This is a genomic window from Paenibacillus ferrarius (genome assembly GCF_002027705.1).
GTDB lineage: Bacteria > Bacillota > Bacilli > Paenibacillales > NBRC-103111 > Paenibacillus_E > Paenibacillus_E ferrarius.
This window is the reverse complement of sequence record NZ_MBTG01000002.1, coordinates 1-230,686: the sequence shown is the minus strand read 5'-3', so window position 1 is coordinate 230,686 and position 230,686 is coordinate 1. Positions and strand designations below refer to the sequence as shown.

The window sequence follows — 230,686 nt, the reverse complement described above, 5'->3', positions numbered from 1 at the left end:
CTTTCTTTGGCCGAGATGGGTCAAATTATCGAGCGCCTGCATTTCACTTATGAGCAGGCGGGCGAAGGCGTGCTGCTCGTGCATGTGCCGAGCCGCCGCGGAGACATCACACGGGATGTCGATTTGATCGAAGAAGTGGCACGTCTCTTCGGCTACGACAACATCCCGACGACCTTGATGAGCGGTGTGACCACACCGGGCTCCTTGTCCAAAGAACAGTCGATCCGTCGCATCACACGGAATCTACTGACACAAAGCGGATTGCATGAAGTCATCACCTATTCCTTCACGCATTCGAATCAAACGACTTCGCTGCCTGGTTTATACCCAACTGCGAAGCCAATCTCCCTCGCAATGCCAATGAGCGAGGATCGAAGTCAATTGCGCACCAGCCTGCTTCCGCATTTGCTGGACGTTGTTAGCTATAACCGCAACCGTACGATGGATGATGTGGCCATTTTTGAAATCGGCAAAGTCTTCCTCACGGACGAAGAGACATTAACAACCTTGCCGCAAGAGAAGCTTCTTCTGTCTATCGTATTGACGGGCAAACGCCGCCAAGCACATTGGGCACAAAAATCAGAATCTGTTGATTTCTACGATATTAAAGGGATCTTTGACAGGCTTGTGAGCTACCTAGGTGTAAAAGGGTTAACTTATCAATCCGCATCACCGGATGGCTTCCACCCAGGGCGTACAGCAGAGCTTGTGCTTGATCAAAAGGTAATCGGCCGAATGGGTCAACTGCATCCTACGGTTCAACAACAGCGTGACCTCGATGACACTTACGTTCTCGAAATAGAGCTCTCTCCGATCTTGGAAGCTGCTGGCGATGCCATCGTGTACAAATTGCTGCCGCGTTATCCATCCATTGGGCGTGACATTGCAGTAGTGGTTAAAGCTAACGTTCCCGTTGGCCTTATGGAGCAATCCATCAAAGAAGTAGCTGGTGAGTTGTTAGAATCCATTCAAGTTTTCGACATCTATACAGGAGAGCGATTAGGTGCCGATCGCAAGAGCGTAGCCATTGCTTTGGTCTATCGCCACGCCGAAAGAACACTCCTTGATGAAGAAGTCACAGAGCTGCATGCCAAAGTTGTTCAAACCCTAGAACAGCAATATGAGGCTGAGTTAAGAAAATAGTGCAACTTTCCATTTAAGTTGCAGGAAAACAGGCTGGTCTTATCGAAATTACACTCGATAGGGCCAGCCTTTCATCTAAGGGAGGATTTAAAAGTGACAATTGAAGATAAATCGAGAATTACCGTTGATATATATGGACACCAATATAAGCTGAAAGCAAGCAACAGCACCAATTACATGAAGAGTGTTGCCGAATACGTGAACGACCAAATGACGCGCATTGCCAAGGGGTATCCACGACTGGATTCCCAGCGGATCGCTGTCCTTGCCGCTGTGAATATGGCCGATGAATGCTTCCGCATGAACGAAGTCATGGAAGAGCTGAGCAAAACTCAAAAAGAGCATGAAGCAACCAAAGCGGCTCAAGAGAAATTATTGATAGCTTACAACGAGATAAAACAAGAGAAAGAAAGTCAGCAAGCCTTAATCAATGAGCATCAAGCAACACTTGCCCAAACCAGTCAAGAGCTCGAGCAAGCCAAAGAAGAGGCGCTGAAAAATAAAAAAGAGCAGGATCAAGTGAAGCAGCAGCTGCAGCAAGCTAAGCAGCAACAAGAGAGTGCGAAACAGCAGCATGATCAAGCCAAACAGCAAGCTGAACAAATCAAGCAGCAACTAGATCAAGAAAAACGTCAACAAACCCAAGTGAGACAATTGTTGGAGCAAGAACAAAAGCAGCATCAACAAATCAAGCAGCAGCTGGAACAAATCAAACAACAACAGCTGCAAACAAAACAGCAGTTGGACCAAGCCAATCAGAAGTTGGACCAAGAGAAACAGCAGCTAATTGAAGCCAAACAGCAGCAAGAGAAAGCTAATCAATCGCTGGATCAAGAACAAAAGCAGCATCAACAAATGAAGCAGCAGCTGGAACAAATCAAACAGCAGCAGCTGCAAACGAAACAGCAGTTGGACCAAGCCAATCAGAAGTTGGACCAAGAGAAACAGCAGCTTATCGAAGCCAAACAGCAGCAAGAGAAGGCTAATCAATCGCTGGATCAAGAACAAAAGCAGCATCAACAAATGAAGCAGCAGCTGGAACAGATCAAGCAACAACAGCTGCAAACGAAACAGCAGTTGGACCAAGCCAATCAGAAGTTGGACCAAGAGAAACAGCAGCAAATCGAAGCCAAACAGCAGCAAGACAAAGTGAATCAATTGCTGAATCAAGAAAAGCAGCAGCATCAGCAAACAAAGCAGCTTCTGGAGCAGGCTAAGCAGCAGAACCACAACGTTGCAAAGCAGTTGGAAGAAGACAAACAGCAGCGTGACGAGGTACTTCAGCAGCAAGAGCAGCTGCAGCAAGCACTTGAACAAGAAAAGCAGAAGCAGCAGCAATTGAAATTGCAGCTTGAGCAGGAGAAACAGCAAAGAGCCGCTCAATTACAGAAGCTGAATGAACAGCATCGGGCTGAGAAGATCACGTTGTCACAGATCCATCAGAAGGATACAGATGAGCTGAAACAGTATTATCACGGGGAAAACGATCAAATCAAACAACAGCTGAGTCACCAATTTGAGCTAGATAAAGAGACCATCAAAGCCAAGCATGATGAGGAGCTCAAGCAAATCAGCGCTATGCATCAAGACGACATAAACGAGAGATTAAAGCTCTCCGAGCAAGAGAAAGGCGAGCTTGTAGGGAGCTATCAAGAACAACAAACGAACATTATTCAACAGTTTGAAAGTCAAAAGGAAACGATAATCAAGCTTTATAAAAGTCAGATAGAAACTTTGCTTGCACAGGAACAAGCTGAGCGAAGCGCGCTCGCCAATCGTTTTGAGCAAGAAAAAGCAAGTTTGCTCGCCCAGATACAGAAAGAAAAAGATGCGCTGATGCAGCAAAGCATGAATGATGAAGATCAGCTCAAGGAATTTGAACGAATCAAGGAAGAGTACAGAGAACTGCGCGAGGAATATGCGAAACTGCAAAATGAATATCATGAATGGATCGAGCTTGTAGAAACAGATAGCCCCAGCAGGTAGCCTACGTGACAATGAACACATTAGATTATGTCTTGTTGGCAATAGTCGCATTGGGTTTATTGCTTGGTTATTTTAGAGGTTTTATAGCCCAAATTGTTTCGATTTCAGGCTTCATCTTAGCGTATCTCGTTGCCTTTTATTTTTACAAAGATTTTGCACCCTATCTTCGCAATGCCATCTCATTGCCAACGTATCAAAATTATCAGAAATACGAATTTATCGTCAAAGGGCTCAATCTGGATACGTATATCCTGAATGCAATTGCCTTCGCTCTCTTATTTTTTGGCGTCAAATTTGCGCTTGTTTTCATCGGCAGGGCACTGAATATTTTGGCCAAGACCCCAGGACTGAATTTTATTAATCGCTGGAGCGGGGCAATTCTGGGACTAGCTGAAGCCTTGTTGATAATTATTATAGCCGTCAATGTTATTACCATCATCCCTTCAGATGGGCTCCAAAAGCTGCTCTCAAGCTCTGCCCTAGCTCCGTATCTAATCAATGAACTTCCTAATATAGCAGGCAAGCTCCAAGACCTGTGGAAACAAGGAATCCCCATATAGAAGCTGCTCTTTCTACTTTTAGAAAGGGCAGCTTTTATTTGCTTGCAGCATCATGCACGAGAAAATGTTCAGAGATTGTCCAGAATCATGATTTATAGTCCTAGTAAGCATTAAATTTGTAGTTGTTAGGATGGAGGTACTAGGGTTGGCAAACATACTGGTTGTGGATGATGCGGCATTTATGAGGACGATGCTCAAATTAATACTTATGGATGCTGGACATGTGGTAGTTGCAGAAGCAGGCAATGGACTAGAGGCTGTGGAAGTTTACAAAAGAATTAAGCCCGATCTGGTGACTATGGATATTACGATGCCCGAGATGGATGGGATTGCCGCTGTTAAAGGCATTCTTTCCTTTGATCCGAGTGCAAAGATCGTGATGTGCTCAGCGATGGGCCAGAGGCAAATGATTATGGAATCTTTTACGGCAGGAGCCAAAGATTTCTTGGTGAAGCCCTTTCATAAGGACAAAGTCGCAGAGACAATTGAAAAAGTTATGAGTATTTAAAAAGGAAAAAAGCTTACCGCGAACACTTTATCGCAGTAAGCTTTTTGTTATTTATTATTCAACAATCAAAGTTGTTTTCATATTCGCGTGTCCTGAACCGCACATGATCGAGCAGTTGATAGGGAACGAGCCGGCTTTATCTGGTGTAAAAGTAACTGTTTTTTTGCTGTTATCTAGATTGATTTTGAATTCTTTGATCGATGCCCCGTGCATGCCTTCCGCATTTTCAAGAGAAATCGTCACAGGCTCGCCTTTTTTGACGCGATATTCCGTTTGATCGAACTTATAGTTCGTTGCTTTCAAAACAACCTGTTGACCTCCGGCTGCTGCGCTGGCGGCAGGCGTTGTTGTGGACCCGGCTGATTTCGTATCCTTGCTTCCACAAGCCGTTATTGCAATAACTAAAGCTATTCCCATTAAAAGAACGAGTAATTTCTTCACGTGTACCCCTCCGAAAATAAGTTTGATTGCTACTTTCTTCCTCATTGTACACGACCTAATCTTAAAAAACAGTGACAAACTCGTGAAAGCATATCCGATGAAAGATTATAATAGATTGTCAAGTTGGTTCCAAAGAAAAGATCGGCCCGGCGAATGGATCCGCTGCAGACCGATCTTTTTTTGGCTTAGCCTGGATACCAGCTATTGAAGCTGGCGGGTTTTATCGACGATCATCTCTTCCTGAGATCCCTTGTTCAAAGGGAGTCTTCACAGGGATGAACAAGTCGATGATTCCGATGACTAAAGCGGCTAAAATCGCACCTATTACACTCGTCGACACATTGCTCACGACAAATTGAGCGGCCCAAATGACAAGCGCACTCACAAGAAAACCTACGATTCCTCTGCCAAAAGGTGTGATTTGTTTGCCGAAAACCCCTTCAATGACCCAAGCGGCTACGGCGATGACTAATGCTAGGAAAAAAGCGCTCCAGAATCCGCCGACCTTAAAGCCCGGCACTAGCCAACTGACAAACATTAAGACCAAAGCAGACACAATAAACCTGACCAGATGTCCAAGAAGATGCATGTCGTGATCCTCCTTCGTTCTGCAATGAGCGCAAAGTCTCAAAGTCAGAAAAAATGATTTTGTTGGAATTTGCTTGGCGTATTTGGAGATGTTGTTCCTTTGGCAGAAGGAATAGGTGCACACCTTAGTGTATCCCAATCGGAAGAAGATTATGGCAGGCAGCATCTTCCATATAATCATTGTCTCCATAGCTAATCAGGGGCGGTTTGGTTTATAATATACGGTAGAGAAAAGAGGTTGGGACTGTTGAATAAGAAAATTATCAAAACATTAGATTATGCGAAGATTTTACATAAACTGGCTCATCATGCGGCTACCTCCTTGGGCAAAGAAGCTGTAGAGCAGCTTGAACCCAAGGGTGACTTTGAACTGGTTAAGCTTAGGCTGCAAGCAACGGATGAGGCTGTGAACATTGAACGCTTAAAAGGAAATGCTCCTTTTGGCGGAATTCGAGATATTCGTTCCTCGCTGCACCGTTCAAGAATAGGCGGTATGTTAAATCCGACCGAGCTGCTTGATATTTCAACGACGCTGTTTGGAACCCGCAGACTGAAGCGCTTTGTTGTGGCAGTTCATGAAGATGAATATGCGGTACCTATGCTCAAAGATAAAGTTGATCTGCTTACAGAGAATAAGCCATTGGAAGATAAAATAAATAGCTGTATTGATGAGAATGCGGTCGTTGTAGACAGCGCAAGTCCAGAGCTTGGACGTGTGCGCAGTGAGCTTCGCACAGGGGAGAGCAGGGTCCGTGAGCGGCTGGAGCAGATGCTTCGCAATTCCTCCGTCCAGAAGATGCTGCAGGATGTATTGATTACAATTCGGAATGATCGTTTTGTCATCCCGGTCAAATCGGAATATCGCTCAAGCTTCGGAGGGATGATTCATGATCAATCCGCTTCAGGTGCGACTCTGTATATAGAACCGGATGCGATTGTCCAATTAAACAACAAAATTCGTGAACTGAAGTTCAAAGAAGAAGTCGAAATCGAGAAGATTCTGCGCGCATTAACCGAGCTGGTTGCTGAACAGGCTGAAGTGTTGGTCATGGACGTTGATCTGCTGGCTGAGCTTGATTTTACGTTTGCGAAAGCTGGTCTAGCTAGGGAATTGAAAGCAACGATGCCTTATTTGAATGACCGAGGCTTTATCAAAATCAAACGAGGCCGTCATCCATTGATTGCCGCGGACAGCGTAGTGCCGCTTGATCTGGAGCTTGGCAATGATTACTCGCAAATCATTGTTACAGGTCCGAATACAGGCGGGAAAACCGTATCTCTCAAAACAGTAGGCCTGCTGAGCCTGATGGCGATGTCAGGGCTGTTCGTCCCTGCTGAGGAAGGCAGTCAATTATGCGTATTTGATGCCATCTATGCGGATATCGGTGATGAGCAAAGCATCGAGCAAAATTTAAGTACATTTTCAAGTCATATGACGAACATCATAAGCATTTTGAGAGACATGACTCCCAAAAGCTTAGTCCTCCTAGATGAGTTAGGCGCAGGCACAGACCCTGCGGAAGGGTCGGCTTTGGCCATTTCTATTCTGGATTATATCCACCAAATTGGCTGCCGCATTATCGCAACGACGCATTATTCCGAGCTCAAAGCGTACGCGTATCAAAAGCAAGGCACCATTAATGCCAGTATGGAATTTGATATACAAACACTAAGTCCAACATACCGTTTGTTAGTTGGTGTTCCTGGTCGAAGCAACGCTTTTGCGATTGCGGAGCGTCTTGGCTTGTCGCGCCGCATTATTGAGCATGCGCGCACACAGGTAGGCGAGGAAGATAAGCGCATCGAATCGATGATCGCTTCCCTCGAAGAGAACCGCCTGATTGCGGAAGCCGAGCGCCAAAGCGCGGAAGAGTTGCGGCGCGAAGCAGAGGAGATGCGCCGAACGTTAGAGGCGCAGCAGGCGAAGTTCGACGAGCAGCGGGATAAGCTGCTTGAGAAGGCCGAGCGCGACGCGCGCGAGGCTGTCGCCAAGGCGCGCCGCGAGGCGGACGAAGTCATCGCCGATCTGCGGCGCATGGCGCAGGAAGAAGCCGGCGGGGTCAAGGACCACCGGCTGGTGGAAGCCAAACGCCGCCTCGATCAGGCGGCGCCGGAGCTGCGCGACAAGCAGGTTCGCGCCGTGAAGAAGCGGCCTGAGCGTATTGAGGCCGGCGATGAAGTGCGTGTCGTGACCCTGAGCCAGAAGGGTCACGTTGTTGAAATTGTCAGCGCCACAGAAGCTAACGTGCAGCTGGGCATCATGAAAATGAAAGTAGCCCTCTCGAACCTCGAGAAAATAGGCAGCCCAGCACAGAAAAAGCCGGCACACCAGCCGGCGACAATCGTCAAAAGAACGCGTGACGACAGCGTGAAGATGGAGCTTGATATGCGTGGACTGAATATGGAGGAAGCCATGATTGAGGCTGATCGCTTCCTAGATGAGTCATTTCTAAACAATTTCGGGCAAGTATATCTGATTCATGGCAAAGGTACCGGGGTGCTGCGCACAGGCATGCAGGAGTATCTGCGTCGCCACAAGCATGTGAAAAGCTACCGAATGGGCAATTACAATGAAGGCGGAGCCGGCGTAACGGTGGTCGAACTAAAATAATTTTTAAATTTTTTTTCAACTTTTTGAAACCCCTAGTTTGGGACTGCGTATGTAATGTGTGTAAGCACCGGTGATTAGAAAACAAAATGCAACATCCAATTATACAATCAAATTTTTATAAACCTTAGGAGGAATTTACAATGGGAATTTTCAAAAGACTGCGCGATATGACAATGGCTTCAATCAATGACTTACTGGATAAAGCAGAAGATCCAGTCAAGATGCTGAATCAGTTCTTGCGTGACATGGAAGAGGACATTTTGGAAGCTGAGGCAGCTGTTGCCAAGTCCATTGCAATTGAGAAGAAATTCAAGCTTCAATACGAAGAGTCCGAAGAAATGGTGACGAAGCGTACGGAACAAGCCATGAAAGCTCTTGAATCAGGCAATGAAGACTTGGCTCGCCGCGCTTTGGAAGACAAGAAAGAGCATCAAGCTCGTTTCGATGAACTGAAACAACAGTACGATCTTGCCAAAACGAACGCGGATCAGCTTCGCCGCCAATTGACAGAAATGAAAGACGAGTTCAACAAAATGAAGAACAAGAAGGACTTGTTGATTGCTCGTGCTGAAACAGCCAAAGCTCAAAAGCAAATCAATCAAGCTATGTCTGGATTTGGTACCGACAATGCGGCTAAAGGCTTTGACCGTATGAGCGAGAAGGTGCTTCAAATGGAAGCTGAAGCGCAAGCAAGCGGCGAGATTCGCGCGAAAAACCGCAGCTTGGATGATGAGCTTGCTGGCCTTGGCGCTGGCAGCAGCGGTATTGACGACGAACTGGCAGCGATGAAAGCAAAGCTTGCTGAAAAAAAACAATCCTAATGCTATACTAAGTAGGTACCTGCGAGAGACTGAGCTAAACTCAGTCTCTTCTACCATATATAGGGATCTTTGCATCGAAGCTTCTCTACAATGAAGGAAGGCAGGAGACGATATGAACGAAGAGGTGGATGTGTTGTTTAGTAACCCGTATTTATCGACACTTGCATTTTTTGCAGTGGCTGTCATCGCACTAGTCGTATTTCTCAAGATTTTTGATTTGCTCACGAAGTACGATGACTGGGCTGAAATCAAAAAAGGCAATTTATCTGTGGCGATGGCAACAGGTGGGAAAATTTTTGGGATATGTAATTTGTTCCGATTCTCTATTCTCAACAATGATACGATGATGCACTCCCTCATCTGGGCAGGGTACGGATTCTTGCTGTTGTTAGTTGCTTACTTCATTTTTGAAATATTGACGCCTCATTTTAAAATTGATGAAGAAATCAAAAAGGATAATCGCGCGGTCGGATTCCTGTCCTTAACGATATCAGTCTCCCTATCCTATGTAGTTGGAGCTTGTGTAACGTAGTATCCTACATATTCTTGGAGGGCTTGAACGATGAAATACCTGTGGGGCACTCTGTTTGCCATCGCATTTGTATTTGTGGCGGCAGGGGTTTATTATTTATTGAAATATGCATGAATGCATTAAGTGGAGGATTACGCAATGAGTGCCAACGAAGAAGTTGTTTGTCCATGGTGCCAAACGGAAATCGTTTGGGATCCAGAAATTGGACCCGAGGACGAATGTCCACATTGTTTTAACGAATTGAACGATTACCGGAGTATTGATCTCAAGGTGAAGCTGACAGGCCAGCCGCTCCGTTTTGAAGAGCAGGAATATCCGGATTCCGATGAAGATTTGTCGCTGGCTTGGGATGATTCCGATGAACCTCTCGACAAATACGGGGAAAAGGTTCAACATATCACGGATGAGCAAGAAGAAGCGCCGGAATGCTCGAACTGTCATGAATTGCTCTTGCTGGCCGGAGATGAAGTCGTCAGTGAAACGGCATTTACACCCGTTATTCCCAAAACTTTGGGAAGTGCTTTTCTAACGGGTCCGTTTACTTTGAATGTTTATGTATGTCCATCCTGCTTCAAGGTTGAGAAGATCCTATCGGATACGGATCGCCTGCTCATGGTATCCAGAATTAAATCGGAATAGTCGATCGAGCCGAATCCTGCGGGATTCGGTTTTTTATTTGCGCCGCCTCATATTTTCACTCCGTTGGGGAAGCTTAACAAGAGCGATTTCGATGTATGGGAAAGGGTGGGAGGCGCGCATGCCAAAAGGGCAGAGCCGACAGAGATTTGGACAAGGCAAAGCGAAAGACAATCCAGCAGGCACGTATTTTGAGAATCGAGAAAGCGGCGCTGCTAACGGTCAAGCTGCCGTACATAAAGGACGTTTAGACGCTCAGGCTATTTTATTACTCATCGTTCATACGCTTTTTGGCGGGGCGAATGCCCTGTCAGGAACTTTCGTGGGTGTCTATTTGTGGAAGGCGAAAAATGACTACGCTTTAATCGGTTGGTTTACCTTAACCACACATTTAACGATGGCGATTACCTTCTGGCTTGCTGGCAAGTGGGTCAAGGAACATAACAAAATGAACTGTTTGCGGGCTGGTGTCTTTGTTTCAGCCATTTTTTATATGTTGGTTTTATGGATGGGGACAAGCAGTATACACTATTTTGTGTGGCTGGGTATGGTACAGGGCATATCAGCGGCTTTCTTCTGGGTTGCTTTTAATGTCGTTTATTTTGAAGTGACAGATCCGGATAATCGTGACCGATTCAATGGATGGGTTGGGCTGTTGGGCTCGGGAGCTGGCATCCTTGCACCATGGATTTCGGGGCTGCTGATCGTTAACCTGGGTGACGGCACCGGATACCGCTTGATTTTCTCCATCTCACTAGGCATTTTTCTGCTTGGGGTGATCATAAGCTTCTTTTTGAAAAAACGCAAAGTCGAGGGCATATATGAGTGGTTATTCCCTTTGCGCATTTTGCGGCAATCGGAGACCCCTTGGAAGCGGGTCAGCTTAGCCCTCGTATTTCAAGGTGTTAGAGAAGGGGTATTTGGCTTCATGATTGCTTTGCTCGTCTACATTTCTACCTCAAGCGAAGCGAGCTTAGGCAACTTTGTACTCATGACTTCCGCTGTGTCCTTAGTCAGCTTCTGGGCGGCAGGACGATTCATTAAGCCTCGTTTTCGGAAAATCAGCATGTTTATCGGTGCTTTAATGGCGGTTGTCGTTATCCTTCCTTTTTTCTGGAAAATGGGCTATGCAACGTTGCTCATATTCGGTTTGGGAGCTTCGCTGTTTTTTCCGATGTACTCGGTACCGATGGTTTCGGCTGTATTCGATCTTATTGGATCCAATGAAGAGAGCGCGAAGCAAAGGGAGGAGTATATTGTACTTCGCGAGCTGTCCCTGAATGTGGGGAGGATGCTGGGCGTTGTGCTTTTCATCTGTGTCATTTCATGGAGCAAAGCCCCTCTGGTCATCAATGTGCTGTTGTTGGTCATTGGCAGCTCTACGCTGTTCAGCTGGTATTTCATGAAAAAGCAGCTATCTGTAATTAAACCTTGACATCTATGGGGCTTCCCGATAAAAATGTGGGTATAGTCGGTTATTGTTGGGAAGAGGAGTGAGTAATACGTGGCACAGCACAAAATGGTTAACAGCATTACAGAGCTGATCGGTGATACACCTGCGGTGAGAATCAACCGATTGGTCAAACCGGGAGATGCTGAGCTTTATGTGAAGCTTGAATATTTCAATCCAAGCGGCAGTGTGAAGGACCGCGCTGCTTTTAATTTAATCGAGCAGGCAGAGAAGCAGGGGCTGCTTCGTCCAGGCGCTACGATTATTGAGCCAACGAGCGGCAACACCGGTATCGGACTTGCGATGAACGCCGCCGCTAAGGGCTATAAAGCGATTCTGATTATGCCTGACAATATGACCAAAGAGCGCATTAACCTGCTCAAGGCTTACGGCGCAGAGGTTGTGCTTACGCCTGCCGCGCAGCGAATGCCGGGAGCCATTGCCAAAGCTGTGGAGCTGCGGGATCAAATCCCGAACAGCTATATTCCGCAGCAGTTCGAGAACCCGGCGAATCCGAATATTCATCGGACAACCACAGCTCTGGAAATTCTGGAGCAGACGGAAGGCCGGCTGGATGCCTTCGTCGCAACTTCCGGTACGGGAGGAACGATTACAGGCACGGGCGAGGTGCTTCGCGAGAAGCTGCCGGACATTGAGATCTATGTTGTAGAGCCGAAAGGCTCTCCGGTATTGTCTGGAGGAAGCCCAGGGCCGCATAAACTCGTAGGGACAAGTCCTGGCTTCGTGCCGGCGATTTTGAATACGAGCATCTATGATCATATCGTGCAGGTGTCAGATGAGGACGCGATCCGAACGATGAAAGAGCTGGCAAGCCTAGAGGGGATCCTCGTAGGGCCTTCTGCTGGCGCTTCGGTCTGGACTGGCTTACAGGTGGCGCATAAGCTGGGCGCGGGCAAAAGGGTGCTGTGCATAGCGCCGGATACGGGTGAGAGATACCTGTCTATGGACATTTTTGACTAAAAGAGTGTCACCATGCAGCTTAAAGGAATATATAATTCCGATGAGCTGTATTTTTTTGTTTAGATGTTGAATAAAAATTCATTTATGAGTATAATTATAAGAGTAAAAGCTGTTTGAAGGAAAGGTGGATTTATTGTGAAATTAGCCTATGTCAATGCATTTCCTGAGAAAGACCAACTTCATAATTTTATACAAACATATACAGAAGAGTGCATAAAGTCAGGATCTCAGGTACAGGTGAACTGGAACGAGCTAGAAACGCCGTGTGTTATATCGGTTTATGATGACAACACGCTTGTCGGGATTGGGTGCAGCGCCGATGTACCGATTATTCATGTGCGTCCGACGTATGAGTACCGTGAAATTGAAACGATGGTAAACAAATTGCTGCAAGCCGAATCCAAGTTTGGGGTTGTGCATGGTTGATCGTTACAAGCGTTTGAAGACAGGCCGCTGGGGTATCCAGAGGTCTTTTTGCGTTGTTCAAGCATGGATATTTTGGTTATACAAAAATAATCTGCCTTTTAGACAGGCACAGTAATTGAATTAAGCTACCGATTCATTGTAAGATTAAAGGATGAACGAAAACCCATATTTCAGAAAGGTAGGTTTAACCATGGATACTTTGAAGCTTAAAATTCTCGAACTGATGAAAGAAGACGCGCGCAGGAGTGCGGATCTCATCGCCACAATGCTAGGAACGGCGGAGGACGAAGTGGCGCGAGCGATAAGCGAGATGGAAGCGGATAAGGTCATCGTCAAATATGCGACAGTGGTGAACTGGAGTAAAGTAGATGACGAAAAGGTTACCGCCCTAATTGAAGTGCAAATTACGCCGGAACGCGGACATGGCTTTGACGCCATCGCAGAACGGATCTATTTATATCCAGAAGTCAAATCCGTCTATCTCATGTCTGGCGCCTATGACTTGCTTGTCGAAATTGAGGGGAGTTCCCTGAAACAAGTAGCGTCATTTGTATCGAATAAGCTATCCCCGATTGATCGTGTTCTTTCGACCAAAACGAATTTCATATTAAAAAAATACAAACAAGACGGCATCATATTCGAAGATCAGGCTGACGATCACCGAATGCTTGTTTCGCCGTAAAGAAGAGGGACGCCGCCATGATCAAAGATGAGACAACGATTGAGCAGAATAAGGTTAAATCCATGCAAGATTATCTCGCTCCTGCCGTACGTGGAATAAAGCCTTCCGGGATTCGAAAGTTTTTTGATTTGGTAAGCAACAGCAAGGATGACATTATCTCGCTTGGTGTGGGAGAACCGGATTTCTCGACGCCTTGGCACGTGCGTGAAGCGGCTGTTTACTCGCTTGAGCGCGGCAGAACGAAATATACGCCGAACTCCGGCATTCCAGAGCTTCGTGAAGCCATCGCCGAATATTTGTACACCTCGTTCAAAGTGAAATACGAGCCAACCGATGAGGTGCTGGTTACCGTTGGGGGCAGCGAAGCGATTGACTTGGCTCTGCGCGCACTGATTACACCTGGAGACGAGATTCTTATTCCGGAGCCTTGCTATATTTCATATTCCCCAATCACGAGCATTAGCGGCGGCGTGGCAGTAGGTATCGAAACGTTCGCAAAGGATCAATTCAAACTGACAGAGAAAGCGCTGCGTGATGCGATTACGCCTCGCTCCAAAATATTAATTCTTTGTTACCCTAGCAATCCAACCGGCGGTATTATGACTTATGAGGACTGGCTGCCGATTGCTAAAGTGGTCGAAGAGCACGATTTGATCGTCATTTCCGATGAAATCTATGCAGAATTAACCTACGGACAGAAGCACGTGAGTTTCGCAGCTGTTCCAGGGATGAAGGATCGGACAATTCTGGTCAGCGGGTTCTCCAAGGCATTTGCCATGACAGGCTGGCGGATGGGTTATGCTTGCGGTCATCGAGAGCTGATCTCCGCTATGACGAAGATTCATCAATACACGGTTATGTGCGCACCGGTCATGGGGCAGGTGGCTGCACACGAAGCATTGACTAATGGCTTGGAAGAGAAAGACCGCATGATCGAGTCGTACAATCAACGCAGACGGCTTATCGTCAAAGGCTTCCGAGAGATTGGCCTGGAGTGCCATGAGCCGCAAGGCGCATTCTATGCTTTCCCGAGTATCGTAGCAACGGGGCTAACTTCAGATGAGTTTGCACAGCGGCTACTGTTCGAGTCCAAGGTCGCTGCAGTTCCCGGTGATGTGTTTGGTTTAGGGGGAGAAGGCTTCCTGCGCTGTTCCTATGCGTATAGTGTTTCTCAATTGAATGAAGCTTTAGAGCGTATTGGGAAATTTTTGAGAAAATTGTAAAATGTAAAGTAAATAGATATGTTCATTATGTCTAAAAACTGGTATTCTTGTAGTAAGGAGGGATGAGCATGGCTTTTTTGGAATACCAACTATCAACCTATCATAAACAGCTTCAAATTTGCGATCAGAATATTGGACAACGTTGGTTGACTAAGCGTGCAAAGAAAAAAAATTCCCTCAACTTACTCGAAGAAGAGATTCATTCTTTACGGCGGAAGCTTGAACAGATGGTTCTGGACGGTCAAGAAATGACCTCCGAAGCTGTTGTCGAATTGAGCACAATCCTAGACCAAAAGATAAATGAATATATGAACAACGGAAAGAAAAGTCGGTGAAAACCGACTTTTCTCGCGACTATCGAAGGATTCAGATAACATACGGAGGTACGTTCCCAACATGAAAGTGAAATGGCTGTTGATGATGATGGTTGGACTTACGTTACTGCTGGCTGGCTGCGGCGGACCGAAGCCGGATGTTTCGATTTTTGTCATGGGACAAAACGGGTTCCCGAGTGAAGCGGCAGAGAAGCTGGAAGGTTCCTTGAAATCCAAGGTTGGTGAGACGCCAACCGTTAAATTAGTGAGCTCCCCCATTTTCTCACTGGAGAAAATGATTGTTGAACTAGCGGCCGGCGGAAACGGTATTTTCATCCTTGCCGAAGATCAGTTTAAATCGCTTAGCAACCAAGGCGGGTTTGTTTCACTGGATGAGATAATTAACCCAGAGGACTATCCAGATGGTGTCGTTGAGATGAAGGAAGAGGGCAAGCCTGCCGAAAAGCATTTATACGGTATTCCACTAGCTGGAAACAAGTGGATGAAGGAGCAGGGCTTTGAAGGAAAAGGGCTGGTCGCATTCATTCCTCAAAACGCGCCAAAGCCAAAGCTAGAGGCAGCCAAGCAAGTGCTTAAAGTAATTGCACAAAAGTAATAAGACGTCTATAATCGACAAATAGATTGATAGTTAAATATGCGCCATAGGTGTTGGCATGCTTCATGATAAGCATGGCAGCTTAAAAGGGAAGCCGGTTCAAGTCCGGCGCGGTCCCGCCACTGTAATCCACTTAGCAAAGGTGGAAAGTCAGAATACCTGCCCATGGAGCCCTATACGACATCCTTCGAGGAAAAGGATCGCGTTAAATCAGGAAGCAAGCCTCAAGTTGCTAATCACCGCGATTTATCGTCCCTTTGTTCCTTTCAGGAACAGAGGGACTTTTTGGTTGTAATGGCACTAAGAAGGTTAATCGTAATTATTTGGTAGAAAGAGGGTTAATGAGCATGCAGAAGAAGTTGGTTAGAAAAGCGCTGATCCTTACAGTAGCGCTGGCAACGGCAGTCAGCTTAGCGGCTTGCGGGAAAAAGGATGCAGAAATAACCAATCCATCCAAGCTGGGCGGCGAGGGAACGAAGGCCCCTACGGTTACAGCATCACCGGCAATTGCCAAAAAGACGACATATCCTTTGAAGATTAAAGATGCTACAGGCAAAGAGTTCACGTTCGACAAAGCCCCGGAACGTATCGCATCCGTATCTCCGGCAGAAACGGAAGCTCTTTATGCCCTTGGTTTAGAAGCGAACATTGTTGGTGTATCCGATTATGATGATTATCCGGAAAGTGCGAAAACGAAGCCGAAATTAGGCAGTATTACCAAGCCGAACCAAGAAGCGCTCATCGCTTCCAATGCGAACATTGTCTTTACGGGTGTTTCGATGAAAGTCGATACGGTGGAGCAGCTGCGTGGACTGAACGTAAACATATTTAAGGTTGAGCCCAAAACGCTGGATGATGTCATTGCGAACATTCAAACGTATGGTTTGATTACAGATCATCAAGACCAAGCAGATAAAATTGTGGCTAAAATGAAAGCAGATCGCCAGAAGGTTGTCGACGCTGTGAAGGATGTTAAGCAAGAAAACAAGAAGAAGGTTTATATTGAATTCAGCCCGGGCTGGACTGTAGGCAGCGGTGAATTCATGGATGAATTGATTAAGCTTTCCGGTGGTGTCAATGTGGCTGGGGACGGTAAAGGCTGGTATCAAATCAGCGAAGAGAAGATCATTGCGCAAAATCCAGCCGTTATTTTATTCGCTAACGGTGTTATTGATACCAAAAGCAAGAAATCATTGGACGAAATTATTCGGACTCGCAGCGGCTGGGACGCGATTGAAGCTGTGAAAAACAAGCAAGTGATCGGCCTTGATCAGAACATGCTGAGCCGTCCGGGACCTCGATTGACAGATGGGCTGCTTGAAATGGCCAAAGGCATCTATCCCGAACTGGTGAAATAAATGAAAAGAAAATTAATGCTATGGGGAGGAGTAGGAGTTATACTCCTTCTTCTTTCTATTCTGGTGAGTTTAACGCTGGGTACAGCAAAGCTTCCCATCTTCCAAATAGCGGGCATTCTCGGCAAGCATATTCCTTGGCTTGGTGATGCTATTCATGTTAGCTGGCCGCAATCGGCGGAGCAAATTATTAATAAAGTGAGATTTCCCCGCGTGTTGCTTGGCATTTTGGTAGGTGCATCGCTTTCCATTGCGGGAGCAGCTTTCCAAGGGGTGCTCCGCAATCCTCTTGCAGATCCTTATGCGCTGGGTGTTTCTTCAGGAGCATCGGTAGGAGCTGCTTTTCTCATTTATTTTGGTCTGCAGCTGGCTTGGTTCGGACAATGGTCGATTCCGATCGTTGCCTTCGTGACGGGACTCCTTTCTTTATTCCTTGTGCTTAAGCTTGCGCAGATTGACGGCAAGCTGAAGATGGAGACGCTTATCTTATCAGGTGTTGTCATGCAGGCTTTTCTAGGGGCGATTGTTTCGTTCATGGTATCGATTTCCAAGCAGGTTATTAATGAAATTGTGTTCTGGTTAATGGGCAGCTTGGCTATGCGCGGCTGGTCTTATATTTATATCATTTCACCTTATTTACTAATTGGCGTTCTGGTGCTTCTGAGTTACGCCAGATCCATGAATTTACTCTCGTTAGGCGAGCGTCAGGCTTCGCATCTTGGTGTCAATGTGGAACGGACGAAGCTGGTTGTTTTGATCACAGCTACGTTCTTAACGGCTGCAGCCGTTTCCGTTGCAGGGGTGATCGGCTTTGTAGGTCTCATTGTGCCCCATTTGGTGCGCTTGATTGTAGGACCTGATTACCGATTGATTATTCCTCTTTCGGCCATTGGCGGAGGTATCTATGTATTATGGGCTGATACGCTTGCCCGCACCTTGTTAAGTCCAACGGAAATTCCGCTAGGTGTTATAACGGCATTTCTGGGTGCGCCTTTTTTCGCCTATTTGCTTCACAAGGATAAGAAAACGTTAAGAGGTTGATCACGATGATTAAAGTGGAGCAGCTTTGTCAGAGCTTTTTGGAACAGCAGGTTCTGGAACAGATTAGCTTTGAGGTCAAGCAAGGTGAGTTTTTTGGCATAATTGGACCCAATGGCAGTGGGAAATCGACGCTGCTTCGGCTTTTGTCGGGGATTGATCCGATCAAAAAGGGGAAAGTGCTGCTGGATGAGCGCGCAGCCGCCTCCTTCTCGCGGAAGGAGCTTGCCAGATGGCTGGCCGTGCTGCAGCAGGATGCCCTTCCCCCGGTCGGCTTTACGGTTCGTGAAGTGGTGGAAATGGGGCGATATCCTTTCCAAAATTGGTTGGGAGAGGACTCCGCTGATGCAGAAGGGTTGATTGAAACCATTATACAAAGGCTGCACTTGGAGCCCCTCATTGACCGTACCATTGAACGTCTAAGCGGAGGAGAACGGCAGCGAGTCGCGCTGGCCAAGGTGATGGCGCAGCAGCCGCGGCTGCTCATGCTGGATGAACCAACGACATTTCTCGATATTGGGTATCAAGTGCAGATGATGGACTATATCAAAGAATGGCAGCACGAAGCTGAGTTAACCGTCGTTGCTGTTCTGCATGATCTAAACCTGGCAGCCCAGTACTGTACGCGACTAATGGTGGTTCACAACGGCCGCATGGCGGCAATCGGAACACCGGATGAAATTATTACTAGCGGATTAATCAAAGAGGTATATGGAACGGAACCAATCGTTTTGCCGCATCCTGTCAATGCCGCTCCGCAAATTCTGCTGCAGCCCGGCAAATAATGAACTTCATGGAGGTTGATGATATGAATACACTGGAATCGATTATTTCAAGCATTTTGCCCATACAAGAAGACGTGGTGACGCAAGCCAATGATCATTTGAACCAATTGACCAAACCGCAGGGCAGCCTAGGCAAGCTCGAGGATATTGCTCGTCAAGTTGCCGGAATTACAGGCGAAGTGATGCCGGTTTTCGATAAAAAAGCCGTGATCGTCATGGCCGGAGATCATGGGGTGTGCGAAGAAGGAATCAGCGCTTTTCCAGCGGAAGTGACACCTCAAATGGTGTTGAACTTTCTTTATGGCGGAGCCGCTGTCAACGTACTGGCTAGACATGCAGGTGCCGAAGTCATCTGTGTGGATATGGGTGTAAATGCCGATTTGGAGCATCCGAATCTAGTTGCCCGCAAAGTACGCAAAGGCACGCGGAATATGGCGCTAGAGTCAGCGATGACGCCAGACGAAGCCATTCAGGCCATTCAGGCCGGTGTCGAGCTTGTCGACGAGCTGGCAGAGAAAGGCTTTCGCCTGTTTGCGACAGGGGAGATGGGGATCGGCAACACCACGGCAAGCGCCGCTATTTTGTGCGCGCTGACGGGCTTGGACGCCAGCATAGCGGTTGGCCGCGGAACAGGCATTGATGATGCCAAATGGCTGCATAAGCAATCCGTTGTGAACAAGGCTCTGGATGTGAATGGGCTTCGGCCTGCGGAAGGGCAAGAGATCCAGTCAAGCGGGGACTATGCGCTAGAGGTATTGACCAAAGTCGGGGGGCTCGAAATCGCCGGACTGGTTGGGGTCATACTGGGCGCAGCGAAAAACCGCTGCCCGGTCGTTGTCGACGGCTTCATCTCGTCGGCGGCAGCGCTTGTGGCGAGCCGATTAGCACCGCTAAGCGCGTCCTATATGCTCGCATCGCACTTATCGCAGGAGCAGGGGCATACGAAGATGCTCGAAGCCGTAGGCCTCGCAGCGATGCTGCAGATGGATATGAGGCTGGGGGAAGGAACAGGCGCTGTGCTTGTCTTCAACGTGATCGACGCCGCAGGCAAGATCATGAAGGAAATGGCGACATTCGAAAGCGCAGGCGTGTCGCGGGGGTAATCAGCTGGCGGCAAGGACGTAAGAGAGCTTACGAAGAGAAGGAGGCGAGGGCGCCATGGCGGTGTTGGTAACGGGCGGCGCGCGAAGCGGCAAGAGCGCTTTCGCAGAACAGCTTGCGATGCACGGCGAGCAGCAGGGAATATACATCGCGACCTCTCACATCTACGATGAGGAAATGAGGGAGCGGGTAGGTTTGCACAAGCAGCAGCGGCTCAGCTCGGGCTATCCGTGGGATACGCGGGAAGAGCCGTATGAGCTGTGCGAACTTCTTAAGCAGCTTCAGGAGAACGGTACGAATGCTGGTATACCCGCACCTGCTGTTCTGGTAGACTGCTTAACGCTTTGGCTGACGAATTGGCTGCTTCGCTATGAATCAGAGACTAATGCTTCAGCTTTGGTTACGAAACGGTTGGATGAGCTTGTTGAGTCGGTTTCCTCCTATGCAGGGACCCTCATACTGGTAACCAATGAGGTGGGAGACGGGATTGTCCCGGAATACCCGCTGGGACGCACCTTCCGGGATCTGGCAGGACGGATGAATCAGCGCCTAGCGGGCGTTTGCGAAGAGGTATTTTTGGTTACGGCAGGAATTCCTATCGAGTTAAAAAGTAGAGCTTATCGACTGGATACACGTCCTTCGTCGTCAAGGACGGAACGGTGATTACCATGTGGATGTACTCCTGGCAGGAGATCGTCAGCATGACGATTGCTGCCATCGTGATAGACTGGATTCTTGGTGATCCAAAGTGGCCGACCCATCCTGTTATTCACATCGGACGCTGGATACGCGGAATTGAAAAAATGCTGCGCAAAGACACCGATTCACCGGGATGGCTGCGAGCCAAAGGCATTTTGCTAACCGTTTCGACCATAGGCATCAGCTTCTTTAGTGTAATGGTGCTGATTATGGCAGCACGTTCCGTTCATGAATGGCTGGGATATGCGGTGAGCACATGGTTGATTTCAACCACTATCGCCATCAAAGGGCTGAAGGATGCTGCTTATCTCGTCTACAATCCGCTGCGCAAAGGCGAACTCGCCGATGCTCGCAAGTACACCGGCTACATCGTAGGCCGGGATACGGACGAGCTCGGAGAGGAAGAACTGACGCGCGCGGTTGTGGAAACGGTAGCGGAGAATATTGTCGACGCGGTGATCTCGCCGTTGTTCTACGCGCTGCTCGGCGGAGCGCCGCTCGCGATGTTATACCGGGCATCGAATACACTGGATTCGATGGTCGGCTACCGAAATGACAGATACCGTCATTTCGGCTGGGCGTCGGCCCGCTGGGACGACGTCATGAACTGGATTCCGGCGCGGCTGACCGGCCTCCTGCTGATTCTCGTCGCTCTGCTGCAGCCGCGGCTTTCGGCGAAGCGTTCGGCCGCAGCCGTCCGCCGCTTCGCGCACTTGCACCCCAGCCCGAACAGCGGAATTCCGGAGTCGGCGGTAGCCGGAGCTCTCGGCATTGAGCTGGGCGGGCTGAATGTCTACGGCGGCGCGGCAAGCGAGCGCGCCCGCCTGGGGTGGCCGCTGCGCCCGCGGACGCAGCAGGATATCGTCTATGCCGTGCGTATGCTCTACGGCGTAAGTTTTGTAGTGATGGGAGGATTGCTATGCATACTGCTCGTGCTTTTGTTCTAGATTGGCTGCGCGCTTGCATAGCAGCCTTTCAATTTCTGACGCGTTTGCCCATTCCGGTGCAAATTGATTATACAGAGCGAGTGTTTAGGCGGAGCGTAGTTTTTTATCCGCTCGCTGGGTTTGTCATGGGGCTGCTATTGCTGCTTGCTGGCAAGGGACTTGGCATCATCCTGCCGCCAATGCCGGCTGCTGCCTTGCTGCTAAGCCTGTGGGTTGTTTTGAGCGGGGGGCTGCATCTGGATGGCTTGATGGATACGGCTGATGGCATTCTCAGCCATCGTCCCCGCGAGCAGATGCTCGAAATTATGAAAGACAGCCGCGTAGGCGCGATGGGGGTCATCGTCTGCGTCCTGCATTTGCTACTGAAATTTTCCCTGCTGTACACATGGCTGGATCATCTGGTGGACAGCGGCAGTTGGGGAAATAGTTGTCTAATCGTTGTTGTTCCCATATGGAGCCGTTGGTTTATGGTATTGGCGATTTATGGATGGCCCTACGCGCGAAAGGACAGCGGATTAGGCAGCTTATTTCGCAGCGTACGCAAAGGGCATGTCTTTGCTTCGTTAGGCGTAGCCCTTCTTGCAACTACGGTTTTCGTAGGCGGAACACTCCGTGATGGGAACGTCTCTGTTATGTTTGATTCCACACTCTGGATCATCGTGTGCGGTGTTGTTTTGGGCACGCTTGCGGCTGGCTGGGCTTTCGCAGCGTATATGAGCAGTAAACTAGGCGGGTTAACAGGAGATACCTACGGGGCGCTGAACGAGCTTCTGGAAAGCGTCCTGTTGTTAGGCGTTATATTAGTACCGATCGTATATGTATAACTAAAATCATGCTCTTTATCATAGATTTTATGATGGAAAGGGGACACGGAATGCTGGAACGCTACGGGCACGGAGGCGATCTCCGAACGGCCGAAGAAGCTTATGGGAAGCCGGAGACGGGGTTCCTCGATTTTAGCTCTAATATGAACCCGCTGGGACCTCCCCCGGTTGTCAGGCAGATACTCAGTGAGGGATGGCGGGATATTGTTCAATACCCGGACCCTGCCGTTCGCGAGCTGCGCAGCAAGCTTTCGGCCAAGTACAACATTCCGATGGAAAGCATTCTAGTCGGGAATGGAGCAGCAGAGCTGATTGATTTGACAGCCAGAGTGTTGAAGCCGCAGGTGACAGGTCTGGCAAGACCTTCTTTTAGCGAATATGAGGAAGCGGTCCATAAATCTGGAGGCGGGATCTACAATATCCCTCTGCACGCTCAGCATCAATTTGTTTTGCAGCAGCAAGATGTAGAAGCAGCGCAGGCTGCTGTGGATTTATTGTTCCTCGGACACCCCAATAATCCATCTGGCAAGCTGATACCACGCGATGTGTTGGCTATGCTTTTGCAAGGTGATCACCCTTGTGTCTTGGATGAAGCTTTCATGGACTTTGTGCCAAATGAACAGGAGCATTCCCTGCTTCAGCATGCTGCGGAGAGTCAGCGTCTGGTAGTCCTTCGTTCGATGACCAAATTTTATTCGATTCCTGGCATTCGTTTGGGCTTCATGGTGGCTCATCCAGACCGGATTAAACTCGCACAGCAGCTTCAAGTACAGTGGAGCGTTAACTATTTGGCTCAACGTATTGGCACAGCCGTACTTGAAGATGAGGCGTTCGAGATCAGCAGCAGGCAGTGGCTTCAGGAAGAGAAATTGTGGCTCATCCAACAGCTTGAGCAGTTAGGTCTTGACGTTGTTCATGGTGAAGTGAACTTTTTACTTTTTTCGTTTCCTGTTTCGATGGGGGTTACGGTTAAGCAGGCTCAGCAGCATATGGGGCAGCAAGGCATTTTGATTCGAGACGCTTCCTTGTTTGCAGGGCTGAATGAACGTTATTGCCGTGTGGCTGTTCGTCTTCGTGAGGATAATTGCCGGCTAATTGCCGGATTACATACGATGTTGTCAGATTTAACGCAGAATCGAGGATAAGGTCATGACGAAAGCGTCGTTGCAAGCAGCAACACTGATGGTTCAAGGAACGGCTTCGGATGTGGGCAAAAGTATTCTGACGGCTGCAATATGCCGTATTCTTGTGCAGGATGGCTGGCAGACCGCACCATTCAAATCTCAAAATATGTCACTGAACTCGTATGTGACTTTCGACGGCAAAGAGATTGGCCGAGCCCAAGGTGTCCAAGCCGATGCCTGCGGAATTTTGGCGACGACGGATATGAATCCGATTCTTCTTAAGCCCAAACAAGATATGGTGGCACAGGTCGTTGTTCATGGTGTGCCATATTCTGATTTGGACGCCAGAACGTATCGCGAATCTTATTTGCCGCAAGCCGAGGTCATTGTGAAGGATGCTTTGGGAAGATTGCGCAGCGAATATGACATTGTTGTGCTTGAAGGGGCGGGAAGCCCGGCAGAGGTGAATTTAAAGGATCGCGATATCGTCAATATGCGCCTCGCCGGATGGGCGGATGCCCCCGTTCTGCTTGTTGCCGATATTGATCGTGGCGGCGTATTTGCTGCTATTGTCGGAACGCTGGAAATTCTGTCACAAGAGGAACGCGACCGCGTGAAGGGGTTTATCATCAATAAATTCCGTGGAGATGTGAGCCTCCTGAAGCCCGGCTTGGATTGGCTGGAGGAGCGGACAGGCAAGCCCGTTCTAGGGGTGATTCCTTATTTGCCGCAGTTGGGAATTGAAGATGAAGATTCGGCTTCTCTGGACTCCAAAAGAGTGCAAAACAAACGCCATGAAGCCACGAATAGCAAATCGGCGGATCAGCTGGATGTTGCGGTTATTCGCTTGCCTCGCCTTTCGAACTTCACGGATTTCGATCCGCTTCAAGAGGAGAAAGATGTCCATTTCCGCTACATTACACACCTCGCCGATTGGGGAGAACCGGATGTTGTGCTGCTCCCGGGCAGCAAGAATACGATGGACGATCTGAGGCACTTGAATGAAAGCGGACTAACAGAGCGAATTCAAGCTTTTGTCAAGCTAGAAAAAGGCTGGGTCGCCGGGATCTGCGCAGGCTATCAGATGCTCGGCAGCAAGCTGCTGGATCCGAACGGATACGAATCGGACCATCCCGAACTGGAAGGCTTAGGACTTCTGCCGACGGAGACGATGTTTACACCGGAGAAACGGACGGTTCAAGTGCAAGGCAAATCTGCGCTATTCGCCCCAAATGGGACTGAGCTTGCGATTGACGGCTATGAAATCCACATGGGTCGGACGCGTTATTTGCAGGACATTGCAGCGCCCTTCCAGATTCGGACAGCTGCCGAGAATGGTGACAGCTCAGGTTGGCATGCGGATGGAGCAGCTGTGGAAAAGGGTCGAGTCTGGGGGACCTATCTGCACGGAATCCTGCATAATGATGACTTTCGCAGGGCATGGCTGAACGGCATTCGCGAGCAGAAGGGACTGTCCCCGATCGTAGGCGGACTTCGTTTCAAAGAGCGCAGAGAGGCCGCTTTCGACAGGCTCGCCGATCATGTCAGAAGCCACTTGGATATGCAGCGTGTTTATGAGATGATGGATACAGCAAAGCCTAGGAAAACGGAGGTTGGTAAAGGATGAAAATTTATACGCGTACAGGAGATGCCGGGCAAACAGGTGTAATTGGCGGTCGTGTCGATAAAGACGATGCCCGGGTGGAAGCCTACGGGACAACGGATGAACTGAATTGTCATGTTGGGCAGGCCATGAGCTTCATGGATCCGGAGAAATATCCGGATTTACTCCCGAATTTGCTGCAAATTCAGCATGAAATTTTTGATTGCGGATCGGACTTGGCCCTATTGAAACAAGATCTTCGCCCTTATAAAGTAACATCCGACATGGTTGATGTACTTGAAGCTTGGATTGATCAATATGATAAAGAGACCCCGGATATTACGCGCTTTATTTTGCCGGGAGGCGGGACCGTTTCTTCCACGCTGCACATTTGCCGGACTGTGTGCCGCCGAGCAGAGCGCCGAGTGGTGACGCTGGCTCGCACACAGGAAATTAATCCTGAAGTGCGCCGATACTTGAATAGGCTCTCCGATCTCTTCTTCACAATTGCCCGCACAGCGAATTTCCGTGAAGGTATTGCAGATGTGGAGTACATTCGTAGTGCTGAGGTGTTTAGACGCAAATCATGAGTTATTACGAACCGTTAGTTTACATCGTGCCGCCCGAGGAAGAGGGTTTTATTCTCAAGACTATTTTACAAAAAAGACTGATGGTTTCACGCAAGCTGCTCTCCCGAATTAAGCTGACTGAGCAGGGAATCACTGTGAATGGTGTCAGACAATATATTAACATTAAGGTTCAAGCAGGCGATCGTGTAGAAATTCGGATGGAGGAGGAAGAGTCTGAGGATATTTTGCCGCAGGAGCTTCCTCTGCATATCCTGCATGAAGATGACCATCTGCTGATTCTGGCCAAAGAGGCTGGCATCATTGTACATCCTACTCATGGGCATTATGTGAATACCATTGCGAACGGTGTTGTTCATCATTGGCAGCAAGCCGGGAGTACTTGCCGATTCCGTCCTGTCCACCGGCTGGATCAAGAAACATCCGGTGTTCTTGCGATTGCCAAGACGCCGTATGTTCATCAACAAATCTCGGAACAAATGATTCAGCATCAGGTGAAAAAGGAATATCTCGCTTTGGTTTGGGGGACGTTCGCTGATTCGAAAGGGACTGTCAATGAACCGATTGACCGCGATCCCGAGCAGCCGCATGTTCGCATTGTAACCCCGACTGGCTACAACGCTGTCACCCACTACGAGGTCGTGGAACAATTCAAGCATGCGGCGTTGGTGCGGATTTGGCTGGAAACAGGCAGAACACACCAAATACGCGTCCATATGCGGCATTTGGGGCATCCGCTGCTGGGAGACAAGATGTATACATTGCCCGAATTCGAGCAGCATGAATGGTCAGCTGAAGTAAATGGACGGCTGCATCGTCAGGCGCTACATGCTTTTCGGTTAGGTTTCGTTCATCCGGGGACCAGAGAATGGACAGACTATGAAGCTCCCCTGCCATCGGATTTATCCGATTTGCGTATTTGGCTCCAAGAAACGGACTAAAATGACAGAAACCATCCCCTTTTGGATGGTTTTTCTGTAGGTATAACTTGACTTTCGTTTACATTTAGCCCAGAATTTTAAATAGTTCTCATCCTCTTTCAATCATAAAGGAGCTTTCACATCATGCAAGTAAAAGTGTTTTGCTACGATAAATGCGGGACATGCCGTAACGCCATCAAATGGTTAAAGGCCCATGAGGTCGAGATCACCGATAATGTGCCCTTATTCGATACGCCGCCTTCTGCCAAGGAGCTTGCCAAGCTGCTCAGTGACAGCGGTCTGGCGATCAAAAAGTTTTTTAATACGTCCGGAGACGTGTACAAAGAAATGAACTTGAAAGACAAGCTGCCAGGCATGTCCGAAGAGCAAATGCTTGATTTATTAGCTTCAAACGGCCGCTTGATCAAACGCCCCATCGTAACAGACGGCCATAGAGTTACGGTAGGCTTCAAAGAACCGGAGTTTGAGGCAGCTTGGGCGAAGGGGTGATGTGAGGTTGGAGGAGAAACAGAAACCACCACGCAAAAAATCGCCTCTGGCTTTAGGCGGTTTTATCGCCGTCTTACTTTCGCAAGGCAAGCTGCTTTTGGCGGCTCTAAAGTTAGGGAAAGTCGGCGGAGCTATCATCTCCATGTTTGTTACGATATGGGCCTATGCCTTCCTGGCTCCATTGCCTTTTGCCATTGGTATTGTTGTCATGATTCTGATTCATGAGCTGGGTCACGTTCTTGCTGCCAAAATCAAAGGGCTGCCGGTCTCAGCACCAGTGTTCATCCCTTTCCTTGGTGCTTTAATTACAATGAAAAAAAATCCGACAGATGCAGCAACAGAAGCTTTTATCGGGATAGGCGGACCTATTCTTGGCACCATTGGCGGTGTAGCAGCATTCGGCCTAGGGGTCTATATCGATTCCCCTGTTATCGTTTCCGTAGCGTATGCCGCATTTTATCTCAACTTGATTAATTTATTGCCGATTCATCCCTTGGATGGCGGGAGAATTTCAACAGCTGTTACACGTTGGTTATGGATATTAGGGCTAATTGGTGGCCTAGTTTTCATTTTCTATTTAAAAAACTATGTGAATCAACTTATTTTCTTTGTCATCTGGGCGATGTTTGCTTGGGATTTGTACAAGAAATATGTGAAGTATAGGAAGCATGAGCAAGTCGTATCGGTATCAACGCGCTTCGAATTTGCGGCGGATCACTTGCTGCAACAAGGTTATATGATTCCTGGGGAGAATCACACCCGTGATCTGGAATATACGACTTATTCGGATTTGCAAGGCGCTGGGGAAGGCAGACAAGTTATCGTGATGTCCTGGCTGGGGATCGGCTTTGAAGGGCATGCCTATTTGCCTCAGCAATCGACAGTGAAAAGGGTCCAACTCGTTAAAGTAGAGCGCGTCCAGAAAGAGAATGGATTTTTCCTAGGGCTCCAAGTCCAAGTGGATTTCTCACCGCTGGGGATTCAAGAACGCTACTACGAGGTACCTGCAAGCACACGCTGGAAATTTGGAATCGCCTACCTTGGCCTAGTCTTGTTTTTGCTCTATATGATCAGGCTTGTTCATCAAGTAGGTATTATTAATTAATGCCATTAATTGAAATCAACATAACGAGGATTTGAACCATGACAATGATAGGCTCGAAGCGACTTAGTCAGCTGGGATCTGCTATTTTTTCGGAAGTAGCTGATTGGAAGAGAGAGGTTATGAACCAAGGGGTAGACGTCATAGATTTAGGTATAGGAAGTCCTGACCTTCCACCGTCTGCTCGGATTATTGAAGCATTTGTTCAGGCTGTACAGGATCCTTCTCACTATGGTTACCCCACTTCAGAAGGAAGCTTAGCCTTTCGTGAAGCTGTGGCTGGATGGTATCAGCATCGGTTCGGGGTTGCACTTAACCCGGAAAGTGAAATACTAACCTTGATGGGTTCCCAAGATGGTTTAGCTCACCTAGCGCTTTCTCTCTGCGATCCAGGGGATATAGCTATTGTTCCCGATCCAGGATACCCCATATATTCGGCAAGTCTGGTGCTTGCGGGCGTCGAGTCTTATTTGCTTCCGCTTCGCGCCGAACACCATTTTTTACCCCAATTAGAAGACATTCCAGTAGACGTGGCTGCTAAGGCGAAATTCATCCTGCTTAACTATCCAAGCAATCCGCTGTCTGCTGTTGCAGATCGTGCTTTCTTTGAGCAATTGATTGTCTATGCCAAGAAGCATGATTTGCTTGTCGTACATGATTTAGCCTACTCTGAAATGGCTTTCGACGGCTATAAGCCGATGAGCATTTTGGAGATAGAAGGCGCTAAGGAGGTTGCGGTCGAGTTTCATTCTCTATCCAAAAGCTTTAACATGGCAGGTTGTCGAATCGCCTTCCTTACCGGATGTGCAGACGCGGTGAATGCTCTAAAAACACTGAAATCAAATATTGATTATGGTGTATGGGGAGCGATTCAAGCGGCTGGTATTGCCGCACTTGAGGAAGATATGGAGCACGATCATTCGGTTTCCAGCGTTTATGAGAGAAGACGTGATGTGTTTATTTCCGCCATGCAAGAAGCTGGCTGGAGAATTACCCCGCCGAAGGCCACAATGTTTATCTGGGCCGCTATTCCAAAAGGGTGGACATCTCGACAAATTTCCCGGGAAATGCTTTATCGTGCTGGTGTTGTCGTTATTCCTGGAGATGCTTTCGGGGCAGAAGGTGAGGGTTTTGTGCGAATCGCCTTGGTACAGAATGAAACAAGATTACTGGAAGCGGCAAGGCGAATAGGAGATTGGCTTCAAACACTAGAATGAAATTTAGAGATATTGGTAAAAATAGGAGAATGAGAGACATATCGAATCACTTGAACAAATTACTTTTATAACTTGAAAGGGGTACCTGTATGGATGTTATTTCATCTTTATCTGAGCTTTTAGCTGAACAGAAGCCTTCATCTTACGTTGAAATTCCTGGCGTATTGGGTCAGACGTTTGGGCAAGCAACAATTGCAGCTACATTACCTATGAGCAAACTATTCTCGATTTATGAAGTTGATTTAGAGGTGCAGCGTGCGATTATTCCACGTAATCTCTCTAAATTGATCGACTATGTGAATTTGTATTTGGAAGATCGTCAACCGATCTATTTCCCAGGCATTATTTTTTCTGCCCGAGGAGCAGGTCATTATGATGATGAGCAGCAAGCTTTGCGATTGCAGCCGATTGAGAAGTTATATGTCGTGGATGGTCAGCATCGTTTGGCAGCTTTCCAACGTATCATGGAGACACTGCAAAGCCAAATGGCACGTGCCAAGGATCGTCGTGAATATGACAAAATGGAAGAAATCACAGAGAAATTGCGTCGGTTGTACGCTTTCCCTATCTCAACAATGACGTACCTGGATATTAATGCGCGTCAAGAGCGTCAGCTGTTCTCCGATATTAACAAGCTGCCGCGGAAGCTTGGCGGAAATCTCGCTGTATTGCGCGATCAACGCCGATTCTACCATGTTGCTGCCACAGAGCTTGCGGCCAAAGCGCCGGCGATGCAGAAACTGACCGTGGATATGTTCTCCGAACGCGGGAAATCACCCGAGTATTTGTTCTCTTATCATTTGCTGATCGAGATCTTGATCGCCTTATTCGAAGGAAGAATGAAATCAGCAGCTCGTAATAACGGCTACCAATATGAGGATAAAGATCTGCAAGAGCTTGTTTCACTAGGTGGAACTTATTTTAACGGCTTACTGAATTATTTGCCTGAGCCAACCAAAGGCGAAGCGGTATGGTCGGAAAATATTCAAATTGCATTGGCGCTGTTTATCCATGAAGAAGCAACCAAACCAGGCAAATTCAATCGCTATGCGTTAGAACATGCTTTGAAAATTCTTCCTCATGTGAACTGGAATGGGATTTATGCCGGTGATGAGAAAGATCGCTTGCCAAGACGCACGCGTATTATGAAAGCATATAATTTTATTAAAAGTTTTTATCAAGAGCAGAATGCATTTCTGATCAGTGACAAGGAGGACGTGAGCTAATGGAAGGATTGCGCCTGAAGATGACCATTCATCCTTTTTGCGATAAGTTCGGACTTTCAACCGTAGCTTTACGCGTCCAGGATTTGTTGAACTATACGATGATTGACCCGATGGTACAGCGGAAGCTGAGCAATATGCAAAGACGTAAGATCTCCACCTACCTGCAAGAGCGTGAATTGGATCATGTGTTTTTTGGACCCGTGACCCTGTCGCTTCGTGAAGTGAACCAATTGTCCAAAGGGGAGAAGGAATTCCTTCTTAAGCATGGTTCCAAATTGTCTATTCTGGATGGACAGCACCGTATCTTAGCGCTTGGTTATGTGAATGAACAAATGCAGAAGGAAGTTCGACGTTTCGAGAAGAAGCTTGTACTACTGAAAATTAAACAGCGTAAGTTTCCACAGGATGCTGATGTTAAGCAAGAAGTCGAAGAGACGGAAGGCACGATTAATCAGCTTGAGGGCAGACGACTGGATTTGATGGAAACACAGCTTGCTGTGCAAATTTATATTGGCCTAACCGAGGAAGAGGAGCAGCAGCTCTTCGGTGACATCAACTCCAAAGTCCAGCTAGTGAGCAAAGAGCTTGGTCACTCCTTTGATTCCATCGATCCGCTTAATCTGGTGATTCAACAAGTTGTTGATCACAATGTGTATTTGAAGGCTGTTGGCGTTGAACGCCGTAGTAATTTAACATCGTTTAACCGTAATTTTACGTGCTTCAGCTGGTTGTATGCGACTGCAACGATGCTGTTCTCCGGCAGAATGCAGCCGTCCTATGAGCTTCAGCGTAAAATTCGTCAAGATCCATCCACTTACGTGGAAATTTTACATCAATTTTTCAACACGATTTTACCGATGATGCCGGAACAGCCGGGCTTGGCTCAATATACTTCCGCGAATCGTGTGATTCAGGAAAGTATCGCGCTTTATGCCAATCGGTTCCTGTTCCCGAATGGGCAATATAACGATGAATGGACTTCATGCCTGCAAATTCTTGAGGGCTTCGATTGGTCGCATGATAACGAAGAATTAATCTATGTATTCGGGGCTTTGGATAACGGTAAAATTAACCTTATTCATGAGAAATCACTCAAAAAGCATGCGAAGCTGGTGCAATTCTTCTTGGAAGGCACGGATTCCGACAGTGCTTCGGAAGACGAAGTAACAACGGCATAAAGGCAGTCAGCGAACCTTTCTTTCTCAACTCCGGTTGAGTCAGAAAGGTTTTTTAGCATATGAGCTTTCTCATTCAAAGTCGATCTGAGCCAGAGGCAGAAAAAGGATCAAATCCCATCCAGCTGTTTCGTCTTTCCTTTCTTTGTCCATACTGCATAATAGTAGCTACTAACTAGCAGGAGGGCACCCAAACGATGTTGGCTGTTCATCAACGTATGGCGGAGTTATGGACATTGCGGAGAGCGCGCGAATTGACACGGGCAGAGCAGGATGAGCTGATGCTGTGTATGGAAGCTAACGCGAGCTATGTATGGAACCGATTAAAGCTGGAAAATTTATCACTTTGTGCATCCCTCACAAGTGACCATGATTGGCTGCATGAAATATGCGAGCGCATCGAAAAGCTTGAACCTAAGCACTGACCCCAAGGTCGGTGCTTTTTTCCTTTTCTGCAAGAGTGTGGACAGGTATAATGGTAATAGTCTAATCGTTAAGGAGATGCCGCATGGTAAGCTGGTTCAAGCAAGTGGGGGAAGCCCCCTATAAGTACTTACTTCTAGGATTACTGCTATTGACCGCATTTTTGTTAAGATTATATGTTGCACCCGTTTGGGTTGGTTATGACACGGATGTTCGAACCTTTTTCGCATGGGCTGACCGTGCGTATACGGTTGGGTTATCAGGCTTGTATACGAACGCCAAGGACTACTTTCTAGACTATCCGCCTGGTTATATGTACGTGTTGTATGTAGTGGGGCTCCTGCACCATAAGCTGTCGATTCCGTGGGAGAGCGGACAGTCCTTATTAATTCTTAAGCTTCCTGCTATTATCGCTGATGTTGTATCCGTTTACCTCCTGTTTCACCTTGCCAAGAGCTTTCGAGGCGGTGCGCGCAGCTGGCTGCAAGCTATAGGGATAGCGGCATTGTTTGCCTTTAATCCTGCCATATGGGCGAACTCTGCGGTCTGGGGGCAGGTAGACTCGTTTTTTATGCTGTTTATTCTTGCAACACTGCTGCAGCAGCAGAGAGGGAAACTCCCGCAGGCCTCGATCTTCATCGCGCTAGCCCTGTTATTGAAGCCGCAGGCACTTCTCTTTGGCATTTTTCTTCTGATTGATATTGTTCGAAAGCGTAACCTAATGATAGGCTTATTAAGTGTTCTGAGCGGGTTAACGACGATGACGATCGTTGCACTTCCTTTTGCGATTGGCAGAGGATATGGCTGGTTGATTGAGCTCTATTCGGGCACCTTGTCGTCTTATCCCTACGCTTCATTGAATGCGTTTAACCTCATGGCGCTGCTGGGTGGAAATTTCATCGATATGAACAGCACGTTTATGCACATTCCTTATCAATGGTTAGGCTGGGTGCTGATGCCGCTTGCGCTTGTGTACACATGCTTTTTGTATGTACGCAGCAATGGCAGGCCCGGAGCCTTGCTATACGTGGCTTTTTTATTTATAACGGCTGTCTTTATGTGCATGACCAAAATGCATGAGCGCTACTTGCACTATGGCTTGCTGCTGGCCCTGACCAGCTTCATTTATCTCAAGGATCGCCGCATACTTTGGGTGTTCATCGGCTTAAGCATTACCCATTTTATCAATCTTGCCGATGTGCTTCTGCGCAGCTTTCATCAGGACTATCATATCCCGCGCTATGATCCCTTGATGTTAGTGGTATCGGCAATCAATGTTCTTTTACTTATTTATGCAAGCAGATTAGGATGGAGGCTTTTCGTGGAATCACAACAAGAAAGCGAGGTGGAGAGACTGAATCAGAATCAAGATCAGGCTCCGCTTCGAACAGAACAGAGCAAGCTTACCCCTGCCGAACGATGGAGGAATATTTTCCAACCTAAGAAAGACGGAATTGAAAGAAGCGTCAAAGGTCGCTTTTTCACGAAAAAGGATGTGCTGTATCTCGGCGCCCTCGTCGTGATTTATACGATAATCGCCTTGTTCCATTTAGGGGGACATAAGGCTCCTACAACGTTCTGGAAGCCAACCCAAGCGGGGGAAGCAGTTATCGTTGACCTTGGCAGTGCACATAACATTACGCGAATCAACAGCTTTGCAGGCGTCGGTGAAGGCGCTTATTCCTTCTGGTTTTCCATGGATGGCACACAGTGGCAAGATCAAATAGCGGTGAAATCCGATCACACCAAAGTGTTGACATGGAATACGGTTGAGCCTAAGAAAGATGCGCGTTACGTGAAAATGGTTATAGATGCGCAGGAAAACGCGGCGCTTCACCTGCATGAAATTGGTATTTTCGGAGATGGCAGCTCCACGATTCTCCCGATTGCTAAGGTGACCGAGCAGGATGTAACCCCTGCTGACGAAGGGAAGACGGCTAATCTTTTCGATGAAGCCAGCGTAGTTCCATATACGCCTACGTATATGAATGGAACGTACTTCGATGAGATTTACCATGCAAGAACTGCGTATGAGCATTTGCACCAAATAGAGCCCTATGAAAGCACACATCCGCCTCTTGGCAAAGTGCTGATGGCTATCGGAATTTATGTATTTGGGCTAAATCCCTTTGGCTGGCGCATTATTGGTACCTTGTTTGGTGTCGGCATGATTCCGGTTATGTATGTATTTGCGAAGCGTATGTTTGGACGATCGGAGTATGCGTTCATCGCTGCTTTCCTGTTGAGCTTTGATTTCATGCATTTCGCACAAACGCGAATTGCGACGATTGATGTTTATGGCGTATTCTTCATCATGCTGATGTTCTATTTCATGTATCGCTATACGACCTTAAGCTTTTACAAGGAGAAGCTGTGGACTACGTTGGTGCCTCTAGGGCTTTCCGGTCTATTCTTCGGCATTGGAGCGGCTTCCAAGTGGATTGTCATATATGGCGGTGCAGGGCTTGCCTTATTGCTTCTCTTGTCCCTGCTCGAGCGATACAGCGAGTATAGGTTGGCGCGGCGCATTCTGCGCGATTCGGACGACCCCGAGAGCGAGAGCGACGGTTGGACAGAAGCAGAACGAACCCGACTTTCGCTTGTCAGCAAGCTTTTCCTGAGAAATACGCTGCTCACTTTACTTTGGTGCGTGTTGATGTTTGTTATTGTGCCGCTCGGTGTCTATACGCTATCTTACATTCCATTCATGATGGTGCCGGGGCCAGGGCATGGTCTGAAGGATGTCGTGACCTATCAAGTACATATGTACAAATATCACAAAGATCTCGTAGCTACGCATCCGTTCTCCTCGCCATGGTGGGAGTGGCCGCTCATGCTTCGCCCGATCTGGTATTATCAAGCCAAGCTGATGCCGCAGGGCATGCTTTCGAGCATCGTTTCGTTCGGCAATCCACTGGTCTGGTGGCCAGGATTTATTGCTGTGATCTACTCGTTCTACCTTGCCTTTAAACGCAAAGATAAGATTTTGAGCGTGCTGCTGATTGCTTATTGCTCGCAGTACTTACCTTGGATTCTGGTGCCAAGGCTCACTTTTATTTATCATTATTTCGCGATGGTGCCCTTCCTAGTGCTGATCTTGACCTATTATATTAAAGAGTACCTGGAACAAGGACCGCTGCATAAAAGACGATGGGTATATGGCTATTTGGCTGGTGTACTTGTCTTGTTCGGTCTGTTTTACCCTATTTTATCAGGGATGATAATTCCCTCTGCGTACTCCTTCTTCCTCCGGTGGCTGCCGGGCTGGAATTTCTTTTAAACAAAAAGTGTTGACGTTCGCAATAGGCAGTGGTAAAATAATTCCAAGTAAAATACTATGAATTAACTTAGTCGACCTGACAACTGGAGACTCCCACTTTGTATGAAGCAAAGAAAGCGGAGTCTTTTTTTCATCCTAAACCTAATAAAATGGAGAGTGAAACGCATGCCCAAAGTAGTCATTATCTCAGGAAGCCCAACGCCCACGTCCCGTATACATGGTGTTATTGAAGTAGCAAAGTCCGCGCTCATTGAAGCGGGTATTGAAGTTGATTGGATCAAAGTTCGCGATATCCCGGCTGAAGATTTGCTGTATGCGAAGTTCGATAGTGAAGCGATAGTGAACGCTAACGCGCTTGTTGCCGGAGCTGATGCTGTATTCGTGGCAACGCCGGTATACAAAGCCTCTTATACAGGCGTCTTGAAAGCTTTCCTTGATCTGCTGCCGCAAAAAGGACTTGAGCGCAAGGTCGTGCTTCCGCTTGCTGTAGGAGGAACTATTTCTCACTTGCTTGCGATTGATTACGCGCTGAAACCCGTGTTATCTGCACTGGGTGCACAAAATATTTTGCAAGGCGTTTTCGTATTGGATAAGCAAGTTACATGGGGGGAACAAGGACAAGCGATTCTGGATGATGAAATTTCCACTCGCTTGCAGCAGTCGGTAGCTGACTTCGTTCAAGAAATAAAGTGGCATACAAGCCGTTAAGATTCGAATTTGGAAAACCGTCGCCAGCACCTTTGCTGGCGACGGTTTTTTTGCAACTTCCATTAACCATTTTTTACTCAAACAAGCTCTCAACTTGCTATAATAGGGACTACATATAATCTTGTGAGTTTTTTGTGAGTTTGAAATGATAGAATCAAACGTAGCGAAATTTGAAGAAAGGAGGAGCTGCCGTGAAGAGTTTTCCTAGACGAATAGGAATTATTCTGTTTTCTCTTTTCTTAATCTCATTATTTTTTAGTCTCTATTGGCAGATGCTGCCTAATCATGCTACCCACCCTGCCAAGCGAGGCGTCCTGGATTTAACGCAATGGGACTTTCATAAACAAGGCTTGGTCACTCTGGATGGCGAATGGGAATTCTATGAAGGAAAGCTGCTGGAGCCTAGTGATTTTCAAGTAGGAGAGCGAAATGATGTCTCTTATTTACCTGTTCCTGGTACATGGAGGGGCAAAAATAAAGATGGGGGCATGTCGGGAAAAGGCTATGGAACCTATCGTCTCAAGCTGCTTGTGAATGCTTCTGACGATATCTATGGTGTGAAATTGCGAAGCATCCGGATGTCTCATCGATTATACATAGATGGCAAGCTGGAAGGAGAGAGCGGGCACCCTGCCGCAACGGAGGCAGCCCATCGACCGGGCAACACACCTTACAGTGCTTTTATTCATCCGCAAACCAAAGAGATTGAAATTCTGATTCAAGTATCGAACTATGTATTTTTTACCGGCGGTATCGTGAATTCCATTCAATTCGGATGGTATGGCGACATCATGAATCTGAATACGCTGCTGATGGGCAGTGATCTAGCCAGCATTTTGCTGCTCAGCATATTCGGAGCGTATCATCTGAACCTCTATTTTCTTCGGAAACGTGAGAAGATCTACTTGACCAGCGGTTTGTATTTATTCTCGCTTTCCTTCGTCCAACTGCTGTTTGGCGAGAAAATTTTTCAGAGAATGCTCCCAGGCATCCCTTTCGAGATTGTCTACAAGGCGCTGGATGTAGGTGAGTTTGTCAGCTCGGTGCTGAGCATCCTTTTTTTCAGTTCGATTGACAGCAGGCTTCTTTCGAAGCGAATGATCCTGTGGCTGATCTCACCGCTTGTGTGTTACATAGCAGCCATTTTTGTTTTGCCTTATGCCATTTACAACGAAGTGAGATATATCTTTTTTCTGTATATTGCAATCGCTCCTCTTTTCATATTTGGCAGAATGATCTACTTATACAGTAGAAGCCAGAGAGGAACCGCGGAACGCGGAGAGCTCATTTTGTTTATCTTTGTGATCATATCGCTAATGATTTATTTGGTGGATAGCTCTTTGTATGCAGAAAATGTGGTTACTTCGGATGCCTTGAGTAAAATTGGCGTTATTTCTTTCATTACGCTGATGAACATCCTGCTTGCCTTGCGGTTCACGAACGCTTATGAGAAAGCGGAGATGCTAACGCATCAACTAACGATTTCCAATCAGCTCAAAGATGAGTTTCTTATGCATACGTCGCATGAGATCAAGACTCCTTTGCACGGAATCATGAACATAACGTCTTATTTACTGGATGACGACGAGCATAATTTGTCTTCCAAGCAGAAACAGAATCTTTGGCTGATCAAGGATACGTCGGTCAAACTGTCTATGCTCATGCATGATTTGATAGATGTAACGCGTTTAAAACATGGTGAGCTGCGTCTGAATATGACAGTGGTCAACGTAAGAGCGGTGACACAGATCGTATTCGATGTGCTGCAATTCGAGCTTGCAGGCAAGGCGGTGCGGCTGGATAATCAGGTTCGGCCGAATGTCTGGGTGCAGGCAGATGAGAGCCGATTGCGACAAATTCTCTACAATCTGGTGCATAATGCGATTAAGCACACGGAAATAGGGGAGATCAGTGTGAGGTCAAAAGTTTCGAATGGAATCGTAAATATTTCAGTAACAGATACAGGAATTGGGATTCCGGAAGACAAGCATACGAAGGTTTTCGAATACTTTGAGCAGGTTGAACAGGTGCTGCCGGACGATGGATATTTGGGCATGGGGGTTGGCTTGTATATTAGCCGCCAGCTTGTCGAACGTATGGGGGGAGACATCCAGGTTGAATGGTCGGATGTCGGAGCAGGGACACGCATGGCTTTTACGCTGCCTTATGAAGAGAACTTTCCTGTTCAACATGCTCTTACTAATGTGAATGCGCATCGCGATTATACTTTTGAGGAAATGGATTCGCTTGATATTTTGGAAGAGCATGCCTATACGGTCTTAATTGTGGATGATGAAGCCTCCAATATTCACACCTTGCTGAATATTTTGAAAAGACACCGCTATAATGTGATAGCTGCTTTCTCTGCCAAAGAGGCATGGGTCAAAATCAAGGAACATCCTCAGGTTGACCTCATTATTTTGGATGTGATGATGCCAGGCACTTCGGGCATTGAGCTTTGTCGCCAGCTGCGCTCTCAATATTCGATCCTGGACTTGCCTATCTTATTCGCAACAGCGAAGGATACTTCGCAGGACATCGCTATGGGCTTCAGAGCGGGAGCGAACGATTATTTAACGAAGCCGTTTGAAGCCGAAACGCTTATCGCCAGAATTCAAACATTGATTGCTATGAAAACGTCGATACAAGAGGCGATCCGTCATGAGCTTGCCTTTCACCAAGCGCAAATTAAACCGCACTTTCTGTATAATGCACTTAGCAGTGTCATCTCCTTTTGTTATACGGACGGCGAGAAGGCGGCGTATTTATTATCGCGGCTCAGTCAATATTTGCGCTATATTTTGGACATGGACCGCAACGATGAATTCGTTCCTCTCCAGCAAGAACTGGAATTGATTGAAGCCTACGTTGAGATTGAAAAGGCTCGCTTCGGGGAGCGTTTTGAATTTGTCTGTATCATAGATGAAGGCTTAAAAAATATAGCTATCCCTTCTTTATGCATTCAGCCGTTTGTTGAGAATGCCATTCGTCATGGATTATTTGAGAAGGATGGATATGGCAGAGTGACTTTAACGATTCAAGAGGGAGATCGGTATTTGCAAATAACCGTGCATGATGATGGTGTGGGCATCCCTGATGATCTGCTCTACCGGATAGTCAGCACCGAGAAGCTAAACGGCAGCATAGGGATATCCAATATCCGCACTCGCCTGAATGCGATTGCTGGCGCTACGCTGGATGTTCAATCGGAACTTGGCTATGGAACAAAGGTGAAGATGTGTTTTCCTTTAGCGAAAACGGATCAAGTCCGTATAATAGAAAGGAGGTAAAGCGATGTTCAATGTTGTTATCGTGGAAGACGAGAAGCCGATCCTTGAATTAATGAAAGTCATTATCGGAAGAAATTCACATTATGTCATTATCGGTGCTTTCAGCAATCCGCTTGAAGCGCTCGCCAGCTTTCCGGAGCTGCGTCCGGATATTGTTTTTCTTGATATAGAGATGCCCAAGATTAACGGTCTTGAGCTTGCGGCAAGAATGAATGAAATCTCCGATCAGACCAAAATTATTTTTACGACAGCTTATAAGGAATATGCGTTGGATGCTTTCAAGGTGTATGCTTTTGACTATATCCTAAAGCCGATTACACCTGCAGCACTTGAGAAAATTACGAATCGCCTTCTTAAGCTAGAGCTTATCCCAGCACAATCGAAACCGCAAGCTCAGTATGCATCGATTCGGTGTTTCGGCGGCTTCGAGGTCAGAAATCCTCAAGGTAAACTTGTTCGCTGGCCTACACGCAAAACGGAGGAATTGTTCGCGTTTTTTCTTTGCTACCCTAATCAGGATATTAGCAAGTGGCAATTGAGTGATATCTTGTGGCCTGACATGAATGAGGAAAGGGTCACGCATAATTTGCACAATACGATTTATCGTTTGAAGAAGATGATGAAAGAACAAGAGACGGGCATGGATATTGTCAAAATCAATGATGGGTACATGCTGGATACCTTAAGCTCCACCTACGATCTGCTGGAGTTCCCCAAGAATGAAACGGCGTTATTGGAATGCTTGGAGGATGCAGCTGTGTCGGAACGATTGTGTTCCCTGTATCAAGGGATCCTTCTGGATCGGAAGGATTATCTATGGAAGGCACAACTTGAGGTTGGATATAGCAAGCAGTACACAGCGCTTGTCCGCAGTTTGGTCGACAGAGATAGGGCCAAGCAAGAATACAGCAAGGCTGAACAGAAACTGGAAACATACCTGTCCCAGTATCCATTGAATGAGGATATGCAGCAGTTGCTAATGGATGTTTATGTGCAAAGCGGGAAGAAGGAACAAGCAGCGAAGCAGTATGACAGATTTGAAACGCTGTACCAAAAGGAGCTTGGGATGGAGCCTCCGATGGAAATGAAAATGAAAGTTGCGGCTTATCTAAATTAATTCGGCTAGATTAAATTGTCGAATCCACGTGCGTCTTGCCGCAGAAGATGGAGAATTTTGGGTTGGAGACTCTTGCGGCAACGTGATACTATGTAGGTAGTGGAAGATATCAGTTTCGGAGTGGAGAGATTAGGTTGAGCAACGAGAGCAAAAAAGTTTTATTAGTCGATGGGATGGCACTTCTTTTCAGAGCGTTTTACGCGACTTCCTATTCGGGGTATATTCGCAAAACGAGTAAGGGCGTGCCTACCAATGCAGTATATGGATTTATTCAATATTTCTTTGATGCAATAAGCACTTTTAATCCTACGCACGTCATCTGTTGTTGGGATATGGGGAGTAGTACGTTTCGCAACGAGACCTATAGTTTGTACAAGCAAAATCGGATCGAAGCTCCGCTTGAGCTTTTGCCCCAGTTTAATTTGGTCAAAGAGGTAGTAGCCGAGATGGGTGTGCCCAATATTGGTTTAGTCGGCTATGAAGCGGATGACTGTATTGGCACGCTGGCCAATAAACTTCAAAGTGACTCCGAAGTCTACATTTTAACCGGGGATCATGACATGCTGCAGTTAATTACCGAACAAGTCAAGATTGTCATTATGAATAAAGGACGTTCCAATTACACGGTGTATGATCTAGAAACCCTTTATACCACGAAGCAGCTAACTCCTCTTCAGGTCATCGATATGAAGGCGTTCATGGGAGATACCGCAGATAATTATCCAGGCGTTAAGGGGATAGGCGAGAAAACGGCGCTTAAGCTGTTGACGGAGTATAAATCGGTCGAGGGATGCCTCGAAAGTCTAGAGCTGCTCCCTGCGAGTGTTAAGAAAAAGATTCAAGACAACTTGGATATGCTGCATCTCTCGAGAGACCTTGCGCGTATTCGATTGGATGTCCCTGTCGAGTGTGCTTTAAATGATTGTCTGTGGGCTCTTCGTCATGAGGCTGCCGCAAGAAAGTTCGAAGAATTGGAATTCGGCGGCTTGGTGAAGGTACTGGCTGAGGTCGTAAATGGTTAAAGGTAAGTAGACAATTTCAGATAACGTGCAGAAACGCCTCCAAACCCACTACGCAGTGGGGATGGAGGCGTTTTTTGATAGGCAAATTTACATCAGTGTGTGGATGCGAGAAACGGAAACGAGTTTTGGAATAGCACCTTCTTTAGCGAAATCGCGTGCGAAGTGAAAATTCCTGCGATTGTGCAGGCTTTATAGGCATCTTGAGCGTGAAATGGATAATAAGTCAGAAAAAGATGCATTATCGCAGGAATATGCCTCCAACAGGTGAAATCAAGCATAAAAAGATGCACAATCGCAGGCTTTCCTTCACAACCGCAGCAGCTTATCGTACAGTCGCATCCAGCGGCAATGCAGCTTGCTCCAGCTCATAAACCCAATTTTTCATCACCGGGATTGCCGATAGCGAAGCGGCGTCGTTTTGGTGATCTGCCGAAACATCCGTCCGAATTGGACCAAGGAGCCAAAGCCTACTTGTTCAGCAATAAGAATCACTTTCATATTGGTTTGGGTTAACAGTTTTTGGGCTTCTTGTACACGAACAAGACTGACATACTCAACCATCGAAAATCCGGTGATTTCCTTGAACATTCGACTCAAATAGGCCGGGCTGATTTCAAATCGCTCAGCAAGCTCCTCCAGTCGGATTTGTTCGTCGAAATGGGTATTGATGTAGCGGACAATGGTCGAAATTTTGCGATGCAGAGGGGAAACATGTTCAGGTGAAGTGATCGGATGTATACGCGTATACCTCGCTGTGAACAACAGTAGTTCTGCTAAGTACTGCCGCAGGGAGAAGATTTGCCCAAGCTGAGGCACTTCTGCCTCATGGAGCATTTTGCCCAGCATATCCTCAACTAAGCGGCGAGTCGGCAGATCCAGTCGGAGCACGGGAGTTTTGTGCGTAAGCGCATCTAGCAGATAAGGCGCTTCCTTGATGGCATTTTCCAAGAAACTATCGCTGAAATTGATCACGACGCGGGCATGTCCTAATTTATCCGAGTCTGAGGTTGCATGGACATCACGGCGATTAATGAGCACGAGATCTCCTGGAAGAATCAGGTAGGAACGATCGCGGATGAAATACATGCGTTCGCCTTCATACAAATAATAAATCTCGTACATCTCATGCAGATGCTGAGTCCGTTCAAAAGAGCCGGAACGATGAATATGTTGGATATAAAAGGGACCTTCTTCTTCATTGCCAAAGGTGACGGTGCGAGACATAGCTTGAACTCCTTTTGAGTGCAATCAGTTACGAAAACAGTATAGCATGATTCTTGTGCAAAATATGAATAGTTTTTGCGGAAAATAGGAATAGATGAAGAGAAAACGCTCCTTACTTGCGATATGATTAGGTTATAGATAATCAGCAAACGCTTGCAAAATAAGGGAGGATTTACTTCATGGAACAGCTTATCAAAGCAATCAAATCAGGCGATATCACGTCGTTCTCTTCACCTAGTGTTCACGTATATGAAGCTTCATTGACACAAGTAGGCAAATCTTCACTCCTTTTGGTACGGACAGAAGCAGGAAAGAAGTTAATCGTTGTTGGTGAAGGCGAACTGTTTGATCAATTGCAAGGGGAACTCGTTGACGGGGGGAAGGTAGCGCCGTTATCCCACGAAAACCGTCTGACACTTAATCAATTTTTGCCGTATACAGCCCCACAAGCCTTTGGAACGCAAGTAGCCACCATGGGACTAGGGGATCGTCTTGGAATTGCCAGCCCTGGCCATATTCAAACTATTCGCGGCAAAGATATTCGCCCTGTACTGGCCCAGCAAAGTATCCGTGAGCTTGCACTAACAGGCCGCACGTATGAGGATGTGCTGGATGCTGCTGCTTATGCCGTACTTCAAGAAGGCTACAAAGATGGTTATGGCGCGGACGGCGACCATTTGAAGAAAGAAGAAGACATCGAGTATGCGCTGCGTCTGGGGTTTACGATGCTGACGCTGGATTGCTCGGAAAATATTGACAATACGATCGAATCCTTGACAGAAGCGGAAATCGCAGCCAAATACGAGCAGCTGCCAGCAAGTTTGCGCAGCCATTATGAGCAGCGTTACTTACAGACGGCACCTAATGTACCAGGCGCTGCGTTGGCGTACACGGCGGAAGCATTGAAGAAAGATGTGCTGATCTATGACGCTGCGATCAATTTCATGGAAGCGATCTTCCGTAAATACATCGTCACGTTAGATCGTGCAGTCGATTTCGAGATCTCTATTGATGAAACAGCGACGCCTACCTCGCCGGAAGCGCACTATTTGGTAGCGAATGAGCTTCGCGATCGCGGGGTTGTGATTTTCAGCATGGCGCCGCGCTTCTGCGGCGAATTCCAGAAGGGAATCGACTACATTGGCGATATCGCGCAATTTGAGCGTGAATTAGCCAGCCATGCGGCGATTGCCGTGCATTTTGAATACAAGCTGAGCATTCATTCCGGCAGTGATAAATTCAGTGTATTCCCGCTGATCGGGCAATATACGAACGGTTTGTTCCATATCAAAACAGCTGGTACGAACTGGCTCGAAGCGGTGCGTGTCGTAGCGAAGGTCAATCCTTCCTTATACCGCCGTATGCATCAATATGCGTTAGAGCATTTCAGTGAGGCGACAGCTTATTATCATGTAACGACAGATATTGACGCTATCGTCCCTCTAGCTGAAGTGAGCGATGCGGATCTGCCGAATTACATGGAAGAAAACAATGCCCGCCAGCTATTGCACATCACGTACGGCTTGCTTCTGCAAGCTAAAAATGCCGATGGCAGCAAGCAATTCGCAGATGAGTTCTTCCAAACGCTGGCCGAACAAGAAGATGTCTTCGCTGCAGGACTTCGTCATCATATTGGCAGACATTTGGATCTGCTGGGCAAATAAAATCGAAAGCCGGCCTCTTGATGGAGGGCGGCTTTTGGCTACGTCCCCTATTTTTAATCGCCACGGTCGTGAAGATTGAAGATCTCGCTCAAACTGCGGATGAGCAAGCAGTGAAATGTGTGCAGACCATTGGCGGCTAATGTGACGGACGAGGGGTTACGGCTGCAAGGATGCTCTCGATGAGAATAGCCGTTATGGATTGTATATTCAAGTTTTGAAAAAGCGCTTGGGTGCGGTGCTTGTGCCTGATGTATGCCTGTTCCCGCATGGCGGCTGGAGGGACTTGGCGGACGGTGCTGATTTCAACTGATTTCACCACGTACCCGGCTTTCTTTTTGTTAAACCTGCAATTGTGCATCTTTTGCTTTCTGGGATGGACTGATATTCTCAAATGCCTGCGATTATGCATCTTTTTAGGCTGTTTATTCGACTTTCGGAAGTAAAAGCTGAAGATGCCTGCACAATCGCAGGTATTTTCATTTTTCTCAAGTTTTTGCTTTGAAAAACTGCATTTTCGCAGGTTTTGAGAAGAGTAGTAGACGATATAGCATGCGCGATGCGAGCTTGATGATCCCGATGATCGATTGTGCAGGCAGGTGAGGGGATTCTTTCAGCAGCATGGTACGCAGGTTGATAAATGCCTGAGCGGTCTCTTGGTCACTGTGGGAGTGCTGAAAAATAACGCAAAAGAGCCAAACGCTTGATAAACAAACGTTTGGCCCTTTTTATTTAGATGCATTTTCGCTATTCGCGGGTTCATTCCGGTTGTCGTCTTCGCCTGGATAATCCCGTTTAATACCTTCGTGAAGCTCGCGATTCTCGTAAGAGAAACGGTTGGGCGGGCGTTGATCTTCTCGCCATGGCGAGCTTTTTCCAAGGCTTTCGGTAGTCAAATTAGTACCATAAGGACCTTCCGGGAATTCTTCCGGAATAAGATCATTGCGCTGGGATTCAACGGTTTCCAAATCGGTGTAGATATCACGATCCTCAGATATAAAGCCGACTGCTCGTGGTTTCTCGTCTTTTATGGATTCGTTTTTCATGGAAAAAGCCTCCTCTTCAGGGTTGCTCAAGCTTTTTCCAGTGTCCCCCAAGCGGCGCTTAAATATCCGTGAAATGAATGGAACCGATAATTTGCGACAAGAACTCATTCAGTTCCAGTGCTTGTTCTTCATTTAGCTTAAACACGTACTCCAGATATCCTTCTTCAGCCAGATCGTCGGGACCAATAACAGCGCTGCGTCCGGATTGTAAATCAATAACAAGTTTTTTCCCGAAATAACGAGTTGTTGTCATAATGGCAAGATCGAACCGGTGCAAAGCATTGCCTACGAAACAGACGAACCTTGTTGTCGTTTCTTCCTGATGATCGTATAAAAAGTCGTAATCAGACATGAGGGTCCTCCATTCACTTTCTAGTATGTTATTCATTATAACCGAAGTCAGCCTGTCAACAAAACATATCTTGCGCCAAGCTGCCATACATGGTATGATTTGGATATTAGGAAGAGGGAAGCACCTTTTCAGCCTAGCGCTGATTGGGTGCTTTTTCGTTTTCTGAAACTAATCTCGGGATGTTTGGAGGAGAATGGATGAACATTGTATTTGTGAACACGTTAGAGAAGGAAGCGGGGGGTAATCGCGTAATTTCGGCGCAAGTGTCGATTGGGGAAGAGCAAGGGATCTGGAGCGTCTTATGGAGTGAGCCGGATCAGGGGGGCAGGCTGCAGCAGGATCAGTGGTATCAGGGCATGAGCTGGGACGAGATGCTGAGCGCGTTCCGCAATGGACTGAGGGAGAAGGTGCGGGTTGGCTTCCGCCCGTTAGTCAGCACGGATTTGGAATCATCACAAACATTGTCCGGCAAGGCTCGAATGACTCAGATGCTGACCTACTATTGCGAAGAAAATCCAAGCGAAGAGGTATATGAAGAACTGCGAGCGTGGAGAAGGGAGCAAGCTTCCCGCGAAGGGAAAGCTCCATATATACTGGCAACGAACCGTGTGCTGCGCATGATTTCCGTCTTTTTGCCGCAGAGCAAGGAAGAGCTGCAGCAAATTCCGGGGTTTGGCGAACAGAAGACGACGATGTACGCGGCGGATGTGCTTCGTTTCACAGCGGAGTATACACGAGCGAGCGGCTTTCCTCTGGATTGGGTAGCGAAGAACGTAGATACAGCCAAGTTTGAGTCATGGCTTCTTGCCCAGAAGGAGCAGAAGCTGCGCATGGAGCTTGACCGCGAGGTCAGCAAGCGCAAGCTGTTGGAGATCGTTGCAGGCGGGGGCAGCTTGGCTGATCTCCAAGCGGTTCTGACGCTGCCGCGCAGGGAGCTTCTGCTCTGGGTGGAGGAGCTTGATCGGGAAGGCTACGATATGGATCCGCTGGTGGAAGCGGAACTGACATCTGTCCCGGAGGAAGAGCACATCAAGGCATGGAGCGCCTTCGAATCGGAAGGTGACCGTTATTTGAAGCCGGTTCTTCAGCGTATTATGGGGACGGAGGAGCTCAAAGGGAAGGAGCTGGACCGCGCCTACGAATGGCTGCGATTACTGCGTCTGCGTTTTCGCCGGGAGAAGGAGAATCTCGCCTCCCAAGCCGCAAGCTAAGGTTGACAGAGACGGAGTGATTGTGTTTAAATAATCAATAATCTGAATATTAGTCAAAGCGATGACGAACATGGGCAAGGCCCTGAGTAGGAGAAATGCCGCTGCAGCAGAGAGTCGGTGGATGGTGCGAACCGATGCAAGCATAGCTTCGAATTACAGTTCTGAGTTGGTTGAGGGAACATGCTCATTGCGGGCATCAGTAGCTTAAACCCGGCATTCATATGTCGTTATTCAACTAAGTGAAAGAACATACGATGTGGAGATCTCCATGCGTATTTCTTTAATTAGGGTGGTACCGCGAGACAATGTTCTCGTCCCTTTGTGGACGAGGAGATTGTCTCTTTTTGTTTTCTTAGAAGGAGGAATGAAGGTATGATGACATGGCAGCAATTAACGGATGAACAGCAGCAAGAGGTGCAGCGGCAGCTGCATATTATTAAGCGTGGAGCTGCAGATATCGTGCCGGAAGAGGCGCTTAAGCAGAAAGTTATGAAAGCCGTCGTTAGCGGAATTCCGCTAAAGGTAAAGCTGGGACTTGATCCCTCCGCCCCGGATATCCATATCGGTCATACGGTGGTTCTGCAGAAGCTGCGTCAATTTCAGGATTTGGGTCATGAGGTGCAGCTCATTATTGGAGATTTCACAGGGAGGATTGGGGACCCGACGGGTAAATCCGAAACGCGCAAGCAGCTTTCTGAAGAGGATGTGCAGCGCAACGCACAGACGTATCAGACTCAATTGACGAAAATATTGGATCTAAGCAAAACGACTTTTTACTATAACTCCGCATGGCTGGGTGAGCTGAAGTTTGATGATGTACTTAAGCTAGCGGGGAAAGTCACCGTGGCACGTATGCTGGAACGTGATGATTTTGCCAAAAGGTACGCTGCCAATCAGCCGATCCATGTGCATGAGTTTTTCTATCCCTTGATGCAGGGCTATGACTCGGTATCCCTCGAAACGGATATTGAGCTGGGGGGAACGGATCAAACCTTCAATATTTTGATGGGCCGGACGCTGCAGGGAGCCTATGAAATGAAAGAGGGACAGGTCGCTATCATGATGCCGCTGCTTGAAGGACTTGATGGTGTTCAGAAAATGAGTAAAAGCCTGCGTAATTACATTGGCATCGATGAGCATTCGAATGATATTTTCGGCAAAACGATGTCCATTCCGGATACGCTCATGCTCAAGTACTACGAGCTTACAACAACTTTGTCCCATACAGATTTGCAAGAGCTGCGTCAAGGTTTAGAGGAGGGTACGATTCATCCGAGAGATGCCAAGATGAAATTAGCCAAATCGTATGTGAGCATGTATCATGGCGCTCAAGCAGCAGATGAAGCGGAACAGCATTTTATTACGGTGTTTCAAAAGAAGGCTTTGCCAGGTGAGATTGAGGAGCAACTGCTGAGAGTCAATCTGCTGGAAGAAGGACAGATCTCCATTATTCAGCTTCTGGTGGCGCTCGACTTGCAGGCTTCCAATGGGGAAGCAAGGCGCAGTGTGGAACAAGGTGCCGTGAAAATCAATGAGCAGAAAATTGCCGCTATCCATGCGAAAATAACACCGATGGATGGCGATATCGTCCAGGTCGGTAAACGGAAGTTCGTTAGACTCAAGTTGAGCTAGTCATACTCAAAAGGGCTCCTTGTCCGCAGCAAGCTGCTTTCAAGAAGCCCTTATCCTTTGTTCTATTGAGCAGGTACTCATAGCCATTCTTTCTTACGGAACAAAACGTACATGGCAATACCCAGCGCTCCCATAAAAGCTAGCACGATTTCATCGCCGTGGGCGACATGAAGTCCAAGAATATTATCGAAATTCATCCCGAACACACCGGTGATGAAGGTTAAGGGCATGAAAATCGTTGTCAGCGCAGTGAAGACGCGCATAATATCATTCGCTCGGTTAGCGACGCTGGATTGATAGGCTTCTCGCAAGTTGCCCATCAGATCGCGCAGCGTATCGAACGTATCGACAATTTTTACGGCATTTTCATAAATATCGCCAAAATACTTCTGGAGCTGATGGTCAATCAGCCGAAGCTCTTTTTTGCCTAGTGTCCCAATGACGTCTCGCTGAGGCACAAGTACTTTTTTGAGCCAGAGTATTTCGGAACGAAGTCCAATAATTTCATTCAGATGGGATTTCTTCGTGGCCATGAGGATGTCTTCTTCAAGCTTTTCGATCTTCGCTTCAATTCGATCGCCAACCGCGACGTAGTTATCGACGACAAGATCGACGAGATGATAGAGGAACCGATCAGCGCTGTTGACTTCCTCTTCCCAAAGAAAAGGCTTCAAAGCGCGAATTTCATTAATTTTTTGCCGGGTAACCGTAATTATGACATGTTTGCTTAGAAATATATTGAGTGCGCGAAGAAAAATTTCTTCATCATCGAATCGAATGCTGTTAATGACAATGAAATAATGCGAATCATAAATCTCAATCTTAGGACGCTGCTCTTCTTCACTTAAACAATCCTCGACGGCTAGATCATGAAGATGGAACATAGGCTGTAGAAGCTCTAAATCCTCAATCCCTGCGTCAATCCAATAAAAGCCTCTTGTTGGTGGTGTAAGTGCGATAGACACGTCATCTACTAACGTAAATATGCCATCTTGAACCCAACGTGTTTTCATCTGATCCACCCCTTTGAATGGAATCAGTCGGTTAGGTTCATCAATTGCGCGAGGCTACGGATGAAGAAAGAACCGACTGCATTCCTACACTATGAAATTGTTCTCTTAATTTGCCGGTGCAACTCCTCGGTTCTCCGTCCAAACGTATGCCCCCCTTTATCGTCCGTGTCAAATAATACTTGTCTAGTATAACCCTTCGAATATCCTCTTTCAAGACAAAAAGTTTGATTTTCCGCGGGATTTGCTGCTTAGATACAATATGGGAAATAGGCTGGATTCGTGTCAAAAAAATAACCGCCATGAAATTACATGGCGGCATTGAAAATCTTGTTTTTCGTTTCGGTGTAGATTTCAATTATTTCAGAATCTGCTTTCTGGAGCAGCTCCTCTTCACTGGCAGCGCCATAGATGAGATATAGCTGGGCAGCGGCCTCTTCAGCTTGCTGCAAGGTAGGTTTGGACGTCTGAGATAAGGCGAAATAGCGATTTAAGGAAGCGAAGGCGGAGAAATGATCCGATGTTTGGGTTGTCATAATGGACCTCTTTTCTAAGCATCAATTTTGCGTGCGTTGAATGGACATACAGTTTGATATATATGTACCCGTAATCAGCCTCCGTTTAAACATCATCGCTTGATACGATTCGTATCAAGCATAACACAGGTAGACAACCCCTGGCAAATTCTCTCTTATTTATCCCTTTTTACAGCCACAAAACGCCTTGACTTTCCCTGCGTTTATAGCTATGATATTTTTAATCGCATACGTTACATTTTCTTATCAAGAGTAGGTGGAGGGACTAGCCCTATGACACCCGGCAACCGACAAACCTTTGGAAACAAAGGAATGCACGGTGCTAATTCTTGCGGAAACGCGAATCATCGCGAATCTGGGAGATAAGAGAAGGACATTGACTTTGACTTTCCATGGCCTTTCTCTGATCCCAGAGAAGGTCATTTTTGCATTTACAGCCTATATGAACCCTTATGAAAAGGAGTGAACAGGATGCCGATCAAGATTCCAGACAACCTGCCAGCCAAAGAAATTTTAAATCAAGAGAACATCTTCACTATGGATGAATCCGTCGCGTATCACCAGGATATACGTCCACTTCGCATTGCTTTGCTCAACTTAATGCCAACGAAGGAAACGACGGAGACGCAATTGCTGCGTTTGATTGGAAATACACCGCTGCAGGTGGAATTCGTCCTTTTGCATCCCAAAACTCATACTTCAAAGAACACGTCTGCTGAGCACTTGGAAATGTTCTATAAAACGTTTGACGATATTAAAGATGAGAAGCTGGATGGCATGATTATTACAGGTGCACCAGTTGAACAAATGGAATTCGAAGATGTGACGTACTGGGAAGAGTTGACGCAAATTCTGAACTGGAGCAAGCAAAATGTTACGTCCACCTTGCATATTTGCTGGGCAGCACAGGCTGGCTTATATCATCACTTCGGTGTGCGCAAGGTCGCTCTGGATCAAAAGATGTTCGGTGTGTTCCCACATACCGTTGGCGTACCGAATACGAAGCTGCTGCGCGGCTTTGATGAGGTTTTCAATGTCCCTCAATCGCGTCACACGGACATTCAACGTGAAGATATTGTTCGATGTTCGGACTTGGAGATTTTGGCAGAATCCGAAGAATCGGGTGTCTACATCGCGGCGACGCGTGACGGGAAACATATTTTCGTCACAGGCCATTCAGAATATGATGCAGATTCTTTGAAATGGGAGTACGATCGCGACGTAAGCAAGGGGCTTAATATTGAGATTCCGCGCAATTATTACCCGAATAATGATCCAAGCAGGAAGCCTTATAATTCATGGAGAGCCCATGCGAACCTGCTGTTCTCTAATTGGCTGAATTACTACGTGTATCAAGAAACACCTTTTGAATTAAATGTGAACATCAATGAAAGCTGGGCTAGCTCACAATTGTAAAATTGAAACCATATCCCTGAGGAGGAACTCCCGTTGTTGAAAATTGAAAGTCGTCTCGCCCAAATTGGCTCCATTGAAGAGCCTGTTACGGGGGCTGTTAGCTTCCCGATTTACCAAGCTACTGCATTTCGTCACCCGAAGCTTGGTCAAAGCACTGGCTTTGATTATGCTCGTACCAAAAGCCCTACGCGCAAAGTGCTTGAAGAGGCAATCGCTCAGCTAGAATCGGGAGATGCAGGCTTTGCTTGTTCCTCAGGGATGGCCGCCCTGCAAACTATTTTTGCTTATTTTAGCCAAGGGGATCACCTGATTGTGTCCTTGGATTTATATGGTGGTACGTACCGTTTGCTGGAGAAAATCATGTCGCGTTTCGGTGTGACTGCTTCGTATGTGGACACGAATGATTTGGATGGATTGGAAGCGGCCTATCAACCGAATACCAAGGGTTTGGTTATTGAGACGCCGACCAACCCGCTCATGATGATTACAGATCTCGAAATCGTATGTACTTGGGCCCGTAAGAAGGGCATCGTGTCGATTGTTGACAATACATTATTGACGCCATATCTGCAACGACCGATCGAATTAGGCGCAGATATCGTCATCCATAGTGCGACCAAATATTTGGGCGGCCACAATGACGTACTCGCTGGCCTTATCGTGACGAAGGGCAAAGAGCTTTCCGAGCAAATGGCGTTCCTGCACAACTCCATCGGAGCCGTCCTTGGGCCGCAAGACAGTTGGCTCTTGATGAGAGGCATGAAGACACTCGCGCTGCGCATGGAGCGTCATGAGCTGAATGCAACTGCGATTGCGAATTTCTTGCTAGAGCATCCACTCATTGATGAAGTCTTCTACCCAGCGTTGGAATCACACCCTGGTTATGCGATTCAAAATAAACAATCAAGCGGGAATACAGGAATTTTCTCCTTCAAAGTAACGGATGCCAGATTGATTGAACCGATTCTGCGACACATTCAATTGATTGCTTTCGCGGAAAGCTTAGGCGGCGTAGAATCTTTAATGACTTATCCTGCTGTGCAAACCCATGCGGATATTCCGCTTGAGATTCGTCAGCAAATCGGTGTAGACGATCGTCTTCTGCGGTTCTCGGTAGGTATTGAGCATATTGACGACTTAATCGCAGACCTTTCCAACGCTTTAAGTCAAGCACAAGCCGAAATCGAAGGAGAATCCCTTTCATGAACCATCCATCTGATGACAAACGCAAGCCTCAAGGCAAATTCGCAACGAAACTGATTCACTTTGGCGGGGAGATTGATAAGGCGACAGGGGCATCCAGCGTGCCCTTGTACCAAGCCTCGACCTTCCATCAAGCAGATTTGGAAACTTCTCCAGAGTACGATTACACGCGTTCGGGCAACCCGACACGTCAAGCGTTGGAAGACTACATAGCCCTTCTGGAAGGTGGCACACGCGGTTTCGCATTCGCTTCAGGCATGGCGGCGATTTCATCCGCGCTAATGCTGCTATCCCAAGGAGATCACGTTATTTGTACGGAAGATGTATATGGGGGCACTTATCGGTTGCTGACAACGATTATGAGCCGTATGGGCATTGAATCTACGTTCGTAGACATGACCGATATCGCTCAAGTCCGTGCGGCTCTTCGTTCGAACACTAAAGCAGTCTTCATCGAGACACCGTCGAATCCAACACTGAGAATTACCGATATTAGCGAAATCGCCGCTTTTGCCAAAGAACATGATTTGCTGACAATGCTCGATAATACGTTCATGACACCTTACCATCAGCGTCCTATTGAGCTGGGTATTGATATCGTCCTTCACAGCGCTACGAAATTCCTTGGCGGGCACAGTGACGTACTTGCTGGATTAGCTGTAGTGGCTAATGACAGTCTGGGACGCCGGATGAAGCAAATCCAGAATGGCATGGGAAATGTTCTGGGAATTCAAGATTCGTGGCTGCTGATTCGCGGAATGAAAACCTTGCAGGCGCGTATGGAAGCATCTGAAAAAGGGGCCCGCAGACTGGCTCAGTGGCTCTCCGAACAGCCGGATATCGACTTTGTTTACTATCCAGGGCTTCCTAATCATCCTCGTAGAGCGGTACACGAGAAGCAGTCTCTCGGGTATGGCGCTGTCGTTTCCTTCGATGTTGGCTCTGGCGCGCGTGCCAAGCAGCTGCTCAGCAAAGTGCGTATCCCGCTCGTTGCCGTAAGCTTGGGGGCTGTTGAAAGCATCCTCTCCTATCCGGCGATGATGTCCCATGCTGCGATGCCGAAGGAAGTTCGCTTATTGCGAGGCATTACAGACGGACTAGTACGGTACTCCGTTGGCTTGGAAGATATCGAAGATATTATCGAAGATTTGGAACAAGCACTGCGCGGTTAGTGCATCGGTTTTTCGAAAATTAGTCATATTTAAAACGTGTACATCCTCTAGGAAAGCAGCATTTGCTGCTTTTTTGGCATGAATATGATACGATGAATGGATACAAGCTTTTAGAAATTAAAGGAGTGAGTTGCTATGAAACCGATCGATCGCATTTTATATAAAGCGCAGTCAGGCGGACGAATTGATGTAGAAGAATGCATTACGCTGTTCGAATCCGATCAAATAGAAAAAATTGGCGATACAGCCAATCAGATTATGAAGAAATGGCACCCAGACCCGATCACGACCTTCGTTATTGGCCGGAACATTAACTATACAAACATCTGTGATGTATACTGTCGTTTCTGCGCATTCTATCGTGCGCCGGGCTCAGCGGAAGGCTATGTGCTGCCGGATGAAACGATTTTCCAAAAGATTCAAGAAACACTTGATGTAGACGGCACCGAAATCCTTATGCAGGGCGGCACCAATCCGAACTTGCCATTCAGCTACTACACGAACATTCTGCGCGAGATCAAGAAGCGTTTTGACATTACGATGCATTCCTTCTCTCCCGCTGAAATCATGAAAATGAAAGATGTTTCTGACGGTTTATCGTTAGAAGAAGTTATTCGTCAGCTGCATGAAGCTGGGCTTGACTCCTTGCCTGGCGGCGGTGCGGAAATTCTGGATGACCGGACTCGCCGCAAAATCAGCAAACTCAAAGGATCGTGGCGCGATTGGATGGACGTCATGCAAACCGCTCACAAAATCGGCATGCATACTACCGGCACCATGGTGATCGGATTCGGAGAATCCATGGAAGAGCGTGCGCTTCATATGCTGCGCATTCGTGATGCACAGGACGATGTTATTCATCAGAAGCTGAATACACCAGGGTTCCTGGCATTCATCCCGTGGACGTTCCAACCGGATAATACGAACATGAAGGCGGAGAAAGTGACGCCGGAAGAATATTTGAAAACATTGGCGATTAGCCGGATTATGCTCGACAATGTACCGAACTTCCAATCCTCATGGGTCACGATGGGACCTGAGGTTGGGAAGCAGACGCTCAGCTATGGCTGCAATGATTTCGGCAGCACGATGATTGAGGAGAACGTCGTTTCCGCGGCGGGCACAACGCACAAGGTCAACGTGAGCTCGACGCTGGATATCATCCGTCAAGCTGGCAAGATTCCTGCGCAGCGGAATACGAAGTACCAGACTCTGCGTGTGTTTGATGACGTGAATGTGAAGATTGATAAAGATTTCGTGATGCAGAACTAAGGGCGATTCTACTGGGAAATCGGTGAATGAGGTAAATACATCATAGCTTGAATGGCGGGTATGTACTACACATAATGATGTATATACCCTGTTATTCTACTGTAGTAACTACAACGCTTGTCTATCATTAATCCAATTGGAGGGGTTAGTATGGATAAGCGTTCTTTGTCGTCTAGCAGGGACATACGCAGTAGGAAAAGAGCATTATTGTCAAATGAAGGTAATGGTAATGGCATCAAGAATTACATTAAGCTAACTATTCATGATTTGTTTTCAAAATTCATTGAATTAAAACGTTCAGAGGGATTTCCGAATCTAGAAAGAAGGACTTACTTCATGATAAGAAGTATTTCACGGACTTTCTTAAAACTAAGGGATATTCTGAACTCATGGAGGATATAACCACCAGTATTATTCGTGAATGGCTAATCGAAATGCAAGAACAGTATGTTGTGTATCAAACACATGTAAGAGGTGGAAAGCGAAAGAAAGGGTCTTGCACCTAAGATCATAAATGGGCGTATAAAAAACATTAAGCATTTTTACAATGTGATTTTTGAAAATAGGTTATGGGAGAGAAATGAAGCAGCTCCCATCAAACTACTTAAGGAGCCAATAGATACTGTTGAAGGGCTAAATAAAGATCAGGTTAAGGGCAATGCTTTATGGTGAGCCGCTGAGATAGTAACAAAGAATGATTTTATTGATGGTGGTGTTTAATGGTCAAAGAGTCCGTTCAAGCCATTCTGGCTATATTGGTTAGCTTTTTTCTAGCATTTGTCTGGACATTCTTCTCGTATTTCAGTGGACTGATTATCGCCATAGGGAAACCTTTTGAGAGATATGGTTTTGAATTAGTTAAACCAGGGGGTATAGACGGAGCGGCAGTAATTTCTACAGGATTATATCTGTTCGTAATGATATTGATTTCTGTCATTTATTATAAGTTACTTCATTTTAGGGTCTTCGCAATCACTCTATTATTTGCAAGTCTTATCTTTTCATTTCTTGTGTTCGGTATGTTCAGTTCATTACTATGGTTTTGAACGTGTGCTTATTTTAATGCTCATTAGAGCGTCTAGGACGTTAATGCATGGTATAATTTCCCTATTCCCTTTCAAAGGAGTACCAACTATGCATTTGATAATTTTTAACATCTACAATCAATATTATTTCCACGAAATCAGCTTGCAGAAATTATTTTATGTTCAAAGTATGTACCACAAGAAGGACTTAATTGAAAATGAATTTTTGGTTGAAATGGAAAAGGCTATACTACGTGCTAATGGTGATAACATCTACACATCAATTCAATCATCAGGGAACATACATTTTGTAGACATATCTTTAATAAATCGAACAATTGCTCGTTATAATGAAAATGTAACTAGCTACTATGAACCCAACCCTAAATTCCTCTATTTGCTTGAAAATTGGTTAGATGCAAATTTGGTCAAAGCAAAACATAATGATATGAATGACCTATTTAATACCAAGAAAACTTTAGAAGAAGGATACTTTGTTAGAATTAAAGTGCCTGAATCTCCTAATTTTTCCTATCCCATTATTATGGACTTCCAAGACAGTGAAATTGATTATAGCATTGTTTACACTAACAGGTTCACATACAATGCAGGAGCAGGAAGCATTGGTGAAGGAATATTGATTTGGATTGCAAAGAAGTTTGGCGACCTAGCCTTCGATAAACTTAAAAAACACTTAATGAGGGACGGGATAAGTAAAGTTGATTCATTGGGAATAGATAAAATAATTGGATATTTAGAGCATAATTATCAAGTAAGCAGGTTGCATTTAAGAATGAAGGATACTAATACATTGGATAATGGTGATGTACAAGTTGTTTTTGCTACATTTTATCAAGACTTTTCAGTAATATACGATAAGAAATTTGAAATTAAAAGTGTCAAAACCACTGAAAGAACACAGACAAGAATATGATTCCAGAGTAATGTAGATGACCCACTTGGCCTAAGGTGAATAGAAATGATTTATAAACCAAAAAGCATCATCACACACGATGGTGTTTTTCTTATGCCCAAAGGTAAATGGATCAATAAAGGAATTATAAGGTGGCTTAATATCCTTGTTTAAGTCCTTGACAATTTTCTCATTTATATTGTGTATAGACTTGAATTTACCCTGTTCAGCTAAATACTCCAATTGCCTATACTCGTATTTTTTGTAAGAAGTTAAATCCAAATTGAAGTCTTTAACATTATCTTCAAGTAGTTCTTTATTAAACTGTTCAATTTTCTGTTCCCATTCATCTCCTTTGTGTTCAAAAAAACCTCAAGGAAATTCGTTTTTTTCAAAACCCCTCTGTGCGCTTCAAACCAGCGATACTAAACTTAACGATCGATAAATTATCAACTAAAGCATTAATCCAAATGGTACAATAGGGATAAAAAGGAAATAGGGTTTATTACCGATCTTGTTTTGGATATATGGAAAAAAGCTCCCATGCTTTATGTTAACTGATGATTTTACTGATATGTTGAGAGGAGAAAATACTAGATGGCCTTTTCGTTTTCGGTAATAACTGGTTTAATGCAGCTGATTTCGTTACTATTGATAGTATTGCTAGTAGTTGCGTTGATAAGTGGCATAAGATATTTTGATTGGAAGAAGAAAAACGATGTTGAAATGGGTAAAAAGCTTGATAAAGTAATTGAATTGCTTGGTAAGAATAGGTCTTAATATGCAATTTAAGTGCGCAGGGTTGAAAGAGCTATTGCTGGAAGTTCGTTCACTCGTAGCTACTCCCAATACAGACGTTACTTGGTCGAGGTTTAAGGATGTTGATGAAGTACTGGAATGCCTTGACTTATGCATTGAAAATTTAAGGCTAGGGAACAAATCTGCTCTCGGTGAAATAATGTTTCTTTTTGCTCCAACAGGTTCCTTGCAAGAAATATCTATTGCTAGTGGTTGGGGTAACGAGTTTATTGAGATTTCGAGTAGGTTGGATGATAGTATGGCTTCAATAGATTGATTTGCATAGTTAAGTTATCATATTTAGGTAAAAGACATAGATGCAAGCGACATAGTGCGAAAATATCCTAAGAGTTTTATAAGTGCCAGATGGGTAGCAACAATATTGGACTTAATAGTTTAGGTGCGATTATAGAAGTTAAACCTACCTACTAGAAGGACTTCCAGCTGGAATTTCAGTCTTTATAACAAAGGACAAGAAAAGAATTGGAGATATTTTAGCAAATACTTATGTTTTGTATGCTAAAGACGTTAAGAAACACAAGAATTATTCTAATAAGGTTGGCCCAAACATCGAGAGAGAGGTCACAACTTGAAAGAAGCACATATGATCGAATGTCCTTGGTGTGAAGTGAAGTTAGAATCTGGAATGAAGCACTGTCCTGAATGTGAGAATGAAATTGTTGAATTTGAATCTGAGGATAGCATTGATTCAATACCAATAAGAGGATGGCTGCTATTTTACAATGCAACATGCATAATCTCTATATTCTTTATTTGTTATTCGTATTATCTAATTATCAGAGTTGGTATAGCGAATGTTGAAAGGACGAAACAACTAATATTTTTAAGTTCATACAATATAGTTCATTTAATTTGTCTGATAGCTTCTCTGCTATTGATTATGAGCAAGAAAAAGTATGTCCCAAAAGTCATTGTTGGCTTAGAATTTATTAATTTAATTCCATTTGGTGTTAATTTCTTTATGTCATATGAAAGTGCTGTTCAAAGTTCTCTTATGACAGGTGTATCAATAAAAGTGATTTGGATTGGCTTGTGGATCTGCTATTTTTTAATGTCGAAGAGGGTTGAAAAGACGTTTGTTTTATGATGCTGTTAGGAGGAGAAATATGAGCGTTTCGAAGAGTAAAGCTTTAGACGTATGGAATGAGCAATTTAGTAAATTTAAGGAAAAAGGGATTCAATATTCTGAACTGGATTCATGGTTGAAAAGCTACCATCCCATCATAGAGGATAGAGGGTTCAAAAAGGTCCTTGAAATTGGATGTGGTAGTGGGAATGATACAAGATTTTTGGTGGGCAGTGGATTCAATGTGACTGCAACTGATTTTTCAGAGGTTGCGTTGTCAATTATCGAAACTAACATTCCTAGCGTTCAAATATTGCATCATGATACACAAGATAAGTTTCCTTTTGAGGATAATGAGTTTGAGTTTATTGTAGCTAGTTTGTCACTCCACTACTTTGATGATAGCGTATTGAACCGGATATTGGCTGAAGTTAGAAGAATGCTAAGCGATAAAGGACTATTTCTAATACGGTTAAATTCCGTTAATGATGATGATGCGCAAAAAGAGCATGCTATTGATAGGTACTTTTATAGTATTGATTCGTGCAGAGAACTATTAGAGGGATGGAAGGAGATTGAACTAGGCGAACGTGTCATAGATTACTATGGTAAGGAAAAGATCGTAATTGAAGGTTGTTTTGAAAAATAGGATTTTCCTCGGTTTTGTACAAGCTGTCAGTTTGGCTCACTTCGTGTACTTCGGCATATTTCCTGCAAATATGCATCCTTTTCTACTTGGAAATGAGCAAAATCGTGAAATGCCTGCGATTATGCATCCTTTAGAGAGCTTTTCACGATTTCAGGGTAGAAAAGCTTAAAAAGCCTGCATAATCGCAGGCTTTCTCTGTTTTTACGCGATTTGATCGAAAAAGCCTGCACTTATGCAGGCTTTCTAAAATCGGTGAGCCACGGACCTTGCCTACATTGGAGCATCCCCTACTCATGGGTTTGGGTTAACCCATTCATCTTCAATTAGCTTCCTTCAGAGGCGCAGTATGAATAACGGTTTTATTTTTGCCTGTTTTCTTAGCGGTGTACAAGGACTGATCGGCGCCGGCGAAAAGGGATTCCTTGGATGTCCCTGGCCGATATTCGCTGAGCCCGATGGAAATGGTGACAGATTGACCATGTAGTTCATCGTATTTCATCTGGGAGATTTGCCAGCGGATACGTTCCAGCAGCTCGAATACCTCATCCGTGTCTTTCTCCGTGAAGATGATAGCGAACTCTTCTCCGCCATATCGGGCAACGAAGTCATTGAGACCAACGCGGTTTTTTAACGTGCTGCTGACACTCTTCAAGACAGCGTCGCCGGCTCGATGACCATACGTATCGTTGACTTTTTTGAAGTTATCGATGTCGAGTACGGCAATATGGATACAGAACTGACCGGCTTCATTTTGCTGGATAAGCTCGTCTAAATACTCGTGGAAGGTGATGTGATTGTAAAGATCCGTTAAGGCATCCGTCTTGGACAGCTTGTCCATAATGATGTTTTTGATCATTAATTCTTGTTTAAGCTCTGTGGTGGCTTTGAGATTATCGAGAATTTCGGCGCCGCGCTTCATAATCCCTGCAGCTATGATGGAAACAATGATCAGGACTGGAATGACGGTAAGCAAATCGATGGCATGATAATCCGAGAATACGCTTAATTTGATCCAATAAAGAATTGAAATGGAAACGAGCGAAAGCGCTAAAGTATAAATAATCTTGGATAGTTGAAAGTAAAAAATAGAAACAAGGATTGGGAGAAATAGATAGAGTGGAGCAAGTTTCAAATCATGATTGCAGTAGATTAGGGTAAAAGCTAAAACAGCGCCTCCGCTGATGATGTAGTAGTCCAATAGCATTCTACTGTACATGTTAATGAATTCAAGCAGGAACATGATGAGGATCATGATGAGTAGAGGAATGATCAGCCGATTAATGATGAAGGTTAAATCTTGTTGTTCCGAAATGGCATAGAGAAGTTGGAAAGGCAACTGTATCCATACAAGCAACCAGTAGGCATTAAGTAACTTCCGGTTCCAGTCCTGTTTATGTTGATTAGATGCGTCCATTTGCATAGATACCCACTCCAAAATATGCTACTTAAGCACTATTAACCGTATCATAACATGAATATCTGCGTGATTGGAATAACTTTAGCTAAAGATTTGACAAAAATTACTGAAAAGAAATGGCAAATTGTTCGTTGTATATCTGCTTCTTATCGACCATATACTCTTAAGAGGAGGATGTAGTGATGGAAAGGAGTGAGGTCATGGAACTGTTTGCAATCATTGTGATGAAAGCGGAAGAACCATATGTACGTTCGCTAAGCGCTCAAATTGAAAGTGAGCTCAAGCTTTTACATATCGTTGAAAGTGGGTTGTTTGTTCACTATGCACTATTCGAGACGCACGCTTCCCTGCATATTGAAGCCTTAATAGAAGAAAAGAATGTTCCTGCAATTCGCAAGGAAGTGAGTCAATGTCTGGCAGATGCTTTGGCTGAGCATATTATGGTGGACAAAGAGTACGCTATCCTGCGGAATCTAATAATGAAAGAATTTAAATACGAAGGCAAAGAAGATGTTGAGGCTATTGAAAGCTACTGTAAGCAATCCTTGCACACGGAGACTGTGATGGAGGAAGCTTCTTTGCTGAATAGCGGCATTAGCGGCAGGCTGCGGCGCAAGCAAGTCTTGTCGGATCAGCTTGTGCTTGCCTTGGAGGAAACCTCGCGGTTAAGTTTGGATGGTTTTCTTAAATTTCGATTGCAGGACTATACGGATGAGCTTAGAGAAATAGCGGAATATGCCATTGATGAGTTCATGATGGATCGGCAATATCAAGAATTTATTTCCCTTTTGCAATATTTTGTCTACATTCAGGAAGCCAAGATTCCTGTGGCTCATTTGATTCATAAGGGCGGTCACGAGTTTGTTATTTTGAATGATCGGCTTGAGCTCATAGATGCGAATGAATTTGATGCTTCGTTTAAGCTTGAGGTGCTGGAGAAGGATATCAACTTCGAAGATATGATCGTCAGTACGTTAATTACGGTGTCTCCCGCCAATATCTACATTCATACACGGGATCCGGAAATGACGATTATCAAAACAATTCGGCAAATCTTCGAGGATCGGACAACCGTATGCTCCTATTGTCGGACTTGCGACATCTATCTGGGTGAAGCGAAGCATCAGGATCAACTATCCCCTTGACCTTGGGCAAAGAGCCAATTATAATAATGAACGAAGGCGTTAAGATCAAAGACATGAACTTTCTGCAAGAACTGCTCAGAGAGAGGAGACTAGGCTGGAATCTCCTTCAGTGAACCGGATCGTTTACCCCTTTGTAGCCGTATTGTGGAATTCAACCTGATCTGCAGGCTTGATAGTATATAATACCGGAATCATTCCCGTTACCGAATGCTGATGAGGATTCGTCTTGCCTGAGTGGGCAAGCAGCGAGTCGAACTAGGGTGGAACCACGAGCTGAGCGCACTCGTCCCTTATGGGATGCAGTGTGCTTTTTTGCGTTCAAATGAATATCTAGGAGGAACGAAGATGGTTGTACAAGTGAAATTACCAGATGGCGCTGTAAGAGAATATGCAGTGGGAACGACAATTGAACAAGTGGCGGAGTCCATTTCATCCGGACTGAAGAAGAATGCCGTAGGTGGAAAAGTGAACGGGAAATCGGTTGATCTCTCCTTCGCGCTGGAACAAGATGCAGACGTAGAAATTTTGACACTGGATAGCGAAGCTGGCTTAGAGATGTATCGTCACAGCACGGCACATCTAATGGCGCAGGCTATTAAACGCATTTATGGCGAAAAAGCGGTCAAATTAGGGATCGGGCCTGTCATCGAAGACGGCTTCTACTATGATATTGATCTGGAAACTCCGCTGAATCCCGAGGATTTGGTGAAAATTGAGAAGGAAATGGAGCGCATTTCCGGTGAAAATCTGGCGATCACTCGCCGTGTTGTTTCCCGTGAAGAAGCCATTCGTATTTTCACTGAAATGGAAGATCCGTTTAAGCTGGAATTGATCCGTGATCTGCCTGAAGATGCTGTTCTGACGATCTATGATCAAGGCGAATTCTTTGATCTGTGCCGCGGACCGCATTTGCCTTCGACAGGCCGAATCAAAGCTTTCAAATTGCTGAGCGTTGCCGGAGCTTACTGGCGCGGAGATGCCAAAAACAAAATGCTGCAGCGTATTTATGGCACAGCATTTCCTAAGAAAGCGCAATTGGACGAGCATCTCCACCTCTTGGAAGAAGCCAAGAAACGCGACCATCGCAAATTGGGCCGCGAGCTCAAAATGTTTGCTTTTTCCCGTGAAGTAGGACAAGGTCTGCCGCTTTGGCTGCCAAATGGCGCTAAATTGCGTCGTACTATGGAACGTTACATTGTCGATTTAGAGGAGCGTCTAGGTTACCAGCACGTATACACACCTGTACTAGCCAACGTTGAATTATATAAAACTTCCGGTCACTGGGAGCATTACAGCGAGGATATGTTCCCCAAAATGATCATGGACAATGAAGAGCTTGTTCTTCGTCCTATGAACTGTCCGCATCATATGATGGTTTATAAAAGTGATATGCGCAGCTACCGCGATCTTCCGATCCGGATTGCTGAGCTTGGCACGATGCACCGTTATGAGATGTCAGGTGCGTTAACGGGTCTTCACCGTGTTCGGGCCATGACGTTGAATGATGCTCATATTTTCTGCCGTTTGGACCAAATCAAAGAAGAATTCTCGCGTGTTGTGAACTTGATTCGTCAAGTTTACGCTGATTTCGGGATTACCGATTACCGTTTCCGTCTTTCCTACCGCGATCCGAAGGATACAGAGAAATACTTCCAGGATGATCAAATGTGGGAGACTTCCCAACGCATGCTGCGTGAGGTTGTTGAAGAGCTCGGCCTTCCATTCTTCGAGGCTGAAGGGGAAGCGGCGTTCTACGGACCTAAGCTGGATGTTCAAATCAAAACGGCTCTGAAGAAAGAAGAAACGCTTTCGACTGCGCAAATTGATTTCTTGCTGCCAGAACGTTTCCAACTGGAGTACACAGGTGAAGATGGTCAGAAGCATCGTCCTGTTGTTATTCACAGAGGAATTATCAGTACAATGGAACGTATGACGGCGTTCTTGCTTGAAAATTATGCAGGTGCATTGCCAACTTGGCTGATGCCGATTCAAGCGAAGGTGATTCCGGTTTCCCCGGCATTCGAAGAATATTCGAATCAAGTTACAGAGCGTTTGCAAGCTGCCGGTATCCGTGTAGAAGCAGACAATCGCAATGAGAAGCTGGGGTACAAAATCAGGGAAGCACAGCTCGAGAAAATTCCTTACATGCTTGTCGTCGGAGAAAATGAAGTGACGAATGAAAGCCTGTCGATCCGCAAACGCGGTCAAGGAGATCTCGGTACGCATCCGATTGAGCAAGTCATCGGGATGATTAATGAAGAAATTAGTAAAAAACTATAATAAGCGATATCTCAAGCAGAGAAGACTTTTCTTCTCTGCTTTTTTTGTTTTCAAATTTCGACATTTGGGTATGTATAAGGGAGCGTAAGGAGGACATCTTAAACAGTGAGTCTGCATATGGAGGTTTAAAGCTGGAATGAACTGGAGAACCTGCAATAGTAGGGGAGGTATCAAAACGATGTTTAGGGAACTAATGACTCAACCTCGATGGTTGGGGGTATGGATGATCGTAAATGTTCTTATTGCGCTGTTTGGACAAGCATCAAGCCATCAAGGTAGCTACACGACGGGGGAAACCGTCACCCATATACAAACACCGCAGCGGATGGAGCTTTCAGGAAATACGGAACCTGTTTCAATGTCGGTCGTGCAAGAACGTCAACAACAAATCAATTATCGCTATGTGCCGAAACTGGACTCCGATTTGTCCAAGCTCAGGGCGGTTGAGGTGACCGCAACAGGCTATTTCGCTGGCAAAGAGTCGACAGGAAAGAATCCGGATCATCCGGAATATGGGATTACTTATTCGGGTATTAAGGTAAAAAGGGATGATAAAGCTTTGTCCACCATTGCCGCAGACACGAATGTATTTCCACTAGGCACCGTCTTGTTTATTCCAGGTTATGGCTATGGGGTTGTCGCGGACACCGGAAGTGCGATTAAAGGCAAGAAGATTGATCTTTATTTCGACACCAAAGACCAAGTATACAAAGAGTGGGGCAAGAAGACGGTGAAGGTCTTCGTTGTCAAAGAGGGACAAGGCAAGGTGACAGAGCTTATCTGGAATCAATTGAAGGATGAAATCCTTGCGCCGGCCAAAGCGTTATAAAGTTCAATTTCGCTAAACATTTCCATCATAAAATATCCTGTTTGGGAAACTCTATACATACAGGAGGTGATTGAACATGGCTAAGAACAAAAACAGCAAAAAAGCAGCTCAAGACGTAGAATTTGCCAGTGAAACATCGGTGCCAAACAAGCAGCAACAAGCAAATACGCAAAATCAAAACAAATAATGTGTAAGCAAACATAAGAGCAGGTAAAAACAGAGATCGGGTTCGATCTCTGTTTTTATTTCTTTTCAACTCCTCCTATTTTCGATATAATGTAACAAAAACTAACATTGAGGTTCTTCGGGGAGGAGTGCCAGTTGCTTATGCAGGCAGAGTCGCAACAAAGAGCTTGGTTCTGTGGTTCAATCTTCATTGGTATTGCAGTCAGTGTAGGCGCTTTATTATCTGCATCATCTGCATCACGTTGGTTCACGGCTGCCGGTTTAGCTGTTTTTTTGTTTATAGGTATTTTGGCTTGGGTGAGTATCAGATCATCGAAATCGAAGATCCAAGAGCAGGACCAACAAGAGCAGTTTCGGACGTTTATCCAAGAGTCTCAAGTCGTTGCAGACAGATTGGCTGCTGCTGTGGAGGAAGTGAATCGGTCCATCGGACATTTGCTGCACATAGCGGATTCTTCGATTCAAGGGGAAGAGGACTTGAAAATCCGCAGTGATCAAGCAGTCGGGCAGCTGCAAGAAGCTTTTGCCGCGATTCAGCAAGTAGCCGCTGCGGCCGATGCAATCTTGGATTCTTCCCTGCATATGCATAACGAGAGTGAACAAACGAAGGATACGGTTGTGGATGTCTGTCGTTCACTGAGTGCAACGGATGAAGTGATGAATGATCTACATAGGAATAATGATACGATGCAGAGAAAGATTCTGGATTTGACCGAACATACCTCCAAAATTGAAGAAATCAATACGTTTATTGCGGAAGTGGTTTCGCAAACCTCGCTGCTTGCTCTGAATGCTTCCATTGAAGCGGCACGCGCTGGGGAACACGGCAGAGGCTTTTCTGTCGTTGCCCAGGAGATCAAGAAGCTTGCAGCTCAAAGTCATGAAGCCGTAACGAAATCCTCTGAAATCCTTGCTTCCATCGAGAGTGGTGTTTCGCAAGTCGTAGCGGCTGTTGCTGAAGAGAAAGCATCGGTCTCTCACGGCATAGCCGAAATGAAAGTCATGAAAGAAAAGATGGATACGATCTTCTCATTAATTGTTCATGTGAACAATCTTGTCGCTAGTACGACGAGCTCGACGCAGCATCAATCGTCCTTGGTTACAGGGACAAGATCCTCACTCGGGCAAGTGGTTGATTTGATGAATGAGACGATGTTGAGTGTGGAGATTACCTTGGAACAAATGAAAAAACAGCGCCAAGAAGTATCTCTGCTGCAGCATATCAATCAGAATTTAGACCGCTCCTCTACTGAATTGATTCAGGCGATCCAAACCGTCGGGCTGAAAAGCAAAGAAGGGGTCCTCGATGTCAATATTCAAGAGATTAAACAAATGTTGAGCTCTCTCGTGCTGCAACCTGACATCACTTCCTTGTTGGATAGCCAACATGCGGCACATTTAGCTGCCATTTTGAAGAAAACGGAAGGCGTAGAAGCCATTTGGTCGAATCGCGCTGATGGCACATTCATTTTTTCGATGCCTGAAGCGGGCTTGGTCAATGGCAAGGGGAGAGAATGGTGGAAGCGGGCGATGGGAGGAGAACTCTTCGTTTCGCAAGAATATGTGTCAGCTATTACCAAAAAACCATGCATTACGTTATCCAAAGCGATAATAGATGACATGGGTACCCCGATTGGCGTCGTAGGAATCGATTTAATTCTGAAATAATGGTTCTCAAATCTGTTTTTTTAGTGTAAAATAAGATTACTGTTATGAATCTTGACACGGGGAGACAGGTGAGTGACGATGCTGAATGCTTTGCGATTGGACGGAAATCCTCATAGAACACCTAGGAAGGCTGCAGAGGTATTTCCTTTCTTGGAAGCTTACATTACCCGCAAGGAGCAGCAAGTCTTAGAGATTGAACAGGTTGTTGAGCGCTATGAAGTGAAAAGAATGAAAGAAGAACGCGCCTACCAGACCATGTCTTCTCTTCGCCGCATGTTCTCTGGCAAAAAGCCGGATCATCATCTTGCTGTCGAATATATCCATTATGTGAAGAAACCGATGGAGCAAGTAAGAAAGCTGCGTGCTGAAATTGCCCATGCCAGACAAATTATGACTGAATCCAAACCCGGCGATGTCGTCTCTATACCGGATGAGATTGAAGAAATGCTCTCCTAATATAAGATAAAACCCTTCCTAGGCGGAAGGGTTTTTCGTTGTTACTTTCCGTTCTTCAATTGCTGTAAATCCAGGAAGCCATCTTCTTGGCTGTAAGCGGGGACGCCGTGACTGCCAACGTCAAGTCCTACAAGCTCTTCATCGCGGGTGACCCGCAGCGGGACGATGAGATTAATTAATTTCAGACATCCCCATGTGATCGCGAAGCCCCAGACACAGACCGTAACTAAACCTAAGGCCTGAACCCCAAGCAGACTGAAGCCGCCTCCATAAAATAATCCTGCAGTCCCTTCACGGATACTGTCCGGCTGTGCGAACAATCCAACAGCCAACGTTCCGATACTGCCGCTAATGCCATGAACAGGGAAAGCGCCAACGGGATCATCAATTCGTCTGGCTTCCAGCATTTCTGTCGCATAGACCATGGAGATCCCGCACACTGCTCCGATAAGGATGGCGGCAACATCACTCACGAAGGCACACCCTGCGGTGATGCCAACCAGCCCTGCAAGAGCACCGTTGATGACCATCGGTGGATCGGCTTTGCGATATCGCATCATGGTGAACAAGATGCAGGTTGCACTTCCTGCTGCCGCAGCGAGCATGGTCGTTACGGCGATATGTCCAATCGAAGTGTTGGTAGCGCTCAGGGTACTGCCGGAGTTAAAGCCAAACCAACCAAACCATAGAATGAAAGCGCCCACCGAGGCTAGAGGCAAATTGGAGGGGGGCACGATGTTGGCGGTGCCATCCGGCGAGAACTTGCCAATCCTTGGACCTATGATGATCGCTGCGGCCAGCGCGGAGAATCCGCCAAGCCCATGGATGACGGCGGAACCGGCGAAATCAACCATGCCGAGCTTGCTTAGCCACCCGTTAATCGCCCACACCCAGTGGCCTGCGATAGGATATATGAAACCTGTCATTGCAATTGTATACAAAATGTAAGCGCGAAAATTGATGCGTTCGGCAACGGCGCCCGATACAATGGAGATAACAGCAATAACGAAGGCGCATTGGAACAGCCAATAGGTCTCATGTGAGATATTTAAGGCGATGTGTGTCAAATCTCCTCCCATGAAGAAGCCTGTCGTTCCGATGAGTCCTGCAGCATCTTTTCCATACATAAGGCCAAAACCAATGAAATAAAAAATAAGGGCTCCGAAGGCGATGTCAACAAACACCTTCATAATAATGCTTACCGCATTCTTCTGTCTGACAAAGCCTGCTTCCAGCAAGGCGAAACCGCCTTCCATCAATAAAATCATGGCAGCTGTCAGAACAACCCAGATGGTATCTAGACCGCTGGAAAGCTGTTGGATTGTAGCCATACTCTAATCTCTCCTCATAGTAGACGCGTTCTTTTGCACCAATTATACGGTTCTGATGATAAACATGTCAACGAATTACGTAAGAATACATAACATGTGGACGCTATTGTTCGTTTTTCAAAATACCATGTGAGGTATTCCGTATTTGCCAGCCAAAACTCAGCCTTAAGACCGAGGCGGCCTTCAATCCTTCGTCTCTTTTCAATCTGGCTCGTATCTTATAGACTAGAGGTAAGCTTAACGATGATGGACACAAATGGAGGAAGAACGTATGAATCCGCATATGTTTCAACGGATGATTTGGGGGCTTGTCCTTGTGACGGCAGGTACCCTCTTTTTACTTAATCAAATGGGGTTAATTGAGATTGATCTTGCGTATATGTTTTCCACTTACTGGCCTGTTATTCTAATTGTCTATGGACTTACAGGCTTCGTTTGGCAGCGCAAATATCACTGGGGAGGCTCGATTTGGAGCTTGCTCGTATGTGGCGTTGGGACGATCTTTCTTCTCAAGAATTTACATGTAACTAATCTGTCGCTGGGAGAAATGTTTAAGTTTCTTGCGCCTGTTGCTTTAATCTTGTTTGGTTTGAATGTAATTTTCAAACCAAGCCGGAAAGAATCCCCGGAGTGGCCATCTATTCGAGAAGCCAAAGAAGAGGCCAGACGCGAAAGACGAGAAGCAAGAAGACGGCAGCATGATAAGCATCGGAGTCCTTGGGAACAGCCCAAATGGAATGAAACCAAGCCAGGGGCGAGCACTGATAAGCATAAGGAAGCATCGTTTGCTTCTAATGAAGCAAAGCGTGAGCTTAGTGAAGAAGAAAAGGCTGTGCTCAAGGATATTCATGGCGAGTTTCGTGACAAGCATCTCGAGGAATGGGAGATTGGTGCTTCACCCGAAACGAAGGAGCCTGCCGCGAAACCTCATGCGCCTCGTCAGCCGCAGACACACGCTTTTCATCATCAACATCAAGAGCATAAATACGATGAGTTCGTAAGGAATTTTGATAACGGCGACGTGCTCCATCGTCATGGCTTTATCGGGGATGTGCATCTTGGTCAAGAAGCATGGGAATTGAAACCGATCCAGATCTCACACTTTATTGGGGATTCTGTTATTGATCTTACGCGTGCTTCTATTCCACTGGGTGAAACGACCATTCATGTTACGGCTTTTATCGGCGATGTGAAAATTTTTATCCCGAATGATATCGATGTCGAGGTTCGAGTCATGGCGAGCTCCTTCATTGGTGATATGAAAGTGCTTGACCGCCGCGAGAGTGGTTTCTTGCGAAGTGTTAGAACACAAACCTCGCAATATGAAGAAGCAGATCGGAAACTAATCGTAACAACGAGTATGTTTATCGGAGACATTACTATTAAAAAGATTGGTTGAGGATGAGGCATGTACAAATTGCGAATGTTCAATATGAAGTGGCAGCTGCTGAATTACTTTCTTATATCCAGCTTGCTTACGGTTCTTAGTATATATATTGTCCTTGAATACTACAGTGCAGAGCTAGCCAACTGGAATTTTCGCATGTGGTTCCTTGTTGCTATTCTTGCGGTTTGCCTAACGGTAGGTTACGTGGCGACCAAACGCTGGCAGCGTAAGGTGGATGAACTGCATGTGGCTATGCTGGAGTTGTCCAAGGGGAATTTCTCCAGTCGTATTGAGATGGAGCCGGTAGAACCGTTCTTATATTTGTATGATGCTTTCAACAAAATGGCTTCTGCCGTTGAAGAACGCGTTCAACTGCTGCAACAGCTTGGCGAAGCTGAAGCGATTCGTGATCAAGAGCTAACGGAGAATGCCGTTATGGAAGAAAGACGGCGCCTAGCGCGCGATCTGCATGATACCGTTAGCCAAGAACTTTTTGCTATTCATATGTCGGCTTCCTCGCTGCCTAAGATTCTGGAGCGAAATCCAAGCGCAGCTCCGTCTGTAATGACCCAGCTTATCGAAATGTCCCATCATGCCCAGAAGCAGATGCGTGGCTTGATTTCCCAATTAAGACCGATTGAGTTGAATGATATGAGTTTACAAGAAGCCCTGGAGAAGTGGTTTCCGGAATATTGCCGGAATCATGAACTGCAGGGCCAGCTTGACGTTTCGCTGCGTGAATCTATTTCTGAAGCGATTGAGCATCAATTTTTCCTCATTATTCAAGAAGGTCTCGCGAATATCGTGAAGCATGCTTCGGCTAAACAGGTACGGCTAGCTATTTATGAACGGGAGCACCAGTATGTGCTTCAATTACAGGATGATGGGCAAGGTTTTGAACGAAGAGATATTCCTTCCGCTTCACATGGCTTATCAACCATGAGGGAACGTGCACAAAAGCTCGGAGGGGAAGTTGAGATTGACAGCAAATTGGGCTCGGGCACAAGAGTGCGCGTGCGCATTCCGAGGTTTACAGGCCAATCCGTTACTTTATTGAAGGAGAGAGAGGGAGAAACGAATGAGTCCGAACATTAAAGTTATGATTGTTGATGATCACGATATGGTTCGAGTTGGATTGCGAACGTATATTTCCTTGGAGCCGGGATTGGAAGTCGTAGGAGAAGCCAGCAATGGGCAAGAAGCTTTTGATAAATTAAATCAAGAATCAGTTGAACGTATTCCGGATGTGATCCTGATGGATCTTACGATGCCAGTGCTGGATGGGATTGGTGCTACGAAATTAATCTCAGACAAGTTTCCACAGACGAAGATCATTATGCTAACCAGCTTTCTAGAGGAAGCGAAGGTGCTTGAAGCAGTGGAGTCGGGAGCCATCAGCTATATGTTGAAGACAGTTTCGTCAGATCAATTGATTCATGCGATTCAAAGCGCTTACCGCGGCATGCCTGTAATGAATTCGGAAGTGTCGTTGGCGCTCACAAGGGGAATTAGACAACGCAATGAGCTGCCGGCAGAAGAAGGCTTAACCTCAAGAGAGAGAGAAGTACTGCTTTTGATTGCAGAGGGGAAAAGTAATAAGGATATATCGGAAGAGCTTTTTATCAGTATCAAAACGGTTAAGACCCATGTCAGCAACCTTCTAATGAAATGTGAGCTGGAGGATCGAACACAGCTTGCTATCTTTGCTCATCGCAAAGGCTGGGTGTAGATAAGGAATAAATTACACATAAAAACTACATTTTGGCACACTCTATGCGTAAGACAAATAATATGAGCGCTAAGGGAGTGCCAGAATGAAAACTTTATCATCAACGTTGGAGCAAGTGCAAGAATCCTTTGACAGTGTACGTGATCATTTGCATGAATTCGATTTCGCCTTAGGCGGCAATTGGGACTATGATCATGGCTATTTCGATCGCTATTTGGATGAAGGGCATAAAGTGTGGCTGCGGATTCCTTTCCAAGTGGTCACGGGAAGAATCGACGGGGATACAGAAGCTACCGATGCGATTGTAGAAGTCGGAACTCCTTTTGTGCTGAAGCATGTGTATAATGAAGGGCTGGATCAAGAGGCGGAAGCGGAAACCTATGGTGCGCTCATTGATCAGTTCCAAACTCCGCTGGACGCTGATGCCGACATTGAAGATAAATGGGTGAAGGAAGCGACAGGATTGCTTCAAAAAGTAGAGCAAGCTTGGCTCCAGTAATAAAGCCCTTTTTTTACCTCCATTTTATTGTTTTTTAATATTCGTTTAAGGTTGTGGGTGCATGATAGAGCTATAGACAACAAAGACATCAACCAACAAGTACATGCACTTATAACTTTATTAAACAATTGGAGGTAAGACCATGGAAGATAACAAAAAAGACTATAGCGATTTTTTTAAGTCGCAGAACAACAATAGCGATAACACGAACAAGGAAACGCCTGACAACGCCAATCATCAGGAGCCGCAGGAACTCAGCAAAGAGCGGCCTTCTTACTACTATTCCTATGGTCCCTACAAATCGGCATTTAATGAGAATAATGAACAAGAATCCTTGGTGACCTCCGCATCAGGAACTGAGGGAACTTCCAGTGTAGAAGTAACGCCTCCCAAAAACCTGCGTCCCTTCAGCTTCGGACCCGATGTTACGAATTCGCAGGGACAAGGACCATGGGATCCGAATCATGCTAAGAAACGTTCATCTGTGAAAAGCGTGTTCGCGGCTTTCATGGCTGGGGCATTGGTTGTAGGAGCTCTCATGTTTACCGCTGATAAGATGAACATGTTCACAGGCAATCCCAAACCGCTTGCATCAGGCAGTACGACGGTATCTTCGACCAATGGATCGAATAGCAGCGGCGGCGAAGTGAAAAATGTGGGACTAGATGTTGTTCGTCCAGGGAATATTGCGGCGATTGCTCAAAACGCAGGTCCTGCGATCGTAAAAGTGGAGTCTTTGGTGAAAACGAAGCAGTCTACTCGCAGCAACGGTGGCGGCAACTCCCTTTTCGACGATCCGTTCTTCCGCCAATTCTTTGGGGATAACGGCGGCGGCAGTACAACACCTAAGAGCAACAAACAAGATTCCGGTACTGGTGAATTGCAGCCAGCAGGCATGGGAACAGGGTTTATTTTCGAAAAAACCGGTTATATCTTAACCAATGAGCATGTTGTAGACGGTGCTGATGAAATCCAAGTAACGGTTGAAGGCTACGATAAGCCGTTTAAGGCTAAATTATTAGGGAACAGCTACGATTTAGACTTGGCTGTACTCAAAATCGAAGGCGACAAAGAATTCCCGATTCTTCCACTGGGTAAAGCAGAAGACGTAAATGTAGGCGATTGGGTTGTTGCTATCGGTAACCCGTACGGCTTTGACCACACAGTAACTGTGGGTGTATTGAGTGCGAAGGAACGTCCAATCAGTATCCCGGATTCCAAAGGAACTCGCGAATACAAGCATTTACTCCAGACAGATGCTTCCATTAACCCTGGTAACTCTGGCGGACCTTTGCTTAACTTGAATGGGGAAGTTATCGGAATTAATACAGCGGTTAGCTCTCAAGCACAAGGTATCGGATTTGCGATTCCGACTAGCACGATCTCTTCTGTTCTTGAAAACCTTAAAAACAACGTCCAAATCCCGAAGGAACCTGTTCCTTACTTGGGTGTTGGTCTTCAAGACATTGGCAAAGACTGGGTAAGCGAACTGAAGCTATCTAACACGGATGGGGCATTGGTTGGCAGCGTTCAACGGAAAAGCCCTGCTTTCCAAGCTGGATTGCGCCAATATGATGTGATTGTAGATATCAATGGAGCCAAGGTGAAAAATTCGCAAGAGTTAATCACGAAGGTTCAAGGTACGAAGGTTGGCGACAAAGTAACCTTAGGTCTTATTCGAGATGGCAAACGTATGGAAGTGCCTGTAACCGTTGGGGACAAAAACTCGCTAGCGGAAACACCTGCTGAATAAGACTAGTGTAAGTATAAAAGGAAGTGGAGACCCGCGGCCGCAAGCTTGCAGGCTCTGCTTCTTTTTGCTTGTGGCGGATTTTGGTACAATAGAAAGAAAGAAGGGGGCTCACCGATGAGAGAAAACATTATGGTAATCGATGACGACGAGAAAATTACGTCTATGCTTAGACGCGGCTTGGCTTTTGAAGGATATTCGGTGGAGACTGCAAGCAATGGTGCTGATGGTCTTAAGCAAATGTTGAGAACAGAGCCTCACCTGCTCATTCTAGATGTTATGATGCCGCATATTGACGGCTGGGAAGTTGTGCGCCGGGTTCGTGAAGGCGGCAGCGAGGTGCCGATTCTTATGCTGACGGCCAAAGATGAAATTAGCGATCGTGTCAAAGGCTTGGATCTTGGTGCTGACGATTATTTGGTCAAGCCCTTTGCGCTGGAGGAACTGTTGGCAAGAGTGCGCGTTCTACTTAGGCGGAGAATGGAGCGTCCAGAGCAGCAGACGAATCGTCTGAATTATGAAGATACCATCTTGGATCTTGATACGCGTGAGGTTTTCCGTGGCGAGAAGCTGATTGAGCTAACGACGAAGGAATTTGATTTGCTCCATTTATTCATGCAGAATCCGAAACGAGTACTGTCTCGAGACGTTATTATGGAAAAAATATGGGGCTATGATTACAGTGGAGAATCCAATGTTCTCGAGGTTTATATTGCGCTGCTGCGCCAAAAAACAGAGGAATTCGGGCATAAACGATTAATTCAGACGGTGCGGGGAGCAGGGTATGTGTTGAGAGGAGAGAATTAAGATGTCTCTTCGCCTTCGACTAACGCTTTGGTATTCAGGAATATTGGCGTTGACTATGCTGCTTTTTGGGATTGTCCTTTATTTTTTCTTGAATTACTTTCTTTATGACCAAATTCGGCAGGATGTCAAGCGAGAAGCGGGCAATACTTCTCAACGTATCCAGAAGAGCTTCGCCCTTTCCCAAAAAGGGCTTGTTGTCGATTTGGAACTAGAAAGCAGAGATTTTTATTCAACGAATACGTTTTTGCAATTATATAATGTGGCGCTCAAAAGTTTTAATCGTTCTGCCAACTTGCAGTTTTATGATGTGACCTTGCCGTTAGCGAAAAATGTGATTGAACGATTGCAGCAGGGTGATGATGGATTTTTTGAAAAAACCAAGGTGCTTGGACAAGATTTCCTTATTTATCATCAACCCATCTGGGGGAAAGCTAATGGACAGGACCAGCTTATCGGTATCCTTCAAGCCGCTGTGCCGATTGGCAGCTATGAGCGAACGTCCGTAACGCTTAGAAATACGCTCTTTATTTGGGCTTTGCTAACGATTATCGTAGCAGCTTCCTTAGGGTGGTTCTTAGCGCGTAAAGCGCTTAAGCCGATCGAACGCGTCATTGAAGCCGCAAACCAGATTGGCAGCGGTGATGATTTGGAGAAACGGATCTTATACGAGGGACCCTTGGACGAAATAGGTCGTCTCACCCAAACGATTAACGGGATGTTGTCCCGAATCCAAATCACCTATTTAGAGCTGGATGAAGCGTACAGAGCTCAGCGCAGATTTGTTTCGGATGCCTCGCATGAGCTGCGAACTCCGCTTACGACGATCCGCGGCAACGTTGATTTGCTGGAGAAGATGTGGAAACAAACATCCGGAAGCACAGAGCTCTCCACCCCGGAGCAGATGCAGATGTCCTTGGAGGCTATGCATGATATTGCAGGAGAAGCGCAGCGTATGAGCCGGCTGGTCAACGATCTGTTGGCACTGGCCAGAGCGGATGCGGGCATTCTTATGGAGAAGAAGCCGATTGAGATGCTTCCGCTTGTGCAGGAAGTGACGAGGAGAGCTCAACTCCTTGAACATACAGCCGTTTGGCGAGTTGGCGAGCTGGATGCTCTAGACAACGCAGTGGTGCAGGGCAACCGTGACTATTTGCAGCAGCTGTTGTTTATTTTTATTGAAAATGCCTTTAAGTACACACCTTCGGGGACCGTATCTTTCGAGGTATCAAGTACGCATAATTTTATTGGTATCCAAATTACCGACACGGGAATAGGAATGGATAAGGAAGATATTCCTCACATCTTTGACAGATTCTATCGCGCTGATTTATCACGGGGCTTAACAACCGGTACGGGACTTGGCTTATCCATTGCCAAATGGATTATAGATGAACACGGCGGCTCTGTCGAAGTAACCACTCGCAAGGATGAAGGCAGCAGCTTTATGATCTGGTTGCCGGCTAACTTTCCTCTGCCTGTGTAATCAGCTATAATAAAAGGAAATATGATTATACAGGCAGGTGGAAGAATTGGAAGTCGTTCGAATATCTCCGAGAGGCTATTGTTATGGTGTCGTAGACGCTATGGCACTTGCTATGCAAACAGCTAAAAACTTAAATCTTCCCAGACCTATTTATATATTAGGCATGATTGTTCACAATGCGCATGTGACGGATTTTTTCAAAGAAGAAGGAGTTATTACCCTTGATGGTGAGAACCGTCTTGAAATTCTTGAACAAATTGAGCAAGGGACTGTCATCTTCACAGCGCATGGTGTTTCACCTGAAGTCAGACGCCGGGCAAGGGATAAAGGGCTGACTGTCGTTGATGCGACTTGTCCGGATGTTACCAAGACGCACGATTTAATTCGTGAAAAAGTAGCCGATGGCTATGAGATCATCTATATAGGCAAGAAGAACCATCCTGAGCCGGAAGGTGCTGTTGGCGTAGCTCCTGGGCATGTGCATCTGATCGAGAAGGTTGAGGAAGCTAATCTTCTGAACATTCGAGCACAGCGTATTATCATCACGAATCAAACGACGATGAGTCAGTGGGATATCAAGCACATTATGAATCGGTTGTTGGAGCTTTTTCCAAAAGCTGAAATTCATAATGAAATTTGTCTTGCCACGCAGGTGCGACAAGAAGCGGTGGCGGAACAAGCGAAGGAAGTCGATCTTGTGATCGTCGTCGGAGATCCGAAAAGCAACAATTCGAATCGTCTAGCGCAAGTTTCAGAGGAAATTGCAGGAGTCAGAGCGTATAGAATATCTGATGTCTCCGAAATGAACCGTCATTGGTTGGAAAACGTGCGGAAGGTGGGTGTAACCTCAGGCGCTTCAACACCGACTCCTATTACCAAAGAAGTCATAACTTACCTGGAAGCTTATGATCCGAAAGATGAAACCAGTTGGGGAATTACACGTACTATTAATATGAAGAAGCTCATTCCAGCTGTGAAAACCAAAGCAGCCAGCAGTGAGTAAACCTTCATTATTCCACAGGGCGGGATTGAGACCAGCATGCAGAGCACTCAGAAGGTGAAAATGATGAAAACTCGCTACGATTGGAAAAGCACAAAACGCTGGTTTAGATATAAATATTTAGGTCTTCTGCGGGCCAAAGGCGGTCCGTCTAAGGTAGCGCGAGGTTTTTCCATTGGCTTAGCCATAGAAATGTTTACTTTGCCTACGGCAGGTTTTGCTTTCGTTCTTATCTTTCCCTTGGTCTACTTACTAAGGGCTAATTTGCCAGCGGCGCTGATTGGTTTTGTGTTTGGTAAAATCATTTATATCCCGTTCTCAATCCTGAACAAGCAAGTCGGAGATTGGCTGGTGCCGAAGCACTTCAAGGTTTACCTGATCCATCATTTACCGCATATGCTCTCTAATATTATTAGGAGCGGCTTGGACTTGATTGTCGGCGGTATGGTTGTGGGAACCATTCTTGGACTCATCGCCTATTTCCCGGTCATGCTCTTGCTTAAGTATCATTCGAATCGTCGCAAAGAAAAACGCAAACTCCGCAAGGATCAACTAGTAGCTTCACATACAAAAGAATAAGCAAATAAATTAACGCTTGACGAATATTCGTCAAGCGTTGTATATTTACTTTAGTGGTTAAAAGCGTAGAAGCATAGAAGCGAACAAGCGTTGAAGTGATATAGTGAAACGACCCATATAACAAAAGGAGTGTGTCCATATGATCGCCATTACATCCCATAACACAACAGATGAGCGTATTCAGGAAATTGTCCAATTTATTGAGAAGCAAGGTGTCACAGCTCATGTTTCGAAAGGCGAGGATCGAACTGTCATCGGTATTATTGGTCAAGCAGATCCTAAGCTGGCAGAACAGTTACGTCAATTATCAGGAGTTGAACAAGTCGTGAAAATTTCCAAGTCCTACAAATTAGCAAGCCGTGACTTCCATCCGGCTGACACAGTTATTAAGATCAAAGGCGTTGAAATCGGCGGCGAACAGCTAGTTGTCATGGGTGGTCCTTGTGCGGTAGAAACACCGGAACAAATCGATGAAATTGCCCGTTTGGTCAAAGCGGCAGGCGGTCAGGTTCTGCGCGGCGGCGCATTCAAACCGAGAACAGGGCCATACAGCTTCCAAGGCGTAGGCGTGGAAGGCTTGATCATGATGGCGGAAGCGGGCAAGAAGCATGGCTTGCTGACAATTACAGAAGTCATGACGCCGGAATATGTGGATGTATGCGCGGAGTACGCAGATATCCTGCAAGTAGGGACACGCAACATGCAAAACTTTGACCTTCTTCGCAAGCTGGGAACGATTCAAACGCCTGTCTTGCTGAAACGCGGTTTCAGTTCAACTTATGACGAATTCCTCAATGCAGCCGAATATATCTTAGCTGGCGGGAACCCGAATGTTATGTTGTGTGAGCGCGGAATCCGAACATTCGAAACGTACACTCGCAATACCTTGGATTTGTCAGCAATTCCTGTACTTAAACAATTAAGCCATCTTCCGGTCATCTCAGATCCAAGTCATGGCACAGGCCGCAGAGAACTTGTTGTCCCAATGACCAAAGCTTCCGTAGCTGCAGGAGCAGATGGTCTTATTATTGAGATGCATACGGATCCTGATAATTCCATGACAGGTGACGGCGTACAATCCCTGTTCCCTGACCAATTCGCCAAACTGCTTGTTGATCTTGAGAAGTTGGCACCACTTCTTGGTAAGAAGTTCGATACACAAAAAGAAACTATTTTGGTCTAATCGCCAAATGTTCTCCGAAGACTGGTTTTCTTCTCTATAGAAGAAACCAGTTTTCCTGTTTTTGGATATGCGACAATTATATGAATTAGTGTAAGATTAGCTTACACATTAATAAAAAATACCTGACATAAGTATTGACTGTGTAAGCTCTATCGCTATATAATATGTGCAAGATAACAAGCAAAAGTTGAACATTAATCATGTAAAGTACGTTGAATGTACGGAAATGGGAGGGTTTTTTAAATGTCAGTTCAAAACGTGTTGAACCTTATCAAGGAAAAAAACATCGAGTGGGTAGATTTTCGTTTCGTAGGTCTTTCCGGTAAAGCACAGCATATTTCTTTGCCTGCTACTGAAGTAGACGAAGATACTTTCGTAAATGGGGTAGCTTTTGACGGTTCATCCATCCCAGGATTCCGTGGTATTGAACAATCTGACATGGTAATGATGCCAGATACAGAAACTGCCTATATTGATCCTTTTACAGCTCATCCAACTTTGATTATCATGAGTAACATCCATACGCCTGAAGGCGAGCGTTATGATCGCGATCCACGCAGCATTGCTCAAAAAGCAGAAGAATATTTGCAAACAACAGGTGTTGGTACTACAGCATTCTTCGCACCAGAATCCGAGTTCTTCATTTTCGATGACGTTCGTTTCGAAAATGGCATGAACAAATCCTACTTCGAAGTTGATTCCGAAGAAGCAGGTTGGAACACTGGCCGTAAAGAAGAAGGCGGCAACCTTGCTTACAAAGTTCCAGTTAAAGGCGGCTATGTTCCAGTAGCTCCGATGGATTCCCAACAAGACATTCGTTCCGAAATGTGTAACAAGCTTGCTGACGCAGGTCTTCGCATCGAGCGTCACCACCACGAAGTAGCTACAGCTGGTCAAGCTGAAATCAACTTCCGTTTTGACACATTGACGAAAACAGCAGATAACCTGCTCAAATACAAATATATCGTTGCTAACACAGCTAGAGAATATGGCAAAGTAGCAACTTTCATGCCTAAGCCACTGTTTGGTGACAATGGTAGCGGTATGCACGTTCACATGTCCATCTTCGACGGAAGCGAGCCTTTGTTCTATGAAAAAGGAGCATATGCAAACTTAAGTGAAATGGCAATCAACTATATCGGTGGTATCCTTTACCATGCACCAGCTTTGATCGCTTTGACGAACCCAAGCACAAACTCCTTCAAACGTCTGGTTCCAGGTTACGAAGCGCCGGTTAACCTTGTATTCTCCAAAGGTAACCGTTCCGCAGCAGTTCGTATTCCAATCGCAGCTGTGACACCTAAAGGTTGTCGTATTGAGTTCCGTACACCAGACAGCACAGCTAACCCATACCTTGCTTTCGCGGCAATGTTGATGGCTGGTCTTGACGGCATCAAAAAGAAAATCGATCCACGTGCTCTTGGATACGGTCCTTTCGATACAAATATCTATGAAATGTCAGATAGCGAGAAAGCTGAAATCCGCAGCGTTCCAGGTACATTGGATGAGGCGTTGGATGCACTTGCAGCTGATTCCGACTTCTTGATCGAAGGCGGCGTATTCACACAAGATTTCATCGATAACTACATCGAATTGAAACGCGGCGAAGCGAAAGCTGTTGCAATCCGCATTCACCCGCACGAGTACAACCTTTACTTTGATTGCTAATCATTAGCACTTATACATGAATAACGAAAGAGCTGCTTCTTCTATTGTACATATAGAAGAAGCGGCTCTTATTTATTATTAAACTTTCCTGATAATAGTTATCAATTAGCCATTCCATTTGATAGCAAATGTTGTATAATAGTAGAACTATATAGATGCAAGGAAGGACGATGAAAGTTGAAGATAACCATTGTAGCAGGAAGTAATCAGAAATTAGCGACAAGTACAAAGTTAGGCCAATATATTCAGCACCTGATCCAGCAAGAGGGTCATCAGGTCAAGCTGATTGATTTGTACCAATCTCCGCTTCCTTTCTATTCACCGGATGATGCTCACGGCGGTCATGAAGCATTGGAGACGTACAAGCATGCGCTGCATGAAGCCGAGGGTATTGTTCTTGCAACGCCGGAGTATCATAGCGGAATTTCAGGCGTACTTAAAAATGCGCTTGATCATATTAGTCAGGACTATTTCCACAATAAAGCCGTATTATCCGTCAGCTCGGCAGGCGGAGCGATTGCCGTTAGCTCCTTAACCCAGCTGCAAACGATTGTACGCAACCTTCATGGCATTAATTGCCCAGAGTGGTTATCCATCGGCGGCGATCAACGGAAAAGCTTTCAAGCTGATGTGGCGCATAGCGACATCCATCCGGATCTAGATAAACGGGTTCGACGTGTCGTAAGTTCTTTCCTTGATTTAACGAAACAATTATCTGTCAATTCATAAGATGGCCCTGGAATAAATGAACTTTATATAAATGATCCCCAAATAAACCGGAATTTTCGGTTTATTTTTTGTTTTCCACACACTTTTGACATATTTGTATGGTACAGTTTGGAAATTAGGGCGAGGAGGGAAATTATGAGCTTACCCTGGACCAACAAGGAAGTTGTTCATTTATTGCTGCGTGCCGGATTTGGCGCTGCGCAAGAAGAGATTGCCGCTTGCGTGGCGCATGGCCGTGAGGAGACGGTACGTCGTCTAATAGCCGGTGAAAGCTTGCTGACACAAGCATCCGTGTTAATCCCATTTGATCAATTAACCGCTGATGGGAAGAAAGCGCTGGACCCTATGCAATTGGCTGACCAGCAAATGTATTGGCTCTATCGGATGGTTAATTCGGATGCGCCGCTGGTCGAGAAAATGACCTTGTTTTGGCATGGCCATTTTGCAACGGCGAATTACAAAGTTAATGATGTTGCCTTAATGGTGCAACAGAATGCATTGTTTCGCAAGTTTGCTCTTGGCAACTTTCAAGATCTGCTGCTTGCGATTAGCAAGGATCCCGCTATGATGATTTGGCTGGATGTGAATCGCAATAAAAAAGGAAAACCAAATGAGAATTACGCTCGTGAGGTAATGGAGCTATTCACCCTCGGGATTGGTCATTATACGGAAAGCGACGTCAAGGAAGCAGCACGCGCGTTCACTGGCTGGACGTATGACAAGAAGGACAATACGGTCGCTTTTAATCAAAAGCAGCATGATAATGATACGAAGCAGCTGCTCGGTGAGAAAGGGAATTTGGATTCGGAGGCGGCCATTGACATTATTGTCCATCAGCAGACGCTGTCCACCTTTTTGGCAACCAAGCTGCTCAAATATTTTGCCGCGGATAACCCTTCTGAAAGCTGGGTTCAACAAATAGCCGCTCACATCGTAAACAAAGCCACTATCGGAGAAGTGCTTCAAGAACTGTTCCTCTCCGACGAGTTCTATGAAGAGAAATGGCGAATGGCATTGATCAAAACGCCGGCTGATTATGTGGCAGGTATTTTGAAATCACTTAAAATCACGGTCTCCAAAGGACACGCTCAAGCCATGAGGAAGATGGGGCAGGAATTGTATTCTCCGCCCGATGTTGCAGGCTGGAGAGGCGGAGCCTCGTGGTTGAATACGAATACGCTCTTAGCGAGGTACCAGTTCGCAGAGTCTATTGCCAAGCAGATGAATCTCAAGGTGCTTGCCTCGCCTGATTTTACACCGCAGCAAACGGATCGCTCTGAAGAGTGGGTGAAGCTGTGGAGTCAGCGAATAGATGTCACGAATTTGTCGGATAAAACGTTGGCAGGGCTTAGTGCTTATGCGGAGGATACGATTGTACATACGAAGCAGAAAAATTCAGGTCTAAGAGGCTTGCTGCAATTAGTCTTAATTAGTCCGGAAGCTCAAATGAAATAGCGGGGGTGAAGAAGTGAAATTAACGAGAAGGGATTTTCTCCTGAAAGGGACTGCGCTGTTCGCCACACTTGGGCTGGGCGGGGCTTTGTTCACGGAAACAGGCAAATCGATTCTAGCCAGCAGCTTGGAGGATGATATCGAGAATCCTGTGCTTGTGGTCGTTCAATTAAGCGGAGGGAATGATGGGATTAATACATTGATTCCTTATGGACAAGGTGTCTACTATGATTCGAGGCCTACACTGGCATACCAACAGAAGGATGTATTGGCACTGGATAACCATGTCGGCTTGCACCCGAGTCTTGTTGGCTTGTCAGCACTTTATAAGCTTGGGAAATTGGCGGTTATACAGGGTGTAGGGTATCCCGAGCCGGATCACTCTCACTTCCGCTCGATGGAAATTTGGCAAACCGCTGAGCCAGAGAAGATTAGCCGCAGCGGATGGCTCGCCCGTTATGTCGAATCCTCGCTGCGCGGCAACAACAATCCGCTAAAAGCGGTTCAAGTTGGGGCATCAGGAAGCAAGGCATTTGCCTCGGATAAACTGAGTTTCCCTGTAGTACAATCGCTTGAGACCTATAATCTCATTGATCCGAAAACGGCGATGCTTGACAAGAATCGTTTAACCAAAGCTTTTTTGGACATGTATAGTGCACAAAATCAGGTGGAACAGCTGCGTGTCATTTCGGGACGCGGGTATGAGGCTTACAAAAGTGTAGAAGCAATTCAAGCTTTAACGGCTACCTACGCGAATAAAATCGAATATCCAAAGACGAATTTTGCCAAGGATCTGCAACTCGTATCCAAGCTGCTGGCTGGCAAATCAGGTACCCGGGTATTTAATGTCCAAATTGGCGGCTTCGATGACCATGCGGATGAGAAGGTCCAGCATGCTAAAGTATTAACGCAGGTCGACGAAGGATTGACCGCTTTCTACAAAGATTTGGAGGCGCAAGGTTTGCAGGATCGTGTGATGGTCATGATGTTTTCTGAATTCGGACGTCGAGTGAAGGAGAACGGCAGTGGAGGGACTGACCACGGAACGGCCGCGCCCATGTTTGTGATCGGAGGGAAGGTGAACGGCGGCCTGTATGGCGCGTATCCAAGTCTCAGCAATCTGGACAACGGAGATCTGAAGTATGAGGTGGACTTCCGCTCGGTGTACAACACGCTCATTGATAAATGGCTAAAAGGCGATGCAGCCGCGGTGCTCAATAAATCGTATGAGAACTTAAAATTTATTTAAGGCAGAGCCGGGGTTTCCTCGGCTTTTCGTATGCTCATCTGAAATGGTAATCTAAGAAGGAAAGATATGAAAAGGCAGGAGGTGTATTCATCATGGGGATTGAGCCTATCTCGGATCATCTGAGAGAGGGTTTAAGAATTCTATTTGTCGGATATAATCCGAGTCTTCGATCCGGTGAAACCGGTCATCATTATGCGAGTCCAAGCAACCGCTTCTATCGTATTCTGAATCAGGCGGGAATCACACCGCGGTTGTATACCCCGCAAGAGGACCAGGATTTGTTGGAGCTTGGTTACGGCTTTACCAATATCGTGGCTCGCCCCACTTTGACGGCTGCAGAAATTACAGCGGATGAATACCGAGAAGGACGCCTTATATTGAAGCAAAAAATTCTGACCTATCAGCCGAGTGTTGTTTGTTTCGTTGGTAAGGGCGTATACGAACAATACAGCGGCCGCAAAAGTGTGCAGTGGGGGACACAGCCAGATCCATATGTGGAAGGTATCATTGAGTATGTGTGTCCTTCGTCAAGTGGACTAGTTCGAATGAGGTTGGAGGAGATGGTTGCGATCTATCGCGGCCTCAGCGATTATAGCGGAACGGAGATGGGAAATTGATGAATATCCCTTGGTTGGATTGGGCCAAACAAATTCAAGCGATCAGTCAAGCGGGACTGACCTATGGCGAGAATGGCTATGATTTGGAGAGGTATGAGGCGCTGCGCAAGATCAGCGTGGAGATGATGAGCCACTTTACAGATACACCGATGGATAAGGTGACGGATTTATTTGCGAGCGAGCAAGGGTATCAGACGCCAAAGGTTGATATTCGTGCAGTTATTCTGCAGGAGAACAAGCTGCTGCTTGTCAAAGAGCGAGCAGATGGCGCATGGGCGCTGCCCGGAGGGTGGGCGGATATCGGGCTTACACCATCGGAAGTCGCTGTGAAGGAGACATATGAAGAAGCAGGCTATGAGGTCAAGCCGGTGAGGCTGCTGGCGGTCTTGGATAAGAAAATGCACGCTCACCCGCCCTCACCCAACCACGTGTACAAGATGTTTATCTTGTGTGAGCTGACAGGCGGGAAAGCGCATGAAGAAGCCGGTCTGGAAACAACCGGCGTAGGCTTCTTTGGCGAGAACGAGCTTCCGCCGCTTTCTGTAGAGCGAAACACCCTTGAGCAGCTGCAGCGGATGTTCGAGCTTGCTCGAGGCGCAGCCTCAGAAGTGCTGCTGGATTAATTTGGGCGAGGGGCTGGATGAGACGGCTGGAGAAGCTGAAGCTCTTCGGCAGGCTCAGCGTGCTTTCGCGGGAATGCAGCCATCTTTGCGTGTTGAGCCTGCTTTTTCGGCGGGCTCGGGGCGGTTTCGAAGGACATAAACTGGCCATTCTGCGTGTGATCTTCTTTCATGCGTATAAATAGAGCATCCAGATCTATTTCATTGTAGCTATTACAGGTTCTGATAATCACTTGATGAGCCTCCTACTTTCTTTGAGCTCTAGTTCCAGTTGCTTTCTATAAACCTGCAATTATACATCTTTTTTGCTCTTGGAATAGCCTCAATGATTAAATTCCTGCGTTTGTGCAGGCTTTTGAGACTTTTTCTGGATGAGAGGCTGAAAAAGATAAAAATGCCTGCACAATTGCAGGCATTTCCACTTTTTAACCGAATTCGCTCGGGAATTCCTGTATTTTTGCAGGCTTTTACACTCGGATGATCTGATCTGATCGGGAAGCCCCTTCATACCACATTAAGGTAATCGATCCCATCATCTATCGAGGCTTACCTACTAAATTTGGCTTATGGGACGGCTTTTTTGGTAGGCTTAGCGTGCTTTCGCGAGGATGCGGCCTTCTTTGTGTTTGAGCCTGCCTTTTCGGCAGGCTCGGGGCGGATTCGAGGCTGTCTTCCTCTGGAGACGGCCTTTTTGGTAGGCTCAGCGTGCTTTCGGAGGCTGCAGCCATCTTCGTGCGTTGAGCCTGCTTTTTCGGCAGGCTCAGGGCGGATTCGAGGCTGTCTTCCTTAGAACTTCATGCCAATGGGCAAATGGCGAGAGGTTCATAAGAGGGCTGTCGGCCCAAGTGGCTGCGGTAGAGGACAATGTCCTCTACCCGCCACGCGGGCCAGCCGCCGTCTGGCGCGCCTGCTGCCGCTAGGGCAGCGCGACGGAACGGCCCCGCCGCTGCGCGAAAGCGGCGGGCGAGGGTGATGTGCGGCCGATAGGCGCGAGCCTCGGCCGGGAAGCCATGGCGGGCGCAGGCGCCCGCGACCGCGCGCTGCAGCGCAGCCAGCGCGTCCAGGTCGCCGGCGACGCCCGCCCACAGCGCAGCCGGCGCCGCCGGCGGCCCGAACACGCCGAGTCCCTCGGCGCGCAGGGCCAGCGGCGGCGCCGCGGCCGCAACTTGGCGCAGGTCATGCGCCAGGGCCAGAGCAGTCTCGGCGGAGGCATCGCCGAGGAAGCATAACGTCACGTGGACGTCCTGCGGATGCGTCCACTTCTGGAAAGGCAGCGCCTTCTGGAGGCTGCCTGCCCAGAGCTCGAGCTCCCGCTGCACGTCTGGCGGGAGCGCAATGCCCACGAACAGCCGATAGGGCTCCGAGGCGGCCAAAGGGTTGGATTGTGTTGCTGCATCATTATCGAATGAATTCATCGGTTAATCGTACTCCTTATTCGCTGTATGTCCCTTGTGCAGTTGGGCTTCTCCTAGCATTGCCAATGAAGGTTTTACTTGATGCATGAGGAGAATATTGCTATCATAGCCATAATACAAAAGCAAAGGTGTGGTCACTCATGGGAAATAGGGCCTATAACTTTAACGCAGGGCCTGCAGCATTACCGCTCGAAGTACTGCAAAAAGCACAAGAAGAACTTGTCGAATTTAAAGGCATCGGCATGTCGATCATGGAAATTTCTCACCGCAGCGCTGAATATGAGCAAGTACATAATGAAACACAGCAATTATTGAAACAAATTTTCAGCATTCCGGATGGTTACCAAATTCAATTCCTACAAGGCGGGGCGAGTACTCAATTCGCGATGATTCCGCTTAACTTCTTAAAGCCAGGCAAAGTGGGCAGCTACGTGCTGACGGGCGCTTGGGCAGAGAAAGCGATTCAAGAAGCCAAACTGTTCGGAGAAGTGGCGATTGCAGCGAGCTCCCAAGAACAGAAATTCATGAAAATTCCGGATTTAAGCGACATTAGCCTTCACCCGGATTCGGCTTATCTGCATGTGACCTCCAATGAAACCATCGAAGGGGCTCAGTTCCAAAGCTATCCGGATACAGGAAATGTACCGCTTATCGGCGATATGTCCAGTGATATCCTAAGCCGCCCTGTTGATGTTTCGAAGTTCGGGATGATTTATGCCGGCGCACAGAAAAATCTCGGTCCGTCTGGTGTGACGGTGGTGATTGTCAAAGAAGATCTGCTTCAGGATCTGCCCAAAACGATTCCAACCATGCTTCGCTATGAAATCCATGGCAAAAACAATTCCCTCTACAATACACCGCCGGTGTATTCGATTTATATGGTGAATCTGGTATTGAAATGGATTCAAGAGCAGGGTGGACTAGCTGTCATTGAGAAGAACAATTTGGAGAAATCAGGCCTCATTTATAGCGCAATTGATCAAAGCGGCGGTTTCTACCGTGGTCCTGTTGATAAAGGCAGCCGTTCTTCCATGAACATCACCTTCCGTTTGCAAGACGAAGAGCTGGAGAAGAAGTTCATCAAGGAAACGGAACAAAACGGTTTTGTCGGCTTGAAAGGCCATCGCAGTGTCGGCGGTTTGAGAGCTTCTACGTATAATGCTGTTCCTTATGCCTCATGCAAAGCGCTCGCTGACTTCATGACCGATTTCCAAAAACGCAACGGTTAACAAAATGAGTTCAAGCTATTCACCGCACTCTCCTGTGCGCGTGAGTAGCTTTTTTTGCTTGAGGATAGAAGTATGGCTTTATCGTTTTTATTGTCCTTAGAGGACCGCTGAGGGGGTCTAGCGAGCCTCTGCTGAAGGGGAGGGGAAACTACATCTAGTGGAAGTTATGAGTGATTCTTGCTTTCGACAAATCTGAAAATTACAAGTCTTTTTCGAAAAAATATTTTTAAAACCGTTGGAGCCACGTCCTGTCTAGGTTTCGTTATTTTGCCAGTTAAAAGACACAATATGGAGCGTTGACAAACACAATATATTGATATAAATTTGAATCTATCAACTAGATGTCGTGAAAAAAAGCGAATATTTGAGCTTCAGCGGTACATAGGAAAATAGTCGCAGAAGCCATGCGGGACGGTACTTTGATCGATTATTTTGAGCAAAATCCCGTTCCAGAGAGCTGGTTTTTCTGTCGATAAGGTGTAATGGTTTTCTGGATTTAGGATGAACTTTTCTTGAACGACTTACTAGATATAGGTTTAAATACATATGAAGCACTAGATGGAGATTGAAGGATAGGAGACGGTTCCGATGTTGATTGCTTACGATTCGAAGACGGGAAATGTTCGTCGTTTTATAGCTAAACTCAAGATGCCTGCGGTTCAAATTGAGGAAGCGATGAAGATGGACGAGCCCTTTGTGCTGGTTACTTATACGACCGGTTTTGGTCAAATTCCTACAAAGGTGGCTTCCTTTCTGGAGCGCAATTCCTCCAGACTGATCGGAGTGGCAGCAAGCGGCAACCGTAACTGGGGAGATGGCTTTGCCAAAAGTGCGGATACCATCTCGCAACTGTATGATGTGCCTGTGCTAACCAAATTCGAGTTATCCGGCACCAAAAATGACGTAGAACGATTTGTTCAGGGGGTACAAGCAATTGCGGCACATTGAGCTAAATAATTTATTGATGCAACGCGGAGCAGATGGCTTTTTTCAACTAGAGAAGGATAAAGAAGCTGTTGAAGTTTTCATGAAGGATGTCCACAGCAAAAGCCTCACTTTCCCCGATACCTCATCTAAGGTTCGATACATGATTGAGCACAATTATTACGAGAACGTCTATGAGCTTTACACTCCAGATGAAGTTAATTCCGTTTACCAAGTGGCCCACGACAATGAGTTCGAATTCGCTTCCTACATGGCAGCTTCGAAATTTTATACGGATTATGCTTTGCGCAGTGATGACAAGACCTTATATCTGGAGCATTTCCCTGATCGCGTAGCGATTGTGGCTCTTTACTTGGGACGCGGAAATGTAGAAACAGCACGAGTGCTGGCCGTATCTATGATGGAGCAGCGTTTGCAGCCCGCAACTCCGACCTTCCTCAATGCAGGCAAAAGCCGTCGCGGCGAGATGGTATCCTGCTTCCTTCTAGAAATGGATGACTCGTTGAACTCGATTAACTATGTACTTGCCACTTGCATGCAGTTGTCCAAAATTGGCGGCGGCGTTGCCGTTAACTTGTCCAAGCTTCGTGGACGCGGTGAGTCCATCAAAGGTGTAGAACGCGCGGCCAAAGGCATTATGCCAGTCTTGAAGCTGATGGAGGATGCGTTCTCCTATGCGGATCAAATGGGTCAACGCAAAGGCTCAGGAGCAGCGTACTACAACATTTTTGGCTGGGACGTAATGGAGTTCCTCGACAGCAAGAAGATCAATGCGGATGAGAAATCCCGCTTGAAGACACTTTCCATCGGTCTGATTGTACCGAATAAATTTTATAAATTAGCGGAAGAGAATAAGCCGCTGCACGTTTTTGCCCCATACACCGTTCTTCAAGCGTATAGCAAGCATTTGGATGATATGGATATGGATGAGATGTATGATGAGCTTCTCGCGAATCCGAAGGTGAAGAAAAAAGTCGTGATGAGCGCGCGCGATATGCTGGTCAAGATTGCGACAACCCAGCTGGAATCCGGCTATCCATATATGATGAACCGTACGAACGCGAATAAGGATCATGCTTTGAAAGGCATTGGGACGATCAAAATGTCCAATCTTTGCACGGAGATTTTCCAATTGCAGGAGACTTCCGAAATCAATGATTACGGACAAGATGATCTCATTCTGAGAGATATCAGCTGTAATTTGGCTTCTATGAATATTGCCAATGTGATGGACCGCAAGAAGCTGCGCGAGACGGTACACGAAGGCATGGTCGCCTTGACTTCGGTCAGCGATATGACAACGATCAGTAATGCGCCTGGTGTTGCCAAAGCGAATCGTGAGCTGCATTCCGTTGGATTGGGTGTCATGAATCTGCATGGTTATTTGTCGAAGAACAAAATCAGCTATGAGAGTGACGAAGCCAAAGATTTCGTTCGTTCCTTCTTCATGGCGATGAATTTCTATTCCATCGAGAAGAGCATGGAGATTGCCAAAGCCTCCGGTCAAACGTTTGAAGGCTTTGAGTTGTCCGAATATGCGAACGGCGCTTATTTCAACCGCTACACAGAGACGGATTACACGCCTGTTACGGACAAAATCAAGACTTTATTCGAAGGCATGCCAGTTCCAACACCAAGTGATTGGGCCAAGCTTAAAGAAGAAGTGAAGGTGCATGGTCTTTACCACGCTTATCGTTTAGCGGTTGCGCCAACACAAAGTATTTCGTATATCCAAAACGCGACGTCCAGTGTTATGCCCATTGTTGAGCCTATTGAGACTCGCACATATGCCAATTCAACAACGTACTATCCGATGCCGTTCATGGCGCGTGATAATTTCTTCTACTATAAATCGGCTTATCAAATGGACCAATTCAAGATTCTTGACCTCATTTCGGAAATTCAAACGCATGTGGATCAAGGTATCTCGACCATTTTACATGTCAATAGTGACGTTTCGACCAGACAGCTTGCTAAATTATACCTCTATGCGGCACATAAAGGACTTAAATCGCTTTACTACACGCGAACAAATCAGCTATCCGTTGAGGAATGTGTCAGCTGCTCGGTGTAATTTGGAAGGGGACTCGACAATCAATGACTAGTGCAACGACTACGAATCAAGCCATCGTCAAAAAAGCCGTGAACTGGAATCGGCCCGATGATGACTTCACCATTACATTCTGGAATCAGAATATTATGCAATTCTGGACGGACGAAGAAATTCCGTTGTCTGACGATAAAATGTCTTGGATTACGCTGAGCGGTGCTGAGCGTGAGCTATATATGAAAGTGTTGGGCGGACTGACACTGCTCGATACGATGCAAGGCGGCGTTGGGATGCCCAAGATTCTTGAGCATGTCGATGGGCTGCAGCGCAAAGCGGTACTGAGCTTCATGGGCATGATGGAGCAAATCCATGCAAAATCGTACAGCAGTATTTTCACAACGTTGTCCACAACGGAAGAAATTAATGAGCTGTTCCTCTGGGTAGAGCGGAATCCTCATTTGCAGTTCAAAGCTGCGAAGATTTCTCACTATTACGAGAACATTCACACAACCAAAGATCTCTATCTGGCTATGGCTGCATCTGTTCTACTGGAAAGCTATTTATTCTATAGCGGTTTCTATTACCCGCTTTATTTGGCTGGACAAGGTAAAATGACGAGCAGCGGCGAAATCATCGATTTGATTTTGCGTGATGAGAGTATTCACGGTTTGTATATCGGTGTATTGGCGCAAGAGGTTTATGCGGAGCTCAGTCCTGCGGAGCAGGATGAAGTGTACGAAACATTGAGCGCGCTGCTCAGAGAGCTTCATGCGAATGAGGAGAAATACACAGAAAGCCTCTACGGTACGCTTGGTTTGGCGGAAGAAGTGAAAGCTTTCTTGCGTTACAATGCCAACAAAGCGTTCATGAACCTCGGCGTTGAGCCGATTTTCGAAGAAGAGGATATTAATCCGATTGTTCTGAATGGTTTGAGCACGAAGACGAAACAGCATGACTTTTTTTCCAAAAAAGGGAATGGGTATGTACGTACGATTCATGTTGAAGCATTGACGGATGATGATTTCCTTTTTGGGGATTAAAATAAGAGGCTGTCTCTAAAGGTGAAAACCTGGCGAGCAGCCTTTTTTAATTTAACAGCCATTCCATCCTGTTTTTCGGTATAATGGTGAGTGAAAGCAGTTACAACTGGGAAATGAAGGAGTTTTGCCTCATGAATCTTGCTCGAATCCGTTTCCACAAACGCAGTATCATTGTCACTTGGCTGGTCTCTTATCTTTCTGTTTTGCTTATCCCTATTATGATTAGCGGCATTTTGTATGCAGCAGCATGGCATGTGGTGGAATCGGAAGTGAATCGCGCGAACACCTCGGCTCTGAAGCAGATGGAACAAGCCATCGACAATAGTCTTCGCGGCATCGAAAGGATCAGCTTGGAAATCGCTTTAAATAAATTAGTAACCGGTTTCATTAATACGTCGAAGCCCTTAACGGATAACGATTATTACGAACTGATCAGTATCGCCAGTGATTTGCGGCTGTATCAGACGGCGAATGATTTCATTGAGCAAATATATATTTACTATCGGAATAGCGATACGGTGATCTCTACCCGTGATCGTACGAACAGCCGGATGCTGTATGAGAAGACACGTGAACAAGACACGATGAGCTACGAGGAATGGGCGAAGTTTTTTGAGAAGCCTTACATGCAAGAATATACCCCTATTACGTTTAGGGAGGATGGCCAATCGATGAAAGCGGTGATGTATGCCAAGTCCGTCATCTTGGCCAATCCAGATCAACCTGGTGCCGTAATCTTGTTTGTCATTAAGGATTCAAAGCTGTTAGCCAATATCCCGTCAACTTCGGATAGAACCTCGATTGCAGTGCTGGATAAGGAAAATCGGTTGGTGGCCTCCACAGGGCTTGAATCGAGGCCAGCCTTATTGGACTATGGCAAGCTAACTGGCAAAAATGGCATGTTCATGAGTGCAGATGCTGGTCAGCGAGCAGCGGTTTCCTACATCACTTCGGAGAGTACGGGTTGGAAGTATATTTCAACGATTCCCGCCGAATTATTTGATGATAAGATGGCTTATATGAAGAAGCTGATTTATGCCAGCATCATACTGAGTTTGCTCATGGGTGGAGTCGTTACCTACCTTTTTTTAAGGAAAAATTATGTCCCTATCAACCTGCTCATTCAAAGCTTTGCCAAGAAATCAGGCTTATCTTTTCAGGAAGGTTTGAATGAATATGGCTATTTGCAGGCTGCGCTCAATAATACATTTGCTGAGAAAGAACAGGTCGACCGCAGGTTGCACCAGCATCGGGATGCCATTCGCTCGCATTTCCTGCAAGGGTTGCTGAAAGGCAGGCTGGAGCAAAATGTGCCGATCCACGAATCGCTTGCGGCTCATGATATTCGCGTGGCTTCGCCTTATTATGCTGTGCTGCTGTTCCATATTGAGCATTTCGGCAAGTTTGAGATGGATCAGTATGCAGCACCCGAGAAGGTAAGAATGCTGCATTTTCTCATTATGAATGTGGCTGAGGAAGTGATTGGCGACACCAATCAAGCTTTCATCACAGAGATAGACAATATGCAGGCATGCATCGTCAATTTCGGAACAGATCCGGATTCGGATGAACTGAAGCGTATTGCGGAACAGGTGAAATCGTTTCTGTTGGACCATTTCCACGTCCATTTGACCGTGGCGATAAGTGAGATCCATCAGGAGCTGTATGGCCTTCCTCCGGCGTATCAGCAGACATTGGCAGCACTCGAATACCGGTTAGTGATGGGGAGCGGTGAAATTATTCGGTATGAGGATTTGCCAAGCTCCGAGACGGTCAGGCCATCGAGAAGCTACTACTACCCTTTGACGGTAGAGCATCAATTGATTAATTTGGTAAAAGCAGGCGATTTCGAGAAATCCAGTGCGATTATTAACGAAATTATCGAGATCAACAGCTCGGATGCCTCGATATCTGTGCCGCTCGCCAAATGTCTCATGTTCGATTTGACCAGTACGCTGCTCAAAACGATGGATGAAATCGGAGCAAGCAGCAATCGTCGGACATTTATCGTCCAAACGCATCAAGTTGATCGGTTAATGGCAAGTTCCACAATCAAAGAGATGAAGGGACAAATTCGGGAAGTGCTGGCAGAAGTGTGCCAGTTCATCCAAGATGACCGGCAGCAGGATCACAATGCGCTTAGTCAGCAGGTTATCGATTATGTGAAAAGTCATTATGCCGACGTGAATCTTAATATTTCGATGGTCGGGGAGAAGTTCGAGTTAACCCCTTCCTATTTGTCCAAACAGTTTAAAGCGCAAACGGGAGAGGCCTTGCTTGATTTTATTAGCCGCACCCGCTTAGCCGAAGCCAAGAGACTGCTGTCCCTTCAGCAGCTATCGGTTTCTGACATCGCCAAGCAGGTCGGGTACGCCGACATTAATACGTTTAATCGCATCTTTAAGAAATTCGAGGGGATTACACCAGGCAAGTACAAAGACATTCAATGACAAAGAAAAGGCCGTTCAAGCAAGCATGCTTGCGCGGTTTTTCCGTTTTTACATAGCAAGTATCTATTTTGAAGATTGATTTATAGCGATTTTAAAGGTGAAGTTCACGTTTTGACGCTATCAGGGTGAATGGTTTTCGCTGCATACTGAAATTACGATGCACCCGAGGTGCATTTGGACTAAATTATACGAGGGGGATTTACATGGGGAAATATGTGAATAAAAAGTCTTTCAGTGTGGCCTTAAGCGTTGTAGTGGCTTCTAGTGTATTCGTTGGCTGTTCCACGCAAGAGACTGGCAAGAGCTCAGCTTCTCCGAAAGCTTCAGGGGCGCCAACAGCGGCTGGCACGGTGTACCCGATTAGTACGCAAGAAACGTTAACATCATGGGAGGGTATCGACACGAATCTGGCCTCTTTTGTACCGAACTTGGCGGAATCGCCTTTTGGAAAGCAGCTTGAAAAAGAAACAGGGGTGAAGGTCAAGTACACCCACCCGGCCGACGGTCAATCGAAGGAACAGTTCAACCTGCTGATCGCCTCCAATAAATTGCCGGACGTGATTGAGTATAACTGGGGTGGCGGCGGGGCGGCAGCTTATCCAGGCGGACCGGAGAAAGCCATTGCGGATAAGGTCATTCTTCCTCTTAATGCGTTGATTGACAAGCAGGCGCCGAACCTTAAGAAGCTGCTGCAGCAAGATAAAGAATTAGATAAGATGATCAAAACGGACAGCGGCAACTATTATGCCTTTCCGATGATTCGTCCGGATAATGGTCTTGTTTTCCGAGGTCCGATGATTCGCAAAGACTGGCTCGATGAACTGAATCTGCCAGTTCCCCAGACGATCGATGACTGGTACACCGTGTTGAAAGCTTTTAAAGAGAAAAAAGGCGCGAGTGCACCATTTACCGCCCAGTACAGTAATGAGTTGAACATTCAGGACGCTTTCATTGGGGCCTTCAAAACAGCAAATCGCTTCTATATTGACGATCAAGGAAAAGTGAAATACGGGCCCATCGATCCACAGTTCAAGGACGCCTTGACTTTGCTGCGGAAATGGTATGCGGAAGGGCTGCTGGATAAAGACTTCGCTCTTAACACAGATTCCAAATCACTGGACAACAAATTGATGAGCGATAGTGCCGGAGCTACCGTAGGCTTGCTAAGCGGCGGCATGGGCAGATGGATGGATACAGGGAAGAAGAAAAATCCGAAATTCCAACTGGTAGCTGCGCCATATCCGACACTTAAGCAAGGAGAGCGCGCTTTTATCGGTCAGCGGGATTTTAAATATAATCCAGCGGCAAGCAAAGCCGTAAGCGGCGATTCCAAAAACGCGGAGCTTGCTGTGAAATGGCTTGATTATGCGTATGGTGAAAAAGGAAGCTTGCTTTTCAACTTCGGGGTTGAAGGCGAGAGCTATAAAATGGTCAACAATGTGCCGACCTTTACGGAGAAAATTACAAAAAACGAGAAGTTTAATTTACAGCAAATGGTATCGCAGTATACGAAGCCAAATGGTCCTTTCCTAGGAGATGCACGCAAAAGCTTCAATACGTTCAAAGAACAGGACGAGGCGATCAAAATTTGGGGCGAAACCGATGCGGTTAAGCATGTTATGCCGCTTTTCATCACACCGACTATCGAAGAAAGTAAGGAATTAGCCAAATTGAATACGGCGATAGGCAGTTATAAGGAAGAAATGTTTGTGAAATTCGTAATGGGCAAGGAACCGATTGAGAAATTTGATGAGTATGTGAACCGGATCAAGGAAATGGGCATCGACAAAGTTATCAAAATAAATCAGGACGCGTTCGACCGCTACAATAAACGATAACACCTATTTGGCCTCTTGCAGGTGATGACGAAGCCCTTGTCATAAGCGGCTTGTTTTCACCTGCAAGAAAATAGCCATAGATTGAAGGGAGTAGAAACCATGAATACATTTGGGATATTTATGGATATCCGTAAAAATAAATTGCTGTACGTCATGCTTATTCCCGTGCTGCTATACTATGTGGTCTTCCACTATGGACCCATGTATGGAGCCATCATTGCTTTTAAGGATTTTTCGCCACGGCTCGGTATTTGGGGGAGCGAATGGGTGGGCTTTGAGCATTTCCAGAACTTTTTTACAGGGCCTTATTTCTGGAGAACGATTAAAAATACAGTGCTCATCAGCGTGTATCAGCTAGCGTTCGGATTTCCAGCACCGATTATATTGGCTCTTTTGCTCAATGAAGTGAAACATGCGTTATTTAAACGCACGGTGCAAACGATCACGTACATGCCTCACTTTATTTCACTCGTTGTCATCTGCGGCATCATTAAAGATTTCACCGTCAGCGATGGGGTTGTGAATGATGTGGTCGCTTTTTTTGGCGGAGAGCGAACAACGTTTTTGCTCGAACCAAGCTTTTTCCGATCTGTCTATGTGTCGACGGGAGTGTGGCAGCATATTGGCTGGGGAACGATCATTTTCCTTGCAGCTTTGACCGGAATCGATCAGGAGCAATATGAGGCGGCGAAAATAGACGGAGCCGGCAGATGGAAGCAGATGACGAGTGTGACGATTCCCGGTATTATGCCAACGATCATCATCCTGCTCATTCTGGAGATTGGACGGATGATGAATGTCGGATTCGAGAAAATTATTTTGCTGTATAATCCGGGGACTTATGAAACGGCGGACGTGATTTCATCCTACGTGTACCGGGTAGGCTTGCAGGATTTTAACTATAGTTTCAGCTCAGCGGTAGGGTTGTTTAACTCGGTCATCAATTTCATTCTATTGATTTGCTCGAATTGGCTAAGCCGTAAATTCAACGACACCAGCTTATGGTAGGAAGGAGACAGAGGTATGAACCAAACAACGTTATCGGAAAAAAGCTTTGATTGGATAAACGCTATTTTCTTGATCTTCTTAATGCTCATTACGATATATCCGCTTGTATATGTGGCTTTCGCTTCTGTGAGCGATGCCGGAACGCTTATGAGTCATAAAGGGGTATTATGGCGTCCACTGGGGTTTTCATTTGAAGCTTATACCAATGTATTTCGGAACCCGATGATTCTTAAAGGTTATGGGAACACATTTTTTGTAGTGATTGTAGGACTGTTCATCAATATCATTCTTACGGCATTTGGGGCGTATGCTTTATCCCGAAAAAGCTTGGCTTATCGAAAATCGCTGCTGCTGTTCATTGTATTTACAATGTTTTTCAGCGGGGGACTGATTCCACTGTATTTAACGGTCAAAGGAGTAGGACTAGTTGACTCCTTATGGGCGCTAATCATCCCACAGGCAATTAATACGTTTAATCTGATCTTGATGAAAACGGCATTCGAAGCGATTCCAGACGCCTTGGAGGAGTCGGCGAAAATAGATGGCGCTAACGACTTCGTCATTTTGTTCCGCATTGTACTGCCGCTATCCATGCCGGTAATTGCCGTTATGCTTTTGTATTATGGCGTCGCCCATTGGAATTCCTGGTTTCAGGCGATGATTTTCTTGCAGGATCGCGCGCTTTATCCGCTGCAGCTCGTGCTGCGTGAAGTGCTGCTGCAAGGGGAAGCAAGCTCCAACCTAGGAGCCTCAGACGGCGCCTCGGCGATGCTCTCGGTGACGCTCAAGTATGCGACGATTATTGTAGCTACAGTACCCATTCTGCTTGTGTATCCGTTCCTGCAGAAATATTTCGTCAAAGGCGCCCTCATCGGGGCGATCAAAGGTTAGGAGGCTGCAAGCCGTGAACAATACCGAGTGGGAACATTTTATGGCTGACCATGATATGGAGTGGGTCGTCAAGCCGGTAAGCTGGGACGAAGGTGCCTTCATCGGCAATGGGTCAATTGGCGCCATGGTATACGGAGAGGAGCATGCGAAGAAACGGCATGTGCTCCGCTTTGTCACTGGGCGAACGGATGTGACGGCAGTGCGGAGCGATCGGCCGGGCTTTCCCCCACGCGTGCCGATCGGTGAGCTTGATCTGGAGATGACCGGCATGATCTATCATCCAACAAGCATGCGGGTGGACCTGTGGAATGCGGAGCTTCGCGCTGAGTTGACGACAACGCAGGGGAAAGTAAAGCTTCGTTCCATTGTCCATAGTCTGGAGCCCGTGATTGCCATCGAATGGGAGACTTCAGAAGGGGAAGAAGGTGCGCATGTCGTATGGCATGCGCATTCGGAAGTTGATGAAGTATTGCGAAATGCGGATGGCATCAACTTGAATCAGTATATACCCGAGACGAAGGTAGAGAAGTCAGAAAGAGATGGCATACAGATTTGCACGCAGCGATATTCAGGCGGTGATGGCTGTGTGGCTGCCTGGAAGGAAGTGCACATGGCACCGAATCGCCGTGTTTATTTCCTGACGATAATGACTGGGCATGAGGAATCAGCGATTGCAGCGGCTGTTGATGCAATTGCCCAAGCGATAGGAAGGGATTATGAGACGTGGATAAGTGATCACCGAACGTGGTGGCACGATTATTATCGGCAAAGCTTCGTTTCAGTACCTGATAGTCGCCTCCAAAGCTTTTACTGGATCCAAATGTATAAACTCGCTTCTGCTACAAGGGCCGATCAATCTTTGATCGATAATCAAGGGCCGTGGCTTACCTCAACCCCTTGGCCGGGTGTATGGTTCAATATGAATGTGCAAATGAGTTATTCTCCCGTATATGCGGCAAACCGCTTGGAGCTGGGATTATCGCTTGTTCGAGCGTTAACCGCAAATCTGGAAAATCTAGCTGCCAACGTGCCTGAGCCTTATAGGCATGATTCTTCCGGACTTGGCCGCAGCAGCAGCTATGACCTGCGATCGGAAGTTGACGATGAAGTTGGAAATTTAACTTGGCTATGCCATAATGTGTGGCGGCAATATCGCTACAGCATGGATGATAATATATTGAAGAACCTGTTGTTTCCTCTGCTGCGAAGAAGTGTGAACTTCTACTTTCATCTAGTCGAGGAAGGCTTGGATGGCTTGCTCCACCTGCCTGCGACCATTTCGCCCGAGTATGGTTCTTTCATGCGCACGCGTGTAAGGGACTGTCATTACGACCTAGCTTTGCTGCGCTGGGGCTGCCAAACCCTTCTGGACAGCTGTCAGCGGCTGGAGATGGACGATCCGCTCATGCCAAAATGGCAGGACATTCTCGATAGATTAGTCCCCTTTCCCGTCGATGAAACAGGTTTGATGGTCGGGAAGGATACCCCTCTGGACTATGGTCACCGGCACTTCAGTCATTTGCTTGCCATATTTCCTCTGCATTTGATCGGCTGTGATTGCGAAGAGGAGCGCAAGTTAATCATGACATCACTGGATCACTGGATTGGAAAAGAGGGTGACTTGCGGGGCTTCAGTCTTACTGGAGCTGCTTCAATCGCTGCTATTCTGGGACGCGGGAATGAGGTGTTACGGTATTTGCATGCTCTTCTTCTGCTGATCAAACCGAATACGATGTATAAGGAAGCGGGGCCTGTCATTGAAACGCCTCTTGCCGCAGCGGAAGCTATGCAGGACATGCTGCTCCAAAGCTGGGGAGGCCAAATCAGGGTATTCCCGGCTGTTCCGGACGAATGGCAAGAAGCCGCCTTCGAACATTTGCGAGCTGAGGGAGCGTTCCTGATAAGCGCTGTGCGAAGTCACGGTGAAACGCAGTTCATTCGTGTGAAGAGCTTGGCCGGCGAGCCTTGCATCATCCAGACGGGGTGGGTTGGCGTTGTCCATTATAGGATTACAGGAACTAGGTCTATCGAGCAAACCGTCCGATTAAACGCGGAGAATGAGGCGATTACGCTGGAATTGAACGCGTGGGATGAAGCGATTCTTTACCGAGGTTCTGAGCTGCCCAATATCCGAATCGGTCCTGTGACATCCCCCAAAAAGGTGATTCGCTATTTCGGAGGACACAAGCCTTGGCGGCTTTAAAGTCAATGCAAATAACGCGAAGAAGGGCAAGGAGACTCCTTGTCTTTCTTCGCGTTACTCATTAGCCGATCGATTCTTTAACAGCCGGTTCGGTCAGCTTGTAGCCGACATTGCGAATCGTCATGATATACTCGGGATTGCGGGCATTGTGTTCGATTTTATCCCGCAGATGCGAGATATGCACATCGACAATGCGCGTATCGCCGAGGAAATGATAGTCCCAGACGCCGTGAAGCAGCTGTTGGCGGCTGAGCACTTTGCCGCGGTGCTTGCACAGGAAGAGCAGAAGCTCAAATTCTTTGGGCGTGAGCTCGATGGGCGAGCCATTCACGGTGACTTCGCGCTGATCGGCCTTAATGGCAATTTGACCAATGGTGATGGGCGCATCTTCCGTTAAGGAAGGCAAGGTCTGAATCCGGCGATGAATGGCATGTATCCGGGAAATGAGCTCCTGTGGAGAGAATGGTTTGGTCATATAATCGTCGGCACCATTATCCAGTCCAGCAATTTTATCCGTAAGATCCTGCATGGCAGTCAGCATAATAATCGGAACGAGGTTATTCTGATTTCTAAGTTTGCGGCATACTTGAAAGCCGTCCATCTTCGGCAGCATAAGGTCGAGTACAATGAGATCAGGGCGAAAGGTTTGAATAGCATCAAAGACAGCTTCTCCATCGAACACGCAATGGACTTCAAAGCCGACGAGCTTCAAATTGAATTCGATAAGCATGGAGATGGAAGGTTCGTCATCTACAACTAGGATCTTCTTTTTCATTAAGGGTTGGCTCCTTTTATCGAAGGATATCTCTATTATGGCATTGCTCTATCATCGAGATATTAAGATAAAGTTAACCCTGTGTAAAATTGCAATCCGCTTTCGCATATAATAGGATAGAGAATGAGGTGAATTTGACAGAGATGGCTTTTCATATTGTATTAGTAGAACCTGAGATTCCTGCGAACACAGGGAACATTTCACGAACTTGCGCAGCTACAGGCACGCATCTTCACTTGGTAAGACCACTGGGCTTCCAAACCGATGACAAAACGCTGAAACGCGCAGGATTAGATTATTGGCACTCCGTTAAGCTGGAGTATCATGATTCATTTGACGAGGTGCTGGAGGCGTATAAAGGGCATCGTTTTTTCTTTGCGACAACGAAGGCGAAGAAGCGCTACACCGATTTTACCTTTCAGGATGGCGATTTTTTTGTATTTGGCAAGGAGACGAAAGGACTTCCTGAAGAACTGCTGGCACAGCATCCCGATACGCTGCTGCGGTTACCGATGTCGGATGCGGTCAGATCGCTCAATTTATCCAATTCAGCCGCCATTATGCTGTACGAAGGATTGCGTCAAACCGGCTTTGCCGATCTTGATTAAGCACTTGATTTCCATGTAGGCAGGACTGATTCGAAAATTTATTCAGGAAAAGAAAGTTTCATCATGTTATGAGAAGGAGTTTCCTGAATAACGGCGAATAGTAAACGGTATCAGTCTGTACAGATGTGCTATTGTATTGATAGCATGGAAACCGAGAGCGGAAGAGAGGTGATGTCCTGTGATGAAGCCAGCCGGAGTCGTTCGGAAAGTCGATCAATTGGGACGTATTGTACTACCTAAATCGTTACGTAAACGATATCAAATGAATGAAGGAGATCCTGTCGAGATTTTGGTACAGGGTGACCATATCATTCTGGAAAGATACCGTCCAAAATGTGTGTTCTGTGGTAGTATGGAAAGTGTCAGCGAGTTCAAAGAGCGTTATATTTGTGGAGATTGCGTTACGGAAATGAATGTGCTCAAAGTTAGAGCCTAGATGAAGTAACAAGATACAGAGGCTTCCCGCAAGGTTCATCTTTGTGGGAAGGCCTCTTTTTCTATTATTGCAGCAGGGCCCGCCACGTATTCGGCAAAAACGAAAGAACCTCAATCCCGCTTGAAAGGGATTGAGGTTCTTTCGTTCATATAACATTTACAGGCCTTTTGTTTTGTCCTCGTTATAGGAAGCCGTCATCATAGCGACGATAAATAGCAGAAAAACGGTGTTAACGAGCCAAAATGTTGATGATAAACCAAACATGCTGCACCTCCTATAGGGTTGTAAACGAATTGCATATAGTTAAGGCTTATTATACCCAACCATTCGCAAAAAAGAAACGAATAATGTGTGAATAATTTCGATCATTTGAAAAATAGAAAGTTCGTGGCCAGCGGTCTCAGCTTCCCATCGGAAGGCCGATTGATGACGCTGCCGTTCATAACCAGGGTGGTAGAGCCGCCCCCATCGAGGTTGTAGGCATCAACAATGCCTAATTGCTGCATTTTGTCCTGCAATTCAGCCAGCGTAGCTCCTGAGTTGCCGCTCTCGTTGACACCATCCGTCACGATAAACAAAAGCTGATCGTTTTTGTAATTGGCCATAACGGTGCGAGCCGCACGGGCAGGGGAACTTTGCCATTGATAAGGGATGGACGTTTTGCTGCCGTTCTTCAAAAGCACCGGTACAAAGGTTGATCCCATCCAAGGATTCAACTTATCCAGCTCAGCCTGCGAGCTGAATTTGCCGCCAATCAGCTGGCGGTCTTTGTTGAGCCCGATGAAGGTCGTGTCGTTATTGGTAGGAAAGAACCCATTGACATACTTCCCATTCATGACGGTTGTATCCAGAGGATACCGTTTGCCCTTGTTGTCATCGGCGAAGCCGCCTGCGTTAACACCTGCGATGGCTCCATAACGGGATACGGCTTCCAGCGTGGTTTCACTGGACCCCATCTTGTCCTTGCCGAGGACGAGCTTAATGGCCTTATCGCTTTTGAGATTTACTTTAAGAGCATAACCTTTATAGTTACTTTCATTCAAAGAAAATAATTTAAGGTCAATGTTGCCTGAGGAAGCTTGCCGAATCGGGCTTCCCAGCTTGGCTGTGATACGCGCGTCGTAGACGATGCCAGGTTTGGCAGCTTGTGCGGCGGCGTTCTGGAGCAAGGCAGTTACTTCTGCGTTGCTTTTTTCGTAGACAGCAAAATATTGCTGAATGATGGACTTCGTCTGCAAGGCGTCACTGTTGGCTTTGGTGAGCTTGCTGTCGAGCGATAGCGTATCTGGGTGAACATTAAATGTCGCAGAAGCAAGTGGCGCCAAGGGGTTGATTGGAATTTTCATGGAAATGAAAAGCAGACATATCAACATGCCTAAGAACGGGGCACACGCTAAGAGAAAAAAACGGTTAATCTGCTGAACGCCTGTCATTACTTCAACACATCCAGATTCTTCTGAAGCTCTTCAAGCTTCTTCTTCACTTCCGCAAGTTGCGTGTAAAGCTGGTTGCTGTTATCCGTCTTGCTGTTGGCGCTGTCCTTGGTGAAAGCGAGCAGTTCGTTCAAGGAATCTACCTTTGTCTGCAAAGCTTTCATTTCGGTGCTCACACTGTCTTTCAGTCCGGTTACTTGCTGCTGATAGTCTTGTTGAATGACTTGCAATTGCTGCTGGGTTTGCTGTGCGATATCGGTTGCTATTTGTTGCTTCAAATGCTCTGTGTACATCATTGCTGCTGCCACTCCGATTGCGATCAGCATGACCCAGCCCACAAACAAGTAAACGTACGTCTTCCTCCCTGCTTTCGTTGCTTTCGAAGCTCGGGGAAACGAATTCGCAGTCGTCGTCTCGATGGGCATGTTCATGAAAATCACCTCTGTCTAGTAGTATAACATATTCCATATTTTTTACAGAATTTTAGATAGAATTCGCGGTTTTTCGATACTCATTGGGTGTCATGCCTTCCAACTTCTTGAAAACCTTGCTGAAATATTTCTCATCCTGGTACCCAACCATCTCAGCAACCTGTGAAATGCGCAGGTGCGGGTTGTGCAGGAGAATCTTCGCTTTGCTCATGCGAATTTCCCCCAAATAATCGGAGAGATTGACCTCGAATTGCTGCTTGAATTTCCGTGAGATGTACTCGCGGCTCAAATAAAAGCGACTGGCAATATCCTGCAGCGTGATATCCTCGTGATAATGCTTTTGCAGAAACTCCGCGATTTCAAAAATAACGTTTTTGTCTTTATGCTGGCTTTCCAGCACCAGCTTGGAGAGATGCATAATGCTCCGTGTCAGCTCCTGCTGCCATAGAGACAAGGATAGAATGCCATATTCATCGAGTGGAACGATTAAGCTGGTGGGCTCGTCCAAAAGCATTTGTTTCACTTTGTCTTCACTAATGTTGGAGAAGAATTGCTGTATCCAGCGACGCTTCATGACACTATATTCGCGCCACCAATGGTCAAGCTGTTCCAAGGTGACGACCTCGCTTTGCTTGACGGAATCAATCCACTGTTGAACAGTCTGTTCAATCTGGTCCAAGCTGCCACTGCGTATAGCGAGTTGAATGCGTTCCTCGTAATGGCTGAAGGTCAGGGTGGGCTGAGTTGCCGTGATCCGATTGAGCGTGCTATGAATCCAGGTATTTTTCGCTTTCAGATTTCGTTGTCGCAAAGCGATGCGGGCTTCTTGATAAGATAAGGACAAATCAGCAGGAAAAGCATGCGAGCTGCCGATGCCGAAGTCTACGCGGGTGTGGAGGGCCGTGCGAATCCCTTCATTAATTGTAGTCAGGAAGGCTTCAGCGCCCGGCTGATCCTTCCAAAGAAGCAGCACGATTTCATTCTCACTGTTCCAGTGACGAAAAGCGTAGCCGCGCCTGTCTTTCAGCAGAAATTCATTGCTGATATTGATGAGCGAGAAAAGCAATAGATCCAGGTTTTGGCTGAATTTGTTTTTGACACTGCGTTCCATCGTGTCCAACGATAATATCGCTACGCGGCAATGGCTGGTTTGACGGCCTAAATAAAGCTCCTTGTCCAACTGCTCAGCGGCAGCATCATAAGAAGAAGGCTCAGCAATCAAATTGGAGAGCAGCTTATCCCAGTACATGGGCTTAATCTGATTCATTTCAATATTCAGCTCACGACTCGTATGCCGCAGCTCCTCATCCTTCATCCAAGCCTGAATGGCTTTCACTAAAGCTTCATTCAGCTGCTCCTGATCAATCGGTTTAAGAATATAATCCGTTCCACCATATTTCAACGTATGGCGAAGCAGAGAGAAATCATCATGGCCGCTGATGACGATAGTTTTGGAGTCTGGCGCGTAAGCCTGCAGCCATTCCAGCAGTTTCACGCCATTCATGATCGGCATCATCATGTCGGTCATAATGATTTCCGGATGGTGCTGCAAGACCATTTCGGTGGCGGCTTCGCCATCTTGCGCTTCCAGAATGGTTTCAATGCCATGTTGTTTCCAATTCACAAGCAGCCGGATGGCATCGCGTACATGTTTCTCATCATCGACTAGTAAAACTTTCATTCGATTGCTCCCTTTTTCATCGGTATATGGATCACAATCCGTAGACCTTGGGGATGGGCATGCTCAATCTCCAGTAGGGCGTCATCCGTGAAATATAACCGTACTCGAGTCAAAACATTGCTAAGGCCAATACAAGCTGCTTCCGTGATAAAAGGGGTATTTAGCCTGTTTTTTACCTCGCGAAGCCGCTCTTCCGTAATCCCGACCCCATTATCCTCAACAATAAGCTGCAAGAATTCATCGTGTTCGCCTACTATATACTTCGTTGCCTCAATCCGTAATAAGCCTGTAGCGGTTGTGCTGGGTTTAAAGCCATGCTTGAAATAATTCTCAACTAGAGGTTGAAGGATCATTTTCGGAACAGAAATATCCTTGGTGCTTTCTTCCACCTCATATATAATTTCGAACTGATGCTCGAAACGCTGTTTTTGCAGCTCCAGATAAGCTTTAATATGATCGATTTCCTTGCGCAAAGGTACGACGGATTCGTTCGTGTTCATGCTGTAGTGCATCATTTTGGCAAGGGAAGAAATTAACGTATAGATTTTGGGCGCTTCATGCTGCAAAGCTAGTGTACCAATGGATTGCAGCGCGTTATTCAGAAAATGCGGATTAATCTGAGCTTGCAGCGCCATTAATTGATTGGATTTGTTAGCCAGCTCCAAACGATATTCCCGCATGACCATTTGATTCAAATCCTGCAAAAGCGTATGAAACCGATTGGCGAGAATGCCCATTTCATCTGTGCGGGTTAGTTCAATGTCGGTCGTTAATTGATTTAGCTGTACCTGTCCAGCTTGGATTCGTGTGATATAGCGAATTAATTGTTTGATCGGTTCTGTGAAGCGGATACTGATATAAATGGTTCCCGCTATGACGATTAACATAAAAAAAGTTAGGATAAGGGAATTAATGAATGTTAGTTGTCTGGCATTTTTGGTTAATTGTTCGTAAGGCAGACGTTTGACGATCGTCCAATCGAGATAATCGGTTTTCATTTTTTCATAAACATTGATTCCTGCGTAGGCGCCTTTGCTCCATTCGTAGCTGCCTTTATCAAGCTTACTGTGAGTCGCTTCATTGCCCCAGCTTTCTTCCAGCGGGAGCCCCCATTTGGAGGTGTCAGGACCAAAAACAATGCGGCCATGTTCGTCTAGAATGTACAGTTCCTCTTCATCATGGGTGTACACGCTCTGGGAGATCTCCGAGACGAGATCCAACTGAAAATCAATGATGAGCTCGCCGATCGAGGTGTTGTTCGGTGAATACATGAGCTTGCGATGCATAGAGAGTACGGGTGAAGGAGCAATATAGATTGTAGTTGGAACTCCATAGCTGCTGCTTTCGTGTGTTGTTTCAATATAGACAGTTTCCTGTTCAGGAAAAGGAGGAAGTTTCTCATACTTCCCAGGCACGCTTTTTGAAAAATCGTTAACACTGAGATAGGAGCGGTTGCTGACTTCAGCATACAAGTAAATTTGTTTAATTTCCTTGATGGAATGGGACATGACTTGGAGTCCGCTTGAAATGACTTTATCGCTCATGTAATCAATCTCTTGCTGCCGTTGCAAAATTTCGTACAACTGTCCCAGCTCGGAAAGATGAATTCCTGTATAGATGGTGGAGGATGCTTGTACCACGCCGTTCAGATAGTTTAATAAATTCATTTTGGCTTGGGAGATAAGGGCTGAATTCGTACGAACGGTGTCTTCTGTGACCTTTTCCTTGGTGAACATATAGGATACCACGATGGAGGTAATGAAAGGGACTAAGGTAGCGATAAGCAAAAAAAGAATCAATTTATTGCGCATGCTATGACGGATCAACGGCTATCAGCTCAGTTTCTTTATTGGAGTTTTTCCCCTACATTGTAGCAGGAGAGGTCAACAAATTCCACCTAATGCATCACGATAATCTGTGTTGCAGCGGGAAATAGAAATTTATAATGAAAGAAAGTTACATAATCGTAAGGGGGAATATTCCCATGAAAACTAATAAAGGCATCTCGGGAGTTATGCAACAATGGGTCTTTGTGGGCCCGGCACTCGTTTTCTTTACCCTGATTGTCTTAATTCCATTTTTCATGAGTATCTATTATTCATTCACCGAATGGAACGGCGTCACCACGAACGTGAAATTCAATGGATTGGATAATTTTAAACACATTTTGTTTGAAGACAAAGATTATCGCAATGCGTTCTGGTTCACTACACGTATGACAGTAACGAACGTAGTTCTCACGAATGTTGTCGGCTTTTTACTTGCTTTGTTGCTGACACAATCATTGAAAAGCCGAAATGTTCTGCGTACAATCTTCTTTATGCCTAACGTTATTGGCGGATTGCTGCTTGGTTTCATTTGGCAATTCATCTTCGTTAAAGGCTTTGCAACGCTCGGAAGCTTGACGCATATCGGATTTTTTGAGCTTCCATGGCTGGGGGATGCAACAACTTCCTTCTGGGCGATCGTCATTGTGAGCGTCTGGCAAGGAGCCGGGTACCTCATGATTATCTATATTGCCGCATTGTCCAATGTACCTAAGGATATGATCGAAGCAGCCTATATTGATGGTGCGAGTCGTGTGCAAGTGCTGCGCAGCATCATTGTTCCTCTGATCATGCCCGCTGTTACCGTATGTCTGTTCTTGACGATCTCGTGGTCATTCAAAATGTTTGACTTGAACTTCTCCTTGACTAGAGGGGGCCCGTTCAACTCAACGGAATCACTAGCCATCAATATTTATCAAGAAGCGTTCCGTAATAATCGGTATGGTTTGGGAACTGCGAAAGCGTTCATCTTCTTCATTGTCGTCGCCATTATTTCGACCATCCAAGTGATGTATACGAAACGCAAGGAGGTTGAAGTATAATGGATTCTGTCAAAAAATATACCGGACGCCTGTTTACGCTGGAAGTTCTGGGCATTATCATCGCCCTGTTGTTCTTGGTTCCGTTCTACTTCGTCATCGTAAACTCGCTCAAAACGTTCCCTGAGCTGGCTGCGAATACCGCGAAATTGCCAAAAAGCTTATACTTGGATAACTATACAAAAGTATGGACGATTATGAAGTTCCCTACGGCATTTCTGAACTCTCTTATCATAACCGTACTTAGCAATGTTGGACTTGTGATTATCAGCTCCATGGCTGCCTATCGCATGGTCCGCAAAGCAAGCAAATTCAATAATTTGGTCTTTCTTGCTTTCGTAGCGGCGATGGTTATTCCATTCCAGTCCATCATGATCCCACTGGTTCGCGTGGCTAGTCAAGTTGGGCTTATGGATAGCAAGCTTGGTTTGGTCGTTTGTTACTTTGGTTTCGGTGTTTCGCTTAACGTATTCTTATATCATGGTTTCATCAAATCGATTCCGCTCGAAATCGAAGAGTCGGCAACGGTAGATGGCTGTTCACCTTACGGTGTGTTCTGGCGGATTGTATTCCCGCTTTTGAAACCGATGTCCACAACCATTATTATTCTAAACAGCTTATGGATTTGGAACGATTATCTGCTGCCTTCGCTCGTATTGAATAATCCGGATTTGAGAACGATCCCGCTGGCTACTTTCTCCTTCTTCGGACAGTATACGAAGCAATGGGATTTGGCTCTGGCAGGCTTGACACTAGGCGTACTGCCTATCGTTCTTTTCTTCTTGGCAATGCAGAAACATATTGTGGAAGGAATTACAGCAGGTTCCGTAAAAGGTTAACAGATCTGCTATTATGTTCAAAATCTTCCACCTTTATGTTCAATATTGTCCGTGTTAAGGGTTTAAGAAAGTGTTTACAATACAATTATAAGCTGATAACGAGCTAATAAAACCTTCGTCATCAGGGTAAGCTGAGTACACACAAAAAAGGGAGGCTTTACCTCAATGAAAAAATTAACGATGATCAGTATGGCTGCTGTATTATCACTTTCCGTCGTTGTTGCAGGCTGTGGCAAGAAAACAGAAACAACACCATCCCCATCTGCATCCACAGGTGCGGCTGCAACTACAACTCCTGCTGCTGGCAAACCAGTAACCATTAAAATGTTCCAATTTAAAGTGGAAATCGCTGACCAATTGGGCAAATTAGTGCAAGAATATCAAAAATTAAACCCTAACGTGAAAATTCAAGTTGACACTGTTGGCGGTGGCGCGGATTACGGCGCAGCTTTGCTGGCGAAGTTCAACTCCGGCGACAAACCGGATATTTTCAACAACGGCGGATTTAGCGACCTTGACAAATGGATCGACAACCTGGAAGATCTCTCCGATCAACCATGGGTGAAGGATCTTGTAGATGTGGCGAAAGAGCCAATGACCAAAAACGGTAAATTGTATGGTCAACCGCTGAACCTTGAAGGTTATGGCTTCCAATACAATAAAGACCTGTTCGCACAAGCTGGCATCACTGAGCTGCCAAAAACGATTACACAACTGGAAGATGCTGCTAAAAAGCTGCAAGCGAAAGGAATCACTCCTTTTGAAACAGGTTATGGCGAGTGGTGGGTACTTGGGAATCACTTCGTAAACCTTCCGTTTGCTTATCAGAAAGATCCAAATGCTTTCATTGACGGCTTAAACAAGGGCACAGCGAAAATTCCGGGCAACGATGTATTTAACCAATGGGTCAACCTGTTTGATCTGCAATTGAAATATGGCAACAAAAACCCGCTGCAAACCGATTACAATACACAAGTTACTGACTTTGCAACAGGCAAAGCGGCTATGACGCAACAAGGTAACTGGACACAAGTTCAAATTACCAAAACAAATCCAGACATCAAAATTGGCTTCTTGCCAATGCCGATCAACGATGATGCTGCATCCAATGATAAATTGTTCGTAGGCGTTCCAAACAACTGGGTTATCAACAAAAACTCAGCTGTAAAAGACGAAGCGAAAAAGTTCTTGAACTGGATGGTTAGCTCCGATGTAGGTAAAAAATACATTACAGATGAATTCAAATTCATCCCAGCTTTCAAAACGATTCCTGCTGACGAAAAAGTTCTTGGACCTTTAGCAGCAGACATTATCACTTACAGCAAAGCTGGCAAAACACTTAGCTGGAACTGGTTCAAATTCCCAGGCGGCGAAGCTTCCAGTAAAAAATTCGGCGATATCATGCAAGGTTATGTCGCGAAGAAGTATACAAAAGATCAAATGCTGGATGAATTCCAGAAAACATGGGATAGCCTTAAGAAGTAAGCCTCTAATGAGCGGTAACAAAGCCTCAGCGCCAATGCTGAGGCTTTTTGCTGTTTAACAGGAACGGCAATGGCTGTTACAATAAAGAGAACGACTGGGGGTCTACGACTACGATGAATATTAGAATAAGGAATTGGCTGCAAAGCAGAGGAAATTCTCTTCCGCGTGAGAAACAGTTATCTTCAGAGGCAGTTATTTCACTTATTATCCATTCTACCTTTCAATTCGGCGCTTCGATGTCGGGGGTTTTTTTGAATTTGTATTTATGGCGGCTGACGCATAGCGTTGTTGTGAATGGTACATACAGTATGATTGTTTACATCTTAACCCCGATTGGTTTTGCGATTGGCGGGTGGATGATCAAGAAGAAAGACCGCATGGTTTCCTATCGGCTTGGCATTATGCTGGTCGGTTTATTTTACCTGAGTGTTATTATTGCTCAAGAGCGATTAGTCGAATATTATGTGTTGTTTGCTATTTTTAATGGTTTGGCAAGCGCTTTCTACTGGGTCGGCTATTTAACCTTGATGTACGATGTATCAACCGAGCAGAACCGGATTCGGTATCTCGCTTTTAATATGATTTTTTTCACAGTGGCGACTTTGGCAGGGCCTGCGCTTGCAGGGCTCATTATCCGTTTAAAAGAGGGGCTAAGCGGGTATACCATTGTATTCGGTATTGCTTTTGTCATGTTCTTACTGGCCGCATTGATTTCTTTGAAAATAAAAGCCTCTGGCGGGCATCATCGCGTTTATTATTTGAAGCTGACTGGCCTTCTCATGAAAAAAGAACGGGCATGGCTCAAAGCTTTGCTTGGTTTCTTCGGAATTGGATTGCTGCAGGGCACGATGCTTTTCCTGCCCAATATTCTTCTGTTTAAAGTGATGCCGCGAGAAGATATCGTGGGCTACTTAGGCGTGCTTTACTCCAGCTTAAGCATCGTTACGGGGATTTTCATATCGAAATACGCGAATGCGAGCAAAGCTCGTTTTTACTTAATCATTTCGACCGTAGGCTACTTGATTGGTGTCTCTTTGCTGATGGGAAGTATTAACGTGTGGTCGGTAGTTGGCTTTATGATCTTATACTCGATTTTCTCCCCACTGCAAGGGAATACGATGACTGGATATTACTACGGTCTTATCGCTAAGCTTCCGCTTAAAGGGGAATTAAAAGTCGAAAGTGTCGTTGTTCGCGAGTTTTTCCTGAATGTCGGTCGTGTCATTTCAATTATTTGTTTGATTTCTTTTGGCAGCAATTTGGATGGCGGTTTAATTCCTTGGATTCTGATGATCGCGGCGATGACGCAGATCGGGTTAGTGTGGTCCATTAACAATAAATAGCCAAGAGCATGAAAGCGTCATAACACGGATATCCTAGGTAAGAGCAGATAGGAGAAGAGGGACGCAATTATGGAACAATACGACAGTCTGATTGTTGGCGGCGGCATAGCAGGACTTCAAGCAGCTATTCAGCTGGGCAGGTATGAACATCGTGTTCTTGTTCTTGACGCCGGTTATGGCCGTTCTACGCTTTGCAAAAGCTATCATAACTTATTAGGTTGGCCGGACGGCGTATCCGGAGACGAACTTCGGCGGCTGGGAAAGCTTCAAGCCGAGAAGCTGGGAGTCTCATTTGTTATAGATGAAGTCGTTCAGGCCGTGAATAAAGGAAAGCCCGGCGATGGTTTTGAGCTTTGGGGCAAGTCAGGCAAGAGCTATGAAGCTCCAACTGTGCTTCTCGCAACAGGCTTAATGGATCGAATGCCGGAGCTGTCCAAGCTGAAGGCATGTCTTGGTTTGACCGTTTATGTATGTCCGGACTGCGATGGTTATGAAATTAGAAATAGGCAGACGATTGTAATGGGATCAGGTGATGCCGGAGCGGGCATGGCTGTGAAGCTTAGCGATCGTACGGACAAGCTGATTTATGTGAATCATGGGCATCGTGTCATCAGCAAAGAGCTGCTTGAACAGCTGAGGCAAAAGAGAGTTACCTATGTTCTAGCAGATATTCAAGAGGTTATTGCTGAGGAAGCTCAAGGTGCTTTCCGCGGAGTACTGCTGGCAAATGGCGAACGAATCGAAGCTGAGCGAGGTTTCATTGCTTTCGGCGGGAATGAAGTGAAGTCGGATTTGGCGCGGCAGCTTGGCGCGGAGCGCATGGAGAATCGCCACATCATGACCGATCCCCGGAGCAAAATGACAAGTGTGCCATTCCTCTGGGCAGCCGGCGATGTGGGCGTTCATGCGGAGCAAGTGACCATCGCCATGGGCGAAGGCGCACAAGCTGCTATCTGGATGAATAAGGCACTTACGATGCTGAAAGAAGAAACGAATGTAAATCGGGTTATTGTCCGCTCTTAGATCGTCGGACGGATGGCCGAGTCATCCGCTGCTGCCGAATAAGCAGCAACAACATGCGCATATTCGGTTAAAGCTTTCTCGCCTGCTGGCGTAATATGATAGATGCCGCGGCTTTGGCGGATAAACCAGCGGTAATAGTTTTTTTGAAGCAGCGAGCTTACGGCTTTATTACTCGTGAAATCGCGTAATTGACGGGGACTTAAAGGGCCGTGCTCGCGCATCAGATAAGCACAGTGGAGGGACTTCTCACGGTAGGCGGTCATCAGCTTCAGCTTCGAGCTGCCGCCGACATTGTAGTCGCCGCTGCGTTCATGAAACTCCGTAACGACACGCAAAGCCGCCCGCTTATTGTGGCGCAGCATATAAGGACTAGGCTCGCAGACGAGGTCAACTGCGGGCTTTTTGCGTTTGTAGAATTGAACGGTCAGAACGCCCAAGCCGAGCATTCGGCACAGACGCCTTACATCCTCCCATTGCAGACGATGAGGGGCGCGGCCTTTGTTGGGAAGCTCAAAAGCGACATACACTTGGTCTGTCAGACGCAAGCGGTCAATTCCTTGCACAAGAAGCGGGATATTGAAGCTTTTTTTGAGTTCTACCACGATTGGCGGCTCGTCCCCGCGTATCGCGACTAAATCGCAGTGCTTGATCTCAGCCCGAACCGTATAGCCCAGCTGCTCGAAATATTGTTTAATCGGAGCATATAGCTCCGTTTCTGTTTGGATAGGCATCTAGCTACTCTCCTCTCACTGCTAGTTTGGCAGTCAGAATGTGTATCATTATAGCATGGAATTTGCTAGAATAGGGGGTATATTTAGTTGTACGTACATGTTGGAGGAAGCTCAGGACTTTTCAAATGTTCAGGTGGAAGGAAAGTGTGCAGATGAGTGAGATTTTAAATACGTGGCTGGGAAGAAAAATAGATTGCGGGTGTGGGCAGCAGCATGAAATTCCGATACGGCGTATCGTGATAGAGCGTGATGCCATGAAGCAGGTGGCTCATTATTTGAACGAAAACGGCTATCGTGAAGTCACGCTCGTTGCGGATACTAGAACGTATGAGGTTGCAGGCGGGAAGCTGCGCGAATGGCTGGAAAATGCGCAGATCAAGGTTAGCCTTAGCGTGATTCGTGAGAACGCGATGGGGGAAGTCGCCGCGGATGAAGAAGCGATCGATCGTCCAGACATTGCTGGATACGCCGCTTTCCTCAGAGGTCTTGATCGCCGTAGGATCGGGGACCCTCCACGATATTGTGCGTTTCGTTGCCCATCGGACGAAGCGGCCATTCTTGTCCGTTCCGACGGCCCCTTCCGTCGATGGCTTCGCGTCTGTGGGAGCGCCGCTGATCGTTCGCGGCTTCAAGATGACGATCCCTGCCAGCGCGCCGGAGGCGATCTTCGCCGATCTCGCACTGCTGGCAGAGGCGCCGCAGGCGATGATCGCGGCCGGCTTCGGCGATATGCTCGGCAAGCACACTTCACTAGCCGATTGGTCGCTCGGCCGGGTTCTGCTTGACGAGCACTACTGCGAGCTGAGCGCTCGTTTAACACGGGATGCCGTGGAGATGTGCACGGCTCACGTGGAAGAGATCGCCCAGCGCACCGATCTCGGCTTGTTAAAGCTGACGGAAGGCCTGATTCTATCCGGCCTTTCCATGCTCCTCGTCGGCCACTCGCGGCCGGCCTCGGGGGCTGAGCACCATCTCTCCCATTATTGGGAGATGGTGCTTCTGCAGCAGCGTCGCCGGGCGCTGCTGCATGGCGCGACGCCGCCGCGCGCCTAGCGCAAAGCCAGGCCCCCAGCGAGCTTACGGATGCGAAGCGCATCCGGCAAGCCTATGGGGCCATGGCCGAGCAAGTCATCGCCGAGAATTTCCCGGCGAATGGCCAAGGCGTTGATGCGGCAGCGCTGAAGGCGCGCATCGTCCAAAAGTGGGGCGATGTGCAAGCCATCGCCCAAGCGGTCCCAGCCTCCGAGCAGCTGAGTGCTTGGCTCGAGGCTGTGCAGGGACCAGTGACGACCGAGCAGCTCGGCGTAGAACCCGAGCTCGTAGAGGCGTCACTGCAAGATGCGCTGTTCGTGCGCAACCGATTTACAATTCTACGCTTACTGCGGTTGCTGTAGCGCTCGTTCACTTTTTCGGCTCCAGTCCTCGCCGTTTCGGCAAATAGAAGTCTCGAAGGCCTCTAATTCTATCTAGGAGGTGCGAGTTATTCTTCAACTCTGCGGCAAAATGGGGCAGTCCCAAAAGCCATTTTTGGATTAGTAACCTGCCTTCACACAACGCCTCCATTCACACTTTCGCAGTGGTTTTGGAGGCGTTAAGTAATATTAGTCGGGACGCGTTCAGTTCATATGCGGATACTCTTGTGGGGGAGTCACGCCACCTCTACTACCAGCATTATCTTCTATACCACCAACATCGCACCAACACTGCACCGACACCGTACTAATACCGCACTACACCAGCACCGTACTAATACCGCAACAACACCATACAAACACCACACCTGCACTGCACCAGCACCATACAAATACCACCAGAACTCGAAAAATTGCGTTTTTTCGGAAAGACGGCTGGCAGCTGGGTTATACCTGTCTTTCTATTTATACACACTTTCATGGTAGGGTGGCTGGAGTCGCTTGATTGGCTTGATTCTGCTCATGTTGGCATATTGCCTCAGGCTAGTCCGCATATTTCGCAAAATTCCTGCGATAATGCATCCTTTTACTCTTGAGAACCAGCAAAATAGTAAAAATCCTGCGAATATGCATCCTTTCGAAGCCTTTTTTTGATTTCAGGATGGAAAAGCTTAAAAATCCTGCGAATATGCATCCTTTCGAAGCCTTTTTTTGATTTCAGGATGGAAAAGCTTAAAAAGCCTGCATAATCGCAGGTTTTCTGATGTTTTCACATGATTTGATCGAGAAAGCCTGCACTTTTGCAGGTTTTCAAAATCGGTGAGCCGTGAATGGTGGTTTGGAGGCGTTTTGTAATGTTAGTTAGGAAGTGTTCAGTTCATATGCGGATCCCCTTGCGGATAGTCCCGCCACCTCTACCGCCACCAGCACCAGCAGCACGACCAGCACCAGTAGCACGACCAGCACCAGTAGCACGACCAACACCAGTAGCATCCCAGCACCACTAGCACGACCAGCGTAACTAGCATCACTAGCACCAACAGCACGACCAACACTAGTAGCATCCCAGCACCAACAGTACGACCAACACTAGTAGCATCCCAGCACCAGTAGCACGACCAACACCAGTAGCATCCCAGCACCACTAGCACGACCAGCGTAACTAGCATCACTAGCACCAACAGCACGACCAACACTAGTAGCATCCCAGCACCAACAGTACGACCAACACTAGTAGCATCCCAGCACCAGTAGCACGACCAACACCAGTAGCATCCCAGCACCACTAGCACGACCAGCGTAACTAGCATTACTAGCACCAACAGCACGACCAACACTAGTAGCATCCCAGCACCAACAGCACGACCAACACTAGTAGCATCCCAGCACCAGTAGCACGACCAACACCAGTAGCATCCCAGCACCACTAGCACGACCAGCGTAACTAGCATCACTAGCACCAACAGCACGACCAACACCAGTAGCATCTCAGCACCAGTAGCTTGACCAACATCAGCAGCACGACCAGCACGACCAGCACGAGTAGCATCCCAGCACCAGCAGCAAGACCAGCACGAGTAGCATCCCAGCACCAGCAGCTTGACCAACACCAGCAGCACGACCAACACCAGTAGCATCCCAGCACCAGCAGCACGACCACCACTCACTAGCATCACCAGCCCCACCACCAACACCACCACCGGCGGCTTGAGTTGAATGGCTTGGTTCTGCTCATGCTGGCAGAATTCCTCGGACTCGTCCGGATATTTCGCATAATTCCTGCGATAATGCATCCTTTTGTTCTTGAGAACCAGCAAAATAGTAAAAAGCCTGCGATAATGCATCTTTTTGAGACCTTTTTTCGAATCCAGAATGAAAAAGCTTAAAAAGCCTGCACAATCGCAGGCTTTCCCATGTTTTCACACGATTTGGTCGAGAAAGCCTGTACTTTCGCAGGCTTTTCAGAATCTAGGAGCTGCGAACATGACCTCCACTCTGCGTCAAATAACCAGAGACTCTTATTCGCTCCAAGTTCCATCGTTTTCCACCAATAGAAGCTCCATGCGTTCATAGACTGATCCCCTCTTGGGACAGCCCCTTAAGCCCCCCCACCAACCCCCATCTCTCCGCAAATAAACCGCCGCCCCAGTTGTTGAAAAAAGCTCTCCGGTTTGTTGAAAAGTGTAAAAAACCACAACCTCACTTAATTTTTGCCATGCCGTATTGTGGAATTGTTTTCTATACTGATAACGTATGGACGATGATTCAGCCAAGATGAGAAATGGGAAGTCAATGAGGAGGGCAACATGAAATTTGCGAATGAGAAGGTCAGCGGAATCCAAATCGCTTATATTGGTGGCGGCTCTATGTATTGGGCCAAAAATCTGATTGCTGATTTGGCGCTTGATGATCAATTGTCCGGCACGATTCGTTTGTATGACCTTGACTATCACAAGGCCAAAAATAATGAGAAATTGGGCAACTCGGTTGCTGACTACCCAGAAGCGAAGTCCAAATGGACGTATAAGGCTTATCCGACGCTCCAAGAGGCGCTGAGCGGATGCGACTTTGTGTTCATTTCGATCCTTCCTGGAACGTTCCGCGAAATGGAATCGGATGTTCATGAACCAGAGAAATATGGGATCTATCAAGCCGTGGGGGACACGACTGGTCCCGGTGGACTGGTCAGAGCGCTGCGCACGATTCCCATGTATGTGGAAATTGCCCAAGCCATTGAGCGATTCTCGCCGGATGCCTGGGTGTTCAACTATACGAATCCGATGACCCTTTGTACGCGAACATTGTTTGAGGTGTTTCCTAAAATTAAAGCGCTTGGGTGCTGCCATGAGATTTTTGGAACGCAGGGACTTTTGATTCGCATGCTGCGCGATATGGAAGGGATAGAAGGCGTACATCGCGATGAAGTGAAAGTGAATGTGCTTGGCATTAATCATTTTACATGGGTCGATCAAGCAACTTATCAGAATATGGACTTAATTCCCATGTATCGGAAGTTTGTAGATAAATATTTTGAATCCGGCTTCGAGCACAACAAAGATGCATGGATGACGAACACTTATACAGCAGCCAACCGCGTGAAGTTTGATTTGTTTCGGCGATATGGCGTCATTGCAGCGGCAGGAGACCGTCACTTGGCGGAGTTCATGCCTCCTTGGTATATGAAAGACGCGGAAACGGTTCGCGCATGGAAGTTTGGATTAACGACGGTACAAAGCCGTGTCGAAAAGCATGCAGCAACAGAGCTGTTTTATGGCAAGCTGCTTAGCGGCGAAGAAAAGCTTCCACTTAAGGCGTCAGGAGAGGAAGAAGTTAGACAGCTGAAAGGTCTGATCGGCTTGCAGCGTTTTGTTACCAATATCAACGTTCCTAATGTGGGGCAAATGAAAAATATGCCGTTGGGTGTTGTTGTAGAGACGAATGCTGAGTTCTCCGCGAACAGTTTGCGCCCTGTTTATGCAGGTGAGCTTCCGATGGAAGTGAATAATCTGGTGCTTCGTCATGCGATGAATCAGGAGCTTATTCTGAAGGCTGCTCTCCAAAAGGACAAAGGGCTGGCGTTTCATGCATTCGTGAATGATCCCCTGGTGAATATGGATGTGAATCAGGCTGAGGTGTTGTTCGATCAGATGCTGCGCAATACGAAAGCTTACTTGCCTGGATGGAACATCTAATGGCGGGCCGGCCATGAGTTCAGGGTTAAAGTTCGACAAGAGCGAAGCTGTTACGATTGATCCACAAGATGAAAAGGCTGTTCGTCGGATCATTTTTGGGCTGGCAGGCCCATCTTTGGCAGAGATGCTGCTGATAAATATTACGCAAATGGTAATGATGATTCTGGTTGGTCACTTGGGAGCGACTGCTGTTGCGGCAGTTGGCTTAACGAGCCAGCCTTATTTATTAATGACTGTCGTTTTTGCGGCGCTCAATACGGGGACGACGGTTATTGTCGCCCGTTCCACTGGAGCGGGACAGATGACGGATGCGAACCGAGCTGCTGGGCAGTCGCTCCTGCTCGGTTCCCTGCTGTCTATTATCATCGTACTGCTTGGCGTTACTTGTGCGGAAGATATGCTGCGCTTGATGGGAGCGAATGCGGAGGTCGTCCAATATGGTTTGACATATGCGAGGTTGATGTTTCTATCTATTGGCTTTTCTTCGATCTCATCCGCCTTGTCCGCTATCTTACGAGGGGCTGGGGATACTCGGACTCCGATGAAAATTAATGTATTATCGGGCTGCCTTTCCATTTCTCTCGGATTTGTGTTGATTTATGGGCATCTCGGAGCATCGGAAATGGGCGTCACAGGGGCTGCCATTGCCACCTTACTGGTGCAGGCCGGGGCTATGGTCTGTTTCATAGCGGTCATGTTCAGCGGAAGATTTGCCGTCCGTATCGGTTTGACAGATATTAGCCGTTTGGATACCAAGATGGTTCTCCGTATGTTGAAAATTGGCATCCCGACGAGTCTTGAGCAGCTTATTATGCGTCTGGGCATTATGACCTTTGTCAAAATTTGTGCAGGACTGGGGATGGTTGCAGTTGCAGCTTCACAAATTGTGACGAGTATCATCGGCATCTCCTTCATGCCGGGGGCTGCATTTGCTATAGCGGCTTCTACATTAGTTGGTCAGACGCTTGGCGTGGGCAAGCCTGATCTTGCCGAGCGGTATGTATGGCAAGTCAGGAAGTACGGCATGCTACTGGGCGGCATCATGGGAGCTGCATTTATCATCTTCGCTCCTCATATATTTAGACTTTATACGAGTGACGAAACGATCATTCGTGAAGGTTCGTGGGCTCTGCGGATTGTCGGCTTCATTCAAGTTTCTCAAATCTCGCAGTTTGTTCTGGGTGGAGCGTTGCGAGGAGCCGGAGATACGCGTTATCCCTTATATTCCACTTTAATCGGCGTATGGGGAGTAAGGGTCTTACTCAGCTACTTGTTTGTTTATATCTTTGAGTGGGGCATGTTCGGCTTATGGAGTGCTGTGGCCTGCGATCAATATTTGCGTTCAAATTTGATTTATTTTAGGTTTAAACGCATGGCTTGGAAACATGTGAAAATTTAACAGATACGGAGGAGATGCGGGGTATGGGGATTGTCTTCGATGCGGCTTCACAAACTTTCCATCTTCAAGGAAAGTCATCCAGCTATATCATGCAATTGATGAAATCGAAATATCTTGCTCACGTGCATTGGGGACGCAGGGTAAGGGGAAGCCATTTGGGAGGCTTGCTGGCTATACGCCGTCGTTGTTCTTTCTCGCCTTCGACCGATCCGAATGATCTAACGCTGTCGCTGGACACGCTGCCGCAGGAATTTCCGGCATATGGGGGCAGTGATTTTCGTGTTCCCGCCTATCAAGTTCAGATGGATGACGGAACGACTGTCAGCGAACTCCTCTATGAGTCCCACCGGATTTATGCCGGTAAGCCACAGCTGGAAGGATTGCCGGCAACCTATGTAGAAGATGAACGAGAAGCAGAGAGTATGGATATCACGCTGATCGATCAAACGATTGGTTTGAAAGTAATTCTTACGTACACCGTATTTCGCGATTTCGATGTAATAACACGTTCTGTAAGGTTTGTAAATGTGGGGAGTCGGCCGATCAAGCTGCTCAGAGCCTTAAGCTTTGGCCTGGATCTAGCTCATTGCGACTTGGATATGCTTCACTTGTCAGGCACATGGGCGCGCGAGCGTCATATCCAGCGCCGCCCAATTGTGACAGGCGGGTCGGTGATTGAGAGCCGCCGGGGAAGCAGCAGCCATTCGCTCAATCCCTTTATGGCCCTGCTTTCTAAGCAAGCGGATGAAGATCATGGCGATGCCTACGGCTTCAGTCTGGTGTATAGCGGCAGCTTTGTTGCCCAAGCGGAGGTGGACCCCTACGGAACAACGCGCGTTGTCATGGGGATTAACTCGTTTGATTTCTCGTGGCTTCTAGAAGCACAGCAAACCTTTCAAACGCCTGAGGCTGTTCTCGTTTATTCATCGGAAGGCATTGGCGGGATGTCGCGCACCTATCATAAGCTGTACCGCACACGATTATGCCGTGGGGAATTCCGTGACCGTCACAGACCGATTCTCATTAACAACTGGGAAGCGACCTATTTTAACTTTGATGCGGCTAAAATCGTGGAGCTTGCCAAAGTTGGCAAGGAGCTTGGTCTTGAACTTCTCGTACTGGACGATGGCTGGTTCGGCAAACGAGACAACGATAAGAGCTCGCTTGGTGATTGGTTTGTTGATCACAACAAGCTTCCAGAGGGACTGCCCGATTTGGCAAACCGAGTGAATGGTCAAGATTTGGAGTTTGGTCTGTGGTTTGAGCCTGAGATGGTATCCCCAGACAGTGATTTGTATCGCGCGCATCCAGACTGGTGCCTGCACGTGCCTGGCCGGCGCAGGACGGAAGCGAGACAGCAGCTCATCCTGGATTATTCGCGTCAAGATGTAAGGGATTACATCGTAACGGTCATGAGCGATATTCTTGCAAGCAGCCGGATCACATATGTTAAGTGGGACATGAATCGAAACATGACGGAAATAGGTTCCGCTCAGCTCCCGCCGGAGCGGCAGCGCGAGACGGCCCACCGCTATATGCTTGGGCTATATGAGGTCATGGAGCGGGTAACTTCCGCTTTCCCCCATGTGCTGTTCGAAAGCTGCTCCGGCGGCGGCGGCCGATTCGATCCCGGCATGCTCTACTATATGCCGCAGACATGGACGAGCGATAATACGGATGCTGTGGAACGGTTGAAAATTCAATATGGAACGAGCATCGTTTATCCGATCAGCACGATGGGCGCCCACATTTCCGCGGTGCCTAACCATCAAGTGCATCGCACGACGCCGCTGGATATAAGGGGTCATGTGGCCATGTCGGGCAATTTCGGCTATGAGATGGATTTGACCACTTTGACAGAAGCAGAAAAGGAAGCCGTGAAGCAGCAAGTTGCACTTTATAAAGAACTGCGGCCATTGATCCAATTCGGAGAGTTTTACCGATTGAGTTCTCCTTTTCATGGCGTCGATGCAGCTTGGATGTTTGTTTCAGAAGATCGGAAGGAAGCTTTGGTCGCTTATTTCCAAGTGCTGTCAGAACCGAATGCACCGCTTAAAAAGCTGCGGCTTAAGGGCTTGGAAGCAGGAAGCAATTATCAGTTGTTCGATGCAGATGCAGCGGATGAGACAGTAGAATGCTTCGGCGGTGACGAATTGATGCATATAGGTCTTAATTTACCAATCTGGAAAGGCGATTTCCGAAGCCGCCTTTACCGTTTGAAAATGGAGGAATGACCCATGAAAAAGCTGCGTTTAAGCGATTTGCAGGAGAAGAAGAACGGTCATATTTTGCAGGATGTTTTGCCAGGCGCTTATTTATCTTCAGGCGGTCTTTCTTTCGCGAAGCGGGGAGAACGCAGTCATACGAATGACGGGCCGGATGGAAGGGACTATCATGTCCATGGAGATTGTGAAGCGTTCGTCATTATGCAAGGAACCGGAACGATGGAGATTAACGGCGAGCATATTGCGGTGACTACCGGCGATATCATCATTGTTGAGCCTGGTGAGGATCATCACCTCCATTCAAGCGAGGACGATCCGATTGTTACGATATGGTGCCATGCAGGCCCGAACCGACATAAGAATCAACAGCATGAGGAAACGGTTTGAGCCTGGTCTTCCGGCATCCGGTGCTGCAAGGACGCTCGTCTATTTCTGGGAGGTAAATCGAATGAACTATTTGGCTAATGAAAATCGCTACACGGAAATGCCGTACAATCGCACGGGACGAAGCGGCCTTAAGCTGCCGCCAATCTCCTTCGGGTTATGGCATAATTTCGGTGGCGTCGATGTGTTCGAGAACAGCAGAGCTTTGGCGCGGCATGCGTTTGATCTGGGCATCACGCATTTTGATCTTGCGAATAATTATGGACCGCCGACAGGCTCGGCTGAAGAGACTTTTGGGCAAATTTTGAAAAAAGATCTACTTCCGTACCGCGATGAGCTGATCATTGCGACCAAAGCTGGCTACCGTATGTGGGACGGCCCTTATGGGGAGCGCGGCTCTCGTAAAAGCATGCTCGCCAGCCTCGACCAAAGCTTGAAAAGACTAGGCCTGGACTATGTCGATATTTATTATTCGCACCGCTTTGATACCGAAACGCCATTGGAAGAAACGATGGGAGCCCTAGATCAGGCTGTTCGTCAGGGAAAAGCGCTTTACGTTGGGGTGTCCAACTATAATGCGGAGCAGACGGAGGAAGCCGTCCGTCTATTGAAGAACCAAGGGACTCCTTTCATTATTCATCAAGTCCACTATTCGATGTTCGAACGACGCTTGGAGCAAGGCCTGCAAGAGCTGCTGGCTAGAGAAGGCGTTGGGTCGATCGCTTACAGTCCGCTAGCTCGGGGGCTTCTGACGGATCGGTATTTGGATAACATTCCGGCGGACTCCCGTGCAGCGGGGGGAAGTGTCTTCTTAAGACCAGAGGATATTACGGAAGAAAAGATAGCTAAGTCGCGTCTTCTTAACAAATTAGCTCAAGAACGAGGACAAAGTCTGGCTCAAATGGCATTGGCCTGGGTTCTTCGCAAAGGGCATGTGACTTCTGCGCTAATAGGAGCAAGCAAAGTGAAGCAATTGGATGATAATATAGCGGCATTGAAGCAGCCGAATTTTACCGAAGAAGAATTGAACCTTATTGATCAAATTCTTGCAGGGTGACGGCAGCAAATCAGAGAACACCAATCGGACTTGAAGTCCTTTTGGTGTTTTTTTGTTTTCTCCCTTATAGACCACCAACACCATAAAAAATCACAACCCTGCGGAAGATAGCCCATGGTACAGATAATGCCCTCATTGTACCATCAGATGATAGTTGTAATTAGAGGAGGCAAAAGGAATGAGTATCGGGATAAAAACGAGTAGAGAATCGTTCGCGGAGCATATCATGGGACTGCCTGTTTTGGATACACACACTCATCTTGTGGGGGATCGGCTCTGTGCCGCAGATTTCTGGGAGATTGCCCACTATTTCTGGCTCTTTCGCGAGATGCAGGCGGCAGGTTATCCAGATGACCCGATGGAGCTTCCCGAGGAAACGCGGATAGCGGCATTTTTGGAAGCTTACCATGGAACACGAAACACATTGATGAATATAGCATTCACCCATATTTTCAAAGATTTGTACGGGATTGTGATCCAGGACGCAGCCTCCATTCGGGAAGCCGACGCTGCTGTTCGGAAGTCCGCACGAAGCGCCGGCTGGGCGCAAGAGGTGGCAGATCGCATGCAGGCACGCCGATTCGTTGTGAATATCCCGGAGCATGCGGAGTTCCAGGGGATGAAGCAGAATGCGATTCTGATTCCGCGCATTGATGGGAAATTAGGCGGCTGGGTCAAAGAGATCGCATCGTCAGATGACCCAGCAGCAGCATTCACGCACGCGCGTGAGAAGCTGGCGGAATTGTTGGACAAGTACAAAGATGACGGCTGCAAGGGCATCATGACGACGCTGCCTGCATATGAAGCGAGTGCCAACCGCAAAGTAGTCATTGAGCAAGGCAGCACCAAAGACGAGATTCTGATGATGCTTCTGCACGAGGTATGTGCGGCTGTCGAGCAAAGAGGCATGCTGCTTCAGTTGTTTCTTGGGGTTGAGCGATCGTGGTGCGGAACTGCTGTTCCAGCGAATGACCCGTCTCGTATCCTGAAGCTGTCGGCTTTATTTGAAACGTATGCCTGCACGTTTGAGCTAGTGGTAGCCACTGAGCTGAACAATCTGGATATCGTGCAGGCGGCATGGAATTTCCCGAATGTTCATGTCGGTGGTCATTGGTGGTTTAACTTCCGGGCAAGCACGTACCGGGACAGCATGCAGTACAGGCTAGAAGCGCTTCCAGCCATCAAAAGCTCGCTGATCGTGTCGGATGCCCGCTCGATGGAGTGGAGCTACGGCAAAATTGCGGTGATCAAACGGCTGGTGGCCGAATTCCTCTGGAACCAAATCGAAGCGGGCTGGATTGATCAAGACACAGCCTATCCTATTGCGGAGGATTGGCTGTATCGAAGTGCTGCCAAGCGTTACGGCATCGAGATTTAATGCCCTATTTTCAATCGTAAAAAAACACAAAGCGCAGTAAGTTTCACCATCGCTACCTGCTTACAACCCTTGTAAGATAAAGAAGTACATTTGATGTAGCATGCATGAAGGGGAGGAAAACATGGCCAGTAAAATTCAGCCATCCGATCGAACGATTTACAATTTCTCATCGCGGAGTCAGAAGTGGGCTTTTATGCGAAAACATTGGCCGATATATGTGATTTCATTGCCGGGAATTATTTATTTTTTGCTGTTTAAATATATCCCGTTAATGGGTTCGGTGATCGCCTTCCAAAACTACAATATTTTCAAAGGGATAAAGGGGAGTCCGTGGGTTGGCCTGGATAATTTCCAGCGAATGTTCACGTATACGGAATTCCTGCAGATTTTAAAAAATACGATATTAATCGGTTTGTACGATATGGTTTTCGCCTTTCCGGTTCCTATTATTTTGGCTCTACTGATCAATGAAGTAAGGATGATGGCGTATAAGAGGATTGTTCAAACCGTCGTTTACATGCCGCACTTTTTGTCGTGGGTCATCGTCGGCGGGGTTGTTGTAGGCGTACTGTCGCCTTCGACGGGAATCGTCAATCATCTACTCTCTTTATTTGGCATCGAGCCGATTTACTTCATGGGGGAAAATAGTTACATTCGTACGATTATGATCACATCCGGGATATGGAAGGATAGCGGTTGGGGAACCATCATCTATTTAGCAGCTATTGCAGGGATTAATCCCGATCTGTATGAAGCCGCCCAAATTGATGGGGCAAGCCGCGTTCGGCAAGTATTTTCCATCACCGTTCCAAGTATTTTGCCAACGATTGTGATTTTGTTCCTGCTTCATATCGGCAACTTCCTCGATTTTGGTTTTGAGCGCGTTTTCGTTTTTCTTAACCCGCTTAACAATGAGAATGGAGAAATTATTGATACGTTTGTATACCGGTCTGGACTGGTTGACCGTCAGTATAGCTACACGACGGCCATTGGATTGTTCAAATCAGTTGTAGGTCTAGCCTTGATTACGCTCAGCAACACATTCAGCAAAAAGATGACCGGCGAAGGATTGTATTGATCCGGAAGGAGACAGGAGGCAGTTCACGATGATTATGACAAAAGGTCATAAAATGTTTAATATATTCAACATCATATTGTTAGCGGCTCTCGGACTCAGTATGATACTTCCTCTTATTCATATTATTGCGCAATCCTTAAGCAATAACGTCGCGATTAACGCAGGAAAGGTTGCACTTTGGCCGGTTGGGTTCACACTCGGAAGCTATAAGCTAATTCTTCAGGATCCAACCATATGGATTGGTTTTCGGAATAGTGTCATCATTACCGTATTTGGAACATTGATCAATCTGTTTATGACAACAACGCTTGCTTACCCTTTATCCAGACAAGAGTATTTGTTTCGCAAATCCATTCTGATCATGGTGCTGTTTACACTTATTTTCAGCGCTCCGTTAATTCCGAATTATTTGCTGGTGAAGCAGCTCGGACTGCTCAATACCCTCTGGGCTTTGATGCTTCCTATGGCGATCAGCGCTTTTAATCTATTCGTTATGCGATCCTTTTTTCTCAACTTGCCGTCGGAATTGTTGGATTCTGCTAGAATTGATGGCTGCGGGGAGTTTAGGATATTGTGGAACATTGTACTGCCGCTGTCTAAACCCGCTATGGCGACAATGGGCATCATGTATGCGGTAGGTCATTGGAATCGTTATGCCGAAGCTGTTTTCTATATCGACCATCGAAACTGGATACCGCTGCAGGTGCGATTAAGAGAAATTGTATTTACAGACCAGTTTGGCCAATCGGATGTTTCTTCAGAATTAATGCTTGTTCTTTCTCCGGAAGGGATTAAGATGGCGGTCATTGTTGTGGCGACGATCCCAATCCTGCTTGTCTATCCGTTCTTGCAAAGACACTTCATTCAAGGGATGATGGTCGGATCCGTGAAATCTTAATAATAAAAGCTAAATCAGCTGCCTCGCTATACTAGCGGGGTGGCTTTTTGGTTTTTGGGAAAATATTAGCACATTCATGACGAAAATGTAAGATTACTGCTTGAAATGTAAGCTGCATCGATGTTTGAAAAGAACCAAACCGAGTAGGATTAAGGGTATAAAGAAACTAGCCAGTAAGGCAAAGAGGAGGAAATCCCTAGTGAAAATCATCTGGAATATCGATGGGGAATCCGTGTTTTCTATTTCTTCAAAATTTCTTCATAATTCCTTTACTTTTTCCTTCGCATACTCTTCAGAATATTTCGTTACGATATGTGCATCGAAAGGTGATGAGAGGAGAGCTTTTTCATGATTAGAGTGATGCAAGAGCAGCTGTTATTTTTATATAAATTCATGCGTGCGCCGAGCCAGATCGGAAGTGTCACGCCGAGCTCTGTGTTTCTGGCCAAAAAAATGCTCGAGCCCGTTCAATGGAATCAAGTTAGGAGCGTTGCTGAGCTCGGGGGTGGCACTGGTGCTATTACCAGACATCTGGCACAGGTTCTGCATAAAGAGGCAAAAGTACTCGTATTTGAAAAAGACCAACAGCTGCGCAGTCAATTGTCCACCCGGTTTCGGGACTTTGCCTGCTATGCCGACGCTTGCAGCATGCAGCTTGCCTTACAGAGAGAAGGAATCGATGGGCTGGATTGCATCTTGAGCGGCCTTCCGTTTTTTAATTTTCCGCCTGTTCTGCGTGAGCAATTAATGCACCAGATTGAAACGACGCTGAAGCCGGGCGGCTTATTCATCGCCTTCCAGTATTCGCAGCAGATGCGGAAACAGCTCAGCCAGCGATTTGACATCGAGCGCATTCATTTTGTCCCTCTCAACGTTCCGCCTGCTTTCGTATACGTCTGCCGCAAAAGGGAGGTATCTTGATGGGCGCGGATAAAACTGGCGCCGATAACAACATTAAATCATCGAAGCTTGACACTTATTTTCCACTGCTTTGGCTGCTTGCAATTCCGTTTTTGAACATATTTTACGGACTGCTGAATAACGGCAGCGGCAATGTCGGTAATCTGATGACCGATTTAGACCATCTGATCCCTTTCATTCCGGTATTTATTATTCCGTACTTGTTCTGGTACCCGTTCATATTCGGCATGTTCATCCTCTTGTTTCTGAAGGATAGAATCGTCTACTACCGCAGCTTGATTGCCTTATGCGCAGGGCTAATTTCCTGTTACCTTATTTATGCAGCGTATCAAACGACCGTACCCAGACCGCCGATAATTGACGACGGCTGGCTAACCGGGCTTGTGAAACTCGTTTATGCGACCGATAAGCCGTTCAACTGCTTCCCGAGTATCCATGTCCTGACCAGCTACATTGTGCTGAAGGCGTCTTATCGCTGCAGCTTTGAGCGAAAAGCGCGAACGGCGATTTTTATAGCGGCATGGAGCATCATCATCTCCACTTTGTTCGTGAAACAGCATGCGCTTCTTGACATTGCCGGTGCCGTTTTATTGACCGAAGCGCTTGTTTTCATCGTGAAGCTTATCCGTTTTAGAAACCGTAAACCATCAGTGGAGGCACACGCCCATAAAGCAGCACAAATAACGAAGTAGAATAGGAGCGATGAGTTTATATGAATACGAACGCCAAGGAACGCAGTAAAATCAGGGATATTGCCTTAGCGGAGGAAGGCCGGCTTAAAATTGAATGGGCGAGCGCGCATATGCCCGTTCTGAATCGAATCAAGGAACGATTCGTCATCGAACAGCCTTTTAAAGGATTGAAAGTTGCCATATCGCTTCACTTGGAGGCGAAGACGGCATATCTTGCGAAGGTCATTCAAGCAGGCGGTGCAAAAGTGACGATTTCAGGCAGCAACCCGTTATCTACCCAAGACGACATATGCGCAGCGCTCGTTACCGACGGTATTACCGTCTTTGCCAAATATAATCCGGATCCCCTGGAGTATAAACAGCTGCTGATCGATACGATCGAAACGGAGCCGGATTTGATCATTGACGACGGCGGGGATTTGGTAAGCATTCTGCATACCGAACGTCGCGATTTGTTAGGGAAGGTACGTGGCGGTGCTGAGGAAACGACAACAGGCATATGGCGTTTGAAGGCGATGGAAAAGGAAGGACGGCTCGAATTCCCAATGCTTGCGGTGAACGACGCGTTCTGCAAATATTTGTTTGACAACAGGTACGGTACGGGGCAATCGGTGTGGGACGGGATTAACCGGACGACCAACCTGGTCGCAGCTGGTAAAGTCGTTGTCGTGGCAGGCTATGGCTGGTGCGGCAAAGGCGTTGCGATGCGTGCCAAAGGCTTGGGGGCGAAAGTAGTGGTCACGGAAACGGACTCGATCAAAGCTGTTGAGGCGTACATGGACGGTTTTGAGGTTATGCCTATGCAGCAAGCGGCACAAATCGGCGATATCTTCGTCACGGTTACCGGTAATAAGGATGTCATATGCGGTAAGCATTATTTTCTGATGAAGGACGGAGCCATTCTAACGAATGCGGGTCACTTCGATGTGGAAGTCAATGTGAAGGATCTCGAAGACCTCGCTGTTTCGCACCGTACTGTCAGGAAAAATATCGATGAGTATACGTTCATTGACGGTCGCAGCGTCTACTTACTTGCAGAAGGACGGCTCGTTAACTTAGCGGCGGGCGACGGTCATCCGGCAGAAATCATGGATATGACTTTTGCGCTGCAAGCGATGTCGTTGAAATATGTAAACGAGCATTATCAAAGTCTCGGCAGTAAGGTCGTAAATGTACCGTTCGAGTTGGACGAACAGGTGGCGCTCTATAAGCTGGACTCGCTTGGTATTGAGATCGACCGGCTTACGACAGAACAGCAAACTTATCTTGCGAGCTGGGCGGAGCATTAAAACAAAAAGGGGCGTCCCCAACTAACTTGGCCTGTGAATCTGCTTGTTCCATAATGGAACTGCAGATCACAGGCCGTTGCCTTTTTAATAACAAAGTCCCTTAACAAAAAAAGGCATTCAATTTGGCTCTACCCGATACGAGCAAAGGCTTGTATAATTATGAGTACATTAAACGAATAAAGCTTATTGCAATATATAAAAGGATTTTGATGTGTCATTACTTTGTACTTTGTACTTCGCATTCTTGCATGTGGTAGTTATTCTGACAAGAATGGAAATTTGTTTGAAGCAAAGAATGAAATGGGGTGTACATCATCTATAGAATCATAATCGTGGACGACGAAATTGAGGTCAGAGAAGGAATTAAAGAGAGCATTGACTGGGAACGGCATGGTTTTGAATGTATCGGAGACTATAGGAATGGCAAAGAAGCTTTGGAAGCGGTCGCAGAGCTTAGGCCGGACTTGGTTTTGTCCGATATTTGCATGCCGTTTATGGACGGGATCGAGCTGACCAGGCAAATTCAGTTGAAATATCCGTATATCAAGGTGATTATTCTTACCGGCCATGATGAGTTTGATTACGCACAGCAAGCACTGCGTTTGAAAGTTCACGATTTTGTCGTCAAACCGATAACGGCAAAAGAAATTCGCACTCTGCTGGATAAAGTGAAGGCGGAAATGGACAAGGAAGCAGAAAGCCGCGAAAACCTCACCCATTTGAGAATGCAGCTGCATCAAAGCTTGCCTTTGTTGAGAGAACGGTTTTTGGAGCAGCTGATGAGCGGCACCCTAAGTGAAAGAAAGATTCTGGAGCGGTTCCACTATTTCGGGCTTCCGTTAATTGAACCGCCTTATCTTGTTGTCGCCATTGACATTGATAACCTGGACGAAGTCAAAAAAGAAAGATGGCAGAACGATCCGGAGCTTTTCCGATCGGCTGCTTACAATATTGTGCAGGAAGTAGTGGAAAGTAAAGAAGCCATTGTCTTCCGGACGAGAGAAGAGCGAATGATCGTCCTCTTCTATGGAGAATCGGGAGACGAACTCGATGAAACGGCGCTCAACTTGTCTGAGGTCATGCGCTTCTGCATGGAGAAATATTTGAAATGCACGGTTACGGTTGGCGTCGGAACGATGTGCAGAGCTCTGCATGAGCTCCCGCTTTCTTACAAAGGGGCGATCTCTGCGCTGGATTACAGGTTCATGCTTGGCAACAACAAAGTCATCAGCATTCAGGATATGGAGGGCAGCAACAAACCTGCTCAGCAGTTGGAGATGGAATGGAACCGGAAATTCTCCACCTTGATCAAGACGGGAACGTTCGGGGAAACACAAGCACTGATCGAACAATTAATTAGTCGTCTCAAGGCTTCCTTAATGCCAATGGGTGGCTGTTATTTACAAGTACAGTCCATTATTATCGCGATTATGAATACGATTCATGAATTCGAAGGCAATCAAAGCGGTCATTTCAAAGGCTATGATATCGCTCAAAGAGAGATCAATCGTTTCAAAACGTTGGATGAAGTGGAAGATTGGCTCAAAACGATTTGCAAAGAAGCGATTTCATTTGTTGCGGAGCAGCGAAGCGATCAAACGAAAATGCAGGTTCTGAGTGTGGTTGATTACATCGAAAAGCATTATGTGAACGAGAACCTTACCGTTGATGAGCTTTGCCGCCATGTTCATTTAAGCAAAAGCTATTTCAGCTCTGTGTTTAAACAGAATAAGGAACAAACGATTATGGAGTACGTAACGCGCGTGCGGATCGATAAAGCCAAAGATTTGTTGAATCAGACGTCTTTGAAATCCTATGAAGTGGCCTCAAAAGTCGGTTACAGCGACCCTCAATATTTCAGTGTGTTATTTAAAAAGCATACAGGAACGACACCTACGGAATACCGAGAAAAGTTGTTGAGGGAGAACTGAGTATGAGAAAAGGATGGAATGTCGGATCATTTCTATTTAAGTTCAGAAGCATTCAGTCCAGTATTTCTGTCGTCTTCTCATGCCTGATTCTGTTTCTGATCGTGATCACAAGCTACATCTCTTATCATTTGTCGGCGGACGCGGTAGAAATGAATTCCAAACATTATATCTCTGAAATCGTCAAACAAGTGAACATTAATCTTCAATCCTATATTACCAATATGGAAGATATTTCTCTGCTGGCATCCACGAACAAGGACGTGAAATATTATATTACGGGTACGAGCTTTATTAGCGATGAAGAGCGCAGGCCGTATGAGAAACGTATATCCGATTTATTTCAATCCATTTTGATTACCCGCAAAGATATTGCCTCGATCATGGTGTTTGGCTACAACAACCGATTTGTTTCCGACCGCAGAATTACAAGCTTGAATTTGAACGCCAACTTCGAGGAACAGCCTTGGTACAAAAACGCGAAAGCGGAGGGAGGTCGATCCGTCATTTCCGCTCCCCACGTCCAGAACATGATTCAAAATGAGTATCGGTGGGTTGTTTCACTAAGCCGTGAGCTAAAAAGCGCAGATGGCATTACGGGGGAAGGTATTTTCCTCGTTGATTTGAACTTGAGTGTTATTAACGAAATTTGCAATCAAATCAACCTTGGCAAAAGAGGATATGTTTTCATCGTCGATAAGGATGGCAGCATCGTCTATCATCCTCAGCAGAAGCTGATCAACAGCAACCTGAAAACAGAGATGATCGATCAGGTCAAACAATCGGGCAGCGGCAGCTTCACGACGGGAGAAGGCAACAAAAAAAGGATGTATACGATTCAAGAGACGCATTTCGGCTGGAAAATCGTCGGGGTCGCCTATGCGAATGAACTCATTGCCAACCAGTATCAAATTAATGTTTCGTATTTCCTGTGGACCATATTAGCTTTAGTCATCGCTTTATGCCTCTCATTTTATCTTTCCCGTCACCTCTCGCAACCGATCAAACAGCTGCAAAGAAACATGAAACTAGTGGAAAAAGGAGACTTCACGATTCGCTCGGATTTTCAAAGCAAAAATGAAATCGGACAATTAAGCCACACATTCACGATTATGGTTGGCCGTATCCGAGATTTGATGAATCAAATTATTCAGAATGAAGAAAGTAAACGCCAGAGCGAAATGAAGCTGCTGGAAGCGCAAATCAATCCTCATTTTTTGTATAACACGCTGGATTCCATCATCTGGATGGCAGAGCGTAAAAAGCATGATGAAGTTGTGCTGATGACATCCTCCCTCGCCAAACTGTTTCGTGCCATTATTCATAAGAATAACGAAACCGTTCCTGTCCGAGTAGAGATTGAGCATATTACCAACTATCTCCAAATTCAAACGATGCGCTATCAGGATAAGCTTGATTTTCGGATCGACGTGGATCCCGGGATTCTGGATGTGCATATTCCCAAAATTATTTTGCAGCCTATTGTGGAAAATGCGATCTACCATGGGATCAAGAATAGTCTAGAGCTTGGACAAGTAACCATAACAGGGACAGAAGAAGGGGAGACGATTGTATTTGTCGTTGCGGATAACGGTGTCGGCATGGAGCCGGAGAAGCTGGAGCAAATTCTGAAGTCGAGAGATGGTATTGTTAAGGGGATTGGCGTCAGCAATGTGAATGAACGCATTCAACTATTCGGAAGTGAGTTTGGCCTTTCCTATAAGAGCGAAAAGTGGGTAGGCACGGAAGTCAGGATTGTTCTCCCCAAATGCCTCCAGAAAGGAGCCGATCATGCACCTTAAAAAGCCGGTTGTCTGGGCCGTGCTGCTCGTGATTACGCTTGGTTTCGTCGCGGTTATCGGCATGGAGATGCTGCGGATCACGAATCCCAAGAAACTGGAGATTGCAATTGTGTTAAAAACGAACAATATTCGCTCGGACTATTGGCAAATGGTTCGTTCAGGCGCAGAAGAGGCTGCTAAGGAGTACGCAGTAAACCTCGATATTAGAGGGCCGTTATCGGAAAGCGACACGGCTGGGCAAATTCGCAGCGTGGATGAAGCGCTGGCGAAGAAGCCGGACGCGATCATTCTCGCTGCGGCCGACTACGACGGGCTTTCATCCGCCGCTGAGAAAATAGCCAGATCCGGCACGAAGCTTATCTTGATCGATTCGCCGGTTCGCTCCCATCCGGAGGCAAGTTTGATTATGACTGACAATACCGAAGCCGGGAGGCAAGCTGGCATGATTTTGGTGAAAGGACACAATGGCTCACCATTTCGCGTAATGACGCTTAGCAGCAGCAAGGAATCGCTCACAGAGAAGGAACGTCAGGACGGATGCACAGCAGCGTTCGCGAGCTTTCCCAGCGTTGCTTATGCAGGAAATTTCGAACTTGAAGGAACAGAGGATGCGGTTTATATTCAAGTGAAAAACCTGCTGACTATGTATCCGGACATCCAAGGGATTGCCGCTTTGAATGAAACGGCAACATTAGGTGCGGCTAGAGCTGTTAAAGAAATGAAAGTTGGAGACCGCATCCGAATTGTCGGCTTTGACAGTTCCATCTATCAAATCAAGCTTATGGAAGAAGGTATTTTAAAGGCCGAAATCGTACAAAAACCATTCAATATCGGTTATGTAGCTGTTGAAACGGCTGTTCAAGCTTCCTCGGGCATCAAAGTGGATCCTAAGATAAATATCGAATCCCGTGCCATCACCAGAGAAAACATGTATACCCAAGAGAATCAGGAGCTTCTTTTCCCAATGGTAGAAAAGTAGTTATATGACTAAAGGGGGTCAAGCCATGAGCCTATTCGCTCATAGAAAAAGGGGTTTGTTGATCATACTACTGCAGCTTGCGGCTGTGTTGTTCACCGGATGTATTCGGGAGGACGGCCATGGCTCGGCTTCCACCAATCCCGAGGCGAAAGCGTCGATTACTTTCGTAGCCGCAGAGTATAGCTCGTCGACCAAACCCTATTTTGAGAAACTGGTGAAAGATTTCGAGACGAAGTACCCGAATATCAAGGTAGAACTGCAGGTCATCAACTGGGATATTCTCGATAGCGCCTATAATACCATGATTAGCCGCAATGAGCCTCCGGATTTGCTGCTCACGAACATTTATGCGCATTTTGCCAAGGATGGGCTGCTTAACAGTATGGATGATATATTGTCCAAAGAATTGAAGGACGACATTTACCCCTATTTGATGGAGAGCAGTAAAATGGAGGGCACGCAATACACGGTTCCATATGTCGCTACGATCCGGCAATTGTACTATAACAAAGATATTTATAATGAAGTTGGGATTACACAGCCACCTACAGATTGGAAATCCTTAGAGGAAGACGCGCGCAAAATAAAGGAAACTAAACAAGTTGACGGCTTTGGTGTCGATTTGACAGATAACGAAATTTGGGCGTATCTCTCCTATTTCTTTTATGGAGCTGGCGGAGGCTGGATGAGAAATGGCGAGTGGGCGATCAATTCTCCTGAGAATGTGGAAGGCATCACGTTTCTGAAAGATTTATATGCAAAAGGGTTAACGGATGCGGAGCCGACTGTGACGACACGCGACGAGAAGCAGCGCATCCTTGGCAACGGCAAGCTGGGCATGCTGATTTCCGGCAATTATTTTGAGGCGGTCGTTCCGCATGAGTACCCAGGATTAAAATGGGGGAAAGGGCCGATCCCGGTCAAAGAGGGGCAGACTCCCCTAGTGCTAGGCGTACAGGACGTTCTGATGTCGTTCAAAACAGATCATACGAATAAGGAGGCTCTATCCAAGTTCCTCGATTTTATGTATGAGAGTGCGCGTTATGAAGAGTTTGTTCTGCGGGAAGGGTTTCTTCCAACCATTCAAACGGTAGGCAGCAAACTCGCGAAGGATGATCCGGCCATGAAGCAAAATTTGGACGCGATTAAAACCGCAAAGTTCTACCCCATTCAGGACCCGGCTTGGTCCGCTGTTCTGAATGCAACCAGAAATATGGGGCAAACCGTGCTGCTCGGTCAGACAAGTCCGAAACAGGCGCTGGATCGACTGCAGCAAATTGCTTTGAACAAAAGTCATTGAGTTGTGCATAAGAACAAGGCCAGGAAATGATTCCTGGCTTGTTTTGTGTTTTTATACAATGCGCGCCCAAAGACAATACATTTTTAACTATTTACAGTTTTTTAATCAATGGTTGCAAACCGTGAAAATCACTATGATTAAGGTGTAAGAACGGATCAACAAAACGCTGGGGAGGTCATTTCGAATGAGAACATCCAAAAAAGTATTGGCATGGGGTATGGTACTGTCAACAGTTATGGTTACACTGAGCGGTTGCGGAAGCAACAATGCGAGTACGACTTCGCCGACAACGAAGCCTGTTGAAAGCGCTAAAGCAACGGAGGGCGCAAAGGCGGGGGGAACCAAGCTGGCCGGAGATTTCGAAATTCAATATTTTGTCGGTGGATACGGAGACGCCTGGTGGAAACAAGCGATTGCTGATTTCCAAAAGCAAAATCCTGATCTCAAGATTAAAGAGTCCGCCGGAGCAAAAATTAATGATCAAATGAAACCACGCTGGCTGCAAGGAAATCCGCCTGATTTTGTATACATTGACGGAGCCGGCTCCAACACAAGGCAAATGGTAACGGACGATCAATTGATGGATATTACGGATTGGCTAAAAGAGGCCAAAAATGTCGATGGGAAAAAAATTCTCGATCTGCTGATCGCTCCTCCTGAGGAGTACAAGCCAGGCAAAGCATTTGCCGTTCCGTTAGTCTTCGGATCCTGGGGCACGTTCTACGATAAAGCGTTATTCAAAAGCAAAGGGTGGGAAGCGCCTGTAGATTTCCAAAGCTTCATGGCTTTAGGGGAGAAAATTAAAGCGGATGGCAAGATGAGCGATTACATCCATACAGGGGTATATCCTTATTACATCAATGGTGCCTTGCTTGATCCAACCATCATTGCGATGAACAACTATGATACGTCCATTTCCAAGAAAATTAATACGCTCGAAAAAGGTGTTTGGAAGAGCGAGCCGGTGATGAAAGCTTTGGATAAAATTGTGCAAATAAGAGACAAGGGTCTGATCGATAAAGCATCTCCGGCGCTGAACCATACGGATTCCCAATCCCAGTGGCTGCAGCATAAAGCGGCATTCATCCCGACCGGCATTTGGGTGGAAAGCGAAATGGCGAAGGACATTCCGGCTGGATTCGAATTCGGCTTCTTGCCTTCCATCGGCCAGGACAAAGGCGGCAAATTTGTAGCGAATCCTTACACGTCCACTGTGGGTATTGCCAAGAAAGCCAAGAACCCCGAGGCAGCCAAAGCGTTTATGCAATTTATTTTCACTGAAAAACAAAGCAAACTATGGGCGGAGCTTTCCAAAGCCCCTTCGAACATTAAGGCTGATCTTGAAGGAACGAATGCGCCGGCTCTGACGAAAGAGGCAGCTAAATTCTATAACTCGCCGAATACGGTTGTCGCGCCTGAAATCGTCATTCCAGAGGAGCTTGTCACGGCGAGAAACAACGCGACGATCGCGCTGACCAAAGGCGAAATTACACCGCAGCAGTGGGCGGATCGCATGGAAGAAGCGACAGACAAAATTCGCGCCAAAGAAAAGAAATAATTCCGTTCATGTGATGAACGATAGTGAGGGAATGAAGCTTCCCTTGCTATCGCTCAGACATTTAGATTGGAGGAAACTATGAAAGAGAGACAGCCAGCCGCAGCCGCCATGAACGATCGGAAAACGAGTGTTAAAACCGGCACTGCAAAGATGAAGCGGAATATATTCATTCTTTCCTTTATCCTGCCAACATTGCTATTGTACCTTGTTTTTACCGTTTATCCCCTGTTTAAAGGTATTTATCTTAGTTTGTTTGATTGGTCAGGCGGTTCTGAAACGTATAACTTTATCGGTCTTGGCAATTTCAAGGACCTGCTGCACGACGATATCATTCTTAAGACAATTCGCAACGACTACATTCTGGTTATCGGCAAAGTCATTGGTTTTATGCTCTTATCCATGTTCTTGGCGTTGGCGCTAACCCGTTTCAATATGAAAGGTTCAAGTTTTTATCGGATCATTTTCTTTCTGCCTAATGTGCTTTCGGTTGTTGTTGTCGGCGTACTCTGGCGCTATGTGTACAATCCGAACCTCGGATTTTTGAATTCCTTCATCTCTTTATTTACTGAGAAAAAGTTTGATTTCGCCTGGTTAGGCGACAAATGGTCGATCTTCGCGCTTTTGCCTCCTGCGATTTGGGCAGGCGTAGGATTCACGATCATTTTGCTGGTTGCCGGCATTCTGAGCATTCCCTCGTCGTTATACGAATCGGCGGACATTGACGGCGCGTCGCAGTGGCATCAATTTTGGCAGATTACCCTTCCCTTGTCGTGGGAGCAGATCCAGACCTCGGTGCTTTGGATTGTCATGACAACGCTCAATGGTTCATTCGTCATCGTCACGATCATGACTTTTGAAGGCGGAGTGGACAATGCGACACAGGTCATGGGCTCTTATCTGTATTTGAATGCCTTCAAGTTCGGCAAATTCAGTTATGCGTCTGCGATTGGCGTTCTCATTCTGGTGCTTTCTTTGATCACGACAGCAACGCTGCAAAGGCTGATGAAGAAAGAAACCATTGAATTAACGTAGAGGGGTAATGAGTATGAGTCAAGCAACGGTTCATCCCGTATTTCGTTTGTTTTTCAAAGTGTGCCTTATCGCCTGGTCTGTATGTATTCTTTACCCGCTGATCTGGACAGTTCTAAGTTCTTTGAAGGATAATCAGCAGTTTTTTCTAGGCAAGCCGTGGGATCTGCCCAAGCTTCCCTTGCTCTGGTCTAATTTTACGTTCGTGTGGGAAAAGTACCATTTCGGCTCCAACTTTGCGAACTCACTCGTTGTGACCGTGGTCAGCACGGCTGCCGCAGTGCTTCTATCAGCTACGACAGCCTATGTCATTGCAAGGTTTACGTTCAGAGGGAATGGCTTGCTGTACTATTCGTACCTTTCTTACATGATGATCCCAACATTTTTGGGCATTATTCCTCTATTTTTTCTATTGAACGATCTTCATCTCACGAACAATTTATTTGGCTTAACCTTGGTGTATACAGTAACAGGAGTGCCGTTCGCTGTGTTTGTATTAGTCAGTTTTTTCAAAACTTTGCCCAGCGAATTGGAAGAAGCGGCTTCCATTGACGGCGCTTCGCACTATGGCATCTTCTTTCGTGTGATGCTTCCTCTGGCCAAGCCGGGATTAATTTCCGTCGCTATTATTACTGTGCTCAATACTTGGAATGAGTATGTTTTTGCGCTGGTGCTGATTAGCGATCCTACGAAATATACGATACCAGTTGCGATTGCGGTTATGCAGGGGGAGATGCAGTACAGGACAGAATGGGGACCGCTCTTCGCTGCGCTGATCATTTCGATGGGGCCGCCGATCGTGTTTTACGGCATTTTTCAAAAGCAAATTACAGGAGGCATTACGGCTGGGGCATTAAAAGGCTAACATGAAAAGGACAAAACGGAGGAATTCAACATGAGATATTCTTTTATGAAAAGAAAATCAGTTATGGCGCTACTGGTAATTTCCTTATTCGCTTCTCTGTTTCAACCGCCATCCGTATCCTATGCAGCGAACGCAGCTCCGAATGTGGTTCCCAGTTTACGGGAATGGACGGGCGGAGCAGGCGCTTTTCAATTAAAAGATACATCACGAATTGTTATTGATTCCTCTTACAGTGATGAGCTTGCGGAAACGGCTGCGGCCTTTAAGGATGATGTCACACTGGTTGCTGGCAAAGCATTGACTGTTGTTCAAGCTAATGCAGCGAATGCAGGCGATATTTTCTTGACACTTAATAGCGATGACATGGCCATCGGCAATGAAGGCTACGTGCTGGAAGCGGCAGCCAGTCTCTCGATCAAAGGGCATTCGACCGCTGGCGTCTTTTACGGCACTCGGACAGTGCTGCAAATTTTGCAGCAGGACCCTTCACGTTCTTATGTGCCTAAAGGAACTGCCAAGGACTATCCGCAATTCGCTCAGCGCGGAGTGATGCTTGATGTCGGGCGCAGATACTATTCAATGGCGTATCTCGAAGATACGATCAAACGGCTGGCATGGAATAAGCTGAATACGTTTCAAATCCATTTTAGCGAATGGAGCGGATTCCGCTTGCAAAGCGACACTTATCCTGGTCTTGCTTCGACCAAATCGTACAGCAAAGCAGATATCGTACGGTTGACCGAAATCGCCGATCGTTATCATGTTATGATCATCCCTGAGTTAGAAATGCCCGGCCATGCGGCCATCCTTAACAAATATAAGCCGGCTATGAAATTCAGTTGTTCCTCGATGGATAAAGACACGACAGGCTGGGACATTCCGCAGTTTACGGTTGATTACACGAAGAGCGAAACACGCACTTTCATTAAAGGTTTGCTCGACGAGTTCGTTCCGTTGTTCAAGGGACCCTACTTCCATATCGGCTCCGATGAAATTCAAACAGAGTCCAAAATGAACGCTTGTCCGGAGCTTGTGGCCTATAAAAACAGCAAGGGCTTGCCAAAGGTCGGAGATAGCTTTATCGAGTTCATCAATGAGATGAGTCAGCATGTCAAGCAGCTTGGTAAAATACCGATGAACTGGAACGGATTCGAAGACTATCATCCTAGCATTCCATTAAATTCGGATAATGTGATTACCGTTTGGAGCGATGAAAAAAGTTCTTCCAAGCAGGCTAGTGCATTTGCCAACGAGGGGTATAAAGTATATGCCTCCCCAGGTGATGTGCTGTATGTAACGCCAGGGAAATCTCTTCTGCCAGATACATCCTACCTGTATGAGAGCTGGAATCCTTCCGTGCATACGAATATGATGGGATACTTTATATCGATCTGGTCCGATTACTGGGATCAAGTTAAGACACCGGATGGCAGGGTCGGATATGAGAGCGGTAGTTCGTTTAAAGGCGTAGAAGTTGGAGACGGGGAATACGTGATTCCGGAATCCAATTTCGAAGATGCCTCCAGAAAACCGCGTCAGGCGCTTTCCGAAAGAATGTGGGGAGGCCCTCGTTCTGCCACCGCTTCAGATTTCTTTAACCGAGTGAGTTTAATCGGGGACGAGCCGTCGGTCAGCAACCCTGCGCCTGCCGATCCGCTAGGGATAACGATTATCAAAAATAGCGAGCAAGGAACAGACCTCAATCGGATTCATTATTCCAAAATCGGCACGAGCGGAAGCAACGGCTGGATTGTTTCATCCGATAGTTATACAAGCTTGACCGACGCTTACTTCGAGATCAAATTTGTTGGCACACAAATCAAACTGGTCGGCGGGATAGCTCCGGGGCATGGTATTGCGGCCGTATCTCTCGATGGCAGCAGCGAGGTCGATGCGGATCTGTATGCTCCATCTCGCCAAAATGCGACGGCTTGGTTTACTTCGCCTGTCTTGCCGTATGGCGAGCACACCGTCAAGGCTAGAGTAGCGGGACGAAAGAACAGTTCTGCCAGCGGTACTTTTCTTTCTCTGGAACGTGTTGAAGTCATGAATCGCGTTGTCGTTGAGAATACCGTAAGCGGGGCGGGCAATCATCAATTTAATTACACGGGAACATGGAATGTTGGAGCAGAAAGCACCAGCGCAGCAACGAATGATGCTTATGAGATGAAGTTCACAGGCAAGCAAATCATTCTGATCGGGACGAAGTCGCCTGGTGCAGGGATTGCAGGCATTACGATCGACGGCGGCGCTGAGAAACTGGTTGATTTGTACGCTTCTACTTCCCAAAGCGGCGCTAACTTGTTCGTTTCCCCGATACTTAGTTCCGGTGCGCATATGATCAAGGTCAGAGTTACGGGAACCAAAAACAGCCAAGCGATAGGTACGGCCATTGCTGTTGACCGTGCGGAAATCGTCCTTGCCCAGCAGATTAATGTCACTGGCATACAGATGGACAAGGACTCGCTGCATCTGAAAGTCGGAGAAACGAGCGAGATTGAAGCTGTCGTTTCTCCGATCAATGCCACGAATAAGAACGTGACGTGGACAAGCAGCGACGAAGCAGTAGCTAAGGTCGCAGACAGCGGCAACGGCAAAGCCGTCGTAACGGGACTCAAAGCAGGCAGCGCAACGATCACAGCTGCTGCGGCAGAAGGTAACTTTACGAGTGTGAGCCAAGTTACTGTAGACAATAATGCTCCGGCGGCACCTGGAACTTTGCTCAGCGCTGCTGCTGGTACTGTTCAAGCGGGCAGTCAGTTGACGATTCGTTTCGGAGTCACTAATGTGACTTACAACGTATATGCTCAGGACATTAAACTGAGCTATGATTCGAGCCTCTTGGAATTCGTCTCGGCGGCATCTATGAAAGACGGCGTCAGCATCGTCCAAACAAAGGATCAGGCGGGCCAACTTCGCCTTATCTTGGTAAGCCAAGGTGCGACCCATCCTGTTACAGGTACGGCCGACATGGTGCAAATTGTATTTATGGCAAAGAACGTACAGCAAGCGGCAACGGGGCTAATCACAGCTGCGACAGTTATTCTTGCCGATGCACAAGGCAAGGAAACGAGCGCGACCTCTTCGTCGATCAGCGTGCAAGTGACACCGGTTCCGGTCGGCATTCCGGGCGATTTGAATCACGACAACAAAGTCAGCATTGGCGATCTTGGATTCGCTGCAGCTAACTACGGCAAAACTTCCTCCAGTCCAGACTGGGATCAAGTGAAATCCGCCGACATGAACAATGACAACATCATTGACATTCTCGATCTTGCGGCATTGGCGAACAGAATGGTGGAGTAATCACGGGAAAGGATGGTTCCGGATGAAACGTAAAATCATGTATGTCACATTAGCTTGCCAGCTTTACTGCTCTTTCGCCTTGCTGGCTCCTGCTGATGCAGAGGAAGCGTCCCAATTCGTGATGAAGACCTCAGATACCGAATCCACGGGGGAATTTACTGTAACTTTTCAAGGGACAAATGTGCAGGATTTATATGCTTACGAGGCCAAATTCAGCTTTGATGCCAGCAAGCTGGATGTTATCAAAGCCGATACCCAAATAGAAGGCTTCTCTGTTTCACCCCTTGTGAAGAACAATGAAGTGATCTTTGCGCATACGAAAATGGGCAAAGTAGAAGGTGAAAAGGGAAATCTCGACATAGGTTCGATCACCTTTAAGGCTAAAAAAGCAGGATCGACAACGGTGAAGTGGACCTCTATGAAAATTGTCGATCACCATTTACAAAATCAATCGATTTCGCTTAATGAAGCTGCGGATTTCACCAAAATTTTCAGTGATCTCGCCGGCCATTGGGCCAAATCCGATATTATGCTGATGGTGAACAAGAACATCGTGGAAGGTATGGATGACGATCATTTCGCGCCGGATACGAATGTGACAAGAGCGCAGTTCGCAACCTTGCTTACCAAAGCATTAGACTTGAAGAGTAGTCCTATACAGACCCCCTTCGATGATGTAGCCGCCGGCTCTTGGTATGAGGCTACGGTGAAGAACGCGTATGCGGCTGGTCTTGTCAATGGCATTGCTGACCGGGAGTTTGCGCCGGAGAAGAACATTACGCGTGAAGAAATGACAGCAATGCTGCTGCGAGCGAAGGGACATGCCACAGGGATGAGAGTGGAAGATATGACCGTGGGCGCAACGATCCGATTCAGCGATGAGGGCACTGTCAGTGATTGGGCCAAAAAGGTTGTTGCTCTTGCAGTGGACTCCGGTCTGATGAATGGCCGAACCGCGAAAGAGTTTGCTTCGCAGGAGCAAGCGACGAGGGCAGAATCAGTGGTCGTGCTGAAGAGGCTGTTAACTGGATTAGGTGCGAAATAGATGCATTAGAGTACTCAATTTGCCAGAAAACAAGCGGCCGCCGCAAAGCACCGTCAGGATATTTTTTCCTGACGGTGCTTTTGTGATTCAGATGTTAAAAAAAACCATGTGACCGTAATTTTTTCCATCTGCGAAAACAAGTACGTGCCTTACAATGATTAAATTGTGAAAGGAGGGAGATGATCTCAGGCCTATTAGGGAGCGGTTTCAAACTAGCATTTTTGGTAGCGCATTCATTTCATTTGTGTATCACTCGATCAGCAGCTGATGTCTTGATTCCCTCATTTAAATGCATCGTAATTGACTCAAGGAGGCTTGAAGATGTTCTTAAAGATGTTTAAGCAAAAAGCCTTAAGAAAGGCAGCGAGCATTGTTCTTTCATTTTCACTTGTGCTTTCGCTTATGACGAGCGTTATCCCAGCGTCAACGGTTCTAGCAGCGACGGGAGACAGCTTAGGCCTACTGGAAATAGAAGTGAACAAGCCGGCCAATGCTGTAGTTGATCTTAATCAGGCAAGCATCCATATCGAATTACCCTACGGCACCTTATACCAAATGCTGAATGTCACGACAAACTCAGGGGCTGCTGCGACACTTTATAGAAGCAATGAAACAACGGCGATCGCTTTTGCAGCAAGCGGCATCAACCAAGGCGATGCCAAAATGGATCAATTTTCAGAAAGCGGGACTACGTTGTATTACTTGGTAGTAACGGATAAGAAGAATAGCAGCAATAGCCGGAAATATACGATAACGACTACGGTAGAAAGTCAATTGCCCCCAATAGCAGGTACTGTGGGAGCTAACGAGAAATTTTTGCCGCTTAATATTCGGGCGGGCGAAGACGCGTGGGATGTGATGGGCGCATCTCCAATTGGCAACGGCAGTACAACAGGTTCTATTGAAGGCCCCGGCGCTCCTTCTTCTTATAGCGGAAAAGCATGGTCGGAATCCGTCTATGATCGATCTGGAGACTACCCTGTGGCTTCTACCGTGAATGAAACTTGGCTTGGAGACAATATGTATCTGCAGACCATAGGCAAAGATGATTTGAATGCGCTTGCAAAGTATGGCATTGCCAATGTTCCAGGCACGGATAAACTCAATTCGGACATTTTGCGCTACCATGAATTTAAGCCTTTTGTTACGCCTGACGGGGTGAGCCGAGACGATGGTGATCGTGGCGCAGTGGGCAGCGACCGCCAGCGGCTGGAAATTAAAAGCAACACGGCTGCGTCCAATCAGGATGCCAACAGTGCGGGCGGCGACATTATGACCCATCACTGGAGACTTATGCTCCCATCGGAAACGTTAAAGTTTCAGCAGGATGTTGGTGACAAGCATGCGGGTGATTTTATTGATCCCCACAGGTTTTGGCACATTTTTCAGTTGAAAGAAGTGGCGGGCAACGCAGCTGGCCAGCCCGTGGCCACTCTTACGCTGGTTTCAAGTGAAGGAAAAGGCCAATTGGAATTCAGGAATAATCCGGATGCCAACTACGCGGATAGAATAAAGCCATTGTTTACGATTCCATTCGATAAGGTGGTGGATCGCTGGCTTGATTTGCAAGTAACTATTTTGACAGCTGATAAAGGGTATGTCTACGGCAAGCTTGTCGACCTTGCCACCGGCGATGTGCTGTTCCAAGGGGGAATGACGGCCGAAACATTCAGACGCCCCGAAGTTGTAAATCCGACCACAGGCAGGTCCGAACGAGTGGATTTGCCTGCTGAGACGGGGCAGCAAAACCGTTCCAAATGGGGCCTTTATCATGGGTTGTATAACGGCGCAGGAGATGCGGCTTATGCAGACGAATTCCAAGCTTCAACCATGTATCTATCTGATATTTATTTAATCAAAAGGGATAAAAACAGCTACATTTTTCCGAATGGCTGGAACCCAAATGCACAACCGAAGGACATTGCAGCTTGGGTAAGGCCCAAAGAAGCTGCGGCTTCTTTAGGTACTTCTTTCAGCCAATTATCCTTGCCATCCCAGCTTGATGTTACCCTGAGCACAGGGAATATAGAAAAGGTGAATGTGACATGGAGCCCGGAAGGCTATAAGCCTGATAGTAAGGGGAAATCCAAGATTTATGGCGATTTTAATGGCACAGGGGTTACGAATAGCAAGAACATCAGGCCTTTCATTGAAGTGAACCTTTCCGATTATCGAAATTGGGCGGTAACTCCTGAAGCTCAAATAAAGGCTGTCTCCAAAGGCAGCACTGGAAATATGAGAGAATCTTTTATTGATAACGATGCCACCACCTATTGGCAGGCTAACAGTTCTCTAATAACCACAGATGCTGGCAATCATCAATATTGGGCAGCTGTAAAGCTGGAGAAGAAAATTAATGTCAGCAAAATTCAACTCGAATGGACCAATAACAGCAGCTACTTGAAAAATTATCAGGTGTACTATACGAATGACGCAGCTGCTTATGATGAACTTGTGGAAGGAAATAATTTCTCAACCAGCACGGTTGGCACGGAAAAACCTCTGGAGACTGCCCATGGAGCATCTTGGATAACGATGCCTGGGGCGGGGAAATCGACACCGCTTAGCAATAACCAAAAGGCGGAGCACAACTTGGCCTTGCCTATTCAAGCTCAATATGTCCTGCTTGTTTCCGATGTTAATAATACGCTGGGCAGCGGTAAAGGTGCAGGGATACGCAGCAATGCATTCAATATTTTCGGAGAACCATCCGTGACTTCCCCAGATCCTGTTCAGGTAAATCTGTTGTCCCCATCCCGTTTTACACCTGTAGCAGGACAAAATCTGAAAGTAAGCTCGGAGGATGCCAATCATCCAGGCGTAGATGCTTTGCGCTCAGGCGGCAGCGGTTATTGGCGCAATTCAAGCTCAAATGTTTATATGGGCAGCTACGCGCCATCTTCCTTGGCCATAACCCTTGACTTGGGAGCTCCCAAAACGATTGATAAACTGCACCTTGAGATACCAAATACGATCGCCAATATTCAAAGTAATGCGACAAGATTTGAGGTCTATTACTCCAACAGCCCAAGCTCATGGGCAAGTGCGCCTACGGCTTCCGATACGGCAAAGAGTTACGATTGGAAAGCAAACGGCTGGACACTGGCGGGCGGTACAGAAACGGAAGGCTTGTGGTCCTATGTTACTTACGCTGGGCAACAATGGGGCTTTGATAACAAAACATTCCTGTACCCGTTTACAGCCCGATATGTGATGATCAACACGGTATTGGTCGGCCCTCGCGATAAGAAGACGGATGAAGCCGCATCAATGATGGGGATATCCGGTTTGACGATTTCCGGCAAAGATGTCGTAGCTAATACAACGGTATTAGTACCGGCAAAGGATACCTACAGCACGTGGGATCAAGCCGCACCTATTTCGACAACGATTAATCTTGCAGGCGGGCAGAAGCTTACAAGCATTGCCAAAGGCGGTACTCTGCTTCGTCCGACTAGCGATTATTCGTTGTCTGGCAGCACGGTTGTATTTGCAGCCTCCTACTTGGCGAAATTACCGCTTGGCACTAATGAATTTACGTTCAATTTCAACAACGGAAGTCCATCTATCTTCGCTTTGGACGTAACAGCTCGTGGTGTTGGCGCTAATTCCAAAACCATCAAGATGAACGCTATTGAAGGCGTATCTCCTTATAATGTTCTGGGCGGTGCGATGGGAACTGACGAGCCTGTAGAAGGCGTAACCAAGCGGATCAGAGACGCTTACCACGCATATTATGGCGATCAGCCTCGGGCGAGTGCTGCTGACGACCATGTGGTGAACGTTTGGGATAGTGTACTGAACACAAATGTGTTTAAAGTCTTTGAGTACGGCAGAGGCGTGAATAATGAATTCGTTGATAAGGTCCGCGATGGCGAGTACGGCCACAAAGGTGTTTTTGATTGGGAGAAAGGCTATGTGGTTGGCGGCGCAGCGATCAATGACAGGCAAAGAGTTGAAATTCGCCCAAGTGAGGATTCAGGCGGCGATTATGTAGCCTATAATGGCGATCTGGTTTCTTATCAGTGGAAATGGCAAATTACCGACGGCAGCCAGTGGAATCAAGCAAACTTTAGACATCTTTTCCAGTTGAAGGCTGTGAATGCTCAGAAAGCAAATACTTTGCCGGGCGGCAACACCGGCGGCGAGAATGGCGCCTATCTCCTCGCTTTCTCGATATCGGGTACGACCAGCAGGAATTTGGTTTTGAATCATAACCGATCTGACGGTGACAAGACCGCGATGAGCATTCCTTTAAAAGAAATCGACGGCCACTGGATTCAGGTTGAGCTTAACGCGCTTATTTCGGATTCCGGCTGGTTCACCGTGAAAATAACGGATATGGTGACAGGCAAGGTTTACAACGTCGACAGTCCGGATGTGTATCAAACTTTTGTGAATCAAGGCGCGACGGACGGCACCAAGGATTTATGGAGAAGACCGGAAAAAGGCAGCAATTTCGAGACGGAGTATCCGGCAGCTTTTGACCAATATGAACGACCGAAGTGGGGGATTTACCGCAGCTCCAATGGCGGCAATAATTCAGCATTTGACGCAGAGCTGCAGCTTGCTGATATCACGATAACCAAAGTGGCTTCCGGTCTATCGTCCGTTAACCTTGCGCTTAATAAACAAGCGTATAACGTAGGTCCCACAGCAAATGCCAATTCGATCCAGCTCCAGTCGGCTGCGGGCAATGTGAACGGGAATGCCAACAAATTAACTACAGGCGTACTCCAAGACCCGACATTATGGGCTGTGACGGATGTGACCAGCTTGGATCAAATCGGAAATTATTCATGGCTGGGAACCGATGGGGCGAGAAAAGGCAGCTTCGTTCTCGACCTTGGCCAGGCCATGGATGTTAGCCAAATTCGATTGTTTGCCAAATCGACGAGATTAAAAGGCGCAACCGTCTATGTATCGAATGAGGTTGGAAATCATACATCGGCTGCTGAGTTTGATGCAATGAGTTTTACGCAAGTCGACAAACAGACTGCTCAAGGCTATACGTATGCAACCGGCAACAATAGCGTAGGCACAGATACGGCAGACAGCTCATACCCCATCGACCTTGGCAAAACTTATCATGCCAGATATATCAAGGTAACGGTGGAGAATGCTTCTGGCGGCAACACAGGGACGGATCTCACGGGGCCTCCTCGCCTTACACAAGTTCAGGTGTTTAATGCGCCAACACCTCCACAGAATCTTCATGTCGAGGCGAGCGCATCTGCGAAAGTTTTGAAGTGGGACGCTAATGCTTTGAGCGAAGGGTATACGGTTTATCATGACAAAGCGGTGCTTGCTGAGCTGCCGGCAGGTACAACAAGCTATACGCTGCCAAGCATTGCGAGCGATCTGTCCAAAGTAACGGTTAGATCAAAGGGGACGGACATATATTCCCGCATGTTTATGATCTCGGCGCCTGCCCAACCGGCAGAGCTTGTTCCGCCGGACAATCAGGCGCAAATTGCCAGCATTACGCCAATCAGCATCCTAACACCTGTAGGAACGGCGCCAGTAATGCCAACGGTTGTCACAGCAGTTTACAGCGATAGATCGACTCGTCTTGTTGGTGTCATTTGGAACAACATAGACGCCTCCCAATATGCAGCGGTGGGAAACTTTAGCGTTCAAGGGACCGTTACAGGTACAACCTATAAGGCAGTGGCTGCTATTACGGTCACACAACTGACATGGCCAAGCACATTCAAGCTGTCTGTGTCAGATGTGCGGGCAAGAACAGCGACGCTGCAATGGACAGCTGCAGAAGCAAGCAGAGGAGTAGCCGGCTATAAGATATATAGCGTTACAGGCAGCACCTACACGGAAGTTGCATCGTTAGGTAATGTTCTTACGTATGCGTTGACAGGTTTGACACCTGGGAACGATTATTTCTACACGGTTCAAGCCGTTGACACGGACGGAGCTCAGAGTGTGTACGGAACCGCGGTGGCCTTTCGAACGCTGAATGATTCTTCGGGATCAGGATCAGGCTCAAGCTCAGGTACGGGATCAGTCAACAGCAGCACGACGGCACCGGCAACAACGGGTTCAACCGGCAATTCCGGCATCTTGGACCTTGAGAAAGACGCGAAGGTAACGAAAGAAACGATGGCCGATGGAAAGACGGTAACCAAGGTCATCGTGGATGCGGATAAGCTGGAGAAAGCTTTGGCAGCAGTTCCGACTGTTCTGATTGAGGTGAAGGGCAGCGAGCCTACCGTTCATGTAGAGCTGCCTGGCAACGCTATCCTCAGCGTGATCAGTAAGCAAAGCCATGCGGTGATTCAGATTCAGGCGAATGGCGCCATGTATGAATTGCCAGTAAGTTTGTTTGCAAATATTCCGAAGAATGCGACCGTTAGAATCTCGATTTCCAAAGTTTCCGGTAAAGCGGGGAACGATGTAAATGAAGCAGTGAACAAGATGGATGCGAAGCAAGTGATTTCGAACCCGATCGAATTCATAATCACAATCAATGGGATAGAAAAAAGTGAATTCGGCGGCATTTATGTCAATCGTACGATTAACTTGGGGGCCTTGACTGTTGATTCAAGCAAGGTAACAGCGGTATGGGTGGACTCTAGCAACCAGATCCATTTCGTACCAGCGGTAATTACAACGAAGAATGGTTCATCCATAATTACGATTCGTTCTCCCCATAACAGCCTATACACGGTTATTCAATCCGATAAATCGTTTAAAGATTTGCAGGGACATTGGGCAAAAGCGGATGTGGAGCTGCTGGCGAATAAATGGATTGTTGACGGGAAAAAGGATCAGCAATTTGCACCGGAGGTCACAGTGACACGCGCCGAATTTGCGGCTATGCTGGTTCGTGCGCTAGGATTGGCTGACATGAAGGCAAATGCATTCAAAGACGTACAATCGGGCGACTGGTTCCTCGGAGCCGTAAGTACAGCGTATAAAGCTGGATTGATAAACGGATATGAGGACGGTACCTTTAGACCAAACGACAACATTACCCGTGAGCAAATGGTAGCGATGATGATACGGGCGATGAAATTGGGCGGCAAGGAAATTCAGGCCAATACCGCTTTAATGAATCGTTTCTCTGATCGTGCGCAGATCGGCGACTGGTCGAATGCGGCCGTCTCGCAAGCGTTGACTGGCGGCCTCATTCAAGGCATGTCGGATAATGCCTTTGCGCCGAATGAACCTGCCACGCGTGCGCAAGCAGCCGCGATGCTGAAGCGCATGCTGCAATCCTTGCAATTTATCAATTGATATAGGGTGAGACCGCCAAGCTGTTTGGCGGTCTTTCTTCAATCGTATAAATTCACAGGGCAGCTTAAATTAATACATACAAGAAGTTCCCGATATTCAATATGATATAGGCAGTGAATGAAATCGTTTACAGTATATTAAAGGAAGAAGGGGTTTACATGAAAAAAACGCTTAGTCTTGGTTTGGCTGTACTGATGACGGCTTCCGCATTAACCGCGTGTTCGACGGATGGGAAAGTAGCGGATAAGGCAACGCCGCAGTCTTCCGCAGCGAACGGGAAGAAAGAACCGACGAAGTTCTCTATCCTTTATCCAACGACGGTCAACACCGGGTATCACACCACCGTGCCGGATTTGAACAAGGATAAATGGATCTTGAAGCTGGAGGAATTGACGAATACGGATATGAACGTAAAGGTCATGGAGGATTCCAAGTTCGGCCTTATGTTCGCAAGCAACGAAATTCCAGATGTGGTTGGCAGCATTGGCGGTCCTGGCAGCAAGTCGATGTCAGGTTCCGTAGAGAACGGTGTGTTTATGCCCTTGGACGAGCTGCTGAAGCAGAATGCGCCGAATTTGATGAAACTGATCCCCAAAGCAGCCTGGGATAGTGTTTCATATAACGGCAAGATTTATGGCGTACCCGAATTCCTGAGCAATCCTTCCCGCCGATCCACCTATATTCGTACAGATCTGTTGGAGAAAACAGGCCTTCAGGCACCGAAAACCGTAGACGAGTTTCTGAATGTACTGCGTGCGTTCAAGAAGCTGGGAGTCGAGAATCCGTATCAAATGAGAGAAAACTTCAAGTATGCGGACGTTATTCTTGGTGCTTTCGATGTACTTCCTTATAAGGATCAATTTGAGCTGGTGAACGGTCAAGTGGTCCCGAAATTTTTCGATGTCGAGAATGTTCAGAAAGCGCTCACTACTTACAAAACGATGTATGACGAGGGCTTGATCCCTAAGGAATTCGCAACCATTAGTTCAACTGATTTTACGAAAAGCATTGAGGCGGGCAAAGCGGGCATCTGGTCGCAAAACGCTTCTGGCTTGCCGGGCTATCGCACCAAGGCGCAACAAGCGGTTCCAGGCTCCAAAGTTGACATCATTGCTTCGCCAAAAGGACCGGAAGGCAAAGGCGGCTATTTCTATTACGCACCTGTCATCCGTACGTTCTATATTAATAAAAATGTGAAGCCGGAAACAGCTGCCAACATTATCAAAATGTTCGAATGGATGATTTCACCGGAAGCCGAAACCTTCTTCACCTTCGGCATTGAAGGCGATACGTACACGAAGGACAGCAGCGGTAAAATCAATTATAAATTTCCAACGACCAAGGAACAGACGGATGAAGAAGGGTTCCGCAGCGGAACCATGTGGGCCGTGCACGATTCTACTTACAACAAGCCTAGACTGCTGCTGAATGAGGATGGCAAAGCCACCTTGAAAGCATTCGACGAGGTCCTTACGAAGGAAGGCTTGCCAGGCATCGGATTTTATCCGGATTTGAGCAGCTTCGCTAAATTTCCTGATCTTGCCGCGCCTCAACCTGACGTAGGTCCGAAACTTATCATCGACCATATGATTAAAATGATTTACGGCAAAGAACCGATCTCCGATTGGCCGAAAGTCATCGAAGAGTATAAGTCCAAAGGCGGCAACGAGATTATTAAAGAAGCGACAGAACGCTGGAACAATAAGCAAGGAGCGATTATGCTCGATAATAAATAAGCTGCCGAAAAGGCCGTTTCCGGATGGGGGCGGCATGGAATCTGCGCTGAGCCTGCCGAGAGGGCAGGCTCAATGCACAAAGTAGGCAGCATCTCCGGTAATGGATCTGGGCCTGCCGAGAGGGCAGGCTCAATGCACAAAGCAGGCAGCATCTCCGGTAATGGATGCTAAGCCTGCCAAAAAGGCAGTCTCCAGAGGGAGACAGCACCAAATCCGCTCTGAGCCTACCGAAAATGCTGTCTCCGGATGGAGGCGGCATCGAATCTGCGCTGTCCCAGACAGCCTTATTGATAGGCATTCGGAGAGGCTCAATCGTGCCTATACAAAACTTACTTTTACTTTTCGATTAACGGCTCTAGTTCCAGTTGCTTTCTCTAAACCTGCAATTATGCATCTTTTTTGCTCTTGGAATAGCCTCAACTGTTAAATTCCTGCGTTTGTGCAGGCTTTTGAGGCTTTTTCTGGATGAGCGGCTGAAAAAGATACAAATGCCTGCACAATTGCAGGCATTTCCACTTTTTAACCGAATTCGGCCGGAAATTCCTGTATATTCGCAGGCTTTTACACTCGGGTGAGCCGAACTGATCGGGAAGCCCTTCATTTCCACATGAAAGTAATTAATCCCATCATCTATCGGCGCTTACCTACTAAATTTGGCTTAAGGGACAGCCTCACCGAACCCGCGCTTAGCCTGCCGAAAGGGCAGACTCAGATGAGAAAAGTATCATATGCTATGTCAATTGGTCATATTCTTAATCAAAGAGGTATCCGTCCAGCAAAGCGACCTGCTGTAGGATATCTCTTTGGCATAGAATGATATCGTAAAAAAAGACATACCCACCTTAATTTTATCCTTTCTGCTAAGCGGAATAATTCCTATAATGAAGGTAACAAAGCGCTGAAGAGGCGCGGTTCTTTTCTGGGTGGCTGGCGGGTTCCAGCATGCAGAAAACACCCGAAATAGGATGGTTCCATTGAAAATCTAGGAGGTCGTGATCCATGAAGGCAATATTGGTTGGTTTGGGATCTGCAGGGTTCAGTTGGTATAAACGTCTGAGAGATCGTGGCTTATTAGCAGCCGTTGTCGAGGTCGACAGCACGATGAAGGCGAAGATGAATGAGGATCCGTTCCCTTTTTACACTTCGCTTGAAGAAGCTTTACAGTGTGAACATGCAGATTTTCTTGTAAACGTAACTTCGCCAATGATGCACACGGTGGTGAATAACGCGGCATTTGATCATAAGCTGGCTGTTTTGTGCGAGAAGCCGATCTCTTTTGACTATGCGGAATCCATTGAGGTTGTTGCTCGAGCTGCTAGGGAGAAGCTGCCTTTTATGATCGCGGAGAATTATCGCAGAATGCCTTGTATACGTAAAATGAAAGAGCTTTTGGATGAGGGTGTTATCGGAAGGCTATCGTCTTTGGATATCCAGTTTTACAGATACCATCACGTTCAGCGGAGATATACGGTTAGTATTCTTGATGACATTGGTGTCCATCATTTGGATATGATTCGCTATTTGAGCGGTAAAGAAGGGAAGACGGTACAAGCTAAGCTGTACAATCCAGTGAATGCTTGGGAAGAAGACGGTGCCGTAATAAATGCTTACGCTTTCATTGAATTGGAAGGTGGCATAACGGCTGCTTATAACGCGTCCATCGCTTCACGCGGGACCGAAACACCTTGGAGCGGCAATTGGAGGCTTGAAGGCACTGAGGGTGCTATGGAAGTCGTGGATATGCAAATTCGTGTGATACGGAACGGGGGAGTCCAATTATTCGAGGACTATAGCGGCGTGGATGCAACGGATACGTTAACTGAATTTCTGGCATCCCTTCAGGAGGGGCGCGAAGCAGAAACCAGCGGCAGGGATTATTTGAAAACTGGGGCGCTTGTTCATTATGCCAAGCTCGCTAGCGAAACCGGGCAGACGCAGGAGATTAAGGTTCCGACTTTATAAAAAAAGGAATGGAGGCTCTACATGGATACAAACAATTGGCAATTATCAGCACCGGGCGTATGGCGCCTGACGATCAGAGAACCGAAGGCGATCACCCCGCTATCGTGGATGGAAGTTACACCGAAAGAGGAGGCTTTGCAGCAAATGCCGCAAGTGAAGCCACCGTTTGATTGGAACAGCATTCAGCTTGAGGAAGCAGGGGAGAGTCTCATTTTGTCCTTTCCGCTGGATCGAACCGAGAAGCTGTATGGGACAGGTCTTCAATTATTGCGGATGAATCAGCGGGGAAGGAACCGTTATCTGCGTGTGAACAGCGACCCCAAGCAGGATACTGGTGAAACGCATGCTCCTGTGCCTTTTTATGTCAGCGACCTTGGCTACGGCGTATGGGTGGATACTTCGCGAATCGTAACGATGTATTGCGGATCAACGCTCAAGCAGGAGGACACGCATAGCGAAGCGATTCGAGATCGCAATACCGATCGGGGATGGTTAGCAACGCCGGTCGCATCACGGGTAGAAATTCGTATTCCTGCCGAAGGCGCGCACGTCTATGTATTTGGGGGACCTACTCTTGCGGATGTGGTGTCTAGATATAATTTATTTGGCGGTGGCGGCGTGCTGCCTCCGAAGTGGGGCCTTGGCTTCTGGCACCGCGTTCCGACGATGTATAATGAGCAGCAGGTACTGGAGGAAGCGGAGCAATTCCGTCTTCATGATGTTCCGTGCGATGTGATCGGACTGGAACCAGGCTGGCACAGCCACAGCTATCCAGTTACGTATGAGTGGGAGAAGAGCAGATTCCCCGAGCCTGGACCCTTCGTGCAGAAGCTGGCGCAAAGCGGTTTTCGCGTGAACCTGTGGGAGCATCCCTTTGTATCGCCGAACAGCGAATTGTATGCGGATCTGCAGCCGCTTTCGGGCAGTCATACCGTATGGGGAGGGCTGGCGCCTGATTATTCGTTAACAGAAGCCGCTAGTCTGTACAAAAAGCAGCATGAAGAGCAGCATGTAGATATCGGCGTGTCCGGTTATAAGCTGGATGAATGCGACGGCAGTGAATTGACCAACAATTCCTGGATGTTTCCAGGACATGCGAAGTTTCCATCGGGGCTGGACGGCGAACAGATGAGACAGATGTACGGGCTGATGTTTCAAAAAATGACAGCCGACCTGTTTCGCAGCAAAAACCGCAGAACGTACGGGCTTGTCAGAGCTTCGAACGCTGCGGCATCCACGATGCCTTATGTGCTGTACTCGGATCTATATGATCATAAGCAATTTATTCGCGCGCTTTGCAACTCTTCCTTTAGCGGTCTGCTGTGGACGCCTGAGGTGCGTAGAGCTAGAAATGCTGAAGATTGGGTGCGTCGTATGCAAACCGTGTGCTTCTCTCCCTTAGCGATGCTGAACGCATGGGGAGATGGTACGAAGCCGTGGTCTTTCCCAGAGGTGGAGGATGTTGTTCGCCATTATATCAAGCTGCGGATGAGACTGCTGCCTTATTTGTATACAGCTTTCGCCAAATATCGTGAGCAAGGAATTCCTCCTTTCCAAGCCATGCCGTTCGTGATGTCCCCATCCGAGATCGCTGCCGCAGAAGCGAAGCTTGTCGAAGCGGAGCAGCATATGCTGAATACGACAGACGCGGCTTATGGCAAGAAAAAAGTGAGAGAATGGGACGACCAGTTTATGGTCGGAGATGCGCTGTTAATCGCACCGCTGGTTGAAGGAGAAACAGAACGAGCGGTCCTATTGCCGGCAGGCATCTGGTATGGCCTAGAGACTGGAGAGCGCTATAACGGGGGCTGCATCATTCGAGTTCAAGCCGGCTTAGAACGAATTCCTGTATTTGTCAAAAGCGGAGCTGTCATCCCGATGATGCCATCTTTGCCGCATGTTCCGGCAGCCGGAACGCAGGTCCCGCTGGAACTTGTCCATTTCGGCACTGAGCCTGGCGAGGGACTTTTGTATGACGATGACGGCGAATCTTTCAACTATGAGGACGGGACATGCAGTTGGCGGAAACTGACGGTCACCCGGCATCCAGATGGCCAATATGCCGGAGAGTTGACTGGGGACAGCGAGGCATGGACGTCTTATCAGGCTGTTACTTGGCGGTTCTCTCAAACTCGTTTGGCATAAGAAGTCATAATTGAATCAGCGACATGAGAAGCATTAGGGGGTCTGGACATGCATGTATTGATCGTAGATGATGAACCTGTCATTCGCAGAGGGTTGATGAAGATGGCGGAATTGTATGCACCCGCGTTCTCCAAAATTCAGACGGCCGAGAATGGCGAGGCTGCGTTAGAGCGAATTCGGGCTTCAGAGCCAGATCTTGTGTTGACGGATGTTCGCATGCCCAAAATGGACGGACTGGAACTATGCCGAATCATTTATGAAGAATTCCCTCATATTAAGACCGTTGTGATATCCGGCTACAGTGACTTTGAATATGCGCAAAAAAGTGTGAATTATGGTGTTCGACATTATTTGCTGAAGCCGGTCACCAAATCCGATGTCCATGATATGCTGAATCAATTGATTAGAAAGCCAGCGCGCAGCTATATACCGCCTTCCCGTTATATCGAGTGGATTGATCAGATGGAACAGCAAATATGGGCTTTGCAAATCGAGGAATTGACTAGCCTCATGGTTCGCTGGCGTGACTACTGCATGTCAGCGAATGTTTCACTGGCCCAGCTTAAAGAACTATTGGATGATTGCAATGGCATTCTTGTAAAACGCTTTCAATCACGCAGTTATTCGCCTGATTCCGTGCCTGCCCACTTGCAGGCTGACAGCGTGAAAGAAGCGCTTGATGCCTTCGAGAAAGGCCTTCACGATATGGTAAAAGGCCTGCTGGCCGTCCGAAGCGGCAATTTCAAGGACCCGATGGAAGAGGCCAAAGCCTTTATCGACAGCAAGCTGTCGGAGGATATTACGCTGGACCAAGTCGCTGCGATGGTCGGATTAACGCCGACATATTTCAGCGCACTGTTTAAGAAAATAACGCATGAGACCTTTGTGCAGTATCGAATCAACAAGCGCATGACGAAAGCAAAAGAAATGCTGGCAATCCCATATGTCCGAATCGTCGACGTAGCAGCAGATGTAGGGTATGACGACTACCCTCATTTTACGAAAACTTTTAAGAAAATTGTTGGCGTTTCACCGTCAGAATATCGTGCTAGATTAGGTATTAAATGAAGATTCGAGGGTTTACGAAGAAAATATTCGTTTATTTTATGATTGTTATTATTGTTTCATTGGGCAGCGTTGGCATTTTTTCCTATGTGATTACCTCCGGCGAGCTGATGAAATGGTAGAAAACCAAATGAATCAAATCGTCGGAAACGCGGTTCACCATACGGATATATACTTGAAGGATTATGAGCGTTCTATCGTTTCGATTTTAACAAACAGGCAAGTTATGGAATTCATAGACTTGCCTTCTACTCGGGAAGCGTATGACTTCTATACGTATCGCAATACCATTCGCGAGATTAGCGTGGATCCTTTATTTATACGAAATCCGAAACTAGCTTCTGTCTATTTAATTAGCGATAAGCAAAATGCGGTGTACTATTATAATGGCGTAACGGAGCAATCCTTCAATGCGGAGGATATTCGCAAACAGAGGGAATATTTCCTGGCGAATACAACGGCTGACGGGCAATTAAGCATTCTAAATCATACGATTATTGCCGGACAAGAGAATCAGATGTTAACTTTGGTTCGCCGCATTCGTGGATTCACCTCATCTGAGCTGAGCGGCCTGCTTGCCATTGAAATGCGCTCTGCCGATTTATCTGCTTTGTGGAAAGGGATAGATCTCGGGAAATACGGATACCTATTTATCATTGATGATAAAGGCAATTATGTGTATCATCCTGATGGAACCAAAGTTGGCACGAATGTACCCGCAGAATTTGTCGGCAAGCTGAAACAAGCTGATTCTCGTTCTTTTATAGATGCAAGTGAAGGCGATCAACGGATGTATGTAAGCCTCGACTCCGATTATTCAGGCTGGAAGCTCGTGGTTTCTATGCCGCTTCGTGAATTGCGCAAGCCGCTTTCCAATATCCGATCGACGACACTGGTCGTTGGGTTATTTACATTAGTTTTGGCGATTCTACTTGCCTATCGATTCGGCAAATCTATTGCCAAACCGATTCAGGTGCTTAAATCCGGCATGCGGGAAACGGAAAAGGGGAATTGGGCGACGATTCCACTCCCGCCTCACCGGGATGAAATTGTTGAGCTGATGGTACGCTACAACTTAATGGTCAAGCGGCTATCTGAAGCCGTTGATCGTGTGGTACAGGTCGAATTAAACAATTCGGAAATTCGCATGGAACGCCAAAAGGCTGAATTTCAATCTCTCCAGTTGCAAATTAATCCTCATTTCATGTATAACACCTTGGAGACGATTGTTTGCTATGCCACGATTCAGGATTCGGAGGAGATTTCCGAAATCGTTAAAGCCTTAGCCTATATGCTGAGGTATTCGGTTCAGACGAATCTGGAAGAAATTACCGTAGCAAATGAGTTGAAACATGTTCTTTATTATCTGGTTGTACTGAGGCATCGAATAGGACGAGAATTCGAGATCGATGTGGCGATCAAGCCTGAATATCTGCTTCATGTCATGGTACGCCTGACCCTTCAGCCGCTGATCGAAAATGTGTTTCAACATGCCTTCCCGGAAGGATTGGAGGATTATCATTTCATTCGAATTGATGGAGGTATAAAGGAAGGAATTTTTTGGATAAGTGTGGAGGACAATGGATCTGGCATGTCAGAGACGAAGCTGACACAGCTGCAAGAGAAATTGAATGCCAACCGATTGGCAGACGGTGAAATCGATGAGACGGGTATCAAAGGCGGGATAGGCGTTCTGAACGTCCATCGGAGGATCCAGATGGTCTATGGGGAGGCTTATGGACTCCGAATAGAAAGCAAATCTGAACAGGGCACCAAAATGATCATGATGATGCCAGCATCTGCTGAAATCCAATTCTCATAAAAATTTCGGGCAAGTTATGCTCCATGAGTGCATAGGATTGTAGTACACAATTCACCATCACGAGCTGACCTATTAGTGAAAGGCAGCAGTGAAAGGAGGTACCCATGGACATATTCAAGAGAATTTCGGAGCATCGTACGGAGAAGGATTCATTGAGCTGGACCGGTACGTTCGCGGAGTACATAGAATTGCTTCGCAAAAATCCTGGACTCGCGAGAACAGCGCATTCAAGAGTCTATGATATGATTGCATCGCAAGGTATCAATGACCAATCTGGGCACAAATCCTACAGTTTTTTCAACCAAGAAATCTTCGGTTTGGATCGTGCTATTGAGAAGCTTGTGGAAGAATATTTCCATTCCGCAGCCCGTCGATTGGATGTTCGCAAGCGTATTTTGCTGCTAATGGGTCCTGTAAGCGGTGGGAAGTCAACCATTGTGACCATGCTGAAGCGTGGGTTAGAGCAGTTTGCCAAAACAGATTTAGGGGCTGTCTATGCGATTAAAGGATGTCCGATGCACGAAGAACCGCTACATCTCATTCCACTCGAGCTGCGTCCCGAAATTGAACGCGAGTTAGGCGTGAAGATTGAAGGGAGCTTATGTCCTTCCTGCCAAATGCGTTTAAAAACAGAGTACAATGGCTGCATTGAAGATGTCTTGATCGAACGAGTGTTTATTTCAGAAGAAGGGCGTGTGGGGATTGGAACATTCAGCCCATCCGATCCCAAATCGCAGGATATTGCCGACCTGACAGGCAGCATTGATTTCTCTACCATTACCGAATTTGGGTCCGAGTCCGATCCGCGCGCCTATCGCTTTGACGGTGAGCTGAATAAAGCTAATCGCGGTATCATGGAGTTTCAAGAGATGCTGAAATGCGATGAAAAGTTCCTCTGGAACTTGTTGTCACTCACGCAAGAGGGCAACTTCAAAGCAGGCAGGTTCGCGTTAATTAGCGCGGATGAGCTGATTATTGCTCATACCAACGAAACCGAGTATAAGTCATTTATTTCGAATAAGAAAAATGAGGCGCTGCAATCCCGGATGATCGTCATGCCAATTCCTTATAATTTACGGGTATCGGATGAAGAGAAAATATATGCCAAACTGATCAGTCAAAGCGATATGTCGCACATTCATATTGCTCCGCACGCTTTAAGGGATGCGGCCATTTTCTCTATCCTTACACGGTTGAAAGAAACGAAGAAGCAAGGCATGGATTTGGTCAAAAAAATGAGAATGTACGACGGAGAAGTCGTCGAAGGCTACAAAGAGGCAGATCTCAAGGAAATGCAAAATGAATTCCAGGAAGAAGGCATGAGCGGTATTGATCCGCGGTACGTCATTAACCGGATTTCAAGTGCTTTGATCCGTCAAGATCTTCAGTGCATTAACGCATTAGATGTGCTGCGCGCGCTCAAAGACGGGTTAGACCAACATCCATCGATTACCAAAGATGAGCGTGAGCGTTATTTGAACTTCATTTCTGTGGCGCGCAAAGAGTATGATGATATTGCTAAGAAAGAAGTGCAGAAAGCCTTCGTCTATTCCTTCGAGGAGTCAGCCAGAACGATTTTCGACAACTATCTCGATAATATTGAAGCTTACTGTAATTGGGGGAAAATCAAAGACCCGCTGACCGGTGAGGAAATGGATCCCGATGAGCGCCTGATGCGTTCGATTGAGGAACAAATCGGAATTTCAGAAAATGCCAAAAAAGCATTCCGCGAAGAAATTCTGATCCGGATATCCTCATATTCCCGCAAGGGGCGGAAATTTGACTACAGCAGCCATGAACGACTGCGCGAAGCCATTGAGAAGAAGCTTTTCGCGGACTTGAAGGATATTGTGAAAATTACAACCTCCTCCAAAACACCGGATGAAAAGCAGTTGAAGAAAATTAATGATGTGACAAAGCAATTGATCGACGAACACGGGTATTGCCCGGTATGTGCGAATGAATTACTGCGTTATGTGGGCAGCTTGCTGAATAGGTAATGGCGCTAAGGGACTTAAGAGGGACGCCTCTTAAGTCCTCTTTTGCATGAATTGAGCAATGCTTCATCTGCACCAAATCTATCAATCTCTCATATCCTATACTATCAGCGAATAAGGAGGTGGAGGAGATTATGATAGGAATCTCGATGAAAAAAACAGCTTCCTTTCTCGCATTTCTAGTGAGTTTTCTAGCTTTAATCATGACATGGGAGATGAAGCTGCTGTCCAATATGGGGGGATTATTCGTAGCCGGCTTAAGCTTTGTTGCAGCCATTCTGATGTGGCTGGACGCCCATGATTCGTTGCAAGGAGCTGGCCAAAAGGATGCAAGACGAACAAAAGCCGATCAATGATCGGCCCGAGGACAACTCCCCCCGGAATAAATCCAAAGAATCTTCGAGATGGTCAGACATTCTAGGATTCGGCAAAATGATGGACAAACTTCCTCTGTACAAACTATCGGCTCGCATGGCGTATTGCATGTTTTTTGATTTGGTCCTTCTCCTGTTCGTGCTAGTGCTTCGCGCATCTGGAACTCGGATGAATGACTTTCCGAATGCCTGGGATTTTCGCTTTATTGTGATCACCACGATTTTAGTCTTTTGGGTAGGTTTAAGTGATGTTTGGAAAGGAAAGAGGTAGCAAGAAGACTTGAAACAAGCTCATTTTCCGCAAACGATACACCAAATAGGCACTCGCACATTACTATCCGCCATATCCTCCGGGTTATCCTGGCATCTAGATCAATAGCATGGAGACACATAGAATCCGAGGAAATCTGCTGATGCAGAAATTTTCTCGGTATTTTTCTATTTGCTGTCTCTAAAAATAGGCAGAAAGTGTAAAAAAATTTATCAAATCTTTATCTAATCTTAATCTAAGTATAGGAATTGCCAGGAATTCATGCTACAATTTTAGATAGATAGCGTTTACATTCTATGACATTTTGTTAACTTATCCCCCCTATTTTTCCTATATTAAGTAAAAAAATATCCAGTATTTATTGATTTATATATACATCTGGGGATTGCAATTAACATGTTGTTGGTTCATATTCATAACTCAAGTAGGGGGAATGGCTTTGAGCAGTCGCCCATTAAGGATATTGCATCAAATTAGTCATATGAATCAGGATAGTGCGCAAAGCTTTATTATGAAGGTATATCGGAATGTGGACCGATCCAAGGTTCAATTCGATTTTGTGGTCCATACGCAGAATCCTTCCGATTATGACGAAGAAATACGCGCTTTGGGCGGACGGATTTTTCATCTTGGGAAACCCTATCACGCAGGTCGGTTCGGATATTTGTTTGATTTGAAAGCGATTATTCAACAAGAAGGACCTTTTCAAGCGATACATAGTCATAATACGGATGCAAGTGGATTCACTTTATTGATCGCCAGATTTCTTGGCATTCCCATTCGCATTGCACATAGTCACAGCTTAAGGGAAGCTACTTTTTCGATTTCACCAAATAAGATGTCCCGTTGGTTTAAGAAAAATATGATTCGACGTCTGGCTACAAGTTGGGTTGGAAGCTCGCAGACGGCTAGCCAAGCACTATTTGGATTCCAGTGGATGAACGATAAACGAGGTAAAATGCTGCGCAATGGCATTGATCTTAGTCTCTATACCAACCGAATAACAAAGTGTGTCTCGCTTCGTGAGCAGCTGAAGATTCCGCTGGATGAGCCGATTGTTGGCCATATTGGGCGTTTTAGTGCTGTGAAGAATCACCGATATCTGATTGAAGTTTTTGAAGAACTGCTGTACCGGCTCCCGAATGCGCGGCTGATTCTGATTGGTGATGGGGCTCTGCGTCCGCAAATTGAGGCGATTCTTGAGCAAAAGGGAATTCAGAACCGCGTTCATTTACTTGGCATACGGGAAGATATTGCCGAGCTCCTTCAGGAGATTGATGTGCTCGCGCTGCCCTCTTTTGAAGATGGTCTGCCGATGATATTAATTGAAGCGCAAGCGGCAGGTGTTCCTTGTGTGGTTTCGGATGCTTTGCCAGATGAGGCTAATCTGAAGGCCGGTTTTTTCGCTTTCTTGAGTTTGGAGCAAGACGCAGCCATATGGGCCCAGTGGTTATTGAAAGCGATTCGCAGTGACAGGGCTTCAGAAGAGATCAGGATTCGAGCGGTCCAACAAGCCGGATATGATATTAAAGAGGCTGCAACCGAGTTAGAGGGCGTATATATGGCTCAAATCGGATAGGCAAAGCTAAAGTTCAAGGCTCAGCTGCATACATAAAAAAATGAGAAATCCTTCAGTTCCAGAGTAATCGTGGAGTTGGAGGATTTTTGGCATTCAAATGTAACCAAAACCGATGTTCAAACAAAGCAGACGATAGATAATTATTCAAAGGAACAGCCTCCTACTAGGTGATTATTAGTACTGTTTGATCCTAATCTCAAAACAGGCTTTTGATAACCTACATTTGTCCAATACATTTTAAATGCCATTAAAATACAATAGACTATCTGATAAAGAAGGGAGCTAATCAGAATGGGTTATACTGCAGGAGGCTGTTATAGCGGTGGTGTGGGTACAAGTACGGCTGTTGTCTTGGTTCTTTTTATCCTTTTGGTTATCATTACTAGTGCGTTTGTATGGTAATTGATATCACATCTCAAGTTTTGTAAGAGAATGCAACACTAAGGGGTGATAAAATTGTCCATTGACAAAAATCGGCTAAAATCCCTCACGGGTAAACATGTTTACGTGATGACACAACAAGGGCAAGTCTTAGAAGGCATTTTGCATAAGAGCACCCATGACAAAATCTATCTTCGTTCAAATGCCAAACCCGTGAGCACAAGTGCATTTACACCATTCAGTCCATTCTTCAACCCTTTTACTCCACTTGTTCTTTTTGATTTGTTGGCCATTGAGGAGTCCCCATTTTTCTTTCAAAGGAGCCCGTTTTTCTTTTGAAGAAAAGAATGAATTTCAAATTAAAGGAGTGACTAATATGGGATATGCAGCAGGGATTGGTACTAGTTCAGCAGCGGTATTGGTTCTATTTATCTTATTGGTTATCATTACTATGACATTTGCAATATGATAGAGTTTTCTATTTCTGGTGTACTAAGCTAGAGATCATTTCAATTGCTTACCTATTGTTATCGATAGTTTCAAACAAACAAACAAACAAACAAACAAGCAAGCAAGCGCCACAGCGTCTTGCTTGTTTGTTTTTGAGGTAACACTGATCATTAATGACCAGTGTAGGGCGGGTATGGTGTCATTGTTGACCATGTGAGGGGATTCCTTTGCACCTTGATGGAGAAAAAAAGAAAAATGAGCGGTTAGGGAAATGTTGCGATACTTAGTGGGGGAGCTTGCTTCAGGCAGCTCCTCTATTGTTTTATTGAGGTAACGGACAGCATAGAATAATACAAAGTATCTAGAAAGTAAAGGATTATAAACACACATGATGTATATAAAAGTAATATTTGGAGGAATCGGATTTTATGTTAATAGGTCGTTTTCCTGAGCGTATTGTAGTTATTGGGGCAGGGATGGCGGGTTTGGTATGCACTTTGGAGCTTATGAAACAAGGATATAACGTGCGTTTATTAGAGGCAAATAGTCAACCGGGTGGTCGCATATACACAATGCGGGATCAATTTGCTGACGGATTATTTTGCGAAATGGGGGCTGCGTTCATTGGAGCGCATCATTTTCTCACATTGCATTATGCCCAGCAAGCCGGAGTCCAATTAATAAATGTACCAGCCCCAAATAGAAGTTTGTCATATATCGACGGGAGATTAATCATAGATTCTCCGGTTGAACCTGCCTGGTGGCCTGTTTCACTTACATCCGAGGAAAGAACTTTAGGATATGCGGGAATGCTGGAAAAGTATCTTAAGCCGGGGCTTAACGCGACGGGAGATCCTTCTTTGCCGGGCTGGCCCACAAAACAAGCGGTACTGCTAGATTCTATGACAATGGAAGAATATCTTATTAGCCAAGGAGCTTCTTCGGGTGCGATTAAGTTGCTTGAAATCGGATATATGCAGATGTTAGGTGATGGTATTCGCAAAGTATCTGCGTTACAGCGACTGCTTGACTTAAAAATGGCCAGTTCCGGCAGAAATACACAGACGATAGCAGGTGGAATGGATCAATTGCCGAAAAAGCTTGCCCTTACAATTGGCTCTAATATCAGTTATGGATGTGCCGTGACGCATATTGAACATAGTAATAAAGGGGTAACTATCCAATATACAAATTCTGGCGAAGTGTTCACGATCTGCTCTGACCGGGTCATTGTGGCCATTCCCTCTACAGTCCTGCGTACAATTCATTTTTCCCCGCCACTTAGCAAAGAAAAAAATGATGTCATTCAAAACCAACTTTCCACTTCCGTTACGCGTACCGTCATACAAAGCCGAACTAGATTCTGGAACAACTTAAGTTCCTTTACTACAGTAAATACGGATCTGAAAATTGGATGGTTGCTTGATGCTACATTCACTCAAACGACATCAAGGAGGGGGCTAATTTGTTCGTACGCCTCCGGTGAATCGGCGCGAGAACTATCTAAAGCTGGTAACTTTCATTCAGCTGTATCAGAAATCAAACAGGTGCTTCCTGAATTGTCGTATCAATATGAAGGTGGGACGGTCTTTTCTTGGGATCATAATCCTTACTCCCGAGGTGCATATGCTTGGTATAAGCCGAAACAGATGATTCGAATGCTCCCAACACTGTCTGCCGAACAAGGTAGAATTTACTTTGCTGGCGATAATACGAGTCTTTTTCCCGGTTGGATTGAAGGTGCGATCTCTTCTGCGTTACGAGCTGTAAATCAGATCATTTCAAGCAGACTAAGTTAAATCAACAAAAACGAAAAGCAAAAGGAGCTCAGCCGAATTGGCTAGGCTCCTTTTTGTCCTGAAAATTCACAATGAAATAGGCATTTTAATCAGTAACAAGTGCGGAGCTGAGTTCATATGTTGTCATGGAGTAGTCGAATAATTGGCTGAATTCACAAAGAGTATGATGCCGACACAACTATCTATTAAATGGAGGTTTTCGTAAATGAATGAATTTCAAAATGATCTTCAGAATTTGACGGTTTCCGAGTTCACAGCAAGTGAAGTGACACCTTGGAACGTACAAAGCCAGCAAGATGCTAGATTATGCGTCTTCTTTTGCACGAACTGTACCAATTGCTTTACGTGTACCAATTGCTTTAACTGCACGAATTGCTTTAACTGTTCCAATTGCACCAGTTGCTTCCGATGCTCGAACTGTCATAACTGTCACAACTGTCATAACTGCCATAACTGCCACCGCTAAGGATATTGAATTGTTTCTTGCCGATAGAGAAAAGCCCCTACAGCAAACTAGGTCATTGCTGCAGGGGCTTTCTTAAAGAATAAGACATGAGGGACAAATAGCTGTACATAAGATTACATGTGAAGAGTTTGAACAGATTGAGAACAGCTTCCGGAGGAGGAGTAGAATGGCAAATTTGAACCCTTCGATGCGACTGAAGATGAAAAGGGATACGTTTTTTCTCCCTGATCCAAACGGTAGTGTGTATTTTCGAAACAACGCAAGCTCGTTCCGCATGGAAGGCGTAGGGATTGATCGGTGGATTGAAAAGTTGATACCGATATTCAATGGGGAGCATAGGTTGAAGGATTTGACAGACGGATTGCCGGACCAACACCGGAAACAGGTATATGGAATTGCAGAAATGTTGTATCGTAATGGGTTTGTTCGGGATACGAGCCAAGACACTTCACATCAATTGTCTGAAGTGATCCTCCAAAAGTATGCTTCTCAAATTGAATTTTTGGACCATTTCGGGAATTCGGGTGCGTACCGATTTCAGTCGTATCGGCAGTCCAAAGTATTGACGGTCGGTTCTGGCCCATTTCTGATGTCGGTCATTTCCGCGCTGCTTGAATCCGGATTGCCCGAGTTACACGTGCTGGTCTCGGGCTCAGAGCCGACCGATCGGCAACGGATGCTAGAACTCGCGGCACATGCTCGTAAAACGGACCCCGAGGTTGTCATCGAGGAGGTTACTCTGCAAACCGAGGGGAATCGTAATTGGCGGGAGGCTGTAAGGCCGTTTGATTCGGTTTTATTTGTGTCACAGGAGGGAGATATCGAGGAGCTGCGGGCTCTTCATGCGGTGTGCAGGGAGGAGAAGAAGGTGTTACTTCCCGCTGTATGTCTGAAGCAGGCGGGTATGGCGGGCCCTCTTGTACATCCGGACTCTGAGGGCTGCTGGGAGTCAGCGTGGCGCAGCGTACACGAATCTGCGATTTCTAAAGACCCAGAGCTGCACACCTTCTCTTCCACAGCGGGAGCTCTGTTAGCGAACGTGATCGTGTTTGAATTATTAAAAAAGATTAGTGGATTGAACGATTCGGAACAAAGTTATCCGTTCTATCTGCTTAATCTAGAGACTCTGGAAGGAAAATGGCATTCGTTCGTACCCCATCCGCTTGTGAGCCGGCGTACCGCTGTTGAACGGATTCACGATTTCGAATTGCAGCTCGAGCGGAAATCAAGCAAACGTGAGAGCGGGTTGCTTCCTTACTTTGGCCGGTTGACATCTGCGGAATCAGGAATTTTTCATATTTGGGAGGAGGGAGACTTAAAACAACTGCCACTCGCTCAGTGTCGAGTTCAGGCAATCGATCCACTATCGGAAGGGCCGGCTACGCTGCTTTCGGCCATTGTATGTACCGATCTGACTCATGAGGGAGCTCGGCGGACAGCAGGGTTGGCCGGAATTGAAGCGTATATGTCGCGAATGGCACGCCTTATCGTCTCAGAACCGCAGGAATTTATCGGCATCGGAGCGGGAGAAACGTTTGCGGAAGGCATAGGTCGGGGGTTGCTTAGGTGTATGGTTGAGGAGATGGGCAAGCAATTGGCGAGTCAGGTGCCGTCTGCCTCTCGAGTACATTTGTCTGCCATAGAGGATAAACGCTGCCAGTTTTATTTGCAGGCTTTGACGACGATGAAGGGAGAGCCGAAGATTGGCTTGGGAGAGACAGTTTGCGGATTCCCTGTGGTGTGGGTCGGTACGGATGACCGCTGGTATGGCGGTGTAGGTTTGAATGTAACATTTGCGTTGCGGGATGCATTGCAACAAGCTCTGTTGAAGGCACAAAACCAACCGGCTAGTTTCACATCGCAAGAGTTGGAGGTTTCGTCTGTGCTTCTCGCAGAAAAGATTCCGCATAACCTTGAGATCCCATCCTGTGAAGCTGCGATAGAATCGGATGTTTTGCAGTCCGCCTTGCAGGTCTTGAAACGGAACCATAAGCGGCTCTTAGTCTTCGATCTGGCAGTAGAACCATTTTTGAAAGAGGAAATGGCAGGAGTGTTTGGCGTGTTGCTGCGAGAGGAGGGAACCCGGTGAGCGCCATCGTTATGATTGTGGGAGACGGGGAGTTGGCGGACTGCGTATACGAAGAACTATCAGCCCAATTCAAGATCGTACGTCAAATGGATTTCGAAGCAGGAGTGCCGGAAGCGGTGGATTTGGCACTGGTGCTGCACGATGCTTGGCATCCTTACGTTCATCAAAAGGCGGAAGAGCTGCTGCAGCCAGCCGGCATCCCTTGGTTGCGCGGCTTCGTTGCATTTGGCGAGGGCGTGATCGGACCTCTGGTTACTCCGGGTTCACAAGGGTGCTCCCAGTGTGCAGATACGCGACGCCTGATGGCGGGACGCGACCGTAGGGAGATGCGTGCGCTGCAGCGGAGTCTTACGGCGCACGGGGGAATACCACGCGATGCATGGGCTTCTCGTACGGGACTCCTCCAAGTAACTCATCTTCTGGTGGCGGAAGCACGGAGGATGTTGCAAAACAAACCGGTTCACTTGGCAGAAAAAGTGCTTATGATCAACCTGAAAACGCTGGAGAGTACACTTCACTTCTTTCTCCCTGACCCGCTATGTCCGGCTTGCAGTCGATTGCCTGACGATTCGTCGGCATCAGCCCGCATTTCACTGCAGCCAAGTCCTAAGATCAGCTTGGACAGTTACCGCTCCCGACCGATGGATGATTTGAAAAAAGTCCTGACCAAAGACTATTTGGATAGCCGGACCGGCTTTATGAATGAGAAAATGATTGACCTTGCGTCGCCATTTGCCGATGTAAGCGTGAATCTACCGTTGATCGCTGAGGATGTGGGGACGGCAGGTCGGACTCATTCCTATGCGGCGAGCGAGTTGACCGCCATTTTGGAGGGTTTGGAGCGGTACTGCGGTATGGTGCCTCGAGGCAAACGAACGGTAGTCCATGGCAGCTTCCGCGATCTGGAAGATCAAGCGCTCGACCCTGTCAATGTAGGGGTGCACGCGAAGGAACAGTATGCACAGCCAGGATATCCGTTCACTACGTTCGATCCTGACCGCCACATCGATTGGGTGTGGGGCTATTCGTTTTTGCAAGAGCGTCCGATTCTCGTTCCGGAACAGCTCGCTTATTACGGCATGGGCTGCGGGCATGGTTTCGTGTCCGAATCTTCCAACGGATGCGCATTAGGTGGAAGCCTGGAGGAAGCTATCTTTTACGGAATAATGGAAGTTGTGGAGCGAGATTCGTTTCTGATGACTTGGTATGCGCAGCTGCCTCTCTCACGCATTGACCCTTATTCTGCAAACGACCGGGAATTGCGGCTGATGATCGATCGTATGCAAGCTGTGGCGGGGTTTGATGTATATTTCTACAACTCGACGATGGAGAACGGGATTCCAAGCGTTTGGGGAATAGCAAAAAACAGGAAACAAAATGGAGTGAATCTCATCTGTGCGGCTGGAGCTCATCCTGATCCGGTACGGGCGGTGAAAGGTGCGGTTCACGAGTTGGCCGGCATGGTACTGAATCTTGATAAGAAATATGAGGAGAACCGTGAGGAGTATGTACGGATGCTTCACGATTCCTCCCAGGTGCGGCAGATGGAGGATCATTCATTATTATACGCTTTGCCGCAAGCGGAGGAGCGCTTACAATTTCTACTAGATGAAATTCGCCCGATGCGAACGTTTGAAGAGGAATTCAAGCGGGGGGCCAGGCATGCTGATTTAACGGACGATCTGAAAGATGTTCTTCAGGCGTTCCGCCGATTGAATCTGGATGTGATCGTCGTTGATCAGTCAGCGCCGGAAATTATTCGAAATGGACTGCATTGCGTGAAAGTGCTGATCCCGGGGATGCTGCCGATGACATTCGGTCATCAGTTTACCCGCGTGGAAGGGCTTAAGCGGGTTTTGAGGGTACCGATGGAGCTTGGGTATGCCAAACAGCCGCTTAGTCTGGAACTTCTCAATCCATACCCGCATCCATTTCCATAGCAGGAGGGAGAAGCATGAATCTGGAGGCATTTCTGCACAATCTGCATTATGACATTGATAAAACCAAACCGCCGGACTTGGTGGTGGATTGGGAAGACGGACCGCTTGCCTATAAGCTCTACCGCGGTTTGCAAGTGGTTCCGTTATCTTCGGAAGTACCGCTGACGCTCGACGGCGGGGAAGCGCCAGTGAAGCCTGACCTTCGCCATATGGGTCATTTTCTCTGGTACATATTCGGGCTCACTCACTTTTCTCAGTCCGTCCCTACGTCGAATTCCATGGTACAAAACATGGGCTTGCTGCAGTTGTACCGGCGGTTTGTTCCCTCCGGGGGAGCGTTATATCCTAATGAGCTATATATATATCTGAAGCTGGAGGATTTGCCCGAGGGTGTATATCATTATGATGTGGCACACCACCGTTTAGTGTTACTGCGCCAAGGCAACTTCGATGCCTATGTAGCCCGGGCGCTTGGCAATCGTTGTGACGTATCGGCTTGTTTTGGTACTGTTTTTGTATCGACCCTGTTTTGGAAAAACTTCTTTAAATACAATAACTTTTCCTACCGCCTGCAAGGATTGGATGCGGGTACGTTAATCGGGCAGCTCTTGGAAGTGGCGAAACGCTTTGGCTTCGCGTCTGGCGTATATGTCCAGTTCCTTGATCGGGCAGTGAATGATCTCCTTGGGATATCGGAACGAGAGGAGAGCGTGTATGCGGTGATTCCGCTGTCAGCGGAGCCTGTGATTCAATGGTTTGCAGGTCGAAATGAGGGAGAGCGGGAGTGCTCCGCCACTGAATTATGTCGGGAGTTGCCAAAGGTTAAGCACGATTACTACGTCCGGTCCCGGAGAGTCAAGGAATTTCCGCTGCTTATCGAGATGAACGAAGCATCCCTCTTGGAATGGCTTCGGCCAATACGGCAAATTAGCGAAGAGAAGATCGTTGACTGCGAGGATCTAGCAGTGGCTCTGCCCCAAGTAAAACGGTTGTCGTATGATCTGGCGGCGATAAGCCGAAAGAGATTTTCGCCGGATGGTGATTTTATAATGGCCAAGATAAGCCAAGAGCAGTTGGCTTATCTGTTACAGGAGGCAACGGCCTCCTTCAGGTATCGGAATGATTTGGATGAAGCCTATGAGAATCCCGTTTCCCGCGTCTCACTGTACGTTTGTTTGTATAACGTTGAAGGCATCCCGGACGGCGCTTACCGTTATGACAGTACTGCTCATACATTGCGGCGGATACGTCAGGGGGATCATCGACTCAAGCTGCAGCAGGGAATGCCTTCCGACAACGTGAATCTGTCCCAAGTTCCGTTATGTTTTCATGTGGCAGGGGACAAAGGTCATCTCACAACAGCCTTGGGGTATAGGGGATATCGCATCCAACAGATGGAGGCGGGGATGCTCGTGCAGCGTTTACTGCTCGCGGCATCCGCTATCGGGATGGGGGGACATCCGCTCCTCGGATTTGATGCCAGGTTGTGTGATGAGATCTACAAGATGACTTCGCAAGGAATAACCAGCCTGATCCAAATTCCGGTTGGGCCATATCGTCATTGCCCTCGATTAATTGGAGGTTTGCATGTTTAGAAGATGCGTTTAAAGCTAGTTGCAAAGCCAACCGAGCATATGTTATCTTCAATGATTTTCAAGTCTTCATTCCATATTGATTTTTTTTGGAAGGAATATTTTAAACGGGGGTCGTCACCCTCATTTAAACGAGAAACAAAACGGTCTGTAATCGCTCTATTTCGCGATAAGACCGTTTTTGTTTTTTTTGTGATGTTGGTTTAAAATGCAAAAGTCATTAAGATAATAACCAAAAGAATAAAAAGAACCAAAATTGCTGCTGAGCTGCTACCATAACCTGCACAACTTGCACCACTCATATTTACTCATTCCCCTCAAGTAAATTTTCATTACGGTATAATTATACGCTCGGTACATAGTGATTGATTGGACTTATGTCAGGGCATGATTGCTGGAAGGAATAAGAAAATACAAAATGAGTGTACACACAGCCCCAGACCGTTCATTACATAGGGACGAACAATGTCTACAAGCACATCGGTTCGATCTTTTTCCTCGACATTTAACCAATAATGCGCAGCGCCATAGATCGCTGATCCTGTCATGGCCGCCATGATTTTTATATGATGCCTGTCCGCCCCATGGTGGGTATCCCCTTTCAGAAAAATGCTCTCTATGGTTTGCTGCAGCATTTTCTTTATTTTTTCATCGACAAGCGTAGCCATCGAATTGGAATCCATTCTGCAGATCCGATAAAAATTCACGATGTATTGGTGCGTCAGCAAGATCAACTGGTCACATATTTCATCCGTAAACTCCTGTGCATTCGCCACTTGCTCAGGAATCATTTCATGAAAAGCCTGTTCTGTGACTTCGTCAAGCAAAGCATATTTATCTTCAAAATGGGCATAAAAGGTGGCGCGGTTAATGGTTGCTTTCTGAGCGATATCTTTGATGGTGATTTCATCAAATCCTTTTCTCCGCAACAAATCTCTGAACGCTGCTCTAATTAACTGTCGTGTGCGCAACACCCTCGGATCTTCCTGATTTACCATTTCTATATCTCCTTGTTAAACATCACTTATCACAATGTGTTGCCTATGCAACTTTCATCTAACTCTGCCGGTTGAAATCATAAGCATGCGATATTATTATCTTATCAAACAGGTGTTGCTTAAACAATCTGTGACTAATTCTATGAAAGGAAGGATCATATTGAACACCAAACCACATAGACTTTTGATATTTGGCGCCGGCGTGATTGGCAGTGTATATGCACTCCGATTAGCACAGTCGGGACTGGACGTCACTATACTGGCACGAGGAAAGAGACTGGAGGCGCTGAAAAGGGACGGCCTGAAATACAACGATAATGGATCGATAAAGCAAATATCGATCAAGACGATAGAAAAGCTTGATAACGACGACATTTATGATTTTATCTTTGTTCCAGTACGATATGATCAGGCCGAAACTGCCCTGTCTGCGCTCAAACATAATCGGAGCAAGACCATCGTCACCTTTACCAACACCATTGGATATGACTCTTGGCTTGAAATCGTGGGCGATCGCTTACTTCCGGGATTCCCGGGCGCCGGTGGAGACATCAAAGAAGATGTTCTATACGCCCAATTCGGTTCCGAAAAACATCAAGGAACAATTTTTGGTGAAATAAATGGACTGGCGACCGAAAGAGTGAAAGAGCTTGCCCAAATATTTGAATCGGTGGATTTGCATTATGAAATCCAAAAAGACATTCAAGCATTCCATATTTCGCATACTGCGTTGGCTATCGTCAACAAGCATTTCTATACGAATGACGGAATGGTGGATATAGAGACGGTAAGAAGTGTAAGCACTCTAAGCAAGATCGCCGCAGATATTAAACAAAACATTCACCTGGTAGAACAAGCCGGAATTCCGGTAATCCCACCCGAAACGAAGGCAATGGGAGAATTGCCTGACAACGATATTATTTCCCGTTACCGCCAGATGCTTAGCAATGACTTCATCATTGATGTAAAGCTTGGGAACCATGCCATCAGCCAAAAAGCAGAAATAATGTTATTAGACGAGATGTTTCATAAAATGATATCCGCCCGGTGATGACATCACCGTAGGCTCCATAAAGGACGGCAAAGGATTGATATTACCTCCCCAGTGGGAAAGCAATTAACGGATAATGCCAAGGATTTGGCCCAGTTAACACACTAGAAACAGCGGCAATTGAAAAATCAACGTATGTTCAATTTAAGAGGAGGATAATCATGAAAGCTATTGCTTTGACAAGCTTTGGAATCCCCGAAGTGCTAGAGGAACAGGAAGTGCCAATTCCCGCACTCACCGACACACAGGTTCTCATCGAAATGCGCGCCTCTTCCATCAATCCCGCAGATATTCTATTTCGCGGCGGCGCGATTCTTCAGAGTCCGATGGCCGATAAATTTCCGGCTTTATTGAAAGAGGTAGAAGACCAGTTCCTCTGAGTATTTAGCACCCAAGTGGTGCTTCTATTATTTCAAGCGTTACTGTTCGAGCATTAGAAATACCTTGTAAAACAGGTAATCAAAAGACTGAATAGGGATGGTTTGCGTCACTTTTTGGATCCAGCAGCATTTTGAGTACATCACAATTCGGGTATTGATGCACTCATTTTCTGAAAACGAAAAAAAGCTAGAAATAGCAATAATTTGAGCCTTCTTAACGAGTGCAACGCTATCAAACATTAGTATTGCTTTCGATTAGGTCTGGATCGATTGTGTTATTGTTCTGGTTATTCGTAAGGGTGCCGAAGCTGTCGCCTGGTGAAAATGAGTTTGCGCCCCCGTTCAACTTGGTATTGCTGGATAACACATAAAAAGCGGCATCTCCAATTTGTACGTTAGAACTGCTTGAAACGCTATTAATTCTGATGTTTCCGACAAACGTATTCACCCGCCGATCCACCTCTTTCATCAATTACAATAAGCTATACTATGTAAATACTCGCCTATATGTCACTTCAAAATGTTTAAATAGTACTGAGGGTATAAAAGTGCAAAGACAACGACAAAAATTCATAAAGAGGTAAGCGCTCAAATAACAAACTCAATTGGGTTGTGGTGCAAAGCTCTAATTCGTGATAACGTAATTGTTAATGAAGTCATGGGATGGAGCAACTTGCTTTGGAAATGAGATGGGTCCATGAATTTGGACCTGAAATCGACAAACGAATCCGCCCCTTTTTGTGCCGGCAGCTAAAAATATTGTAAATAACTAGATAGACATTACTTTCAAAGAAGCAATGTCTATCTTACATAGGTCAATCGTCAAACCTGAATAATTATCGGTAAAATCATTGGTCTTCTTTTCGTTTGCGTGAATAAAAATTTGCCGATGGACTCTTTAATAGCTTGCTTATAAACGCTCCATTGGTTCGATTTCATCTCCTGCAACTGAGTGAGTGTAGTTAACGCGATTCGGTGTACATCCTCTATTAATGGTTCTGATTCTTTGACATAAACGAATCCGCGTGAGATGATATCAGGTCCCGAAATAATAGAACCATCCGAACGGGAAAGTGTGATCACAAGGATCAATACGCCATCTTCCGATAATACTTTACGGTCACGTAAGACAACGTTTCCGATATCTCCAATGCCTAGACCATCAACGAGCGTATTACCGTTCGGGACTTTACGAACTTGACGAGCCTCCGCGTTCACAAAATCCACTACCTCCCCATTATTCACTATGAAGATATGGTCGACTTCCACACCAACAGCTTCGGCTAACAAGCGGTGCTGATAGAGCATGCGATACTCTCCATGTATCGGGATAAAATATTTAGGTTTCATCAAGGTCAGCATTAGCTTCAGTTCTTCCTGACTAGCATGACCGGACACATGCATTCCCGTTACGGAGCCTGATCCGTAAATCACTTTGGCTCTTTTTTCAAATAGATTATCTACGATACGCGCTACGTTTCGCTCATTCCCTGGGATGGGTGTGGCGGCCAAAATGACTGTATCACCAGGAGAAACCTCAACCTGCCGATGAGTATCGTTAGCCAAGCGAGCCAATGCAGCCATGGGTTCTCCTTGACTACCTGTACAGAGAATGACCAATTCATGAGGTGCCATGCGCTGAACTTCTTGAGCTTCTATGATCATTTCCGGAGGCAACTTTAAGTAACCGAGCTTTGAAGCTATATCGACCACATTCACCATGCTTCTGCCTAGGAGCACAATCTTGCGATTTGTTTTCTCAGCGGCGTCAATCACTTGCTGTAAGCGATGGACATTAGATGCGAATGTTGATAAAAATATTTTTCCTGTAGCCTTAGTAAATGTTTCTTCGATATGGACACCAACTAAGCGTTCGGATGGGGTAAAACCCGGACGTTCGGAGTTGGTGCTTTCTGAAAGTAGAGCTAGGACACCTTGCTGACCGATTGACGCCATTTTATGTATATCCGCATATTGATCATTGACTGGCGTTAAATCAAATTTGAAGTCCCCCGTGTGCACAACTGTACCTTGCGGAGTATCAAAAACAACCCCTAGACAGTCCGGAATACTGTGGTTTGTACGGAAAAAGCGAATTGGAATCGCGCCTAATGTCAATTTAGACTCGGAGTCAATCTCATGCAGGACGGTGGTGCTTAACAACCCATGCTCTCTAAGCTTTCCTTCAACTAAGCCGAGTGTGAGCCTTGTCGCATATATGGGCATATTAAACTGTTTAATAATGTAAGGGATGCCGCCAATATGATCTTCATGACCATGAGTGACGACTAAGCCTCTTACTTTCTCTTTATTTTCAAGTAAAAATGAGATGTCAGGGATGATCAAATCGATCCCCAACAAGCTTTCATCCGGAAACTTGGAACCACAGTCGATAACGATTATGTCTTCGCTATATTGAAGAACATACATATTTTTACCAATTTCATTTACGCCACCGAGGGCGATGATAGAAAGTCTATCCTGACTTACCTCCACTTAATAGGACACCTCCATAACGGTCTCAGTCTCATACTTCTGAACTTTCATTTCTCTTTTTGCCTTTCAACATTTGTTCATTTGCGCAAAGTAGGCAACGCATATAGCCACCCCCTCAATGGGTAGTATGTTTGTTGAATCAAGAATTATCCTTTGAAGGTTTATTATTCTTTAATACTTGATTTATTTCTGAATAAGGAGGGGCTGACAACGCATAATGCCATCAACTCAAACATCAAGCAGAAGCAGCCGCACAATCCAAGGAACCAGTAAGGTCGACCAAGCTGTTAATATTGCAGCCCATGAGCACAGTTCCGAAATAAATGAAATCATCGAACGTGGGACAGAGATAACGAGGTATTTTCTTGTCGTTAGATTGCTCAGAAGCTCAGAAGCAGTACAACGACAGAATAATCCCGCTTTAAAACCTTGTTAAATCAAGGTTTTTTATGTTTGTAGGGATTTTCTTGTCGTTTTTTTTATGACAAGAAAATCCCTACAAAACGTGCTAGCGACGAGAAAATCACCTTATTGAGGTATATAAGAAACAACTTTTAGCGTACTATGTCAAATCATTATTCCTGACTTTTGGGTAACCCAAACACACCTAACCCAATAATTATTTAAAAAAGGTAGCAACTGACTGAGAAGCTATGGATGGAACCGGACTTTCTCGAACTTGAAAGGAAATAGCCCTCGTTGTTCAATCCTGCGATGCAATCTGGCTGAGTGCAGAATATACGCTAACGTACAATTCGCATTTACAGGACGAGGTGGATAACGCTAATTCACGAGGTCCAGGGGCCTCTAGAAAGTATCCGATCTTCCCTCAGTCCCAGAAATACCGGTTCCAACATACCGTCTAGTTAGCTAAGCAGCGGCTTTGTGCTGGTTTGCAAAGAAACAGTTGTGCTTCAACTTCTTGTTCATTTCAGCGACAATGCTGAAGTCAGGCTCTTGAGACTTAAACGGCAACCGATCTCGAAGCATGGCAAAAGCTATCTTGAGCATCTTGTTACCCATTGCGATGAAGATAGCGCGGTCATGCTTGCCACGGCTTTTCAGGCGTTGGTAGAAGGCATTGAGGTCTTGGTTATGCAGACAGAGATTCCTCCCCGCCAAAAACACCACATAGCGAAGATGGTCGTTTCCCTGTTTGTAAATTTGGCGGTAGGAACCCTTGCCTCCACCGGTTTGCTTGATGATGGGATTGGTACCAGCTTTCTTGATCAACTGGCCGGCATGGGTAAAATGGGTCACATTACCGATCTCAGCAAAGAGCTCTGCTGAAGTGGATACACCAAGACCGGGTACGGTAAGAAGCAGCCGACCATCCGTTTGAAGGAGTAGGCTCTCAATTTCCTGATCCAGCGCGTCAACCTTAGCATCAAAAGCACGCAGGTCTTGCAACTTCATCTTCAGGACAATGAGCTCCGGGCGTAGTTCTTGCACGTTTCGGGACAAAGACTGCTCAGATACATACAGCAGTTTCTGTATGGCGCTCGTTCGCAACTTCAGGTTGTTCTGTATGGAGAGCTTCCTCAGCCCTAGTTCGCCTAACGCGAGGATTTCAGAAGGATGAGGGTGATGCTCCATAAAAAACAAAGAGGCTTTCCCCCAGAAGTCGCTGAACACTTTGACTTTCTTAGCCTTGCCTTGACTGTGGTCAGCAAAGCCTTGAAACTCTCGCCAGACGTTGTCCATCAGGATGCGAATCTCCATGCGGAGCGTAGAACGCTTGCGTATCTCTGATCTGCATGCACGGGTTAAAACCCGAAGATGACGATGAATGCCTTCAAGCAATCTCGTTTCCGTAGCTTTATTGCTCTTAATGGCATGAGCAATAGCGACCAAGTCGAGGTCATCGGTTTTGCACCAATTGAGGGCACTTGCCCGTTCCTCAAACGTTGAGTAAGGATTGAAGATCTGCACATCGTAACCAAATTTGGCCATATGACGTACGATATCTTCGTAGTAATGACCTGTGGCTTCTACACCAAGAAATATGCGCTCAGCCTGAACAATGGTTGCTGCTTGGTCAATTTTTCGGCATAAGAGTTGCATGCCAGATTCATTCACGGAAAAGAAAAAGGGTCTTTCAATCATGTCACCGAAATAATTGCATATCAGGGCCTTTTGATGGAGCTTAGCCGCATCAATGGCTACGATGAGGACTTGTTCCAAGTTCACTCCTCGTAGTTGTTGACTAAATTTAACTCCCTTGTTACCCTGAATGTGTGAGGATTTTCCCATGTGACTTCAACCTCCTAGTAGTGGGTAGGTACAGATTGAAGCTTCCCTGTCAGGTGCTTCTTTCTTCGATAGTCGCTGGGGGATTCCTCTTTTTTGATAATATTACACGCCAGAAAGTATATGTAAAAAGGAGGCGTATAACGCTATGTTAAAGAGTAATTTTATTTTGACGCCAAGTAGGGAGCAAGCACTGATTTTGGATCAACTTCACGATTGGACATTGTCGCAAGCATCGGGGGGACTACTAATTGGTGAACCCGGAGTGGGGAAAACAGCTATAATTCGTATGTTTCAAGAACTATTTGGAAAAGAGATGCCTGTTTTTGTTGTTAGAGCTACGTTATATAACGAGGGAATCAATGCTTCGAAGAACTTGAGTGATTGCTTCGGTAGATCACTTGATATATTGGCTAGTCGTAGTACTACGCAGCAATCTAATTTTCTCCAAATTATCAATAGTTATATTGAAAAAGCAAGTGCTATGGAATCAGGGTATGTAATAACTTTTATTGATGATGTGACTAACTGGTCTCCTAATCATTATTACTGGCTTATTGATCTGCAAAATGAACTGGCTTCAAGAAATTTGAAATCAGGATTTTTCCTTACTGGAACTGTGGATCTCGAGTACCGTAGACACTACTATATGGAGGAATATCCTCAAATCCAGAGGAGATTTATGAGCAATGCTATTAAGATAAGTAATTATAAAATAAAAAGTGTATCAACAGAATGAATGGATTTGGATACAATCATTAAATCATGAATTAGATGTTAAAGATTGGGACAGATTGCTGATACCGGTGATCGTCCCTTTTTTTAATAATAAATGAGTTCACGCTTTGCTTTATTATTTAGGTTATTTTGGGATGGGAAGTGAAGATCTCATTTTACTACACGAACGACAAAAAAATCACATTAATTAAGGTTTATATAAGCCTTATTTAGACAATAATGATTCTATTAAAACAAAATAGAGGTGATTAAAGTGTATACTACGCCCTTAATTAAATCACGAACTGGACGGTACGGTAATAATCATTGGATTGTCTACAGCACCAGAATAGAAAGGGAAGTTAATCTATTCAGTGATCTTGAATTTGACCACTGGGTAATGGTTGAAGCCGATCCAACTGTTGAAACCTTTTGTGAGCAGCCTGATAAAGCTGAAATTGAAGGTGAGGATGGATCCTCAGTATTTGATTTGTGGATTAAGAACAAAGATGGCAAAGAGATCTATATTGAGATTAAATATGAAAAAGATCTCGCTGATGAACATGTGATCAAACAAATCGGGTTGCAAAAACGTTGGTGTGAATTGCACGGTAAAGAGCATCAGGTGCGTACTGAGAATGATATAAGAAGCAACGAAATCTATTTAGAAAATTTAAAAGATATAATTCCATACTTACAGAATAACAGCACTATAGTTGAGATTGATCGGCATAAAGTGATTTCACAGCTCAAGGGTGGAAAAAAAGCAGTAAAGGAATTATTTCAATTACTAAACATAAGCTTACCGCGACTTTATGAAGCTGTTGCATGTCTGATATGTGCCGGTGAAATTAAAGCAAATATTGACAAAGAATATTTTGGTCTGGAGACGGAGGTGTGGGTTGATGAGGCGTAAAAACTTGGTTGAGAAGCTGGGAGTAAGCCAAGACATGCTCAATTTATCCGAATGGCCAATTGTAGATACAAGTAAATTAAATGAAGTTGCAACGGAGAAATATCAAAACAGAAAACGGGCTGTTGAATTGTACCTTCAAGATTATGGAACCATCGCTGAAATTTCGGATGTTACTGGAATTGAAAAAAAAGAGATTACTAGATATGTTGAACGTTGTTTTAAGAGTAGTCAATTCGGAGAAATTCTGGGTTTTAGAGCACTAATCCCAGGCCTTCATTTGAAAAATTATGAAAGGAAAAAGCTGCCCAAAATAAAAGCCTCTAATTACGCTGGTGCTTTCGATCTTTTACTTGAAAAGTATACTGAATTGCGGGATTCGATTGATGAAAAGGCTTTAGCGAAAAAAAAGAACTCAACAAGTTTCACTTACTCCGTGAAATATCTACACAAACATTTTATTGATGAGTGTAAGGAACTGGAGATATCTGCAAGCGAATATCCTCTAAATACAGAAGACCAGGGAAGGAGATCGTTAGAGAGATATGTAAAAAAGTTGAAACAACGACATTTTGGGAATGAGCATCTTTATGGTGAAGTTGCTGCAATGATGGCAAGAACTGTGGGTAAAGGTGAAAAGAATTACTTAACGAATTTCAGACCTTTCTCACGAGTTATGTTTGATGGACATAAAATTGATTTAATATTGACCATTCGATATACGGACCCTAATGGAAACCAAGTTAAAAAAGTGTTAAAAAGGATTTGGCTGCTTGTAATTCTAGAAATCCCAACAAATGCAGTATTAGGTCACTTGTTATGCGTTAAGCCAGAATATTCTCAGATGGATGTTCTACAGTGTATTCAAAATGCAACTCATCCTCATACCCCCATGTCATTCACAATAAAAGGGCTCCAGTATCCAGAAGAAGGATCCTTCCCTTCAATGTCTATCCCTGAGACTCAATGGGCAGTATGGAGAGAATTCTGGATGGATAACGCAAGAGCAAATCTTGCTTTAAATGTTAAGGAAAAATTGACCAAAACAATCGGCTGTTTTATTAATGCAGGTCCAGTAAAATCTCCATTAAGAAGATCAGTTATTGAGAGGTTCTTTCGTATCCTTGAAGTGAATGGATACCACTTGCTTCCTTCTACTACAGGAAGTAATCCAAGTGATCCTAAGCGTAAAAATGCCGAAGAAAAGGCATTGGCTTCAGAAATTAGTATTGAGCATCTAGAGGAATTAACAGAGGCTATGTTAGCCCAATATAATGTTGAACCACATGGTGGTAACTCAGGATTAAGTCCTATTAAGGCAATGAAAGACAAAATTGAAAGAGGATTCCTGCCAAGAGTTCTGCCTGAGCATCGTCGTCAAGAACTGGGTCTCTTAGTCATTAGTCAGACGGTAACTGTACAAGGTAACTTGAAAAAAGGAAAGAGGCCTTACATTAACTTTGAGGGTGCGCAATACAGAAATGATATTTTATCTCAGCATGCGAGTTTAATAGGAAAGAAGCTTACAATTTATATAAATATTATGGATATACGCTTTGTCAGGGCTTTCTTAGAAAATGGAAGCGAACTTGGTCAGTTACGTGTATCCAGTAAATGGGTTAATACTCCCCATAGTTTAGAAACAAGGAGATATATAAATAAATTTTTACGAAGTGAAAAGAGGGCGTTTTTCTTGGCTAGTAATGATTATGTCCAAGCTCTCAGAGTACATCTTAGTACCAGTAAAAATAAAGGTGATAAAAATTGGTTAGCCCATATGGATAGGTATCAGAAGCAGATGGAAAATATGGTACAAGAGGCAGCTGTTGATGTAGAAGAAGAGGAAGAGGCACCCGAAGTTCCCGAAACTAGAGGTTATCAAGAGGAATCTGCGTTCAGTAATACTTTTGTATTTAAGAAAGAAGAAGTTACTAACGATGAACATGACGATGGTTGGGATGAATTTTTTAAACCGATGTCATATTAGGAGAGGGTGTAAATAATCATGGAGGCAAACAATAGGCCCCTGGTTCCATCTGGCACACATAAACTTGTACAAGATAAGTATACAGTACCTACAAACGAAATAATGAAACTATATAAAAAAGTAGTTGAATGGATAGAAGATAGGGCTCCTGGTGGGATTATTTATGGATTTCAAAGAAGAGGGAAAACTGATGCTATCAAATATGTTCGTGATAAGCTGAAGGAACAATATAACAATGAGTTACCTATTGTTTTTGTGCCAGCCAAACACAAGTTTACAGCTAATGAAGAAGTATTTTATGAGTTGTTATTACTCTGGTCGGGTCATCAATTCCCGTATGCTGGTAAGAAAAATCATAAGTTCGATCGATTAGCGAAGTTTTTGCATGAGAAAGGTGAGGGTTCTAGATTTAAACAAGTAGTTTTATTTATTGATGAAGCACAAGCGCTGCTTGAAGCTCACTATAAATGGCTTATTGATTTATATAATTACTTATACGAACATAAAATCAAATTAATTGTAATACTAGTAGGACAACCTCAACTTAAGGGAAATAAAGATCTTTATGTTGCAGATGGAGCTTTACATATCGTCGGTAGATTTATGACTAGGGAGCATCAGTTGTTTGGGGTGAAAAGTGTTAGTGATATGAGTGTGTGTTTAAAAGGTTACGATACAGTTGAATACCCCGAAGGAAGTGGATGGTCATTTACTAGATATTATTATCCGGAAGCATATGCGGCTGGAGAAAGGCTTGAAAAATGTGCATCAACTTTATTTGAAGCATTTGCTACCGTTAGGCAAGAAAATGGTTTAGGTGGAAAAATGGAGATTGGGATGCAAGACCTTACAAATACGATAAAGCATGCTCTCGTAAATTATGGATCAGAGTCGAAAGAAAAAAAATATTGGATTGATCTAGATACCTGGATTAAATGTGTTAAAAGATCGGGCTACATAGATTCTGAAGTTTCATTTCTAGTTAAAAAAGGCTAATAGCAACCGAGATTAAAGGCAACCGATCACAAATGATTGGTTGTCTTACTTTGTTATTGGATTATTTCAAAAGAGCAACGATCCAGATTTGTTAGCATTAGCAGTTAAGCGTTACGCTTAAAGTAACCTCCATCTTTCCTCAATATAGTTTTTTACTTTACGAACAATCTTTAGAAGCTACATCGCTATCCTAACTAATAACTAATACATGTAACTGGGCGGGACAGAGGGCCATGGTCAGGATGTACGTTATGGCTAAAGCAGTATATTTACGAGAGTAAATTGAAAGAATCGCATGGAGCATCTGCCCTCGAAATTATCCCGCGGACATTAATAGATACCAATATACGAAGGATGTATGTTGCAAAGAAATCGGGAAAAAATCGAGTGAAACAAACAGGTGGTCAAGGAAAATAAAGTTCGTTAGTTGTGATCAAGGAAAATAAAGATCGTTAGTGGAAAATAAAGTCCGTTAGTGGAAAATAGAGATCGTTAGTGATGTTTACTTTTGTGAACATTCACTTTTTAATATCTAGGGAGTTCATTGATTTTAGTCAAAGGCTTGAGGCGAGATAGTCCTTCTCTCCGCTAACTAACAGGCAGATTAACGCAGTTTCTCCTCCCACTGTTCTACACATATATGGTAAATTACCCTTATATCTACAAATAAAGGAGAGAGGTGCTTCTTTGGTCATACTATCTCAGTTGAGAGACATCCAACGCATGAGAGTCTTCGTTTAAGTATCCAAGTAGTTTCGGAAGCACGTGCGATGGATGGCGTTTCAGTTGGTGATGAGATTCAACTCGATCGGATCCATTATGTTTTACATTTGTTTGAAACTGTGCTAAACAAAGCGGATCCTTTTCTTGTACCATTTGCTACACTGGATAATGTAAATAGTCACGTTACTTCAATTTCGTCATATTCACAAGAGTATAAGCGTTCTCGATCTTCTGGGCAGCAAGGGCATCAATGGGGCATGTTGACGTGCTTTGTACATTGATAAGAAGTGTATATATTCCGACTTCACTAGATGAGATCGAGAGTGTAAAAGAGGCGGCGGTTTCGTTTGGACAGTCACTATCCCAACATCTACGTTATGTTTCAAAGGAAGCCGAGGAGCAGACAGGCATTGTAAATAAGGTTACGTCGACGAGTTCTGGACACCTGTCTAATCCAAACAGCCAGTGGAGGGGTCATCAATGTCACATTGAATATTTAATGTGTAATATACTATATGATGTATGTTTCGACATTTTAGATACTACATATAGTAATATGTACTAGACTAGTAACAAAAAATTCTATTGAGAGAAGTGATTCCGCTATGGCAGCAAAAGGGCAAAGTAAAGTATCTTCAGACAGCATGGCTTCAAAGGCTTCAAGAGTCCTACAAAGTAATAAGTACTCTTCAACAACAAAGTCTTTAGCTGCTTCAGTGCTCTCAGTCAAAAAAAGGCAAGAATTAATTTTAAATTTAATTACTTTCAAACCAGACATTTACTTTGGTTTATTTTTTTGTTATAGTTCAAAATCCACAATGTAAAGACATTCCTAAAGAAAAACAAATTGTTCAATCCAGAATTGAATCTATCCCAACCTTCTTCCATTTCTACTACAGTTAAGAGCGAAAATGTACAAATATTCTCTCCACAAGATTTGATTAGTATTTCGGATTATATTAACCTGATTTAACTAGAACCAAAGAGGAGTAGGCTGTTAGCCTGCTCCTCTTTGGTTATTTCTCTTTATCAAGTCAAGTAGAAGAGATTCAATAAAGCAAGATAGAAAGTAGATTGGATCTCGTTCTTTCATTTTTTTCTTTAGTTTATTATCAATAGATATATAAGTTGAAGATAAAAGTGATCCTTGCCTATTTTTGATTTACCAAAGGACAAAATTCATTTACATGATTAAGTATTAAGGTTTGTTCTAAATCTAGGGAGAACTTTGTATAGAGTGTTATCTTAGGATCCATGGTTGTTGTGGTCTATGTGGTGAAGCAGTTCTTCATACTAATTTAATTCCGGAAGTAACTTACGAATTTCAGTAAAAGTATATCAGTATGGACGAGAAGTGCATAGTGGTATGAACTTCATGTTGCGATGCGTTACGAAAAGATTACCCCGAAATGTTTATATAAGAGTTAATGAGTGGAAAGAGGAGAGCCAGGGACTCTTACACTGGATGTCTTTTACCTTAAGTTTCACGATATCGGATTAATGAAGTCTAGAGTTGATTCTGAATCAAACATAAACGATCGCCTCAGTGAATTAGTTCCGTCGCTAGTAGAAATGAGGTTTTAATTAATAAATGTTGTTTAAGTATGTGAAATGAAGTAAAGTTTTGAATTGAAAGGTTAAATAATTTTTTAAGGGGAAAATCTATGGCAATCGATACGCAAAATAATTCTAATATTCCGTTAGATTCTTCATCTGGAGAGGTACCTGGTGTACATACTTTATTAATGTATTATGCTGACAAATCTAAATTACATAACAGTTTAAATCAGGATGTTGTATTAACAACATCTGATAAATTAAAATTAGCTTTAACTAAATATAAAGATGGCCTTATTGCAAAAACTGCCTGGATCACGCCCTTATCATTGTTTGTAACACTTGTTGCTGCAATTATTGCGACTGATTTTAAAAAAATTATTATTTCAGCTGAATTGTGGCAAGCACTTTTTTATTTAATGACATTAGCTTCTTTTGTATGGTTAATTGCATCATTAATTAGAAAGTTCAGAACCAAGGAGAATGCAGAGGACAGATTTATTAAAGAAATTTTGAATCAACTAAATGATTAAGATCCTAAAGAATGGGGTTATGATATGAGTTATGCTTCTTTAAGTATGGATGATATTATTGAATTAGCAAGATCAACTCAAACTAATGTGCCAGCATATCTAATAGTTAAAGATGTATTGGTTTTATTTGTAAAGACTGAAGCGTATAGAGCATCGGAAATTAAAAATAGTTCATCAGTAACTGTTGAAGTTAGTGTTTATAGTGGAGAAGTTAATGGAATATCAATAATTATCGCTCCCTATTCAAATACAATTTTCTCAAATATGGAATCTGAATATTTAAATTACGCAGTTGCTGGATTCGTGCCTCTTAATAAAAAAGAAAACATAAAAATATTACGAGATGTTGCTAATAATAAAGCCGAAATTCAGTTTTACGTTGTTAGTGAGGACCTTAATACAATTTCAATTAAAAAAGTTCTTACTAATAGCATAAGCAAAGAAGACTTACTACGCAAATTAAACAAACATGTTGAAAACGATTTTGATGATGAATGAAGTTTGCGTGATAAAACAATTGTTGAGCTAACTGCGAACGAGAGTTCAATAATAATCATGAAAAGGCAGCCAGCCCAAGGGGATTGGTTGCCTTTTCTCAAGTTACGGGCAGAATACTTTGACCAATTCACGAATGATTAATGTATTGAGGTGTTTGCGAAGTTCGCTGATATAGACTTTATGTTAAATTCCTAAAGGGGGAAACAAAAAAATGCAAATTATTAGAAAAGACATTCCGCTCTGGACAGAAAAACATTTATGTTTTATGCAAAATCATGCAGATAGTTTTGGAATTTTCTATACCTCTGAGCAAGTTGAACAGGAAAGACGGAATATTGACAATAACAATGCTACAAGACGATGTGGAGATAATGTGTTGTGTTATGAATTATTCAATGACGATGGTGAATACGTTGTTGACATTACCTTAACAGAACTTGAAGTGAACAAACACGAACTTAGTATATTAGTTTTGATGAGTATTTTGGGTGTGGTTACGCAAGTATGGTAATCACTAAGTTAACTATAGGGTATGCTGGAGGAATGGGGGCAGTATTAGAAGCAGTAATAAGATATAACAACCCATATAAAGCCCAAGTAGAGCATATTCCATATTCTCCACCAATCTCAATTTAAATTTCAGTATCAAGATGTTGAAGGAAATAAAGTTTTTGCACGTGTTTTCGATGAAGTATAGAAACGTCAAATAATACCGTATTCACTCGCGGACCATTCGGCTTGACTGGTTAAGCTAACGGATAAGTATGACAAGTTCTGCTATAAGCGACCAACTTCGTGAAAAGCAGGAGATTGCAATGAGTAATCTTAACTTTACAACCGAGGATGGGAATGACGGAACCAAGTATCCCGAAACCATCCCGCGAATACTCCTGCGCGCGTCATGTTTAACAGAACATGAGATGTGAAGTACAGGTAGATTCGGCAGAACGAAGGCTGGAGCCATTCTAATAGAAAAGGTATGCCAATGGATATGCCGCGCGGCTGAAAAACTGGATATGGTGAGAATGTTCAAACAAACTGAACTGACGAACTTCCGAATGTACAGTTCTAAAGTTAGAGCCTGTGGAAACATATGCACCATCAAACGATGGGGTGAGCGGCGTAAAGTAAGAATTTTTCCTATGAAATACGCTATGCCGAACAATGGCGGCATTGGTCTCACAGGCTTAGAGGAAGCACCTAAATTGGCTTAGTTGTGTTCAGTGTCATATTTGGGTGGATTCCAGTTCAACTTTGGAAAGCCTTTACTGATGATAACTCAAATAATCATCAAACGGTGGTAACAAGAGGCAATAATACATTCGGACAGGGAGGTGTTTCAGGTGGTAATTCATCGAATAAGTCTGTTTCCGATGCTCCTCAGGTCAAAGATGGCTCTAAACAAGTTGGATTTGGAAATGGTGGAAAAAGTGGGCACGATTCATCTGACTCCACCACTCAAACAAACAAGCAAGGTGTGACTACTAAGAGTGTTGCTGAAAAGACAAGTGCTCCGACTGCTAAAATATATAAATTAGAAGGTACAGTGTATTCTTTAGATGGTAATGAGGAGATGTTGAAAATCGAAAATCAATGAAGGTGAATCCGTAGGTATATTGTTAGGTCAAACAGTAGTAATTGAATTGCAACTGCCAAAGGATAGCAGAGCCAGCTTTAAGTTGAATTCAAAAGAAGTACAGGCAACATCAACTGAAAAAGGTATTAAAAAAACGTAGATTGAGTTTGTGGCAGTAGAAGGTGAGAACGACATAACCGTTGATTTAAGAGGCTACACCTATCACTATAAATTTCAAGCATATTCAACTGAATGTTTTCGAAACCAATGCGTCGCTTTTTGAGAGTTGGGAATGAACAATAAATATCTGTTTTTTTAAGGTTGCAGCAAGTGTTTTATCGCGAAAAGTTAAAGATGAGTGTTTATCACTTTAATGTATATTGATAAAAAATCAATCTTGGTGGGTGATTTAAGTGATGACAATAGAAATGAAAATCGGCGAATATGTACGAATGAGTTTTGGTAACGTAGACATATTGCTGAATAGACATCAGGCTGCCGATAGCATTATGAACGGCAGCCTTCTCAACTAATGGGGCAGTATAAAACTTATTTTTCAAAAACCGACGATTTTTCAATTCAAAAACGCATTAAATCAACGACTCCAATCTAATCTTTATTTTCTTTGAGCACTTTGCGTCAATTAAGCTAGAACAGCAGGATAACTGAGTTGCTTTCTTGAAATAGAAAAGGATAAATCAGCGAATTTTTCATGGAGATAGCAAGACATAGCTCTCCATTAAGATTTTTTTAATTTGGAGGGATATTACAATGGGCAGAGTATTGTTTGAGTCCGAAGAATTAAAAAAAAGATTTTATGAAACATTTTTATATTGTGAAGAAAATAATATAGATTTTATGGTTGATAGTATTGATTTAGACCCATATAGTCTAGGAAAAGATTTCATCTTAACAGAATTCTTGAATAAAGAAGACTTTGAAGAAGATGTTTATATTACAGACAACACGGAAATAAGAGTTATACTACCTCACTCTGAAGATGATGAGGAGATTTCATTTGGTTATTTTTATCAAGCAATAAGAAATGCTCTACAAGGAAGAATAGAGGAAAATAAGCAATTTATCAGTCCATATCTCTATCTCGTTCATGTAAGTTGCGATTTCATACTACTCGAAAAACTCAATCAGCATTCTTATAGTATAAAACAACAATGGGGCGATACTGATATTCACATATCTATAACACAGGGGCTAACTAGTTTCGGTCTTCGACTTACAATGGATGGAGAATATGATGAGTATTATCCCCCTGTGTTAAGCAATGAAACATTTATTGAGGTCCTAGCCAAGGATAAGATGGATCCCCAGACTTTTGAAGAGATAGTTCAATCTTATATCTTCGAACTCCAAGCTACCTTTCCCTTAAATGTTCAGCGATCAATCCGAATCACGGGTATTGATTACTATGATGATGAAGATGAAGTTGCGGTTCTTAATAAGCAACAAATAAAAATGCGGCCACTCATGCGCGGGAAAGGTATTTCATCTTTGCTCAAGATCTATAACTCATGTAATGAAGTTCAAGATAACGAGTTTCGAATTCTTAATTATACGAAGGTAATCGAGTACGTTTCCCAAACAGTAATTCGCAAAGAAATGCTGGACTCAGTATTAAAGAAACTGTACAGCCCTAAAGTTCTTCAGCCTAATGCGACTTACATTTTGGAGTTGGAAAAGTTATATGACGAGCATCGAAATAATAAAAAAGATCACCAAGCAATAAAGCTAACAATAGAAACCTGTTGTGATTTAGCTGATATTATTGATACCGCGCCCGTATTTTTGAAAAAGCATAATGAGCTGAAAAAGAATCGAGACAATAAAGAGTTGCGCTCTGCATGTTTTGACGAATTGGCTAATGCAGTCTCGGATACACGTAATATGCTTGCTCATGCTAAGACGAACTACAAGTTGAAGGGAAATGAGTGTCCAAATGACCAACTAAGTGAATTCGCAGACTGTCTAAAAGTTGTAGCAATCCAAGTAATTCGTTGGTTTGCAAGACAACATGAGGATAGTAGGATTATTTAAATCGCAAATACATAACCCCCAGAACAAAATAACGATTCGATGATGCTGTTTCCAGCCTCACACTCGTATCGAACAAATATAAAACAAAAGAAACCTTGCAAGGATAATTACCCGACAAGGTTTCTTTCTATTATTATTTACTAAAACACTTAACATAGATTATTCCTTAAAGTGTTTTTGTATATTGCGAAATATATATGAATATAACGGTGCAGAATAAGATTTTTGAATTGAAAGAAAAGGATTTTGAATATCGTGGGAACATTTTAAGAACTTTAGGAAAGTAACTCGCGAGGCATTTCGAAGTATTGGATACTTCATTAAGCTCCCTCGGTATGATTTAATTTCCTCACGCAAGCTCGTCTATTCGCAGGATTTCATCCCTCAGATCGGTGTGGCTTTGCTTCATGCCGATGTTAACCCGCATTATGTCACCGGAAAAGGAGCTACAATTTATCGATTAGCAAGCGATCAATTCTCCAGTTTTTATACCAAAGTGATTAATACAAATGCTAGGGATACGGTACCGTCATTGACGGTTTGCTGCACCATAAAACAGATTTAGGGATTGAAGAACATTATACCGATACCGCTGGATATACCGATCAAGTATTTGGTTTGACCCACCTACTAAGTTTTCGGTTTGCACCACGATTGCGCGACCCCTCTGATTCTAAACTTTACACTATCGGGAAGTCTAGCGAGTTTCCGAAACTTGAGAAGCTGCTGTGCGGTCAAATAAATACAAAGAAATCCTGGAAAACTATGACGATATACTTCGGTTAGCGTACTCTATTCGCGAAGGGACGGTTTCTGCATCGCTTATTATGGGGAAACTTGGATCTTACTCACGTCAGAAGAGTTTGGCTACAGCGCTTCGGGAGAGGAGAAGAATCGAAAAGACCATCTTTATTTTGGACTACCTTTCGAGCGAGGCACTTCGGCGAAAAATTCACCGAGGTTTGAACAAAAGGTGAAGCTATAAACGCTTTGGCCAGAGCAATATTTTTCGGTAAACATGGCGAGTTACGTGAACGCGCTCTACAAGACCAACTCCAACTTGGATGGGAACACGTTAATTTTTTAGGTGAATATAAGTTTGATTTGAAGCAAATTACTTCTTTGAAAGGGTTACGACCGCTCAAACACCACTCAAATGAAGTGAAACAAATGATAAACCGGATTTCCTTAGCGTAGTACGGAATAGCCGGCTTATGAAAAAGAATTTTTCGCTTAGCGTACGTTTTTCGGGTTTTGTTGGCGAAACCCCTATACATTGATCAGAAGCAGCAAATTAATCATAGCTGGTGACTTCTTCGGAGCTAGGACCTGATTTAACCAGTATATTTTAAGCGAAAAAGATAGATGTCCATGGCATTTCTAAGAGACTTGCATATTCTGAATATAAAGCATTTAAATTGCACTTGAGAGAAGGTGAGTTGTTTGAAAATTAGAAAAGCGATTATCCCAGCAGCAGGTTTGGGTACGCGATTCCTACCGGCGACCAAAGCATTGCCTAAGGAAATGCTGCCTATCATTGATAAACCAACCATTCAATATATTGTTGAGGAAGCGGTAGCTTCAGGCATCGAAGATATCATCATAGTGACAGGCAAAGGGAAGCAGGCAATCGAGGATCATTTTGACAGCGCGTTTGAGTTGGAGAATCATCTTAGAGCGAGTGGAAAGCTTGAGCTTCTACAGCGTATACAAGCGCCCAAGCAGTTAGCTAATCTTCATTATATTCGCCAAACGGAGCCGCTGGGCTTAGGACATGCGATTTGGTGCGCGCGGGCATTCATTCAAAATGAACCTTTTGCTGTCTTGCTGGGGGATACGTTTTTTGATGCGGAAATGCCTGCAATCGGGCAATTAATCCAGCATTTTAATCGATATCAAACGTCCATCATCGGCGTGCAGGAAGTAGAAGCAAAGCTCGTTTCCCAATATGGCATAATTGAAGCCAAAGCTTTACTTGAAGGCATCTATAGTGTGACTAATCTTGTAGAGAAGCCAACCTCTCAAGAATGCTCGTCGGATTTTGCCATGTTGGGTCGATATATTCTGACTCCGCGCATTTTCGATTTCTTGGAGCACCAGCAAGCAGGAGTGGGCAAAGAAATACAATTGACAGACGCCTTAATTTCGTTGAATCAACTAGAAGCCTTGTATGCTTGCCGCGTCAAAGGTTATTGGCAGGATATTGGCAACCATCGGGGGTTCATTTCTGCGATTTTGTCAGAAGCAAACAAAAGGGCTGATCTCGAGCCATGGCTTCGCCAACATTTAGCTAGTATGTTAAGAGAAACGGAGTGAGCCTGGGTGAAACGTCTTCATATTATTCAAGTGATCTCTAATTTTCCGAATGCTCACAAGCTGCCGCCAACGAATCAGGGAGGAACAGAAAAGGTGGTCTACGAGCTGACGGAAAATCTAGTGAAAAGAGGTCACCACGTTACGCTCTTTGCCTCCAGCGGAAGTCGGACAAGTGCAAAATTTGTCCCTTTTCCGAAAGGACTTCGGGGCAAAGGCATTGCACGTTATGTGCTCACCAAAATGCCGCGGCACGTAGATGTCATTCATGATCACACCTTCAATTCAGCATTAGGGCAGCTAAAGCTCAAAACGCCAACGATTTGTACCTTGCATATGCCCGTTAAACGTTATGTGAAGCATCCGGTGTATGTTTCCAAACGAGCAAGAACCGTCATGGGAAAAAATCGCGGTCATTACGTGTACAATGGTCTCAATCCGAGTGAGTACCAATTTAGCTCGAAGAAGCAAGGCTACTTGTTATTTATGGGTCGAATCTTACGTGAAAAAGGCGTCCTGCAAGCGATAGAAATTGCCGAAAGAACAAAAAAAAAATTAATCATAGCAGGGCCGATTAAGAATAAAGCTTGGTTTGATCGCGAGTTAGCTCCTCGAATTCGAAAAAATCCCCACATCCATTTCGTCGGGCCTGTTGGTGGAATCAATAAGCAGAAGCTACTTAAATATGCGAAATGTGTATTGTTTCCCTCCTTGTGGGAGGAACCGTTTGGACTTGTGATGATTGAAGCGATGGCTTGTGGGACACCGGTGATTGCCCTAAATCGTGGTGCGGTAACCGAAGTCTTGGCTGGCTTCCCGCATATGATCTGCCGCTCAATCCCGGAGATGATCGCGAAAGTGAAACAGGGAAGCTTTCCTGATCCATACAGCCTTCGCCGCTACGTCAGTCGTCGCTTTACGACTTCCAAAATGACTGGACGTTATCTTGCCATTTATCAAAAAGTAATAAAGAATGGATAAAAAAAGCTGCGAGCATCCCATTTCAGAGGTGCTCGTTTTTGTACGCTCCTGCCTATGGTGAATATACTAGCTTAAATTCCACGAAGGCATACTGGGGAGACATTCCATCCATATAAAAAGATTGTCGATCCCTTCACACCTTTGGCTCGACAACCCCAACATCTAACACCTTTTTGGAACCGAGAGGTGTTTTTGTCAAGGATGAAACGGAACTATGGTCTTTGTTTATAAAAATAGGTTACTGCCTTGAACAAATAAACCCTAAAGGCATATAATGTTATTGTTAACTAGCATACCTCCTCTGATGGTAAAATCCACCTCTTTATGCTCTTAGAGGTGGATTTTACTTTTTCACAAGAAATTTGCAATTGTGCTGGTAGTATAGATAAAAGTGAAAAAACGATGGCCTTTATGACGTGAGGTCCATCGCAGGTTCAAGTTAGGAGGGGATCCTGAAGTATTATATGTGCTTTATAATTAAGTTGTTACCTTGATTCACTGATAAATAAATAAATAAATAAATAAATAAATAAATAAATAAATAAATAAATAAATAAACGGTACATATTGTATCAAATAATCATGTTAACAATCGTAAACATAGAATTCTCAGAAAAATTGAAGATTCCATAACTATGCGTTATCTTGGTGTTTTTCAGATTCATGCATAAATGTTTTTTTCTGGATGCTGAAATAGGCATTGTTGATGGTTTTTCCACGTTGATGAGGGAAAGTACTTCTATGCTAAATATTGAAATTCATACATATGTTCGCGTATAAAAACTGTATTATTTATGTGAATTTTAAGGATGAAGTTTTATTGATTTTTTTAAAAAAAGCACCCTGCAAAAACGCAGAATGCAAGAGTTTTCGCTATAGATTAGTAGTTCACCTAAGTTTCTATACAAACGATAAAGGGGCTACCGAGGTAGCTCCTTTAACAGATACAAGTTTGGATTTCGATGTCCAAAAGAAAAATAGGAATTCAAACTCAATTCAGCTTTCTTGATTCGAGAAAATGGAAAAAGCCCTAAAAAGTAACTTAGGGCTATACTAATCTTTTTCTAAACAATTACTGGACTTAAACTAGAAATAAAAGAAAGGTCCTCCTGAAGTTTACCTTGTTCAGTTACTAAGTTTCCGAATTCATCTATTCCGAAAACTGATATTAACGTACTAGTAGAATTACTTATGCTAACTTGAACTTCATAAGCAACATTTCCAGCAATGAAAAACTCTCTTACGTCAAAGTAGTTCGGAGCGACAATGAAAGAAGACATGTAGGCAGTATAGAATATACTTGAATCAACAGAAGCAAATATATGATACGTAACTGTTGCCGGGTTAATAGTATCAATATTTCTTGTGCTTAGAACAATATTGGATGCTGCAGTACCAAATGCTCTAGTATTTGTAACCAGACCAGTTGAAAAGGGCACGTCCAACACCTCCCTCCATTATTTTCTATTATCATATTCAATAGAAAATAAGTTGCGAGGGTGTTAGTTTAGTAATTGAGAAAAAAACCCTTGACGATATCGAAAGGAGTTTGGCTCTAATACTTTTAAAATTTTATTCTTCGCATTCACTGCAAATGGATACATTGTATTAGTTATATTGCGGTCCAATAAAATTTCAGTTCTCTACTCTACTGCGTCAAATTGTAACAGTTCCCTATGAGCTGCAAAATGCCACGCCGCCAGCAGTTTTTAGGGGAATGGGTTTAAGTTCTTGTCATGTCGGGTGACAAGAACTTATATTATTTTTTATTAATCACTTATCGGTCAAGGTGAAGTACGGCAGCAGGTAAGGCCATCCATAATATTCAATGCGATTTTTAGATGTGAGTATAGCAGTTGCGGAACGCTCCATTTGCTCGCATATGAAGTAGCAAGATTTAACTTCCCCTTAAAGGTGGCACGTATGTTTGATGAACAAGTTGCTACCCTACTGCAAATTATGAAAAAACCGTTTTTAGCTTTTCATTGTCTAGGTGAGGATGAGGAAATCAAGCTTTTTGATACAATTAACACGAAAGCAAGGGGGATCGGTTCTTCATTAAGTAAATTTCTTAGAAGAGATTCAGATGATATTAGTTGGATTGCAAAGAAATAAAGGTCGACATATCACACTACAGAGCTTATACAGAACATTACATCTATTAAAAAAAGAGCCAATACTCTTGCCGTATACAAAAGAAGAGAAGCACCTTTTGGCCTTCTTTGAGTGATTAACACATTTATTAATAAAAGCGCGTTCTAAAGATGACCAAACAAAAAAGCCAGGAGAAAATTCTGACTTCTTCAATGTTTATTTAAGTATGAATTTATAGTGATAAGACATCGCCGATTACTAAATAGGTGTAGATAATATATCTTTCCGCTTCTTGCAATGTCACTTCTGTATGTGCCCCTTTGTTAGCAGCCTCATGTACGTTATCCAACGTTTCACTAATGAATTTCAAATAGGACCCAACATCAGATTTAATTTTACCACAGGATGATTTGCTTTCAATGTATTGGATGAGGCGATTGATGTACTGATCTTCTCCGACCTTTATGAGTTTTCCAGAAACTTCAATTGGTTCAGCCAATGGCGGGAATAGAGAATCGGCAACTTCCTTAATTATTCTTCGGCATGTGAGAACAGCATTTGCCCAATTCTCATCATCATCTGATTTTAAATTTTCATAAACTGAAATAAATTTCTGAACTGCTTCTGGGTAAATATCCTTTAATGCAGTATCAACACTCAAACGCATCCGCGAGAAAATATCCTCGGTGAGCTCACTAAAGCTCAACTCATAATTCAGATTTAAAACATACTGATATAATCGTGCTTTAACTTTTTCAATTCTCTCGATGCTTGTTTGAATTTGCTGTTGAATTCCACTACGTTCCGCAGCATTTCCTTGTGGCGCTGCAAATTGGGAAATAGAAGAAAGTGAAACATTACGATCAAATGCTACGTCCATCCTTGCTCTTCCAGAGCTTACACTAGCCTCCATGGCTGCAATTGATTGAGTGAAGGCCTGTTCTACTTTCTTTGGTTTTGGATTTTGTGCTTTACTATCCGGGTCATCTATAAAGTAGCGTCTTCCGGATTTTTCTGTTGCCGCCCAAGCTGCTGGCGTAAGGAGTCCTTCACTGTCGGAATCAAAACCATTTACTTCTTGTCTGAGCCACTCTACTCCTTCAAAATCATTTAATAAGCGAGCCAGTCTCAAACATTTCAAAAGAATATTCTGTGAAGGTAACTCGCTTAATTCAAAATTGCGTAAGATCTCATCAGATAGCAATAAAGCCTCATCATTTCTTTGTTTAACCAAAAGACTCTTCCTCCTTATATCATACAAGGATTCTACAAATAAGCATCTCGCTTTCCAACTAAAAAAAGTACTCAATAATTTGAACGGTTTTAATTCGTTGGAACATGAAATTATATTTTCCGCATAAATTAATGGTATGAAAGCAGGTGATTCAATGTGAAATCTTATCTTCGAAAATATGAGCTTGTGGCTTATCTAGGTGTGGAAAAGACCACTTTGTCTCGCTGGATCAAATACTACAAAGAGTTTATACCCTCATTTCGGCAGGGGGATGTAGTTTGTTATGGTCATGAGGCTAAAGTGGTTTTAAAAAGGGTTAAAACACTACGTGAACAATTGTATTCAATACCAAACATTCATGAGATTTTATTGAACGAAGGCTACCCAAAATTCGGAGATGACGGAGAATATTTGAGTCCTTAATTAAGTGAGGTTCTCATATTATCATTAGATTAATGGGCTGTTGTGTTTTTTTGAAATCCTTGAACTGTTTTTTCTATATTCAGTCCATTTTGAATGGCTACCAGTAGCATTGCTTGCTGCTGTGAAGGGGTCAAATTTGAATCGTTTGCTAATGCGAACTGCGCTCCGACAATTGAACTCATTACTACTATTGCCATGTCGGTTCCTTCAATAGTTCCTGCTTTTATTGTTTCAACTTCAGGATTTTCTGCTTTTCGTTTTATAGACGTACCGATAAATGCGTTACATTCATACGTGCTAATTCCACCGTTATACTCAATAGTTACTCTTACCATACTCATAAAAAACACCTCTTCCGAAATAGTCATCTCTCAATTGATAGTATTAGAGGATTTACACAAATATTCAATATTTTTGATAAGAATCAGAAACTCCGAATTTAATGAATTTGTATTTTATTTAGGGAAAGAAATTGGTGATTTTTGAACTCATTGAATATGGTTTAGTTTGATCTAGATATTTAGGCATAAGCACTCACTTAAATACTTATTATGCACATATACATATTTAATGAAATGGCTGTTTTATTTGGAGGCGTGATAATGAACTATTTAGTGTTTGGTCATGCAGGATTCAATCACAATAGATTACTGAATATCTTGTCAAATAAAGAAGAGATTATTTTCGTCCGTCGTATGAACGAAAAAGGAGCGGATGATGAAAACACCAGGTTTCTTCCTTTGTCAGAACTGGCTTCACTCGATTCGCAAAAATTCACCGCTATAGTCGCTTCTCCTTATGGGATACAACATGTGCTGGCTATCCAGCCACTAAGAATCATTGCATGCATTCCTCCGTGCTCGGAGAACGAGGATATAACTTCATGGAACAAATATACAGGACTATTGACGTCATACGCGGACATGATTATTACAGAATCGGAAAGAATTTATCTGGAACTGACACTCCAACGGGACAGCGTATTCTTACTAAGAGATTCTGAAGAATTAGTTCAGGGCGCAATCATGTCCATGTTTAAAGAAGAGTCGTTGGAACAGTGGGTTACAAAACAATGGGAAGATCGCAAGCGGTTCTATCTTTCGTTACACGAACAACAAGGTCTCCACGAAACCATTTGTTATTTGCTAGCTTCATATCTCTATTTATTAGGGGATGCAACAGCTAAGTTGTATTTGGGCTTTTCGTTCGAGCAAATGATACAGAAAGAGTATTCGCAATGCTTAAATACCCATTTCAGGTTTTTTTCGGCGATTGAAGCCAAAGCAGGAGATTTGGAGAAAGCTGTTCGTATTTACGAAATTACAGCTATAACGCAAGAGGAAAAGAAGAGTATGGAGAACATCAGGAGTTGGCGGGAGCAGAGGGAATGGGGGCTCATTCAGGCAGACATATTCAGAGCGAATGATGACTATCGCTCAGCTATAAAAGTCCTCGAAGATATGGGGTCCAAGAATTCGCTCCAAGCCGCGACGATGAGGCTTCAAAATTATCTTCACACTTTCCGTTGGAAGGATGCTTTGGCATTATTGGATAACTATGATCTGTCCGATGAGAATCGTATCACAGCGGAAGTTATCCGGGGGAATATCCAATTGATTCACAACAAACACCATTTGGCGATCCGTACTTTTCTTCGGGCATCGATTGAAGATTGGAACGTACTAACAAACTTGAATGAAATAGTGGCCTTAGAACAAGCAGCAAAGGGGGAGTTTCATTGAATAACAACCCTGTACGCAAATCTACAGGAAACCGACTTACTGCGGTGATGCAGGTCCGCAACGAGGCAGATCGTTTTTTGGAAGATGTGTTAAAGGATTTAAGTGAATTCGTTGATGAAATCGTCATAGTCGATGATGCAAGTACGGATGATACCGTAAAGCTGTGCCGCACTTTTCCGAAGGTAAAAAAATTGGTTGTTTTGCAGGAGTCGAGATTTCAACGGGAGTGGGAGCTGCGGGAATACTTATGGCGCCTTGCTTGCTCGTCGGAGCCAGATTGGTTGCTTTCCGTGGATGCCGATGAATTTTACGAAGATAAAGCCAAAACACATATGCGGGAACTGATTAATCAAGACCTATACGACTGGGTAGGTTTTCGTTTTTTTGACTTTTGGGGTGGGTCAACGCATTACAGAGACGACACTCATTGGGGGATTCATCGCCGGCATACACGCACGCTTGTCCGTTATATGCCTGATTATTATTATTATAATCCACCTATGGATCATCATGTTCCTCGTCTTCCTTTATCTTACTCCGCATTGCCGGGTTTTCTGGCAGAACTAAGGGTCAAGCATTTCGGATGGGCGGTTTCAAAAGAGGAACGCTATCGCAAATATTTACATTATATGGAACGCGATCCGAAAGGAGAATGGGGTAGCTTGGAGCACTATCATTCGATTTTAGATGTAAATCCGACTCTCGTAGCATGGAAAGAGGAATATTAATGAGAGAAATCGGTATATTGACGCATAGTTTTCTAGACGCCTACAATGGCAAAATTGATAATATTTATGGTGGCGGTTTAGAACGTTATTTATACGATTTGTCTGAAACGATAAAGGAACTTGGACTGATTCCTGTCATCTATCAATTATCATATTGCGGATCGTTTCAAACAGAAGTGAACGGTATAAGGGTGATCGGCTACGATTGTTCGGAGAAAAATATCGTAGATGTTTTTAACCAGATGTCTGCAGAAGCGAAAGGCATGCTCATTTATGCAAGCTTCATATGGCATCCAATTAATTATAAGGAAGGGAGCATCGGAATTTGTCATGGAATAAACTGGGATCATCATGCCGGATCGGTTGATCATAAATCTGATGTCGCTAGTAATGTGCAAAGAGCGTTGAAGCAGTTAAAACGTATTGTTTCGGTGGACTCGCATTTCCTTTCATTCTGTCGTTCCGTGTGCTCTTATTCAAATGCAGACAAAGTGCTTCTACTACCCAATTCAGTGAATACGGATCATTTCACTGTTGCGATCGAACAGGAGGATAAAGAAAATATTCATATCCTTTATCCGCGCCGTATCAGCATTGAAAGAGGGATTATTCCCATGATGCTGGTCGCGGATCGGTTGCTGGAGTCCTATGGTCAGGTGACTATTAAATTTGCAGGAGCGACGATCGAAGATAGTTTAATTACAAAAACGTTCGAACTATGGATGCAATATCATCCTCATCGTGAACGGATCACTCACAAGGTATATTCATTCGATCAGATGCCACAGGCGTATTGGAAAGCGGATATCGCCGTTATTCCGACCATTTTTTCCGAAGGAACTTCTTATTCCTGCTTGGAGGCACTTAGCAGTGGCGTTCCCCTCGTTTCCGCGAACGTCGGGGGATTGAACGATCTGATCATTGATGGGTTTAACGGATTATTGGTGACACCAACAGAAGAGAAATTGTTTCAAGCAATTTGCTCACTAATTGAGAATAAAGATATGCGAGAGCAATTGGGTGTGAATGCACGCCATACGGCACAAACGTTCGACAAACAAATTTGGAAGCGAAAATGGCGGGAAATATTAATCGAAAGTTTCGATCTGGATCAGAGGGTCATACCGACAGGGAATGATTTCACCCTTCCGACGCAAGAGGAGGAAGCTCAAAAACAAGTATGGGATCAACTATGGTCCAGAGAAATATCTTATCAATGGGACCCTTTGAGTGAAGTGATTTTCAATTGCCTGACGGAGGCGATTGGGTTACCGAAAGATCAGCGAATATGTGAAGCAGGTTCAGGAACAGGCAAAATATCTTTGCGACTTGCCATGGATGGAGCTGCTGTGACCCTTGTGGATTACTCGACGCAAGCGTTACAACAATCACGGATAGCTTTCAGACAGAAGGATCAACAGGGTGAATTCGTTCATGCAGATATACGCAAATTGCCGATTGAAGCGAATATACACGATCTTTGTTGGAGCGCGGGCGTGTTAGAGCATTTCAGTATAGAAGAGAAGGTCAACATTCTGAGAGAAATGGCAAGGGTAACTAAACCGGGCGGCAAAGTTCTTGTGCTTGTTCCTTACTCTCGTTCATTGCCTTATCGAATAGGTAAAGCGTACGCCGAAGCCAATTGCACATGGATGTATGGCACTGAAATTCCGGTAGACTCACTAAAGCAAGAATTTGAACTGGCGGGGATTGAAGTGGATAAGGAGCAGAATATCGGCTTTATACAAAGCATGGATTTTCTCGATTTTATTCCCGGGGCTGAGCTCCTGAAACAAAGCGCAGTTGAATGGTATAAGGAGCTCAGTGATGAAGAAAAGGTAGTGTTTCCCGGTTACTTACTAGCGATTCTCGGCACTGTAAAATCAGTGTAACCTTCAAAATGAAAAGCTCCGGCTTCGGGATAAACCCGAAGACCGGAGTTATTTTTGTTTTCCGTTCAATTTATATAGCATTTGATCGGCGACGAGTTGTGCTCTTGCCCGCCAACTTTCGCGCTTGGCTTGATTTTGACGAATCTGGCGCTTCTCAGGTGAACGGTCAAATAGAATCGCTTCGTCTAGCTGCTGAAGAAAATGGGAAGGCGAACGACCGATTCGAACTTCGTCAAATGGTCTGACCTCGGGTAAATCCGTGCTGATGACTGGAAGTCCTGCTGCCAGATATTCATAAAGCTTAACTGGGTTCGCCGCTTCTGTAACTTTGCGGATTTGAAAGGGAATAATAGCTGCATCGAACTGTCTGGCAAAGGCGGGTAAGCTTTCATAATCTCTATTACCGAGCCAATGAACATTGGGATGCTTGCCTATCTGCTCGGGTCCATGACAGAAGATCTGCCCAACAAAAACAAAAGAGTAATTCGGCCTTTCTTTTGCTAAATAGGCAATCAATTCGTAATCCACCCACGAGGCAACAGCACCCCAGAATCCGACAACAGGTGCTGTGTTCAGGCATAGCTTTCGGGCTTCAATTTCATCATGCAGAAGCGACTGATCCTTATCCAGAACTTGCCCAAAATGCTCATAATCCGCTGCATTTCGGATGAGCATAACATCCGAATGCTTCTGTACTGTTGCATCGTAGATGATTTGAGAGGCGCAGAGTACGATGTCAGCAGCGTCAATCTTAGGTTTCTCCCAAACTTCGAATGGAGCGAACTCTTCCGCACTGATGTCGGCAATATCACTGATGACCATATTGATCTTATACTCTGGCAGTTGCTCGACAAAAGGACCGTGCGTAAGCCACATCACATATTCATGATTTTTGTTAATGGCATCTAAATCTTGGCAAACCGCGAAATGGTCATTCAGGATCACAAATGGATTTTTCTTATCCTGCGTCACATTACAATAGATGACATTGAAGCCTAATAAACTTAATTGATATAGTAGTTGTTGGGGGCGCTGGCGATGTACTTGATAGTCAAAGCAGGGTAAATATAAAATTGGCGGAATAGTTAAAGATTGGGTCATGAATTGTGCCTCCTCTAAGCTTTCGGAAGGAAAGCTGACATCGTCAGTCTATACTAAGCTTCTTTTAAGAAAGCCCTGAGCAGCAATTCGGGCTCAAGGGAACCGGCAGGTAGACCCGGTTCCTGCCTGCGGCCCATGTCAAGATAGTGATAGGCCACCAATACGGTTACGGCACGATTATTTGGGTATTTTTGGAGCATTTCCTGCATCCATGCTGTTGACAACGTTTCACCGCAGGTTTGAGCCATTATTGCAAAAAAGACGGCATCTGTCGCGTGGATAGAGTCAGTTGCTAGGTGGTTTGCTGCGAAAAAGGAGATCCATTGTTGCTTCACATTTGCAGGAGCCTTTAGCAGACCGCATAGCAGAGATTGGGGCATTTGTGACCATGGAAAGTACCCCATGCTAAGTTGATATATACGAAATATTGTTTCCCACGCTCCGACTTGTGTAAGGAATTGCATTGCATGAATCAGTGAAGTCTCACGAATCGTCTTTATGGCTCCTTTATCTAAAAGCTCCTGGATCTCGACCAATGGGGAAAGCAGGTTATTAGCAGACGTGACTTCTAACACTTTACGAGCGGTAATGCCATCGGATTGCGCCAAAGCTATCGCCCATAAGTAAGAAAGAGGGAGTGGATCACTATCATTATTCATATGCAATTGATTTAGGGTTCGTACCGCCTCAGAACGATCATTCAGCAGCCAGATGTAGATGGATCTGAGAAGGAGCGCCTGACCATCCGGGAGAGCTACGGCTAGCATGGGCTCCAAACACTCGAGGCATCTTGCATTCAAAAACGCAGGGGTCAACAATGCTATATGACGGGGAGTAAGCAAAGAGACATTTTTTTTGAGATGCTCAGCTAATCTCTGCGTCTGACCGGATAGTAAACATAGCGAAATGCATTTTGACCAAGCCTGAAAGTAGCTGGGCTTGAGGGTCATCGCTTGAAAATAATGCTCGAGCGCCTCCTGAAAGAACCATAACTTCTCGCACAAGTAACCGGCCAAGGTGTGGGTTCGATAAGTCCCACTACCGGATGTTGACGTATATTTGTACGAAGTATCGCCTGATTTAAGAGCGAGTTGAAGCGCTTCATACGCTTTTGAATTGTCCAATTGCTCCATAAGAAGGAAGGCCTTGGCTTCATGCAAATCCGAAAAGTCGGGAAAAAGAGATATTCCTTGATCCAGTAGCCTTTCTGCTTCATCCAGCTGTTGGGTCATGTGCAGGGCGTAAGCGGTTTTCATATATAAATCCGAAAGGTATCCAGTGTTATTCGGAAGTTTCTTGATTAATGGGATAAACAGCGTTAATGCTTGCTCATAACACTCTGTCTGATAATATTCGGTTCCCAGGGCATAATTCAGCATCGGATCTTCGGGTTGTTCTATCAATGCCTGAGCAATAATGTTGAAGTTACGGCTATTTTTCTCTTTTCTCACGATCTCCCGCTCCATATATCCGAAATGATTGATTCGTAGACTGGAAAATGGAATAGACGCGTTCGATAGTTCTATGATGCTGTGAGAAACATCCTCATGGACTTTTCCGCGGAATTGAATGCGACGATCATTTCGAAAAAGTCTGCATGCCGCATCTGATACAAACTCCCGCTCAGGAAGATCGTTAAGAAAGTTGACGATTTGCAAATAATATCCGTTCACGTTCTCATCCTGCAGTAATGGTAAAATCTCATCTGGCTTCCATTCATCTAGCTCTTCGTCCGCATCCAGCACAAGAATCCAAGAGCAAGAAGCTTCTCGCAAAGCGACATTTCTTGATTTAGCAAAATCGTTTTCCCATGGAAGGTGGATAAGGTGTGCTCCATACCGCTTAGCAATACTCAAGCTAAGATCCGTCGACCCTGTATCTGCAATTATAATTTCTGAGACGATTCCCTGAACGGATGACAAACATCGATCTAAATGAAGCTCCTCATTTTTCACAATCATACATAAGGAAAGATCCAAGAGGGGCATATGCTTGTTCTCCTTAGTAGCCTCTGGACAGAGGTAGACTTTGTTTGGCCAAACGAAGTATCTTGTAATGTGGAGATTGCTTATCAGGCACCCCAATTTTGGCATTGGCCAGAGCCGTCCATATTCGGCTTCTCCGGTACCCTTCATCCTGAACGGCTTTTGAATCCGTCACTATGGGAGGTTGCCAATTTCTGAGCAGTTCGAGAGCCTTACCTTGATGGTCATTGTAGTAAGCAGATTTGACAGCAAGTTCAAACTGGTCGTAATCATTACCTTCCATATAACTTCTCTCAAGTACCGGCTCATCCAATCCGATCCAATACCATATATTTTTGTGTTTTTGACCTGATAACAATTGGCATATCTTTATTTTTTCATCTCTCACCTGCCGGTAGGTCTCGTCGTCCAACCTCGTTAAGAGAGAAAGTGCTGCAGTGTAACAGGATTCCTCAATTAACAGATTGACAACCTTTAATACAGCTTCCGGAGCTTTAATAGAAAATCTTTCGGATAAAAGAGCAGGAATCATTGACTCGGAACCTGTGCACTTCAGAATCCGGAATATTCTTTGCAGAGGTCTGGACATCTGGGAGTTATGCCTGATCGTTTCCGCATACCAGTGAATGGCATTATTGTCTTCTCCTATTTCTTCATGAACTTGCCCTAAACCATAGGTTGATAGAAAAGTTCCAATACCGGAGTCCGTATGATATTGCATAGGTGCTGTTCCTATCTGTATAGCTTGAAGGAAAGCGTCTCTGGCTAACGTTTTATCGCCTATACTCGAGTGAATTACCGCTTTTATATGAAATAAATCCGGATAATCCGGAAATAATCGAATTCCGCTTTCACAAGCTTGAATGGCTTCAAGGTTGTGGCCTAAAGCAAACAAGCAGCGAGCTTTGTACTTATAAAGCAAGTGCGTATAACTAACTTCATGGTTAACTAAAGACAACGAGGTTTGCAGATAGGGCAGCGCTGACTCATGGTTGTTTACCCGCATATGCTCTACAGCAATATTATAATGGTGAAACGGATCATTGGGTTCCTCCTGAAGCGATTGTATTAAAAGGTCAAGATTCCTGCGAATTTTATCTTTTTGAATAACAAGTTGTTCTTCATATCCATAATGGTGAATAACGATATTCGTTATATGCAAAGCGGGGTTTGGATTTCGTTCAACAATTGAATAAGCGATTTGTTCATGAATTTTTCCTCGGAAGCGATGATGGGGATGATTGCGAAACATTCTTAATATCGGATTAATCGTAGATACAGGAGAGTTGATAGTGTTTCCGCTATGATTATAAATTTGTAAGAAAAAACCATCGAACTCATGATGTTCCGCACAAATCTTGAGCTCCTTCCTATTTTTTTCATCTAATTCCTCATCTGCATCCAGAATTAAAATCCAGGATCCCGACGCCAGAGATAGGCCGGCATTTCTGGCAGAAGCAAAATCGGATTTCCATGGTATTGTAATTACTTTGGCTCTATAGGATTTTGCAATTTGGACAGTGTTGTCCGTCGAACCGGTATCTACGATGATAATTTCGTCTACTGTGTTTTTAATGCTATCCAAACATCTGTGCATATGTGCCTCCTCATTCTTTACGATCATGCATAGCGAAATCGTATTTTTGGCCATCGAAAATCCTCCTTTGCCTTCCATACCATTGCGTATGCCAACCAGTTCTGTTTAACAAGCGAATACTGGAGCGAATTTGCTGCAAGTCCTCCTTGAAAGAAGGAGCGCCTGGTGCCACAGATAAGGCATCGGAAAGACTGGCTTCTGCAAGATGAAGATAACAGATGGCGGCCGCGGTTTTAGCTTTCTCATATGTCCGCTCCGCCAGCAGTATGCTTTCGAACATTTCAGCTGCCTTCAGGTAATGTCCTTTATCAAAAAGAATTTCTCCCAGATCAAATAAGCCTTCGTCATCTAATTGATTCACAATGGACAAGGAAATGAGATGTTCTGCAGCAGTTAAAATGTACCCATAACCGTATAGCATTTTAGTTAGTTCCAGTTTAAACTGTCCAGTAAGTTTATAAAGCTTATCGATGAGTTGCATTTGTCCTAGAACAATGGATTGTCGAGTGATTGAGGTAGCAAGTTCCGACAAAGAATTGTTATCGAATTCGGTTGACATATGCCCTGTTGAGAGAAATTCATTGATAGGTTGATACAGCGTTATCAGATGCTCCGGCAATGAAGCAAAGAAGTCAGTTTGAAGTGATTCATCAAGCTGCCAATTGCAAATTGCTCTCCATTGAAGCAAGATTTCAAGTTCGAGTGAAACTGGGTGCTCCTTTATATAATTTTGCAATAAATGATCTGCTTCTTTTAGATGACCGAGGTGGATCAGGGCGAGGCAATAATTTTTTAAAAAAAGCGAATCAGTTAAGTAGGAAATAGGTGTTATAGCAATTGCCTCTTCAAATGCACCTACCTGAACAAGTGTATCCAATAGCAAATAATGCTCAGATGGGATGGAAGGATGAACTTTTACCTTTAATAAAGCGGCGATTTCATGCCATGGCACATCCAATTCATGAAAAACCTCCGAAATGCCGAGTAAAGCCGGAGCATAAGTTGAATGATGCTGCAATGTCTGATTGAATAAACGAGCTGACTCTTCAAGGCTTCCTAAATTTTGTGTGATTTCTCCCATTTTATAAAATACAAGAAAGCTGCTTGCTCCTGCTTCAGTCACATATTTATTGTTTTGTAAGGTTGAAGCTTTCCGAAATTGTTCATAAGCCTGTTCCCATAACCCTTGAATTTGAAAAGATTGGCCAAGTATATAATGGAGATCGGGGTAATCTTCATAACGTTCGGTTTCCTTAAGGAGCAGCAATTCGACCTGTTTGATTTCTCGAAGTTCCAGTAAAATTTTACTTAAATCTTTTACAAGAGTAGCCCGGTAAGGAGCATCATCTCTCGCTAACATTAAAGCTTGGATCATAGCATCTTTGGCCTCATTGAGCTTTCCGGACTGACAAAAAGTGATGCCCAAATTGTAGGAATAATAAGGATTAGCGGGTTCGGTTTGTAGTGCTTTTTGCAGAAGTCTTTCATTACGGGCGATTTTATCTTTTTTTCGAATGTTTTCGGGCATATATCCGAAATGTCTGATTCGGATTTCCGAATCTTTGATAGAAGAAGAGGGATGCAATTTTACAATCGAGGTACCTATGTCTTCATGAATGATTCCTTGGAAACGGTAGTTGGGATTGTTACGGAATAGTCTTATGGATCTATGCAGAAGATGATCCTGAAGGCTTGTGCCAATTAAATTCTCTAGTATCACCGTGAACGCTTCTGAGTCGGAGCTGTCTATTTGTTCTTTGATTGCTGCCAAGCCGGAAAGTAAGATTTCGTCTGCATCCAGATAAAAAACCCAGTCGGTAGTGGCAATTTGCAATGCTTGATTCCGAGGGGTTGAGAAATCATCTTCCCATCTAGAAAAAAATACTTTTGCCCCGTAAGATTTTGCTATGCGGATGGATGAATCTTGAGATCCGGTGTCGATGACAATGATTTCCTCTGCATCTTTAACGCTTTCCAGACATTGACGCAGCCATTCTGATTCATCCTTCATGATGATGTGGATGCCGACTGTGCTCAACTTCATCTTCTCCTTACTAAAGGAAGAGTACATGGAGAACCATGTACTCTTTTTGGATTTTCCTTTACAGCAGCATAAAGGTTTTCATATATTATATTGTTATTAAAGCTGTTATGTTCCCTGGGCATTCAGAATAACATTGATGGTTGATGGCAGTCCTGTGGCAGTTGAGCGGTAGGCTAAACGTGTGTATTTTAGGAATCTGGTAGGGACAAGCACGTCAATGGAGCCAGCCGCCAGCGGGTTGCTACCGTTTGTATCGACATAATAGTTCGATCCATCGGCACTGATTTGAACTTGGGTATCGACGGAGTTCGCACCGCTGTTAAAGACAAAGAAGGAATAAACGCCGAGTACGCTTGTTGTTACCGCAGGTAATGGTGTAAATGCATCATCGCTTGTGATCCCGGTCGTAGCTTGTTCAACGAAGCTCTTTTGCGAGATGGAAGTTACGCTGCTGAGTGTACCGGCAGTAATCGTAGCACCAAGCACGCTGTCAATGGTACCGTTGAGGATATTAGTAACTGTACCGGCTGAGCTCAATGTGCCAGCAGTAATTGTAGCACCAAGTACACTATCAATGGTACCGTTGAGGATATTAGTAACTGTACCGGCAGAACTCAATGTACCAGCAGTAATTGTAGCACCAAGTACACTATCAATGGTACCGTTGAGGATATTAGTAACTGTACCAGCGGAGCTCAATGTACCAGCAGTAATCGTAGCACCAAGCACGCTATCAATGGTACCGTTGAGGATATTAGTAACCGTACCGGCTGAGCTCAATGTACCAGCAGTAATTGTAGCGCCAAGTATGCTATCAATGGTACCGTTGAGGATATTAGTGACCGTACCGGCTGAGCTCAATGTACCAGCAGTAATCGTAGCGCCAAGCACGCTAGTGATCGTACCGTTGAGGATATTAGTGACCGTACCGGCTGAGCTCAATGTACCAGCAGTAATTGTAGCGCCAAGTATGCTATCAATGGTACCGTTGAGGATATTAGTAACCGTACCGGCTGAGCTCAATGTACCAGCAGTAATTGTAGCGCCAAGTACGCTATCAATGGTACCGTTGAGGATATTAGTGACCGTACCGGCTGAGCTCAATGTACCAGCAGTAATTGTAGCGCCAAGTATGCTATCAATGGTACCGTTGAGGATATTAGTGACCGTACCAGCAGAGCTCAATGTACCAGCAGTAATCGTAGCACCAAGCACGCTATCGATGGTACCGTTGAGGATATTAGTGACCGTACCAGCAGAGCTCAATGTACCAGCAGTAATCGTAGCGCCAAGTACGCTAGTGATCGTACCGTTGAGGATATTAGTTACAGTACCGGCGGAACTCAGTGTACCTGCAGTGATTGTAGCTCCAAGCACGCTAGTGATCGTACCGTTGAGGATATTAGTTACAGTACCGGCGGAACTCAGTGTACCTGCAGTGATTGTAGCGCCAAGCACGTTTGTAATCGTTCCATCGAGAATAATACTTGTGATGTTTCCGCTTGAATCTGTGGCGATAGCCTGAGCAGCTCCTGCTGAGTCTCGGCCGAATATTAATGTTCGCAGATTATCCGGATCCGATTGAAAAACACTATAGTTTGGCAATTTCATCATTCCTTTCAGTCAAGTTAATTTATTGTTGTTTGAGCTTGAAAATAAACATCTACTTCTGTAGGACCTTGACCACAAGTTGTATCTGTGGCTAATATCAAGCGAGTCCACTTCAAAAACCTGTTTAATACAAATACTTTCATCGATTTCGGAGGAACTATGTCTTCACAGTCTTTGATAAAATCGACTGAATTTGGACTGATTTCCGCACAAACTATGGCAGGCACCTCCCCCCTATTTATTACTGCATAGGAGTTCATGGTGATCGTTGACGTATTTTGAACAGGAAGAGCGAGCAAATGTTCCGTTACTTTTAAGTTTAAAAAGGATTCCTCTATAAAAAGAGTGTTGTTTGTTGGTGAGACAACAACTTCCAAACGTCCGTTAGGGTCAGTTCGAACAGCCCTTACTTCGTTTCCATCATTTCCGAAGATCTCCACTTTGTCCGATTTCGGCGTGAGATTTCTTATGTCTAATTGATTAGAAGAAACTTGGACCGGTTGATGAAGGGTTATTATATTGTTTGGTTGGTCACATGGAAGTCCTGTTTTTTTTCGTTTTTGACGGCTTGGGCACTTTTTTCGTACAAGACTTGATCTTTTTTTTGAGCATATAATGAAAAAACATTTTTTTGCACAATTATTCTTTTTTGATGATTGTTTTTTTACTGACTTTTTAATGGATATTTTTTTGTGGGAAATAGTTAGCACCTCCTTCAATGACAATTATCAGTATACTTTCCAACATAGTTCTCTTATCGAAAAAGAAGTGGAATTAGATGTAATATCATATTCTCTAGCAACTTTATTGATTGGGTTTAATTGGTAATTACGCATTGCCCCAGAGTGATAGCTCTAAAAGTTGAATCTGCTTTTGTTAATATTATTCTAAGCGGTTATGGACGTTGTATGAGAAGGTGTGGATCGAAGATTACGAAGTGACGTGATTTTAAATGAAAAACTATGTTGGACATGATGTATAAGATGCAAAATTTAATTTTTTTGAAATATTATCGTTTTATTTGTTGATTAGATGAAGAGATGAATATGCTAATGCTTTCGGATTTTCAGGACGTAGATCAACCTGATAAGGATGCTTGGCTAGATCATTCAACTATTCTTATTGAGAAATTTCTCAAGACGTAGAAGTAATTGTTGGGCTCATAGCTTAACGTGTCTCATGTGGTTTAACTATGCACTTCCCTATTCGGAAAACATACTTATATCTGAGCCTGTGGCCAAATGAATAGATTTTTTTCTATAGCCTGACCGATAACTCTTAATCCATTTACAGCAACATTCCTTGGGATCGTGGTGGCTTTTATTTTATAAGTAAAACGATTGAGATGTTGCTACTTAGAGGGATATAGATTTGATAGTATTACTCAAACAATCTCAAACAGAGGTTGTTTTTTTGTGTATATTGGCGGATAAGATAGAGAAGAATCTGTTTGAAGCTAATTTCTAAAAACTGCAATTTATTCTTAGGTATAATTAAAGTAAGACAATATGTCCGAATAAGTAAAATAATAAAAGAAGCCGCTTCAGATTGATCTGTGCGGGTTCTTTTATTATTTTAGAATCATCTCAGGGAGTGAATTGCATGGACCGACAAATGAAGGTACATGTTTTCAAACTCTGAAATCATAACTGTTGTGTTATAGTTGGATATTACTACGTTATAAAAGTAAATATATATATTGACATATTGACGTCATTTTGTGGTAAAATTGTATACAGATGATTACTACGTATGGAGTGCATACGCAACAAAAATATACATTATTGAATATTGTATATTTTTGTAAAAAAAGACCATTTACGTGCTACCAACACATAAACGGTCGGACGAAATACGATTGAGCGAGTGGGCTTACTACTCACGGCGCAGTTGCGTTAAGACCATGGGATGGCGTAGGAACCTTATTTCCGTGGTTTTTTCCTTTTTATTTTTCTTTTCAGCAATGTGTAGAGTTTAAGTAATTCCAAAAAAAGGGTTATTATGGCTGACATCAATTTTATATTATCTTGCAGCGTCATGGGATCGAACAGGGCGATCATCACCTCCCTTTAAAAAGGGGAAGCTACGCCGAAATCATCTCTCCATCGCTCGTTTTCGTCTGCTTGAATTATATCATATAGTCCTACTATAGGATATATTGGAATTTTGAGCATGCATTATTTGTAATTACCATACCAATTTTTTGGACGAGAGGCATGCGTAAATAAATAGCTCCAAAATGAGAGAAAAGCAGAGATTCCATAATTGGATGACACTGCTTTTCTTTGCACATCAACTTGAACGATGACGGCTAATAGAATTTTTAGAGAATCTTTTAAGATTATTTTAATTACACTTTGATAGTTATCTTAAAAGGCTAATGGGACTAGTCGAGTTGGAGCTATACCTGCTGAATTATAACTCACCTTCAATAGGGTTATCTGTGGTAATTATTATTCAAGAAATAAAACCTAATGAAGATATTCCAACGGATATTTTATAAACATTGTGGCAAGATCAAAAATTAAATGCGATAGACAATCCATATGGAACGTGCAATGCACGAATCAATGGAAATTGTCCTTATGCCGAAGAACCTCCATGTCTAACGTGTAAGGGTGGCAGTCCATTATTGGTTTTTCTGAATTAGATAAACAAAAGTATGAGCTACTAATAAAAACCACTACAAAGACCATTGAAGCATTAGAAAAACGTGGGAGAGTTGAAATTGTAGAAAAAAACATAAAGAACTTAGAACGCTATCAAAACATTTTGATGAAGGGATATTAACTAAAACAGAGAGACTATGGGAGGCAACTCTTGCGTGACCTCATTGAACAAATGCTGAACTATAGCTCAATTCGAGGCTGCCGGCACAAACGGTAGACTCCATTACGTTAAAGGGTGTTTAACTCAATCCATAATACTATCGACACAATATATAGAAACTTCGTCCCGTTTCTCTTCAGTTAGGTGGAGGTAAATGGTATAAAATATCTGCTGTACAGACTTGATTATCAGGGATATTTAATTGTTAATTTATCAAATAAAGAAGCCAAACATTATATTCCCAAAGAGGCTTATGATGAGCATGGAGATGGAAGGGTAAGGAGTAACAATGAAGAAAATGAATACCTTAGAAACAAAACCCTCAAGTCGAGCTGATTTTGAGCCCTCTGTCATGAGATGCTGACCCCGCTTTTTGTTATTTGGGCTTTTCGGATTTTGTGGTGGAAATATGAGATTCTGTTTCCAGTGTGAAGCATGTCTTTAATAGTAAACCTAACATTATAACGAAAATAAACGTTAAACCTTCGGTAGTGAACCGGGAATACAAAAGAGGCCCACCCCCTGAACAAAAGAGGTGATGGGCCTCAATTTGTTTTATTATACTTATCAGTATTATTCGTGTAGGTAACTCACAATGTTAGCGGCCAGTCGGTTCCGAAAAGCATCAGGTGGGCGGTAGCCTCAATGGGCCCACGTACTCTCGCTGCAGCTCGAAGCTACTGCAGCTGTTAATCACCGTAACTTAGATCTGAGAGCCGCCTCCGTCCACAGGGAACTCAGCCCCGGTGGTGAAAGTGGCGTCGAACGCAAGAAATGCGACTGCTTTAGCAACCTCGAGGGGGTCGCCTACACGCAGCATCGGATTCTCCTGGCTCATCTGCGCCTTAGTTTGTTCGGCTGCATCCTTCGGCATCGACTTCTCCAAGATGCCTGTGTCGATGGGGCCAGGGCTGACCGCGTTGACGCGAATCTTCCGCGGCAACAGCTCGCGGGCCATACTGCGAGTCATGGAGCGCAGCGCTGCTTTACTGGCCGCGTATGCACTGATCATCGGGATCCCCAACACGTTCACGACAGAGGTGGTGAGCACCACGCCGCTTCCTTCGCTCAGCAACGGGGCGAGTTTCTGCACGGTGAAGTACGGACCCTTGGCGTTGATTGTAAGTAACTCATCGTACACATCCTCCGTCACCGCCTCAAAAGGGGCGAAGCGCGTGACGCCAGCGTTAACGAACAGGGCATCGATCTTTCCGAACTCTGCCTTCACCCTGTCGGCCAACGCGTCGATATCCTTGAGAGAAGCGGCATCGCTTAGCACTGCGACCGCGTTATTGCCAAGTTGTTCACGAGCCGAGTCGAGCGTAGCTTGGGTACGCCCGGTGATCAGAACGCGCGCACCTTCATCCGCCAGCAACTTCGCGGTTGTGAAGCCGAACCCGCTGCTGCCTCCCGTGATTACGACTTTCTTACCAGCGTACTTGCCCATACTGGAATGTTCCATTTTAATTTTGCCTCCTCTGTATAATCCGTAATTTGGATATTAGTTACAGGACCTATTATATAACAAGGGGATAAATAAATAAACTAATATTATTAAAATAGTTAATTTAATAATTTTTATAATTATCGTTTGTGATAACAACGATTGTATTATAATATTAGTGATGAGCATCAAAGGAGGCTTCAATCGTGAGAAAACCCGTGAGCGCAGAACATTATATTAATAAAATCAAACCTGTAATTAGAAAAACCAGATTCAGCCAACTGAAAATAGACGATATCGCCAAACATATGGATATTAGCAAAGTGACGCTTTATAAGCATTTTTCATCGAAAGATGAAATCATCGAGCAGGTTGTAGAGTATGGAATTAACTATTTGCAGCAGGCTGATGCCGTTGTAAATGATGATTCCGTCTCTTTTATTGAGCGTTTTCAAAAAACGTCTCTGCAATCGTTGATATGTGTTATTTATTTCTCCGATTTGTTCCTGCAAGACCTCAAGGAATACTATCCGCGGCTTTTTGAAACTCTTGTCGTTGCCCAACAAAATCGGAATAAAAATTTACAAACATTTTTTGAAAGCGGGATGGATAAGAAGATTTTCAACAGAATACACGCTATGCTGTCTTTGGTTCAAGATGATGCTACGCTGCGGCGCATCATGGAACCGACATTTAGTATTCAGTGGTATGATCTCACCTTGAAACAAGCAGTTATGGAATTTTATAAAATGAAACGGTATCAAGTGATTAGACCTGAATATCTGGATTCTGTTGACGATTCCGATATTGAAAAAGAGATCGTTCGTATTTTACAATCCATTTCATGAATATTATTCGCACTCTCGGTCTGCTCTTATTGATGCTGGCAACAGAGCAGATTCCGGCGGCCGATAATGATGCTGTGCTGGACCCGACTTAACAGTCTCAAGCGATCAGAGTTTTATCCGAGTCACTCTAAACTTCCACGGCGTTAGTCAATAAAAGCAGCGAAAGTCTAGGTCTTTCGAATTCCTAGTCCGTCACTGCTTCTTTATGAGTCAGTCTAATTCAGTTTGTCGGGTGACCAAGCTAAGAGAAAGGAGAAACGCCAAGTCAGACGCGATTCAGGGCTTAGGTATATTTTCGTTAGAATGTTGGCGGTACCCCTAAGTATGTTCCGGCATCTTGTCACAATCATAATTAAAACATTTCAACCGGATTTTAATTCTCTAGTAGACTATACTTGTACCGTACATTCAATTCCTCCTTCTTGTCCCGTTTTTTAGCATTTACCATTTCATGGTGAATATGGATCATTGACATCGCTCATTCCACCACAAAATCCGAATACCCGTTATTTGTTGACTAGGTGCTTACTGTTGCCGTTTCTGTATCCGCAACTATTGTGGCTATATTTTGCGTGTTCTTGGTTGTCATAGTAAATTTATGAGGGAATATCAGAATCGGTTGCTGTTTTCGCTGGACCAACTTTTTTGTTCATGGGTTGTACGCTATTTTTAATAATGATCGGCATTTTTGACTAAATGCATCATGGTTTTATTTAAAATACGCCCCCGCCAATTGGAACATTTCCTCAAGGTTTGACAACATTACTGCTTTTGAAGGCTTTAAGTTCAGCATGTTCGGTTTTGACGGGAATCGAAACGATCTCCAATGCAGTTCCATTATTTCGAGAGTCTCGTCGAAAGAGTGCCATAAAAACGTATATTGCTCTAAGAGTCATAACGGGCATTACGCTACTGGGCTTGCTTACCATTTATATGTTAGAGGTATTTCCTTCCCGTTAAACTTCTAAATACAATGTTGTCTCAATTAGCTGAAGCATATTTGGGTCATGGGATATTATATCAAATTGTTAAATATTCAACATTTATTGTATTAATATTAGCGGTAAACTCCAGATAGTTCAGAGATGGTGGCTCGTCTTTTTTCCTCGATCCCTGGAGATACTTGTATTAACTATCTCACAGGAGGCAAACTCATGGTAGACGAAAACAAAGTGACAATTAAAGTGAACGATAACGGATCGCTTCGGGTGACAGAGCCGTCGAGTTGATTGACGCAGAAGGTAACCTGTTCGAGCACAAAGAATCGTTCTCGCTGTGGCGTTGTGGAGGATCGGGTAACAAGTGGTAAATATATTAAATTTAGATCCATAGCGCGTTGCTATGGATCACTTTCTGTAGCTCAATGAATACTAGAACTTTACTATTTTGAAGTTTAATATACAAAATAGATCTGTAATCTCAGTCTTCTGTATTTAAATGTTTTTTAATACTATTAATTATCCGTTCTTCACATTCCCCACAAATGGAAACAGTGTACTTGTTAACTTGTGGAAGAAGATAGTGAAGATCCTCGAGAGTATATTCTTTCACTTTTGATTTTATGTTTTTGCAAATTGGACAAAAAATATCAACTAGAATGGTATCCAATACTGCACCTCAATCCTTAGAGATTCCATAATTTACTTTATGCCTTTTTTTAAAAAAAGTGAATAATTTCCAAAAAACCATAATAATATGTGGGGGGGATTATTTAAACGTCTAGGGAACGTAGTCTAGACCGGTAGCAGTGTTAAGCTCGAGCGGGACACGCGATTTCTAAAAGCGAGGGTAATGAAAATAAGCGAATCCTAATTTCCCGCCTTAAGAACAAGGAGTGGGTAATTTGCGCTTGTCAGTCGTATTTATTGGATCCCGACTGCACATAACAGAACCCTCCCACTCGATCTTTACGATGCGGATTAGCACAGCTTGGATAGTTCAGGACTTCATAGGCGGCTAGATTCAAAATAATTAAACATAGCAATCCAAAAGAAACTCCTTGTTTTTTAAGGTATTGTTAGCATTATCCAGCATATCAAGGAAGAGTCCTTATAAATTTTTCAGAAAGGTTGATCGTAGAGTTTAATACGGTAAGCAGAATCGACCCGGAAAGTGAGGCAACATCGTTGAAAGAGATCCTTTCGGCGTTTGATAAATTCGTGTACGTGGCTAAAAACAAGCTTCTCTATGAGGAGAACCTGGTCTGATGGAGACATAGAAGCGCACCCGTGAGAACATCGCGATCTTTGAGGTGCCCCAAATGGAAATAGTACGTACATTAATGCTGGTTCCGGCCATCTATGGCCTTAGCGCCGATGAGAATTAGCAGGACGTCGCTCATATCCCTTGGACAATGTTCACAGCTGAAATCGGAGAAAATGGTCAAGAATAGGTACAAACAAAATAGTTAACACCTTAGACGAGAGGACATAGATGTCGTTTTTTCTTTTGATTACTAATATGCGCAGAAAGTAATGTTAGATGAAGGAGATCATATTTCACTCAAATAAGCCTGCTAAACAACAATAAAACAACGGTAGTGAGAAAGAAGGAGATACACCTATTAGTGAAGTGTAAAACTAATGAATGACAAACGTTATTAGCTTCTAGAGAGGTATTAGAGAAATCCGTCCAGGTCCTTCTAAGCTGGGAAGAAGAAGGTTTGAAATAAAAACGTTTTAAAATGTTTTAAAAGCGTTTTTCTATTGCGAGGATGTATGGTTATGTACTGATCAGTCAAGCTCAAATCAAAACGGAACTGTCCGTAAAGAAAATAGACAATAATGCAAAGGAAAAACTCCGATATCATTTACCTTCAATGTCCGAAAGTTTAGGTTCTTATTTCTTATGACAAAATATACTCTTCAAAATACTTTAAACAAAATGTGTGAGGTGGCTATATTTGTCAAACCGGCAGGTCTCTACATTAGGGATTGTTAATAGTGAACCAAGCATTGCAGTTAATTTATTGAATCCCCAAAACATAATAGTAGCATTTATAAATTCTTCTAACGGAAGTGACAGCAGAATTGTCGTTTCTTTGTCTCAAGATGGGGGAATTTCATTCACAAGTACAGTACTCCCTTACCCCTCGGGATACAATGGAGCAGGTGATCCGATTGTAGATTACATATATCCGAATACATTTTTAGTTGTTTCACATGTATTTAATACCAGTGCTTCATTTGATGCTAAGGATGAATCCATTGCAGTTTATCGCTCCGTAAATGGAGGATCGAGTTTCAGCGCTCCTATTTTAGTAAACCAAGGTTACGGTATTAATGTCACTGATGATAAACCTTTCTTAGTCACTGATAAATCAGGTGGTAGTCCATATTTGGGAAATACCTATATTGCGTATACAAGACAATTAAATAACTCTCCTGTTCTTTGGCAAGTACATTTCCATCGTTCAAATGATAATGGCCAAACATGGTCTTATCCAGTAAAGTTAACCAAACCTCATTCTTCGTCTAATTATTCAAGCCTTACTATTGGCCCAGTTGGAGAGATCTACGCCGGATGGATACAAGAAGATTCAAATAATAACCCCCAAGGATTTCGTGTTGTAAAGTCCATTGATGGCGGGCAAACATTTTCAACTGAAGTATTGGTATCAAATGTCATATTTTATCCTCATTTACCTACAGCCGATCCAGTAATACCTCCTTTTCAATTTAGAGCACTAACGGTATCGTTTCTAGCAGCTGATATTTCAACATCTTTGTACAGCGGTAATGTGTATGCAGTATGGCAAGATACTCGATTTGGTTCTTCAAATATATTATTGTCAATTTCAATCGATAGAGCTGTTACATGGTCATCACCGACGAAAGTGGATAATGGCTCCACAGGTTCGCAGAACTTTTTCCCATTTATCTCGGTCTCAAGTGATACAGGAGATATCCAGATTGTCTATTACTCGAATCGGAATAATTCCAACCTATTAGATGTATACGCAGCAGTTTCTACTAATGGGGGTGGGACCTTTAATAATTCTAGAGTAACTAATTTGAGTTTTGATCCAAATAACCCCGTGTCTACATTTATAGGAGATTATTTAGGAAATGCAATAATTCCTCCATCCCAAAATGTTGCAGTTTGGACTGATACAAGAAATGGGCGTCAAGACATTTTCATCGGACCATAATTATTGAAAGGGGTTTGCAAATGGCAAATTCAAGGGTATCACCAACCGGTTCATCACAAAATCAACCTACGATTTCCGTGAACTTTCTGAACGTGCAAGATATCATTGTTGCATCGGATGATGCAGTTTCAAATTCCATTTCAGTTGCTCGTTCTCTCGATGGTGGAGTTACTTATACCAATCAAATACCTCTTACCCTTCCAACGGGGTTTACTGGTTTGGCTAACTGTATATCAGATTATGGGTACCCTAATCTAGCTATAATTGTAGCTCAAGCATTTAATGGTTTAGATGATGAATCTATTTTTGTTTACCGTTCAGAAACAACTACATCGACGACTATAGTTTTTGATCCTGCAATTTTAGTGAATCGCGGTTATGGATCGAGGGTAGCAAATAACAAACCATATGTAGTTGTCGATAAAGCTGGAGGAAGCCCATATCTCGGTCAAGTTTATGTAACATACACTCGACAATTTGGGCAAAATTTAACGGGAACAGCAGTCTTTTTTCAAAAATCGCTTGATAAAGGTCATACCTTCTTACCACCAGTACGATTGTCGCAAGCTAAAACGGCAATTCAAGGAAGTGCAGTCACAGTTGGTTTATCCGGAGAAATATTTATTGGATGGATACAATTTACCCCAAGCTTATCATTCAAGATTAGCCGTTCTACTGACGGGGGTATATCTTTTCAAGATGTTTCTTTAAGTTCCAATCTAACAATTAACTTGGTTCCGGATCATCTCCCTAGCCCAAGCAATTTTATTGTTCCAACATATCCTAATCTAGCGGGCGATACCTCATCAGGTACAAACACAGGTAACATTTATGCGGTATGGCACGATTACAGAACGGGTGCATCTCATATATTGTTATCAAGGTCCACTGATAATGGTGTAACTTGGTCAGCACCTCTTCAAGTAGATAATGGAGCAACAGGTTCCCAAAACTTTTTTCCTTCGGTTGCTGTATCGCCTATAACGGGAAAAATAGCTGTTGCATACTATACTAATCGTTTAAATTCCAGTCTTCTCGATGTTTGGTTAGCGATATCAACTGATGGGGGTTTAACTTTTGCTAACCATCGGGTCTCAGACATGAGCTTTGATCCTAATAATCCAACTAGTCCGACAATTGGAACCTATATATCGGTAGCCTTTTTACTTCCAGATAATATAATAGTGGCATGGACGGATAGTAGGACTACTTTCCAAAATATATTTACTGGAAGCTAATTAGTAATATTATCAACGCAAACTAGTTGTAAAGGAGTGGAGTGCTTTGCAACCACTAGTATCAGTTGTAATTCCCTTTTACAATTGTCCGTATGTAGAGCAAGCAATACTGAGCGCACTTCATCAGACGTACGCAAGTATTGAGGTTGTTCTAGTTAATGATGGATCAACACAACATACAGATCTTTTGAAACCCTATTTAAATAAAATAAAATATATTGAGAAAGAAAACGGTGGTACCGCCACAGCCTTGAATGCAGGAATTAAAAAAGCAAACGGTGATTATGTCTCGTGGTTAAGTTCAGATGATTTTATTCATTCAGAAAAGATATCTAAACAAATTTCACTGTTACAGCAGAGAAGTGGTCGGTTCTGCCACACCTCATATGCAATTATTGATTCGGAAAATCAAGTTACAAGTAGGCTCAACGGCATGAATTTTCCAGAAAAGAAATATTTGGTGGATACCTTAATAAAGGGCTGTGTTATTAATGGTTCTACAGTTTTAATAAAGAATGATGTTTTCTCGAGCATTGGATATTTTGACGAAAAGCTTCCGTATGCTCATGACTATGATATGTGGTTAAGAATGCTACCTCATTATGAATTTTCATATATACATGAGGATCTTACTTTTTACCGTGTTCACGATCGAATGGGTTCAAAAAGGTACGCTAAGGATGTCGAAAGTGAAGTAAAACATATTCAAGACAAACATAGACAATCAATTCGTAACTTGGCTAGTTCATTAAAGAATTCATGATTACTTATGAAAACAACCATATAGTTTTTGCTACGCCCGATGAGGAGTGCTAAAAACCAAGTATTAGTTGAGAGATTGAAGAAAAAACAACCTGAAATTTGATGAAGTTATACAAATATATCTCACAGAAATTAATACAGATTAAGAATAAATAATACAGTAGCCTTGGCAGCTCGCTGGGCAACAACTTACAGGTGGGCGCAAACCTGATTCAAATTAGGATCACGGCACCAGACGGTACTGGCAATACGTATACGGTAACTGTAAATTGGGAGGATGTAATGCAGACGACCATGGTCGGGTGATACGTCGGCGGGCAGTATAACGCAAACAGTGATACCAACGGTTGATGTATTCAATAGCGATAGTGTTAATGTAATGGTACGTTCGGTAAAACTGCTAGTAATCCATGGATATGGTGATGGGAAGTTCCATCCTGACGGCAAATTCACACGTGCCGAGTTTGCAACGATCATCTCTCGCGTATTCGATATCAGCTGATTAACTGACCTGAAGGACTTTGGAGCAAAAACAATAGCTGAGATGCTCAAATGATAGTATGTACAATACGGTAAACTCATAAATCGATTGAATAACTAGTGAGATTTCAACGCGAGTAAATTTGGCCACAGCATCCGCCACCTATTAAAAGCACAAGCGACCAGGAGGAAACCTATCCTGTTCCATTGTGTTTTTTTGCTTTGCAACCCGGCGGGGTGGAAGGGCTTTGAATGGTTTCTCTAAGAAGCTTTCGGAAATGGAAACCTTCCTCCCGAAGCTTGCTTCCCTGTTCTGGCTCTTAAACCTACTCGACATGCTCATGAGTAAAGAAAGAGATGAGGAAGGTAAGATTTAAATTCGCTGGGGTAAACAAGAGGTGGTGTAAACGTCGCACTGGCGGTAGGGGAGAAGGCAAAGCCTTCCTCCTCTTAACTTAAGTTTGAAGGAGCTGAATAATAATGAAAAACGTGGGGCAAGGCAAATGGATTCTGGATTATAACAAGAATAGAGTAGAGGTGAAATTTCCTCGTAAACCATGCGATGAAATTCTAAAAAAACTAAATCAAAGTAATTTCACATACGCTTGGAATGCCGGGTTTTGGTGGGCGAAAGATACGTAGGTAAACCGTCAGCTTGCTAATGATATCGCTGAGCATGCAGGGATAATAGGGTATAAAGATTCATATTATGGTCATTTAGTTAAAACCGTATAATAATTATATCAAACGCTATGGGAGAATATATGGACTTAAGCAACTTGTGATTGAGCTAAGGATTGATGATGAACGGCGAAAATCGACAAAAGTCAGACATCTTGTGAGAATTTTGTGAGAACCCTCTGCTAGTATAAAGACGTGTTTAAAAAAAATGTCAGATTAGGAGAGGAAACTATGGGACAAAGGACAAGTATTAGGATAACTCGAGTACTGCTAGGCATGATCCTATTGCTGGCCCTCATGGGATTAGGCAATGGAACTTCTGTAGTACAAGCAGGTGCAGGAGGGCCGATCAAGTTTACCAGCGTATCAGCAGGATCGAGCCATGCTTTGGCACTGCAAGATGATGGGACTGTGTGGTCCATTGGCTATAACGGTACCGGGCAGCTCGGCAACGGGACAATCGATTCGAATTATGTGAAAATGATTAAACGAGTCAATGGATTGAGTAATGTGAAGGCGATTTCCGCCGGAGCGAATCATTCTGTTGCTTTGAAAAACGACGGAACCGTATGGACCTGGGGCTTAAATGACAAGGGGCAACTCGGCAATGGCTCGACAACTACGAAGGCAGCACCGGTACAAGTGAGTGGTTTAAGTAATGTTAAAGCTATTGTAGCTGGCGATAGTCATAATTTGGCTCTGAAATCCGATGGAACGTTATGGGCTTGGGGAAACAATGATAACGGTCAACTTGGCAATAATGCGACGGTGAATCAGAATATGCCTATCCAAGTAAGCGGCATAACAAATGTGAAATCCATCACTGCAGGAAATTCTTATTCCACCGTGCTAAAAACCGATGGAACGGTATGGGGCTGGGGACTCAACTATTACGCTCAATTGACGCAACCAGCCAGAAATCCTCAGACGATAAAAGCGATCACTCGGCTAGCCAGTACTCAACTAACCAATATAGCGGAAATTGCTGCACATGGCCCAACATATAATACGTATGCTTTGACTTCAGATGGAAAGGTTTACGCGTGGGGGTACGACAGCCATGGTCAATTGGGGAATGGAACTACCTCTACAGTAGATCAGGACTACACGAGATCAAATCCCGTCCCTGCGATAGTCGCCGGACTGCCAAAGATCGTCTCCATTGACTCCGGTTATACCTTGGTTTTCGCAGTGGATAATACAGGTGAGGTTTGGTCGTGGGGAAGTAACTGGGCTGGAAGTCTTGGTCAAGGAATTAATTCAAAAATGAGATCCACACCTGCTAAAGTCATTACCAAAACGGGAACGGCTTTATCGAACATCAAGCAAGTCAGTACGGGTATGAACAACGTCATTGCCGTAACCAATGACGGCAAGTTGTGGGGCTGGGGGCAGTACAACGATGGGTCTGGTACGAATTCCGCTGAACCAGTTCTTGGTGAAGATGACGTATTGAATGTCTCCCCGTCGACGACAGCACCGGCTGCCGGAGCTTCCTTCAACGTGACGTTGACGATGAAAGATATTTTTGGCAATACGGACACCACTTTCTCGGGTTCCAAGAGCGTTACGCTATCTGGTGTTAGCGCTGCACCTGATAAAAGCTATGGCAAATTTAATGGAACAGCCATGACATCGGGAAGCGCGTCGGGAAACATCGACTTTACTAAAGGAACTGCGACCGTTGCAATCATATTGAATAAGGCAGGACAGCAGAATCTGACCTTCTCCGCGGACGGATTTAGCGGTTCGGCGACGATAACGCCGGTTGCCGACACGGCTACCTCATTGGCTATATCGACTCAACCCGTCCTAGGTTCGGCTAGCGGCAATGCCTTTGCCACACAACCGAAGGTGCAGCTTAAGGATGCATATGGCAATATCGTCACATCGGGAGCTTCTGCGACTACCACGATTACAGCTTCCAAGGGAACGGGAACAGGAAACTGGACGTTAGGCGGAACGACTTCAGTGGCGGCCGTAGCGGGAGAAGCCGTCTTCACGGATTTGACAGCTACGACCCTTTCTGGCGGAAATGCTACGCTTCGATTTAGTGGCAGCGGATTAACTGGGGTTACTTCCAACCAGTTTACACTGCCTGATCTGCCGATCGTGACACTCGTTGCAGACACGACTGACAACGACGTTGATCACGACCTTGAAGTAACATTCACACCGGATTCCGTGTTTGAAGGGGCTATTACCAGGGTGAGCTATCGGAACAAGACACTCGCCAAAGGTACGGATTATACCATAAGCAGCGGTGTCATTACGTTGAAAACAGGGGCAGGCGTTTCTGAGCTGAAAACACCGGATTCTGGCGATTTGGTGGTCACCGCAACGGGATACAGAAATTCAACGGTGTCACAAACCCTTAATGCAGGTAAGGCAGCTAGTATAGTGATTACCACTCAGCCTGTACCCGGCAGCACTAGTGGACAATTGTTCGCAACGCAGCCGAAAGTGACGCTGAAGGACAAGTATGGCAATATCACGAAAACAGGGCCCTCTGCAGCTGCTAATGTGAAGGCGGTTGCCGAAGCAGACACAGGTTCTTGGACCATTGGCGGAACGGCAACGAAGGCAGCTGTAGCCGGTGTCGTAACATACACGGACTTAACCAGTACGCTAGTGTCCTATGGAAAAGGAAAAATGAAGTTCTTGGTAGGCGACGTGGAAATGTACAGCGACGATTTCACGATTCCCTCGGCAATTCCAGGAGTTCCTGTGAATTTGCAAGCACAACCGGCGGATGGGGAAGCGATAGTTCGCTGGGACGCTGTGCCCGGAGCCACCAGCTACAAAGTATACATGAGTACATTGTCCGGCGAGTACTCAAGTTCACCAGTAACTGTGACCAAAACGGTCTATGAAGCTTTCAATTTGGTCAACGGGACTACCTATTACTTTCAAGTGCTGGCCTCCAATTATGTAGGTGATGGTCCAGTTTCCATTGAAGTGAATGCCGTTCCTCATCTTGTAGCGCCTCCGGCACCGAACTTGCAGTCTGCATCGGCAGGAGACGCATCTGTTACCTTGGATTGGTCTCCGGTCAAGGGAGCAACGATCTATAACATTTTTGGAAGCACAGAATCAGACTCCTACCTTGCACCAATTGCGACAGTTTCCGGTTCTGTTTACAAGTATGAAATTATCGGGCTTACAAACGATACAAAATATTATTTCAAGGTCCAAGCAGCGAATGAGGCAGGGGGCAGCCCACTATCCAATGAGCTGAGCGTCACCCCTAAGGTTAATGCGCCAGGCGCACCTACGGACTTGCAAGCAAAGGCTGGAATTGGCACCATTCAGCTAAGTTGGAATGGAGTAAACAGTGCAACGGGCTACAAAATTTATATGAGTACGATCTCCGGTTCCTACGGCAGTGTGAGTGATGCCGTTTATAGCACAGTGACAGGCAATGGTTACAATGCTGAACTTAAAGGCCTGACACCAGGAACCGTTTACTACTTTGTAGTAAAAGCGGTGAATGCTAGCGGAGACAGCGACCCTTCGAATGAAGCTAGCGCTACGCCTCAAAGCGCACCGGGTCCTAAACCAGAAACTCCTGAGTCACCATCAGGTTCGATACCTTCTGCTCCTTCAGCTCCTTCTTCAAAAGAAGTTGAAGTGATCATCAATGGGAAGGTGGAAACCGCTGGAACTGCCACCATCACTACGGAAAATAATAAGATAGTCACAACAATTGTCGTTGACGCAGCCAAGCTTAATCAGAAGCTTGAGCAGGAAGGCAATGGTTCAATCGTTACGATTCCTTTTAAATCAACTGATGTTGCAGTTGGTGTATTAAATGGTCAATTAGTCAAGCTCATGGAAGCCAAAAATGCGGTTATTGTCATTCAAACGGACAAGGCGGCCTACCGACTGCCTGCATCGCAAATGAACATCGACGCAGTTTCCTCGGGCATCGGTAACGGAATTGATTTGAAAGAGATCAATTTACAGATTCAAATTTCACCTGCTTCTGCAAACACAGCGAGCATGTTGGAACACACCGCCCAGCAAGGAAAGTTTTCTGTTGTTACCGCTCCCCTAGATTTTACGATTACAGCTACATTCGGAGACCGAACCGTTGCCATCAGCAAGTTCAATTCGTTTGTTGAAAGAAGCGTCGCTCTTCCTGACAATGTGGACCCTAGGAAGATTACAACAGGTATCGTCGTTGAATCAGACGGCACTATTCGACACGTTCCTACCAAGGTCGTGCAACTAAATGGCAAGTACATTGCCCAAATCAACAGTTTGACCAATAGCAGCTACTCGCTCATCTGGAATCCGGTAACGTTCAAGGACACAGAGACGCACTGGGCGAAGGATGCCATTCATGATATGGGTTCACGTATGGTGATTAGTGGAACAGGCAACCAAATGTTCGAGCCGCAGAGAGACATTACGCGTGCGGAGTTTACAGCTATGGTCGTTAGAAGTCTTGGACTTTCTCCAAGCAAGGGCGCTTCTTCATTTGGTGACGTGAGCCCTTCGGCATGGTATAGCTCCTATATTCAGACAGGGACTGCCTACGGACTGGTTTCCGGTTATGAAGGCAATGTCTTCGCCCCTGACCAAACATTGACTCGGGAGCAAGCGATGACGATTCTGTCTCGAGCTATGAAGCTGACTGGCTTAAAAGCCGCATCTTCTTCCAGCGAACTGGACAACTTGTTAAAAGCCTACGGGGATGCCGCAGAAGTAAGCGCGTATGCCAAGACTGCAATGGCGGAAGGAATCTCTTCCGGCTTGATGTCGGGGCGAACTTCCAACGAGTTAGCCCCTAAAGCGAAAATCTCCAGAGCGGAAGTAGCTACACTCCTCAGAAAGCTTCTACAGAAATCCAGTTTAATTTAATAGCCATTGTATTCCAAGCACCTCGATACTTGCCAAAAAGGCAGGTTTCGAGGTTTTTTCATACCATGTATCCAGTTCATTGGAGACGAGCGCGGGATCCATCTTCCTACAATTGACTTATCATCGCATTGTATGAAGTGGGTACAGCAATAAATGTGTATTGTCCATATCGCGATAAAAAATATAAGGTCATCCAAAAAGAAGAAATTTCTCCTTGTAGGATTTTTGTACATCGGGATTTTGTTTTATTCTACCTTTTCTTGAGAGAGTATCGATCTTTGAAGAATTAACACATTTAAATTATGAGGATATTTATGGAAAGGACGATGTTAATTGAGTACATATCGATTTAACCATAATGGAATCAAGGGAGAAATTAAGCCCGCTTCATCGGAAGATAATCCTGGCGAGCTAATGATTCTTTCTATGCCGCTTGCAAGTAATGTTGATATGTCAGAGAAGAGGGGGCTATTAACGATTTGTCCCCTTTGTGCCGGATCATGCTGGGCATCTCCTCAAATTCCTGCAGCAGCTCAAATGTTTCAGGGGCGAGTTATTGCCGCGTGTACCCAATGTGCCCTTTCGGCCAATATGAATAAAGGAAGCATACCAAGGTTTTTACAGGAGAGAAATCTGACCCCTGAAGGCATGCGTTTGAGATTGAAACCTCATGGTTGGGTGATCAGTGGTTGATTCAACCCGAGTTGAAAGGAAACGAGGGGGATGGCAAGCGTCCGTTCCACTCAGCAATCAGTCCCGATTACGGCGATCTGATGAAAGTTAATAGAATTAAACTCTTGAAATTGGCTAACCAAACCTTCATCCAGGCAAGTCTTGTGATTCAAGAGGGAGCTTGGAACGCTGGTAGGATCAGCTACGGAACGGATGAGCGTTGGGTATATGGTGAGTTGGTTTTTTGGAATAAAGAGGGAGACACGATTACACGGATTCCTTATTCATCACGGATAAGGGCGGGGGAAAGTGGGAGTGTGAACCTATTACTTGCCCTACCGGAAGGTACGGACCTCTCCAAGACTGAATGGGTGACACTAAATCGTACCTTCCCCTTATACTTCGGACTACCGATGCCTCCTGGCGGAAAATTGCAGGATCAGGACGGAAAAGTTCGTTTGGGCATGAACAGGGTGCAGCACGGTGAGGGTTTTTCCGTAGGAAGTGCTGATATTCAAGGAAA

Annotated in this window: 185 protein-coding genes, 5 pseudogenes, 2 riboswitches and 1 other annotated feature (1 of these 193 cut by a window edge); of the genes and pseudogenes, 157 read left to right on the top strand and 33 right to left on the bottom strand. The window is 45.2% G+C overall.

Features of this window, described 5'->3' with window-relative positions; all coding sequences use genetic code 11:
• The 4 genes from pheT to BC351_RS03790 form a co-directional block, all read left to right on the top strand.
• A protein-coding gene (gene pheT / locus BC351_RS03815) for a phenylalanine--tRNA ligase subunit beta (protein ID WP_079409381.1) crosses the window boundary here: on the top strand, positions 1–1,143 show its 3' portion. 1,287 nt of this gene lie to the left of the window's left edge; 1,143 of the gene's 2,430 nt are visible here — the last part of the coding sequence; the start codon falls outside the window, past its left edge; it ends in the stop codon at positions 1,141–1,143.
• A gap of 93 nt (positions 1,144–1,236) precedes the next feature.
• Positions 1,237–3,129 (top strand): cell division protein ZapA, encoded by a 1,893-nt coding sequence (locus tag BC351_RS03800; RefSeq protein WP_158081974.1) that lies wholly within the window; start codon positions 1,237–1,239, stop codon positions 3,127–3,129.
• An 11-nt stretch (positions 3,130–3,140) separates the two neighbouring features.
• Complete coding sequence (locus tag BC351_RS03795) at positions 3,141–3,689, top strand: CvpA family protein (protein ID WP_079409378.1); 549 nt, start codon at positions 3,141–3,143, stop codon at positions 3,687–3,689.
• A gap of 145 nt (positions 3,690–3,834) precedes the next feature.
• On the top strand, positions 3,835–4,197 hold the full coding sequence (locus tag BC351_RS03790; RefSeq protein ID WP_079409377.1) for a response regulator: 363 nt from the start codon (positions 3,835–3,837) through the stop codon (positions 4,195–4,197).
• Positions 4,198–4,251: 54 nt separating this feature from the next.
• Here BC351_RS03790 and BC351_RS03785 read toward each other — a convergent pair whose 3' ends face one another.
• Positions 4,252–4,638 (bottom strand): cupredoxin domain-containing protein, encoded by a 387-nt coding sequence (locus tag BC351_RS03785; RefSeq protein ID WP_079409376.1) that lies wholly within the window; start codon positions 4,636–4,638, stop codon positions 4,252–4,254.
• 220 nt (positions 4,639–4,858) lie between these two features.
• Complete coding sequence (locus BC351_RS03780) at positions 4,859–5,227, bottom strand: phage holin family protein (protein WP_079409375.1); 369 nt, start codon at positions 5,225–5,227, stop codon at positions 4,859–4,861.
• A gap of 246 nt (positions 5,228–5,473) precedes the next feature.
• Between BC351_RS03780 and BC351_RS03775 the strand changes: the two genes are divergently transcribed.
• The 33 genes from BC351_RS03775 to BC351_RS03615 all read left to right on the top strand — a co-directional run bounded on the left by BC351_RS03775 (position 5,474) and on the right by BC351_RS03615 (position 41,571).
• Positions 5,474–7,837 carry an endonuclease MutS2 gene (locus BC351_RS03775; protein ID WP_079409374.1) on the top strand — a complete coding sequence of 788 codons (2,364 nt, stop codon included), beginning with the start codon at positions 5,474–5,476 and terminating at the stop codon, positions 7,835–7,837.
• Between the two features lie 140 nt (positions 7,838–7,977).
• Positions 7,978–8,658, top strand: coding sequence for a PspA/IM30 family protein (locus tag BC351_RS03770; protein ID WP_079409373.1), 681 nt, complete (start codon positions 7,978–7,980; stop codon positions 8,656–8,658).
• A 112-nt stretch (positions 8,659–8,770) separates the two neighbouring features.
• Positions 8,771–9,190 (top strand): DUF350 domain-containing protein, encoded by a 420-nt coding sequence (locus tag BC351_RS03765; protein WP_079409372.1) that lies wholly within the window; start codon positions 8,771–8,773, stop codon positions 9,188–9,190.
• A 138-nt stretch (positions 9,191–9,328) separates the two neighbouring features.
• Positions 9,329–9,829 carry a hypothetical protein gene (locus tag BC351_RS03760; RefSeq protein ID WP_079409371.1) on the top strand — a complete coding sequence of 167 codons (501 nt, stop codon included), beginning with the start codon at positions 9,329–9,331 and terminating at the stop codon, positions 9,827–9,829.
• Positions 9,830–9,947: 118 nt separating this feature from the next.
• On the top strand, positions 9,948–11,261 hold the full coding sequence (locus BC351_RS03755) for an MFS transporter (protein WP_079409433.1): 1,314 nt from the start codon (positions 9,948–9,950) through the stop codon (positions 11,259–11,261).
• Positions 11,262–11,345: 84 nt separating this feature from the next.
• Positions 11,346–12,257 carry a cysteine synthase A gene (cysK, locus tag BC351_RS03750; protein WP_079409432.1) on the top strand — a complete coding sequence of 304 codons (912 nt, stop codon included), beginning with the start codon at positions 11,346–11,348 and terminating at the stop codon, positions 12,255–12,257.
• Positions 12,258–12,392: 135 nt separating this feature from the next.
• A complete protein-coding gene (locus BC351_RS03745; protein ID WP_079409370.1) occupies positions 12,393–12,683 on the top strand; it encodes a hypothetical protein in 291 nt (96 codons plus the stop codon).
• 190 nt (positions 12,684–12,873) lie between these two features.
• Positions 12,874–13,365, top strand: a complete 492-nt coding sequence (locus tag BC351_RS03740) for an Lrp/AsnC family transcriptional regulator (RefSeq protein WP_079409369.1) — start codon at positions 12,874–12,876, stop codon at positions 13,363–13,365.
• A 17-nt stretch (positions 13,366–13,382) separates the two neighbouring features.
• Positions 13,383–14,588 carry an aminotransferase class I/II-fold pyridoxal phosphate-dependent enzyme gene (locus BC351_RS03735; protein WP_079409368.1) on the top strand — a complete coding sequence of 402 codons (1,206 nt, stop codon included), beginning with the start codon at positions 13,383–13,385 and terminating at the stop codon, positions 14,586–14,588.
• Between the two features lie 68 nt (positions 14,589–14,656).
• Positions 14,657–14,923 (top strand): aspartyl-phosphate phosphatase Spo0E family protein, encoded by a 267-nt coding sequence (locus BC351_RS03730; protein ID WP_079409367.1) that lies wholly within the window; start codon positions 14,657–14,659, stop codon positions 14,921–14,923.
• Between the two features lie 61 nt (positions 14,924–14,984).
• Positions 14,985–15,518: a hypothetical protein gene (locus BC351_RS03725; RefSeq protein WP_079409366.1), complete on the top strand. Its 534-nt coding sequence runs from the start codon at positions 14,985–14,987 to the stop codon at positions 15,516–15,518.
• A 31-nt stretch (positions 15,519–15,549) separates the two neighbouring features.
• Positions 15,550–15,699, top strand: a riboswitch (cobalamin riboswitch).
• A gap of 166 nt (positions 15,700–15,865) precedes the next feature.
• Complete coding sequence (locus tag BC351_RS03720) at positions 15,866–16,876, top strand: ABC transporter substrate-binding protein (RefSeq protein WP_425270899.1); 1,011 nt, start codon at positions 15,866–15,868, stop codon at positions 16,874–16,876.
• Positions 16,877–17,914, top strand: a complete 1,038-nt coding sequence (locus tag BC351_RS03715; protein ID WP_079409364.1) for a FecCD family ABC transporter permease — start codon at positions 16,877–16,879, stop codon at positions 17,912–17,914.
• Between the two features lie 5 nt (positions 17,915–17,919).
• Positions 17,920–18,696, top strand: coding sequence for an ABC transporter ATP-binding protein (locus BC351_RS03710; protein WP_079409363.1), 777 nt, complete (start codon positions 17,920–17,922; stop codon positions 18,694–18,696).
• A 23-nt stretch (positions 18,697–18,719) separates the two neighbouring features.
• Entirely contained in the window at positions 18,720–19,799 is a 1,080-nt protein-coding gene (gene cobT, locus BC351_RS03705) for a nicotinate-nucleotide--dimethylbenzimidazole phosphoribosyltransferase (protein WP_079409362.1), read from the top strand.
• Between the two features lie 55 nt (positions 19,800–19,854).
• Positions 19,855–20,460 (top strand): bifunctional adenosylcobinamide kinase/adenosylcobinamide-phosphate guanylyltransferase, encoded by a 606-nt coding sequence (gene cobU / locus BC351_RS03700; protein ID WP_079409361.1) that lies wholly within the window; start codon positions 19,855–19,857, stop codon positions 20,458–20,460.
• A gap of 5 nt (positions 20,461–20,465) precedes the next feature.
• A complete protein-coding gene (gene cbiB / locus BC351_RS03695) occupies positions 20,466–21,443 on the top strand; it encodes an adenosylcobinamide-phosphate synthase CbiB (protein ID WP_079409431.1) in 978 nt (325 codons plus the stop codon).
• Positions 21,416–22,267 (top strand): adenosylcobinamide-GDP ribazoletransferase, encoded by an 852-nt coding sequence (gene cobS / locus BC351_RS03690; RefSeq protein ID WP_079409360.1) that lies wholly within the window; start codon positions 21,416–21,418, stop codon positions 22,265–22,267. Before cbiB ends, cobS begins: the two co-directional genes overlap by 28 nt.
• A gap of 50 nt (positions 22,268–22,317) precedes the next feature.
• Entirely contained in the window at positions 22,318–23,412 is a 1,095-nt protein-coding gene (gene cobD, locus BC351_RS03685) for a threonine-phosphate decarboxylase CobD (protein WP_079409359.1), read from the top strand.
• 4 nt (positions 23,413–23,416) lie between these two features.
• On the top strand, positions 23,417–25,018 hold the full coding sequence (locus BC351_RS03680; protein WP_079409358.1) for a cobyric acid synthase: 1,602 nt from the start codon (positions 23,417–23,419) through the stop codon (positions 25,016–25,018).
• Positions 25,015–25,584 carry a cob(I)yrinic acid a,c-diamide adenosyltransferase gene (locus BC351_RS03675; protein WP_079409357.1) on the top strand — a complete coding sequence of 190 codons (570 nt, stop codon included), beginning with the start codon at positions 25,015–25,017 and terminating at the stop codon, positions 25,582–25,584. The genes BC351_RS03680 and BC351_RS03675 overlap by 4 nt, the downstream gene beginning before the upstream one ends.
• The gene (locus BC351_RS03670) at positions 25,581–26,522 is read left to right on the top strand and encodes an RluA family pseudouridine synthase (RefSeq protein WP_079409356.1); all 942 of its coding nucleotides are present in this window, start codon (positions 25,581–25,583) and stop codon (positions 26,520–26,522) included. Before BC351_RS03675 ends, BC351_RS03670 begins: the two co-directional genes overlap by 4 nt.
• Before the next feature lie 120 nt (positions 26,523–26,642).
• Positions 26,643–27,011 carry an arsenate reductase family protein gene (locus BC351_RS03665; RefSeq protein WP_079409355.1) on the top strand — a complete coding sequence of 123 codons (369 nt, stop codon included), beginning with the start codon at positions 26,643–26,645 and terminating at the stop codon, positions 27,009–27,011.
• Between the two features lie 7 nt (positions 27,012–27,018).
• Positions 27,019–28,116 (top strand): site-2 protease family protein, encoded by a 1,098-nt coding sequence (locus BC351_RS03660; protein ID WP_079409354.1) that lies wholly within the window; start codon positions 27,019–27,021, stop codon positions 28,114–28,116.
• 38 nt (positions 28,117–28,154) lie between these two features.
• The gene (locus tag BC351_RS03655) at positions 28,155–29,330 is read left to right on the top strand and encodes an aminotransferase class I/II-fold pyridoxal phosphate-dependent enzyme (protein WP_079409353.1); all 1,176 of its coding nucleotides are present in this window, start codon (positions 28,155–28,157) and stop codon (positions 29,328–29,330) included.
• An 89-nt stretch (positions 29,331–29,419) separates the two neighbouring features.
• Entirely contained in the window at positions 29,420–30,556 is a 1,137-nt protein-coding gene (locus BC351_RS03650) for a DNA sulfur modification protein DndB (protein ID WP_079409352.1), read from the top strand.
• Positions 30,556–31,734 carry a DNA sulfur modification protein DndB gene (locus tag BC351_RS03645; protein WP_079409351.1) on the top strand — a complete coding sequence of 393 codons (1,179 nt, stop codon included), beginning with the start codon at positions 30,556–30,558 and terminating at the stop codon, positions 31,732–31,734. Before BC351_RS03650 ends, BC351_RS03645 begins: the two co-directional genes overlap by 1 nt.
• Positions 31,735–31,928: 194 nt before the next feature.
• Positions 31,929–32,156, top strand: coding sequence for a DUF7667 family protein (locus tag BC351_RS03640; RefSeq protein ID WP_079409350.1), 228 nt, complete (start codon positions 31,929–31,931; stop codon positions 32,154–32,156).
• An 83-nt stretch (positions 32,157–32,239) separates the two neighbouring features.
• Entirely contained in the window at positions 32,240–35,434 is a 3,195-nt protein-coding gene (locus BC351_RS03635) for a glycosyltransferase family 39 protein (RefSeq protein ID WP_079409349.1), read from the top strand.
• Positions 35,435–35,599: 165 nt separating this feature from the next.
• Positions 35,600–36,142 carry an NADPH-dependent FMN reductase gene (gene ssuE, locus BC351_RS03630; protein WP_079409348.1) on the top strand — a complete coding sequence of 181 codons (543 nt, stop codon included), beginning with the start codon at positions 35,600–35,602 and terminating at the stop codon, positions 36,140–36,142.
• Between the two features lie 191 nt (positions 36,143–36,333).
• The gene (locus BC351_RS03625) at positions 36,334–39,432 is read left to right on the top strand and encodes an ATP-binding protein (RefSeq protein WP_341865968.1); all 3,099 of its coding nucleotides are present in this window, start codon (positions 36,334–36,336) and stop codon (positions 39,430–39,432) included.
• Positions 39,433–39,436: 4 nt separating this feature from the next.
• Positions 39,437–40,549 carry a response regulator gene (locus BC351_RS03620; RefSeq protein WP_079409347.1) on the top strand — a complete coding sequence of 371 codons (1,113 nt, stop codon included), beginning with the start codon at positions 39,437–39,439 and terminating at the stop codon, positions 40,547–40,549.
• A 134-nt stretch (positions 40,550–40,683) separates the two neighbouring features.
• On the top strand, positions 40,684–41,571 hold the full coding sequence (locus tag BC351_RS03615; protein ID WP_079409346.1) for a 5'-3' exonuclease: 888 nt from the start codon (positions 40,684–40,686) through the stop codon (positions 41,569–41,571).
• A 384-nt stretch (positions 41,572–41,955) separates the two neighbouring features.
• Here BC351_RS03615 and BC351_RS03610 read toward each other — a convergent pair whose 3' ends face one another.
• The gene (locus BC351_RS03610; RefSeq protein ID WP_079409345.1) at positions 41,956–42,795 is read right to left on the bottom strand and encodes an AraC family transcriptional regulator; all 840 of its coding nucleotides are present in this window, start codon (positions 42,793–42,795) and stop codon (positions 41,956–41,958) included.
• A 179-nt stretch (positions 42,796–42,974) separates the two neighbouring features.
• On the opposite strand from BC351_RS03610, the gene BC351_RS03605 reads away from it, so the two are divergent.
• Positions 42,975–44,459: a tagaturonate epimerase family protein gene (locus BC351_RS03605; RefSeq protein ID WP_079409344.1), complete on the top strand. Its 1,485-nt coding sequence runs from the start codon at positions 42,975–42,977 to the stop codon at positions 44,457–44,459.
• A 725-nt stretch (positions 44,460–45,184) separates the two neighbouring features.
• Here BC351_RS03605 and BC351_RS03595 read toward each other — a convergent pair.
• A complete protein-coding gene (locus BC351_RS03595) occupies positions 45,185–45,502 on the bottom strand; it encodes a hypothetical protein (RefSeq protein WP_244208877.1) in 318 nt (105 codons plus the stop codon).
• Between the two features lie 58 nt (positions 45,503–45,560).
• Complete coding sequence (locus tag BC351_RS03590; protein WP_079409342.1) at positions 45,561–45,854, bottom strand: DUF3055 domain-containing protein; 294 nt, start codon at positions 45,852–45,854, stop codon at positions 45,561–45,563.
• 197 nt (positions 45,855–46,051) lie between these two features.
• Here BC351_RS03590 and BC351_RS03585 point away from each other — a divergent pair, with 197 nt between their 5' ends.
• Together BC351_RS03585 and tyrS are read left to right on the top strand one after the other, a co-directional pair.
• On the top strand, positions 46,052–47,065 hold the full coding sequence (locus tag BC351_RS03585; protein ID WP_158081973.1) for an HRDC domain-containing protein: 1,014 nt from the start codon (positions 46,052–46,054) through the stop codon (positions 47,063–47,065).
• Positions 47,066–47,129: 64 nt separating this feature from the next.
• Positions 47,130–47,387, top strand: a binding site (T-box leader).
• Between the two features lie 53 nt (positions 47,388–47,440).
• Positions 47,441–48,697 carry a tyrosine--tRNA ligase gene (gene tyrS / locus BC351_RS03580; protein WP_079409428.1) on the top strand — a complete coding sequence of 419 codons (1,257 nt, stop codon included), beginning with the start codon at positions 47,441–47,443 and terminating at the stop codon, positions 48,695–48,697.
• Between the two features lie 77 nt (positions 48,698–48,774).
• Here the strand turns inward: tyrS and corA are convergent, their stop codons facing one another.
• Entirely contained in the window at positions 48,775–49,710 is a 936-nt protein-coding gene (gene corA, locus BC351_RS03575) for a magnesium/cobalt transporter CorA (protein ID WP_079409340.1), read from the bottom strand.
• Positions 49,711–50,015: 305 nt separating this feature from the next.
• Positions 50,016–50,243 (bottom strand): hypothetical protein, encoded by a 228-nt coding sequence (locus BC351_RS03570; RefSeq protein WP_079409339.1) that lies wholly within the window; start codon positions 50,241–50,243, stop codon positions 50,016–50,018.
• 240 nt (positions 50,244–50,483) lie between these two features.
• Positions 50,484–50,612, top strand: a riboswitch (SAM riboswitch).
• A 102-nt stretch (positions 50,613–50,714) separates the two neighbouring features.
• Here BC351_RS03570 and metA point away from each other — a divergent pair.
• From metA to BC351_RS03505, 8 genes are all read left to right on the top strand, one after another.
• Positions 50,715–51,659 carry a homoserine O-acetyltransferase MetA gene (gene metA / locus BC351_RS03565; protein WP_079409338.1) on the top strand — a complete coding sequence of 315 codons (945 nt, stop codon included), beginning with the start codon at positions 50,715–50,717 and terminating at the stop codon, positions 51,657–51,659.
• A 36-nt stretch (positions 51,660–51,695) separates the two neighbouring features.
• Entirely contained in the window at positions 51,696–52,865 is a 1,170-nt protein-coding gene (locus BC351_RS03560; protein WP_079409427.1) for an aminotransferase class I/II-fold pyridoxal phosphate-dependent enzyme, read from the top strand.
• Positions 52,862–54,034 (top strand): aminotransferase class V-fold PLP-dependent enzyme, encoded by a 1,173-nt coding sequence (locus BC351_RS03555; protein ID WP_079409337.1) that lies wholly within the window; start codon positions 52,862–52,864, stop codon positions 54,032–54,034. The genes BC351_RS03560 and BC351_RS03555 overlap by 4 nt, the downstream gene beginning before the upstream one ends.
• Positions 54,035–54,169: 135 nt before the next feature.
• The gene (gene mqnC / locus BC351_RS03550; protein ID WP_079409336.1) at positions 54,170–55,306 is read left to right on the top strand and encodes a cyclic dehypoxanthinyl futalosine synthase; all 1,137 of its coding nucleotides are present in this window, start codon (positions 54,170–54,172) and stop codon (positions 55,304–55,306) included.
• 1,134 nt (positions 55,307–56,440) lie between these two features.
• Complete coding sequence (locus BC351_RS03530; RefSeq protein ID WP_079409332.1) at positions 56,441–57,265, top strand: hypothetical protein; 825 nt, start codon at positions 56,441–56,443, stop codon at positions 57,263–57,265.
• A 576-nt stretch (positions 57,266–57,841) separates the two neighbouring features.
• Entirely contained in the window at positions 57,842–58,024 is a 183-nt protein-coding gene (locus tag BC351_RS03520) for a DUF4083 family protein (protein ID WP_079409330.1), read from the top strand.
• Positions 58,025–58,631: 607 nt separating this feature from the next.
• Complete coding sequence (locus BC351_RS03510) at positions 58,632–59,150, top strand: DUF2569 family protein (protein ID WP_079409328.1); 519 nt, start codon at positions 58,632–58,634, stop codon at positions 59,148–59,150.
• A gap of 19 nt (positions 59,151–59,169) precedes the next feature.
• Positions 59,170–59,778 carry a class I SAM-dependent methyltransferase gene (locus BC351_RS03505; RefSeq protein ID WP_079409327.1) on the top strand — a complete coding sequence of 203 codons (609 nt, stop codon included), beginning with the start codon at positions 59,170–59,172 and terminating at the stop codon, positions 59,776–59,778.
• Between the two features lie 319 nt (positions 59,779–60,097).
• Here the strand turns inward: BC351_RS03505 and BC351_RS03495 are convergent, their stop codons facing one another.
• Positions 60,098–61,198, bottom strand: coding sequence for a GGDEF domain-containing protein (locus tag BC351_RS03495; protein WP_079409325.1), 1,101 nt, complete (start codon positions 61,196–61,198; stop codon positions 60,098–60,100).
• A 179-nt stretch (positions 61,199–61,377) separates the two neighbouring features.
• Between BC351_RS03495 and BC351_RS03490 the strand changes: the two genes are divergently transcribed.
• The 5 genes from BC351_RS03490 to BC351_RS03470 all read left to right on the top strand — a co-directional run bounded on the left by BC351_RS03490 (position 61,378) and on the right by BC351_RS03470 (position 67,759).
• Positions 61,378–62,340, top strand: a complete 963-nt coding sequence (locus BC351_RS03490; RefSeq protein ID WP_079409324.1) for a putative sporulation protein YtxC — start codon at positions 61,378–61,380, stop codon at positions 62,338–62,340.
• A gap of 345 nt (positions 62,341–62,685) precedes the next feature.
• On the top strand, positions 62,686–64,620 hold the full coding sequence (gene thrS / locus BC351_RS03485; RefSeq protein ID WP_079409323.1) for a threonine--tRNA ligase: 1,935 nt from the start codon (positions 62,686–62,688) through the stop codon (positions 64,618–64,620).
• Between the two features lie 178 nt (positions 64,621–64,798).
• The gene (locus BC351_RS43815) at positions 64,799–65,449 is read left to right on the top strand and encodes a 3D domain-containing protein (RefSeq protein WP_279628302.1); all 651 of its coding nucleotides are present in this window, start codon (positions 64,799–64,801) and stop codon (positions 65,447–65,449) included.
• Between the two features lie 327 nt (positions 65,450–65,776).
• Positions 65,777–67,303, top strand: a complete 1,527-nt coding sequence (locus BC351_RS03475) for a methyl-accepting chemotaxis protein (RefSeq protein WP_244208878.1) — start codon at positions 65,777–65,779, stop codon at positions 67,301–67,303.
• Positions 67,304–67,381: 78 nt separating this feature from the next.
• Positions 67,382–67,759 carry a hypothetical protein gene (locus tag BC351_RS03470; protein WP_079409426.1) on the top strand — a complete coding sequence of 126 codons (378 nt, stop codon included), beginning with the start codon at positions 67,382–67,384 and terminating at the stop codon, positions 67,757–67,759.
• A 41-nt stretch (positions 67,760–67,800) separates the two neighbouring features.
• On the opposite strand, the gene BC351_RS03465 is transcribed toward BC351_RS03470, so the two are convergent.
• Positions 67,801–69,090: an ammonium transporter gene (locus tag BC351_RS03465; protein WP_079409320.1), complete on the bottom strand. Its 1,290-nt coding sequence runs from the start codon at positions 69,088–69,090 to the stop codon at positions 67,801–67,803.
• A gap of 271 nt (positions 69,091–69,361) precedes the next feature.
• Between BC351_RS03465 and liaF the strand changes: the two genes are divergently transcribed.
• The 16 genes from liaF to BC351_RS03385 all read left to right on the top strand — a co-directional run bounded on the left by liaF (position 69,362) and on the right by BC351_RS03385 (position 85,845).
• Positions 69,362–70,489: a cell wall-active antibiotics response protein LiaF gene (gene liaF / locus BC351_RS03460; RefSeq protein ID WP_158081972.1), complete on the top strand. Its 1,128-nt coding sequence runs from the start codon at positions 69,362–69,364 to the stop codon at positions 70,487–70,489.
• 9 nt (positions 70,490–70,498) lie between these two features.
• Positions 70,499–71,572 (top strand): sensor histidine kinase, encoded by a 1,074-nt coding sequence (locus BC351_RS03455; protein WP_079409318.1) that lies wholly within the window; start codon positions 70,499–70,501, stop codon positions 71,570–71,572.
• Positions 71,556–72,206 (top strand): response regulator, encoded by a 651-nt coding sequence (locus tag BC351_RS03450; RefSeq protein ID WP_079409317.1) that lies wholly within the window; start codon positions 71,556–71,558, stop codon positions 72,204–72,206. The genes BC351_RS03455 and BC351_RS03450 overlap by 17 nt, the downstream gene beginning before the upstream one ends.
• Before the next feature lie 85 nt (positions 72,207–72,291).
• Entirely contained in the window at positions 72,292–72,705 is a 414-nt protein-coding gene (locus BC351_RS03445; protein WP_079409316.1) for a YugN family protein, read from the top strand.
• Between the two features lie 142 nt (positions 72,706–72,847).
• Complete coding sequence (locus BC351_RS03440; RefSeq protein ID WP_079409315.1) at positions 72,848–74,458, top strand: S1C family serine protease; 1,611 nt, start codon at positions 72,848–72,850, stop codon at positions 74,456–74,458.
• Positions 74,459–74,572: 114 nt separating this feature from the next.
• A complete protein-coding gene (locus BC351_RS03435) occupies positions 74,573–75,262 on the top strand; it encodes a response regulator transcription factor (RefSeq protein WP_079409314.1) in 690 nt (229 codons plus the stop codon).
• Between the two features lies 1 nt (position 75,263).
• The gene (locus BC351_RS03430; RefSeq protein WP_079409313.1) at positions 75,264–76,745 is read left to right on the top strand and encodes a sensor histidine kinase; all 1,482 of its coding nucleotides are present in this window, start codon (positions 75,264–75,266) and stop codon (positions 76,743–76,745) included.
• A gap of 46 nt (positions 76,746–76,791) precedes the next feature.
• A complete protein-coding gene (locus BC351_RS03425) occupies positions 76,792–77,748 on the top strand; it encodes a 4-hydroxy-3-methylbut-2-enyl diphosphate reductase (protein WP_079409312.1) in 957 nt (318 codons plus the stop codon).
• Positions 77,749–77,808: 60 nt separating this feature from the next.
• Positions 77,809–78,324: a DUF2062 domain-containing protein gene (locus tag BC351_RS03420; protein WP_244208876.1), complete on the top strand. Its 516-nt coding sequence runs from the start codon at positions 77,809–77,811 to the stop codon at positions 78,322–78,324.
• Positions 78,325–78,463: 139 nt separating this feature from the next.
• On the top strand, positions 78,464–79,507 hold the full coding sequence (aroF, locus tag BC351_RS03415; protein WP_079409310.1) for a 3-deoxy-7-phosphoheptulonate synthase: 1,044 nt from the start codon (positions 78,464–78,466) through the stop codon (positions 79,505–79,507).
• A gap of 243 nt (positions 79,508–79,750) precedes the next feature.
• Positions 79,751–81,175, top strand: coding sequence for a type I glutamate--ammonia ligase (gene glnA / locus BC351_RS03410; protein ID WP_079409309.1), 1,425 nt, complete (start codon positions 79,751–79,753; stop codon positions 81,173–81,175).
• Between the two features lie 177 nt (positions 81,176–81,352).
• Complete coding sequence (locus tag BC351_RS03405; protein ID WP_079409308.1) at positions 81,353–81,904, top strand: NADPH-dependent FMN reductase; 552 nt, start codon at positions 81,353–81,355, stop codon at positions 81,902–81,904.
• Between the two features lie 135 nt (positions 81,905–82,039).
• Positions 82,040–83,359: a DUF1800 domain-containing protein gene (locus tag BC351_RS03400; protein ID WP_079409307.1), complete on the top strand. Its 1,320-nt coding sequence runs from the start codon at positions 82,040–82,042 to the stop codon at positions 83,357–83,359.
• A 13-nt stretch (positions 83,360–83,372) separates the two neighbouring features.
• The gene (locus tag BC351_RS03395) at positions 83,373–84,605 is read left to right on the top strand and encodes a DUF1501 domain-containing protein (RefSeq protein ID WP_079409306.1); all 1,233 of its coding nucleotides are present in this window, start codon (positions 83,373–83,375) and stop codon (positions 84,603–84,605) included.
• 98 nt (positions 84,606–84,703) lie between these two features.
• Complete coding sequence (gene mug / locus BC351_RS03390; protein WP_144028269.1) at positions 84,704–85,222, top strand: G/U mismatch-specific DNA glycosylase; 519 nt, start codon at positions 84,704–84,706, stop codon at positions 85,220–85,222.
• Complete coding sequence (locus tag BC351_RS03385) at positions 85,222–85,845, top strand: NUDIX hydrolase (protein WP_079409304.1); 624 nt, start codon at positions 85,222–85,224, stop codon at positions 85,843–85,845. Before mug ends, BC351_RS03385 begins: the two co-directional genes overlap by 1 nt.
• Here the strand turns inward: BC351_RS03385 and BC351_RS03380 are convergent.
• The gene (locus BC351_RS03380) at positions 85,842–86,075 is read right to left on the bottom strand and encodes a hypothetical protein (protein ID WP_079409303.1); all 234 of its coding nucleotides are present in this window, start codon (positions 86,073–86,075) and stop codon (positions 85,842–85,844) included. The genes BC351_RS03385 and BC351_RS03380 overlap by 4 nt on opposite strands.
• A gap of 561 nt (positions 86,076–86,636) precedes the next feature.
• Complete coding sequence (gene thpR, locus BC351_RS03375; protein ID WP_079409302.1) at positions 86,637–87,257, bottom strand: RNA 2',3'-cyclic phosphodiesterase; 621 nt, start codon at positions 87,255–87,257, stop codon at positions 86,637–86,639.
• Between the two features lie 140 nt (positions 87,258–87,397).
• Here thpR and serC point away from each other — a divergent pair, with 140 nt between their 5' ends.
• The 9 genes from serC to BC351_RS03330 all read left to right on the top strand — a co-directional run bounded on the left by serC (position 87,398) and on the right by BC351_RS03330 (position 100,911).
• Positions 87,398–88,486, top strand: a complete 1,089-nt coding sequence (serC, locus tag BC351_RS03370) for a 3-phosphoserine/phosphohydroxythreonine transaminase (RefSeq protein WP_079409301.1) — start codon at positions 87,398–87,400, stop codon at positions 88,484–88,486.
• 588 nt (positions 88,487–89,074) lie between these two features.
• The gene (nrdI, locus tag BC351_RS03365; RefSeq protein ID WP_079409300.1) at positions 89,075–89,434 is read left to right on the top strand and encodes a class Ib ribonucleoside-diphosphate reductase assembly flavoprotein NrdI; all 360 of its coding nucleotides are present in this window, start codon (positions 89,075–89,077) and stop codon (positions 89,432–89,434) included.
• Positions 89,421–91,505 carry a class 1b ribonucleoside-diphosphate reductase subunit alpha gene (gene nrdE / locus BC351_RS03360; protein WP_079409299.1) on the top strand — a complete coding sequence of 695 codons (2,085 nt, stop codon included), beginning with the start codon at positions 89,421–89,423 and terminating at the stop codon, positions 91,503–91,505. Before nrdI ends, nrdE begins: the two co-directional genes overlap by 14 nt.
• A gap of 23 nt (positions 91,506–91,528) precedes the next feature.
• The gene (gene nrdF, locus BC351_RS03355; RefSeq protein WP_079409298.1) at positions 91,529–92,521 is read left to right on the top strand and encodes a class 1b ribonucleoside-diphosphate reductase subunit beta; all 993 of its coding nucleotides are present in this window, start codon (positions 91,529–91,531) and stop codon (positions 92,519–92,521) included.
• A gap of 131 nt (positions 92,522–92,652) precedes the next feature.
• Positions 92,653–94,971, top strand: coding sequence for a helix-turn-helix domain-containing protein (locus BC351_RS03350; protein WP_079409297.1), 2,319 nt, complete (start codon positions 92,653–92,655; stop codon positions 94,969–94,971).
• 203 nt (positions 94,972–95,174) lie between these two features.
• Positions 95,175–96,809, top strand: a complete 1,635-nt coding sequence (locus tag BC351_RS03345; protein ID WP_079409296.1) for an extracellular solute-binding protein — start codon at positions 95,175–95,177, stop codon at positions 96,807–96,809.
• 99 nt (positions 96,810–96,908) lie between these two features.
• Entirely contained in the window at positions 96,909–97,817 is a 909-nt protein-coding gene (locus tag BC351_RS03340; protein ID WP_079409295.1) for an ABC transporter permease, read from the top strand.
• A gap of 15 nt (positions 97,818–97,832) precedes the next feature.
• Entirely contained in the window at positions 97,833–98,708 is an 876-nt protein-coding gene (locus BC351_RS03335) for a carbohydrate ABC transporter permease (protein ID WP_079409294.1), read from the top strand.
• 13 nt (positions 98,709–98,721) lie between these two features.
• Positions 98,722–100,911 carry a glycosyl hydrolase family 95 catalytic domain-containing protein gene (locus BC351_RS03330; protein ID WP_244208875.1) on the top strand — a complete coding sequence of 730 codons (2,190 nt, stop codon included), beginning with the start codon at positions 98,722–98,724 and terminating at the stop codon, positions 100,909–100,911.
• Positions 100,912–100,972: 61 nt separating this feature from the next.
• Here the strand turns inward: BC351_RS03330 and BC351_RS03325 are convergent, their stop codons facing one another.
• Positions 100,973–101,686 carry a response regulator transcription factor gene (locus BC351_RS03325; protein ID WP_079409293.1) on the bottom strand — a complete coding sequence of 238 codons (714 nt, stop codon included), beginning with the start codon at positions 101,684–101,686 and terminating at the stop codon, positions 100,973–100,975.
• A gap of 143 nt (positions 101,687–101,829) precedes the next feature.
• Here BC351_RS03325 and trmL point away from each other — a divergent pair, with 143 nt between their 5' ends.
• Positions 101,830–102,294 (top strand): tRNA (uridine(34)/cytosine(34)/5-carboxymethylaminomethyluridine(34)-2'-O)-methyltransferase TrmL, encoded by a 465-nt coding sequence (gene trmL, locus BC351_RS03320; protein ID WP_079409292.1) that lies wholly within the window; start codon positions 101,830–101,832, stop codon positions 102,292–102,294.
• 181 nt (positions 102,295–102,475) lie between these two features.
• On the top strand, positions 102,476–102,730 hold the full coding sequence (locus BC351_RS03315) for an AbrB/MazE/SpoVT family DNA-binding domain-containing protein (protein ID WP_079409291.1): 255 nt from the start codon (positions 102,476–102,478) through the stop codon (positions 102,728–102,730).
• Between the two features lie 365 nt (positions 102,731–103,095).
• Here the strand turns inward: BC351_RS03315 and BC351_RS03310 are convergent, their stop codons facing one another.
• From BC351_RS03310 to BC351_RS03295, 4 genes are read right to left on the bottom strand one after another with little or no spacing between them, the layout of a single operon-like run.
• Entirely contained in the window at positions 103,096–104,163 is a 1,068-nt protein-coding gene (locus tag BC351_RS03310) for a phosphodiester glycosidase family protein (protein WP_079409290.1), read from the bottom strand.
• Positions 104,163–104,594, bottom strand: coding sequence for a hypothetical protein (locus BC351_RS03305; RefSeq protein WP_079409289.1), 432 nt, complete (start codon positions 104,592–104,594; stop codon positions 104,163–104,165). The genes BC351_RS03310 and BC351_RS03305 overlap by 1 nt, the downstream gene beginning before the upstream one ends.
• Before the next feature lie 52 nt (positions 104,595–104,646).
• Positions 104,647–106,275 carry a response regulator gene (locus tag BC351_RS03300; RefSeq protein WP_079409288.1) on the bottom strand — a complete coding sequence of 543 codons (1,629 nt, stop codon included), beginning with the start codon at positions 106,273–106,275 and terminating at the stop codon, positions 104,647–104,649.
• On the bottom strand, positions 106,272–108,086 hold the full coding sequence (locus tag BC351_RS03295; RefSeq protein ID WP_144028262.1) for a cache domain-containing sensor histidine kinase: 1,815 nt from the start codon (positions 108,084–108,086) through the stop codon (positions 106,272–106,274). Before BC351_RS03295 ends, BC351_RS03300 begins: the two co-directional genes overlap by 4 nt.
• Positions 108,087–108,259: 173 nt before the next feature.
• Between BC351_RS03295 and BC351_RS03290 the strand changes: the two genes are divergently transcribed.
• The 5 genes from BC351_RS03290 (at position 108,260) to BC351_RS03270 (ending at position 113,831) form a co-directional block, all read left to right on the top strand.
• Positions 108,260–109,144, top strand: coding sequence for a carbohydrate ABC transporter permease (locus BC351_RS03290; protein WP_079409286.1), 885 nt, complete (start codon positions 108,260–108,262; stop codon positions 109,142–109,144).
• The gene (locus BC351_RS03285) at positions 109,144–109,980 is read left to right on the top strand and encodes a carbohydrate ABC transporter permease (RefSeq protein WP_079409285.1); all 837 of its coding nucleotides are present in this window, start codon (positions 109,144–109,146) and stop codon (positions 109,978–109,980) included. The genes BC351_RS03290 and BC351_RS03285 overlap by 1 nt, the downstream gene beginning before the upstream one ends.
• Before the next feature lie 165 nt (positions 109,981–110,145).
• Entirely contained in the window at positions 110,146–111,465 is a 1,320-nt protein-coding gene (locus BC351_RS03280; protein ID WP_079409284.1) for an ABC transporter substrate-binding protein, read from the top strand.
• Between the two features lie 113 nt (positions 111,466–111,578).
• Positions 111,579–112,808 carry an MFS transporter gene (locus BC351_RS03275; protein WP_079409283.1) on the top strand — a complete coding sequence of 410 codons (1,230 nt, stop codon included), beginning with the start codon at positions 111,579–111,581 and terminating at the stop codon, positions 112,806–112,808.
• Between the two features lie 69 nt (positions 112,809–112,877).
• Positions 112,878–113,831, top strand: a complete 954-nt coding sequence (locus BC351_RS03270; RefSeq protein ID WP_079409282.1) for an NAD(P)/FAD-dependent oxidoreductase — start codon at positions 112,878–112,880, stop codon at positions 113,829–113,831.
• Here the strand turns inward: BC351_RS03270 and BC351_RS03265 are convergent.
• Positions 113,828–114,562 (bottom strand): DUF2161 domain-containing phosphodiesterase, encoded by a 735-nt coding sequence (locus BC351_RS03265; protein WP_079409281.1) that lies wholly within the window; start codon positions 114,560–114,562, stop codon positions 113,828–113,830. The genes BC351_RS03270 and BC351_RS03265 overlap by 4 nt on opposite strands.
• Positions 114,563–114,687: 125 nt before the next feature.
• Here BC351_RS03265 and BC351_RS43810 point away from each other — a divergent pair.
• The 4 genes and pseudogenes from BC351_RS43810 to BC351_RS41360 form a co-directional block, all read left to right on the top strand.
• Positions 114,688–114,993: pseudogene (locus tag BC351_RS43810) on the top strand (iron-containing alcohol dehydrogenase); the annotation flags it as partial.
• Positions 114,992–115,201: pseudogene (locus BC351_RS44255) on the top strand (iron-containing alcohol dehydrogenase); the annotation flags it as partial. The pseudogenes BC351_RS43810 and BC351_RS44255, both read left to right, overlap by 2 nt.
• Positions 115,202–115,396: 195 nt before the next feature.
• Positions 115,397–115,615, top strand: coding sequence for an iron-containing alcohol dehydrogenase (locus tag BC351_RS44250; RefSeq protein WP_167388002.1), 219 nt, complete (start codon positions 115,397–115,399; stop codon positions 115,613–115,615).
• A gap of 158 nt (positions 115,616–115,773) precedes the next feature.
• A complete protein-coding gene (locus BC351_RS41360; protein ID WP_144028259.1) occupies positions 115,774–115,956 on the top strand; it encodes a sn-glycerol-1-phosphate dehydrogenase in 183 nt (60 codons plus the stop codon).
• A gap of 879 nt (positions 115,957–116,835) precedes the next feature.
• On the opposite strand, the gene BC351_RS43805 is transcribed toward BC351_RS41360, so the two are convergent.
• The gene (locus BC351_RS43805; protein WP_279628300.1) at positions 116,836–116,967 is read right to left on the bottom strand and encodes a hypothetical protein; all 132 of its coding nucleotides are present in this window, start codon (positions 116,965–116,967) and stop codon (positions 116,836–116,838) included.
• Between the two features lie 1,313 nt (positions 116,968–118,280).
• Here BC351_RS43805 and BC351_RS03245 point away from each other — a divergent pair.
• From BC351_RS03245 to BC351_RS03070, 37 genes are all read left to right on the top strand, one after another.
• Positions 118,281–119,666: a family 4 glycosyl hydrolase gene (locus BC351_RS03245; RefSeq protein WP_079409278.1), complete on the top strand. Its 1,386-nt coding sequence runs from the start codon at positions 118,281–118,283 to the stop codon at positions 119,664–119,666.
• 13 nt (positions 119,667–119,679) lie between these two features.
• Positions 119,680–121,065: an MATE family efflux transporter gene (locus BC351_RS03240; protein ID WP_079409277.1), complete on the top strand. Its 1,386-nt coding sequence runs from the start codon at positions 119,680–119,682 to the stop codon at positions 121,063–121,065.
• A gap of 23 nt (positions 121,066–121,088) precedes the next feature.
• Positions 121,089–123,299, top strand: coding sequence for an alpha-galactosidase (locus BC351_RS03235; RefSeq protein WP_079409276.1), 2,211 nt, complete (start codon positions 121,089–121,091; stop codon positions 123,297–123,299).
• Between the two features lie 3 nt (positions 123,300–123,302).
• Positions 123,303–123,677: a cupin domain-containing protein gene (locus BC351_RS03230; protein ID WP_079409275.1), complete on the top strand. Its 375-nt coding sequence runs from the start codon at positions 123,303–123,305 to the stop codon at positions 123,675–123,677.
• 61 nt (positions 123,678–123,738) lie between these two features.
• Complete coding sequence (locus BC351_RS03225) at positions 123,739–124,731, top strand: aldo/keto reductase (RefSeq protein WP_079409274.1); 993 nt, start codon at positions 123,739–123,741, stop codon at positions 124,729–124,731.
• Between the two features lie 178 nt (positions 124,732–124,909).
• Positions 124,910–126,109, top strand: coding sequence for a glucuronate isomerase (locus BC351_RS03220; RefSeq protein WP_079409273.1), 1,200 nt, complete (start codon positions 124,910–124,912; stop codon positions 126,107–126,109).
• 121 nt (positions 126,110–126,230) lie between these two features.
• Positions 126,231–127,187, top strand: a complete 957-nt coding sequence (locus tag BC351_RS03215) for an ABC transporter permease (protein WP_079409272.1) — start codon at positions 126,231–126,233, stop codon at positions 127,185–127,187.
• 34 nt (positions 127,188–127,221) lie between these two features.
• Entirely contained in the window at positions 127,222–128,085 is an 864-nt protein-coding gene (locus BC351_RS03210) for a carbohydrate ABC transporter permease (RefSeq protein WP_411830237.1), read from the top strand.
• A 348-nt stretch (positions 128,086–128,433) separates the two neighbouring features.
• Entirely contained in the window at positions 128,434–129,006 is a 573-nt protein-coding gene (locus BC351_RS03205) for a class I SAM-dependent methyltransferase (RefSeq protein WP_079409270.1), read from the top strand.
• Positions 129,006–129,698 carry a phosphatase PAP2 family protein gene (locus BC351_RS03200; protein WP_079409269.1) on the top strand — a complete coding sequence of 231 codons (693 nt, stop codon included), beginning with the start codon at positions 129,006–129,008 and terminating at the stop codon, positions 129,696–129,698. Before BC351_RS03205 ends, BC351_RS03200 begins: the two co-directional genes overlap by 1 nt.
• A gap of 20 nt (positions 129,699–129,718) precedes the next feature.
• Complete coding sequence (locus BC351_RS03195; protein WP_079409268.1) at positions 129,719–130,987, top strand: adenosylhomocysteinase; 1,269 nt, start codon at positions 129,719–129,721, stop codon at positions 130,985–130,987.
• 305 nt (positions 130,988–131,292) lie between these two features.
• Positions 131,293–132,918 (top strand): response regulator, encoded by a 1,626-nt coding sequence (locus tag BC351_RS03190; RefSeq protein WP_244208874.1) that lies wholly within the window; start codon positions 131,293–131,295, stop codon positions 132,916–132,918.
• A gap of 2 nt (positions 132,919–132,920) precedes the next feature.
• The gene (locus BC351_RS03185) at positions 132,921–134,717 is read left to right on the top strand and encodes a cache domain-containing sensor histidine kinase (protein WP_079409267.1); all 1,797 of its coding nucleotides are present in this window, start codon (positions 132,921–132,923) and stop codon (positions 134,715–134,717) included.
• The gene (locus tag BC351_RS03180; RefSeq protein WP_079409266.1) at positions 134,707–135,696 is read left to right on the top strand and encodes a substrate-binding domain-containing protein; all 990 of its coding nucleotides are present in this window, start codon (positions 134,707–134,709) and stop codon (positions 135,694–135,696) included. Before BC351_RS03185 ends, BC351_RS03180 begins: the two co-directional genes overlap by 11 nt.
• A 25-nt stretch (positions 135,697–135,721) precedes the next feature.
• Positions 135,722–136,996, top strand: a complete 1,275-nt coding sequence (locus tag BC351_RS03175) for an extracellular solute-binding protein (RefSeq protein ID WP_158081969.1) — start codon at positions 135,722–135,724, stop codon at positions 136,994–136,996.
• A gap of 184 nt (positions 136,997–137,180) precedes the next feature.
• Positions 137,181–138,554 carry an ABC transporter substrate-binding protein gene (locus BC351_RS03170; protein WP_079409264.1) on the top strand — a complete coding sequence of 458 codons (1,374 nt, stop codon included), beginning with the start codon at positions 137,181–137,183 and terminating at the stop codon, positions 138,552–138,554.
• A 78-nt stretch (positions 138,555–138,632) separates the two neighbouring features.
• Complete coding sequence (locus tag BC351_RS03165) at positions 138,633–139,586, top strand: carbohydrate ABC transporter permease (protein WP_079409263.1); 954 nt, start codon at positions 138,633–138,635, stop codon at positions 139,584–139,586.
• Between the two features lie 13 nt (positions 139,587–139,599).
• Positions 139,600–140,448 carry a carbohydrate ABC transporter permease gene (locus tag BC351_RS03160; protein ID WP_079409262.1) on the top strand — a complete coding sequence of 283 codons (849 nt, stop codon included), beginning with the start codon at positions 139,600–139,602 and terminating at the stop codon, positions 140,446–140,448.
• Between the two features lie 30 nt (positions 140,449–140,478).
• Positions 140,479–143,754 (top strand): family 20 glycosylhydrolase, encoded by a 3,276-nt coding sequence (locus BC351_RS03155; RefSeq protein ID WP_079409261.1) that lies wholly within the window; start codon positions 140,479–140,481, stop codon positions 143,752–143,754.
• A gap of 22 nt (positions 143,755–143,776) precedes the next feature.
• On the top strand, positions 143,777–144,799 hold the full coding sequence (locus tag BC351_RS03150; RefSeq protein WP_158081968.1) for an S-layer homology domain-containing protein: 1,023 nt from the start codon (positions 143,777–143,779) through the stop codon (positions 144,797–144,799).
• 321 nt (positions 144,800–145,120) lie between these two features.
• Complete coding sequence (locus tag BC351_RS03145) at positions 145,121–152,053, top strand: S-layer homology domain-containing protein (RefSeq protein ID WP_079409259.1); 6,933 nt, start codon at positions 145,121–145,123, stop codon at positions 152,051–152,053.
• Positions 152,054–152,211: 158 nt separating this feature from the next.
• Complete coding sequence (locus BC351_RS03140; protein ID WP_079409258.1) at positions 152,212–153,789, top strand: extracellular solute-binding protein; 1,578 nt, start codon at positions 152,212–152,214, stop codon at positions 153,787–153,789.
• Positions 153,790–154,788: 999 nt separating this feature from the next.
• Positions 154,789–155,751, top strand: coding sequence for a Gfo/Idh/MocA family protein (locus tag BC351_RS03135; RefSeq protein WP_079409257.1), 963 nt, complete (start codon positions 154,789–154,791; stop codon positions 155,749–155,751).
• 21 nt (positions 155,752–155,772) lie between these two features.
• The gene (locus BC351_RS03130) at positions 155,773–157,896 is read left to right on the top strand and encodes a glycoside hydrolase family 31 protein (protein ID WP_079409256.1); all 2,124 of its coding nucleotides are present in this window, start codon (positions 155,773–155,775) and stop codon (positions 157,894–157,896) included.
• 48 nt (positions 157,897–157,944) lie between these two features.
• Positions 157,945–158,964, top strand: coding sequence for a response regulator transcription factor (locus BC351_RS03125; RefSeq protein ID WP_079409255.1), 1,020 nt, complete (start codon positions 157,945–157,947; stop codon positions 158,962–158,964).
• A gap of 127 nt (positions 158,965–159,091) precedes the next feature.
• Complete coding sequence (locus BC351_RS03120; protein WP_079409423.1) at positions 159,092–160,783, top strand: cache domain-containing sensor histidine kinase; 1,692 nt, start codon at positions 159,092–159,094, stop codon at positions 160,781–160,783.
• 104 nt (positions 160,784–160,887) lie between these two features.
• Positions 160,888–162,783, top strand: coding sequence for a PrkA family serine protein kinase (locus BC351_RS03115; RefSeq protein ID WP_079409254.1), 1,896 nt, complete (start codon positions 160,888–160,890; stop codon positions 162,781–162,783).
• 131 nt (positions 162,784–162,914) lie between these two features.
• Positions 162,915–163,136, top strand: coding sequence for a hypothetical protein (locus tag BC351_RS03110; RefSeq protein WP_079409253.1), 222 nt, complete (start codon positions 162,915–162,917; stop codon positions 163,134–163,136).
• Positions 163,108–163,425: a hypothetical protein gene (locus BC351_RS03105; RefSeq protein WP_079409252.1), complete on the top strand. Its 318-nt coding sequence runs from the start codon at positions 163,108–163,110 to the stop codon at positions 163,423–163,425. The genes BC351_RS03110 and BC351_RS03105 overlap by 29 nt, the downstream gene beginning before the upstream one ends.
• Before the next feature lie 439 nt (positions 163,426–163,864).
• Positions 163,865–165,004 carry a glycosyltransferase gene (locus BC351_RS03100; protein ID WP_158081967.1) on the top strand — a complete coding sequence of 380 codons (1,140 nt, stop codon included), beginning with the start codon at positions 163,865–163,867 and terminating at the stop codon, positions 165,002–165,004.
• 291 nt (positions 165,005–165,295) lie between these two features.
• Positions 165,296–165,406, top strand: coding sequence for a sporulation protein YjcZ (locus tag BC351_RS43205; protein ID WP_144028258.1), 111 nt, complete (start codon positions 165,296–165,298; stop codon positions 165,404–165,406).
• Between the two features lie 355 nt (positions 165,407–165,761).
• Complete coding sequence (locus BC351_RS43200; RefSeq protein ID WP_238166951.1) at positions 165,762–165,854, top strand: YjcZ family sporulation protein; 93 nt, start codon at positions 165,762–165,764, stop codon at positions 165,852–165,854.
• A 409-nt stretch (positions 165,855–166,263) separates the two neighbouring features.
• Positions 166,264–167,634: a flavin monoamine oxidase family protein gene (locus BC351_RS03090; protein WP_079409249.1), complete on the top strand. Its 1,371-nt coding sequence runs from the start codon at positions 166,264–166,266 to the stop codon at positions 167,632–167,634.
• Positions 167,635–167,839: 205 nt separating this feature from the next.
• Positions 167,840–168,100 (top strand): heterocycloanthracin/sonorensin family bacteriocin, encoded by a 261-nt coding sequence (locus tag BC351_RS44245; RefSeq protein ID WP_079409248.1) that lies wholly within the window; start codon positions 167,840–167,842, stop codon positions 168,098–168,100.
• Positions 168,101–168,266: 166 nt separating this feature from the next.
• Entirely contained in the window at positions 168,267–170,189 is a 1,923-nt protein-coding gene (locus BC351_RS03080) for a putative thiazole-containing bacteriocin maturation protein (RefSeq protein WP_079409247.1), read from the top strand.
• The gene (locus tag BC351_RS03075) at positions 170,186–172,129 is read left to right on the top strand and encodes a TOMM precursor leader peptide-binding protein (protein ID WP_079409246.1); all 1,944 of its coding nucleotides are present in this window, start codon (positions 170,186–170,188) and stop codon (positions 172,127–172,129) included. The genes BC351_RS03080 and BC351_RS03075 overlap by 4 nt, the downstream gene beginning before the upstream one ends.
• Positions 172,130–172,143: 14 nt before the next feature.
• On the top strand, positions 172,144–173,724 hold the full coding sequence (locus BC351_RS03070) for a SagB family peptide dehydrogenase (protein WP_079409245.1): 1,581 nt from the start codon (positions 172,144–172,146) through the stop codon (positions 173,722–173,724).
• A 200-nt stretch (positions 173,725–173,924) separates the two neighbouring features.
• Here BC351_RS03070 and BC351_RS03060 read toward each other — a convergent pair whose 3' ends face one another.
• Entirely contained in the window at positions 173,925–174,023 is a 99-nt protein-coding gene (locus BC351_RS03060; protein ID WP_079409243.1) for a YjcZ family sporulation protein, read from the bottom strand.
• Between the two features lie 78 nt (positions 174,024–174,101).
• The gene (locus BC351_RS03055; RefSeq protein WP_079409242.1) at positions 174,102–174,719 is read right to left on the bottom strand and encodes a TetR/AcrR family transcriptional regulator; all 618 of its coding nucleotides are present in this window, start codon (positions 174,717–174,719) and stop codon (positions 174,102–174,104) included.
• A gap of 160 nt (positions 174,720–174,879) precedes the next feature.
• Between BC351_RS03055 and BC351_RS03050 the strand changes: the two genes are divergently transcribed.
• Together BC351_RS03050 and BC351_RS03045 are read left to right on the top strand one after the other, a co-directional pair.
• Entirely contained in the window at positions 174,880–175,770 is an 891-nt protein-coding gene (locus tag BC351_RS03050) for a ketopantoate reductase family protein (protein WP_079409241.1), read from the top strand.
• A 161-nt stretch (positions 175,771–175,931) separates the two neighbouring features.
• Positions 175,932–176,117, top strand: a pseudogene (locus BC351_RS03045) (NADP-dependent oxidoreductase); the annotation flags it as partial.
• A gap of 265 nt (positions 176,118–176,382) precedes the next feature.
• Here the strand turns inward: BC351_RS03045 and BC351_RS03040 are convergent.
• From BC351_RS03040 to BC351_RS03030, 3 genes are all read right to left on the bottom strand, one after another.
• Complete coding sequence (locus BC351_RS03040) at positions 176,383–176,598, bottom strand: spore germination protein (protein ID WP_208629565.1); 216 nt, start codon at positions 176,596–176,598, stop codon at positions 176,383–176,385.
• 374 nt (positions 176,599–176,972) lie between these two features.
• Positions 176,973–178,646, bottom strand: coding sequence for a ribonuclease J (locus BC351_RS03035; RefSeq protein ID WP_079409239.1), 1,674 nt, complete (start codon positions 178,644–178,646; stop codon positions 176,973–176,975).
• Positions 178,647–179,516: 870 nt separating this feature from the next.
• Positions 179,517–180,899 carry an IS110 family RNA-guided transposase gene (locus BC351_RS03030; protein WP_079409238.1) on the bottom strand — a complete coding sequence of 461 codons (1,383 nt, stop codon included), beginning with the start codon at positions 180,897–180,899 and terminating at the stop codon, positions 179,517–179,519.
• 145 nt (positions 180,900–181,044) lie between these two features.
• Here BC351_RS03030 and BC351_RS03025 point away from each other — a divergent pair, with 145 nt between their 5' ends.
• The 13 genes and pseudogenes from BC351_RS03025 to BC351_RS02960 all read left to right on the top strand — a co-directional run bounded on the left by BC351_RS03025 (position 181,045) and on the right by BC351_RS02960 (position 195,742).
• Positions 181,045–181,635 carry an ATP-binding protein gene (locus BC351_RS03025; RefSeq protein WP_079409237.1) on the top strand — a complete coding sequence of 197 codons (591 nt, stop codon included), beginning with the start codon at positions 181,045–181,047 and terminating at the stop codon, positions 181,633–181,635.
• Between the two features lie 252 nt (positions 181,636–181,887).
• Complete coding sequence (locus BC351_RS03020; protein WP_079409236.1) at positions 181,888–182,529, top strand: TnsA endonuclease N-terminal domain-containing protein; 642 nt, start codon at positions 181,888–181,890, stop codon at positions 182,527–182,529.
• Positions 182,519–184,513, top strand: a complete 1,995-nt coding sequence (locus BC351_RS03015; protein ID WP_079409235.1) for a hypothetical protein — start codon at positions 182,519–182,521, stop codon at positions 184,511–184,513. Before BC351_RS03020 ends, BC351_RS03015 begins: the two co-directional genes overlap by 11 nt.
• Before the next feature lie 18 nt (positions 184,514–184,531).
• Complete coding sequence (locus BC351_RS03010) at positions 184,532–185,509, top strand: ATP-binding protein (RefSeq protein WP_079409234.1); 978 nt, start codon at positions 184,532–184,534, stop codon at positions 185,507–185,509.
• Positions 185,510–186,837: 1,328 nt separating this feature from the next.
• Positions 186,838–187,056, top strand: a complete 219-nt coding sequence (locus tag BC351_RS41350; RefSeq protein WP_144028257.1) for a hypothetical protein — start codon at positions 186,838–186,840, stop codon at positions 187,054–187,056.
• Between the two features lie 840 nt (positions 187,057–187,896).
• Positions 187,897–188,322 carry a hypothetical protein gene (locus tag BC351_RS03000; RefSeq protein WP_079409232.1) on the top strand — a complete coding sequence of 142 codons (426 nt, stop codon included), beginning with the start codon at positions 187,897–187,899 and terminating at the stop codon, positions 188,320–188,322.
• A gap of 24 nt (positions 188,323–188,346) precedes the next feature.
• Entirely contained in the window at positions 188,347–188,820 is a 474-nt protein-coding gene (locus BC351_RS02995) for a hypothetical protein (RefSeq protein WP_079409231.1), read from the top strand.
• 211 nt (positions 188,821–189,031) lie between these two features.
• Positions 189,032–189,331 (top strand): hypothetical protein, encoded by a 300-nt coding sequence (locus tag BC351_RS02990; RefSeq protein WP_079409230.1) that lies wholly within the window; start codon positions 189,032–189,034, stop codon positions 189,329–189,331.
• A gap of 705 nt (positions 189,332–190,036) precedes the next feature.
• Positions 190,037–190,417: a hypothetical protein gene (locus BC351_RS02980; RefSeq protein ID WP_079409228.1), complete on the top strand. Its 381-nt coding sequence runs from the start codon at positions 190,037–190,039 to the stop codon at positions 190,415–190,417.
• A 750-nt stretch (positions 190,418–191,167) separates the two neighbouring features.
• Positions 191,168–192,448 carry a hypothetical protein gene (locus tag BC351_RS02975; RefSeq protein WP_079409227.1) on the top strand — a complete coding sequence of 427 codons (1,281 nt, stop codon included), beginning with the start codon at positions 191,168–191,170 and terminating at the stop codon, positions 192,446–192,448.
• 385 nt (positions 192,449–192,833) lie between these two features.
• A pseudogene (locus tag BC351_RS02970) lies at positions 192,834–193,645 on the top strand (Tn3 family transposase); the annotation flags it as partial.
• A gap of 246 nt (positions 193,646–193,891) precedes the next feature.
• Positions 193,892–194,764, top strand: coding sequence for a UTP--glucose-1-phosphate uridylyltransferase GalU (gene galU, locus BC351_RS02965; protein ID WP_079409226.1), 873 nt, complete (start codon positions 193,892–193,894; stop codon positions 194,762–194,764).
• A 6-nt stretch (positions 194,765–194,770) separates the two neighbouring features.
• Positions 194,771–195,742 (top strand): glycosyltransferase family 4 protein, encoded by a 972-nt coding sequence (locus BC351_RS02960; RefSeq protein WP_079409225.1) that lies wholly within the window; start codon positions 194,771–194,773, stop codon positions 195,740–195,742.
• Between the two features lie 1,064 nt (positions 195,743–196,806).
• Here the strand turns inward: BC351_RS02960 and BC351_RS02955 are convergent.
• Entirely contained in the window at positions 196,807–197,181 is a 375-nt protein-coding gene (locus BC351_RS02955) for a hypothetical protein (protein ID WP_079409224.1), read from the bottom strand.
• Positions 197,182–197,665: 484 nt separating this feature from the next.
• On the opposite strand from BC351_RS02955, the gene BC351_RS02950 reads away from it, so the two are divergent.
• Positions 197,666–197,857, top strand: a complete 192-nt coding sequence (locus tag BC351_RS02950; RefSeq protein ID WP_079409223.1) for a hypothetical protein — start codon at positions 197,666–197,668, stop codon at positions 197,855–197,857.
• A gap of 211 nt (positions 197,858–198,068) precedes the next feature.
• Here the strand turns inward: BC351_RS02950 and BC351_RS02945 are convergent, their stop codons facing one another.
• A complete protein-coding gene (locus tag BC351_RS02945; protein WP_079409222.1) occupies positions 198,069–199,070 on the bottom strand; it encodes an AbiTii domain-containing protein in 1,002 nt (333 codons plus the stop codon).
• Positions 199,071–199,226: 156 nt separating this feature from the next.
• Between BC351_RS02945 and BC351_RS02940 the strand changes: the two genes are divergently transcribed.
• Positions 199,227–199,493, top strand: coding sequence for a MerR family transcriptional regulator (locus tag BC351_RS02940; protein WP_079409221.1), 267 nt, complete (start codon positions 199,227–199,229; stop codon positions 199,491–199,493).
• 29 nt (positions 199,494–199,522) lie between these two features.
• Here BC351_RS02940 and BC351_RS02935 read toward each other — a convergent pair whose 3' ends face one another.
• Positions 199,523–199,834, bottom strand: a complete 312-nt coding sequence (locus BC351_RS02935) for a hypothetical protein (protein ID WP_079409220.1) — start codon at positions 199,832–199,834, stop codon at positions 199,523–199,525.
• A 261-nt stretch (positions 199,835–200,095) separates the two neighbouring features.
• Here BC351_RS02935 and BC351_RS02930 point away from each other — a divergent pair, with 261 nt between their 5' ends.
• From BC351_RS02930 to BC351_RS43190, 3 genes are read left to right on the top strand one after another with little or no spacing between them, the layout of a single operon-like run.
• On the top strand, positions 200,096–201,235 hold the full coding sequence (locus tag BC351_RS02930) for a tetratricopeptide repeat protein (protein WP_079409219.1): 1,140 nt from the start codon (positions 200,096–200,098) through the stop codon (positions 201,233–201,235).
• Positions 201,232–201,963, top strand: a complete 732-nt coding sequence (locus BC351_RS02925) for a glycosyltransferase (RefSeq protein ID WP_244208871.1) — start codon at positions 201,232–201,234, stop codon at positions 201,961–201,963. The genes BC351_RS02930 and BC351_RS02925 overlap by 4 nt, the downstream gene beginning before the upstream one ends.
• On the top strand, positions 201,963–203,855 hold the full coding sequence (locus BC351_RS43190; RefSeq protein ID WP_244208870.1) for a methyltransferase domain-containing protein: 1,893 nt from the start codon (positions 201,963–201,965) through the stop codon (positions 203,853–203,855). Before BC351_RS02925 ends, BC351_RS43190 begins: the two co-directional genes overlap by 1 nt.
• Before the next feature lie 48 nt (positions 203,856–203,903).
• Here the strand turns inward: BC351_RS43190 and BC351_RS02915 are convergent, their stop codons facing one another.
• The 6 genes from BC351_RS02915 to BC351_RS02885 form a co-directional block, all read right to left on the bottom strand.
• Positions 203,904–204,956 (bottom strand): glycosyltransferase, encoded by a 1,053-nt coding sequence (locus tag BC351_RS02915; RefSeq protein WP_079409218.1) that lies wholly within the window; start codon positions 204,954–204,956, stop codon positions 203,904–203,906.
• A gap of 53 nt (positions 204,957–205,009) precedes the next feature.
• Positions 205,010–206,944, bottom strand: coding sequence for a glycosyltransferase (locus BC351_RS02910; protein WP_158081966.1), 1,935 nt, complete (start codon positions 206,942–206,944; stop codon positions 205,010–205,012).
• Between the two features lie 13 nt (positions 206,945–206,957).
• On the bottom strand, positions 206,958–208,592 hold the full coding sequence (locus BC351_RS02905; protein ID WP_158081965.1) for a glycosyltransferase: 1,635 nt from the start codon (positions 208,590–208,592) through the stop codon (positions 206,958–206,960).
• Positions 208,549–210,576, bottom strand: coding sequence for a TPR domain-containing glycosyltransferase (locus tag BC351_RS02900; protein ID WP_158081964.1), 2,028 nt, complete (start codon positions 210,574–210,576; stop codon positions 208,549–208,551). The genes BC351_RS02905 and BC351_RS02900 overlap by 44 nt, the downstream gene beginning before the upstream one ends.
• A gap of 111 nt (positions 210,577–210,687) precedes the next feature.
• Positions 210,688–212,187 carry a DUF6385 domain-containing protein gene (locus tag BC351_RS43185; protein WP_244208869.1) on the bottom strand — a complete coding sequence of 500 codons (1,500 nt, stop codon included), beginning with the start codon at positions 212,185–212,187 and terminating at the stop codon, positions 210,688–210,690.
• 23 nt (positions 212,188–212,210) lie between these two features.
• Positions 212,211–212,918, bottom strand: a complete 708-nt coding sequence (locus BC351_RS02885; RefSeq protein WP_144028256.1) for a DUF6385 domain-containing protein — start codon at positions 212,916–212,918, stop codon at positions 212,211–212,213.
• Between the two features lie 1,730 nt (positions 212,919–214,648).
• On the opposite strand from BC351_RS02885, the pseudogene BC351_RS43180 reads away from it, so the two are divergent.
• Positions 214,649–214,983: pseudogene (locus BC351_RS43180) on the top strand (tyrosine-type recombinase/integrase); the annotation flags it as partial.
• Positions 214,984–215,725: 742 nt separating this feature from the next.
• Here BC351_RS43180 and BC351_RS02875 read toward each other — a convergent pair.
• Positions 215,726–216,484, bottom strand: a complete 759-nt coding sequence (locus tag BC351_RS02875) for an SDR family oxidoreductase (RefSeq protein WP_208629558.1) — start codon at positions 216,482–216,484, stop codon at positions 215,726–215,728.
• Between the two features lie 188 nt (positions 216,485–216,672).
• Here BC351_RS02875 and BC351_RS02870 point away from each other — a divergent pair, with 188 nt between their 5' ends.
• The 10 genes from BC351_RS02870 to BC351_RS02835 all read left to right on the top strand — a co-directional run.
• On the top strand, positions 216,673–217,314 hold the full coding sequence (locus BC351_RS02870) for a TetR/AcrR family transcriptional regulator (protein ID WP_079409213.1): 642 nt from the start codon (positions 216,673–216,675) through the stop codon (positions 217,312–217,314).
• Between the two features lie 2,902 nt (positions 217,315–220,216).
• Complete coding sequence (locus tag BC351_RS02865) at positions 220,217–221,464, top strand: sialidase family protein (RefSeq protein ID WP_079409212.1); 1,248 nt, start codon at positions 220,217–220,219, stop codon at positions 221,462–221,464.
• Positions 221,465–221,484: 20 nt separating this feature from the next.
• On the top strand, positions 221,485–222,702 hold the full coding sequence (locus tag BC351_RS02860; RefSeq protein ID WP_079409211.1) for a sialidase family protein: 1,218 nt from the start codon (positions 221,485–221,487) through the stop codon (positions 222,700–222,702).
• A 46-nt stretch (positions 222,703–222,748) separates the two neighbouring features.
• Entirely contained in the window at positions 222,749–223,465 is a 717-nt protein-coding gene (locus BC351_RS02855) for a glycosyltransferase (RefSeq protein WP_079409210.1), read from the top strand.
• Between the two features lie 194 nt (positions 223,466–223,659).
• Positions 223,660–223,770: a hypothetical protein gene (locus BC351_RS44240; protein ID WP_425270898.1), complete on the top strand. Its 111-nt coding sequence runs from the start codon at positions 223,660–223,662 to the stop codon at positions 223,768–223,770.
• A 73-nt stretch (positions 223,771–223,843) separates the two neighbouring features.
• The gene (locus BC351_RS02850) at positions 223,844–223,966 is read left to right on the top strand and encodes an S-layer homology domain-containing protein (protein WP_079409209.1); all 123 of its coding nucleotides are present in this window, start codon (positions 223,844–223,846) and stop codon (positions 223,964–223,966) included.
• 458 nt (positions 223,967–224,424) lie between these two features.
• Positions 224,425–224,586, top strand: coding sequence for a hypothetical protein (locus tag BC351_RS42050; RefSeq protein WP_158081963.1), 162 nt, complete (start codon positions 224,425–224,427; stop codon positions 224,584–224,586).
• A 270-nt stretch (positions 224,587–224,856) separates the two neighbouring features.
• Positions 224,857–229,491, top strand: a complete 4,635-nt coding sequence (locus BC351_RS02845) for an RCC1 domain-containing protein (protein WP_079409208.1) — start codon at positions 224,857–224,859, stop codon at positions 229,489–229,491.
• A gap of 333 nt (positions 229,492–229,824) precedes the next feature.
• Positions 229,825–230,184 (top strand): hypothetical protein, encoded by a 360-nt coding sequence (locus BC351_RS02840; protein WP_079409207.1) that lies wholly within the window; start codon positions 229,825–229,827, stop codon positions 230,182–230,184.
• Positions 230,181–230,686 (top strand): hypothetical protein (locus tag BC351_RS02835; protein WP_144028255.1); only part of this gene is annotated, 506 nt, incomplete at its 3' end. The genes BC351_RS02840 and BC351_RS02835, both read left to right, overlap by 4 nt.

Bases quoted from the DNA above. Each gene is read 5' to 3' on its own strand.
- BC351_RS03795 (WP_079409378.1), top strand. From the start codon at position 3,141: ATGAACACATTAGATTATGTCTTGTTGGCAATAGTCGCATTGGGTTTA.
- BC351_RS03780 (WP_079409375.1), bottom strand. From the start codon at position 5,227: ATGCATCTTCTTGGACATCTGGTCAGGTTTATTGTGTCTGCTTTGGTC.
- BC351_RS03770 (WP_079409373.1), top strand. From the start codon at position 7,978: ATGGGAATTTTCAAAAGACTGCGCGATATGACAATGGCTTCAATCAAT.
- BC351_RS03765 (WP_079409372.1), top strand. From the start codon at position 8,771: ATGAACGAAGAGGTGGATGTGTTGTTTAGTAACCCGTATTTATCGACA.
- BC351_RS03760 (WP_079409371.1), top strand. From the start codon at position 9,329: ATGAGTGCCAACGAAGAAGTTGTTTGTCCATGGTGCCAAACGGAAATC.
- BC351_RS03755 (WP_079409433.1), top strand. From the start codon at position 9,948: ATGCCAAAAGGGCAGAGCCGACAGAGATTTGGACAAGGCAAAGCGAAA.
- cysK (WP_079409432.1), top strand. From the start codon at position 11,346: ATGGTTAACAGCATTACAGAGCTGATCGGTGATACACCTGCGGTGAGA.
- BC351_RS03740 (WP_079409369.1), top strand. From the start codon at position 12,874: ATGGATACTTTGAAGCTTAAAATTCTCGAACTGATGAAAGAAGACGCG.
- BC351_RS03735 (WP_079409368.1), top strand. From the start codon at position 13,383: ATGATCAAAGATGAGACAACGATTGAGCAGAATAAGGTTAAATCCATG.
- BC351_RS03730 (WP_079409367.1), top strand. From the start codon at position 14,657: ATGGCTTTTTTGGAATACCAACTATCAACCTATCATAAACAGCTTCAA.
- BC351_RS03725 (WP_079409366.1), top strand. From the start codon at position 14,985: ATGAAAGTGAAATGGCTGTTGATGATGATGGTTGGACTTACGTTACTG.
- BC351_RS03720 (WP_425270899.1), top strand. From the start codon at position 15,866: ATGCAGAAGAAGTTGGTTAGAAAAGCGCTGATCCTTACAGTAGCGCTG.
- BC351_RS03715 (WP_079409364.1), top strand. From the start codon at position 16,877: ATGAAAAGAAAATTAATGCTATGGGGAGGAGTAGGAGTTATACTCCTT.
- BC351_RS03710 (WP_079409363.1), top strand. From the start codon at position 17,920: ATGATTAAAGTGGAGCAGCTTTGTCAGAGCTTTTTGGAACAGCAGGTT.
- cobT (WP_079409362.1), top strand. From the start codon at position 18,720: ATGAATACACTGGAATCGATTATTTCAAGCATTTTGCCCATACAAGAA.
- cobU (WP_079409361.1), top strand. From the start codon at position 19,855: ATGGCGGTGTTGGTAACGGGCGGCGCGCGAAGCGGCAAGAGCGCTTTC.
- cbiB (WP_079409431.1), top strand. From the start codon at position 20,466: ATGTGGATGTACTCCTGGCAGGAGATCGTCAGCATGACGATTGCTGCC.
- cobS (WP_079409360.1), top strand. From the start codon at position 21,416: ATGCATACTGCTCGTGCTTTTGTTCTAGATTGGCTGCGCGCTTGCATA.
- cobD (WP_079409359.1), top strand. From the start codon at position 22,318: ATGCTGGAACGCTACGGGCACGGAGGCGATCTCCGAACGGCCGAAGAA.
- BC351_RS03680 (WP_079409358.1), top strand. From the start codon at position 23,417: ATGACGAAAGCGTCGTTGCAAGCAGCAACACTGATGGTTCAAGGAACG.
- BC351_RS03675 (WP_079409357.1), top strand. From the start codon at position 25,015: ATGAAAATTTATACGCGTACAGGAGATGCCGGGCAAACAGGTGTAATT.
- BC351_RS03670 (WP_079409356.1), top strand. From the start codon at position 25,581: ATGAGTTATTACGAACCGTTAGTTTACATCGTGCCGCCCGAGGAAGAG.
- BC351_RS03655 (WP_079409353.1), top strand. From the start codon at position 28,155: ATGACAATGATAGGCTCGAAGCGACTTAGTCAGCTGGGATCTGCTATT.
- BC351_RS03650 (WP_079409352.1), top strand. From the start codon at position 29,420: ATGGATGTTATTTCATCTTTATCTGAGCTTTTAGCTGAACAGAAGCCT.
- BC351_RS03645 (WP_079409351.1), top strand. From the start codon at position 30,556: ATGGAAGGATTGCGCCTGAAGATGACCATTCATCCTTTTTGCGATAAG.
- BC351_RS03640 (WP_079409350.1), top strand. From the start codon at position 31,929: ATGTTGGCTGTTCATCAACGTATGGCGGAGTTATGGACATTGCGGAGA.
- BC351_RS03635 (WP_079409349.1), top strand. From the start codon at position 32,240: ATGGTAAGCTGGTTCAAGCAAGTGGGGGAAGCCCCCTATAAGTACTTA.
- ssuE (WP_079409348.1), top strand. From the start codon at position 35,600: ATGCCCAAAGTAGTCATTATCTCAGGAAGCCCAACGCCCACGTCCCGT.
- BC351_RS03620 (WP_079409347.1), top strand. From the start codon at position 39,437: ATGTTCAATGTTGTTATCGTGGAAGACGAGAAGCCGATCCTTGAATTA.
- BC351_RS03610 (WP_079409345.1), bottom strand. From the start codon at position 42,795: ATGTCTCGCACCGTCACCTTTGGCAATGAAGAAGAAGGTCCCTTTTAT.
- BC351_RS03605 (WP_079409344.1), top strand. From the start codon at position 42,975: ATGGAACAGCTTATCAAAGCAATCAAATCAGGCGATATCACGTCGTTC.
- BC351_RS03595 (WP_244208877.1), bottom strand. From the start codon at position 45,502: ATGAAAAACGAATCCATAAAAGACGAGAAACCACGAGCAGTCGGCTTT.
- BC351_RS03590 (WP_079409342.1), bottom strand. From the start codon at position 45,854: ATGTCTGATTACGACTTTTTATACGATCATCAGGAAGAAACGACAACA.
- BC351_RS03585 (WP_158081973.1), top strand. From the start codon at position 46,052: ATGAACATTGTATTTGTGAACACGTTAGAGAAGGAAGCGGGGGGTAAT.
- tyrS (WP_079409428.1), top strand. From the start codon at position 47,441: ATGACATGGCAGCAATTAACGGATGAACAGCAGCAAGAGGTGCAGCGG.
- corA (WP_079409340.1), bottom strand. From the start codon at position 49,710: ATGAAAACACGTTGGGTTCAAGATGGCATATTTACGTTAGTAGATGAC.
- BC351_RS03570 (WP_079409339.1), bottom strand. From the start codon at position 50,243: ATGACAACCCAAACATCGGATCATTTCTCCGCCTTCGCTTCCTTAAAT.
- metA (WP_079409338.1), top strand. From the start codon at position 50,715: ATGCCGATCAAGATTCCAGACAACCTGCCAGCCAAAGAAATTTTAAAT.
- BC351_RS03555 (WP_079409337.1), top strand. From the start codon at position 52,862: ATGAACCATCCATCTGATGACAAACGCAAGCCTCAAGGCAAATTCGCA.
- mqnC (WP_079409336.1), top strand. From the start codon at position 54,170: ATGAAACCGATCGATCGCATTTTATATAAAGCGCAGTCAGGCGGACGA.
- BC351_RS03530 (WP_079409332.1), top strand. From the start codon at position 56,441: ATGCATTTGATAATTTTTAACATCTACAATCAATATTATTTCCACGAA.
- BC351_RS03520 (WP_079409330.1), top strand. From the start codon at position 57,842: ATGGCCTTTTCGTTTTCGGTAATAACTGGTTTAATGCAGCTGATTTCG.
- BC351_RS03505 (WP_079409327.1), top strand. From the start codon at position 59,170: ATGAGCGTTTCGAAGAGTAAAGCTTTAGACGTATGGAATGAGCAATTT.
- BC351_RS03495 (WP_079409325.1), bottom strand. From the start codon at position 61,198: ATGCAAATGGACGCATCTAATCAACATAAACAGGACTGGAACCGGAAG.
- BC351_RS03490 (WP_079409324.1), top strand. From the start codon at position 61,378: ATGGAAAGGAGTGAGGTCATGGAACTGTTTGCAATCATTGTGATGAAA.
- thrS (WP_079409323.1), top strand. From the start codon at position 62,686: ATGGTTGTACAAGTGAAATTACCAGATGGCGCTGTAAGAGAATATGCA.
- BC351_RS43815 (WP_279628302.1), top strand. From the start codon at position 64,799: ATGTTTAGGGAACTAATGACTCAACCTCGATGGTTGGGGGTATGGATG.
- BC351_RS03475 (WP_244208878.1), top strand. From the start codon at position 65,777: ATGCAGGCAGAGTCGCAACAAAGAGCTTGGTTCTGTGGTTCAATCTTC.
- BC351_RS03470 (WP_079409426.1), top strand. From the start codon at position 67,382: ATGCTGAATGCTTTGCGATTGGACGGAAATCCTCATAGAACACCTAGG.
- BC351_RS03465 (WP_079409320.1), bottom strand. From the start codon at position 69,090: ATGGCTACAATCCAACAGCTTTCCAGCGGTCTAGATACCATCTGGGTT.
- liaF (WP_158081972.1), top strand. From the start codon at position 69,362: ATGAATCCGCATATGTTTCAACGGATGATTTGGGGGCTTGTCCTTGTG.
- BC351_RS03455 (WP_079409318.1), top strand. From the start codon at position 70,499: ATGTACAAATTGCGAATGTTCAATATGAAGTGGCAGCTGCTGAATTAC.
- BC351_RS03450 (WP_079409317.1), top strand. From the start codon at position 71,556: ATGAGTCCGAACATTAAAGTTATGATTGTTGATGATCACGATATGGTT.
- BC351_RS03445 (WP_079409316.1), top strand. From the start codon at position 72,292: ATGAAAACTTTATCATCAACGTTGGAGCAAGTGCAAGAATCCTTTGAC.
- BC351_RS03440 (WP_079409315.1), top strand. From the start codon at position 72,848: ATGGAAGATAACAAAAAAGACTATAGCGATTTTTTTAAGTCGCAGAAC.
- BC351_RS03435 (WP_079409314.1), top strand. From the start codon at position 74,573: ATGAGAGAAAACATTATGGTAATCGATGACGACGAGAAAATTACGTCT.
- BC351_RS03430 (WP_079409313.1), top strand. From the start codon at position 75,264: ATGTCTCTTCGCCTTCGACTAACGCTTTGGTATTCAGGAATATTGGCG.
- BC351_RS03420 (WP_244208876.1), top strand. From the start codon at position 77,809: ATGATGAAAACTCGCTACGATTGGAAAAGCACAAAACGCTGGTTTAGA.
- aroF (WP_079409310.1), top strand. From the start codon at position 78,464: ATGATCGCCATTACATCCCATAACACAACAGATGAGCGTATTCAGGAA.
- glnA (WP_079409309.1), top strand. From the start codon at position 79,751: ATGTCAGTTCAAAACGTGTTGAACCTTATCAAGGAAAAAAACATCGAG.
- BC351_RS03400 (WP_079409307.1), top strand. From the start codon at position 82,040: ATGAGCTTACCCTGGACCAACAAGGAAGTTGTTCATTTATTGCTGCGT.
- BC351_RS03385 (WP_079409304.1), top strand. From the start codon at position 85,222: ATGAATATCCCTTGGTTGGATTGGGCCAAACAAATTCAAGCGATCAGT.
- thpR (WP_079409302.1), bottom strand. From the start codon at position 87,257: ATGAATTCATTCGATAATGATGCAGCAACACAATCCAACCCTTTGGCC.
- serC (WP_079409301.1), top strand. From the start codon at position 87,398: ATGGGAAATAGGGCCTATAACTTTAACGCAGGGCCTGCAGCATTACCG.
- nrdI (WP_079409300.1), top strand. From the start codon at position 89,075: ATGTTGATTGCTTACGATTCGAAGACGGGAAATGTTCGTCGTTTTATA.
- nrdF (WP_079409298.1), top strand. From the start codon at position 91,529: ATGACTAGTGCAACGACTACGAATCAAGCCATCGTCAAAAAAGCCGTG.
- BC351_RS03350 (WP_079409297.1), top strand. From the start codon at position 92,653: ATGAATCTTGCTCGAATCCGTTTCCACAAACGCAGTATCATTGTCACT.
- BC351_RS03345 (WP_079409296.1), top strand. From the start codon at position 95,175: ATGGGGAAATATGTGAATAAAAAGTCTTTCAGTGTGGCCTTAAGCGTT.
- BC351_RS03340 (WP_079409295.1), top strand. From the start codon at position 96,909: ATGAATACATTTGGGATATTTATGGATATCCGTAAAAATAAATTGCTG.
- BC351_RS03335 (WP_079409294.1), top strand. From the start codon at position 97,833: ATGAACCAAACAACGTTATCGGAAAAAAGCTTTGATTGGATAAACGCT.
- BC351_RS03325 (WP_079409293.1), bottom strand. From the start codon at position 101,686: ATGAAAAAGAAGATCCTAGTTGTAGATGACGAACCTTCCATCTCCATG.
- trmL (WP_079409292.1), top strand. From the start codon at position 101,830: ATGGCTTTTCATATTGTATTAGTAGAACCTGAGATTCCTGCGAACACA.
- BC351_RS03315 (WP_079409291.1), top strand. From the start codon at position 102,476: ATGAAGCCAGCCGGAGTCGTTCGGAAAGTCGATCAATTGGGACGTATT.
- BC351_RS03310 (WP_079409290.1), bottom strand. From the start codon at position 104,163: ATGACAGGCGTTCAGCAGATTAACCGTTTTTTTCTCTTAGCGTGTGCC.
- BC351_RS03305 (WP_079409289.1), bottom strand. From the start codon at position 104,594: ATGAACATGCCCATCGAGACGACGACTGCGAATTCGTTTCCCCGAGCT.
- BC351_RS03300 (WP_079409288.1), bottom strand. From the start codon at position 106,275: ATGAAAGTTTTACTAGTCGATGATGAGAAACATGTACGCGATGCCATC.
- BC351_RS03295 (WP_144028262.1), bottom strand. From the start codon at position 108,086: ATGCGCAATAAATTGATTCTTTTTTTGCTTATCGCTACCTTAGTCCCT.
- BC351_RS03290 (WP_079409286.1), top strand. From the start codon at position 108,260: ATGAAAACTAATAAAGGCATCTCGGGAGTTATGCAACAATGGGTCTTT.
- BC351_RS03285 (WP_079409285.1), top strand. From the start codon at position 109,144: ATGGATTCTGTCAAAAAATATACCGGACGCCTGTTTACGCTGGAAGTT.
- BC351_RS03280 (WP_079409284.1), top strand. From the start codon at position 110,146: ATGAAAAAATTAACGATGATCAGTATGGCTGCTGTATTATCACTTTCC.
- BC351_RS03275 (WP_079409283.1), top strand. From the start codon at position 111,579: ATGAATATTAGAATAAGGAATTGGCTGCAAAGCAGAGGAAATTCTCTT.
- BC351_RS03270 (WP_079409282.1), top strand. From the start codon at position 112,878: ATGGAACAATACGACAGTCTGATTGTTGGCGGCGGCATAGCAGGACTT.
- BC351_RS03265 (WP_079409281.1), bottom strand. From the start codon at position 114,562: ATGCCTATCCAAACAGAAACGGAGCTATATGCTCCGATTAAACAATAT.
- BC351_RS44250 (WP_167388002.1), top strand. From the start codon at position 115,397: ATGTGCACGGCTCACGTGGAAGAGATCGCCCAGCGCACCGATCTCGGC.
- BC351_RS43805 (WP_279628300.1), bottom strand. From the start codon at position 116,967: ATGCTACTGGTGTTGGTCGTGCTACTGGTGCTGGTCGTGCTACTGGTG.
- BC351_RS03245 (WP_079409278.1), top strand. From the start codon at position 118,281: ATGAAATTTGCGAATGAGAAGGTCAGCGGAATCCAAATCGCTTATATT.
- BC351_RS03240 (WP_079409277.1), top strand. From the start codon at position 119,680: ATGAGTTCAGGGTTAAAGTTCGACAAGAGCGAAGCTGTTACGATTGAT.
- BC351_RS03235 (WP_079409276.1), top strand. From the start codon at position 121,089: ATGGGGATTGTCTTCGATGCGGCTTCACAAACTTTCCATCTTCAAGGA.
- BC351_RS03230 (WP_079409275.1), top strand. From the start codon at position 123,303: ATGAAAAAGCTGCGTTTAAGCGATTTGCAGGAGAAGAAGAACGGTCAT.
- BC351_RS03225 (WP_079409274.1), top strand. From the start codon at position 123,739: ATGAACTATTTGGCTAATGAAAATCGCTACACGGAAATGCCGTACAAT.
- BC351_RS03220 (WP_079409273.1), top strand. From the start codon at position 124,910: ATGAGTATCGGGATAAAAACGAGTAGAGAATCGTTCGCGGAGCATATC.
- BC351_RS03215 (WP_079409272.1), top strand. From the start codon at position 126,231: ATGGCCAGTAAAATTCAGCCATCCGATCGAACGATTTACAATTTCTCA.
- BC351_RS03210 (WP_411830237.1), top strand. From the start codon at position 127,222: ATGACAAAAGGTCATAAAATGTTTAATATATTCAACATCATATTGTTA.
- BC351_RS03205 (WP_079409270.1), top strand. From the start codon at position 128,434: ATGATTAGAGTGATGCAAGAGCAGCTGTTATTTTTATATAAATTCATG.
- BC351_RS03200 (WP_079409269.1), top strand. From the start codon at position 129,006: ATGGGCGCGGATAAAACTGGCGCCGATAACAACATTAAATCATCGAAG.
- BC351_RS03195 (WP_079409268.1), top strand. From the start codon at position 129,719: ATGAATACGAACGCCAAGGAACGCAGTAAAATCAGGGATATTGCCTTA.
- BC351_RS03185 (WP_079409267.1), top strand. From the start codon at position 132,921: ATGAGAAAAGGATGGAATGTCGGATCATTTCTATTTAAGTTCAGAAGC.
- BC351_RS03180 (WP_079409266.1), top strand. From the start codon at position 134,707: ATGCACCTTAAAAAGCCGGTTGTCTGGGCCGTGCTGCTCGTGATTACG.
- BC351_RS03175 (WP_158081969.1), top strand. From the start codon at position 135,722: ATGAGCCTATTCGCTCATAGAAAAAGGGGTTTGTTGATCATACTACTG.
- BC351_RS03170 (WP_079409264.1), top strand. From the start codon at position 137,181: ATGAGAACATCCAAAAAAGTATTGGCATGGGGTATGGTACTGTCAACA.
- BC351_RS03165 (WP_079409263.1), top strand. From the start codon at position 138,633: ATGAAAGAGAGACAGCCAGCCGCAGCCGCCATGAACGATCGGAAAACG.
- BC351_RS03160 (WP_079409262.1), top strand. From the start codon at position 139,600: ATGAGTCAAGCAACGGTTCATCCCGTATTTCGTTTGTTTTTCAAAGTG.
- BC351_RS03155 (WP_079409261.1), top strand. From the start codon at position 140,479: ATGAGATATTCTTTTATGAAAAGAAAATCAGTTATGGCGCTACTGGTA.
- BC351_RS03150 (WP_158081968.1), top strand. From the start codon at position 143,777: ATGAAACGTAAAATCATGTATGTCACATTAGCTTGCCAGCTTTACTGC.
- BC351_RS03145 (WP_079409259.1), top strand. From the start codon at position 145,121: ATGTTCTTAAAGATGTTTAAGCAAAAAGCCTTAAGAAAGGCAGCGAGC.
- BC351_RS03140 (WP_079409258.1), top strand. From the start codon at position 152,212: ATGAAAAAAACGCTTAGTCTTGGTTTGGCTGTACTGATGACGGCTTCC.
- BC351_RS03135 (WP_079409257.1), top strand. From the start codon at position 154,789: ATGAAGGCAATATTGGTTGGTTTGGGATCTGCAGGGTTCAGTTGGTAT.
- BC351_RS03130 (WP_079409256.1), top strand. From the start codon at position 155,773: ATGGATACAAACAATTGGCAATTATCAGCACCGGGCGTATGGCGCCTG.
- BC351_RS03125 (WP_079409255.1), top strand. From the start codon at position 157,945: ATGCATGTATTGATCGTAGATGATGAACCTGTCATTCGCAGAGGGTTG.
- BC351_RS03120 (WP_079409423.1), top strand. From the start codon at position 159,092: ATGAATCAAATCGTCGGAAACGCGGTTCACCATACGGATATATACTTG.
- BC351_RS03115 (WP_079409254.1), top strand. From the start codon at position 160,888: ATGGACATATTCAAGAGAATTTCGGAGCATCGTACGGAGAAGGATTCA.
- BC351_RS03110 (WP_079409253.1), top strand. From the start codon at position 162,915: ATGATAGGAATCTCGATGAAAAAAACAGCTTCCTTTCTCGCATTTCTA.
- BC351_RS03105 (WP_079409252.1), top strand. From the start codon at position 163,108: ATGCAAGACGAACAAAAGCCGATCAATGATCGGCCCGAGGACAACTCC.
- BC351_RS43205 (WP_144028258.1), top strand. From the start codon at position 165,296: ATGGGTTATACTGCAGGAGGCTGTTATAGCGGTGGTGTGGGTACAAGT.
- BC351_RS43200 (WP_238166951.1), top strand. From the start codon at position 165,762: ATGGGATATGCAGCAGGGATTGGTACTAGTTCAGCAGCGGTATTGGTT.
- BC351_RS03090 (WP_079409249.1), top strand. From the start codon at position 166,264: ATGTTAATAGGTCGTTTTCCTGAGCGTATTGTAGTTATTGGGGCAGGG.
- BC351_RS44245 (WP_079409248.1), top strand. From the start codon at position 167,840: ATGAATGAATTTCAAAATGATCTTCAGAATTTGACGGTTTCCGAGTTC.
- BC351_RS03080 (WP_079409247.1), top strand. From the start codon at position 168,267: ATGGCAAATTTGAACCCTTCGATGCGACTGAAGATGAAAAGGGATACG.
- BC351_RS03070 (WP_079409245.1), top strand. From the start codon at position 172,144: ATGAATCTGGAGGCATTTCTGCACAATCTGCATTATGACATTGATAAA.
- BC351_RS03060 (WP_079409243.1), bottom strand. From the start codon at position 174,023: ATGAGTGGTGCAAGTTGTGCAGGTTATGGTAGCAGCTCAGCAGCAATT.
- BC351_RS03055 (WP_079409242.1), bottom strand. From the start codon at position 174,719: ATGGTAAATCAGGAAGATCCGAGGGTGTTGCGCACACGACAGTTAATT.
- BC351_RS03030 (WP_079409238.1), bottom strand. From the start codon at position 180,899: ATGGGAAAATCCTCACACATTCAGGGTAACAAGGGAGTTAAATTTAGT.
- BC351_RS03025 (WP_079409237.1), top strand. From the start codon at position 181,045: ATGTTAAAGAGTAATTTTATTTTGACGCCAAGTAGGGAGCAAGCACTG.
- BC351_RS03015 (WP_079409235.1), top strand. From the start codon at position 182,519: ATGAGGCGTAAAAACTTGGTTGAGAAGCTGGGAGTAAGCCAAGACATG.
- BC351_RS03010 (WP_079409234.1), top strand. From the start codon at position 184,532: ATGGAGGCAAACAATAGGCCCCTGGTTCCATCTGGCACACATAAACTT.
- BC351_RS41350 (WP_144028257.1), top strand. From the start codon at position 186,838: ATGGCAGCAAAAGGGCAAAGTAAAGTATCTTCAGACAGCATGGCTTCA.
- BC351_RS03000 (WP_079409232.1), top strand. From the start codon at position 187,897: ATGGCAATCGATACGCAAAATAATTCTAATATTCCGTTAGATTCTTCA.
- BC351_RS02995 (WP_079409231.1), top strand. From the start codon at position 188,347: ATGAGTTATGCTTCTTTAAGTATGGATGATATTATTGAATTAGCAAGA.
- BC351_RS02990 (WP_079409230.1), top strand. From the start codon at position 189,032: ATGCAAATTATTAGAAAAGACATTCCGCTCTGGACAGAAAAACATTTA.
- BC351_RS02975 (WP_079409227.1), top strand. From the start codon at position 191,168: ATGGGCAGAGTATTGTTTGAGTCCGAAGAATTAAAAAAAAGATTTTAT.
- BC351_RS02950 (WP_079409223.1), top strand. From the start codon at position 197,666: ATGTTTGATGAACAAGTTGCTACCCTACTGCAAATTATGAAAAAACCG.
- BC351_RS02935 (WP_079409220.1), bottom strand. From the start codon at position 199,834: ATGAGTATGGTAAGAGTAACTATTGAGTATAACGGTGGAATTAGCACG.
- BC351_RS02930 (WP_079409219.1), top strand. From the start codon at position 200,096: ATGAACTATTTAGTGTTTGGTCATGCAGGATTCAATCACAATAGATTA.
- BC351_RS43190 (WP_244208870.1), top strand. From the start codon at position 201,963: ATGAGAGAAATCGGTATATTGACGCATAGTTTTCTAGACGCCTACAAT.
- BC351_RS02915 (WP_079409218.1), bottom strand. From the start codon at position 204,956: ATGACCCAATCTTTAACTATTCCGCCAATTTTATATTTACCCTGCTTT.
- BC351_RS02910 (WP_158081966.1), bottom strand. From the start codon at position 206,944: ATGCCCCTCTTGGATCTTTCCTTATGTATGATTGTGAAAAATGAGGAG.
- BC351_RS02905 (WP_158081965.1), bottom strand. From the start codon at position 208,592: ATGGCCAAAAATACGATTTCGCTATGCATGATCGTAAAGAATGAGGAG.
- BC351_RS02875 (WP_208629558.1), bottom strand. From the start codon at position 216,484: ATGGAACATTCCAGTATGGGCAAGTACGCTGGTAAGAAAGTCGTAATC.
- BC351_RS02860 (WP_079409211.1), top strand. From the start codon at position 221,485: ATGGCAAATTCAAGGGTATCACCAACCGGTTCATCACAAAATCAACCT.
- BC351_RS02850 (WP_079409209.1), top strand. From the start codon at position 223,844: ATGGTACGTTCGGTAAAACTGCTAGTAATCCATGGATATGGTGATGGG.
- BC351_RS42050 (WP_158081963.1), top strand. From the start codon at position 224,425: ATGAAAAACGTGGGGCAAGGCAAATGGATTCTGGATTATAACAAGAAT.
- BC351_RS02845 (WP_079409208.1), top strand. From the start codon at position 224,857: ATGGGACAAAGGACAAGTATTAGGATAACTCGAGTACTGCTAGGCATG.